General features: G+C 72.9%; 198 protein-coding genes, 3 tRNA genes, 5 pseudogenes and 1 riboswitch (2 of these 207 only partly in view). Of the genes and pseudogenes, 66 read left to right on the forward strand and 140 right to left on the reverse strand.

Features of this window, described 5'->3' with window-relative positions; genetic code table 11:
* A protein-coding gene (locus RKD23_RS06040; protein WP_424852686.1) for an Fpg/Nei family DNA glycosylase crosses the window boundary here: on the forward strand, positions 1-390 show its 3' end. Its footprint begins 474 nt before the window's first position; the window shows 390 of its 864 coding nt (coding positions 475-864); the start codon falls outside the window, past its left edge; it ends in the stop codon at positions 388-390.
* Here RKD23_RS06040 and RKD23_RS06045 read toward each other — a convergent pair.
* The 10 genes from RKD23_RS06045 to RKD23_RS06090 all read right to left on the reverse strand — a co-directional run bounded on the left by RKD23_RS06045 (position 383) and on the right by RKD23_RS06090 (position 12,560).
* A complete protein-coding gene (locus RKD23_RS06045; protein ID WP_424852687.1) occupies positions 383-859 on the reverse strand; it encodes a hypothetical protein in 477 nt (158 codons plus the stop codon). The genes RKD23_RS06040 and RKD23_RS06045 overlap by 8 nt on opposite strands.
* The gene (locus RKD23_RS06050; protein ID WP_424852688.1) at positions 856-1,383 is read right to left on the reverse strand and encodes an RNA polymerase sigma factor; all 528 of its coding nucleotides are present in this window, start codon (positions 1,381-1,383) and stop codon (positions 856-858) included. The genes RKD23_RS06045 and RKD23_RS06050 overlap by 4 nt, the downstream gene beginning before the upstream one ends.
* Complete coding sequence (locus tag RKD23_RS06055) at positions 1,380-1,883, reverse strand: DUF3995 domain-containing protein (protein ID WP_424852689.1); 504 nt, start codon at positions 1,881-1,883, stop codon at positions 1,380-1,382. The genes RKD23_RS06050 and RKD23_RS06055 overlap by 4 nt, the downstream gene beginning before the upstream one ends.
* 51 nt (positions 1,884-1,934) lie before the next feature.
* Positions 1,935-2,921: an aldo/keto reductase gene (locus RKD23_RS06060; RefSeq protein WP_424852690.1), complete on the reverse strand. Its 987-nt coding sequence runs from the start codon at positions 2,919-2,921 to the stop codon at positions 1,935-1,937.
* Positions 2,922-3,070: 149 nt separating this feature from the next.
* Complete coding sequence (locus tag RKD23_RS06065; RefSeq protein ID WP_424852691.1) at positions 3,071-6,088, reverse strand: alpha-mannosidase; 3,018 nt, start codon at positions 6,086-6,088, stop codon at positions 3,071-3,073.
* Between the two features lie 11 nt (positions 6,089-6,099).
* Positions 6,100-8,196 carry an endo-beta-N-acetylglucosaminidase gene (locus RKD23_RS06070; protein ID WP_424852692.1) on the reverse strand — a complete coding sequence of 699 codons (2,097 nt, stop codon included), beginning with the start codon at positions 8,194-8,196 and terminating at the stop codon, positions 6,100-6,102.
* A complete protein-coding gene (locus tag RKD23_RS06075; protein ID WP_424852693.1) occupies positions 8,193-9,458 on the reverse strand; it encodes a glycoside hydrolase 5 family protein in 1,266 nt (421 codons plus the stop codon). The genes RKD23_RS06070 and RKD23_RS06075 overlap by 4 nt, the downstream gene beginning before the upstream one ends.
* Before the next feature lie 40 nt (positions 9,459-9,498).
* Positions 9,499-10,329: a carbohydrate ABC transporter permease gene (locus RKD23_RS06080; protein WP_424852694.1), complete on the reverse strand. Its 831-nt coding sequence runs from the start codon at positions 10,327-10,329 to the stop codon at positions 9,499-9,501.
* The gene (locus RKD23_RS06085) at positions 10,326-11,267 is read right to left on the reverse strand and encodes a carbohydrate ABC transporter permease (protein WP_424852695.1); all 942 of its coding nucleotides are present in this window, start codon (positions 11,265-11,267) and stop codon (positions 10,326-10,328) included. The genes RKD23_RS06080 and RKD23_RS06085 overlap by 4 nt, the downstream gene beginning before the upstream one ends.
* A gap of 6 nt (positions 11,268-11,273) precedes the next feature.
* Complete coding sequence (locus RKD23_RS06090; RefSeq protein ID WP_424852696.1) at positions 11,274-12,560, reverse strand: ABC transporter substrate-binding protein; 1,287 nt, start codon at positions 12,558-12,560, stop codon at positions 11,274-11,276.
* A gap of 217 nt (positions 12,561-12,777) precedes the next feature.
* Here RKD23_RS06090 and RKD23_RS06095 point away from each other — a divergent pair, with 217 nt between their 5' ends.
* Together RKD23_RS06095 and RKD23_RS06100 are read left to right on the forward strand one after the other, a co-directional pair.
* Positions 12,778-13,788, forward strand: a complete 1,011-nt coding sequence (locus RKD23_RS06095; protein WP_424858174.1) for a LacI family DNA-binding transcriptional regulator — start codon at positions 12,778-12,780, stop codon at positions 13,786-13,788.
* An 86-nt stretch (positions 13,789-13,874) separates the two neighbouring features.
* Positions 13,875-15,218 (forward strand): amidase, encoded by a 1,344-nt coding sequence (locus RKD23_RS06100; protein WP_424852697.1) that lies wholly within the window; start codon positions 13,875-13,877, stop codon positions 15,216-15,218.
* Between the two features lie 55 nt (positions 15,219-15,273).
* Here the strand turns inward: RKD23_RS06100 and RKD23_RS06105 are convergent, their stop codons facing one another.
* A complete protein-coding gene (locus RKD23_RS06105) occupies positions 15,274-15,447 on the reverse strand; it encodes a hypothetical protein (RefSeq protein ID WP_404031434.1) in 174 nt (57 codons plus the stop codon).
* A gap of 458 nt (positions 15,448-15,905) precedes the next feature.
* On the opposite strand from RKD23_RS06105, the gene RKD23_RS06110 reads away from it, so the two are divergent.
* Positions 15,906-16,361 (forward strand): HD domain-containing protein, encoded by a 456-nt coding sequence (locus RKD23_RS06110; protein ID WP_424852698.1) that lies wholly within the window; start codon positions 15,906-15,908, stop codon positions 16,359-16,361.
* A gap of 111 nt (positions 16,362-16,472) precedes the next feature.
* Positions 16,473-16,646, forward strand: a complete 174-nt coding sequence (locus tag RKD23_RS06115) for a hypothetical protein (protein ID WP_404031439.1) — start codon at positions 16,473-16,475, stop codon at positions 16,644-16,646.
* A gap of 20 nt (positions 16,647-16,666) precedes the next feature.
* On the opposite strand, the gene RKD23_RS06120 is transcribed toward RKD23_RS06115, so the two are convergent.
* From RKD23_RS06120 to RKD23_RS06140, 5 genes are all read right to left on the reverse strand, one after another.
* Positions 16,667-18,160: an SDR family NAD(P)-dependent oxidoreductase gene (locus tag RKD23_RS06120; protein WP_424852699.1), complete on the reverse strand. Its 1,494-nt coding sequence runs from the start codon at positions 18,158-18,160 to the stop codon at positions 16,667-16,669.
* Positions 18,161-18,314: 154 nt separating this feature from the next.
* Positions 18,315-19,655: a wax ester/triacylglycerol synthase family O-acyltransferase gene (locus RKD23_RS06125; protein ID WP_424852700.1), complete on the reverse strand. Its 1,341-nt coding sequence runs from the start codon at positions 19,653-19,655 to the stop codon at positions 18,315-18,317.
* Between the two features lie 101 nt (positions 19,656-19,756).
* Entirely contained in the window at positions 19,757-20,977 is a 1,221-nt protein-coding gene (gene glgC, locus RKD23_RS06130) for a glucose-1-phosphate adenylyltransferase (RefSeq protein ID WP_424852701.1), read from the reverse strand.
* A 53-nt stretch (positions 20,978-21,030) separates the two neighbouring features.
* A complete protein-coding gene (gene glgA / locus RKD23_RS06135; RefSeq protein WP_424858175.1) occupies positions 21,031-22,182 on the reverse strand; it encodes a glycogen synthase in 1,152 nt (383 codons plus the stop codon).
* A gap of 36 nt (positions 22,183-22,218) precedes the next feature.
* Positions 22,219-23,007, reverse strand: a complete 789-nt coding sequence (locus RKD23_RS06140; RefSeq protein ID WP_424852702.1) for a (2Fe-2S)-binding protein — start codon at positions 23,005-23,007, stop codon at positions 22,219-22,221.
* A 210-nt stretch (positions 23,008-23,217) separates the two neighbouring features.
* Between RKD23_RS06140 and RKD23_RS06145 the strand changes: the two genes are divergently transcribed.
* The gene (locus tag RKD23_RS06145; protein ID WP_424852703.1) at positions 23,218-24,360 is read left to right on the forward strand and encodes a DMT family transporter; all 1,143 of its coding nucleotides are present in this window, start codon (positions 23,218-23,220) and stop codon (positions 24,358-24,360) included.
* Here the strand turns inward: RKD23_RS06145 and RKD23_RS06150 are convergent.
* Entirely contained in the window at positions 24,350-25,594 is a 1,245-nt protein-coding gene (locus RKD23_RS06150; RefSeq protein WP_424852704.1) for a transglycosylase family protein, read from the reverse strand. The two genes, RKD23_RS06145 and RKD23_RS06150, sit on opposite strands and share 11 nt — an antisense overlap.
* Positions 25,595-25,885: 291 nt before the next feature.
* On the opposite strand from RKD23_RS06150, the gene gndA reads away from it, so the two are divergent.
* Positions 25,886-27,325 carry an NADP-dependent phosphogluconate dehydrogenase gene (gene gndA, locus RKD23_RS06155; protein ID WP_424852705.1) on the forward strand — a complete coding sequence of 480 codons (1,440 nt, stop codon included), beginning with the start codon at positions 25,886-25,888 and terminating at the stop codon, positions 27,323-27,325.
* Between the two features lie 588 nt (positions 27,326-27,913).
* On the opposite strand, the gene RKD23_RS06160 is transcribed toward gndA, so the two are convergent.
* The 7 genes from RKD23_RS06160 to RKD23_RS06190 all read right to left on the reverse strand — a co-directional run bounded on the left by RKD23_RS06160 (position 27,914) and on the right by RKD23_RS06190 (position 34,580).
* On the reverse strand, positions 27,914-28,552 hold the full coding sequence (locus RKD23_RS06160) for an aspartate/glutamate racemase family protein (RefSeq protein ID WP_424852706.1): 639 nt from the start codon (positions 28,550-28,552) through the stop codon (positions 27,914-27,916).
* 12 nt (positions 28,553-28,564) lie between these two features.
* Complete coding sequence (locus RKD23_RS06165; protein WP_424852707.1) at positions 28,565-28,918, reverse strand: GNAT family N-acetyltransferase; 354 nt, start codon at positions 28,916-28,918, stop codon at positions 28,565-28,567.
* A gap of 57 nt (positions 28,919-28,975) precedes the next feature.
* Positions 28,976-29,395: an aspartate 1-decarboxylase gene (panD, locus tag RKD23_RS06170; RefSeq protein ID WP_404031463.1), complete on the reverse strand. Its 420-nt coding sequence runs from the start codon at positions 29,393-29,395 to the stop codon at positions 28,976-28,978.
* A gap of 227 nt (positions 29,396-29,622) precedes the next feature.
* On the reverse strand, positions 29,623-29,865 hold the full coding sequence (locus RKD23_RS06175) for a DUF5302 domain-containing protein (RefSeq protein WP_424852708.1): 243 nt from the start codon (positions 29,863-29,865) through the stop codon (positions 29,623-29,625).
* A gap of 65 nt (positions 29,866-29,930) precedes the next feature.
* Positions 29,931-31,346: a DEAD/DEAH box helicase gene (locus RKD23_RS06180; protein ID WP_424852709.1), complete on the reverse strand. Its 1,416-nt coding sequence runs from the start codon at positions 31,344-31,346 to the stop codon at positions 29,931-29,933.
* A gap of 301 nt (positions 31,347-31,647) precedes the next feature.
* On the reverse strand, positions 31,648-33,048 hold the full coding sequence (locus tag RKD23_RS06185; RefSeq protein ID WP_424852710.1) for a vanadium-dependent haloperoxidase: 1,401 nt from the start codon (positions 33,046-33,048) through the stop codon (positions 31,648-31,650).
* 377 nt (positions 33,049-33,425) lie between these two features.
* Positions 33,426-34,580: an enolase C-terminal domain-like protein gene (locus RKD23_RS06190; protein ID WP_424852711.1), complete on the reverse strand. Its 1,155-nt coding sequence runs from the start codon at positions 34,578-34,580 to the stop codon at positions 33,426-33,428.
* Positions 34,581-34,741: 161 nt separating this feature from the next.
* On the opposite strand from RKD23_RS06190, the gene RKD23_RS06195 reads away from it, so the two are divergent.
* Positions 34,742-36,367 (forward strand): cytochrome b, encoded by a 1,626-nt coding sequence (locus tag RKD23_RS06195; RefSeq protein WP_424852712.1) that lies wholly within the window; start codon positions 34,742-34,744, stop codon positions 36,365-36,367.
* Here the strand turns inward: RKD23_RS06195 and RKD23_RS06200 are convergent.
* From RKD23_RS06200 to RKD23_RS06215, 4 genes are all read right to left on the reverse strand, one after another.
* Entirely contained in the window at positions 36,316-36,747 is a 432-nt protein-coding gene (locus RKD23_RS06200) for a cytochrome c oxidase subunit 4 (RefSeq protein WP_424852713.1), read from the reverse strand. The genes RKD23_RS06195 and RKD23_RS06200 overlap by 52 nt on opposite strands.
* Positions 36,744-38,303 (reverse strand): cytochrome c oxidase subunit I, encoded by a 1,560-nt coding sequence (locus RKD23_RS06205; RefSeq protein WP_424858176.1) that lies wholly within the window; start codon positions 38,301-38,303, stop codon positions 36,744-36,746. Before RKD23_RS06205 ends, RKD23_RS06200 begins: the two co-directional genes overlap by 4 nt.
* Before the next feature lie 168 nt (positions 38,304-38,471).
* Complete coding sequence (locus tag RKD23_RS06210; RefSeq protein ID WP_424852714.1) at positions 38,472-39,308, reverse strand: isocitrate lyase/PEP mutase family protein; 837 nt, start codon at positions 39,306-39,308, stop codon at positions 38,472-38,474.
* Positions 39,309-39,357: 49 nt separating this feature from the next.
* Positions 39,358-40,803, reverse strand: a complete 1,446-nt coding sequence (locus RKD23_RS06215) for an MFS transporter (RefSeq protein ID WP_424852715.1) — start codon at positions 40,801-40,803, stop codon at positions 39,358-39,360.
* A gap of 187 nt (positions 40,804-40,990) precedes the next feature.
* On the opposite strand from RKD23_RS06215, the gene RKD23_RS06220 reads away from it, so the two are divergent.
* The 5 genes from RKD23_RS06220 to RKD23_RS06240 all read left to right on the forward strand — a co-directional run bounded on the left by RKD23_RS06220 (position 40,991) and on the right by RKD23_RS06240 (position 46,198).
* The gene (locus RKD23_RS06220; RefSeq protein ID WP_424852716.1) at positions 40,991-42,052 is read left to right on the forward strand and encodes an RNA polymerase subunit sigma-70; all 1,062 of its coding nucleotides are present in this window, start codon (positions 40,991-40,993) and stop codon (positions 42,050-42,052) included.
* A 40-nt stretch (positions 42,053-42,092) separates the two neighbouring features.
* Positions 42,093-42,623 (forward strand): SRPBCC domain-containing protein, encoded by a 531-nt coding sequence (locus RKD23_RS06225; RefSeq protein ID WP_424852717.1) that lies wholly within the window; start codon positions 42,093-42,095, stop codon positions 42,621-42,623.
* Entirely contained in the window at positions 42,613-43,821 is a 1,209-nt protein-coding gene (locus RKD23_RS06230) for an MFS transporter (RefSeq protein WP_424852718.1), read from the forward strand. The genes RKD23_RS06225 and RKD23_RS06230 overlap by 11 nt, the downstream gene beginning before the upstream one ends.
* 127 nt (positions 43,822-43,948) lie before the next feature.
* Positions 43,949-45,787, forward strand: a complete 1,839-nt coding sequence (locus RKD23_RS06235; protein WP_424852719.1) for an SIR2 family protein — start codon at positions 43,949-43,951, stop codon at positions 45,785-45,787.
* Between the two features lie 102 nt (positions 45,788-45,889).
* Positions 45,890-46,198: a hypothetical protein gene (locus RKD23_RS06240; protein WP_424852720.1), complete on the forward strand. Its 309-nt coding sequence runs from the start codon at positions 45,890-45,892 to the stop codon at positions 46,196-46,198.
* A gap of 4 nt (positions 46,199-46,202) precedes the next feature.
* Here the strand turns inward: RKD23_RS06240 and RKD23_RS06245 are convergent, their stop codons facing one another.
* Genes RKD23_RS06245 through RKD23_RS06265 form a run of 5 tightly spaced genes read right to left on the reverse strand, consistent with a single transcriptional unit; the run spans position 46,203 to position 54,622 of the window.
* A complete protein-coding gene (locus RKD23_RS06245; protein WP_424852721.1) occupies positions 46,203-48,887 on the reverse strand; it encodes an NACHT domain-containing protein in 2,685 nt (894 codons plus the stop codon).
* Positions 48,884-50,149, reverse strand: coding sequence for an FG-GAP repeat domain-containing protein (locus RKD23_RS06250; protein ID WP_424852722.1), 1,266 nt, complete (start codon positions 50,147-50,149; stop codon positions 48,884-48,886). Before RKD23_RS06250 ends, RKD23_RS06245 begins: the two co-directional genes overlap by 4 nt.
* 33 nt (positions 50,150-50,182) lie before the next feature.
* A complete protein-coding gene (iolE, locus tag RKD23_RS06255) occupies positions 50,183-51,124 on the reverse strand; it encodes a myo-inosose-2 dehydratase (RefSeq protein WP_424852723.1) in 942 nt (313 codons plus the stop codon).
* A 10-nt stretch (positions 51,125-51,134) separates the two neighbouring features.
* Positions 51,135-52,829, reverse strand: coding sequence for a pyranose oxidase (locus RKD23_RS06260; RefSeq protein WP_424852724.1), 1,695 nt, complete (start codon positions 52,827-52,829; stop codon positions 51,135-51,137).
* The gene (locus RKD23_RS06265; RefSeq protein ID WP_424852725.1) at positions 52,826-54,622 is read right to left on the reverse strand and encodes a glycoside hydrolase family 15 protein; all 1,797 of its coding nucleotides are present in this window, start codon (positions 54,620-54,622) and stop codon (positions 52,826-52,828) included. Before RKD23_RS06265 ends, RKD23_RS06260 begins: the two co-directional genes overlap by 4 nt.
* Before the next feature lie 344 nt (positions 54,623-54,966).
* On the opposite strand from RKD23_RS06265, the gene RKD23_RS06270 reads away from it, so the two are divergent.
* Entirely contained in the window at positions 54,967-55,116 is a 150-nt protein-coding gene (locus RKD23_RS06270) for a hypothetical protein (protein ID WP_424852726.1), read from the forward strand.
* 12 nt (positions 55,117-55,128) lie between these two features.
* Here RKD23_RS06270 and RKD23_RS06275 read toward each other — a convergent pair.
* The 11 genes and pseudogenes from RKD23_RS06275 to RKD23_RS06325 form a co-directional block, all read right to left on the reverse strand.
* Positions 55,129-56,023 (reverse strand): annotated as a pseudogene (locus tag RKD23_RS06275) (glycosyltransferase family 2 protein).
* The gene (locus RKD23_RS06280) at positions 56,013-57,011 is read right to left on the reverse strand and encodes a glycosyltransferase family 9 protein (RefSeq protein WP_424852727.1); all 999 of its coding nucleotides are present in this window, start codon (positions 57,009-57,011) and stop codon (positions 56,013-56,015) included. The pseudogene RKD23_RS06275 and the gene RKD23_RS06280 overlap by 11 nt, the downstream one beginning before the upstream one ends.
* Before the next feature lie 9 nt (positions 57,012-57,020).
* Positions 57,021-58,487 carry a D-glycero-beta-D-manno-heptose 1-phosphate adenylyltransferase gene (gene rfaE2 / locus RKD23_RS06285; RefSeq protein ID WP_424852728.1) on the reverse strand — a complete coding sequence of 489 codons (1,467 nt, stop codon included), beginning with the start codon at positions 58,485-58,487 and terminating at the stop codon, positions 57,021-57,023.
* A complete protein-coding gene (locus RKD23_RS06290) occupies positions 58,484-59,062 on the reverse strand; it encodes a D-sedoheptulose-7-phosphate isomerase (RefSeq protein WP_424852729.1) in 579 nt (192 codons plus the stop codon). The genes rfaE2 and RKD23_RS06290 overlap by 4 nt, the downstream gene beginning before the upstream one ends.
* Positions 59,059-60,288, reverse strand: coding sequence for a glycosyltransferase (locus RKD23_RS06295; RefSeq protein WP_424852730.1), 1,230 nt, complete (start codon positions 60,286-60,288; stop codon positions 59,059-59,061). Before RKD23_RS06295 ends, RKD23_RS06290 begins: the two co-directional genes overlap by 4 nt.
* Complete coding sequence (locus tag RKD23_RS06300; RefSeq protein ID WP_424852731.1) at positions 60,285-61,241, reverse strand: glycosyltransferase; 957 nt, start codon at positions 61,239-61,241, stop codon at positions 60,285-60,287. Before RKD23_RS06300 ends, RKD23_RS06295 begins: the two co-directional genes overlap by 4 nt.
* Positions 61,238-62,245: a glycosyltransferase family 9 protein gene (locus RKD23_RS06305; RefSeq protein ID WP_424852732.1), complete on the reverse strand. Its 1,008-nt coding sequence runs from the start codon at positions 62,243-62,245 to the stop codon at positions 61,238-61,240. The genes RKD23_RS06300 and RKD23_RS06305 overlap by 4 nt, the downstream gene beginning before the upstream one ends.
* Positions 62,242-62,787, reverse strand: a complete 546-nt coding sequence (locus tag RKD23_RS06310; RefSeq protein WP_424858177.1) for a D-glycero-alpha-D-manno-heptose-1,7-bisphosphate 7-phosphatase — start codon at positions 62,785-62,787, stop codon at positions 62,242-62,244. Before RKD23_RS06310 ends, RKD23_RS06305 begins: the two co-directional genes overlap by 4 nt.
* Before the next feature lie 119 nt (positions 62,788-62,906).
* Positions 62,907-63,905 (reverse strand): glycosyltransferase family 2 protein, encoded by a 999-nt coding sequence (locus RKD23_RS06315; RefSeq protein ID WP_424852733.1) that lies wholly within the window; start codon positions 63,903-63,905, stop codon positions 62,907-62,909.
* Positions 63,902-65,539 carry a carbamoyltransferase family protein gene (locus tag RKD23_RS06320; protein WP_424852734.1) on the reverse strand — a complete coding sequence of 546 codons (1,638 nt, stop codon included), beginning with the start codon at positions 65,537-65,539 and terminating at the stop codon, positions 63,902-63,904. The genes RKD23_RS06315 and RKD23_RS06320 overlap by 4 nt, the downstream gene beginning before the upstream one ends.
* A gap of 18 nt (positions 65,540-65,557) precedes the next feature.
* A complete protein-coding gene (locus RKD23_RS06325; protein WP_424852735.1) occupies positions 65,558-66,553 on the reverse strand; it encodes an NAD-dependent epimerase/dehydratase family protein in 996 nt (331 codons plus the stop codon).
* Between the two features lie 289 nt (positions 66,554-66,842).
* On the opposite strand from RKD23_RS06325, the gene RKD23_RS06330 reads away from it, so the two are divergent.
* Positions 66,843-67,736 carry a pentapeptide repeat-containing protein gene (locus tag RKD23_RS06330; protein ID WP_424852736.1) on the forward strand — a complete coding sequence of 298 codons (894 nt, stop codon included), beginning with the start codon at positions 66,843-66,845 and terminating at the stop codon, positions 67,734-67,736.
* Between the two features lie 85 nt (positions 67,737-67,821).
* Here the strand turns inward: RKD23_RS06330 and RKD23_RS06335 are convergent, their stop codons facing one another.
* On the reverse strand, positions 67,822-69,702 hold the full coding sequence (locus RKD23_RS06335; RefSeq protein ID WP_424858178.1) for an ABC transporter ATP-binding protein: 1,881 nt from the start codon (positions 69,700-69,702) through the stop codon (positions 67,822-67,824).
* 124 nt (positions 69,703-69,826) lie between these two features.
* Here RKD23_RS06335 and RKD23_RS06340 point away from each other — a divergent pair, with 124 nt between their 5' ends.
* On the forward strand, positions 69,827-70,792 hold the full coding sequence (locus RKD23_RS06340) for a lysylphosphatidylglycerol synthase transmembrane domain-containing protein (RefSeq protein ID WP_424852737.1): 966 nt from the start codon (positions 69,827-69,829) through the stop codon (positions 70,790-70,792).
* A 25-nt stretch (positions 70,793-70,817) separates the two neighbouring features.
* Here RKD23_RS06340 and RKD23_RS06345 read toward each other — a convergent pair whose 3' ends face one another.
* From RKD23_RS06345 to RKD23_RS06360, 4 genes and pseudogenes are all read right to left on the reverse strand, one after another.
* Positions 70,818-71,537: an SDR family oxidoreductase gene (locus tag RKD23_RS06345; protein ID WP_424852738.1), complete on the reverse strand. Its 720-nt coding sequence runs from the start codon at positions 71,535-71,537 to the stop codon at positions 70,818-70,820.
* Positions 71,538-71,619: 82 nt separating this feature from the next.
* Positions 71,620-72,459 (reverse strand): annotated as a pseudogene (locus tag RKD23_RS06350) (FAD-dependent oxidoreductase); the annotation flags it as partial.
* Entirely contained in the window at positions 72,456-73,859 is a 1,404-nt protein-coding gene (locus RKD23_RS06355; protein ID WP_424852739.1) for an FAD-dependent oxidoreductase, read from the reverse strand. The gene RKD23_RS06355 and the pseudogene RKD23_RS06350, both read right to left, overlap by 4 nt.
* Positions 73,856-75,295 (reverse strand): FGGY family carbohydrate kinase, encoded by a 1,440-nt coding sequence (locus RKD23_RS06360; RefSeq protein WP_424852740.1) that lies wholly within the window; start codon positions 75,293-75,295, stop codon positions 73,856-73,858. Before RKD23_RS06360 ends, RKD23_RS06355 begins: the two co-directional genes overlap by 4 nt.
* Positions 75,296-75,607: 312 nt before the next feature.
* Here RKD23_RS06360 and RKD23_RS06365 point away from each other — a divergent pair, with 312 nt between their 5' ends.
* Positions 75,608-76,705: a mechanosensitive ion channel family protein gene (locus RKD23_RS06365; protein WP_424852741.1), complete on the forward strand. Its 1,098-nt coding sequence runs from the start codon at positions 75,608-75,610 to the stop codon at positions 76,703-76,705.
* 20 nt (positions 76,706-76,725) lie between these two features.
* Here RKD23_RS06365 and RKD23_RS06370 read toward each other — a convergent pair whose 3' ends face one another.
* Positions 76,726-78,285, reverse strand: a complete 1,560-nt coding sequence (locus tag RKD23_RS06370) for a M1 family metallopeptidase (protein WP_424852742.1) — start codon at positions 78,283-78,285, stop codon at positions 76,726-76,728.
* Positions 78,286-78,518: 233 nt separating this feature from the next.
* On the opposite strand from RKD23_RS06370, the gene RKD23_RS06375 reads away from it, so the two are divergent.
* Both RKD23_RS06375 and RKD23_RS06380 read left to right on the forward strand, forming a co-directional pair.
* Positions 78,519-80,735 carry an NADP-dependent isocitrate dehydrogenase gene (locus RKD23_RS06375; RefSeq protein ID WP_424852743.1) on the forward strand — a complete coding sequence of 739 codons (2,217 nt, stop codon included), beginning with the start codon at positions 78,519-78,521 and terminating at the stop codon, positions 80,733-80,735.
* Between the two features lie 82 nt (positions 80,736-80,817).
* Positions 80,818-81,633: an N-formylglutamate amidohydrolase gene (locus RKD23_RS06380; protein WP_424852744.1), complete on the forward strand. Its 816-nt coding sequence runs from the start codon at positions 80,818-80,820 to the stop codon at positions 81,631-81,633.
* Between the two features lie 249 nt (positions 81,634-81,882).
* Here RKD23_RS06380 and RKD23_RS06385 read toward each other — a convergent pair whose 3' ends face one another.
* From RKD23_RS06385 to RKD23_RS06395, 3 genes are read right to left on the reverse strand one after another with little or no spacing between them, the layout of a single operon-like run.
* A complete protein-coding gene (locus tag RKD23_RS06385; protein ID WP_424852745.1) occupies positions 81,883-82,386 on the reverse strand; it encodes a hypothetical protein in 504 nt (167 codons plus the stop codon).
* Entirely contained in the window at positions 82,383-82,982 is a 600-nt protein-coding gene (locus RKD23_RS06390) for an RNA polymerase sigma factor (protein ID WP_424852746.1), read from the reverse strand. The genes RKD23_RS06385 and RKD23_RS06390 overlap by 4 nt, the downstream gene beginning before the upstream one ends.
* 56 nt (positions 82,983-83,038) lie before the next feature.
* The gene (locus RKD23_RS06395; RefSeq protein WP_424852747.1) at positions 83,039-84,463 is read right to left on the reverse strand and encodes a S8/S53 family peptidase; all 1,425 of its coding nucleotides are present in this window, start codon (positions 84,461-84,463) and stop codon (positions 83,039-83,041) included.
* A gap of 148 nt (positions 84,464-84,611) precedes the next feature.
* On the opposite strand from RKD23_RS06395, the gene RKD23_RS06400 reads away from it, so the two are divergent.
* Positions 84,612-87,176 carry a CHAT domain-containing protein gene (locus RKD23_RS06400; protein ID WP_424858179.1) on the forward strand — a complete coding sequence of 855 codons (2,565 nt, stop codon included), beginning with the start codon at positions 84,612-84,614 and terminating at the stop codon, positions 87,174-87,176.
* A 12-nt stretch (positions 87,177-87,188) separates the two neighbouring features.
* Here RKD23_RS06400 and RKD23_RS06405 read toward each other — a convergent pair whose 3' ends face one another.
* The gene (locus tag RKD23_RS06405) at positions 87,189-89,486 is read right to left on the reverse strand and encodes a LuxR C-terminal-related transcriptional regulator (RefSeq protein ID WP_424858180.1); all 2,298 of its coding nucleotides are present in this window, start codon (positions 89,484-89,486) and stop codon (positions 87,189-87,191) included.
* A gap of 230 nt (positions 89,487-89,716) precedes the next feature.
* On the opposite strand from RKD23_RS06405, the gene RKD23_RS06410 reads away from it, so the two are divergent.
* Positions 89,717-90,802: a M12 family metallopeptidase gene (locus RKD23_RS06410; RefSeq protein WP_424852748.1), complete on the forward strand. Its 1,086-nt coding sequence runs from the start codon at positions 89,717-89,719 to the stop codon at positions 90,800-90,802.
* 136 nt (positions 90,803-90,938) lie between these two features.
* Here RKD23_RS06410 and RKD23_RS06415 read toward each other — a convergent pair whose 3' ends face one another.
* The 16 genes and pseudogenes from RKD23_RS06415 to RKD23_RS06490 form a co-directional block, all read right to left on the reverse strand.
* Positions 90,939-92,063, reverse strand: coding sequence for an MsnO8 family LLM class oxidoreductase (locus tag RKD23_RS06415; RefSeq protein ID WP_424852749.1), 1,125 nt, complete (start codon positions 92,061-92,063; stop codon positions 90,939-90,941).
* The gene (locus RKD23_RS06420) at positions 92,056-93,141 is read right to left on the reverse strand and encodes an LLM class flavin-dependent oxidoreductase (protein ID WP_424852750.1); all 1,086 of its coding nucleotides are present in this window, start codon (positions 93,139-93,141) and stop codon (positions 92,056-92,058) included. Before RKD23_RS06420 ends, RKD23_RS06415 begins: the two co-directional genes overlap by 8 nt.
* Positions 93,138-94,517, reverse strand: coding sequence for an NtaA/DmoA family FMN-dependent monooxygenase (locus RKD23_RS06425; RefSeq protein ID WP_424852751.1), 1,380 nt, complete (start codon positions 94,515-94,517; stop codon positions 93,138-93,140). The genes RKD23_RS06420 and RKD23_RS06425 overlap by 4 nt, the downstream gene beginning before the upstream one ends.
* Positions 94,518-94,539: 22 nt before the next feature.
* Positions 94,540-95,724: an LLM class flavin-dependent oxidoreductase gene (locus RKD23_RS06430; RefSeq protein ID WP_424852752.1), complete on the reverse strand. Its 1,185-nt coding sequence runs from the start codon at positions 95,722-95,724 to the stop codon at positions 94,540-94,542.
* 106 nt (positions 95,725-95,830) lie between these two features.
* The gene (locus tag RKD23_RS06435; RefSeq protein WP_424852753.1) at positions 95,831-96,844 is read right to left on the reverse strand and encodes an ABC transporter substrate-binding protein; all 1,014 of its coding nucleotides are present in this window, start codon (positions 96,842-96,844) and stop codon (positions 95,831-95,833) included.
* A 36-nt stretch (positions 96,845-96,880) separates the two neighbouring features.
* The gene (locus RKD23_RS06440) at positions 96,881-97,645 is read right to left on the reverse strand and encodes an amino acid ABC transporter ATP-binding protein (RefSeq protein WP_404031601.1); all 765 of its coding nucleotides are present in this window, start codon (positions 97,643-97,645) and stop codon (positions 96,881-96,883) included.
* Positions 97,642-98,625 (reverse strand): amino acid ABC transporter permease, encoded by a 984-nt coding sequence (locus tag RKD23_RS06445; protein WP_424852754.1) that lies wholly within the window; start codon positions 98,623-98,625, stop codon positions 97,642-97,644. The genes RKD23_RS06440 and RKD23_RS06445 overlap by 4 nt, the downstream gene beginning before the upstream one ends.
* A 243-nt stretch (positions 98,626-98,868) precedes the next feature.
* Positions 98,869-99,024 (reverse strand): hypothetical protein, encoded by a 156-nt coding sequence (locus tag RKD23_RS06450; protein WP_424852755.1) that lies wholly within the window; start codon positions 99,022-99,024, stop codon positions 98,869-98,871.
* A 111-nt stretch (positions 99,025-99,135) separates the two neighbouring features.
* Positions 99,136-99,792, reverse strand: a complete 657-nt coding sequence (locus tag RKD23_RS06455) for a glutathione S-transferase C-terminal domain-containing protein (protein WP_424852756.1) — start codon at positions 99,790-99,792, stop codon at positions 99,136-99,138.
* Between the two features lie 66 nt (positions 99,793-99,858).
* Positions 99,859-99,981: a hypothetical protein gene (locus tag RKD23_RS06460; RefSeq protein WP_404031613.1), complete on the reverse strand. Its 123-nt coding sequence runs from the start codon at positions 99,979-99,981 to the stop codon at positions 99,859-99,861.
* A gap of 85 nt (positions 99,982-100,066) precedes the next feature.
* Positions 100,067-101,275 carry a DUF2201 family putative metallopeptidase gene (locus RKD23_RS06465; RefSeq protein WP_424852757.1) on the reverse strand — a complete coding sequence of 403 codons (1,209 nt, stop codon included), beginning with the start codon at positions 101,273-101,275 and terminating at the stop codon, positions 100,067-100,069.
* Between the two features lie 4 nt (positions 101,276-101,279).
* Entirely contained in the window at positions 101,280-102,470 is a 1,191-nt protein-coding gene (locus tag RKD23_RS06470; protein WP_424852758.1) for an AAA family ATPase, read from the reverse strand.
* Positions 102,467-104,290 (reverse strand): ankyrin repeat domain-containing protein, encoded by a 1,824-nt coding sequence (locus RKD23_RS06475; RefSeq protein ID WP_424852759.1) that lies wholly within the window; start codon positions 104,288-104,290, stop codon positions 102,467-102,469. Before RKD23_RS06475 ends, RKD23_RS06470 begins: the two co-directional genes overlap by 4 nt.
* On the reverse strand, positions 104,287-105,429 hold the full coding sequence (locus RKD23_RS06480; protein ID WP_424852760.1) for a gala protein: 1,143 nt from the start codon (positions 105,427-105,429) through the stop codon (positions 104,287-104,289). The genes RKD23_RS06475 and RKD23_RS06480 overlap by 4 nt, the downstream gene beginning before the upstream one ends.
* An 85-nt stretch (positions 105,430-105,514) precedes the next feature.
* A pseudogene (locus RKD23_RS06485) lies at positions 105,515-105,587 on the reverse strand.
* A 47-nt stretch (positions 105,588-105,634) separates the two neighbouring features.
* Complete coding sequence (locus RKD23_RS06490) at positions 105,635-106,903, reverse strand: serine/threonine-protein kinase (protein ID WP_424852761.1); 1,269 nt, start codon at positions 106,901-106,903, stop codon at positions 105,635-105,637.
* A gap of 424 nt (positions 106,904-107,327) precedes the next feature.
* On the opposite strand from RKD23_RS06490, the gene RKD23_RS06495 reads away from it, so the two are divergent.
* Positions 107,328-107,573 carry a hypothetical protein gene (locus RKD23_RS06495; protein ID WP_424852762.1) on the forward strand — a complete coding sequence of 82 codons (246 nt, stop codon included), beginning with the start codon at positions 107,328-107,330 and terminating at the stop codon, positions 107,571-107,573.
* 61 nt (positions 107,574-107,634) lie between these two features.
* Here the strand turns inward: RKD23_RS06495 and RKD23_RS06500 are convergent, their stop codons facing one another.
* The 5 genes from RKD23_RS06500 to RKD23_RS06520 all read right to left on the reverse strand — a co-directional run bounded on the left by RKD23_RS06500 (position 107,635) and on the right by RKD23_RS06520 (position 114,853).
* Positions 107,635-108,426, reverse strand: a complete 792-nt coding sequence (locus RKD23_RS06500; protein ID WP_424852763.1) for a serine/threonine protein kinase — start codon at positions 108,424-108,426, stop codon at positions 107,635-107,637.
* A 417-nt stretch (positions 108,427-108,843) separates the two neighbouring features.
* On the reverse strand, positions 108,844-110,868 hold the full coding sequence (locus tag RKD23_RS06505; protein WP_424852764.1) for a family 43 glycosylhydrolase: 2,025 nt from the start codon (positions 110,866-110,868) through the stop codon (positions 108,844-108,846).
* Positions 110,869-110,871: 3 nt separating this feature from the next.
* Entirely contained in the window at positions 110,872-112,344 is a 1,473-nt protein-coding gene (locus RKD23_RS06510) for a hypothetical protein (RefSeq protein WP_424852765.1), read from the reverse strand.
* Between the two features lie 29 nt (positions 112,345-112,373).
* Positions 112,374-113,825 (reverse strand): peptidoglycan DD-metalloendopeptidase family protein, encoded by a 1,452-nt coding sequence (locus tag RKD23_RS06515; RefSeq protein ID WP_424858181.1) that lies wholly within the window; start codon positions 113,823-113,825, stop codon positions 112,374-112,376.
* A 38-nt stretch (positions 113,826-113,863) separates the two neighbouring features.
* Entirely contained in the window at positions 113,864-114,853 is a 990-nt protein-coding gene (locus RKD23_RS06520; protein ID WP_424858182.1) for an alpha/beta hydrolase, read from the reverse strand.
* A gap of 175 nt (positions 114,854-115,028) precedes the next feature.
* Between RKD23_RS06520 and RKD23_RS06525 the strand changes: the two genes are divergently transcribed.
* Positions 115,029-117,482: a penicillin acylase family protein gene (locus RKD23_RS06525; RefSeq protein WP_424852766.1), complete on the forward strand. Its 2,454-nt coding sequence runs from the start codon at positions 115,029-115,031 to the stop codon at positions 117,480-117,482.
* 74 nt (positions 117,483-117,556) lie between these two features.
* On the forward strand, positions 117,557-118,597 hold the full coding sequence (locus tag RKD23_RS06530) for an alpha/beta hydrolase (RefSeq protein ID WP_424858183.1): 1,041 nt from the start codon (positions 117,557-117,559) through the stop codon (positions 118,595-118,597).
* Positions 118,598-118,692: 95 nt separating this feature from the next.
* On the opposite strand, the gene RKD23_RS06535 is transcribed toward RKD23_RS06530, so the two are convergent.
* From RKD23_RS06535 to RKD23_RS06580, 10 genes and pseudogenes are all read right to left on the reverse strand, one after another.
* Positions 118,693-120,201: a DUF4246 domain-containing protein gene (locus tag RKD23_RS06535; protein ID WP_424852767.1), complete on the reverse strand. Its 1,509-nt coding sequence runs from the start codon at positions 120,199-120,201 to the stop codon at positions 118,693-118,695.
* Between the two features lie 124 nt (positions 120,202-120,325).
* Positions 120,326-120,402 (reverse strand) — tRNA-Pro (locus tag RKD23_RS06540).
* Positions 120,403-120,455: 53 nt separating this feature from the next.
* The gene (locus RKD23_RS06545; protein ID WP_424852768.1) at positions 120,456-121,097 is read right to left on the reverse strand and encodes an SRPBCC family protein; all 642 of its coding nucleotides are present in this window, start codon (positions 121,095-121,097) and stop codon (positions 120,456-120,458) included.
* An 81-nt stretch (positions 121,098-121,178) separates the two neighbouring features.
* Complete coding sequence (locus RKD23_RS06550) at positions 121,179-122,501, reverse strand: MFS transporter (RefSeq protein ID WP_424852769.1); 1,323 nt, start codon at positions 122,499-122,501, stop codon at positions 121,179-121,181.
* Between the two features lie 138 nt (positions 122,502-122,639).
* A pseudogene (locus RKD23_RS06555) lies at positions 122,640-123,343 on the reverse strand (VOC family protein).
* A complete protein-coding gene (locus RKD23_RS06560) occupies positions 123,340-124,434 on the reverse strand; it encodes a 4-oxalomesaconate tautomerase (RefSeq protein WP_424852770.1) in 1,095 nt (364 codons plus the stop codon). Before RKD23_RS06560 ends, RKD23_RS06555 begins: the two are co-directional and overlap by 4 nt.
* Positions 124,431-125,141: a 4-carboxy-4-hydroxy-2-oxoadipate aldolase/oxaloacetate decarboxylase gene (locus RKD23_RS06565; protein WP_424852771.1), complete on the reverse strand. Its 711-nt coding sequence runs from the start codon at positions 125,139-125,141 to the stop codon at positions 124,431-124,433. Before RKD23_RS06565 ends, RKD23_RS06560 begins: the two co-directional genes overlap by 4 nt.
* A complete protein-coding gene (locus tag RKD23_RS06570) occupies positions 125,138-125,926 on the reverse strand; it encodes a PIG-L deacetylase family protein (RefSeq protein ID WP_424852772.1) in 789 nt (262 codons plus the stop codon). The genes RKD23_RS06565 and RKD23_RS06570 overlap by 4 nt, the downstream gene beginning before the upstream one ends.
* A 69-nt stretch (positions 125,927-125,995) precedes the next feature.
* Entirely contained in the window at positions 125,996-126,646 is a 651-nt protein-coding gene (locus RKD23_RS06575; protein WP_424852773.1) for a GntR family transcriptional regulator, read from the reverse strand.
* 100 nt (positions 126,647-126,746) lie between these two features.
* Positions 126,747-127,253 carry a hypothetical protein gene (locus RKD23_RS06580; protein ID WP_424852774.1) on the reverse strand — a complete coding sequence of 169 codons (507 nt, stop codon included), beginning with the start codon at positions 127,251-127,253 and terminating at the stop codon, positions 126,747-126,749.
* Positions 127,254-127,382: 129 nt separating this feature from the next.
* Between RKD23_RS06580 and RKD23_RS06585 the strand changes: the two genes are divergently transcribed.
* Complete coding sequence (locus RKD23_RS06585; protein WP_424852775.1) at positions 127,383-127,727, forward strand: cupin domain-containing protein; 345 nt, start codon at positions 127,383-127,385, stop codon at positions 127,725-127,727.
* A 195-nt stretch (positions 127,728-127,922) separates the two neighbouring features.
* Here the strand turns inward: RKD23_RS06585 and RKD23_RS06590 are convergent, their stop codons facing one another.
* Positions 127,923-128,924 (reverse strand): LacI family DNA-binding transcriptional regulator, encoded by a 1,002-nt coding sequence (locus RKD23_RS06590; RefSeq protein WP_424852776.1) that lies wholly within the window; start codon positions 128,922-128,924, stop codon positions 127,923-127,925.
* 117 nt (positions 128,925-129,041) lie between these two features.
* On the opposite strand from RKD23_RS06590, the gene RKD23_RS06595 reads away from it, so the two are divergent.
* Together RKD23_RS06595 and RKD23_RS06600 are read left to right on the forward strand one after the other, a co-directional pair.
* A complete protein-coding gene (locus tag RKD23_RS06595) occupies positions 129,042-130,202 on the forward strand; it encodes a Gfo/Idh/MocA family protein (RefSeq protein WP_424858184.1) in 1,161 nt (386 codons plus the stop codon).
* Between the two features lie 59 nt (positions 130,203-130,261).
* Positions 130,262-131,266 carry a Gfo/Idh/MocA family protein gene (locus RKD23_RS06600; protein WP_424852777.1) on the forward strand — a complete coding sequence of 335 codons (1,005 nt, stop codon included), beginning with the start codon at positions 130,262-130,264 and terminating at the stop codon, positions 131,264-131,266.
* Between the two features lie 4 nt (positions 131,267-131,270).
* Here the strand turns inward: RKD23_RS06600 and RKD23_RS06605 are convergent, their stop codons facing one another.
* Positions 131,271-132,653: a glutamate decarboxylase gene (locus tag RKD23_RS06605; protein ID WP_424852778.1), complete on the reverse strand. Its 1,383-nt coding sequence runs from the start codon at positions 132,651-132,653 to the stop codon at positions 131,271-131,273.
* A gap of 333 nt (positions 132,654-132,986) precedes the next feature.
* Here RKD23_RS06605 and RKD23_RS06610 point away from each other — a divergent pair, with 333 nt between their 5' ends.
* On the forward strand, positions 132,987-133,973 hold the full coding sequence (locus tag RKD23_RS06610; RefSeq protein ID WP_424852779.1) for a DUF3068 domain-containing protein: 987 nt from the start codon (positions 132,987-132,989) through the stop codon (positions 133,971-133,973).
* On the opposite strand, the gene RKD23_RS06615 is transcribed toward RKD23_RS06610, so the two are convergent.
* The 6 genes from RKD23_RS06615 to RKD23_RS06640 all read right to left on the reverse strand — a co-directional run bounded on the left by RKD23_RS06615 (position 133,970) and on the right by RKD23_RS06640 (position 138,806).
* Positions 133,970-134,797 (reverse strand): ATP-binding cassette domain-containing protein, encoded by an 828-nt coding sequence (locus tag RKD23_RS06615; protein ID WP_424852780.1) that lies wholly within the window; start codon positions 134,795-134,797, stop codon positions 133,970-133,972. The two genes, RKD23_RS06610 and RKD23_RS06615, sit on opposite strands and share 4 nt — an antisense overlap.
* Positions 134,798-134,804: 7 nt before the next feature.
* Positions 134,805-135,866, reverse strand: coding sequence for an ABC transporter permease (locus tag RKD23_RS06620; protein WP_424852781.1), 1,062 nt, complete (start codon positions 135,864-135,866; stop codon positions 134,805-134,807).
* A complete protein-coding gene (locus RKD23_RS06625) occupies positions 135,866-136,888 on the reverse strand; it encodes a sugar ABC transporter substrate-binding protein (protein WP_424852782.1) in 1,023 nt (340 codons plus the stop codon). Before RKD23_RS06625 ends, RKD23_RS06620 begins: the two co-directional genes overlap by 1 nt.
* Before the next feature lie 208 nt (positions 136,889-137,096).
* Complete coding sequence (locus RKD23_RS06630) at positions 137,097-137,900, reverse strand: DUF427 domain-containing protein (protein WP_424852783.1); 804 nt, start codon at positions 137,898-137,900, stop codon at positions 137,097-137,099.
* A gap of 44 nt (positions 137,901-137,944) precedes the next feature.
* Positions 137,945-138,616, reverse strand: coding sequence for an NUDIX domain-containing protein (locus RKD23_RS06635; RefSeq protein ID WP_424852784.1), 672 nt, complete (start codon positions 138,614-138,616; stop codon positions 137,945-137,947).
* Between the two features lie 43 nt (positions 138,617-138,659).
* Positions 138,660-138,806 (reverse strand): hypothetical protein, encoded by a 147-nt coding sequence (locus RKD23_RS06640; protein WP_424852785.1) that lies wholly within the window; start codon positions 138,804-138,806, stop codon positions 138,660-138,662.
* A 159-nt stretch (positions 138,807-138,965) separates the two neighbouring features.
* On the opposite strand from RKD23_RS06640, the gene RKD23_RS06645 reads away from it, so the two are divergent.
* From RKD23_RS06645 to RKD23_RS06655, 3 genes are read left to right on the forward strand one after another with little or no spacing between them, the layout of a single operon-like run.
* Complete coding sequence (locus RKD23_RS06645) at positions 138,966-139,853, forward strand: helix-turn-helix transcriptional regulator (protein WP_424852786.1); 888 nt, start codon at positions 138,966-138,968, stop codon at positions 139,851-139,853.
* Positions 139,850-140,578 (forward strand): SDR family NAD(P)-dependent oxidoreductase, encoded by a 729-nt coding sequence (locus RKD23_RS06650; RefSeq protein WP_424852787.1) that lies wholly within the window; start codon positions 139,850-139,852, stop codon positions 140,576-140,578. The genes RKD23_RS06645 and RKD23_RS06650 overlap by 4 nt, the downstream gene beginning before the upstream one ends.
* A complete protein-coding gene (locus tag RKD23_RS06655; RefSeq protein WP_424852788.1) occupies positions 140,575-141,984 on the forward strand; it encodes a phytoene desaturase family protein in 1,410 nt (469 codons plus the stop codon). Before RKD23_RS06650 ends, RKD23_RS06655 begins: the two co-directional genes overlap by 4 nt.
* A 90-nt stretch (positions 141,985-142,074) precedes the next feature.
* Here the strand turns inward: RKD23_RS06655 and RKD23_RS06660 are convergent.
* Positions 142,075-142,148 (reverse strand) — tRNA-Pro (locus RKD23_RS06660).
* Between the two features lie 108 nt (positions 142,149-142,256).
* Between RKD23_RS06660 and RKD23_RS06665 the strand changes: the two genes are divergently transcribed.
* The 3 genes from RKD23_RS06665 to RKD23_RS06675 all read left to right on the forward strand — a co-directional run bounded on the left by RKD23_RS06665 (position 142,257) and on the right by RKD23_RS06675 (position 145,756).
* Positions 142,257-142,772, forward strand: coding sequence for a DUF309 domain-containing protein (locus RKD23_RS06665; protein WP_424852789.1), 516 nt, complete (start codon positions 142,257-142,259; stop codon positions 142,770-142,772).
* Positions 142,773-142,842: 70 nt separating this feature from the next.
* Positions 142,843-143,616 (forward strand): precorrin-6A synthase (deacetylating), encoded by a 774-nt coding sequence (cobF, locus tag RKD23_RS06670; RefSeq protein ID WP_424852790.1) that lies wholly within the window; start codon positions 142,843-142,845, stop codon positions 143,614-143,616.
* Positions 143,617-143,680: 64 nt separating this feature from the next.
* Positions 143,681-145,756 carry an MDR family MFS transporter gene (locus RKD23_RS06675; RefSeq protein ID WP_424852791.1) on the forward strand — a complete coding sequence of 692 codons (2,076 nt, stop codon included), beginning with the start codon at positions 143,681-143,683 and terminating at the stop codon, positions 145,754-145,756.
* Position 145,757: 1 nt separating this feature from the next.
* On the opposite strand, the gene RKD23_RS06680 is transcribed toward RKD23_RS06675, so the two are convergent.
* Complete coding sequence (locus RKD23_RS06680; protein ID WP_424852792.1) at positions 145,758-146,492, reverse strand: cobalt-precorrin-6A reductase; 735 nt, start codon at positions 146,490-146,492, stop codon at positions 145,758-145,760.
* 168 nt (positions 146,493-146,660) lie between these two features.
* Positions 146,661-148,085, reverse strand: coding sequence for a purine-cytosine permease family protein (locus RKD23_RS06685; protein WP_424852793.1), 1,425 nt, complete (start codon positions 148,083-148,085; stop codon positions 146,661-146,663).
* A 98-nt stretch (positions 148,086-148,183) separates the two neighbouring features.
* Between RKD23_RS06685 and RKD23_RS06690 the strand changes: the two genes are divergently transcribed.
* Positions 148,184-148,855, forward strand: coding sequence for a TetR/AcrR family transcriptional regulator (locus RKD23_RS06690; RefSeq protein ID WP_424852794.1), 672 nt, complete (start codon positions 148,184-148,186; stop codon positions 148,853-148,855).
* A gap of 48 nt (positions 148,856-148,903) precedes the next feature.
* Positions 148,904-150,532: an amidohydrolase gene (locus RKD23_RS06695; RefSeq protein ID WP_424852795.1), complete on the forward strand. Its 1,629-nt coding sequence runs from the start codon at positions 148,904-148,906 to the stop codon at positions 150,530-150,532.
* A 58-nt stretch (positions 150,533-150,590) separates the two neighbouring features.
* Here the strand turns inward: RKD23_RS06695 and RKD23_RS06700 are convergent, their stop codons facing one another.
* From RKD23_RS06700 to RKD23_RS06710, 3 genes are all read right to left on the reverse strand, one after another.
* Positions 150,591-151,364 (reverse strand): sulfite exporter TauE/SafE family protein, encoded by a 774-nt coding sequence (locus RKD23_RS06700; protein ID WP_424852796.1) that lies wholly within the window; start codon positions 151,362-151,364, stop codon positions 150,591-150,593.
* An 80-nt stretch (positions 151,365-151,444) separates the two neighbouring features.
* Positions 151,445-152,956 carry a long-chain-fatty-acid--CoA ligase gene (locus tag RKD23_RS06705; RefSeq protein ID WP_424852797.1) on the reverse strand — a complete coding sequence of 504 codons (1,512 nt, stop codon included), beginning with the start codon at positions 152,954-152,956 and terminating at the stop codon, positions 151,445-151,447.
* Positions 152,957-153,078: 122 nt separating this feature from the next.
* Positions 153,079-154,266, reverse strand: a complete 1,188-nt coding sequence (locus tag RKD23_RS06710) for a thiolase family protein (RefSeq protein ID WP_424852798.1) — start codon at positions 154,264-154,266, stop codon at positions 153,079-153,081.
* A gap of 132 nt (positions 154,267-154,398) precedes the next feature.
* On the opposite strand from RKD23_RS06710, the gene RKD23_RS06715 reads away from it, so the two are divergent.
* From RKD23_RS06715 to RKD23_RS06730, 4 genes are all read left to right on the forward strand, one after another.
* The gene (locus RKD23_RS06715) at positions 154,399-155,199 is read left to right on the forward strand and encodes a lysophospholipase (protein WP_424852799.1); all 801 of its coding nucleotides are present in this window, start codon (positions 154,399-154,401) and stop codon (positions 155,197-155,199) included.
* A gap of 152 nt (positions 155,200-155,351) precedes the next feature.
* On the forward strand, positions 155,352-155,684 hold the full coding sequence (locus RKD23_RS06720) for a DUF3140 domain-containing protein (protein WP_424852800.1): 333 nt from the start codon (positions 155,352-155,354) through the stop codon (positions 155,682-155,684).
* Entirely contained in the window at positions 155,681-156,328 is a 648-nt protein-coding gene (locus RKD23_RS06725) for an endonuclease (protein WP_424852801.1), read from the forward strand. The genes RKD23_RS06720 and RKD23_RS06725 overlap by 4 nt, the downstream gene beginning before the upstream one ends.
* A 50-nt stretch (positions 156,329-156,378) precedes the next feature.
* Entirely contained in the window at positions 156,379-157,191 is an 813-nt protein-coding gene (locus RKD23_RS06730) for an SAM-dependent methyltransferase (protein ID WP_424852802.1), read from the forward strand.
* Here the strand turns inward: RKD23_RS06730 and RKD23_RS06735 are convergent.
* Both RKD23_RS06735 and RKD23_RS06740 read right to left on the reverse strand, forming a co-directional pair.
* On the reverse strand, positions 157,181-158,416 hold the full coding sequence (locus tag RKD23_RS06735; protein ID WP_424852803.1) for an amidohydrolase: 1,236 nt from the start codon (positions 158,414-158,416) through the stop codon (positions 157,181-157,183). The two genes, RKD23_RS06730 and RKD23_RS06735, sit on opposite strands and share 11 nt — an antisense overlap.
* A 51-nt stretch (positions 158,417-158,467) precedes the next feature.
* Complete coding sequence (locus tag RKD23_RS06740; RefSeq protein ID WP_424852804.1) at positions 158,468-159,328, reverse strand: Cof-type HAD-IIB family hydrolase; 861 nt, start codon at positions 159,326-159,328, stop codon at positions 158,468-158,470.
* Positions 159,329-159,482: 154 nt separating this feature from the next.
* On the opposite strand from RKD23_RS06740, the gene RKD23_RS06745 reads away from it, so the two are divergent.
* The 8 genes from RKD23_RS06745 to RKD23_RS06780 all read left to right on the forward strand — a co-directional run bounded on the left by RKD23_RS06745 (position 159,483) and on the right by RKD23_RS06780 (position 165,770).
* Positions 159,483-160,292 (forward strand): SAM-dependent methyltransferase, encoded by an 810-nt coding sequence (locus RKD23_RS06745; protein WP_424852805.1) that lies wholly within the window; start codon positions 159,483-159,485, stop codon positions 160,290-160,292.
* Positions 160,293-160,317: 25 nt separating this feature from the next.
* Complete coding sequence (locus tag RKD23_RS06750) at positions 160,318-161,721, forward strand: glutamine synthetase (RefSeq protein WP_424852806.1); 1,404 nt, start codon at positions 160,318-160,320, stop codon at positions 161,719-161,721.
* Positions 161,721-162,857: an amidohydrolase family protein gene (locus tag RKD23_RS06755; protein WP_424852807.1), complete on the forward strand. Its 1,137-nt coding sequence runs from the start codon at positions 161,721-161,723 to the stop codon at positions 162,855-162,857. The genes RKD23_RS06750 and RKD23_RS06755 overlap by 1 nt, the downstream gene beginning before the upstream one ends.
* Before the next feature lie 24 nt (positions 162,858-162,881).
* On the forward strand, positions 162,882-163,409 hold the full coding sequence (locus tag RKD23_RS06760) for an NUDIX hydrolase family protein (protein WP_424858185.1): 528 nt from the start codon (positions 162,882-162,884) through the stop codon (positions 163,407-163,409).
* Positions 163,406-163,804, forward strand: coding sequence for a (2Fe-2S) ferredoxin domain-containing protein (locus tag RKD23_RS06765; RefSeq protein ID WP_404031742.1), 399 nt, complete (start codon positions 163,406-163,408; stop codon positions 163,802-163,804). The genes RKD23_RS06760 and RKD23_RS06765 overlap by 4 nt, the downstream gene beginning before the upstream one ends.
* A 122-nt stretch (positions 163,805-163,926) precedes the next feature.
* A complete protein-coding gene (rpmF, locus tag RKD23_RS06770) occupies positions 163,927-164,097 on the forward strand; it encodes a 50S ribosomal protein L32 (RefSeq protein WP_404031745.1) in 171 nt (56 codons plus the stop codon).
* A gap of 4 nt (positions 164,098-164,101) precedes the next feature.
* On the forward strand, positions 164,102-165,274 hold the full coding sequence (locus RKD23_RS06775) for a GTP-binding protein (RefSeq protein WP_424852808.1): 1,173 nt from the start codon (positions 164,102-164,104) through the stop codon (positions 165,272-165,274).
* Positions 165,275-165,347: 73 nt separating this feature from the next.
* Entirely contained in the window at positions 165,348-165,770 is a 423-nt protein-coding gene (locus RKD23_RS06780) for a TOBE domain-containing protein (RefSeq protein ID WP_424852809.1), read from the forward strand.
* 40 nt (positions 165,771-165,810) lie between these two features.
* Here RKD23_RS06780 and RKD23_RS06785 read toward each other — a convergent pair whose 3' ends face one another.
* Positions 165,811-166,959 carry an LLM class flavin-dependent oxidoreductase gene (locus RKD23_RS06785; protein ID WP_424852810.1) on the reverse strand — a complete coding sequence of 383 codons (1,149 nt, stop codon included), beginning with the start codon at positions 166,957-166,959 and terminating at the stop codon, positions 165,811-165,813.
* Positions 166,960-166,990: 31 nt separating this feature from the next.
* The gene (ssuE, locus tag RKD23_RS06790) at positions 166,991-167,548 is read right to left on the reverse strand and encodes an NADPH-dependent FMN reductase (RefSeq protein WP_424852811.1); all 558 of its coding nucleotides are present in this window, start codon (positions 167,546-167,548) and stop codon (positions 166,991-166,993) included.
* 462 nt (positions 167,549-168,010) lie between these two features.
* Here ssuE and RKD23_RS06795 point away from each other — a divergent pair, with 462 nt between their 5' ends.
* A complete protein-coding gene (locus RKD23_RS06795) occupies positions 168,011-169,234 on the forward strand; it encodes a hypothetical protein (RefSeq protein ID WP_424852812.1) in 1,224 nt (407 codons plus the stop codon).
* Entirely contained in the window at positions 169,231-169,695 is a 465-nt protein-coding gene (locus RKD23_RS06800; RefSeq protein ID WP_424852813.1) for a hypothetical protein, read from the forward strand. Before RKD23_RS06795 ends, RKD23_RS06800 begins: the two co-directional genes overlap by 4 nt.
* A 58-nt stretch (positions 169,696-169,753) precedes the next feature.
* On the opposite strand, the gene RKD23_RS06805 is transcribed toward RKD23_RS06800, so the two are convergent.
* Positions 169,754-171,850: an ATP-binding protein gene (locus RKD23_RS06805; RefSeq protein ID WP_424852814.1), complete on the reverse strand. Its 2,097-nt coding sequence runs from the start codon at positions 171,848-171,850 to the stop codon at positions 169,754-169,756.
* Between the two features lie 288 nt (positions 171,851-172,138).
* Between RKD23_RS06805 and RKD23_RS06810 the strand changes: the two genes are divergently transcribed.
* From RKD23_RS06810 to RKD23_RS06820, 3 genes are all read left to right on the forward strand, one after another.
* On the forward strand, positions 172,139-175,282 hold the full coding sequence (locus RKD23_RS06810) for an AfsR/SARP family transcriptional regulator (protein ID WP_424852815.1): 3,144 nt from the start codon (positions 172,139-172,141) through the stop codon (positions 175,280-175,282).
* 85 nt (positions 175,283-175,367) lie between these two features.
* Positions 175,368-175,523: a hypothetical protein gene (locus tag RKD23_RS06815; RefSeq protein ID WP_424852816.1), complete on the forward strand. Its 156-nt coding sequence runs from the start codon at positions 175,368-175,370 to the stop codon at positions 175,521-175,523.
* A gap of 61 nt (positions 175,524-175,584) precedes the next feature.
* The gene (locus RKD23_RS06820) at positions 175,585-176,016 is read left to right on the forward strand and encodes a hypothetical protein (RefSeq protein ID WP_424852817.1); all 432 of its coding nucleotides are present in this window, start codon (positions 175,585-175,587) and stop codon (positions 176,014-176,016) included.
* Between the two features lie 61 nt (positions 176,017-176,077).
* Here the strand turns inward: RKD23_RS06820 and RKD23_RS06825 are convergent.
* From RKD23_RS06825 to RKD23_RS06890, 14 genes are all read right to left on the reverse strand, one after another.
* A tRNA-Pro gene (locus tag RKD23_RS06825) sits at positions 176,078-176,154 on the reverse strand.
* A gap of 91 nt (positions 176,155-176,245) precedes the next feature.
* Positions 176,246-177,499 (reverse strand): MFS transporter, encoded by a 1,254-nt coding sequence (locus tag RKD23_RS06830; RefSeq protein ID WP_424852818.1) that lies wholly within the window; start codon positions 177,497-177,499, stop codon positions 176,246-176,248.
* Between the two features lie 375 nt (positions 177,500-177,874).
* Positions 177,875-178,234 carry an MmcQ/YjbR family DNA-binding protein gene (locus RKD23_RS06835; RefSeq protein WP_424852819.1) on the reverse strand — a complete coding sequence of 120 codons (360 nt, stop codon included), beginning with the start codon at positions 178,232-178,234 and terminating at the stop codon, positions 177,875-177,877.
* Between the two features lie 30 nt (positions 178,235-178,264).
* Entirely contained in the window at positions 178,265-178,783 is a 519-nt protein-coding gene (locus tag RKD23_RS06840; protein ID WP_424852820.1) for an N-acetyltransferase family protein, read from the reverse strand.
* Complete coding sequence (locus RKD23_RS06845) at positions 178,783-179,340, reverse strand: helix-turn-helix domain-containing protein (RefSeq protein WP_424852821.1); 558 nt, start codon at positions 179,338-179,340, stop codon at positions 178,783-178,785. The genes RKD23_RS06840 and RKD23_RS06845 overlap by 1 nt, the downstream gene beginning before the upstream one ends.
* A 46-nt stretch (positions 179,341-179,386) precedes the next feature.
* On the reverse strand, positions 179,387-180,760 hold the full coding sequence (locus tag RKD23_RS06850; protein WP_424852822.1) for a B12-binding domain-containing radical SAM protein: 1,374 nt from the start codon (positions 180,758-180,760) through the stop codon (positions 179,387-179,389).
* A gap of 261 nt (positions 180,761-181,021) precedes the next feature.
* Complete coding sequence (locus RKD23_RS06855; protein ID WP_424852823.1) at positions 181,022-181,924, reverse strand: LysR family transcriptional regulator; 903 nt, start codon at positions 181,922-181,924, stop codon at positions 181,022-181,024.
* Positions 181,925-181,941: 17 nt separating this feature from the next.
* Positions 181,942-183,141: a glycine C-acetyltransferase gene (locus RKD23_RS06860; RefSeq protein WP_424852824.1), complete on the reverse strand. Its 1,200-nt coding sequence runs from the start codon at positions 183,139-183,141 to the stop codon at positions 181,942-181,944.
* A 20-nt stretch (positions 183,142-183,161) separates the two neighbouring features.
* Positions 183,162-184,190 carry an L-threonine 3-dehydrogenase gene (gene tdh, locus RKD23_RS06865; RefSeq protein ID WP_424852825.1) on the reverse strand — a complete coding sequence of 343 codons (1,029 nt, stop codon included), beginning with the start codon at positions 184,188-184,190 and terminating at the stop codon, positions 183,162-183,164.
* Positions 184,191-184,357: 167 nt separating this feature from the next.
* Positions 184,358-184,921: a GAF domain-containing protein gene (locus tag RKD23_RS06870; protein WP_424852826.1), complete on the reverse strand. Its 564-nt coding sequence runs from the start codon at positions 184,919-184,921 to the stop codon at positions 184,358-184,360.
* Entirely contained in the window at positions 184,918-185,544 is a 627-nt protein-coding gene (locus RKD23_RS06875; RefSeq protein WP_404031803.1) for a GTP-binding protein, read from the reverse strand. The genes RKD23_RS06870 and RKD23_RS06875 overlap by 4 nt, the downstream gene beginning before the upstream one ends.
* Complete coding sequence (locus tag RKD23_RS06880) at positions 185,522-185,893, reverse strand: DUF742 domain-containing protein (RefSeq protein ID WP_404031805.1); 372 nt, start codon at positions 185,891-185,893, stop codon at positions 185,522-185,524. The genes RKD23_RS06875 and RKD23_RS06880 overlap by 23 nt, the downstream gene beginning before the upstream one ends.
* Before the next feature lie 2 nt (positions 185,894-185,895).
* Positions 185,896-186,330 carry a roadblock/LC7 domain-containing protein gene (locus tag RKD23_RS06885; RefSeq protein WP_404031808.1) on the reverse strand — a complete coding sequence of 145 codons (435 nt, stop codon included), beginning with the start codon at positions 186,328-186,330 and terminating at the stop codon, positions 185,896-185,898.
* A gap of 80 nt (positions 186,331-186,410) precedes the next feature.
* On the reverse strand, positions 186,411-188,423 hold the full coding sequence (locus RKD23_RS06890) for an ATP-binding protein (protein ID WP_424852827.1): 2,013 nt from the start codon (positions 188,421-188,423) through the stop codon (positions 186,411-186,413).
* Positions 188,424-188,774: 351 nt separating this feature from the next.
* Here RKD23_RS06890 and RKD23_RS06895 point away from each other — a divergent pair, with 351 nt between their 5' ends.
* The 5 genes from RKD23_RS06895 to RKD23_RS06915 all read left to right on the forward strand — a co-directional run bounded on the left by RKD23_RS06895 (position 188,775) and on the right by RKD23_RS06915 (position 193,790).
* Positions 188,775-189,938 carry a glycosyltransferase family 4 protein gene (locus RKD23_RS06895; protein WP_424852828.1) on the forward strand — a complete coding sequence of 388 codons (1,164 nt, stop codon included), beginning with the start codon at positions 188,775-188,777 and terminating at the stop codon, positions 189,936-189,938.
* Positions 189,935-190,696: a hypothetical protein gene (locus RKD23_RS06900; protein ID WP_424852829.1), complete on the forward strand. Its 762-nt coding sequence runs from the start codon at positions 189,935-189,937 to the stop codon at positions 190,694-190,696. Before RKD23_RS06895 ends, RKD23_RS06900 begins: the two co-directional genes overlap by 4 nt.
* Positions 190,693-191,574, forward strand: a complete 882-nt coding sequence (locus RKD23_RS06905; RefSeq protein ID WP_424852830.1) for an FkbM family methyltransferase — start codon at positions 190,693-190,695, stop codon at positions 191,572-191,574. Before RKD23_RS06900 ends, RKD23_RS06905 begins: the two co-directional genes overlap by 4 nt.
* An 8-nt stretch (positions 191,575-191,582) precedes the next feature.
* Positions 191,583-192,386: an SDR family oxidoreductase gene (locus RKD23_RS06910; RefSeq protein WP_424852831.1), complete on the forward strand. Its 804-nt coding sequence runs from the start codon at positions 191,583-191,585 to the stop codon at positions 192,384-192,386.
* An 81-nt stretch (positions 192,387-192,467) separates the two neighbouring features.
* Positions 192,468-193,790: an erythromycin esterase family protein gene (locus tag RKD23_RS06915; RefSeq protein ID WP_424852832.1), complete on the forward strand. Its 1,323-nt coding sequence runs from the start codon at positions 192,468-192,470 to the stop codon at positions 193,788-193,790.
* 12 nt (positions 193,791-193,802) lie between these two features.
* Here RKD23_RS06915 and RKD23_RS06920 read toward each other — a convergent pair whose 3' ends face one another.
* Positions 193,803-194,672 carry a universal stress protein gene (locus RKD23_RS06920; protein ID WP_424852833.1) on the reverse strand — a complete coding sequence of 290 codons (870 nt, stop codon included), beginning with the start codon at positions 194,670-194,672 and terminating at the stop codon, positions 193,803-193,805.
* Positions 194,669-195,367 (reverse strand): dienelactone hydrolase family protein, encoded by a 699-nt coding sequence (locus tag RKD23_RS06925; RefSeq protein WP_424852834.1) that lies wholly within the window; start codon positions 195,365-195,367, stop codon positions 194,669-194,671. The genes RKD23_RS06920 and RKD23_RS06925 overlap by 4 nt, the downstream gene beginning before the upstream one ends.
* Before the next feature lie 191 nt (positions 195,368-195,558).
* On the opposite strand from RKD23_RS06925, the gene RKD23_RS06930 reads away from it, so the two are divergent.
* On the forward strand, positions 195,559-196,179 hold the full coding sequence (locus RKD23_RS06930; protein WP_424852835.1) for a LysE family translocator: 621 nt from the start codon (positions 195,559-195,561) through the stop codon (positions 196,177-196,179).
* A gap of 46 nt (positions 196,180-196,225) precedes the next feature.
* Positions 196,226-196,684, forward strand: coding sequence for a pyridoxamine 5'-phosphate oxidase family protein (locus RKD23_RS06935; RefSeq protein ID WP_424852836.1), 459 nt, complete (start codon positions 196,226-196,228; stop codon positions 196,682-196,684).
* On the opposite strand, the gene RKD23_RS06940 is transcribed toward RKD23_RS06935, so the two are convergent.
* Together RKD23_RS06940 and RKD23_RS06945 are read right to left on the reverse strand one after the other, a co-directional pair.
* A complete protein-coding gene (locus RKD23_RS06940) occupies positions 196,681-198,087 on the reverse strand; it encodes a glycoside hydrolase family 5 protein (protein ID WP_424852837.1) in 1,407 nt (468 codons plus the stop codon). The two genes, RKD23_RS06935 and RKD23_RS06940, sit on opposite strands and share 4 nt — an antisense overlap.
* A 190-nt stretch (positions 198,088-198,277) precedes the next feature.
* Positions 198,278-199,472: pseudogene (locus tag RKD23_RS06945) on the reverse strand (MBL fold metallo-hydrolase).
* A gap of 227 nt (positions 199,473-199,699) precedes the next feature.
* On the opposite strand from RKD23_RS06945, the gene RKD23_RS06950 reads away from it, so the two are divergent.
* The 4 genes from RKD23_RS06950 to RKD23_RS06965 are packed head-to-tail and all read left to right on the forward strand — an operon-like array spanning position 199,700 to position 205,888.
* Positions 199,700-200,857, forward strand: coding sequence for an acyl-CoA dehydrogenase family protein (locus RKD23_RS06950; RefSeq protein WP_424852838.1), 1,158 nt, complete (start codon positions 199,700-199,702; stop codon positions 200,855-200,857).
* The gene (locus tag RKD23_RS06955) at positions 200,857-202,698 is read left to right on the forward strand and encodes a thiamine pyrophosphate-binding protein (protein WP_424852839.1); all 1,842 of its coding nucleotides are present in this window, start codon (positions 200,857-200,859) and stop codon (positions 202,696-202,698) included. Before RKD23_RS06950 ends, RKD23_RS06955 begins: the two co-directional genes overlap by 1 nt.
* Positions 202,695-203,873, forward strand: a complete 1,179-nt coding sequence (locus RKD23_RS06960) for a Glu/Leu/Phe/Val dehydrogenase dimerization domain-containing protein (RefSeq protein ID WP_424852840.1) — start codon at positions 202,695-202,697, stop codon at positions 203,871-203,873. Before RKD23_RS06955 ends, RKD23_RS06960 begins: the two co-directional genes overlap by 4 nt.
* Positions 203,870-205,888, forward strand: coding sequence for an acetate--CoA ligase family protein (locus RKD23_RS06965; protein WP_424852841.1), 2,019 nt, complete (start codon positions 203,870-203,872; stop codon positions 205,886-205,888). The genes RKD23_RS06960 and RKD23_RS06965 overlap by 4 nt, the downstream gene beginning before the upstream one ends.
* 56 nt (positions 205,889-205,944) lie before the next feature.
* Here the strand turns inward: RKD23_RS06965 and RKD23_RS06970 are convergent, their stop codons facing one another.
* Positions 205,945-207,498, reverse strand: a complete 1,554-nt coding sequence (locus RKD23_RS06970) for an APC family permease (RefSeq protein WP_424852842.1) — start codon at positions 207,496-207,498, stop codon at positions 205,945-205,947.
* Positions 207,499-207,619: 121 nt separating this feature from the next.
* Here RKD23_RS06970 and RKD23_RS06975 point away from each other — a divergent pair, with 121 nt between their 5' ends.
* Positions 207,620-208,231, forward strand: a complete 612-nt coding sequence (locus RKD23_RS06975; protein WP_424852843.1) for a TetR/AcrR family transcriptional regulator — start codon at positions 207,620-207,622, stop codon at positions 208,229-208,231.
* 172 nt (positions 208,232-208,403) lie between these two features.
* Here RKD23_RS06975 and RKD23_RS06980 read toward each other — a convergent pair whose 3' ends face one another.
* The 3 genes from RKD23_RS06980 to RKD23_RS06990 form a co-directional block, all read right to left on the reverse strand.
* Complete coding sequence (locus tag RKD23_RS06980; protein WP_424858186.1) at positions 208,404-209,189, reverse strand: SGNH/GDSL hydrolase family protein; 786 nt, start codon at positions 209,187-209,189, stop codon at positions 208,404-208,406.
* Between the two features lie 145 nt (positions 209,190-209,334).
* The gene (locus RKD23_RS06985) at positions 209,335-210,051 is read right to left on the reverse strand and encodes a DUF6250 domain-containing protein (protein ID WP_424852844.1); all 717 of its coding nucleotides are present in this window, start codon (positions 210,049-210,051) and stop codon (positions 209,335-209,337) included.
* Between the two features lie 327 nt (positions 210,052-210,378).
* Positions 210,379-211,326: a peptidoglycan DD-metalloendopeptidase family protein gene (locus RKD23_RS06990; protein WP_424852845.1), complete on the reverse strand. Its 948-nt coding sequence runs from the start codon at positions 211,324-211,326 to the stop codon at positions 210,379-210,381.
* Positions 211,327-211,329: 3 nt separating this feature from the next.
* Positions 211,330-211,490, reverse strand: a riboswitch (cyclic di-AMP (ydaO/yuaA leader).
* A gap of 439 nt (positions 211,491-211,929) precedes the next feature.
* On the opposite strand from RKD23_RS06990, the gene RKD23_RS06995 reads away from it, so the two are divergent.
* Positions 211,930-212,724, forward strand: a complete 795-nt coding sequence (locus RKD23_RS06995) for a tyrosine-protein phosphatase (protein ID WP_424852846.1) — start codon at positions 211,930-211,932, stop codon at positions 212,722-212,724.
* A gap of 21 nt (positions 212,725-212,745) precedes the next feature.
* On the opposite strand, the gene RKD23_RS07000 is transcribed toward RKD23_RS06995, so the two are convergent.
* The 14 genes from RKD23_RS07000 to RKD23_RS07065 all read right to left on the reverse strand — a co-directional run.
* Positions 212,746-212,865 carry a DUF6126 family protein gene (locus RKD23_RS07000; protein ID WP_424852847.1) on the reverse strand — a complete coding sequence of 40 codons (120 nt, stop codon included), beginning with the start codon at positions 212,863-212,865 and terminating at the stop codon, positions 212,746-212,748.
* The gene (locus RKD23_RS07005; RefSeq protein WP_424852848.1) at positions 212,862-213,503 is read right to left on the reverse strand and encodes a helix-turn-helix domain-containing protein; all 642 of its coding nucleotides are present in this window, start codon (positions 213,501-213,503) and stop codon (positions 212,862-212,864) included. The genes RKD23_RS07000 and RKD23_RS07005 overlap by 4 nt, the downstream gene beginning before the upstream one ends.
* A gap of 86 nt (positions 213,504-213,589) precedes the next feature.
* Positions 213,590-214,999 carry an aspartate aminotransferase family protein gene (locus RKD23_RS07010; RefSeq protein ID WP_424852849.1) on the reverse strand — a complete coding sequence of 470 codons (1,410 nt, stop codon included), beginning with the start codon at positions 214,997-214,999 and terminating at the stop codon, positions 213,590-213,592.
* Positions 214,996-216,906 carry a 1-deoxy-D-xylulose-5-phosphate synthase gene (gene dxs / locus RKD23_RS07015; RefSeq protein WP_424852850.1) on the reverse strand — a complete coding sequence of 637 codons (1,911 nt, stop codon included), beginning with the start codon at positions 216,904-216,906 and terminating at the stop codon, positions 214,996-214,998. Before dxs ends, RKD23_RS07010 begins: the two co-directional genes overlap by 4 nt.
* A 36-nt stretch (positions 216,907-216,942) precedes the next feature.
* Positions 216,943-218,058 carry a flavodoxin-dependent (E)-4-hydroxy-3-methylbut-2-enyl-diphosphate synthase gene (gene ispG, locus RKD23_RS07020; protein ID WP_424852851.1) on the reverse strand — a complete coding sequence of 372 codons (1,116 nt, stop codon included), beginning with the start codon at positions 218,056-218,058 and terminating at the stop codon, positions 216,943-216,945.
* Positions 218,059-218,062: 4 nt separating this feature from the next.
* Positions 218,063-219,085: an adenosyl-hopene transferase HpnH gene (hpnH, locus tag RKD23_RS07025; protein ID WP_424852852.1), complete on the reverse strand. Its 1,023-nt coding sequence runs from the start codon at positions 219,083-219,085 to the stop codon at positions 218,063-218,065.
* Between the two features lie 5 nt (positions 219,086-219,090).
* Positions 219,091-219,732 carry a 1-hydroxy-2-methyl-2-butenyl 4-diphosphate reductase gene (locus tag RKD23_RS07030; RefSeq protein WP_424852853.1) on the reverse strand — a complete coding sequence of 214 codons (642 nt, stop codon included), beginning with the start codon at positions 219,730-219,732 and terminating at the stop codon, positions 219,091-219,093.
* Complete coding sequence (gene shc / locus RKD23_RS07035; RefSeq protein ID WP_424852854.1) at positions 219,732-221,723, reverse strand: squalene--hopene cyclase; 1,992 nt, start codon at positions 221,721-221,723, stop codon at positions 219,732-219,734. The genes RKD23_RS07030 and shc overlap by 1 nt, the downstream gene beginning before the upstream one ends.
* A gap of 124 nt (positions 221,724-221,847) precedes the next feature.
* On the reverse strand, positions 221,848-222,987 hold the full coding sequence (locus tag RKD23_RS07040; protein WP_424852855.1) for a polyprenyl synthetase family protein: 1,140 nt from the start codon (positions 222,985-222,987) through the stop codon (positions 221,848-221,850).
* Positions 222,984-224,423: a hydroxysqualene dehydroxylase HpnE gene (gene hpnE, locus RKD23_RS07045; protein WP_424852856.1), complete on the reverse strand. Its 1,440-nt coding sequence runs from the start codon at positions 224,421-224,423 to the stop codon at positions 222,984-222,986. The genes RKD23_RS07040 and hpnE overlap by 4 nt, the downstream gene beginning before the upstream one ends.
* A gap of 130 nt (positions 224,424-224,553) precedes the next feature.
* Positions 224,554-225,504 (reverse strand): presqualene diphosphate synthase HpnD, encoded by a 951-nt coding sequence (gene hpnD, locus RKD23_RS07050; RefSeq protein WP_424852857.1) that lies wholly within the window; start codon positions 225,502-225,504, stop codon positions 224,554-224,556.
* Positions 225,501-226,412, reverse strand: a complete 912-nt coding sequence (hpnC, locus tag RKD23_RS07055) for a squalene synthase HpnC (protein ID WP_424852858.1) — start codon at positions 226,410-226,412, stop codon at positions 225,501-225,503. The genes hpnD and hpnC overlap by 4 nt, the downstream gene beginning before the upstream one ends.
* A gap of 373 nt (positions 226,413-226,785) precedes the next feature.
* The gene (locus RKD23_RS07060; RefSeq protein WP_424852859.1) at positions 226,786-227,556 is read right to left on the reverse strand and encodes an ABC transporter ATP-binding protein; all 771 of its coding nucleotides are present in this window, start codon (positions 227,554-227,556) and stop codon (positions 226,786-226,788) included.
* Positions 227,549-228,177, reverse strand: partial view of an ABC transporter permease gene (locus RKD23_RS07065; protein ID WP_424852860.1) — the 3' portion only. It continues 301 nt past the right edge of the window; only the last 629 of its 930 coding nucleotides appear in the window; its start codon lies off the right edge, out of view; it ends in the stop codon at positions 227,549-227,551. The genes RKD23_RS07060 and RKD23_RS07065 overlap by 8 nt, the downstream gene beginning before the upstream one ends.

A 228,177-nucleotide genomic window follows, 5' to 3' on the forward strand; every position in this document is an offset into this window, starting at 1 on the left:
CGACGGCAGCTCAAGGGCGCCCTGCGCGACCAGAGCCTGATCGCCGGTGTCGGCAATGCCTACAGCGACGAGATCCTGCACGCCGCGAAGATGTCCCCGTTCAAGCTGGCCGCGTCCCTCACCCCCGAGGAGACCTCCCGCCTCTACGACGCCCTGCGCACCACCCTCACCGAGGCGGTCGAGCGCTCCCGGGGCCTGGCCGCGGGCCGCCTGAAGGCCGAGAAGAAGAGCGGCCTGCGCGTCCACGGCCGCACCGGCGAACCCTGCCCGGTCTGCGGCGACACCATCCGCGAGGTCTCCTTCAGCGACTCGTCGCTCCAGTACTGCCCGACCTGCCAGACGGGCGGCAAACCGCTCGCCGACCGCAGGCTGTCGCGGCTGCTCAAGTAGCCGCTCCCCGTACGTGCTCGGCCAACCGGTCCATGGCGCGGCCCAGTTCGCGCCGGGTGCCGAACGGGACGATCGCCGCCCTGCCCGGTACGCGTACGCCGCCGGTCAGGGCGACGCGGGTGCCGCCGCCGGGTGCGGGGGCGGTGGCCATGCCGATGACGAGGAAGCGGCTCTGCAGCCAGCACCAGCCGGGCCGCACCACGCCGTGCAGCCGGGCGCGCATGCCGTAGCGGCTGCGGGCGAGGGCCTCGACGCGCTCGCCGTCGCGGCGTACGACGGTCAGGTGCCGCATGTCCGGCTGGAACCGCCCGAACGCGCCCTCCAGGTCGCCCATCACGGCCCACACCTCGGCCGGTGCGGCGGGCAGGACGCGCTCGGCGACCCGGGCGCCGGGGAGGGCGGCGGCCATGATGTGCAGCCTGCGCACGTCGTCCAGGCCGGAGGTGGGCCACACGGGTTCGGCGGTCATGCGGACCACGCCCTTCTGAAGCTCGCCCGGGCGCGGTGCAGCCGGGATTTGACGGTGCCCGTGGGGACGTCCAGCAGGGCCGCGGCGGCCTGTTCGTCCAGTCCCTCGATGTCGCGCAGGACCAGCACGGCCCGGTGTTCGGGTGCCAGCCGGGCCAGGACGTCGCGGATGTCGGCGCCTAGCTGCGGATCGCCGCGCTCGGGCAGCTCGGTGAGCTCGGCGGGCCGGTCCCGGGCGTCGCGCCGGGCGATCCGTACCGCCTCGCGTACGGCGATGGCCCGCACCCAGCCGTAGAGCGCCTCGGGCTCCCGCAGCGAGCGCAGGGAGCGGAACACCACGACCAGCGCCTCCTGGGTGGCGTCGGGGCCGCCACAGAGCGCGATGGGCGTGCAGATCCGGGCGACGTACGGGGTCAGCAGGCCGAGCAGGTCCTGCATGGCCAGGGTGTCGCCCCGGCGCGCGGCGCGGGCGAGCGCGATGCCCTCGGCATGCGCCCGCGCCTCGCTCGGCGTGCTCTCCGTCACCGGGCGAGTCTCCCAGGGACGCCTGCGCGGTCGGTGGCCGGGAGGGCCGCGCGGGCGGCGGCGAGGCCGAAGACCAGGCACACCGGCGTGTAGAGCAGCAGGTTCAGCCGGTGGAAGACGGGGCCCGCGTCGTCGCCCAGGCCCAGCGCCCAGGCGATGCCGGCCGTCCCGCGGATCAGCAGCCCGGCGGCGACGGCGAGGGTGACGAGCCGCAGCAGCCGCCGGGTCCGCCGGCCGCCGCGTCCCCTGGCCCGGCCGAGGACGGCCGCGGCGGAGGTGAACAGCAGCGCGGCCAGCGGCAGCACCACCGGTGCGGTGAAGGGGACTTCGGTGCCGAGGACGGCGAGCGAGAGGGCGCGGTCGTCGGCCGCGGGCCAGGTCGCGCCGGTGGCCCAGTACACGTGCGCCAGGCCGTCCAGGGCCAGCAGCGCGGCCACGGCCTGGCCCGCGCGGCGCCGGGTGATGTGCTCCATGGTGGGTTCCTCCTCGGGTGCGGACATGCCGACAGTCCGAGGAGGAGGCGGGAGGACGGAAGGTTCCTGTGAAGGGCGTCACACGGTTGCTTCCCCGGGCACGGGGGCCTCCGGCGGCAGCAGCCCCGTCTCCCGCAGCTCCCGCCACAGGTCGGCAGGGACAGGGGCCGCGAACTGGTGGGCGCAGTCGACGACTTCATGGGCCGAGCGGGCGCCGACCAGGACCGCGGCGACGGCCGGGTGGGCCGCGCAGAAGGCCAGGGCGGCGGCGCGCAGTGTGGTGCCGTGGCGGGCGGCGACGGCCTTCAGCCGCAGGGCGCGGTGCAGCAACTCGGGCAGCGCGGTGGCGTAGTTGTAGGTCGCCCCCGGTCTCGGGTCGGCCAGCAGACCGGAGTTGAACGCGCCGCCGATGACGACGGACGTGCCGCGGTCCAGCGCGGCGGGCAGCAGCTCGATCAGGGCCTGCTGGTCGAGCAGGGTGTAGCGCCCCGCGCACAGCACCACGTCGACGTCCGTGTCGCGGACGAACCGGGTGAGCATCTCCGCTTGGTTCATGCCCGCCCCGATGGCGCCGACCACGCCCTCCGCGCGGAGCTTCTCCAGCGCCGGATAGCCCTCCCGGAAGGCCTCCTCCGCGTGGTCGTCGGGGTCGTGCAGATAGACGATGTCGACGTGGTCGAGGCCGAGCCGCTCCAGGCTGCCCTCCAGGGTGCGCCGTACGCCGTCCTCGCTGAAGTCCCAGACACGGCGGTGCGTGGCGGGGACGGCGAAGCCCTGCGCGAGGTCGTCGCCGCCCCGGTCGGACGGCTCCAGGCGCCGGCCGACCTTGGTGGAGATCGCGTACTGCGCCCGGGGACGCTCGCGCAGGGCCGCGCCCAGGCGGCGCTCGGACAGGCCGAGGCCGTAGTGCGGCGCGGTGTCGAAGTAGCGGACACCGCGCTGCCAGGCGGCGGCCACCGCCTCGTGCGCCTGTGTCTCGGTGACCTCCGTGAAGAGGTTGCCGATGGCGCTGCCGCCGAAGGCCAGCTCGCTGACCCTGACGGCGCTGCGGCCCAGCCGGTTCACCGGGTCACCGGCCGGGTGGTGTGCGGGTGCGGATGGTCGAGGTACCTGGTCACGGAGGGCCTTTCGGTCCGGGGCATCGGCGACCGCATGCCTATCAGGCCGATCAGGCCCGGCAAAAGGTTCGGATACCGCCAAATCCCGGACCGTGCTCAGCTCCTGCGCAGCCGCAGGGTGACCAGCTCGAACGGCCGCAGCCGTACGGCGATCCGCCCGCCGTCGCTCCGTGGCGCGGGTACCTCGGTCAGCGGGCGCTCCAGCAGGTCGGTGACCTGCACCTCCGCGAACTCGAACCCGGGCGTCAGGGTGGCGCGGCAGCGGCCGCCGTGGGCCTCGTGGAAGCGGACGACCACGTCACCGCTGCCGTCGTCGGCGAGCTTCACCGCGGTGACGACGACCGCGTCCTGGTCGACCGTGACCAGCGGGGCCACCTCCCGCGCGCCGGTCAGGTGCCGCTCGGGCAGGTTCACCCGCCAGCCCTCGCGGACCGCGTCGGCGATGTCCGCGCCCGGCACGAGGGCGTGCCGGAAGCGGTGGACGCCCTGGTCGGTCTCGGGGTCGGGGAAGCGCGGGGCGCGCAGCAGGGACACCCGGACCGTGGTCGTCGTACCGAGGTCGCCGTCGGAGCGGACCGTGCGGGTCACGTCGTGGCCGTACGTCGAGTCGTTGACGACCGCCACGCCCCAGCCGGGTTCCGCGACATGGACGAAGCGGTGGTTGCAGGCCTCGAACTTGGCGGCCTCCCATGAGGTGTTGGTGTGGGTGGGCCGGTGGAAGTGCCCGAACTGCGTCTCGGACGCGTACCGTTCGGCGTGCACGTCGAGGGGGAACGCCAGCTTGAGGAACTTCTCCGTCTCGTGCCAGTCGACCTCCGTGTCCAGCACCAGCCGCCGCTCCCCCGGCGCCAGCGTCAGCACCTGCGTGACACGCGAGTCGCCGAAGGACCGCACGACCCGGACAGCGCCGGCCTCGGTGGCCGTGATCTCGTCGGTGTCGGTGAGGTCGGTGACCGCGTTGCGGTAGAACTTGTCGACGTCCCAGGCGTCCCACATGTTGGGGAAGTCCGGGTGCAGTTGAAGCAGGCCCGCGGCCCGGCCCGGTGCGATCGTCTCGCGGTCGGCCTCGATGTCGTACGCCGAGACGACCAGCCCCTGTGCGTCGATCTCGACCCGGAGCAGACCGTTGTCGAGGACGAAGCCGCCCCCGACGCGCGGGGCGGGCTCGACCGGCAGTGCGGCGGTGGGGGTTCCGGCTCCGCCCGCGGCGACCCCGTTCCTGCCGTGCGGCGCGGAGTTGAAGGCCAGCTCGCGCGCCCCCTCACCCGCCAGCGCGCGCTGGGCCGCGTCGATGACGCCGTTCAGCTCCTCGGCCAACCGGACATAGGTCCGGCGGGCCTCGCGGTGCACCCAGGCGATGGACGAGCCGGGCAGGATGTCGTGGAACTGGTGCAGCAGGACCGTCTTCCAGATCCGGTCCAACTCCTCGTACGGATACGGGAATCCGGTGCGCACGGCAGCCGTGGCCGCCCACAGTTCGGCCTCCCGCAGCAGGTGTTCGCTGCGCCGGTTGCCCTGCTTGGTCTGGGCCTGGCTGGTGAGGGTGGCGCGGTGCAGTTCGAGGTAGAGCTCGCCGACCCAGACGGGCGGCTCGGGGTACTCGGCCTCGGCCTTGTCGAAGAAGTCCCGCGGGGTCTCCCACACGACGGTCGCCGAGCCTTCGAGGTCCCGCAGCCGGGCCGCCTTGGCGACCATCTCGCGGGTGGTGCCGCCGCCTCCGTCGCCCCAGCCGGTGGGGGCGAGGGAGTGGCGGGCGACGCCCTTGTCCTTGAAGTTGCGGGCCGCGTGGGCGATCTCGCTGCCCTTCATCGAGCAGTTGTAGGTGTCGACGGGCGGGAAGTGGGTGAAGATCCGGGTGCCGTCGATGCCCTCCCAGCGGAAGGTGTGGTGGGGGAACTTGTTCGTCTGCGACCAGGAGATCTTCTGCGTCAGCAGCCGCTTGGCGCCCGCCGCCTTGATGATCTGCGGCAGGCCCGCGGCGAAGCCGAAGGTGTCGGGCAGCCACGCCTCGTCGTTCTCGATGCCGAACTCGTCGAGGAAGAAGCGCTTGCCGTGCACGAACTGGCGGGCCATCGCCTCCGAGCCCGGCATGTTGGTGTCCGACTCCACCCACATGCCGCCGGCCGGCACGAACCGCCCGTCGGTCACCGCCTTTCGCACCCGCGCCCACACCTCGGGCCGGTGCTCCTTCACCCACGCCCACTGCTGCGCCTGCGACATGGCGAAGACGAAGTCGGGCTCGTCCTCCAGCAGGGCCGTCATGTTGGCCGTCGTACGAGCCACCTTGCGGACCGTCTCCCGCAGCGGCCACAGCCATGCCGAGTCGATGTGCGCGTGCCCGACGGCGCTGATGCGGTGCGCGGAGGGCACAGCGGGAGCGGCGAGGGCGGGCCGCAGGTGCGAACGGGCCTGTTCCGCCGTGCCGTTGACGTCCTGGAGGTCGACCGCGTCCAGCGCCCTCTCGACGGCCCGCAGGATCTCGTGCCGGCGCGGGGAGTCCACCGGCAGCTCGGCCATCAGCTCGCCGAGCACCTCCAGGTCGATCACCAGCTGCCACACCGTCTCGTCGAGGACGGCGAGATCCATCCGGGCGAGCGTGTACTGCGGCTCGCTGCCCGCGGTCTCCTTGTCACCGAGCTGCGTCGGCCGGAACGGGTGGTAGTCGAGGATGACGGGGTTGGAGGCGGCCTCGATGTGCAGCCGCACCTCCTCGCCGCCCTCGACGGGCGCGCCGATGCGCACCCACTGGTTGCGCGGGTTGAGGCCCTTCACCGGGGTGCCGTCGGGCCGGTAGACCAGGCCCTCGCACTGGAAGCCGGGCATGTTCTCGTCGAAGCCGAGGTCCAGGATCGCCTCGACGGTCCGCCCGGCCCAGGCCTCGGGCACCGTGCCCGTCACCCGGAACCAGCTGGTGCCCCAGGGAGCACCCCACCGGGAGCCCACCTCGATCGGCGCGGGCTCGGCCGCGAAGCCCTCGGCGACCGGGACCGGCTCGTCGGGGGCGTGCCAGACGGCCACCTCCAGCGGCACGGACTCGGGGTACACGGCGGGACGGATGCGTTCGTCGAGGACACGCCTCAGCCGGGCCTCGACGAGGGTGCGGTCGTCATGCATGTGGGGTGCTCCTACCAGGGACGGGTGACGGTCACGGGGTCCGACGAGGTGTACAGCTCCCCCACCGCGCGCAGTTCGAACCGCGCCGCACGCTCGCCCTGCTCGCGCTGGAGCCCGCCGAGGAAGTAGGCGCGCTGGCAGGTGGCACCGAGGAAGCGGCGGGTGCCGTCGGGGAGCAGGCGGTGCAGGGTGTAGTGGCGCACGCCTCCGGGGGCGGGGTTCCAGGCGAGGCGCAACTCGCCGTCCGAGGCCGCGGTGATGCGGAAGCCGGTGGGGGCGGCCGGGGTCTGGGCGGGTGCGGTGCGGACGGCGATCCCGCCGAGCCGCCAGCGCACGGGGACGGGCCCGGAGCCGGAGCCGGCGGCGGGCGTGAGACGGACGCCTAGGGCCTGAATGGTGTCGGCCCCGGTGAGCCCTGTGAGCTGCACGGTCGTGGTGTGCCAGGTGTTGACCGAGTTCACAGGGAAATATCTGTACGGCGGCGTCGCCCCGGGCGTGCTCGGCTCGGCGGTGGCGACGGCCAACTCGACTTTCACCGCGCCCTCGTCGATCCGGTCGGTCAGCTCGACAACCGCGTGAACTCCGTCAACACCCACCGGCAGCCGTGTCGCATACACATCCAGCACCACCGGCGCGTCCAGTTCACCCGCGAGAAGCACACTGCTCCCGCCACGCCACGCGTCGGCGAAATCGAAGTTCACAGCCGGCCGCACCCCGCTGCCGCCCGACGTGTGCACGGCCCACCGTCGCGACGGCAGCCTGTCCTGGAGGCCGAGGTGGTTCCAGGGCGCGGCCGAGGTCACGCGCCCCTCCTCGTACCACCGCAACCCGTGCCCGGTGTTGAACACGCTCGCGAACGGCACCGACGTCACCGTCGACCGGTCGGCCACCACCACCGCCGGCGCCCGCCACGGGTCCGCCGTGTCCGGCCGCGAGGGGTCCGCGGACCGCCCGGTCCAGAACCGGTCGTCCGCCGCGTGGAAGTCGACCGGCGCGCGCCCGTCCGCCGGCAGGTGGTTGCGCGTCCACTCGGGCCGGTAGAAGCCGAGCGAGACGACGTCCGGCGACTGCGCGGGCACGATCGCGTCCCAGTTCACCGTCGAGTTCCAGCCGTTCGACTCGACGTCGACGCCCGCCCACAGCGCGTACCGGCTGCGTCCCAGCCGCTCGGCGCGCTGCCCGGAGGAGGCGAGCCGCGAGGCCGTCCAGCGGAAGTCGACGAACATGTCGTCGGCGGCCAGGAAGAACGGCTCGTTCTGCGAGGTCAGGCCGCCCTGCCAGCTCACCGTGCCGTTCACCGTCATCGCGTCGTACCAGGTCACCCGCTGCCCACGGGCCGCCGCCAGCGCCCGAAGCTCCCGAAGGAAACCCAGCATGGCCGCCCCCAGCGCCGAGTCGCCGCCGCCGGTCTCGGCGTTCACGAACCATCCGTCGAAGCCGTACGCCGCGGCGACCTCCACCAGCCGCGCGGCCAGCGGATACCGTCCGGCGGCGTCCTTCTGCACCAGGTCGCGGGTCCACCGCAGCTGTCCGCCGTACGCGGCCGGCGGCAGGAAGATGTTGCCGAGGACGCGCACGCCGTGCCGGTGGGCGGCGTCCACGATCGGCGCGTTCGGGGCGAGGATCAGCCCCTCGCCGGACGAGCCGCCCCAGAACACCAGCTCGTCGATGTACGCCCAGTGGGTGAGGGCGTAGTAGTCGGCGGTGGCCGAGCCCTGCGAGGGGTTGCCCGACGTCGGCCCGAAGGACACCAGCGACTGGATGCGGGCCTGCCCGTCGCGGGCGGTGGCGTTCGCGGGGGCCGGTGTGAAGCGCGGGGCGAGCGGGACGGTCGACGCGTTGAAGGCCAGGTCGGTGTCCTCGGCCGCGCGCCAGCTCTTCAGGCTGCGCCAGGTGATGCCGGGGCCGGGCGTGCCGGAGGGCAGGGAGTCCGGGTACCAGTACGAGGCGTACGGCTGGAGGGAGGCGGCGCGGGGCGTGGCTCCCGCGGCCCCGGCGGCCCCGGCGGCCTCCGCGGCCTCGGCGGGATGCGCCTGAAGCGCGGGAAGGGCGGGGACCATCGCGGCGGTCGCTCCGGCGAGGAGCACGGTACGTCTGGTGGGGTTCACGAGCGGGTGCCTCCTGGGAGTCCGGGTGGGGCGGGGAGTACCTGTTCGGGAGTGACGGTCTCGGTGATGCCGCGCGCGGCCAGGTGTTCCTTGTCGTCGGCGCGGGTGTCGAGGACGGTGGTGGGTCGGGCCCCGTCGGCGGTGAGCCGGAAGAAGGCGTCGAAGACGGGTCCGCCGGGCGCGCAGCGCGAGCGGGCGCCCGGGTCGGCGGGCACGACCAGGGCGGTCGTACGGGCTTCGGGCGCGCGAGTCCCCTCGCGCGCGGCCCGGGCGAGGGCGAGGGCCGCCTCCTTGGGCCGCCGGTCATTGGTCAACAGGCCCAGGCCGTACTCGAGTTCGGGGAAGTCGGCGAGGTCTCGCGAGACGTCGTGCGAGCACCACCAGGTGATGCCCCACAGGTCGGGGCAGTCCAGGGCGTTCGCCACGGTGGCCGCGGTGAAGTCCGCCGCGTGCTCGGGCGGGATGAGCGGCGCGGGGGCGCCGACCTCCTGGAGCCAGACGGGCCGGTGCGGGTCGTCGGCCCAGGCCTTGGCGAGCTCGATCAGATACGCGGCGTGGTGCTCGGTGGGGACGGACGTACGGCCGTGCCGTTGGGCGGTGCCGTTGAAGACCCAGGAGTGCACGGCCGTGACGTCCCCGCGCCGGGCGGCCTGCGCCGGGGTGAAGGGCTGGTCGTCCTGGTACCAGGTCGCGTCGTACTCGGCGTGCAGATGGAGCCGGCCGGGGGCGCCCTCCTCGCAGGCGGCGAGCATCCGCTCCAGCCAGGCGTCGATCTCGTCGGCGCTCGCCCGGTCGGGGTCGGGGTGTGGGTCGGCCGCGAACTGGTTGATCTCGTTGCCGAGGGTCATGCCGAGGAAGTTCGCCCGGCCGGCGAGCGCGGCGGCGAGGGTGCGCAGGTAGGCGGCCTGGCCTTGGATCACCGACGGGTCGGTGAAGAGGTTGCGCCGGTGCCAGGTGCGGGTCCAGGCGGGCAGGAAGTCGAAGCTGCTCAAGTGCCCTTGCAGGCCGTCCACGTTGACGTCCAGACCGCGTTCGCCGGCCGCGTCCACGAGCTGCACCAGCTGCTCGACGGCCCGGCCGCGGATCAGCGAGCGGTTCGGCTGGAAGTACGGCCACAGCGGGAAGACCCTGATGTGGTCCAGGCCGAGGGCGGCGACGGAGTCGAGGTCGGCGCGTACGGAGTCGAGGTCGAAGTCGAGCCAGTGGTGGAACCACCCTTCGCTGGGCGTGTAGTTGACGCCGAAGCGCACGGCAGGAGGCATGCGGTGTCCTTGTGACGTTAAGGAGGCGCGAAAGGCGGCCTCAGCCCTTCACGGCGCCCTCGCCGACCCCGCGGAAGAAGTACCGCTGGAGACAGGCGAAGAGGGCGATCAGCGGGGCCACGGCGATGACCGTGCCCGCGGCGACGAGGCGTTCGTCGTTCGCGAAGGTGCCGTGCAGGTAGTTGAGGCCGATGGTCAGCGTGAACTTGGACGGGTCGCTCAGCACGATCAGCGGCCACAGGAAGTCGTCCCAGGCGCCCATGAAGGCGAAGATCGCGACGACGGCCACGGTCCCCTTGACCGACGGCAGCGCGATCCGCAGGAACCGCTGCCAGACGTTCGCCCCGTCGACGTAGGCCGCCTCCTCGATCTCGTACGGCAGGTTGAGGAAGGCGTTGCGCATCAGCAGCACGTTCATCGCGCCGATGCAGCCGGGCAGCACCACGCCGATCAGGGTGTTGTTCAGGCCCAGCTCCCGCATGGTCGTGAACTGGGCGATGATGATGCCCTCCACGGGCACGAGCATGGCCAGGACGAACGCCAGCGTGGCGGCGCGGCGGCCGCGGTAGCGCAGCCGGGCCAGCGCGTATCCGGCGAGCGCGGAGCCGACGCAGTTGGTGACGACGTTGGCGCCGGCGACCTTCAGGGAGTTCAGGGCGTAGTCCCAGACGGGGATGGTGTCGGCGACCCGTTCGTAGTTGTGGAGCGTCGGATCCGAGGGCACGAAGCTCGGCGGGGAGCTGTAGATGTCCTCGGTCGGGCCCTTCAGGGACGTCGACAGCTGCCAGAGGAACGGCCCGACGGTGAGGGCCAGGACGGCCAGCAACAACACGTACCGCAGCACCAGTTCACCCGTGCGTGCCCCTCTCATGCCGCCTCCTTCCGGTCGGCCCGCAGCACGAGCAGCATCAGGGCGACGGTGACGACGAAGACGACGACGGACAGGGCGGAGGCGTATCCGACGCGGCCGGTCAGGCCGGTGCCGGTGCGCTGGACCAGCATGACGAGGGTGGTGTCCTCGCCCGCCGGGCCGCCGCTGGGGCCGGCCATCAGATACACCTCGGAGAACACCTTGAACGCGGCCACCGACGACAGCGCGCCGACGAGCACCATGGTGGACCGGACGGCGGGCACGGTGACCGTGAGCAAGCGCCGCACGGCACCGGCGCCGTCCACCGCGGCGGCCTCGTGGAGTTCGCGCGGCACGTTCGCCAGGGCCGCGAGGTAGATGATCATGTAGTAGCCGAGGCCCTTCCAGACCGTGACGGCCATGGCGCTGAGCAGCAGCAGCCACTGGTCGCTGAGGAACCCGACCCGGCCGACGCCGACGGCCTCCAACAGTGCGTTGACGAGCCCGCGTTCGTCCAGCAGCCACACCCAGATCAGACCCACGACGACGATCGAGGCGACGACCGGGGTGTAGAAGGCGGACCGGAAGAAGGCGATGCCGGGGATGTTCTGCTGCACCAGCAGGGCCAGCAGCAGCGGCAGGATCACCAGCGCGGGGACGACGCCGAGGACGTAGAGCGTGCTGTTGCGCAGGCCGATCCAGAACATGTCGTCGTGGAGCATCTCGCGGAAGTTGGCGAGGCCGACGAACTGTCCCGGGATCAGGGTGCGCCGGTCCGTGAAGGCGTTCGTCACGGTGGACAGGAACGGGTACAGCACGAACGCGCCGGCGACGAGCAGCCCGGGAGCGGCGAACAGCCAGGGGCTGGTCGGCAGTTGGCGCCGCACCCGGCGTGGCGCCGGAGGCCGCGTCCCGCTCCGCTCCCGAGGTCGCGACCGGGTGACGGTCGAAGAGGCCATGCTCGCTCAGCCCTGCTGCCGCAGAAGCCGGTCGCAGGCCTCGACAGCGTTGTCAAGAGCCGCCTCGGGGCTCTCCTTGCCCTGGAGCGCACGGGCGACGGCGTTGCGCAGCTCGGTCTTCATCTGCTCGCTGAACAGCACCGGCGTGTAATTGACGGCTGTCTTCAGCGACTTGGCGGCGGCGACGCGTACGCGTGTCTCGTCGGTGCCGTCCTCCTTGGTGAAGTACGGGTCGTCGAGCGAGCCGGCGGTGCTGGGGAAGATGGCGACCTGCCGGGCGAACGACATCTGGTGCGCGGCGTCGGTGACGAAGTGCGCGAACTCGACGGCGGCCGGCGTGCGCCTGCTCTGCGCGTTGACCATCACGCCCATCACATACATGTTGGCGTGGCCGGTGCTGGTGATCTGGTCGGTGATGCCGATGTTCTCGTACAGGCCGGGCGCCTGCTTCTTGAAGTTGCCGAGGTCGAGGGCGCTGCCGGGGTTCATGGCGACGGCCTGGGTGAGGAACTTCTTGCCGGACGACTCGGGCGTGGCGGTCAGCGCCTGCGGGTCGAGGGCCTTGGCGTCGTACAACTCCTTGTATTTGGTGAGGAGTTCGACGCCCTTGGGGTCGTTGAAGGCGAAGCCGGTGCCCTCGTCGTTCATCAGCGGGACGCCGTAGCGGCCGAAGTCCTCGATGGTGGGCACGTTGGCGAGGGTGGCGACCTCGCCGTCGCTCTTCCTCGCCAACTGCAGGGCGTCGTCGAAGAGTTCGTCGTACGTCCGCGGCGGCTGCTCGGGGTCGAGGCCGGCCTTCTCGAAGAGGGACTTGTTGTAGAACAGCGGGCCGGTGTTGAGGTACCAGGGGAAGGCGTACGTCCCGGTCATGCCCGGCACCTGGTGCCCGGCCCAGGCGCCCTCCAGGTACTCCTTCCTGTACTTCCCGGCCGCCTTGTCCAGGTCCAGGGCGAGGCCCGCCTTGGCGAGCGGGGCGACGAGGTCCGGGGAGACGTTGACGACGTCGGGCAGGGTGCCGCCGGCCGCGTCGGCGCTGATCTTGTCGGCATAGCCCTCGGCGGGCTGGTCGATCCACTTGACCCGGGTGCCGGGGTGCTTCTTCTCGAACTCCGCGATCAGATCCTCGAAGTACGGCTTGAAGTTGGCCCGGAGATTCCAGGTCTGGAAGGTGATGTCGCCCTCGACCTTGCCGGAGGCGTCACTCGTGCCGCCGTCGTCGCCGGAGCCGCAGGCGCTCAGCGGCAGAAGGGTGCACAGGGCGGCGGCTGCGAAGGTTCTGCGGGAAAGAGGCATGCCGAACGGGTCTCCTTTGTGCCGGAGTTGGCCAACGACGGAGACCTTGCACGCCGCCGCGCAGGGTCGTCAATCCATCGCGCACAGCTAATTTGTTTAGCGCTAATGCGCATTAGGTTGACGAAGCTGAAGCGCATTAGCTGTACTGTCCGGAAACCGCCGCGGGGAATGGGGAGGCAGTGTGCAGGGCAGGCGTTCACCGGCCCGGCGGCCGACGATGAAGGACATCGCCCGGCATGCCGGGGTCTCCCAGAGCGCCGTCTCCTTCGCGCTGAACGGCCGGCCCGGGGTCTCCGACGACACCCGCGAGAAGGTGCGCCGGGTCGCCGAGCAGCTCGGCTGGCGGCCCAGCACGGCGGCGCGGGCGCTGTCCGGGGAGGGGGCCGCGACGGTCGGGTTCGTGCTCGCCCGGCCGGCCGACACGCTCGGCGTGGACTCGTTCTTCCTCCAACTGGTCTCCGGCATCCAGGAGGTGCTGGCGGAGCGCCATCTGGGCCTGCTGTTCCAGGTGGTGGAGGACGTGGCCGACGAGTGCGCGGTGTACCGGCGGTGGTGGGCCGAGCACCGGGTGGACGGACTGCTGGTCGCCGACCCGCGCACCGACGACCCGCGGCCCGACCTGCTGGACGAACTCGGCCTGCCCGCCGTGGTGATCGGCGGCGCACCTGACGAGCGGCACCCCGGCCTGTCGACGGTGTGGGCGGACGACGCGGGCGCGATGGCCGCGGTGGTGGACGAACTGCACGGCCTCGGCCATCGCCGGATCGTCCACATCGCCGGCCTCACGGGCCTCGCGCACACCCAGCGCCGGATCCGCACCCTGCGCGCCGAGGCGGAGCGGCGGGGCCTGACGGAGGTCCGCTCGGTGACCACCGACTACTCCGACGAGGCGGGCGCGGCGGTGACCCGCCGGGTCCTCACCGCGGCCCCGGCACCGACCGCGCTGATCTACGACAACGACGTCATGGCCGTCGCCGGCGTCGCCGCGGCCGCCGAACTGGGCTTCTCCGTCCCGGGCGACGTCTCGGTGGTCGCCTGGGAGGACTCGGCCCTGTGCCGCATGGTCCGCCCCCGCCTGTCCGCCCTCTCCCGCGACAGCGTCCAGTTCGGCCGCACGGCCGCCACGGAGCTGACCGCGCTGCTGGACGGAGGGCCGGCCCGGACGGTGCGGGTGCCGGTGCCGCGGCTGCTGGGGAGGGAGAGCACGGGGGTGGCCCGCGCGGAGTGAGGTGCCGGCCCGCCCCCTCTCGACGTACGGCCCGCCTACCGGCACAGTTCTCCGTGCATACTCACCAGTAGCCCCGAGGAGCCGTCGTGACCAGTTGGGTGGGCCGGACCGCCGTCGAGATCGCTGCCGCTGTGCGGGAGAAGCGGGTCACGCCCCGGGAGGTCGTGGCGGAGCATCTGGCGCGGATCGAGCGGCTGGACGGGCGGATCGGGGCGTTCCGAGTGGTGCGGGCCGGGGCGGCCTTGGTCGAGGCGGACGAGGTGGGGGCCCGGGCGGACCTCGCCGAACTGCCGCTCGCCGGGGTGCCGGTGGCGGTGAAGGACAATCTGGCGGTGCGCGGCGAGTCGATGCGGGTCGGCTCGGCGGCGACACCTCGGACGCCCGCGGACGAGGACCATGTGACGGTCGCCCGGCTGCGGGCGGCGGGCGCCGTCGTCGTGGGGCTGACCAACGTCCCCGAGCTGTGCGTCTTCGGTACGACCGAGGGCGTGCACGGCACCTCCCGGAACCCGTGGGACACCTCGCGCACGGCGGGCGGGTCCTCCGGCGGCAGCGCGGCCGCGGTCGCCGCCGGGTTCACGCCGATCGCGCTCGGCAACGACGGGATGGGCTCGCTGCGCATTCCGGCCGCCAACTGCGGGCTGGTCACCATCAAGCCCGGGCACGGCGTCGTGCCGGCCGGGATCGGCGACGGCGACTGGTTCGGCATGTCGGAGAACGGGCCGCTCGCCACGACCGTCGAGGACGCGCGGCTGATGCTGTCGGTGCTCGCGGACACGGAGGTGCCGCACAGCCAGGAGCCCGCGCCGCGCTCGGTGGCGGTGTCCCTGCGCAGTCCGCTGGCCGGGGTCGCGGTCGCCAGGCCGTATACGAACGCCGTGCGGGAGGCGGCCGGACTGCTGGCGGTGGCGGGGCATCGCGTACGGCGGGCGGATCCGCCGTATCCGCTGTCACTGAGCCTCACCGCGCTCGCGCACTGGACGGCGGGCACGTCGGTCGACGCGCAGGGCCTCGATCCGCGGCTGCTGACGCGGCGCACCCGGGTGCATGCGGCCCTCGGGCGGCGTTTCGTGGCGAAGGTGCGGGGCGGGGAGAGCCGTGCGGCGCTGCGGCGGCGGCTGGAGCCGTTCTTCGCGGAGCACGATGTGCTGCTGATGCCGGCGCTGGCCCGCCGCTCCCCCAAGGCCGGGCCGTGGCACGAGCGGGGCTGGCTGCGCAACATCGCGGTGAACAGTGCCTATTCGCCGATGACCCCGCCGTGGAACCTCACCGGATGGCCCGCGGCGGCGGTGCCGTTCGGCATGCTGCCCTCGGGCGCGCCCTGCGCCGTGCAGCTGGTGGGTCGGCCGGGGTCGGAGGCGGAACTTCTCGAGATCGCGGGGCAGTTGGAGAAGCTGCACGCGTGGGAGCGGACGGCTCGGATCAGCTGAACCCCGGACGGGCGTGCACCCGGCACGCCCGTACCGGCGACGACGGACAGCCTGTTCAGTCCACGCTGGGCAGGATGTGGGGCTCCGCGAGGTCGTCCTCGTAGCCCGCGAGCCGGATGGGAGCCGAGCGGGCCCACACGTCCAGGCTGCCGAGCTCGTCGGGCCTGCGGCCGGTACGGTCCGTGCGTTCCTTGGGGCGCTGGTCGCGATTCGTCTTCTCCGGTGTCACCGCGCACTCCTTATGTGTCGGGTCACCCTCGGGCAGTCGGTCAGGTCGCGCTCGGCACCTGACGCGCGCTCGGGTCTGGTTGGAAAACCGTCCGGACGCGGTGGCGTCGATCTTTCGGTGCGAGAGCAGACCGTGGTGGACCGGCTGTTCCCGGGACGGACCGTGGGTGTGGGTGGGACCCGCTGTGCTGTCCGTCCGAGACAGGATAACCATCTGAGCGGGTGCCCGCTCGATCGGGCTGAAAACATCGAGTAACTATCCGAAGTCGGACAGCCTCGAAGAGCGAGCGTTTCTTCCCGCTTTGATACACGAAGAGTTGCTTTGCGGCCACTCGTTCAGCCCAGCACATCGAACAGATTTTCGCCCCGGCCATGACGTTCAGGTGCCGTTGGCCCGGCCGAAAGCTCGCCATGATCTGCTGGCGTACCCCTACGGCTGTCTCGCGGGAGGACCGACGCATGGAGCTGCGCGGCGTCGACGAGCTGATGGACCTGCTGAGCGCGTGCCGGGGCGTCCGCACCCCCGGCGACCCGGTCGATCTGCACGAGCACTCCCTGCAGACGGCGGCCATGCTGCGCCGCGGCCGCCCCGCCGACAAGGAGCTCCAGGTCGCCGGGCTGGTGCACGAGCTCGGCCGGGTACTGCAACCGGGTGACCACCCCAGGCACGCGGACCTGGCGGCGGAGGCGGTCCGGCCGCTGCTCGGCGACCGCGTCTTCCGACTCGTACGACTGCACAGGGCGGCCGGGACGGGGCCGGGGGCGGCCGGTCCGCTCGGGGAGGACGCGCTGAGCCTGCGGCAGGCGCACGACGCGGCGCGTGTCCCGGACCTCGACGCCGGGGTCCTCGACGACTGGCGCACGCTGCTGGAACTGCTCGCGGCCCGGCACTCCCGGCTGGGCGCGGTGGACTGATCCGGCCCGCCGGGCGTACGGCGGGAGGCGGTGCGAGCATGGGAACTGCCCGGACCCGGTGCCCGGAGGCCCTCGGACGCCGGGCAGGCTGCCTCACCGAAGGAGGCGGAGATGAGTCAGACCGAGCTGCCCCCGCGCCGCCCGCGCACGCTCGCCGAGCACAAGGAGCTCGCGAAGACCGTCCTCTTCTACGCGCTCGCCGTGGGCGCCGTCCTGTTCGCCATCGCCGCGCTGATCTTCGCACTGGCCTGGTCGGACCTCGCGGACAGCGCGAGGCCCTTCTGAGACGGCACGGCCCCCCCGGCTCACCACTTGCCGGGCGCGTAGTCCTTCATGAAGACGCCGTACAGGTCCTCGCCCGCCTCGCCGCGCACGATCGGGTCGTAGACCCGGGCCGCGCCGTCGACCAGGTCGAGGGGCGCGTGGAAGCCCTCCTCGGCCAGGCGCAGCTTGTCGAAGTGCGGGCGCTCGTCGGTGATCCAGCCGGTGTCGACCGAGGTCATCAGGATGCCGTCGGACTCGAACATCTCCTGCGCGCTGGTGCGGGTCACCATGTTCATCGCGGCCTTGGCGGCGTTGGTGTTCGGGTGCCCCGCGCCCTTGTAGCCGCGGCCGAAGACGCCCTCCATCGCCGAGACGTTGACGACGTAGGCGCGCTTGCTCTCCGCCTTGCGCGCGGCCTGCGCCATGGCCGAGCGCAGCTTGCTGATCAGGATGAACGGCGAGGTGTAGTTGCACAGCTGGGTCTCGAGCAGCTCCACCGGGGAGATCTGCTCGATGGTCTGCACCCAGGTGTTGCTCTCGACGACGTCCGGCAGCAGACCGCCCGCGTCGATGGCGGTGCCGTCGAGGTGGCGCTCGATGCTGGCGTTGCCCGCGACCAGGGCCAGGTCGGCCACCTTCTGCGCGTCCAGCCCGGAGGCGCCGACCGGCAGCGCGGCGAGGCCGTCGACCGCGCCGGAGTTGAAGGCGCCGATCACCTGGTACGGAGGCAGCTCACCGGCGGGCAGCGGGGCGGACTCGCCCTCGACCAGGGCGGCGTACGCGGACGGCAGACGGCGCACGGTCTGCGTCGCGTTGTTGATCAGGATGTCGAGCGGGCCCTGCTCGGCGACCTGGTCGGCGAGCGCCACGGCCTGGGCGGGGTCGCGCAGGTCGATGCCGACGACCTCCAGGCGGTGGATCCAGTCCGCGGAGTCGTCCATCGCCTTGAAGCGGCGGATGGCGTCCTTAGGGAACCGCGTGGTGATCGTGGTGTGGGCGCCGTCACGCAGCAGCCGCAGCGCGATGTACATGCCGATCTTGGCGCGGCCGCCGGTGAGCAGGGCGCGCTTGCCGGTCAGGTCGGCGCTCGCGTCGCGCTTGCCGCGGTTCAGCTCGGCGCAGTCCGGACAGAGCTGGTGGTAGAAGTAGTCGACTTCCACATAGCGGCCCTTGCAGGTGTAGCAGGAGCGCGGGCGCTGGAGTATGCCCGCGATCCGCCCCTCCTCGGTGCGCGACGACGGCAGGATGCCCTCGGTCTCGTCGTCGATGCGCTGGGCGGAGCCGGTGGCGGTGGCCTCGGTGACCGCCTTGTCGTGGGCGGTCTTGGCGGCGCGGCGCTCCTGCCTGCGGCGCTGCTTGACCGTGCGGTAGATGTGCGAGGTGGCTCGGCGCACCTTGATCGCGTCGGGGTGGTCGACGTCCAGCTTGTCGAGCTCCTCCAGCACGCTGAGGCAGACGGCGAGCCGGTCGGGGTCGATGCCGGGGCCGTACACGACCTCGTCCGTGGTCGTCGTGCCGTCCTCTGTCACCGTCATGGCCGCGTTTCCCGATTCCCTCGTCGCCCTGTTCGAACGGGGGATTCTACGGAGCGGAGGGCTGTGCTGACAAAACCGAGTCGCGCCGTGAGGGGCTGGTCACGTCCTCGGGCTGCCGGTCGTCGTGGGCTGGTCGCGCAGTTCCCCGCGCCCCTCAGGGGCATGCGGTGAGCAGCGTTTGCACCTCTGCCGACAGCGCCTCGGCCAGGTTGTCCACGTCCGGGACCGCCTTCGCGTCCGCGACCAGGCCGTAGTGGACCTTCCCCCGGTACGTCGAGACGGCGACGGCCAGCGACTGGCCCTGGGCGAGGGGGGCGTACGGGTGGACGGCGGTGAGTTCGTGGCCGCCGAGACGCAGGGGGACGCCGGGCAGGGGGACGCTGGTGACCAGGATGTCGAACCAGAGGCGGGCGGCCTGGCCGGCGAAGGGGCCGGCGAGACGGTGGCCGAGGGCGGGGACGTGGTCGGCGAGGAGGGCGACCGCTCCGGCGCCGCGGTGGGACCCCGCGTCCTTGTTGCGGTCCATCGCCGTACGGACGGTGCCGAGGCGGCCGAGCGGGTCGGGGTCGCCGACGGGGAGCCGTATCACGTAGCCGGACAGGCGGTTGCCCTGCGGGTGGGCGGTGCGCGGGCGGCGCCTGGAGACGGGGATCAGGGCGCGCGGGGCGACGCCCTCGCTGCTGTCGCCGCGTTCGTCGAGCCAGCGGCGCAGGGCGCCTGCGACGACCGCGATGAGGACGTCGTTGACGGTGCCGCCGACGCTCTTGCGGATGCGGTGGACGTCGTCGAGGTCGACGATCGCTCCGGCGGTACGGCGGGTGCCGGACGGTTCGGCGGTCAGCGCGGGCGAGGAGCGCACGGCCAGGCCGGACAGCGCGAGGGACGCGCCGATGTCGAGGGCGCGGCCCACGTCGGACAGGGCGCCGCGGACCAGGCCGGGCAGCCGGCGCACATCGGGCAGGAGGCCACCGCTCGGGGGCTCCTCGGCGCGGCGGGGCCGGGCGGCGGGCGCGTCCATGGGGTCCAGGACGGCGGCGGCGAGGGTGAGCGCGCGCAGTCCGTCGGCGAGGGCGTGGTGGAACTTGAACAGCACGGCGAAGGACACGCCGTCCTCCCCCGGCAGGACGTGCGCCTCCCACGGCGGCCGCTCGCGGTCCAGCGGGCACTGCATGAGCCGGCCGGCGGCGGCCTGGAAGTCGTCGGCCGGGGCGTGCAGGACGACATGGTCCAGCGGGTCGAAGGCGGGGTACGGCTCACGGGCCGCGCCGCCGAAGGTGGACGGGCGCAGCAGCAGGTGCGGCTGCCACGCGTCGCGGATGCGCATCCGCAGGCCGGGCACCGCGGCGGCCCGCGCCGCGAGGAGGTCGGCGGCGTGGGCGCCCGCGGTGGGCGAGTGGGCCGCGAAGACACCGAGCGCGCCCAGGTGCATGGGGTGCTCGGGGGACTCGATGTTCCAGAACGCCAGGTCGAGGGGTGCGAGCAGATCGGACGTCACGGGCGTGCCTCGCGTCGACGACGGGTGAGTCAGCAGTCAAACCCGCGCGAGCGATTACGGTCAAGTACGATCAGGCTACGTACAGTTAACAGCGGGTAAAGTCATGTCACGCGCTGGCCCTTGCCCAGGGCGATCACCCCGTTCTTCGAGACGCTGTACAGCTCGGCGTCCCGCTCCGGGTTCACCCCGATGGTCGCGCCCGGGGGTACCTCGACGTTCTTGTCGAGGATGGCGCCCCGCACGACAGCGCCCCGCCCGATGTGCACGTTGTCGTGCAGCACCGAGCCCTGCACCACCGCGCCGGGGTCGACCACCACGCCGGGCGACAGCACCGACCGGGTGACCTGGCCGCGGATCAGGCAGCCCGCGCTGATGATCGACTCGCCGGCGATGCCGCCCGCGTTGAACCGGGCGGGCGAGAGCTGGTTGGAGTGGGTGTAGATGGGCCACTGGCGGTTGTACAGGTTGAACGCCGGGCGCTCGGCGATCAGGTCCATATGGGCGTCGTAGTACGCGTCGAGGGTGCCCACGTCCCGCCAGTAGCCCTGGTCACGGCTGGTCTCCCCGGGGACGTGGTTGTCGCTGAAGTCGTACAGCTGCGCCTCGCCGCGGTGGGTGAGCTGGGGCAGGATCGAGCCGCCCATGTCGTGCACGGACGCCTGGTCCTCGGCGTCCCGCTGGAGCGCCTCGATCAGCACCTTGGTGGTGAAGATGTAGTTGCCCATGGAGGCGAACACGCAGTCCGGGGCGTCGGGCAGTCCCGGCGGGTCCGCGGGCTTCTCCAGGAACCGCTCGACGGTACGGCCGTCCGAGCCCGGCGAGATCACCCCGAAGGCCGACGCCTCCGCGCGCGGCACCCGTATCCCGGCCACCGTCACCCCGGCACCGGCCTCGATGTGCCGGGCCAGCATCTGGCGCGGGTCCATGCGGTAGACGTGGTCGGCGCCGAACACGGCGACGTACTCGGGCTGTTCGTCGTGGACCAGGTTCAGCGACTGCAGGATCGCGTCGGCGCTGCCCAGGTACCAGCGCGGGCCGAGCCGCTGCTGGGCCGGCACGGGTGTGACGTAGTTGCCCAGCAGGCTCGACATCCGCCAGGTGGTGGTGATGTGCCGGTCCAGCGAGTGCGACTTGTACTGCGTCAGCACGCAGATGCGCAGGATGTCGGCGTTGACGAGGTTGGACAGGACGAAGTCCACGAGGCGGTAGGTGCCACCGAACGTCACCGCCGGTTTGGCCCGGTCCGCGGTCAGCGGCATCAGGCGTTTGCCCTCGCCCCCCGCCAGCACGATCCCGAGAACAGAAGGTCCCCCACGACGCATCGCCGCTCCCCTCACCGTGGTTGCCTCATGTCCCTGCCCCTGGGCGGTGACGGCTAAGCCTGTTCGAGGATCTTCCCGTACAGGTCGGCGGTGCGCCGGGCGACGGCGTCCCAGCCGAACTCCCCCACCGCGCGCGCCCGTCCGGCCTCGCCCATGCGCCGCGCACCCTCCGGATCTGCGAGAACGCTGTCCAGCGCGCGCGTGAGACCCGCCTCGAAGCCGTCGTCCACGGGCACCAGCAGACCGGTCTCGCCGTCGGCGACGACCTCAGGTATTCCACCGACCCGCGACGCCACGACAGGTGTGCCGCACGCCATCGCCTCCAGGTTGACGATGCCGAGCGGCTCGTAGACCGACGGGCACACGAACACCGCGGCGTGCGTGAGGAGTTGGATCACCTCGGGGCGCGGCAGCATCTTCGGGATCCAGAACACGCCGTCGCGCACCCGGCTCAGCTCCTCGTACAGCTCCCGGAACTCACGGTCGATCTCCGGGGTGTCGGGCGCGCCCGCGCACAGCACGACCTGCGCGGCCGGGTCGATGTCCCGTACCGCGCGCAGCAGATGGGGCACGCCCTTCTGCCGGGTGATCCGGCCGACGAACAGTACGTACGGGCGCCGCGGGTCGAGCCCGAGGCGCTCCAGCGCGTCGGTGCCCGGGTCCGGGCGGTACAGCGTGGTGTCGATGCCGTTGTGCACCACGTGCACCTTGTCCGGGTCGAGCGCCGGGTAGCAGTCGAGGATGTCCTGGCGCATGGCCCCGGAGACGGCGATCAGCGCGTCCGCCGACTCGGCCGCGGTGCGCTCGGCCCAGCTCGACAGGGCGTATCCGCCGCCCAGTTGCTCGGCCTTCCAGGGGCGCAGCGGCTCCAGCGAGTGGGCCGTCATCACATGCGGGATGCCGTACAGCATCTTGGCGAGATGGCCGGCGAGATTGGCGTACCAGGTGTGGGAGTGGACCAGTTCACGGCCCTGGAGCGCGGACGCCATGGCCAGGTCGACGGAGAACGTGCGCAGCGCGTCGTTGGCGCCGTCGAGCGCGGACCAGGAGCTGTGCCGCGTCACCCCCTCGGTGCGGCCCTCGCCCCAGCAGTGCACGTCGAGGTCGACCAGGGGCCTCAACTCCCGGGCGAGGAACTCGACATGGACGCCGGCCCCGCCGTACACGTCCGGCGGATACTCCCGTGTCAGCAGTCCCACACGCACCATGACCCCCAGTTGTTCGCTTACGGATCTTCATGGTCACCCAGATGCGGCGCGCGGGGAAGAGCGCGACGGTCCGGGCGGGCGCGGTGGCGTGGTGAAACAGCAGTCGCCGCACACGCCGCCGCCGGGAAGCCGGTAGTAGAGGCAGCAGCTGCGCCGCCGGAAGGAGGTGCCGGTGAGGGTGCCGGTGCCGGCCAGCAGGGGGTGGCCGAGCAGCTCGGCGGCCAGGGCACGGGCCCGCTCGCCGGTGGCGGGGCTGCCCTCCGCCCGCGCCCAGCGGTCCACCTCGCGGGCGGCCCCGGCCAGCGCGGAGGCCGCGTTGCCCCGCAGCAGTCCCGGCGCGAGCCGGTGCTCGGCGCGCAGGGCGTCGGCCAGCGGCTCCAGGTGCCCGAGCAGGACTGCGTCCGCGAGTGCGGCCGCGTCGGCGGGCGGCCCGGGCCGCAGCTCGGCCAGCCACAGGTCGTCGGGGGCGCTTGCGTCGGGGTCCCAGTGCAGCAGGCGCGGGTCGAGATCGGGGAGCCGGCCGTAGCGGACGGCGCAGCCCAGGGCGATCGACCACAGCCGCGCCGCGAGCCCGAGATGCGCCACCGACGCGGCGACGCGCGGCTCGGGCGCGCGCAGGGCGGCGGCGACCTTGTCCACCCGAAAAGTCAGTGGATTCACACAAAGTTCGGATGTTACGAATCCGTAGGCGTGCGCGAGTGTCGGCGAGCGGCTGGGGGTCTCTCCTGCCGAACCTAGGAGAGTGCGCACGGTGAAGAAGGCGCCGAGCGGTCGCAGAGCGGCGAGTCCGGGGTCGAGGTCCACGAACAGCAGTAGTACCAAGTCACCTAGGGGGTGGAACTTCAGGGTGTCCGGCCGCTGTAACCCGCCTTGGGGAGGACGGGATCACCTGCGTACTCCATCGGTAGTACGAGCCATTGGGTGCTCAGGTACGACGACGGGAACAGCGGAAGAGGGCATCGTGTTGTTCATGGAAGCCGATTGTTCGCCGCGTGGGGCTGTACAGCCCCGCCTCACGCAGAGGAGCAGCCGATGAGCGCCCTCGCGTTGTCCGTGCTGCTGTCGTTCGTGTCCGCCGTCGCGTACGCCGGCGGAGCGATCGTGCAGGAGCGCGTGGCGGAGACCTCCGGCGAGCAGTACGCACCGCTGCGCCGGCCGGGCTGGTGGGGCGCCGTCGGGCTCAACGGCCTCGGCGGACTGCTGCACGTGGTGGCGCTGGCCTTCGGACCGCTCAGCCTGGTGCAGCCGCTCGGCGCCCTGACCATCGTGTTCGCGCTGCCGATGGCCGCGATGTTCGTGGGCCGCAAGGCGGGTGCCACCGCCTGGCGGGGCGCGATCATGGCGACGGTCGGCCTCGCGGGTCTGCTGTCCCTGGTCGGCGCGTCCGGGGCGCATTCGCTGGACGGGCCGGACCGGATCGCCGTCTTCGTCGTCACGGGCGCCGTGGTCGCCGCGCTGCCGGTGGCCGGGCGGGCCGCCCACCGGCATCCGGCGGTGCGCGCGATGGTCCTCGCCACGGCCTCCGGCATCGCCTTCGGTATCTCGTCGGTGTTCACCAAGACCGTCGCGGTCGACTGGTCCGACGGCCTCGGCGCGGCCGACCTGCCCTCGCTCGGCGCCATCGGTGTGCTGGCCACGGCCGGTCTGCTGCTGTCCCAGGCCGCCTACCGGGGCGCCGGGCTCGCCGCCCCGCTGGCCACGCTGACCGTGGTCAACCCGGTGGTGGCGGCCGCGGTGGGCATCACGATGTTCGGCGAAACCTTCCGCTACGGCACCGCCGGTACCGTGCTCGCACTGAGCTGCGGTGTGGTGGCGGCGGGCGGTCTGATCCTGCTCACCACCGAGCGCATCGCGCGCACGGAGAGTGCGGCGGCCGCTGTGCCGGAGTCCGCGGAGGAGCCGGCCGGAGTCGCGCGGCAAGTCCCTGCGGAGGAGCCGGTCGTGGTCGGGCCGCGGGTCTCCGTCGAGGAGCCGGTCGTGGTCACGCAGCGGGTCCCCGTCGAGGAGACCGTTCCCGCGCTCGTGGAGGATCCGTTCGGGCCGGCGCCGCTCACAGCGGGCGCCTTCGACGACCTGTCGCAGGAGGAGAGGCCGGTCGCCCTCCTCCCCGCCTACGCCATGCCGTACGTCCCGCTGCCGGTGCTCGACCGGCACCGGACGCGTGTCAAATCCTGACGCCGCCCGCTCGCAGATAGGCGACCGGGTCGACGTCGGAGCCGAAGCCGGGCCCGGTCCGCACCTCGAAGTGCAGATGCGGGCCCGTGCTGTTGCCCGTGGACCCCGAGCGGCCGATGCGCTGCCCCGCCCCCACGCTCTGCCCGGCCCGCACGCCGATCGCCGACAGATGGGCGTACTGCGAGTAGCGCCCGTCGTTGTGCCGCAGCACCACCTGGTAGCCGTAGGACCCGCCCCACCCGGCGCTGACGACCTGCCCGGCGCCGATCGCCCTGACGGACGTGCCGGTCGGCACGGGGAAGTCGACGCCCGTGTGGTAGCCCTTCGACCAGGACGAACCCGCCTTGTGGTACGGCGTGCCGGTGGGGGCGTCGACGGGGGCCACGAGGGACGACCCGCGCTCGGCGGACCGGGACGTCTTGCGCGACTCGGGCGCGGGCTTGGACTGCTTCTGCTCCGGCTTGGACCGGCGCTGCTCCGGCTTGGACTGCTGCGCCCCCGACTGGGACCGCTGCTTCTCCGGCTGGGACCGCTGCTTCCCCGGTGCCTTGCGCTCGGCGCGGTCCTGCTGCGGGGCCGCGTGGCCGGTGCGGGTGCCGCCCGCGTGGCCGTCCAGGCTCAGCCGCTGGCCCGGCATGATCAGGTCGGGGTCGGAGCCGATGGTCGTACGGTTGGTGGCGTACAGCCCCTGCCAGCCGCCGCGGACGTCCTCGCGGTCGGCGATCCCCGACAGGGTGTCGCCACGGACCACGGTGTACATCTCGGCCCGGCCCGCTCGTGACTGGGGCGTGCTCTGCGGCTGCACATCGCGTACGGAGGTCTTCGCCTGCTGGGGGCGCACGGCGGGGCTCTCGCCGCCGCGGGTCAGCCCCGCGCGCTCCGAGCACACCGGCCAGGCGCCGGGGCCCTGGGCGTCGAGGACCTTCTCGGCGACCGCGATCTGCTGCTCCCTGCTCGCCAGATCGGCGCGGGGCGCGTACGCGGTGCCGCCGTAGGCCTCCCAGGTGGACTGGGTGAACTGCAGGCCGCCGAAGTGGCCGTTGCCGGTGTTGATGTTCCAGTCGTGGCTCGACTCGCACGCGGCGACCTTCTCCCAGGTCTCCGCGTCGGCCGCCTGGGCGACACCGGCACCGACCAACGGGAGGGCCATTCCGGCACCGCCGGCCGTGACGGTGAGCGAGGCCCGGTTGATCCTGTTCGGCTGATACCGGCGGTGCCGGCCGCGTACGGCCATGGGGTGCCCCCTCGACAAGCGTCAGGAGGGCCAAAAGTAGAGGTGCCGAACAGGCCAGGACAAGACGGCAATCGGTCGTGCCGTCACTCCAAGTGGCCGGGATGGACCCCTTGTTGGCTGCGGTCGTCGATGCCGCCGCTGAGACGCGGGCCGTGCCGAGTCCGTATTGAGCCGCGACGGACGTCATGAACTGTCGGTGTATCGGCGTATCGGCGCGGGGGGACGGGCCCAGGCGGCAATACTGACGGTCACGCCCGGCAATCAGCACCGATATCTCTAGGAGCAGGCGATATGAGCACTTCAGCCCAGATCGGCGTCACGGGGCTCGCGGTCATGGGCCGCAACCTCGCCCGCAACTTCGCGCGCAACGGCTACACCGTCGCCGTGCACAACCGGACGGCCGCGCGTACGCACGCGCTGGTCGAGGAGTTCGGCGGCGAGGGCGACTTCATCGCGGCCGAGACCGCCAAGGAGTTCGTGGCGGCCCTGGAGCGGCCCCGCCGCCTGGTCGTCATGGTGAAGGCCGGTGACCCCACCGACGCGGTGATCCAGGAGTTCGCGCCGCTCCTGGAGCCGGGCGACATGATCATCGACGGCGGCAACGCGCACTTCGCGGACACCCGGCGCCGCGAGCGGGACCTGCGCGAGCAGGGCATCCACTTCGTCGGCATGGGCGTCTCCGGCGGCGAGGAGGGCGCGCTGCACGGGCCGAGCATCATGCCGGGCGGGCCCGTCGAGTCGTACGACTCCCTCGGCCCCATGCTGGAGAAGATCTCCGCCAAGGCCGCCGACGGGGCGCCGTGCGTGACGCACGTCGGGCCGGACGGCGCCGGGCACTTCGTGAAGATGGTGCACAACGGCATCGAGTACGCCGACATGCAGCTGATCGGCGAGGCCTACCAACTGCTGCGCGACGTCGCCGGGTACGAGCCCGCGCGGATCGCGGAGATCTTCCGGACCTGGAACACCGGCCGGCTGGACTCGTACCTGATCGAGATCACCGCCGAGGTGCTGTCACACGTGGACGCGGCGACGGGCAAGCCCTTCGTGGACGTGGTGGTGGACCAGGCCGAGCAGAAGGGCACGGGCCGCTGGACCGTGCAGATCGCGCTCGACCTGGGCGTGCCCGTGTCCGGCATCGCCGAGGCGGTCTTCGCGCGCTCGCTGTCCGGGCACGCCGCCCTGCGGGCCGCTTCGCGGGGGCTGGCCGGTCCTACGGCGTCGCCGCTGAGCGAGTCGGAGGCGGGCGCCTTCGCGGACCGGGTCGAGCAGGCGCTGTACGCCTCGAAGATCGTGTCGTACACCCAGGGGTTCCACGAGATCGCCGCGGGCAGCGACGAGTACGGCTGGGACATCGACCTCGGCAAGGTCTCCTCCATCTGGCGCGGCGGCTGCATCATCCGGGCGGCGTTCCTGGACCGCATCCGCGAGGCGTACGACACGCGCCCCGACCTGCCGAGCCTGCTCTCCGACGACACCTTCGCCCGGGAGATCGCCGCGGCGCAGGACGACTGGCGCGAGGTCGTCGTCGCCGCGACCCGCCAGGGCGTGCCGACACCCGGCTTCTCGGCGGCGCTGGCCTACTACGACGGACTCCGCGCCACGCGGCTGCCCGCCGCCCTCACCCAGGGACAGCGGGACTTCTTCGGCGCGCACACGTACCGGAAGGTGGACGCCGAGGGCTCGTTCCACACGCTGTGGGGCGGGGACCGGTCGGAGGTCTCCGCCTGAGGAGTCCTGGGGGCGGCGGGGCCGGACGAACTGCCTGCGCTGGTCGGCGAGTTGTTGGAGTGCGGGGAGTGTGTGCCGGAGGGTCGCGGGGTCGGGCAGGTATGCCCGCGCCTGAGGCCCGACCGTGGTCGGGAGCGTGTGCGCCACAGGTCGCGGAGCAGGGCGATCTCGGCCCGGCGCTGCTCACGACAAGGGCGGTCCGGGTTCCGGGTTGGGCACCGGCTCGGGGCCCGGCGGGATGGGCGACGGGTCGGGGCCGGGGACGGGGGGCGTCGGGCCCGGGCCCGGCGGCTGGGGCGTCGGTTCAGGACCGGGTCCCGGCGCCGGAGGCGTCGGCTGGGGACCCGGGCCCGGGGGTGGCGGCGGGGGCGGCACCGGGTCCGGGTACGGCTCCGGGTGCTGAGGGTCGGGGCCCGGGGTGGGACCCGGCGGTACGGGGTCGGGATACGGCTCGGTCATGATGTCCTCCGGCACATCGCGGACGTGGCCTCTGGACTACTCCCCCGGTTACCCGCCCCGGGACCGGCCAGTCACCCGCCTGAGCCAACGGACGCCCGCCGACCGGGCGAGGCGGACGCCCGGGCCGGGTCAGACCCCGGTCGCCGCCTGCGCCGCCGCCGTAAGACCCGGCCGGGGGCTGGACAGGACCGGGACGCGGGTGGTGGTCAGAGCATGGGCCGGGGCCATGGACGCCTGGGCGAGGACGATCGCGTCGGCGTCGGTGACGGTGTCGGCGGTGGTGGCGATCAGGCGGAGGTAGGAGTCGGTGTCACCCGACTCGAAGTGCGGCCAGGCGTCCTCCACCAGCACCAGCCGGACCTCGGCCGGCCGGCCGCCGCGGCGGGCCTCGTCCTCGATCAGCTCGGCTGTCGGGGCGAGCGTGCTCTCCAGGGCGGCCAGGACGACGATCCGCGGCCCGGCCGCGACCGCGGCGGCGGCCATCGGACGGTCCACACGCAGGACGGGCACCCCGGCCGAGGCCGCGGCCGCCTCGGCGGTGCCGCCGATGGTGGAGCAGGTGCACAGGACGGCTCGGGCGCCGTCGGCGACGGCCTGCTCGACGAGCGCGCGGACGTCGGCGGCGACCGCCTCGGGGCCGTCACTGCGGGCCCGGATCAGCAGGTCCTCGTCGACGAGGTGGCGCAGTGCGAGGCCCGGGTGGGTCTCGTCGCGCAGGGCGTCGAAGACGGGGACGTGGACGGGCGAGGTGTGCAGCAGGGCGAGCATCGGCGGGGCTCCTCAGAAACGCTCGGAGTGGGCCGCGAGCCACTCCCGCGCGGCGCGCAGCAGCTCGGGGTCGGCGGCCGGGGCCTCCTCGGGGTGCCGGGCCGCCCATCGGACGACGTAGGGGCACAGCGGCGCCACCGGGACGCCCTCGCGCGCGGCGAGGGCGTACAGCTCACGGGCGAGCGCCCCGGCGATGCCCCGGCCCTCGTGAGCGGGCTCGACGAGGGTGTGCACGGGCACCAGGGCAGGCGCGGGGGACGCGAGGACGAAGTACTCGATGTGCCCGACGACCTCACCGCCGCCGTCGCCGCCGAACGCCTCCAGGCGTCCGGCCGCCCGGTCGTCGCGGATCTCGATGTCGCTCATGGGCACTCCTCGTCGCACGGGCGGCCGAGGCGGCGGGAGAGATCCGGGCAGGGAGGCTCAGACCGTGACGGCCTGCGGGCTGCGCTGCTGGTCGGAGCCCGGAACCGGCTCCCCCGCATCCGCGCCCAGGGCCACGATCCGGTTGTCGCCGTCCACGTGCACGACCCGCGGCTTCAGCTCCCGCGCCTCGGCGTCGGTGACCTGAGCGTAGCTGATGATGATCACCAGGTCTCCGGGGTGCACGAGATGCGCGGCGGCCCCGTTGATCCCGATCACCCCGGACCCGCGCTCCCCCTCGATGACGTACGTCTCCAGGCGGGCGCCGTTGGTGATGTCGACGATGTGCACGAGCTCGCCGGGCAGCAGGTCCGCGGCTTCGAGCAGGTCGCCGTCGATGGTCACCGATCCCACGTAGTGCAGGTCGGCCTGGGTGACGGTGGCGCGGTGGATCTTGGACTTGAACATGGTGCGCAGCATGAAGTACTCCCGGAGAGTTGGCTCCCTGCCTGCTCTTGCAGGTCAAGGGCGTTTCTCACTTTACAGACCCGTCTGGCGGGGCGTCCGTCAGGAGGTCGAGAGGACCCTATGCGACGGAAGCGGGAGCGGGCTCCGTGAGAGCTGTCACAGAGGGAGGGCCCCACCGCAGTCGACGCTCTCGACTGCGGAAGGGCCCGACCGGCGCCGGCGCGGGCTGGAGCGCCGGCTCAGCCGCCGCTCTTGCGCCGGAACGACCGCTGGCTCGCGGCCGGGCCGTGCGCCGCGCGGACCTTCGACGCGTCGGGGTTGGCGGCGACGTCGGCCGCGTCCGCCTGCGCGCCGCGCTTGCGCGCCAGGGCTTCACGGAACTTGCGCTTGAGGTCGTAGTTGCCGTCGCTGTCCGGCGCGAGAGGGGACGTCTCGGGGGCGGCCGGCTCCGAACCTTCCGTGGTGTCGGGTTCTGCGGTCATGGTGACCTCCTGGGTTCGGGTGTGGACCGGCACAGCTTGTCATGCCGGGAGCAGGGCAACGGCTCTCAGCCGTTGCGGCGCACCAGCGCGGCCTTGCGGGCCTCGGCGAGCTTGCGGGCCTCGCCGGCCTTTCGGGACTTGCCGCCGGCGCCGCGGGAGGGGTCCTTGCTGGTGCCGAGGCCGCGGAAGGGGGCGTTGCTGTTCTTGGGCCGGGGGACGGCGGGCCCGCCGTCGAGCGGGGTGCCCGAGGGAGCCTTGGCGCCGGTGATCCGGCTCAGTTCCGCCTCGCCCGAGCGCACCTTGGTGACGGTCGGCTCGATGCCGGCCTCGGCCATCACGCGGCTCGTCTCGCGGCGCTGCCCGGACAGCACGAGGGTGACCACGCGGCCGGACTCACCGGCGCGGGCGGTGCGGCCGGCGCGGTGCACATAGTCCTTGGGGTCGGTGGGCGGGTCGACGTTGACCACGAGATCGAGGTCGTCGACGTGCAGGCCACGGGCCGCGACATTGGTCGCCACGAGAACGGTGATCTGGCCGTTCTTGAACTGCGCCAGCGTCCTTGTCCGCTGCGGCTGGGACTTGCCGCTGTGCAGGGCCCCGGCGTGCACCCCGCTGGCCCGCAGATGCCGGGTGAGCTGGTCGACGGCGTGCTTGGTGTCGAGGAAGAGCAGGACGCGGCCGTCGCGGGCGGCGATCTCCGTGGTGACGGCGTACCGGTCGGGGCCGTGGACGACCAGGAGGTGGTGCTCCATCGTCGAGACCGTGCCCGCGGACGGGTCGACCGAGTGGACGACGGGGTCGTGGAGGTAGCGGCGGACGAGCTGATCGACGTCGCGGTCCAGAGTGGCCGAGAAGAGCATCCGCTGACCGTCGGGGTGCACCTGGTCGAGCGCGTCGGCGACCTGCGGCAGGAATCCCAGGTCGCACATCTGGTCGGCCTCGTCCAGCACGGTGATCCTGACCCGTCCCAGACGGCAGGCGTTGCGTTCGATCAGGTCGTGCAGGCGGCCGGGGGTGGCGACGACCACTTCGGCGCCCTGGCGCAGCTCGGCGATCTGCCGGCCGATCGACATGCCGCCGACGACGGTGGCCATCCGCAGCCGCAGGGCCTCGGCGTACGGCGCCAGCGCCTGGGTGACCTGCTGGGCCAGCTCGCGGGTGGGCACGAGGATCAGGGCGAGGGGCTGCTTCGCTTCGGCGCGCCGTCCGGCCGTACGGGTCAGCAGCGGCAGGCCGAAGGCGAGCGTCTTGCCCGATCCGGTGCGCCCGCGCCCCAGGACGTCGCGCCCCTTCAGGGCATCCGGCAGTGTGGCGGCCTGGATCGGAAAGGGTTCACGCACCCCGAGTCCGTCCAGTGTCCGCAGCACCTCCGCCGGCAGTTCCAGGTCGGCGAAGGAGACGGCCGGGGGCGGCGCCGGAGTCGTGGACTCGGACCGGGTGGGACCGGCGTGAGCGATGCCGGAGTCGTCGGGGTGCTTCATGAACAGCCTTCCGCAGGGGGGACGTACCGAGGAAGGCCCGGCAGGACTGGACAGTCCCCGCACAAGCGGAACCGCACAGGCAGAATCGCCCACCGCGACGACCACGCAAAAGCGTGACAATAACACACGACATGACATCGCGCCGTGGCACCGGTCACCCGCGCTTCACTCACGGAGAGATCGTGACGGCCCGAGGCCGCGTCGCGAACGGCCGGTCGGCACCGGGACCGGCGGGAGGCCTGCCCGCCGGTCCCGGCCGTGCGCCCGGCTCAGCCGTGCCACGGCGTCCCGAGACGGGCCGTCACAGTCGGCGCAGTTCGTGCGTGACGACGTAGGAGCCGACGTTCCGGCCCAGCGCGAGGCCGTCGACCGCGTCCCAGCGGTAGTGCACGCCGAGGTAGAGGCGGCTCAGCGCGTCCTCCTCGGCGGCGTCGCTGAAGCGGCTGAACGTGCGGTTGCGGACGGGTGACTTGAGGTCGTCGGTGGTCGCGGTGAAGGAGATCTGGTCCGTGCCGAAGACCTCGGTCATCACCGTCTGCCAGGCCCCGGCGAAGGTCGCGTGACCGGACGCCCAGGCCGGGAAGCAGGGGGTGGGACCGAGCGGCTGCCACGTGGTGTCGCCGAGGCCCACCTGGACGGCCGAGACCGGGCGCCACAGGTCGATCGGCGTGCGGTACTTGACGTCCCACTCGGCGATCGCGCCGTCCGCCATGGCGAGCGATACGAGGGCGAAGGCCCGCGCGGTGTCGTAGACGTTCAGGTGCCGCTGGTCGGCGACGATGCGGGTGAGGTCGAGCATCTGCCCCGGCGGCTTGTAGGTGCCGTCCGCGTCGTTGGCCCAGAACCAGGCCGCGGCCGTCTGGTCGGTGGTGCGGGCGGTCGAGGTCGCCGAGCCGAGCAGGCGCACCTCGTCCACCTGCGCACGGTAGGCCGGGCTCGCCATCAGCGCCTCGTACGTGCCGAGGGTCTCGGGCGTCGCCGGCCGGAACTGGGCCCCCGAGGACAGGGCGAACGGCCGCACCAGCCCCCAGTTCGGGTCGACGGCGTCACTCTCGGCCGTGCAGCCGGGGCCGCCGGTCGGACGCCAGGCACCGGGCTTGTTCTCCACGGTGTAGGACTCGCGGTTGTCCCAGCCGTCGGTGTAGCGGGTGTTCCACATCCGGTCGGCGATCGGCTCGGCCACCAGCGGCTTGAGGATGTCGAAGTCGGTCCACTCGTTGCCGAAGCGCTCCTTGAAGCGTGTGTTGACGAGCGTCGCCTGTGCGGGGAAGAGCCGGACCAGGAGGTTGCGGGCGGTGTGCCCGATGACGCGCTCCTCCTCGTTGGGCCCCTCCAGGAAGGGCGCGCCGGAGTACTTGGGCGCCTCCAGGTACGGCTCGTACCGCAGGGTGTGCCAGGTGCGCTGATAGGCGCTCTCGGCGTCGTAGATCGCGGCGTTCATCATGGCGGCCGCCCGGGCGAGCGGGCCCGGGCCGACCTTCTGCTGACGCCGGAAGACGTCCAGCAGCACCGAGTTCCAGTACTGCACCGGCCGGCCGTCGAAGGCAGCGGCTTGCGCGGATGCGGGCGCGGCCGCGGCGGACTGCGCGGTGAGGGCCGGCGGGGCCAGGAACGCCGCCAGTACGACGGACACCAACAGCCGTGCTCTGCGGCGCAGTTGCGCGGACGCTCTCGCCCACGCGCCTAAGGGTCTTGAGGACATGCGTCATCCCCCGGTTCCAGGCCGGCACCCGGTGTGCCGACCGCCCCAAGCTAGGCAGCCGACGCGGCGCGGGCGTCCCGCAGAGAGCGGACTTCCCGGTAAACCCGTGCGGTATCCGGGCCGCGCCTGCAACCTGCGCCGTACGCCGTCCCCCTTGGCCGGGCTCGAGGGAGAAGCGGAGTCGCCGCCTACGAACTGACGCTGTCCAGGAAGTTCCCGATGGCCTCGACGATCCGGTTCTTGCGCCGGTGCGCCTTGCTGCAGTACCGCCTTGTGCGCCAGCGCCGCGTCTGCGGCACCGGCGTCCCGCACCAGTCGCACGGCACCGTTCTTCTCGCTCCCCCGTTCACGCCGCCCACCGTATCCAACCCTCTGGGCTAGGGAACGTGCTGCCCGTACACCCGGTAGGGCTCGGCATCGGACCACCTCACGTCCAGTCCGTGTCCCGGGCGGCCGGGGTCGGGGCGCAGTGCGCCGCCCTCCAGCGGCGGGGTGCCGTCGAGGAGGAGCCGCTCGACGCGTACGTGATCGTGGAAGTACTCGACGTGCCGCAGCCGGCACACCGCGCAGAAGGCGTGCGCGGACAGCGCCGGGGCGCAGTGGGCGGACAGGTCGATGTGCCGGGCCGCCGACAGCCCGGCGATCTCCAGCAGGCCGGTGATGCCGCCGCAGCGGGTGACGTCGGCCTGGAGGCAGTCCACGGCGGGCGGCTCCAGCAGGTTGACGAAGTCCTGCGGGACGAAGGCGTACTCCCCCGCCGCGATCTCCAGGCGCCCCGGTGCACGCGCGCGCAGCAGGCGCAGCCCTTCGAGGTCGGCCGAGCTGACCGGTTCCTCCAGCCAGCGCACGTCCCACTCCTCGTGGAACCGGTGTGCCCAGTACAGCGCCTCCTTGCGGCCGAGCGCGCCGTTGGCGTCGGTGAACAGCTCCGGCCCGTCGCCCACCGCCTCGCGTACGGCGGTCAGCCGGCCAGGGTCGCGGTCGGGTTCGCGGGAGGTCTTGAGCTTGATCCGGGGGATGTCCTGGGCGACCCACGCGGCGAGCTGTCCGGTGAGGCGGTCGGGCGGGTAGTTGGTGAAGCCGCCGCTGCCGTACACGGCCACCCGGTCGTGGTAGGCGGGCAGCAGACGGACCAGCGGCAGACCGAGCAGGCGTGCCTTGAGGTCCCACAGGGCGGTGTCGACGGCGGACAGGGCCATGGCTCCGACGCCGGGGCGGCCCGCGTTGCGCAGGTGCGCGCCCATGCGGTGCCACAGCGCCGGGGGCGAGGCCACGTCCTCGCCCAGCAGCATCGGGGCGAGCCGGGAGGTGACGAGGGCGGCGACCGCGACGTCGCCGTAGGTGTAGCCGAGGCCGCACGCGCCGCAGGCGTGCACCCGGACGAGGATCACGGTCGTGGAGTCCCACTCCATGGTCCCGTCCTGCTCACTGCCGCCGGGGCCGTCCGTGGGCACCTCGAACGCGTCCACGTCGACCGCGTCGACCCGGCACTCCTCCAGCGCCGCCGCCGGGACGGCCGTACGCCCGGTCATGCCCAGCGGGTGACCATGCCGGGGGCGTCCAAACGGTGCCCGGCTGCCGCCATTGGCGTGCCGTGCCGTTTACCTGGCTCCGTTACGGGCTACCACTGGCCGACGAGTCCTCGGCGCGAGCGGCTCGACGACGAAGGTGACGGTTCGATCGAGTGACCCTGTTGCGACGAAGCCGTGGAGACCGAGGCGGTCGAGGGGCGGCGCGGGAGCGGGCGGGCCGCGCCGCGGTCCGGGCGACCGACTCTCTCGACGCGCGGCTGCCGGTCGTCGAGGGCGGGGGGCTGCTGCGCAAGGCGTTCCCGGACCACTGGTCGTTCTATCTGGGTGAGCTGGCGCTCTACAGCCTGATCGTGCTGATCGTCACCGGGGTGTATCTGACGCTGTTCTTCGAGCCGTCCATGACCGAGGTGGTCTACGACGGCTCGTATGTGCCGCTGCGCGGAATCCTGATGTCGCAGGCGTTCGCGTCCACCGTGGACATCACCTTCGACGTGCGCGGCGGGCTGCTGATCCGCCAGATGCACCACTGGGCCGCGATCGTGTTCGTCGCGGCGGCCGGGACGCATCTGCTGCGCATCTTCTTCACCGGCGCGTTCCGCCGGCCGCGCGAGGTCAACTGGCTGCTCGGTGTCACGCTCTTCGCGCTCGCCCTGGCGGAGGGCTTCGCCGGCTACTCCCTGCCCGACGACCTGCTGTCGGGGACCGGGCTGCGGATCATGCAGGGCATCGTGCTGTCCCTGCCGGTGGTGGGGACGTATCTGCAGATGTTCCTGTTCGGTGGCGAGTTCCCGGGCGAGGACATCATCGACCGGCTGTACGGCCTGCACATCCTGCTGCTGCCGGGGCTGCTGGTCGGGATCGTCGTCATCCATCTGATCCTGGTCTTCGCGCTCAAGCACACGCAGTGGTCGGGGCCGGGCCGGACGAACCGCAACGCCGTCGGAAAGCCGATGTTCCCGCAGTTCTCCGCCACCTCGGCGGGGCTGTTCCTCATGGTGTCGGGCGTGCTGGCGGCGCTCAGCGCGGTCGCGCAGATCAACCCCGTGTGGACGTACGGCCCTTACCGCCCGGACCAGGCGTCGACGGGCTCGCAGCCCGATTGGTACGTCGGCTTCCTGGAAGGGGCGCTGCGGCTGATCCCGGCGTGGGAGACGACGCTGGCCGGGCACACGCTGATGTGGAACGTCCTGCTGCCGGCGGTGGTGCTCCCGGGCGTGCTCTTCGTCGTCCTGTACGCGTATCCGTTCCTGGAGGCGTGGGTGACGGGCGACCGCCGTGAGCACCATCTGTGCGACCGGCCGCGCGACCGGCCCGTACGCACCGGGCTCGGGGTGGCCGGGATCGTCTTCTACGGTGTGCTGCTGCTGGCCGGCGGCAACGACGTGGTCGCCTTCGTGTTCCACATCCCGGTCGAAGGTCTGACCTACGTCCTGCGCGTGGCGTTGATCGTGCTGCCCGTGGCGGCGTACGCGGTCACCAAGCGGGTGTGCCTGGCGCTGCAGGAGGTGGAGGAGGAGCGGCTGAGCGAGGGCGAGGAGACCGGGGAGGTGCGGCAGTCGCTGGAGGGCGGTTACACGGAGGAGCATCGCCCGTTGACGGCCGAGGAGCGGTATGTGGTGCTGCACGGCAGCATGCCGGTGCCGGAAGGCCTCCCGGGCGGGCGGGTGCGCAAGGTGCTGGCGCGCTGGTACGGGGCTCCCTCGCGGCCGCGCGAGGCGGCGGGCCGGGACGTGGTTCAGCGGGCCTCGTCCACGTCCCCGTCCGCCGGGGAGCCGGGCGGGGAGTGACGCCCGGCATGCTCGAAGACCATGCCGAAGACCCCCAGGCCCAGCACGCCCAGGCCCATCAGCAGCAGCCACACGCCGAAGACCACGCCGAGCGCCATCACACAGGCGCCGCCCGCCACGGTGATCGGCCAGGCGCTGTCGGCCGGGAAGAAGTCCAGCGGCCCGGCCGTGTCGGCCACTTCCGCGTCCTTGCGGTCCTGTGCGCGCGGTCCTCGCCTGCGGTACTGGACGGTGAGGAAGAACGTGACGAGTGCCGCCATCAGGAACGCCACGACGAGCACGGCCGTGCCCGCGGGGTCCTCGGAGGCCCAGCCGTAGCCGGTGGCCGTCACCGCGAAGAAGACCGTCACTCCGGCGAAGAGCTGCGCCTCGGTCCTCATGACCGCGCCTCGCTTCCGGGGCTCAGTGAGTGCCACTCCCGTTCCGGGTGGTGCAGGTCGAAGGCGGGTGCCTCGGAGCGGATGCGTGGCAGAGCCACGAAGTTGTGGCGGGGCGGCGGGCAGGAGGTCGCCCACTCCAGCGACCTGCCGTACCCCCAGGGGTCGTCGGTCCCGACCTGCGGCGCGGTCCGTGCCGTCTTCCCTACGTTGTAGAGGAACGGCAGCGTCGAGACGCCCAGCAGCAGCGCGCCCACGGACGAGACGGTGTTGAGGGCGGTGAAGCCGTCGGCGGCGAGATAGTCCGGGTAGCGGCGGGGCATGCCGGACTCGCCGAGCCAGTGCTGGACGAGGAAGGTGATCTGGAAGCCGATGAAGGTCACCCAGAAGTGGATCTTGCCGAGGCGTTCGTCGAGCATCCTGCCGGTGATCTTCGGCCACCAGAAGTAGAAGCCGGCGAACATCGCGAACACCACGGTGCCGAACAGCACATAGTGCAGATGCGCCACGATGAAGTACGAGTCGGTGAGGTGGAAGTCCAACGGCGGCGAGGCGATGAGCACGCCGCTCAGCCCGCCGAGCAGGAAGGACACCAGGAAGCCGAAGGCCCACAGCATCGGCGTCTCGAACGACAGGGAACCGCCCCGCACGATGCCGATCCAGTTGAAGAACTTCACACCCGTCGGCACGGCGATCAGGAACGACATCAGCGAGAAGAACGGCAGCAGCACCGCGCCCGTGGCGAACATGTGGTGCGCCCACACCACCGCGGACAGCATGGTGATGGCGATGGTGGCCCCGATGAGGCCGAAGTAGCCGAAGACCGGCTTGCGCGAGAACACCGGCAGCACCTCGGTGATGATCCCGAAGAACGGCAGCGCGACGATGTAGACCTCGGGGTGTCCGAAGAACCAGAACAGGTGCTGCCAGAGGATGGCGCCGCCGCTCGCGGAGTCGTAGATGTGCGAGCCGAACGTCCGGTCCGACTCCAGGGCGAGCAGCGCGGCCGCGAGGACGGGGAAGGCGGGCAGCACCAGGATCGAGGTGAACAGGATGTTCCAGGTGAAGATCGGCATCCGGAACATGGTCATCCCGGGGGCGCGCAGACACAGGACGGTCGTGATGAAGTTGACCGCGCCCAGGGTGGTGGACACCCCCGTCAGCACCAGCCCCATCGTCCACAGATCGGCCCCCACCTGGGGCGTGCGCACCGCCTCGTTGAGCGGCGCGTAGGCGAACCAGCCGAACGAGGCGGCGCCGCCGGGCGTGAGGAATCCGCTGATCACCATCAGGCCGCCGAACAGGTACAGCCAGTACGACAGGGCGTTCAGGCGCGGGAACGCGACGTCGGGGGCGCCGATCTGGAGCGGCATGACCGCGTTCGCGAACCCGGCGAACATCGGGGTCGCGAACAGCAGCATCATGATCGTGCCGTGGATGGTGAACAGCTGGTCGTACTGGTGCCGGTCGACGATCTGCAGCCCCGGGCGCGCCAGTTCGGCCCGCATCAGCAGCGCCAGCACCCCGCCGAACAGGAAGAACCCGAACGCGGTGACCATGTACAGGTTGCCGATGACCTTGTGGTCGGTGGTGCGTGTCCACCGGACCAGCGCCCGCCCCAGGGGCGTGGCCACGGGGCGGTTCGGCCTCAGGGGGCTCTCCCGCAGCTCGGTCACACCTGTCCGCCTCTCCCGCTCCGACTCACCCGGGAGTACCGTATCGGGACATCACATGACCACCGGGGAGGAAACACCCTCGCCGGCCGACCGCGCGTACGGGCTCTGGGCGCGGGCCACCGCCGTGAACAGGGCGGCGCCGTAGGTGTCGTACAGGTGCCGTTGCAGGCCGGGGCCGAAGGTCACGCGGGCGACGCCGAGTTCGGCGAGGCCGTCCGGGGACAGCGCGCCGCCCGGGCCGTGGCCCACGTTGACGGGTCCGGGGATGCCCTCCACCAGGGCGCGGATCACGGTGGGGTCGGTGACGGCGATCGGGTAGACGCAGTCCGCGCCGGCCGCGAGATAGCGCGTGCCCCGGTCGAGCGCGGCGGCGAGCTGCTCGGGCGGTGTGCCGGCGCGGCGCAGGAAGCAGTCCGTGCGGGCGTTGAGGACCAGGTCGACGCCCTGGGCGGACGCCGCGTCGCGCACGGCGGCCAGGAACTCCGCCTGTTCGGCGGCGTCCACCAGCTCGGCGGTCCTCGGGTGCGAGTCCTCCAGGTTCAGGCCGACGGCTCCGGTGGCGGCGAGGCGCTCGACCAGTTCGGCCGGCCGGAGCCCGTAGCCGCGCTCGAAGTCGACGGTCACCGGCACGCGCACGGCGCGGACCATCCGCCCGGCCGCGGCCAGCACCTCCGTGACCGGTGCGGCCTCCGCGTCGGCGTAGCCGAGCACCGCGGCCGTCGCGGCGCTGCTCGTCGCCACGGCCGGGCTTCCCGCCGCCTCGGCCGCCCGGGCCGACGCGGCGTCCCAGGCGTTGGGCAGCACCAGCGGGACGCCGGGCACATGCAGGGCGCGCAGCCGGGCGGCCTTGTCCTGCGCGGTTTCGGCGGGGGTGTTCGGGGTGCTCACGGTGTTCTCCGTTCGTCGGTCGTCGGTTGTCGGGCAGTACGGAAGTGCGTCAACGCGCCGGTACGCTCGTGCCGTTCGCGCCCGTCGCCTCGGTGTGCGCGGCGCGGCTGCGGGGACGCAGGGGTGCCGCACACAGGCCGGCCGCCAGGGACAGGGCGGCCGCGGTGGCCAGGGCGGGCACGAATCCGTCGGTGAAGGAGCGCGGAGAGGCGTAACCGCCGAAGGCGGCGAACACCGCGACGAGCACGGCCACTCCGAACCCGCTGCCCAGTTGCCGGATCGTGCTGTAGACGCCGGAGGCCTTGCCCATGTCCGGGCCGGCCACCGCGCCCAGGACCGCCGCCTGGGTGGCGGGGATGACCATGGCCACACCGGCGCCGGACAGGATCATCGGCGGGACCATCGCGGCGTAGGGCATGTCGGGCGCGGCGATCAGGGCGATCCACGCCATCCCGGCGGCGTGCAGCAGTGAGCCGGTGACGATGAAGGGGCGTGCGCCGACGCGCGGGATGCGGGTGCCGACGAGGCGCGGCACGACCATCGTCACCGCGCCCCACGGCATGAGCCGCAGCCCCGCGGCCAGCGGGCCGTGGCCGAGGGCGTCCTGAAGGTACTGCGCCATGAAGAACACCGAGCCGAACGCCGAGGCCGAGCCGAAGAAGATCGCGGCGTTGCCGCCGGCGAAGGAGCGGGAGCGGAACAGGCCCAGCGGCAGCATCGGCCGCTCCGCGCGCCGCTCCCGGGCCACGAACCCGGCGAGCAGCACCGCACCGAGGCCGAGGGCGCCGACCGTCTCCGCGCTGCCCCATCCGACGGGGTTGCCGCGGACGAGGCCCCAGACCAGCGCGAACACCGCCGCCGCGGCCAGCACCAGGCCCGGCAGGTCCAGCGCCGCCCGCGGGCCGTGACTCTCCCCCACACGGGCGAGGACGGCCACCGCGAGGACGGCGACGGCCGGGAGGTTGAGCCAGAAGATCCACTGCCAGGAGACGGCCTCGACGACCAGGCCGCCGAGCAGGGGCCCGAGGGCCACCGACGCTCCGACGACGCCGGTGAAGACGCCGAGCGCCTTGGGCCGCAGGGCCGGCGGCACGGCCGCGCCGAGCAGCGCGAGCGCCAGCGGCATCACGGCCGCCGCGCCCGCCCCCTGCACGGCGCGGGCGGCGATCAGCTGCCCGATGCCCGTCGCCAGGGCGCACCCCGCGGACGCGAGGGCGAACACCAGCAGGCCGACGACGAACGTGCCGCGCCGGCCCAGCCGGTCGCCCAGTGCCGCGGCGGGCATCATCAGTACGGCGAAGGTCAGGGTGTAGGCGTTGACCGTCCACTCCAGCTGCTCCACCGAGGCGCCCAGGTCCGCCCGGACCGAGCTCAGCGCCGTCGCGACGACGAGCGCGTCCAGGCCGACCAGGAGCGCCGCAGCGGACGTCGTGCCCAGCAGCCAGCGCTGCGAGCTGCTCCAGCCTGTGCCGGAGGAGGGTGCGTTCGTGTTCATGTGGCTCCACGTGTCGGTCGCTCGGACGTTCCACCCCTTCCGACCCCGACCGCTCCACGGGCGGAACGGTGACGTGCGTCACACCACGGCACCGGTCGGTTTCGCTCGCGCGCGGTGTCGATACCTGTGATGGCCGTACGGCCCCGTCGAAGCCGCCCGCGTGCAGCGGGGGCACGAAGGAGCGAGCGTGAGCAAGGCACCCACGGCGAAGGCACCCCCGCCGGCCGACGACCGGGCCGGCGGGCTCGGGGCCGACGCGGACTTCCGCGACCTGGTCACCGCCCACCGGGCCGAACTGCACCTGCACTGCTACCGGATGCTGGGTTCGCTGCAGGACGCGGAGGATCTCGTCCAGGAGACCCTGCTGGCGGCCTGGCGCGCCCGGGGCTCGTTCGAGGGCCGGGCGTCGCTGCGCACCTGGCTGTACCGGATCGCCACCAACCGCTGCCTGAACGAACTGCGCGACCGCTCGCGCAGACCCCGCGTGGCTCCCGCGGCGGCGTCGCTGCCCGAGCCGACGCGCTACGCGGAGCCGCTGTGGCTCGAGCCCTATCCCGATGCGCTGCTGGAGGCCGTGACGGACGGCGAGGCGGGTCCTTCGGCCCGGTACGAGCTGCGGGAGGAGGTCGGTCTCGCGTACCTCACCGCGCTGCATCTGCTGCCGCCACGGCAGCGCGCGGCCGTCCTGCTGTGCGACGGGCTCGGCTTCTCCCTCGCGCAGACCGCGGCCATGCTGGGCGGCACCGACACCTCCGTCAAGGGAGCCCTTCAGCGGGCCCGCGCCACCCTGCGCACCCGGCCGCCGTCGCGGGGCGAGCGTCCCTCGGCCGGCTCCGCGCAGGAGCGGCGTGTGGCCGAGCTGTTCGCGCGTGCCGTGGAGGCGGGCGACATCGACGGCATCGTCGCGCTGCTCACCGACGACGCGTGGCTGAGCATGCCGCCCCAGCCGCAGCAGTACCAAGGTCCGGCCGCCATCGGGGAGTTCCTGCGCGACCGCGCGCTGCGCCGGGGCTTCCACTTCGCCACCCTGCCGACCCGCGCCAACGGCTTCCCCGCCTTCGGCTGCTACCGCCCGGACGCCACCGGCTCCCCCGGCGAGCCGTACGGCCTGCTGTCCCTCGCCCTGACCCATGACCGCGCCCGCGGGGAGGCCCTCATCACGACGCTCACCTGGTTCTGCGACACCCGCCTGCTCGCCGCGTTCGCGCTGCCGGCGCCGGACGGGCCGACCGCACCGACGTTCGGGTGACAGCACCGGCGGCGGGGCACGGCACGGGTATGGCTGGTCCATGACCATGCAGAACGCGATCGACTGGCCCGAGCGGTTTCTGCCCGGCACCGGCGACAACTTCGTGTCGAACGAGGTGATCGTCGAGGGTGTCACCGCCGCGCGGGTCTGGCCGTACCTGACCGACACGTCGACCTGGGAGTCGTACTACGACGCCGTCACCGGTGTCGCCTTCCCGGAGGGGGGCGGGCCCGTGCTGAAGGAGGGCCTGGTCTTCACCTTCGAGCCCGTCGGCGCCGGGGCCGTGCGCACGCAGCACGCGCGGGTCGTTGTGTGCCGGGCGCCGGGCGAGGGTGTCCCGGGCCGGCTGTCCTGGACGGCCGGGCAGGACGGGGCGCCCGAGGAGCGGCTGGAGGTGCTGCACGCCTGGCTGGTGGAGGATCTGCCCGGCGGAAGGGTGCGGGTGCTGACCCAGGAGACACAGATCGGGCCGCCCGCGGTCGAACTGGCCCGGCAGGTGCCCGATCCGATGCTGAACCGGCACCAGGCCTGGCTGCGGGGCCTGATCGCGGCCGCCTCCGATGGACGCTGACCGGCACGGCCTGCGCCGGTGCCTGCTCGCCGGCGCCGTGTTCGCCGTGTGCATGGCGGGCACGACGCTGCCGACCCCTCTCTACGGCCTGTACCAGGAGAAGTTCGGGTTCTCCGAGCTCACCGTCACCGTCGTGTACGCCGTCTACGCCTTCGGGGTCATCGGCGTGCTGCTGCTGGCGGGCAACGCCTCGGACGCGGTGGGCCGGCGGCCCGTGCTGCTGTGGGGGCTCGGGTTCGCCGCCGCGAGCGCCGGGTGCTTCCTGGCCGCGACCGCGCTGGGCTGGCTCTTCGTGGGGCGGCTGCTGTCGGGGCTGTCGGCGGGGCTGTTCACCGGGGCCGCCACGGCGTACGTGATGGAGCTGGCCCCGCGCGGCGGCGCCTCGCGGGCCACGTTCGTGGCGACCGCCGCCAACATGGGCGGCCTCGGCTGCGGTCCGCTGCTCGCCGGAGTGCTCGCGCAGTACGCCGAGTGGCCGCTGTATCTGCCGTTCGTCGTGCATCTGGCGCTGGTGGCCTGCTCGGCCGTCGTCGTGCTGCTGCTGCCGGAGACCGTGCGGGAGCGGCAGCCGCTGAGTGCCGTACGGCCGCAGAAGCCGGGGCTTCCGGCGCCGGTGCGGGCCGTGTTCGGGCCGGCCGCGGCCGCCTCCTTCGTGGGGTTCGCGCTGTTCGGGGTGTTCACCTCGGTCAGCCCGTCCTTCCTCGCCCAGTCCCTGGACGTGCACAACCGGGCGGTGAGCGGGCTGATCGTCGCGCTGGCCTTCTTCGCCTCCACCGCCGGACAGCTGGCCGTCGGCAAGGTCGGCGTGGGCCGCTCGCTGCCGCTGGGCTGCGCCGCCCTGCTCGCCGGACTCGGGCTGCTGGCGGGCGCGCTGCGCTGGGATCTGCTGGCGTTGGTGGTGCTCAGCGCGGTCGTGGGCGGGGCCGGGCAGGGGCTGGCGTTCCGCGGGGCGGTGTCCGCGGTGGCCGAGGCGGCTCCGGCGGACCGGCGCGCGGCCGTGGTCTCGGCCCTGTTCGTGGTGGCGTACGCGGGCATCTCCGTGCCGGTCATCGGCGTGGGCCTGCTGGTGCGGCCGCTCGGACTGGAGGGCGCGGGGCTGGTGTTCATCGCGGTCATGGCCGTGGTGGTGTCGGCGGCGGGGGTCTATTTGCTGCGCCGGCCGGTTCTCCCGGCGACGGAGGCGAGCGGGGTGCATTAGGGGGCGTCAGGGCGCGTGCGCGGGCCCGAGGTTCTCGACGGGCCGAGATTCTCGACAGCGCCCGACGTTCTCGGCGGCCCGAGGTTCTCGACGGGACGGGCTGAGGTTCTCGACGGACAGGGAGAGCATGAGCGACGCAGGCAGGCTGCCGGCCGCGGCGGTGCGGGGGCTCGATCCGCTGGTCTCGCTCGCGATGTGTGTGCAGGCCGGGCCCGGTGTGTACGCGCTGCTGCTCGGGGCCGGCATGTCCCGGGACGCGGGTGTGCCCACCGGGTGGGAGATCGTCACGGACCTGGTGCGCCGGGCGGCCGTCGCCCGAGGGGCCGACGAGCAGCTCGCCCTCGCCGATCCGGAGGCCTGGTGGGCGCGGCACGGGGACGGCGGTCCGCTCGGCTACTCCACCCTGCTGGAGGCGCTCGGCGACACCCCGGCGGCCCGGCACGAGTTGCTGCGCGGCTACTTCGAGCAGGACGACGAGGACCGGCAGGACGGGCTGAAGCAGCCCGGTCCGGCGCATCACGCGGTGGCCCGGCTGGTGGCGGGGGGCTGGGTGCGGGTGGTGCTGACCACGAACTTCGACCGGCTCACCGAGCAGGCGCTGACCGCAGCGGGGGTGCAGCCGCAGGTCGTGCACAGTCCGGAGAGCCTGCGCGGGATGACCCCGCTGGCGCACGCCCCCGCCACGGTCGTCAAGCTGCACGGCGACCTGGCCGATCTGGAGGCCCGCAACACCGAGCACGAGCTGGCGGAGTACCCGGCGGCGTGGGCCGGCCTGGTGGACCAGGTGCTGGACGAGTACGGGTTGATCGTCTGCGGCTGGTCCGCCCAGTGGGACCAGGCGCTGGTGTCCTGCTTCGAGCGCCGCGTCAGCCGCCGCTATCCGGTGTTCTGGTCCGCCCCGTACGGCGTCGGAGGCGTGGCCGCGGAACTCGTCGCGCGGCACGGGGCCGTGCTGGTGGACGGCCTGACGGCGAAGGAGTTCTTCCCCGGGCTGCTCACCCGCGTCGAGGCCCTGGCCCGCCTGACGGAACCCGCGCCGACCCGGGAGCTGTCGCTGGCCCGGCTCAAGCGGGCGCTGCCCGATCCGGTGCGGCGGATCGAGTTGCACGAGCTGGTGGACGCGGAGGCGCTGCGGGTCATGGAGCGCCTCGCGGACGGCGACCGTTGTCCGACCGGCGAACCGCCCTCGGACCCGGAGGCGTACCGGGAGCTGCTGGAGCGTTACGGCGGCGACTGCGACACGCTGCTGCATCTGCTGGCGTCGGGGGTCTTCCACGACGAGGGCGGGGTGCACGGGCGGGTGTGGGTACGGGCGTTGCAGCGCCTGCTCTACGCGCCCGGCGGCGGCCCGCACCTGTACCCCGCGCTGCTGGCCCTGTCCGCCGCGGGCACCGCCGCCGTCCTGGCCGGCCGCGACGAGCTGCTGGGCCGGCTGCTGCTCGAACCGGTCCTCGCGCAGGGCCCGGTGGCCCCGGCCGGCTCCCGCAGGGCCGGCACCGAGCCGCGGCCGGCCGTGCTGGTGCTGCGCACGGCGGACGTCCTCGGACCGGCCGAGCGGGTCAACGCCCTGCTGGGCGAGCCGTATCCGGCGCAGCTCGCCGAGACGTCGTACAGCACCTGGCTGCGGGAACGGCTGCGGGACGTGCTGGCGGAGCCTGCCGCCGACAGCGACCGCACGCTCTCCGACGCGTTCGACACCTACGAGTACCTCATGGCTCTGCTGCAGGCCGACCTGTCGGAAACCCCGGAGACAGCAGGCGAGTTCACCCTTCCGGACCGCTGGGACGGCGAGGGCCGCCTCCGCATCGCCGCCCGCGTGCAGTCCCGCTTCTCCGAGGACTGGCCCATGCTGCGCGGCGGCGCCTTCGCGGGCGAGCTCCACCGGGCGCACACGGCCGCGGCGGTGGTGGAAGTGGTGTGCGCCGAGCGGTACGAGGAGGTCGCGCGGCAGGAGCCGTTCCGGTGACGTGCCGTTCCCTTCCGGTGGCGGTGAGTCAGCAGCCGACCTAGCGTTTGAGTCAAGTTCCGCATATTCCAGCGGAATAGACCAGACGAAAGGGTGACCGACATGACGGACATCGCCGTCGACAACAGCTTCACGATCACCATGTGTGACGTGCCTGTGCACCTGCCCCACCGGGACGATGGTGTGTGGACCCTGCGGGAGGTTCTCGCGTGGGCCCCCGACAACTCCGACTGGCATCTGAAAAAGACCTGCATCGAAGGCTGCAGCGGCAAGGGCGGCTGCTCCATGCTTCCGCCGGGGACCATGCTCGAAGTCACCAGCGACGACGCCATGGAGATACGGTTCATGGCCCCGGCGGAAGTCGAAAGACGCCGTGCGCAGGGCCTCCTGTGGATGAACGACGAAGCGTGACCGGTCAGGCCCGCACGGCACCGGTGCGGGCCGCGCCGCCGACCGCGGTGGGATCGGTGACGATGCGGTCCTGGAACTCCGCGTGGCAGAACTGGTAGACGGGTCCGACCCGTCTCAGGACGCTGAGCGATCGGGCATCCTCCATGAACGACAGGGGATGACGCGGCAGTCGTCTGGCCGCGGCGAGCCGCAGGCCGGTTTCCCGGTACGCGAAGTACGCGGTGCCGGAGACGGCCAGCAGCCCCGCGGCGAGCCCGATCGCCACATTCGCTTCAAAGGTCTCCAACCCGTGCGCGACGACTGCGACGCCCGGGACGTCACTGCTCGGCAAATGCCCCTCCAGCGTGATGAACCACTTGAGCAGGGGCGGCACCAGGGCGACCACCATCAGAGCGGCGGCGGCCGTGCGCTCCCCCCGCAAGGTGGACTGCGGCGTCTCCTGTTCGAGGTCGGCCGGCACCCGGGACCAGCGCAGTACGGCCAGCGCCAGACCGAACAGGATGCCGAAGAACGCGCCGAACGCACCGCACGCCACGACTCTCGTCCACAGGGGCACCCACGCGTCCCACGTCGACACGAAGCACAGGACGACCCCCAGGGGGACACCGATCAGCAGCCCCCTGCCGACGCAGCCGGGGACCAGCGCCCCCAGGATGCGGGCAGGGGCGCGGACGTCCAGGCGCGTCGGCCGCAAGGAGCCGCCGGACAGGTTCAGGCCCGCCATGACTCCGGTGATCAGCAGGAAGACTCCGGCCCGGAAGGTCGCGCGCCGGCTGATGAAGGCCACGTCCTCGGACGGCGTCAGGAACGAGACGTCCGTGACGGGTTGGCCGGTCACCTGCCGCAGAGGCATGTAGACGAGGAGTCCGGCGGCCTCGGCGCCCACCCAGAACAGGACGACGAACAGCAGAATGCGGCGCACCTGAGCGCCACGCTCACCCGGCCCGCGCAGACTCGGTCGTAGCCGTCGGCGCACCGCCCCCGCGCACAGCGCGCCGAGGGCCAGCAGCACCATGAAGACGGCCCAGGCGAGGCCCGCCTTGACGCCTGTGTAGGGCGGCACGGTCACCTCGATGTCCGTGTCCGCGCGTTCGACGGCCTCCGCCCAGTACTCGAGGAGCATCCCCATCACGACGGCCGACGGGAGGACGACGGCACATCCGACCCCGACCCGCCGCAGCACGTCTCGGACAGCGCCCGCCCCCGACGACTCGCCGTCGCGGCCGGTGAAGGCGAGCCGGATCATCGCCGTCGCCGCGACGGCCGTGCACAGCGTGATGACCACGAAGCAGCCGAATCGCGCGAGCGGCGACAGCGCCCAGTGGAAGTGGTCCCCCGCCATGCACGCCGCCCCGAGCCCGATCACCGCACCCGCCACCGGCGCCGACAACGGCCCCGCCGGATCCTGGGGCAGTGCGCGGTGCAGTTCCCACCAGGCGATGTCGTCCGTCCCCTGCCGTTTGATGTGCGAGGCGAGGAAGGCCAACGCGGTGCGGGCGTCGTCCGGGCTCCAGCGGGCCGCAGCGGTGCGGCGCGCGTCGGGGACCGCGGGATCCAGGGGCACCGTCTCCGCGGAGAAGACCGCCGGGACCAGCGCGTCCAGCAGATGGTGCTGGAGGCTCTCCGCGTCGGGGTGGTCGGTGAGTTCGGTCGGGTCGCTCGCCGGTGAGGCGTAGACGGTGCGGGCGAGCCAGACGTTCAGCGGCACGGAGAGGGCCTGGGCGACGGGGCCGTCGGGGCGGCGGGTGAGGTCGTCGAGGACCGGCTGCCAGGCGGCGATGCGCCTCGGCGGTACGACGCTGCGCAGATAGTCGGCGACGTCCGCCGCCTCCACGGGAGCCGCGACGACCACGGCCGCGGCGGTTACCACATCGGCGTCCGCGACCAGCCGGTGGTACTCGGAGCGCCGCGAGGTGAGGATCAGCGGGCCGTGCACGGCGATGGCGTGGTTGAGGGCGGTCAGCGCCCGGGGCCGCAGCTCGGCGGGGAGTTCGTCGAGGCCGTCGAGGACGGGCAGGACCCGGCCCTCGGCGACCAGTTTGCGGGCCGCGCTGCGGCCGTAGGTCTCGTCGTTGCGCAGCGCCGGATAGTCCTCGTGGATGCGGCGGGCGATCCAGTCGAGCAGGGGCTCCTTGCGCGGGTTCCACGGCGCGAGGTCCAGCAGGACAGGGACGGGCTCCCCCGGTTCCGGGTCCCGCAGGAGTTCCGTGACGAGGAGGATCGCGAGGGCCGTCTTGCCGGCGCCGGGGTCGCCGAGGACGACCAGGCGTCGGCGGGGCAGGGCGCGGTAGGCGACGGCGAACGCGCGGATGTCGTCGCTGCGGCCGGACAGGGTGCGGCCGACCATCCGGACGTGGTCGCCGGCCTCGGTCTGGCCGCTGCGCCAGCGCACGGCCAGCGGGTGCGGGTCCAACAGGCCCTGTGCGGCGGCCTCTTCGGTCCACTGGCGGCGGACCATGGCGGCGAGTGCCTCCGCCGCCTGGTCCAGCTCGGTCCGGGTGGCGGGCGTGGCGGGCCGCGAGCGATGGTACGACCAGCTGAACAGGCCGACCGTGGCCGAGATCAGCACGCTCATGGACGCGGCGGCCGTCTCAGCGTTCGCGCCGATGACGATGGCCACCACCGTGGCGAGCGCCATGACCGCGACGACGCCGACCGCCCAGGGCCACCGCGCTCTGCTGCGCATCATGGTTGTCCGGCTTCCTCGGCGTCGTCGATGGCGTTGCGGAACAGGCAGAGCTTGGCGTCCTCGGCCAGGAAGTACTTGTCGACCTTGTAGGCGATGGTCGCGAAGTCCAGCCGGCCGTCGCCGTTGAAGTCGCCGATGGCGATCCGCGCGGCGCTGTCGGAGGACACCCGCCACTTGGCGAAGACGCCGGCGGCGACGTCCAGGCACTTGTAGTAGAAGACGCCCTGCCAGGGGTGGGGGCCGCGCAGGGCGACCAGGAACTCGTCGTCGCCGTCGTTGTCGAAGTCGGCGCAGACGATCTGGTGGCTGGGGCCCTCGCCGAGCTCGTTGGGGTCGCCGAACACGTCGAGGACGATCCGCCGCCAGGTCGCCTCGGTGACCGGGGTGCCGGGCTCTTCCTTGATGTAGGCGGCCACGGTGTTGCCGTGGAAGGGCTCGGTGGCCACGACGTAGGCGTGCGGGTCGTCGCCGATGCGTCCGGCGCCGACGTCGCCGCTGCCCTTGAAGCCGGTCGCGTCGAACCGCTCGTGCTCGCCGTCGCCGATGTGCGTGGTGGTGAAGCGGTGTTCGCGCTCGTCGTAGTGGAGCCAGGTCACGCCCTCCTCGGAGGCGAGCAGGATCGAGTCGAGGTGCTCACTGCCGGGCAGCGGGTTCTGCTGGATCTCCACGCCGTGGATCATCCGGAAGTGGGCGTCGTCGAGGATCCGCTTGTCCCAGGGCTGGCGTACGTCGTTGTTCGGGCTGAACAGCACGACGGGCACGAGCGCGTGGACGTGGTGGGCGCCCACGGTCGGCAGGGCCATCAGCTCCAGCCTGCGGGTCTGGGTGAAGTGGCCGAGGCGCAGCCGGTGCATGGCGGTCTCGCGGCCGATGTAGTGGCGCTTCCAGCGGGTCTCGGTGTCGAACTTGCCGGTGTTCTCGATCCAGTCGATCTTCCCGCCCTCGGGGTCGGGGTCGTCGATGCGGCCGCGTGCGCCGTACAGCTCGTAGCAGACGACGATGTCGGGGTGGCCGTTGCCGGAGATGTCGCCGAAGTGGGCGCCGATCGGCATGTGGAAGCCGTCGGCGACCAGGCGCTTGCGCCAGCCGGGGTTCTGGTACCAGTACAGCTCGCCGAGGTAGAGGCCGTGGCCGACGAGGTCGGGGCGGGTGTCGCCGTCGATGTCGGGGGCCTCCAGCCAGTAGCCCTCGATGAGGTCGTCCTCCAGGACCTCGCGGGTGAACCGGGGAACGCGTATGCCGAGCGGGGTGCTTGCGCCCATGGGGGTGCCTTCCGAGTGCGGTGGGGGTGTGGGTCAGCCGAGGGCCCGGGCCAGGTAGGTGTGGGCGGTCCGGGCGTAGTGGAGCGGCGGGTGTCCGCCGTGCGGGTCCTGTTCCGCCTCCACCACCAGCCAGCCGCGGTAGGACTCGCCGGGGCGGAGGAGCTTGAGGACGTCGTCGAAGTCGATGTCGCCGTCGCTGTCGCCGGGCACGGTGAAGATGCCGGCCTCGACGTACTCGCGGAAGCTGCCGTCGGCCAGGGTGCGGTCGGCGCGGACGCCGCCGCGGACGTTCTTGAGGTGGACGTGGGTGATCCGGTCGCGGTGCCGCTCGACGATCTCCGTCAGGTCGGCGCCCGCCCAGGTGAGATGGCCGGTGTCGAGGAGCAGGCCGACATGGCGGGGATCGGTGTCGCGCATCAGCCGGTCGACGTCGCTCTGGGTCTGTACGCCGGTGCCCATGTGGGGGTGGTAGGCCAGGGTGAAGCCCTGTCCGGCGACGATCTCGCCGATCTTGTTCAGTCCGTCGGTGAGGTCGGCCCACTGCTCGTCGGTGAACTCCGGCTTGTTGCTGCGCAGGCTGAGCTGCTGCAGGTGCACGGACCGGCCGAACTCGGCGACGCCGATGGTGCGGGTGGGCACCGGCGGGTCGCCGGCGTTGAACTGCTCGAGGAACTCCAGCACCTTCAGCAGGTCACGGGCGGTGCGGGCGGCGCCGTCGGGCACGGTGAAGTACGAACTCACCCAGGGCTCGCTGACGCTGAGGCCGCGCAGATGCATCGCGGCGATCAGCGCGTCGACGTCGGTGGTGAAGGTGTGGCCGATGCTGCACCCCTCGAAGCCGGCGAGCGCGATCTCGCTGAGGCACTGCTCCATGGGGATGTCGTTGCCGAGGAGCGGGAAGTCGTCGTTGGTCCAGCAGGTGGGGGTGATGCCCAGGTGGATGCCGTCCGGGCGCGGGGCGTGGTGTGCCGGCATGGTGGGTTCCTCAGTGTCCGGGGTGGCCCTTGACGATGGTGTCGGCCGCGTGCAGGGCCATGGCGACGCTGGTGAGGGTGGGGTTGGAGGCGTTGCCGAAGGGGTGCAGGCCGTTGCCGCCGAGGTAGAGGTTGTCGATGTGCCACACCTTGGAGTACTCGTCGACGACGCTGTCCAGGGCGCTTCTGCCCATGCGGGTGGTGCCCGCGATGTGCAGGGGCAGGCCCGGGGTGAGGAAGACGGGCTCGGAGCCGGGCATGAACCCGCCGAGGGCGGCCGCGGTGTGCAGCATGTGCTCGTTCATGCGGTCGCTCGCCCTGCGCTCGGCCTCGTCGAGCCGGAAGTGGAAGGTGGGCTGCGGCATGTCGAAGGTGTCGCGCAGGCTGCGGGAGAAGGTGACCTTGTTCTCCGGGCGGGGCCGGGAGATGCCGAACCAGCGCAGGTCGACGATGAGCCGCGGGTCGACGTTCGGCGGTACGGCACCGTAGGTGAAGGCGTCGCGGTGGATCTGGCAGTGCCAGGGGCGGTGCTCGCTCACCAGCAGGGCGAGGTTGGGGTCGCGCTCGTCGGGCGGGAAGGGCACCGGGTCGGCGCACTTGTCGCCGGAGTGCAGCCTCTTCAGCTGGGCGGCGCGGTAGCGGGCGACCCGGTCGGCGGCGGCCTGGCAGGCGGCGTCGTCCGCGGAGGTGCACAGCAGTTCCTCGACGTGGTCCATGTGCCGCTGCTGGAGCACCACCTGGCAGAAGGACATGGGCTGTTCGGTGAGATAACGGCCGAGCGCGGGCAGGGTGACACCGGAGCTGAACAGCAACTGCGGTGTGGGGACTGCCCCGCACGCCACGACGTAGGTGTCGGCGCGCAGCCGGATCTCCTCGCGGACGTCACGCAGATCGCGTACTACGGCGTACTGGACCTTCTGGTGCTTGCCGGAGCCGGTGATCTCCAGGCGGACGCACTGGTGCTCGGGCAGCAGGGTGAAGGAGCCGCGCGGCGGGGTGTGGGCGGGGTCGGCCAGGTCGCCGAGGACGGTGTCGGCGGCCGACCAGGTGACCGCCTGGGTGTGCGCGGAGTCGGCGCGGTCGCGGACGGCCAGGGGCAGTTCGGTGACGTCGGCGAACTCCTCCCCGGCGTCCTGGAGCACGCGCTTGACCAGCAGGTGCCGGGCCGAGTCGGCGAACACGGAGGTGGAGCGGGCGAGCAGGGACTCGGCCTCGTCGTAGAGCCGGTCCATCTCCTTGTCGTCGATGGGGTAGGCCTGTCCGCCGTACTGCCGTTCCACCTCGGGGTGGAAGCGGGGCACCGCGCAGGTCCAGTGGGTGGCCATGCCGCCTACCGCGTAAGTGGCCGCTGCCGCAGGGAGGTTGAGGTGTTTGCGCTGTTCCGGGTTCTGGTTGCGCAGGGAGAAGCCGGCGTATTTCTCCGGGTCGTAGGAGAACGCGGACGGGTCGAGGGTGAGCACCGGCTCGCGGTTGGTGGCGGTGGACAGCGGCAGCAGATGGCCCTTGATGACCGAGACGAACAGGTCGATGTTCTTCTGGAACAGGTAGCTGTTCTTGAGGTGTTCGCCGTAGCGGCGGGACAACTGGGCCCCGGCGTCGATCATCAGGACGCTCCGGCCGGCGTCGACGAGCTTGCGGGCGAAGGCGCAGCCGACCGGGCCGCTGCCGACGATCAGTACGTCCGCCTCGGTGACGTGGTCGTTCATGGACGTCCTTTCGAGGTGATGTCCGCCGTGCCGCTCAGCCACAGCGCGCTGTTGACGAGGCCGACCATGCTGAACGCCTGTGGGGTGTTGCCGAGATGGCGGCCGGTGGCCGGGTCGTACTCCTCGGCGAGCAGCCCGACGTCGTTGCGCAGGTCCAGCAGCCGCTCGTACAGCTCCCGGGCCTCCTGGCGGCGGCCGGTGCCGTGCAGGGCGTCGGCGAGCCAGAACGTGCAGACCAGGAAAGTGGCTTCGCCGCCGGGCAGGCCGTCCACGCCGCCGTCGGCCTCGGGGCGGTAGCGGCGCAGGAAGCCGTCCTCGGCGAGCTCCCGGCGTACGGTGTCGACGGTGCCTCGGACGCGGGGGTCGTGCCAGGGCAGGAAGCCGACCCGGGGCAGCAGGAGCAGGGCGGCGTCGACGCCCTTGGAGCCGTAGAACTGGGTGAAGGTGCCGCGTTCGGCGTCGTAGCCCTGGGAGCAGACCTCTTCGTGGATGCGGTCGCGCAGTTTCTCCCAGCGGTCGACCGGGCCCCAGCGGCCGTGGTGCAGGACCGAGCGCACCGCGCGGTCGACGCCGGCCCACGCCATCACCTTGGAGTGCACGAACTGGCGGGGCGCGCCGCGGACCTCCCACAGGCTGAGGTCGGGCTCCTGCCAGTTGCTCTCCAGGAAGTCCAGCAGGGCGAGTTCCATGTTCCAGGCCGGGCCGCCGGCGGTCATGCCGGCCTCACGGCCGACGTAGAGGCATTCGAGGACCTCGCCCCACACGTCGAGCTGGAACTGGCGGGTGGCGGCGTTGCCGACCCGGACGGGGCGGGCGTTCTGGTAGCCGTCGAGCCAGTCCAGCTCGTACTCGGGCAGCCGCCAGGTGCCGTCGAGGCCGTACATGATCTGCAGGTCGGCGGGGTTGCCTGCGACCGCGCGCAGCAGCCAGTCGCGCCACTGGGTCGCCTCCTCCAGATAGCCGGTGCCGATGAGGGCCTGGAGGGTGAACGTGGCGTCGCGCAGCCAGCAGTAGCGGTAGTCCCAGTTGCGGGTGCCGCCGGGCTGCTCGGGCAGGGAGGTGGTGGCCGCGGCGAGGATGCCGCCGGTGGGCCGGTACGTCAGGGCCTTGAGGGTGATCAGGGAGCGGCGTACGGCGTCGTCCCACATGCCGCGGTAGCGGCAGCGGCCGGTCCACTCGCGCCAGAACCGCTCGGTGTCCTCGATGGCGGACAGCGCCTCCACGGGCCGGGCGGGGCTGACGAAGTGGGAGGGCTTGTACGTCAGCACGAAGGGCACCTGCCGGCCCGCCTCGACCGTGAACTCGGCCCGGGTGGTGAGGTTCTCGCCGTACACCGTGACCGGGGTGTGCAGCCAGAACGCGTCCGGTCCGGCGACCGCGCGCAGTCCGCCGCCCGCGCGGTACACCCACGGCACGATCCGGCCGTAGTCGGGGCGCAGCCGCAGGTCCATCCGCATGGTGACCCGCCCGCTGAGGCCCTCGACCACGCGCACCACGTCGGCTGCCTCGCCGCGCAGCGGCATGCAGTCCACGACGCGTACGCCGCCCTCCGCGGTGTGCCACTCGGTCTCCAGGATCAGGGTGTCGTCGCGGTAGCGGCGCCGGGTCGCGGGGCCTCCGCCCGCGGGGGCGAGCAGCCAGCGGCCGGCGCTGTCGTCGTGCAGCAGCGCGGCGAAGCAGGCCGGTGAGTCGAACCGGGGCAGGCACAGCCAGTCGATCGACCCGTCGCGCCCCACCAGCGCGCCCGACTGCAGGTCACCGATGAAGGCGTAGTCCTCGATTGCGCTGACCATTCCGACACTCCCTCGGCAGCCGCCGGCGCTCCGCGCGGGCGCACGGGACGACAGCGGCATATGCGTGGACGGTTGAGCGGCGTGTCACCCCGGGGCCGTACGGGCGGCGTACACCGGGGCGCCCCTGACAGGGGCGTCTGCCTGGGCGGGACCCCAGGCGCTTCCTTCTTCACGGTGGCACAGAGCGGACGGACAGGCGACTTTGGCATATGCCTCAGGCATACGAGGGAATATGTCGGCGGAATGAGCGGGCAAGGTGGATCCGCGGGGCGGGCGCGGGTACCCGGCAGGGGCGGCGGCCGGAGCGCCGAGCCGTCGGAAGAGCTGTGCGGGAGGAGCGCACCATGACCGAGCAGCCCATGAGCGATCACACCCCCTCCCAGGCCGAGGGCGAGCCGGAGGACCTGCGGGACATGGAGGATCTGCCCCTGCCGGACACCCCGACCACGTCCCAGGCCGAGGGCGAACGCGACGAGGAGGACGACGAGAGCTGACGCGTTACGGGGTCATGCCGGTCGGTGTTCCTTCTCGCGCTGGCCGGTGTCCACCAGGCGGGCGGCGTGCTCGACGTGGTCCGGGAGGCGGTGGCGTCGAGCCGGCGCGGCCGGGAGGCGGACGAGGACGCCGAGCAGGGCGCGGCGGGCGCTGTCGGCGCCGGTGACGGCGGCGGCCGCGAGGCGGGCGCTCGCCCGGGCGGCCGGCGGGAGCGGGCGGCGCAGCCACAGGGTGAGGACCTCGTTGCGCCGCATCAGCGGGCTGCGGCCCTCGCGGCCGGACCACTCGGGGAGGTGACGGGCCGTCAGGGAGGGTTCATAGACGACGCCCCAGCCCGCGGCGGACAGGTCGTAGGCCAGCAGGGTCTCCTCACCGCCGAAGAACAGCAGCGGGTGGAAGCCGCCGGTCGCGAGGAACGCCTCCCGGCGCACCACGCACGCACAGGCCAGGAAGCCCAGCGCCGGGCGGCCCGGCAGGTCGGCCTCCGCGGGCAGCGGGGAGCCGGCCAGGAGGGGCGTTCATCGGGTCCTCGGCGGCCTCCGGGCCGACGAGGGTGCGGGCGGCCAACAGGCCGAGCCGCGGGTGCGCGTCGAGCAGGTCGGCCGCGTGCCGCAACGCGCCTGGCGTCCACCAGGAGTCGTCGTCGTAGAAGGCGACGTAAGGCGTGGTGGCGTGGCGGGCGGCCAGATTGCGGCCCAGGGCGCCGGTGTTGCGGCCGGGGCGGAGGACCCGGGGCCGGGCGGGGTGGCGCGGGGGGACGGAGTCGGTGCCGTTGTCCACGACGATCACCGGGGGCCGCTCGGGCAGCGCGGCGAGCTCGTCGAGGGTGTGCAGCAGGGCGACCGGGCGGTCGCGGGTGATCACCGCCACGGTGACCCGGCCGTCCGGGCGGGGCTCACCGGGCACAGGGTTCTGCCTCCTCCTCGGGGGCGTCGAGGTGGGTGAGGGCGGCGGTGAGGACGTCGTCCGTGGTGATGGCCAGCAGCAGCGGGTCGGGGACGGTCGCGTGCGGGTCGCCGGGCGGGCCGGGCTTCCACAGGACGGTGTGGCGGGGTGACTTGGGCGGGCCCCACAACAGCGGGGACACCGGGCCGAAGAGGGTGACGGACGGGCTCCCGTGGGCCACCGCGAGATGGGCGAGGCCGGTGTCGCCGCTGACGACGAGCGCGGCCTCGGCGACGAGCGCCGACAGATCCGCGAACGGCAGCCCCCCGGCCAGGACGTCGTGGGCGGGGACCCCGGCCCGGGTGGCGACCTCCTTGACCAGGGCGTCCTCGCGCGGGCCGCCCGTCACCACGACCCGGTGCCCGGCCGACCGCAGGTCCCGCGCCACGGCGGCGTACCGCTCGGCCGGCCAGCGCCGCGCGGCGGCCTCCGCGCCGGGGTGCACCACCACGGCCCCGGGCGCCGGCGAGGGCCGCGCGGGCGGCCGCAGCCGTACGTCGCCGGGGTCGGCGGGAATGCCGTGCGCGCCGAGGAGCCTGCACCAGCGGGCGCGTTCGTGCTCCTCGGGGTGCCACTTCGGGGGCAGCTCGGGCAGGGGGTGGGACCCGGCGTACGCGATCAGCCGACGCGGCCCCAGCAGCGCCAGCGCGTCCCGGCTGGCCGGGCCGTTGCCATGCAGGTCGACCGCCACGTCCGGCGGCGGATACGGCCAGTGCGTGAGTGACGGAACCTCCCGGTTCGGCGCCTCGGCGGGCAACACCCCGTCGACCGCCCCGATCGCCGACGCGGCCTCCTCCAGGGCGGGCGGCAGCGCGAGCAGGATCTCGTGCCGGGGGAACGCCCGCCGCAGGGCCCGCAGGGCGGGGACCCCGGCGAGGAGGTCACCGAGCCCCAGGGCGCGCAGGACGAGGAGGCGGGGGCGGGTGGGGGCGTCAGGGGGTGTGGGCATTCTCGGGGTTCACCTCCGGTTCGGGGTGAGGGCGGCGCGGGCGGCGAGGCCGGTGGTGGAGCGGCCGTCGAGGTAGGGCAGGAGGACCACCTGGCCGCCCCAGCTCGCGATCAGGTCGGCTTCCGGGAGGTCGGTGCGGGCGTAGTCGCCGCCCTTGGCCCAGATGTGCGGGCGGAGTTCGGCGAGGAGCCGCTCGGGGGTGTCCTCGTCGAAGACGGCGACCGCGTCGACGCACTCCAGGGCGCGCAGCACACGCACCCGGTCGGCCATCGGCACCAGCGGGCGGCCCTCGCCCTTGCGCCGCCGCACCGAGGCGTCGGAGTTGACGCACACCACCAGGCAGTCGCCGGCGCGCCGGGCGGCCTGGAGGAGGGAGACATGGCCGGCGTGCAGGAGGTCGAAGCAGCCGCCCGCGGCGACGACCGTGCCGCCCGCCGCACGCACGCGCGTGGCGGTCCGCAGGGCGTCCCGGGTCAGCTCGGCGCCGGTGGCCGGGCGTCGGACGCCGCCCTCGGCCGGTGGTGGGCCGGCTGCCCCGAGGGAGCGGACCCCGCCCTCGGCGACGTACCGCGTGGCGGCGTGTACGGCCGCACGGACCGCGGCCTCGGTCAACTCCCCGTCGGCCAGCGCCCCCGCGGCGGCCGCCGCGAACCTGTCCCCCGCCCCGCACGCGTCGCCCTCGGCGGTGACCGGGCAGGGCACCAGCAGCGGTGTCGCCCCGTGGGACAGCAGGGCCCCGCGGCCGCCCAGCGTCACCACGACGGAGGCCGCCCGCCAGGCCCGTACGAGTACGGCGGCGTCCTGGGCGGCGGTGTGCAGCTCTCCGGCGTTGTCACGGGCTGACGGGGCGTCGGGCCGAGGAGCCTCGGCCCCCGTCGAGAGTCCCCTCGCCTCCATCCCCGTCGCGAATCCCCTCGCCTCCGCCGCCGACGGAGTCACCAGGCGCGCGCCCGGGACCGGCGGGCATCCCCGGGGGTGCGGGTCCCAGACCATCGGGACCCGGGCGGCGGCCTCCGCCAGGGCGTCGCGGAGGACGTCGGCGCTGCCGCGGCCGTAGTCGGCGACCAGGACGGCGTCCGCGTCGGCGACGGCCCGGCGGGCCTCCTCCGTGGGTCCGGCGGCGCGGCCGTCGCCGTCGTCGAGGCGAAGGAGGGGGCGGTCGGCGGCGAGGATGCGGGTCTTGGCGGACAGCGCGCCGGTCAGCGGCAGCGGCACCACGCGGACGCGGTCCGGCAGCAGAAGGCGCAAGCGCGCGCTGGCCTCGTCGTCGCCGAGCGCGGTGACGAGGGTGACCTCGCGGCCGTCGGCGGCGGCGAGGCAGGCCGCGAGGGCGGCGCCGCCGGGCCGGGTGGTGCGCCGGGCCCCGCTGACGACGGGCACGGGCGCGTCGGGCGCCAGCCGCTCGGCGCGGCCCACCAGGTCGTGGTCGAGCAGGGCGTCCCCGACGACCAGCAGCGGCACACCGGCCCCGTTCATGTGCCCTCCCCGGCGACCGCCTCGTCGAAGTACTCGCAGAGCATGTGCACGGCGACGAGGTGCAGTTCCTGGACCGTCGCCGAGGTCGGGGCCGTCACCGGCACGGCCTCGTCGGCGATGCTCTGCAGGGGGTTGGGGGGCGGCCCGGTGAGGGCCCACACCGTCAGGCCCAGACCGTGCGCGCGGGACGCCGCGGCGAGCAGGTTGGCGCTGGCACCGCTCGTCGACAGGAGCATCAGGACGTCGCCCGGGCGGCCGTGCGCCGCGACCTGGCGGGCGAAGATCTCCCGCACCCCGTAGTCGTTGGCGATGGCGGTCGTGGTGGACGTGTCGGTGTGCAGGGACAGCGCGGAGAACGCGGGCCGGTCCTCGCGGTAGCGGCCGACCAGTTCGGCCGTGAGGTGCTGGGCCTGGGCCGCGCTGCCGCCGTTGCCGGCGACCAGGAGGCGTGCTCCGGCGCCGAGGCGGCCGGCGAGCTCGAAGCCCCAGCGCCGCACGAGCGGCGCGTACCGGCGGAACTCCGCCACGGCCCTGATCAGGTCGTCGCAGTGGCTGACGTCGGTGGCGAGGGTCATCGCAGGGCTCCCGAGAGCGAGGGGACGGAGGAGACGGCGCTGTAGAGCTGGGCGACGCCGTCCGCCACGCGGTCCCACGTGTAGCGGGCGAGGACACGGCGCCGGCCCTGGGCGCCGTACCGGGCGCGCAGCGCCGGGTCGTCGAGCAGGTCCCGTACGGCGGCGGTGATGTCGTGCCGCGGGTCGGCCGGGACCAGGCGGCCGGTCACGCCGTCGGCGACGGTGTCGAGCTGGCCGCCGACCGCGGTGGCGAGGACGGGCGTGCAGCAGGCCATGGCCTCCACGGGGACGATGCCGAAGGGTTCGTAGCGCGGCAGCGAGAGCACGAGGTCGGCGTCGGAGATCAGGCCCGGCATCCGGTCCCGGCTCACGCCGCCGAGCAACCGGACCCGGTCGGCGACGCCGCATTCCTCGGCGATGGCCCACAGCCGCTCGGCCTCGGGCTCGGCGAAGAGCAGGGCGGGCTCGGGGCCGCCGGCGATCACGAGTTCGGCGTCGGGGACCTCGGCGAGGGCGCGGATCGCCCGGTCGAAGCCCTTGCGGGGGACCAGCCTGCCGATGGAGAGAAGCCGGGGTGCGCCGGGCGGGCGGCGTGTGCCGACCGGGCGGAACATCACCGGGTCGACACCGCAGGGGACGATGGAGATCCGGTCGCGCGGCAGGCCCATGGCCTCCAGTTCGGCGACCTCGTCCCGGCAGGTGGCGATGATGGCGGCGGCCTCGCGGCCCACGGCCGTCTCGATCGCGATGCGGTCGGCCGGGCTGGTGTCGGCGGCGCCCTGGTGGCGCTTCTTGACGGTGCCCAGCGCGTGGTAGGTCTGCACGACGGGGATGCCGAGCGCGCGGGCGCCGGCGAGCGCGGCCATGCCGGACATCCAGAAGTGGGCGTGCACCACGTCCGGCGGCCGGCTCGCCCAGGCGCGGGCCAGCCAGGAGCCGAACTCCGGCATGTACGGCAGGAGTTCGTCCTTGGGGATCGGTGCGGGCGGTCCGGCCGGAACATGGACCACCTTCACCCCGTCGGGGGTGGTGACCTGGTCGGGCAGCCGGGTGGAGTCCCGCCTGGTGTAGACGGTGACCTCGTGCCCGCGGCGGACGAGCTGCGCGGCGACCTGCGCGACATAGACGTTCTGGCCGCCCGCGTCGGGGCCGCCGAGCACGGCGAGGGGGCTCGCGTGCTCGGACACCATGGCGACACGGCCGGCCTGGGGGCAGGTGGGGCTCATCGCATGACCTCCTTGATCAGGCGCTCCCAGTCGTCCAGGAAGCGCCGCTCTCCGTAGCGGGCCTGTGCCGCGGCCCGGGCGGCCTCCCCCGTCCGCCGCGCGTGCTCCGGCTCGGCGAGGAAGCCGCGTACGGCGTCCTCCAGTACGTCGAACCGGTTGGACACGACACCGGCCCCGGCGGGGACGGCCTCGCGGACCTCGGTGGTGTCGAGGGCCACGACGGGCATGCCGAGGAACATCGCCTCCAGCAGGGACAGCCCGAGCGACGTCCAGCGCACGGGGTGCAGATAGAGCCGGCAGCGGGCCATCGCCGGGTGCAGCGCGCCCTGCGGGAGGTCCCGCATGCGGCACAGCTCAAGGCCGGGGTCGCCCGCCAGCAGTCCGGTGCGCATGCCGAACACGTCGAGGGGGGCGACACGGGCGAACCGGGGCAGCAGATCGGTCCCGGTGGTACGGCCGCGGCGGACGGGGTCGTTGACGACGACCGCGGCGCGCCGCTCGTCACCGGTCCACAGCGGGCCGGGGTCGATGATGCCGTGCTCGATGACCTCGGTCGGGGCGCGTCCGTTGTCCCACATCAGCCGGTTGAAGTGGGTGACGTGGACGACGGGGATGTCGCCGCGGCCGGCCAGGGGGTGGCGGGTGTCGACGGCCGTGCCGTCGGGGCAGTTGTGCTCGACGTAGACGGCGGGCACGTCGATGCCGGGGCGGCGGCCGGTCCACTGTGCGGCGAGGGCGAGTTCGTGGGGCCGTTGCAGCACCATCAGGTCGATCTCGGCGTCCCGCAGCTCCTCCGGGGGCAACTCCCGTACGGAGTCGGGCCATTGCCAGGTCCGGGCCCGGCCCAGGCCGTCCGGGCCCCGGTCGGGGGTGACCGGCACGAGGTAGGTGTACGGCCCTTGGACGAAGGCGGTCAGCCAGGAGCCGTGCACGTGCCAGACCAGGACGTTCATGCGCTCTCCTCCAGCAGTTTGTGCACCGCGGCGACGACGTCCCGGCCCGTGACCTCCGCCAGGCAGGGGTGGCCGGGCACGGGGCAGTGCAGGGCGCGGGTGTCCGCGCAGGGGGCCTTCTGGTCGCCGAGGACGATGCAGGGCACGCCGTACGGCGCCCAGCGCTCGGCGGGGACGACCGGCGCGAACAGGGAGACGACGGGGGTGCCGACGGCGGCGGCGAGGTGGGCGGGGCCGGTGTTGCCGCAGATCAGGACGTCGGCGGTGCGCAGGACTCCGGCGAGGACGCGCGGGTCGGTGCGGCCGCCGAGGTCGACGCCGGTGTCGCCGCTCACCGTGCGGGTCAGCGCGGTCTCGTCGGGCCCGCCGGTGACGACGACCCGGTGGCCGGCGTCGGCGAGCAGCTCGACGGCCTCGGCGCAGCGGTCGGGGCTCCAGGCGCGGGCGGGGGCGCTGGCGCCGGGGTGGAGGACGACGTAGGGGCCGTTCCCGGTCAGGGAGATGGTGTCCGGCGGGGGCAGCACGCGCAGTCGGCCGTCGTCGCCCGGGGGCGGCAGGAAGCCCAGCGCGGCGGCGGTGTCCAGGGCGGCCTCGGCCTCGTGCCGGCCGGGCAGCCGCCGGTGCCGTACGTCGATCAGGCGGCCGGGGTGGTCGACGCTGTCGGCGCCGATCCGGGGCACTCCGGCCAGCTTCAGCACCAGGGCGGTGGGCAGGGGGCTCTGGTGGAAGGAGGTCAGGATCAGCGCCACGTCGAAGGCGCCGTCCTGGAGCAGCCGGACCAGCCGGGGGACGTCGGCCTCGGCGACGCTCGGCGGCGTGAAGCCCTCCCAGGGGGCGGCCCACACCAGCACGTCGTCGACGCCGGGCAGCAGCCGCGCGGCGGGTTCGCCGAGCGGGCCGCACAGCAGGGTGACGTGGGCGCTGTGGGCGGCGACCGCGCGGACGGCGGGCCCGGCGAGCAGGACGTCCCCGAAGCTGTCGAGTCGTACGACCAGGGCCCTCATGGGAGTTCACCTCGCTGCGGTGCCAGCGCCGCGTGTACGGCGGTGAGCAGGTCCTCGGCGGTGTCGGGCGCCGCGGCGATCTCCTCGGGGCGGGTGACGGCGGTGGGGACGAGAATGCCGCGGGCGCCCGCGGCGCGGGCCGCGAGGACGTCGGCGGCGATGTCGCCGATCAGCACGCACCGGCCGGGAGGCACGCCGAGCCGGTCGGCGGCCTCCAGGACGAGTCCCGGCGCGGGCTTGCGGCAGTCGCAGCCGGCGCCGGGCAGGTGGGGGCAGTACAGCCAGGCGTCCAGACCACCGAGAAGCGCGTCCGCGCGGGCGTTGACCTGCCGTACGGCATGGTGGGTGAGCAGGCCCCTGCCGATGCCGGACTGGTTGCTCACCACCCCTGTCGGCACGCCCCGGGCCCGCAGCTCCTCCAGCGCCTCCCGTGCCCCCGGGCGCAGCCGCACCCGGTCGGGGTCGCCGTTGTACGGGACGTCCTCGACGAGGGTGCCGTCGCGGTCGAAGAGAACGGCGAGGGTGGGCTGCCGCCCGGGCATGAGGTGCTCCGCGCCGGGGCGGACGGCCGGGGGCGCGGTCAGGACCGGCTCCCTGCGCAGGCGACCCAACGGAGACAGGTTCGGCACGGCCCCGGTCACCAGAGGCTGCCCAGGGGCGGTCATGATCGGCTCCCCAGGGGGAGCGCCCGGCGGTGGCGGCGGGTGCCGTCGAGCCAGTGGGCGGTCGCCAGGGGTGGGATGAGGGCGCTGGTGACGGTCATGGTGAGGATCTCGTCGGGCGTGCGCGGGCCGGGGGCGATTCGGGCGAGGGCGAACTCGGCGGTGCCGGCCGCCCACAGGGCGCCGGCCGCCGCGGCGGCCCGGCGGTGCCCCGTGACCGCGCTCAGGCAGCCGGCGAGCGCGGCGGCGGTCACGAGGACGTGCCGGGGCAGCCGGCCGCGGGGCGCCTGCGCGCGGGCCCACCAGTCGCGGCCGTGGAGCCGGTTCATCAGGGCGTCGTCCGCGTTGCCGCGCTGGGCGCGCACCGACGCCCAGCGGTCGGCGGGGCGTACGGGGTGCAGGGTGGTGCGCCGCCCCCGGTGCAGCGTCCAGCCGGCCCGCCGCACGCGCAGCGCCAGGTCGGCGTCCTCGCGGAAGGCGCGGCCGAACCGCTCGTCGAAGCCGCCGACGCCCTTGAGGGCCTGGGTGCGGTACGCCATGTCGGCGGTGGCCCACGCCGCGTGCTCCAGGCCCGCGGTGCCGCGCTCCCAGTCGGTGGGCCTGCGGTCGACCGGCAGCGGGACCCGCAGCCGGCCCTGTATCCCGCCGGTGTTCTCGGCGGCGGAGGCCAGGTCGGCGGCGAGCCGGCGACTCCAGTCGGGCAGGACCCGCACATCGTCGTCGAGGAAGACCGTCCACGGCGTGTCCACCTCCCGCAGCCCCGCGTTGCGCGCGGCGGCCGGACCCCGTCCGCCGGTGCGCAGCACCCGTACGCGGTCCCGCAGATGCCCGGCCGCGTCGAGGGGCAGCGGGCCGACGGGGTCCGGGCGGTCGTCGACGAGGAGCACGCCCCGGGGCGCGTGCCCTTCCGCCGCGGCCAGGGCCCGCAGACAGTCGGCGAGGCAGGGCCGACCGATCGTCGGGACGACGACGGTGTACGCGGGGACGGGGCCGGTCATGCGAACACCGCCCTGCGGTGGACGGCGAACGGGCCGAGCGCCAGCAGGTCCACCGGAGCGGAGCCGAAGCACTCCAGGGCGTCGCGGGGGTCGTCGACCATGGGCCGGCCCGCGGTGTTGAGGCTGGTGTTGACCACGACGGGCAGCCCGGTGCGCTGCTCGAAGGCGTCGAGCATCCGGGCCACCAGCGGCTCGGTGCGCCGGTCGACGGTCTGGATGCGGGCCGTGCCGTCGACGTGGACGACGGCCGGGATCCGCTCGCGCCAGTGCGGGTCGACGTCGTGCACGAACAGCATGTACGGGCTCGGCATCGGCCCGTCGAACAGTTCGGCGGCCCGCTCGGCCAGCACCATCGGGGCGACGGGCCGGAACTCCTCGCGGCCCTTGACGGCGTTGAGCCGTTCCAGGTTGGCCGGGCGGCCGGGGTGGGCCATCAGGGAGCGGTGGCCGAGCGCGCGGGGCCCGTACTCGCTGCGGCCCTGGAACCAGGCCACGATGCCGTCCCGCTCCAGCTCGGCGGCGACGGTCTCGGCGATGTCGACGGGCTCCTCGTAGGGTACGGCGGCCCGCTCCAGCCAGGCGCGCAGCTCGGCGTCGGTCCAGTCGCGGCCCAGGGCGGCGGTCGGCATGGGCTCCATCCGGGCCTCGCTCTGACCGGCCACGTGCAGCGCGGCTCCGAGGGCCGTCCCGGCGTCCCCGGCGGCGGGCTGGACCCAGATGTGCCGGAAGGGGCTCTCGCGGTGCAGGCGGCTGTTGGCGACGCAGTTCAGGGCCACTCCGCCCGCCAGAGTGAGGACCTCGTCGCCGGTACGGCCGTACAGCCAGTGCGCCAGCTCCAGCAGGACCTCCTCCAGGCAGGCCTGGGCGCTGGCGGCGAGGTCGGCGTGGTCCTGCGTCCAGGGCTCGCCCGCGGGGCGGGGCGGCACGAGGGAGGACCAGGGCACGGGCCGTGCGGTGAAGCCGCCGTCGGGGTCGGCGTGGACGTAGCCGCGCAGCTGGTCGGCCAGGCGCGGTTTGCCGTAGGAGGCGAGGGCCATGACCTTGAACTCGTCGCTGCTGCGCAGGAAGCCGAGGTGGGCGGTGAGGTCCTCGTAGAACAGGCCGAGGGAGTCGGGCAGGGTCTGCGCGGCGAGGACGTCGAGGTGGGGGCCGGTGTAGCGGCCGGCCAGGTGGGAGCGGCTCTCGCCGCGGCCGTCGAGCACCAGGACGGAGGACTCGGGGTGCGGGGAGGCCGGTCCTGCGGAGGCGGCGTGGGCGACGTGGTGCGGGACGAAGCGCACCTTGTGCGGGGAGAGCCCGGGCAGGGCCTCGGCGAGGAACTCCGGGGCGCGGCGGGCGTACTCCTGGCGCAGGTGGTCCCAGGGGTCGTGCAGGCCCATCTCCTCGGCGGGGCGGGCGAGGGCGGGATCGTAGGAGTAGGCGACCGCGTCGAGGTCGGCGGGGTCGAGGCCGGCCCGGTCCAGACACCAGCGGGCGGAGCGTTCGGGCAGTTCCCAGGCGGAGAAGGGGACGGGCCGCTTGCCGTGCTTGCGGCGGCTGAAGCGTTCTTCCTCGGCGGCCGCGACGACGGTGCCGTCCACGACCAGGGCGGCGGCGGGGTCGTGGAAGAGGGCGTTGATTCCCAGCACTCGCATGCGGGTCTCCAAAGGCGCTCAGGGATGCGGGGCGGGCTCGCGCACGGGCTGCGCGGCGGCGAAGTGGGCGATGGTCTGCTTGATGCCCTCCTCCCAGGACACGCGGGGCGTCCAGCCGAGCAGCTCGCGGGCCAGGGAGGTGTCGGGGCGGCGGCGCTGGGGGTCGTCGACGGGCCGGTCGACGAAGGTGATCGCGGACCTCGACCCGGTCAGCTCCACCACCCGGCGGGCGATGTCGCGGACGGTGACCTCGTCGGTGCCGCCGATGTTCACGGGCCGTACGGAGTGGCTGGCGGCGACCAGCAGGATGCCGTCGACGGTGTCGTCGACGTAGCACAGGGAGCGGGTCTGGCTGCCGTCGCCCGCCACGGTCAGCGGCTCTCCGGCGAGCGCCTGGCACACGAAGGTGGGCACGGCCCGGCCGTCGTGGGCGCGCATGCGGGGGCCGTAGGTGTTGAACAGCCGGACGATGCCCGCGTCGGTGCCGAGCGTGCCGGCGTGGGCGGTGACCAGCGCCTCGGCGAACCGCTTGGACTCGTCGTAGACGCTGCGCGGGCCCACCGGGTTGACGTTGCCCCAGTAGTCCTCGCGCTGCGGGTGGACGAGGGGGTCGCCGTACACCTCGGAGGTGGAGGCCAGCAGGAAGCGGGCGCCGTCGCGCTCGGCGACCCCGAGCATGGCGCGGGTGCCGAGGCTTCCGGTGTCGAGGGTCTGCAGCGGCAGCCGCAGGTAGTCGGCCGGGGAGGCGGGGCACGCGAAGTGCAGCACCAGGTCGTAGGGGCCGGGCAGGCGCTCGGGCGCGTCCGCGGCGCACACGTCGGTGTCCACGAACCGGAAGCCGGGGCCGCCGAGCAGGTGGCTGATGTTGCGGGTCGATCCCGACACGAGGTTGTCGGCGCAGTCGACTTCGGTACCCGAAGCCAACAGCTGCTCGCACAGATGGCTGCCGAGAAAACCGGCCCCGCCGGTCACCAGGGCGCGGCGCCAGGGGGCGCGGGTCGTCGCAGGATTCATACGGCGTCCTTCGAGCGTGGGAAGTCCTTGTGCTGGAAGAAGGCTCCTTGTGCTGATGAAGGCGCGGGGCCCGGGTCGTGGCGCGAACGGGCGCTGCCGGGCCGGCCGCCCGGCGGGCGACGGCGCACGCCCACGGGTTACCGCACGAGTTGGTTTCACACGTTGATTCATGGTGCGTTCGTGGCAGAAGTGCAGCGTGTGCCGAAAGGCCTGTGGTCTGCGAGAATGGCGGGCCGCGCGGGCGCGGGTAGGCTCCGCCCGCAGGCCGTTCACGAGGAGAGATCGCACGGTGACCCGACAGCGCAAGGCCCCAGCCGCGGCCGCCGCCGAGGCCCCAGCCGCGCCCCCTGCCAGGGCCTCTGCCGAGGCGCTTTCGGCCGGCCCGGACCGCGAGGAGCTGCGGGCCGACTGCGGCGACTGCTTCGGCCTGTGCTGCGTCGCGCTGCCCTTCGCCCGCTCGGCCGACTTCGCGGTCGACAAGCCCGCCGGGAAGCCCTGCGCCAACCTGGACGCGGACTTCCGCTGCGGCATCCACGCCCGGCTGCGGCCGGAGGGCTACCAGGGCTGCACGGTCTTCGACTGCTTCGGCGCCGGCCAGAAGGTCTCCCAGATCACCTACGGCGGCACCGACTGGCGGCAGGCCCCGGGCACCGCCCGGGAGATGTTCGAGGTGTTCCCGGTGATGCGGCAGCTGCACGAGCTGCTCTGGTACGTCGCCGAGGGGCTGGACGTGGCCGTGGCCCGGCCGGTGCACAAGCAGCTCCGGCGGGCCCGCACGCGCCTGGAGGAGCTCACCCGGGGTGACGCGGCGTCGCTCCTCGGCCTGGACGTGAACGCGCTGCGCGGCGAGGTGAACGTCCTGCTGCTGCGGGTCGGCGACCTGGTCCGCGAGCAGGTCCCCGGCCGCACCCGCAACCATCGCGGCGCCGACCTGATGGGCGCCCGCCTCGCCGGTGCCGACCTGCGCGGCGCGAGCCTGCGGGGCGCCCTCCTGGTCGCCGCCGACCTGAAGAACGCCGACCTGCGCATGTCCGACCTGATCGGCGCCGACCTCCGCGACGCGGACCTGACCGGCGCCGACCTGACAGGCAGCGTCTTCCTGACCCAGGCCCAGGTGAACGCAGCGAGGGGGGACGGGTCGACGAGGCTGCCCTCAACGGTCAGCCGACCCCAGCACTGGTGAACCCAGGGGCGCGGGGAACTGCGCGACAAGCCACAACGGCGCTACCGACGCGAGACGACAGCAAGAGGCACCTCGAAAAGCGCACTCACACAGCCACCCCCTCCGCCTCCCCAGAGGCCTCGAACTGCGTCCGGTAAAGCTCGGCATAACGCCCACCCAAGCCCAGCAACTCCTCATGCGTACCCCGCTCCACGATCAGGCCCGCCTCCAGCACAAGGATCAGGTCGGCCGAACGCACGGTGGACAGCCGATGCGCGATCACCAACGCCGTCCGCCCCACAAGCGCCTCACCAAGAGCCTCCTGCACAGCCGCCTCGGACGTGTTGTCCAGATGAGCCGTCGCCTCGTCGAGGACCACGACCCGCTGGCGGGCCAGCAGCAGCCGCGCAATGGTCATCCGCTGCCGCTCGCCGCCGGAGAGCCGATAGCCCCGCTCCCCGACGACCGTGTCGAGACCGTCCGGCAGCGACCGTACGAGATCCTCCAGCCGCGCCCGCCGCAGCGCGTCCCACAGCTCCTCCTCCCCCGCCTCGGGCCGCGCCAGCAGCAGATTGGCGCGGACGGTGTCGTGGAAGAGGTGCCCGTCCTGCGTGACCATGCCGACCGTGCCCCGCAGGGACTCCGCGCTCAGCTCGCGGACGTCGACCCCGCCGACCCGCACGGCGCCCGCGTCCACGTCGTACAGCCGCGGCAGCAGCTGGGCGATCGTCGACTTGCCCGCGCCGGAGGATCCGACCAGCGCCACGGTCCGCCCGGGCTCCGCGCGGAAGGACACGCCGTGCAGCACCTCGGCGCCGCCGCGGGTGTCGAGGGCGGCGACCTCCTCCAGGGAGGCCAGGGAGACCTTGTCGGCGGACGGGTAGCCGAAGCGGACGTCGTCGAACTCGACGGCCACGGGACCGTCGGGCACCGCGCGGGCGTCGGGCCGCTCCTCGATGAGCGGCTTCAGGTCGAGCACCTCGAAGACCCGCTCGAAGCTGACGAGGGCGCTCATGACCTCCACGCGCGCCCCGGCGAGCGCGGTGAGCGGCGCGTACAGCCGGGTCAGCAGCAGGGCGAGCGCCACGACGGCGCCGGGGTCCATGCTGCCGCGCAGCGCGAACCAGCCGCCGAGGCCGTAGACGAGGGCCAGCGCGAGGGCCGAGACGAGGGTGAGCGCGGTCATGAACGCCGACTGCGCGGTCGCGGTACGGACCCCGATGCCGGCGACGCGGCGGGCCCGGTCGGCGAACTCGGCGGACTCCTCCCCGGGCCGCCCGAACAGCTTGACCAGGGTGGCGCCGGGTGCGGAGAACCGCTCGGTCATGCGGGTGCTCATCGCCGCGTTCAGCGCCGCCGCCTCCCGCTGCATCCGGGCCATGCGGCCGCCCATGCGCCGGGCGGGCACCACGAACACCGGCAGCAGCACCAGCGCGAGCAGGGTGATCTGCCAGGACAGGGTGAGCATCACGGCGAGCGTGAGCACCAGTGTCACCAGGTTGCTCACCACGCCGGACAGGGTGTTGCTGAAGGCCCGCTGGGCGCCGATGACGTCGTTGTTGAGGCGGCTGACCAGTGCTCCGGTGCGGGTGCGGGTGAAGAACGCGACGGGCATGCGCTGCACATGGTCGAAGACGGCCGTGCGCAGATCGAGGATCAGCCCCTCGCCGAGCCGGGCGGACAGCCGGCGTCCGAGGATGCCGAGCCCCGCCTCGACGACCGCGATGAGGGCGATGAGCAGGGCCAGCCGTACGACGGTGTCCTCGTCGCCGCCCCGCACGATCGCGTTCACCACCTTCCCGGCGAGGACGGGCGTCGCCACGGCGAGCAGCGCGGTGGCCACCCCGAGCAGCACGTACAGGGCGATACGGGAGCGGTGCGGGCGGGCGAACGCCCCGATGCGGCGCAGGGTCGCGCGGGCGAACGGGCGGCGCTCCTGCTGGGCGTTCATGACGCTGTACAGCTGCGTCCAGGCGGTGGTCTCCATGCTCATGAGGAAGACCGTAGAACCTGAAGCAACCTTGAGGTCAAGAATTTCGGTGTCCGGCCGCCATCCACCGTCTCCGCGTCCGCTACCGGGAGTTGGGGCCGTGCGGTGAGCCTACCGGAGTGTGACAGGGCTACGAGTTGCCGCGGGACGCCTCGCCCGGCGCGTCCCCACCCGGCAGATCCTGTGTGTGCTCCCGGTGGTGCTGGTCGCCGTGGTGGCGCTGCGCCACCGGGCTGTGCTGGCCGACGGGTTCGGACAGCTGGGGCGGGCCGAGTGGCCGTGGCTGCTGGCCGCGGCGGGGGCGACCTGTCTGACCTGGGTCGCGGCGGCCGTCAGCCGGCAGGGCGCGGTCGTGGAGCGGCTGCCGAGGCGGCGGCTGCTGGCCACGCAGTTCGCGGCGGGCGCGGCCAACCATCTGCTGCCGACCGGGCTCGGGGCCGGCGCGGTGAACCTGCGGTTCCTGACGGTGTGCGGGCTGTCGCCGGCCCGTTCCTCGGCGGCGCTCGCGCTGTATCTGCTGGCGGAGAGCATGGCCCGGCTCGGGCTGCTGGCGGTGCTGCTGGCCGTCTTCCCGCACGCGCTGCGCCTGGGCGCCCTGCTGCCCGCCGGGACGGGCGGCCCGCTGCTGGTCGCGCTCGGCGCGGGCGCGGTGACCGCGGTGGCCGTGCTGACGCTCGTACGGCGGGTGCGGCGGGGCGTGGTGGCGTTCCTGCGGACCGCGCTGGACGAGGCCCGCTCGGTGCACACGCGGCCCGCGCGGGCGCTGGCGCTGTGGGGCGGCTCGTTCGCCTTCCCGGCGCTCCAGGCCGCGGGGCTCACCGCGGTGGGCCTGGCGCTGGGGCTGCCGGTGCCGCCCGCGCACATGGCCGTCGCCTACCTCTCGGCCACCGTCGCCGTGGCCTTGATCCCCACGCCGGGCGGCCTGGGCTCGGTGGAGGCCGCCCTGGTCGTGGCGCTGGTGGCGGCGGGCGGCCCGGCGGCCGTGGCGACGGCGGTGGTGCTGGCGTTCCGGATCATCACCGTGTGGGTGCCGCTGGTGCCCGGCGCGCTGACGCTGGGCGCGCTGGTGCGGCTGAAGGTGATCTGAGGCCGCCGGGCTCACGCTCCGGGTCTCACCAGGGCACGGGCTCGCCGTCCCGGAAGAAGCCGCCGGTCGGCCCGTCGTCGGGCAGCGTCGCCGCCCACACCACCCCGGCCGCGCCCTCGGACACGGGCCGGCCGCCCCCGCCGCCCATGTCGGTGGCGACCCAGCCCGGGCAGATCGCGTTGACCAGGATCCGCCGGCCGCGCAGTTCCCCGGCGAGCAGCCGGGTGAGGGCATTGAGGGATGCCTTGGACACGCTGTACGCCGGTGTGCCGCCGGTCATCGAGGCCAGTGAGCCGCCCCCGCTGCTGACGTTGACGATCCTCGGGTGCGGGCTGCGCTCCAGCAGCGGCAGCAGCGCCTGGGTGACCCGCCACGCGCCGAACAGGTTGGTGTCCAGGGCCTGTTGCACCTCGGCCAGATCGGCGGTACGGGCCTGCGCCCAGGTGTCGTACAGGATCGCCGCGTTGTTCACGACGACGTCCGTGCGGCCCAGTTCCCGGGTGACCCACTCGGCCATCGCGGTCACGCTCGCCTGGTCGGAGACGTCGAGCTGCACGGCGGTGATCCGCTCTCCGCCGGGGTCGAGCCGCGCGGCGGCGGAGCGCCCCTTCTCCAGCTTGCGGGAGCCGAGCACGACCCGGTACCCGCGTTCGGCGAGCTGCCGGACGACCTCCCGCCCGATGCCCCGGTTGGCGCCGGTCACCACAGCGACGCGCGGCCCGCCGACCCTGTTCGGTGCGGTCATGGAGAACCCTCTCTCGTTCAAGTCGCCTCTGCCGAGGCAGATTTCACCACGCCGGCCCGCCCCGGACACCTCACCCGCCCCACCAGGCCAGCACTGCGTCGGCTGTCCGCTGCCCTTCGCGGGCCGCCGCCCTCGCCCGCTGCCCCGGGTGTACGGCGCCTCCCGCGGCGAAGACACCCGGCCGGGGGCCGCCGCGGCGGGCCAGTTCGTCGTCGGGGACGAAGTCGCCGGTGAACACGACGGTGTCGCAGGGCAGTAGGGCCGTACGGCCGTCGCGGTGGCGGACGCGGACGGCGGACAGGCGGCCGTGGCCGAGGAGTTCGGCGACGGTGGTGCCCGTGAGCACCGGCACGGCCCGCCACAGGCGGTGTATCGAGGCGGTCTCCCGGTCCGTGACCATGGCGACGACCGTGGCCCCGGCGGCCCGGACCGTGGCGGCGGCCGCCCAGGAGACGTCCTCGGCGCCTACGACGACCGCGCGCGTGCCGATGGGCTGCCCGAACAGGTGCACCGCCTGCTGGAGTTCGCCCGTGGTGTACACCCCGGCGGGGCGGGTGCCCGGCACCAGGCGGGCCGCGCGGGGGCGTTCGCGGGCGCCGGTGGCGAGCACGATCGCGCGGGCCCGGATCGTTTCCGTGCCCTGAGCGCCGACGGTCGTCAGCGCGAGCGGGCCGGCCCAGTCGAGCGCGGTCACGCCCGTCCGTACGACGGCACCGGCGCGCTCGGCCCGCTGGGCGAGCCGGCGCGCGAACTGCGGCCCGGCGCCGAGGCCGACGCGAGCGCAGTAGCGGGGCACTCCCCCGGCCTGCGGATCACGTTCCAGCACCTCCACGTGGCCCACCCCGGCGCGGGCCAGCCGGGCGGCGGCAGCGAGACCGGCGGGGCCGGCGCCGACGACGAGGACGTCGACCTCGCGCGTCACGGCCGGGCCTCCTCGAGCAGTGCGCGTACCGCCGCACCGCAGTGGGTGCCCTGGCAGCGGCCCGCCCGGGCCCGGGTGCGGCGGCGCAGGCCGTCGAGGCTGCGGGGCGGGATCGTACCGGCGAGGGCGTCGCGGATCTCGCCTCGGGAGACGCGCTCGCAGTGGCAGACGAGGATGCCGTACTCCGGGTCGGCGGCGACGCGTTCGGGCCGCTCGCAGGGGCGCGGGGAGGCTGCGCCCAGGTGGGGCAGGCGAACCGGCTCCAACTCCCTTGCGGGGCCCGGGTCGAGGCCCGTCTCGGTCAGCAGGCCCAGGACGTGCTCCGCGATGGCCAGGGAAGCGGTGAGGCCGGTGGAGCGGATGCCGCCGACCGTGACACAGGCCTGCTCGGGGTGGGCGCGGATGCGGTAGTCCTCGTGCTCGGTGGCGGCCCGCAGTCCGGCGTAGACGGCGGTGACCTCCTCGTCGAGGAGCCGGGGCAGGATGCGGCGGCCCTTCTCCCGCAGCAGCGCGAGACCCTCGGCGGTGGACTGCGTGGCGCGCTTGTCGTCCAGGTCCTCCGCGGTGGGGCCGAGCAGGACGTTGCCGTACACGGTCGGCGCGACCAGGACGCCCTTGCCGAGCGCGGTGGGCACGGGCAGCAGGATGTGGCGGACGAGGTCGCGGGCGAAGGTGTCGAACACGAGGAGCTGGCCGCGCCGCGGGGTGACGGTGAAGTCCTGGTGGCCGAGCAGCCGGTCGAGGGCGTCGGCGTGCAGCCCGGCCGCGTTCACCAGCCGGCGGGCGTGCAGCGGGCCGCGTGCGGTGGTGAGGGTGTGGATGCCGTCCTGTCTCCTGATGTCCCGCACCGGCGAGTCGAGGTGGAGGTCGACGCCGTGCCGGACAGCCTGGGTGGCGTAGGCCAGGGTCGTCGTCCAGGGGTCGACGATGCTCTCGCCGGGGACATGGAGGGCGCCGAGCGCGCCAGGGCCCAGGTGGGGTTCGCGGGCGTACAGCTCGGCCGGCCCCAACAGGCCGGTGTCGTGGCAGGAGTTGCGCTCGGCCTTCTCCGCGAGGCGGGGCAGGGCGGCGAGCTGCCCCTCGTCCCAGGCCACGAGCAGCGCGCCGACGGGCTCGACCGCGATGCCCGCCTCAGCGGCGTACGCGGCCAGCGACCGGGCGCCCTCCCGCACGAGACGCGCCTCCAGGGAGCCGGGCGTCGCGTCGAAGCCGGTGTGCAGAATCGCCGTGTTGGCCTTCGACGTGCCCTCCCCCACGTCGTCCGCCGCCTCCACCAGCGCGATCCTCAGCCGGGGGTACCGCGCCAGGGCCCGCGCGACGGCGCAGCCCACGACACCGGCGCCGACGACCGCTACGTCGTACGGCTGCGAGGGGAGGGGGCCGTGCCGGGTGACGGTCATGACCGATCCCGGTCCAGCAGCGCACCCACTGCTGCTCGGAAGGTGGCGAGTCGTTCGGTCGCCTCGGTCGGCGTGATGCGGGGCTCGTACACCGCCGACGGGTGCCAGTCGGGCAGGGCCTCGGTCAGGGTCAGTCCCGGATCGGCGCCCAGGCGGGCGAGGACGCCCGCGCCGAGGGCTGTCGCGTCGGTGAGGGCGGAGACCTCGACGGGGCGTTGCAGCAGGTCCGCCTGGGTCTGCATGAGGAGGGCGGAGCGGGTGAGGCCGCCGTCGACGCGGAGGTGGGTCAGCGGGGTGCCGAGGTCCGCGGCGGCCGCCTCGGCCAGCTCCACGACCTGCGCGGCCAGGCCCTCGCACAGGGCGCGGACCACATGCCCCGGGCCGGTGTCCAGGCCGAGGCCGGTGAGGGAGCCGCGGACGTCGCCGCGCCACCAGGGGGCGGCGAGCCCGGCGAGGGCGGGGACGAAGGTGACGCCGCCGCTGTCGGGGACGGCCCCGCCGACCCGGTCCAGGTCGGCGGCGCTCTGGAGCACGCCGAGGTCGGTGAGCCAGCGGACGGCGGAGGCGGCGGTGTAGACCTGGCCGTCGAGGCAGTAGCCGGTGCGTCCGGCGAGGCGCCAGGCGACACAGGTGACCAGGCCCGAGTCGCCGCGCCGGGGCGTGTCCCCGGTGTGCGCGAGCAGGAACGCGCCGGTCCCGTAGGTGCACTTGGCGCCGCCGGGGCCGGTGAGGTGCTGGGCGAGCAGCGCGGCCTGCTGGTCGACGACGAGGCCGGTCAGCGGGATCTCGGGGCCGAACGCCCGGGTCGTGCCGATGTGTTGCGCAGCGTCGACGACCGACGGGAGGCGTTCGCCGGACAGTCCCCACAGGTCGAGGGCGCGCGGGGACCAGGCGGCCCGGTCGAGGTCGAGGAGCTGGGTGCGGCCCGCGGTGGCGGCGTCGGTGACGAAGGCGCCGGTGAGCCGGTGGACGAGCCAGGAGTCGGAGGTGGTGACGACGCCGTCGCGGGTGAGGTGACGGCGGATCCAGGCCATTTTGGGCGCGGCGAAGTACGGGTCGACCGGCAGTCCGGTGAGCTGCCGTAACTCCGCGCCGTGCGGGGCGAGTTCGGCGCACAGCGGCTCGGCGCGGCGGTCCTGCCAGACGAGGGCGTCGGTCAGGGGCTCGCCGGTCGCCGGGTCCCAGGCGAGGACGGTCTCGCCCTGGTTGGCCAGGCCGAGCGCGGTGACGGGTTCACCCGCCTCGGCGAGGGCGCGCCGGCCGGCGTCCAGGACGGAGGCGTACAGCTCGCGGGGGTCGACCTCGACGCGCCCGCCGGGGAGATGGCGCGGCCGCACGGGCGCGAAGCCGGTGCCGATCACCCCGCGCTCGGGGCAGATCACCAGCGCCTTGGTGCCGGACGTGCCCTGGTCGACGGCGAGTACAGGGCCGGTCACCAGGGCCCGCTCCCCGCCCGCACAGCACCGTTCATCGGACCCCTCCCCCAGTGATCACGGCTCGCCAGCCTGCCGTCGGGGCGCCCGCGACGTCAAGGGCGGCCGGAGGCGGACCACATCGGCGGCGAGGGCCGACCATGTGTGCGAACCGGTGTTCCGGATACGGCAGGATGAGCGCGCGCTCCGGTCCGCGACAGCGGGCCGGTCCGGCGCACGAGCACATTCCGAATGAGCAGGTGACATCGTGACGAGACTTCACATCCGGCCGTCGGCGGGCCGTTCCGCCGCACCCCGTCTCCCCGGAGGTGACCGGTGACCCGCACGCTGACCCTGAACGACTACGTCATCGCCGGTACGGCCATGGCCGCCGGCCTGCTGGCGGCGTTCGTGCTGCGCGTGCTGCTGCGCTGGCTGGGCAAGCAGGCCGACCGCACCCGCTGGGGCGGCGACGACGTCCTCGTGGACGGTCTGCGGACCGTGCTGCCGTGGGCCGCGGTGCTGGGCGGCGCGGCCGCGGCGGGGGCGGCGCTGCCGCTGACCGGGGCCGTGCAGCGGCATGTGAACCAGACCCTGACCGTGCTGCTGATCATCGCGACGACGGTCGCCGCGGCCCGGGTGGTCGCCGGCCTCATGCGCACGGTCACCGAGTCCCGCTCCGGGGTCGCCGGGTCGGCCACGATCTTCGTGAACATCACCCGGGTCGTCGTCCTGGCGCTCGGCTTCCTGGTGGTGCTCCAGACACTCGGCATATCCATCGCGCCGATGCTCACCGCCCTCGGTGTGGGCGGCCTGGCCGTCGCACTCGCCCTTCAGGACACGCTCGCCAACCTCTTCGCGGGCATCCACATCCTGGCCTCCAAGACCGTCCAGCCCGGCGACTACATCCGGCTGAGCAGCGGCGAGGAGGGCTATGTCACCGACATCAACTGGCGGCAGACGACGATCCGTTCGCTCTCCAACAACCTGATCATCATCCCCAACGGCCGTCTCGCCGGGGCCAACATGACCAACTACAACCGCCCCGAGCAGGAGCTGACGATCCTCGTGCAGGCGGGCGTCGCCTACGACAGCGACCTGGAGCAGGTGGAGAGGGTGACCGTCGAGGTCGTGGCCGAGGTGATGCAGGAGATCACCGGGGCGCTGCCGGAGCACGAGCCGGCCGTGCGGTTCCACACCTTCGGCGACTCCCGGATCGGCTTCACGATCATCCTGGGCGTCGGCGAGTTCAGCGACCAGTACCGGATCAAGCACGAGTTCATCAAGCGGCTGCACCGCCGCTACCGCGAGGAGGGCATCCGCATCCCGGCGCCCACCCGCACGGTGTCGCTGGAGCAGGGCGCGGTGGTCATCCCGCAGCAGCGCTCCGGCGCGGCCGAGCCGGGCGAGGTGGCCTCCGCCCGGCTCGACTGACAGCTTTCTGCCGGAACGCCTTACAGCGTCGCGGAGTTGTCGTGGGGCTTGGCGCTCCGGCTGGGCGGGGCGGCGAACGACGAGCTCACCGGCGTGACGGTCCAGTCCGGGTGGCCGGGCATCCGCGGCGTCTTGGTGCCGTAGAGCCACTCGGTGAGGAAGCCGGACAGATCCTCGCCCGCGGTCTGGGAGGCGACCGCGATGAAGTCCTTCGTGGACGCCGCGGAGTTGCGGTGGCGGGCGAGGAAGGCGCGCTCGATCGCGTCGAACACGCCCTGTCCGACCCGCTGCCGCAGCGCGTACAGCACGAGCACGCCGCCGAGGTAGCGCTGGCTGTCGAAGAGGTTGGCCGCGGTCGGCGAGGCCACCGGCCCGGACTGGGCCCGCCACTGGTCGCCGAGCGCGTAGGTGTGCTTCATCCGCGCCTCCAGCGTGGTCAGGCCGAGGGAGTCCGGCCAGCCGCGCTCGTAGCGGTAGAGCAGCCCGTAGTAGTCGGCGTGGCCCTCGTTCAGCCACAGGTCGGCCCAGGTGGCCGGGGAGACGCTGTCGCCGAAGTAGGAGTGGACCAGCTCGTGCATCATGTGCGAGCCGATCTTCTTCTCCTCCTGAAGGAGGAAGTTCGGCTTGTACAGGGTGAGGGTCTGCGTCTCCAGGCCGGTGAAGTCGAACGCCGCGGGGTCGTCGGAGTTGCAGGGCAGCAGCCCGTACGTCTCGAACGGGAAGGCGCCCAGGCGTGCCTCCACCCACTCCATCTGGCGCGGGGTGAGGGCGAGCGCGGGCTCGAGGGCGGCGGCACGCGCGGTGGGGACGACGTCGCGCAGCGGAAGCCCGTGCGGGCCGGGCCGCTCCTTGACGACGTAGTCGCCGACGGTGATCTGCACCACCTCGGTCGCGAGGGGGGAGGCCGAGCGGTAGTAGTACGCCTTGCGGCCGTCGGCGAGGGTCTCGGTGCTGACGAGGTTGCCGCTGGCGACACCGCGCAGCCCGGCCGGGACGGTGATGCGGCAGCTGAAGTCCGCCTTGTCGGCCGGGTGGTCGTTGCAGGGGAAGACGGTGTGCGCCGAGTTCGGCTGCGGGCACACCGCGAATCCGTCCGGGGTGGGCACCCAGGCGGTGTGGGCGAGGGCCCGCCGCGGGTCGGCCGAGTACAGGACGGTGACCCGCGCGGCCACGTTCGCCGCCAGCGGCGTGGCGGGAGTGACCCGCAGCTTCTCGCCCGACTGGGCGTAGGTGGCCGGGGTGTTGTTGACCCGCACGGACCGTATGTCGAGGCCCAGGGCGTCCAGGGAGAAGCGGTTCAGCTCCCGGGTGGTGGTGATCAGGAGGGTGGCCGTGCCGGTGACGATCCGGTTGCCGGCGTCCCAGGCCAGGTCGAGGTCGTAGGCGCTGACCCGGTAGCCGTCGTTGCCGAGGCTCGGGTAGACGGGGTCGCCGAGGGTCTCGGGGCCCGGCGAAGGGGCGCGCACGGGGCGCTTCGCCGTCGGTCCCCCGGTGGCGGCGTGCGCCGGGACGCCGGCGGTCAGTGCCGCGGCGGTGCCGAGGAGGGCGGCCGGGGCGGTCAGTCTGCTGCGATATCTCATGGTCGGCTTTCGCTCGGGCGGCCGGCTGGTCGGGTCCGGCCGTCGTCGGTTGAGATGACGATCACCTGCCATGAGTGCAAGATCACCTCCTTCGGTTGCTCCGTGACCCGGATGATCCACGACCGATCTCCGGCTGATCCACGAGCGGGTCCGGCCGGACCCCTGTCGAGACGGGGGCGATCACGAGATATCTTGATGTCGAGCAATGTTGCAGACGTGGAGCGGAGCACCCGGTGACTGACTCGACCATCATCTATACGCACACTGACGAGGCCCCGGCCCTGGCGACGTATTCCTTCCTGCCGGTGGTCCAGGCCTACGCCTCGCAGGCGGGTGTCTCTGTGGAGACCCGGGACATCTCGCTGGCCGGGCGCCTCATCGCGGTGTTCCCGGAGTACCTGACCGAGGACCAGCGCATCCCGGACGCGCTGTCGGAGCTGGGCGAGCTGGCCAAGACGCCCGCGGCCAACATCATCAAGCTGCCGAACATCTCGGCGTCCATCCCGCAGCTCAAGGCCGCCGTCGCCGAGCTGCAGGCGCAGGGCTACGCGCTGCCGAACTACCCGGACGACCCGAAGACCGACGAGGAGCGGGAGATCAAGGCCCGCTACGACAAGGTCAAGGGCTCGGCCGTGAACCCGGTCCTGCGCGAGGGCAACTCCGACCGCCGCGCCCCCGCCTCGGTGAAGAACTACGCCAAGACCCACCCGCACCGCATGGGCGCCTGGTCGGCGGAGTCCAAGACCAACGTGGCGACGATGGGCGAGTACGACTTCCGCTCCACCGAGAAGTCCGCGGTGGTCTCCGAGGCCGGCTCGCTGAAGATCGAGCTGGTGGCCGAGGACGGCTCCACCACGGTGCTGCGCGAGTCGGTGCCGGTGCTCGCCGGTGAGGTCGTCGACGCCTCCGTGATGCGTGTCGCCCAGCTCCGCGAGTTCCTCACGGCGCAGGTCGCCCGCGCCAAGGCGGAGGGCGTGCTGTTCTCCGTGCACCTGAAGGCCACGATGATGAAGGTCTCCGACCCGATCATCTTCGGCCACGTCGTACGCGCCTTCTTCCCGAAGACGTTCGCCCGGTACGGCGAGGCGCTGGCCGCCGCCGGTCTGTCCCCGAACGACGGTCTGGGCGGCATCCTCAAGGGCCTGGACGCCCTGGAGAACGGCGCCGAGATCAAGGCGTCCTTCGACGCCGAGCTGGCCGAGGGCCCGGCGCTGGCCATGGTCGACTCCGACAAGGGCATCACCAACCTGCACGTGCCGTCCGACGTCATCGTCGACGCCTCGATGCCGGCCATGATCCGCACCTCCGGCCACATGTGGGGCCCGGACGGCCAGGAGGCCGACACCCTCGCGGTCCTGCCGGACTCCTCCTACTCCGGCGTCTACCAGGCCGTCATCGACGACTGCCGCGCCAACGGCGCCTACGACCCGTCGACCATGGGCTCGGTCCCGAACGTCGGCCTGATGGCGCAGAAGGCCGAGGAGTACGGCTCCCACGACAAGACCTTCGAGATCCCGGCCGCGGGCACCGTCCGCCTGGTCGACCAGGCCGGCAACGTCCTGATCGAGCAGCCGGTCGCCGAGGGCGACATCTTCCGCGCCTGCCAGACCAAGGACGACCCGATCCGCGACTGGGTGAAGCTGGCCGTCACCCGGGCCCGTGCCACCGGCGACCCGGCGGTGTTCTGGCTGGACGAGACCCGCGCCCACGACGCGCAGCTCATCGCCAAGGTCCAGCAGTACCTGCCGGAGCACGACACCGAGGGCCTGGACATCCGCATCCTCGCCCCGGTCGAGGCGACCAAGCTGTCGGTGGAGCGCATCCGCCGCGGCGAGAACACCATCTCCGTCACGGGCAACGTCCTGCGTGACTACCTGACCGACCTCTTCCCCATCCTGGAGCTGGGCACCAGCGCCAAGATGCTGTCGGTCGTGCCGCTGATGGCGGGCGGCGGCCTGTTCGAGACGGGCGCCGGCGGCTCCGCCCCGAAGCACGTCCAGCAGCTGGTCAAGGAGAACTACCTGCGCTGGGACTCCCTCGGTGAGTTCTTCGCGCTGGTCCCGTCCCTGGAGCAGTACGCGGCGGCCACCGACAACCCGAAGGCCAAGGTCCTCGCCGACACGCTGGACCGCGCCACGGCGACCTTCCTCAACGAGGACAAGTCCCCGACCCGTCGCGTCGGCGGCATCGACAACCGCGGCAGCCACTTCTACCTGTCCCTGTACTGGGCGCAGGAGCTGGCCAAGCAGACCGACGACGCCGACCTGGCCAAGGCCTTCGCCCCGCTGGCGGAGACCCTCGCCGCCAACGAGCAGAAGATCGTCGACGAGCTGAACACCGTGCAGGGCAAGCCGGCCGACATCGGCGGCTACTACCAGCCCGACCCGGCCAAGGCCGCCGCGGTCATGCGCCCCTCGGCCACCTGGAACGAGGCCCTCGCCTCCCTGTGACCCTGAGCTGAACTCCGCCCCGGCCGGCATCGCGCCCGGCCGGGGCGGAGCCGTTGTCAGACCCGTGTGGCACCTTGATCACATGAGCTTCAGCCCTTTCAGGGAGACCGTGATGTCCTTCGCTCTCGTGTCCGGCGCCGACGACTCGCCCGTGATCCTGCATGTGCCGCACTCCTCTCGGGAGATACCGGCCGAGGTGCGGGCCGGGATCGTGCTCGACGACCCGGCGCTGGAGCGGGAGCTGGACCACATCACCGACGCGCACACCGCCGAGATCGCCGCGGAGGCCGCCGCGCTCGCCGGTCTCACGCCCTGGCGGTTCGTGAACCGGCTGTCACGGCTCGTCGTCGACCCCGAGCGGTTCCCCGACGAGCGGGAGGAGATGCTCGCCGTGGGGATGGGGGCCGTGTACACACGGACGACGCACAAGGAGGTGCTGCGGGAGGGGGACGGCCGGCCCGGGCCGCTGATCGAGCGGTACTTCCGGCCGTACGCGCAGGCCATGAGCGAGGCGGTGGCCGACCGGCTGGCCGCCACCGGGCGGGCGGTGATCATCGATGTGCACTCGTATCCGACCCGGGCACTGCCCTACGAGCTGCACGGCAGCGGGCCCCGGCCGCCCGTGTGCCTCGGGACCGACCCCTTCCACACGCCGCCGGAGCTGCTCGCGGCCGCCTCCGAGGCGTTCTCGCAGATCGGGGAGAGGGGGCTCGACAGTCCTTTCGCGGGGACGTACGTGCCGCTGGAGTTCTACGGCCGTGACCCGCGGGTCGCCGCGCTGATGGTGGAGATCCGCCGGGACACCTACATGACCGAGCCGGGCGGCCGCGCCACGGCCGGGCTCGGTGCGCTCGCCCAGGCGCTGGCCCGCCTGGTGGACGCCGTACCGAAGGGCTGATCCGGCGGCCGGAGCACTCCCGTGCGACAGGCGGCGGGCGAGGTGCGCGAGGAGGAGGCCGGCCGCGCGGTTCGTCCCCCACCGCGGCTGCTCGCGGACACGCTGCGGGACCGGATGCCGGGGCTGCGGCTCGCGGTCCCCGTGGATCAGGTGCCCTGGCGTACCAGGACGATGATCCGGGGACCGCGGAGCCTGCCCTGCGCCTGGTGCGTCAGGTGCGACCCGGGAGGTCGGGTGCGGCCTGGTGTGTCAGGCGCGCAGCCACTCGGTGACGACCACCTGTCCGCCGGCCCGCAGCCGCAGCGCGAAGGGCCCCGACGGGGTCGTGTCGCTGGCGAAGCGGCCCATGTCGTCGGCGGCGAGGGCGGTCGGCGCGGCCGGCTGCACTCCGCCGAGGACCTCGATGCCGGCCGGCTGGGGCGGCAGCACCTGCCCCATCAGGCCCTCGCCGCTCACCTCCACGTCCACGGTCAGCTCGCCCGCCCGGAAGGTCAGCATCCGCGGCGGGTCGGCCACTCCTCTCACCGGGATGGCGTCGACCAGCGAGTCGAAGGTCAGCTCGGCGATCTGCGCGTCGAGGTCGTGCAGGAAGTAGGCCTCCACCGCGACCCTGCGCAGCTCGGCCGGCACCGGGTCGAGGACGGCCGCGGCGCGGCGCAGCTCCTCCTCCAGCGGGCCGGTGTCGAAGGAGTCCTCGTTGAAGGGCTCGTCGTCGAAGTCGTTGCCGTTGTCGTCGGCGTCGAAGTGGTTCACAGCGCTCCCCGTGCGTCGATTCGGGCGCGCAGCCGCCGCAGACAGCGCTGGCGCAGCGGTCCGATGGAGCCCACGGCGATGCCGAGGGCCGCGGACACCTCCTGGTAGGTCGGTGGCGGCGAGGCCATGAGCACCCGCAGCAGTTGCCTGCAGCGGTCGCCGAGCGCCTCGAACTCCTGCCACATGCAGCGGATCCGCTCGGTCTCGGCGGCCGCCTCCTCGGAGTCGAGAACGGACTGCTCGGGTGTACGGTCCTCGCTGACCCGGTCCAGGAGCTGCGGGTCGTCGGTGGGCGTGAGCCGCTTGAGGCTCTTGATGACCTTCAGGCTCTCGTGCCGTGCGGTGCTGGCGAGCCAGGAGCCCGCCTTGTCCGGTTCCCGCAGCCGGCCCAGATGCTGGGCGAAGCGGAACCACACCGTCTGGTAGACCTCGTGGGCGTCGGCGTCGGACAGCCGGTGGGCGCGCACCACCGACCACACCAGCGGGCTCAGCCCTTCCACCAGCGCTTTCCAGGCCGCCGTGTCACCCTCGACGGCGGACTGGACGAGCGCGCCGACATCTGCACGGTCCACGGCCCCACCCCTCGTGTACGGCATGTCATCGTACGCCGTGGAGGGGCATGCTCCGATCCTCGTCTCTACGTAGGTGCTCATCACGAGGCCGTGACCGGCACCGGGCGCCAGCCGGCAGGCCGCAGCGCCGGCACGTGCGCCCCGCGCACCTCCGCGAACTCGGTGTTCGCGGCGAGCAGTTGCCGACGGGCAGCGCGCGGGTCGGTCTCCTTGTGGGCGGTCATATGGGCGGCGATCATCCCGGCGACGACCGGGGCGGCGAAGGAGGTGCCGCTCCAGCTGGCGAATCCCTCGAACATGACCTGGTCGGCCTTGCCGGAACCGCCGCTCTGCCCCTCCGTCAGCACGCCGGTGTGGCTGGGGGCCTGGCAGGTGCAGGCGTAGGTGAAGCCGTAGCGGCAGGCGTCGTAGGTGGAGTGCTGGTAGACGTACGGCACGGGGGTGGTGAAGCCGGTGAGGGCGCTGGTCAGGCGCTCGCCGGGGGCGTACGCGCGCACCCAGGAGCCGTGGTTGGAGAAGCAGGCGCCGAACTCGCCGTCGCCGCGCAGGGCTCCGACGGACAGCACGACGTCCTCGAAGTCGGGCAGTCCCGCGTAGGCGGCGGGCCAGAAGGGCGTGGCGCTGGCGTTGTTGCCGGCGCAGGCGACCAGCAGGGTGCGCCGCTGCTTGAGTTCGAGCATGAAGTTCTCGATGCCGAGCAGGCCGTCGGTGCGGCCGTTGGAGGTGCCGGCGGAGAGGCTGAGGATGTCGGGCCAGCCGCCGCGGTCGACGGCCTCGAAGAGTTTCTCGCCGAATTCGGACTCCAGGATGGCGCCCGCGTCGGTGAGCGCGTTGCTCACCGTGATCTCGGTGTTGGGCGCGACGGCGGCGACGAGCCCGGCTATGAAGGTGCCGTGGCCGACGTACTGCTGCAGGACGCCCTGGTCGTCGGTCTCCCTGAGCTGGGCGTCGCCCTCGGTGTGCACGAGGGGCGGGTAGGAGCGGTAGTCGTGCATCAGGCCGGTGTCGACGACGAGGACGCCGACGGCCGTCTCGGGGTCGTAACGGCTGGTGTCCAGGCCGGGGTTGGGGGCCTCGGTGCGCGGGACGGGCACGGGTTCGTCGCCGGGGCAGGCGTTGACCGCGATGGAGACGACGTGGTTACGGCTGATCAGCCGGCGTCCGGCGCGGCCCTCGGCCTGCCGCACGGCGCGCATCGCGGCGGCGACCTCCTGGTCCGCGCCCCGGACGCCCTGGCGGGGGTCGCCGACCTGGATGCGGGTGATGCCGGAGCGGTTGGCCTCCCGGCTCGCCCGGCGCACGGTGTCGGCGGTCAGCGCCGGGTTCTCGGTGAAGTGGGCGCGCACGACGTCCTCGACGATGCGGGCCTCCTCGCCGTCACGGGCGAGGACGACGCCCTTCTCGTAGATGAACTCGGCGGAGTCGTCGGGCCCCAGGGCGAGGGGGACGTCCGGCAGCGAGCGCTGGATCTGGTCGAACTGCTCGTGGAATCGCTGTGGTGCCATGGCGGGTCCTCCCGGTGGGGCAACGGTCGTCAGACAGAGCCGCGGGATCGTTGCCTGATACAGACCCCGACCCGTGTGATGCGGTTCCGTGGCGACTAGCATCCGTTGCGTGACAGCGGGAAGCGACTCGGTGCTGGAACTGCTGCCGATGGTGTTCGCCGCCCCGAACGAGGCGCTGGCGCGGGCCCGGAGCGTGCTGGGGACCGACGCCTCGCCCCTGCACGCCTCCGTGGCCCATCAGGTGATCGGCATCTGGCAGCGCGACTTCGGCGATCTGCGGCTCGCCCTGCACCATCTGCGGCGGGCCCGGGACTGCGCGGCGCGCGCGGACTCCGCCGAGCGGGAGGCGGACGTACTGGGCACGCTCGGGGTCGCGTTGGTGCACGCGGGGCGCACTCGGCAGGGGCTCACCGCGTTCGAGCGGGGCGTGCTGCGCGGCAGCGGGCACACGCGGGCGCGGGTGCTGTACCGCAGGGCGTACGCCTGGTGGGTGCTGGGGCAGCACCGGCAGGCCCTGGAGGACGTACGGCGGGCGATCCCGGTGCTGCGGCAGGCGGACGACACGATCTGGACGGCGCGGGCGCTCACCCTGCGGGCGACGGTGCATCTGGCGCTGGGCGCGGTGGACCGGGCGGAGGCGGACTTCACGGCGGCGGAGGCGCTGTGGGACACCACCGGCCAGGAGCACGACAAGGCCGACGCGGTGGAGAGCCGTGGCCTGGCGGCGTTCCGCGCCGGGGACATCCCGGCGGCGCTGCGGCTGCTCGACGAGGCCGAGGGCCGGTACGCGGCGCTGGGCACACCGACGTTCATGCTGAACATCCGCCGCTGCGAGGTGCTGATGGCGGCGGGCCTCGCGCCGGAGGCGCTCGCGGAGGCGGACGCGGCGATCGCGGCGCTGGACGGCATCGGCGGCCAGTCGACCCGCAAGGCGGAGCTGCTGCTGGCGGCGGCCCGCGCGGCACGGCTCGCCGGTGACCCGCACACGGCGATAGCCCGCGCGGCGCTGGCGGTACGGCTGTTCGCCGGGCAGCGGCGCACCTGGTGGGAGACGCACGCCCAACTGGTGCTGATCGAGGCGCGGGTGGCGGCCGGGCGGCGTTCGGGCCGGCTGGTGGCGGACGCGGCCGCTGTGGCCGAGCGCCTGGCGTCCTTCAAGGCTCCGGCGGCGCCGGAGGCCTCGCTGCTCGCGGGCCGGATCGCGCTGGCGCTGGGCTGGCGGGCGGACGCGGAGCGGCATCTTGCGGTGGCCGCGCGCAGCAGACACGCCGGGCCTCCGCTGGCGCGGATCACCGGCTGGGCGGCGCAGGCGCTGCGCGCGCAGGCGGCCGGGTCGGGGCGGGGTGTCCTTCAGGCGTGCCGGCGTGGTCTGGCCGTACTCGACGACCATCGGATGACGCTGGGCGCCTCGGAGCTCAGGGCGCGGGCGTCGGAGCAGGGCGCGGAGCTGGCGGCGCTGGCGCAGCGGGCCTCGCTGGCGGCGGGCGGGTCACGGCGGCTCCTGGAGTGGAGCGAGCGCTGGCGGGCGACCGCGCTGTCGGCGCCGCCGACCCGGCCGCCGGCCGACCCCGCCCTGCAGAGCGGGCTGACCGCTTTCCGGGAGATCGCGGCCCGTGCGGACGCGGCCCGTATGGAGGGGCGTCCGGTGCCGGCGCTGGAGCGTGAACAGCGGCGCCTGGAGCGGGAGATCCGCTCCCGCACCCTGCACATCCGCGGGGACTCGCCCGGAGACGGGGACCGGTTCGACACGGGCCGGCTGCTGGCGGCGCTCGGCGATTCCCGGCTGCTGGAGCTGGCGGTGGTGGACGGCCGGGTGCATGTGCTGCTGTGCGGCGGCGGACGGGTGCGCCGTTTCGAGGCGGGGCCGCTGGCGCAGGCCGAGTCCGAGGCCGAGCATGTGCAGGCCGGGCTGCGGCGGCTCGCGCATCCCGGGGCGGAGGCGCGGCTGCCGCTGGTCGAGGCCATGGGTCGGCGCCTGGAGGAGCTGCTGCTGGGTCCGGCGGCCGCGTATCTGGGCGGCGGGCCGGTCGTGGTGGTCCCGCCGGGGCGGCTGCACCGGGTGCCGTGGGCGCTGCTGCCGTCGCTACGGGACCGGGTGCTGAGCGTGTCGCCGTCCGCGACCAGCTGGCTGCGGGCCCATGAGACCGCGCCGCCGCCGGGCGGGCGGCATGTCCTGGTACGCGGTCCAGGGCTGGCCACGGGCGGCGCGGAAGTGCCCGAACTGGTGGGCCGGTACGGTTCCCCGACCGTCCTGGAGGACGACGAGGCGCGGGCGCCGCGGGTGCTTCAGGAGCTGGACGGGGCGGCGCTGGCGCACATCGCCGCGCACGGGGCGTTCCGGGTGGACAGCCCGCTGTTCTCCTCGCTGCGGATGGCCGACGGGCCCATCGTCGTCCACGACTTCGAGCGCCTCGACCGCAGCCCGTACCGGATCATCCTGTCCTGCTGCGACACCGCCCGCTTCGCGTCCGTCGGCGCCGACGAACTCCTCGGACTCGTCACGGCGTTGCTGCCGCTGGGCACCGCGGGCGTGGTGGCGTGCAGCGCGCCCGTCAACGACGAGGCCGTCGTGCCCCTGATGCTGGCCCTGCACAAGGGCCTCGCCGCCGGGCTGTCCCTGGCCGAGGCCCTGCGCGACGCCCGCGCCGCCGTACCGGACGACGCGGTGCACCAGGCGACGGGGTGGGCGTTCACGGCGTTCGGCGCGGCGTGAAGTCACCGCGGGTCAAGCCGACTTGGAGTCCGGCTCGGCCACCAGGCAGGGCAGGGTCCTGCGGTCGCCGCCGAGGCGGGTGTAGGCGCCGTAGAGGTGATTGCCGACCGTCCGCACGGACAGGGTGAGGCGCTCGGCGATCTGCCGGTTGCTCAGGCCCGCCGCTGCCAGTGTGACGATCTGCCGCTGGCGCGCGGTGAGTTCGCCGAGCACCAGCCCGGTCAGGGCCGGGGTACGGGCCCCCTGGCAGCGGCGTGCCAGGGCGACGGCCCGGGTCCGCGCGGTGCGCGCCGCGAGCGGGTCCCGGTGCACCCGGGCCGCCTGTGCGTGTGCCTCGGCCGCGAACAGCACGAACCCCCGCTCCCGCAGCGCCTCGGCCACCCGGTCGAGCGCGGGCCCGTCCCCCCGCGCGAGCGCCTCGGCATGAGCGGCGAACACCCCACCGGCGGGCAGCACTCCGAGCGCCCGCTCCGGCGCACCGAGTCGTACGGCGTCATAGGGCCGGTCGTCGCCGAGCGCGGCGAGCGCGCCGTCGAGGTCGCCCTGGGCGGCAGCGAACCAGACGGCAGCGGCGGAAGGGAGACGGCCGGGGGCCGGGCCTTCAAGGACGCCGCGCGGGGCGGGGTGTTGGGCATCCGCGATGGCATCGGCGGCGGGCGGCCGGTCGCCGGGCGGTGCGCCGGCGGGTTCGGCGTGGAGCTGCGCGGCCTCGGCAGGCGGCAAGTCGGCGCGCCCCGCGGGGTGCTGCGCGGCCCCGGCGACAGACCGGTCGCCGGGCAGGGCGCCGGTGGGTTCGGCGCGCACGTCCGTGGCCGCGGCAGGCGGCACATCGCCGGACAGGCCGCCGCCGCGCGCGGCGGGGCCCTGCACAGCCCCGGCAGCAGCCCGATCGCCACGCAGGGCGCCAGTGGGCTCGACGCCGAGCTGCTCGGCCCCGGTGGCCGGCCTGTCCTCCGCCCTCGCGCCCCGCGGCACGCGGTGCGGGCGACGGGCCGTCGGGGCCTCGTCGTCTCGCTCGCTCCGCGAGGAGCGCGCGTGCGCACGAGGGCTGGCCGGCCAGCCCGTGTCATGGCCGACGAGGTCGCCCGACTGCGCTGTGCTCAGGGCGAGTTCGAGTAGGCACGCCTCGTCCTCCGGGGTGTGCCGGAGGGCCAGGCGGGACCAGGCCGCGGCCTCGTGGAGTTCGCCGCGGAGGCGGCAGAAGCGGGCGCGTACGGCCGCGTAGGGGGCGGGGACAGGGATGCCGGACTCGGTGAGCCAGTCCCCCGCGGGTGTGGGCAGGTCGCGTACGTCGGCCTCCTCGATGCGCCGTTCCAGCGTGGCCGCCTCGGTCTTGAGGGCGAGGCCGGTCTCCTCCGACGTACCGGCGAGGCGGCGGGCACGCAGACGGCCGGCCGCGGCGCGCAGGGCGGGGCCGTGCAGGGGGTGGGCGAGGCGCACGGCGTCCGGGGTGCGCGGGTCGTCCATGACGAGGATCAGGCCCTCGGACTCCAGGCGTTCCAGGGCGCCCAGGTCGCAGTCGGCGGCGTCGAGCGGCAGGGGTTCGGCGAAGGCCAGCCGCTCCAGGGTCGCCCGCTCGGCGGGGTCGGTGCGGTCCAGGACGGCCGCGGCGCGCTCGTGGACGGCGGGGGTCAGCGGGAGCGGTCCGTGCCAGGCGCGTGCCCCGGTGTCCGGGTCGGCGACGAGGAGCCCCCGCTCCTCCACCGCGCCCAGCAGGTCGCGCAGCAGCCGCAGGTCACCCGCGCACAGGCGGTGCAGCCGGCGCGCGGTGAGGGGCTCGACGGGACCTCCCGCGGCGGCGGTGACGAGCCGGTCGGCCTCCTCGCGGGGCAGCGGCTCCAGCTCCAGCCGGGGCAGCAGCTCGCCGGTCCACAGCCGCCGTACGGCACCGGGTGCGGGCACCCCGTCGGTGGCGACGACGACCAGCCGGGTCCGGGCGTGCAGGGCGAGCTGGTGGACGAGCGCGGCGGAGGCGTCGTCGAGCAGATGGGCGTCGTCGACGACGAGCAGCCGTACGCCGGACAGCAGGTGCAGGGCGCGGTGCTGGGTGACGGACTCGGGCAGCAGGTGGGCGAACGCGGCGAACGGCGTCTCGCGGGTGCCGGGCGTGCCCGCGACCCGGGCGCGGTCCGCGCCCCGGACGGCCTCCTCGACCAGCCGGGTCTTGCCGCAGCCGGCCGGTCCGGTCACCACGATGCCGTGCCGGACGGCCGTCAAGGACCGCCGGACCAGCTCCAGTTCCTCCTCCCGGCCGGTGAACGGCCAGCGCACCGGCTCCAGGGCCTTGGCACCCCGCCCGAAAGGCGTCACCGTCTCGACAGGCGTCCCCGTCCCGGCGGGCGTCACCGACTCGGTCAGCGTCCCCGTCCCGGTAGGCGTCACCGTCCCCGTCCCGACGGGCGGCACGGCGGTCTCGAAGGGCGTCACGGTCTCGAAAGTCGTCACGGTAACGGGAGTCGGCGTACTCACCCCTGATACAGGGCGACTTGAGTAGACCCCGACTCAGGCGCCCGGCGGCGGCCGGGGGGCAGGCTGCTGCCATGACCGGACGCTACTGCTCACTCGCGCAGGCGCCGGCCCCCGCCTTCACCCCGGGGCTGGCCGCCGAACGGCTGAGCGCGCTCGTCGGCGGCCGGCCGATGTGGGTCAACGGCACGGTCCTGCACTACTACTTCTTCGACGGCGACCACGACGCCTCCGTCATCCACCTGCCCGGCTCCACCGAGACCCGGCGGGTGTCCTGGGTCGGCTCCGAGAAGCAACGGGACGTGGTGCGCGCCGCGTTCCGCGAGTGGCGCGACCTCGGGATCGGGCTGTCCTTCGTGGAGGTCTCCGACCGTTCGGAGGCGGAGCTGCGCATCGGGTTCCAGCTCGGCGACGGCTCCTGGTCGTCGATCGGCAAGGGCGCGCTGCGCGTCGGCATCAACGACCGCACGATGAACTTCGGCTGGGACCTCACCGCGCCCGGCGAGCGTGCCACGGCCCTGCACCAGATCGGGCACGCGCTGGGCATGCTGCACGAGCACCAGAGCCCGTGCGCCGGCATCCACTGGGACGACGAGGCCGTCTACGACGAGCTGGCGGGCCCGCCGAACTTCTGGAGCCGGGAGACCACACACTTCAACATCCTGCGCAAGCTGGACCCCGCGGAGGTCAACCGCGCGGTGTGGGACCCGCAGTCGATCATGGAGTATCCGTTCCCGCCGGGGCTGATCCTGGAGCCGGAGGAGTTCCGCGGCGGGCTCAACCCGCCCGGGACGCTGTCGCCGCTGGACAAGGAGTTCGCGCTGCGCTGGTATCCGCCGCTGGACGCGCCGCGCCCGCCGGCGCTGGTGCCGTTCCGTTCCGCGCCGCTGCGCCTCGGCCCCGGCGAGCAGGCCGACTTCACCGTCGAGCCGGCCGAGACCCGCGAGTACACGGTCGCCGCGTTCGGTGACTGCGACACCGTCGTCGTGCTGTTCGAGGAGCGGGACGGGGAGCCCCGCTATCTCGCGGGCGACGACGACGGCGGCACCCCGCGCAACGCCAGGATCGGATCCCGGCTGGTCAAGGGGCGCCGCTACTTCGTCAGGGCCCGGCTGTACTCCGGCTGGGGTCCGGGCGAGACCGCCGTCATGTGCTGGTGACACACCGCACGCAGGAGCCACAGTCCGGCACCGGGGGGCGGCCGGGGATTTTCGTCACCTTCGGGGGAGGGAGGCGAAAATCCCCGGCTGCGAGCGGAAACCCCGCACTACGAGGGAGGTGCGGGGCTTCCGCGCGTCAGGGACGTCCCGAGTGTCCGCGGCGCGCCCACTCCTCGGCGAGCAGCTCGTAGGAGCGGACGCGGTCGGCGTGGTCGTGGGTGATCGTGGTGACGAGGAGTTCGTCGGCGCCCGTGGCCTCCTGAAGCTGCTCCAGCCGGTCGGCGACCGTGGCCGGTGAGCCCGTGAACTGGGTGTCGACCCGGTCCTGCACCAGGGCCCGGTCCTCGTCGCTCCACTCGTACGCCCGGGCCTCCTCGGGGGTCGGGAAGGGGATCGCGCCCTCGGCGGTGCGGATGCTGCGCACCCACAGCCCGTAGCCGGTGGCGAGTTCGCGGGCCCGGTCGTCGTCCTCGGCCACGACGACGTCCGCGGAGACGCTGACGTAGGGCGAGTCGAGGACGGCGGAGGGCTTGAAGTGCGCCCGGTAGGCGTCCACGGCCTCCAGGACGGTGGCCGGGCTGACGTGGTAGTTCGCCGCGAACCGCACTCCGCGCGCGCCCGCGGTCTCCGCGCTCGGTCCGCCGCTGCTGCCCAGGATCCACACCTCGATCTCGGCGCCCTCCCCTGGCACGACGTGCGCCTCGACGCCCTCCGGTGAGCGGTAGGTGCCGGCGAGCAGGGCGAGGAGGTCGTCGATCTGCTCGGCGTAGTCCTGCGGTTCGGCCCCGGGTTGCAGGAGCAGCCTGCGCTGGAGGGCGATCCGCGGGGAGCCGAGCAGGTGCTCGAAGGAGAAGCGGGGCGGGAGGAGCAGGCCGTTCGGCGCGTGCCGGGGGCTGTCCCCGGGCGGGGCGGGGGCCGGCCGGCCGCCCGAGCGGCCGAGGCCGAGGTCCAGGCGGCCCGGGTGCAGGGCGTCGATCAGGCCGAACTCCTCCACCGTGCTGAGCGCGGTGCGGTGCCCGAGCTGGACGGCGCCCGAGCCGAGCCGGATCGTGGAGGTCGCGGCGGCCGTCAGCGCGAGGAGGACCGCCGGGGACGTCCCCGCCACGCCCGGGTTGAGGTGGTGCTCGGCGAACCAGTGGCGGGCGTAGCCCAGGCGCTCGGCCTGCCGCGCCAGGTCGATGGAGTTGCGCAGGGCGTCCGCTGCGGTCGAGCCCGAGGAGATGGGGACGAGGTCGAGGACGCCGAGGGGGATCTCAGACATGAGCGCGCTCCTTCTCCGTACTCGGCAGCACCGGCTCCCAGGCGAAGGGCGGGTCGGGGATGGAGCGCCGCAGGACGGGGGCCACTTCCGACTGGAACAGGCCCAGGGAGTCGCGGTGCTGAGTGTCCGTCAGGCCACTGGCGTCGGCGTGTAGATGCAGCACGGTGTGCCCGAACCGCTCGTGGTAGCGGTGCACCTTGTCGACGACCTGCTGCGGGCTGCCGATCAGCGCCGAGCTCCGCTCGACGAAGTCCTCCAGGGTCTCGAAGACGACGGGCAGTCCGTGCCGCCGCTGGAAGGCGAGGTTGCTCTCGAAGACCGGCCGGTAGGTCTCGGCCGCCTCCTGCGAGGTCCGTGCCACGTACAGCCCGGCCGTGCCCGCGCCGACCGCGAGACCGGCCGGGTCGTGGCCGTAGTGCGCCCAGCGTTCGCGGTAGTACGCGATCAACTCGGCGTACGGCTCGATGGGATGGGTGACGTTCGCCGAGAACAGCGGGTCGCCGTAGCGGGCGGCGAGGTCGACCGACTCCCGGCTGGTGGCGCTGCCGTGCCACACCCGCACCGGCCGCTGGTAGGGGCGCGGCCAGGCCTCGGCGTCCTTCAGCGGCGGGCGGAACCGGGTCTGCGCGGTGACCTTGTCCTCGCGCCACAGCCGCCGGAACACCTCGTAGCTCTCGGCGTTGCGCTCCCACTGGTCCTCGGGCGTGACCTGGAACAGCTCGCGCTGCGCGGAGCCGTTGCCCTTGCCGATGATCAGCTCCAGGCGGCCGCCGGAGAGATGGTCGAGGGTGGCGTAGTCCTCGAAGGCACGCACCGGGTCGAGCAGGCTGAGGGTGGTCACCGCGGTGAACAAGCGGATACGTCTGGTCAGGGCGGCTATGTGGCTGAGGACGACCGGCGGTGAGGAAGAGATGAAGGGGCGTTCGTGCCGCTCCCCCACGCCGAAGCCGTCGAAGCCGAGTTCCTCCGCGAGCAGCGCGTTGTCCAGGACCTCGCGGAAACGGTCCTGGGTGGACTTCAGAACTCCGGTGACCGGGTCGGGGCGGTGGACGATCAGGGTGATGGCGAGGAACTTCATGACGCCGCCCGGCGGTCGGCCACCTCGTCGGGGTGGGCGAGGCCCAGGTGGTCGCGCAGGGTCGTGCCCTCGTAGTCGGCGCGGAAGACGCCCTGCTCCTGGAGCAGCGGGACGACCTTGTCGGCGAACTCGTCGAGGCCGCCCGGGGTGATGTGGGGCACGAGGATGAACCCGTCGCTCGCGTCGGCCTGGACGTAGTCGTTGATGGTCTGCGCGACCGTGGCGGGACTGCCGACGAAGTTCTGCCGGTTGCCGGTCTCGATGACCAGGTCTCGGATCGACCACTTGTTTGCCTCGGCCAGCTCCCGCCACTCCCGCGCGGTGGCGACCGGGTCCCGGTACATCCGCACCTGGGCGCGGCCCCGCGCGATGTGGTGCTCGCCGGGATCGGGGTCGATGTCGGGCAGCGGGCCCTCCGGGTCGTACGAGGAGAGGTCCCGGTTCCAGACGAACTCCAGGTGCTTGAGGGCGGTGGCCCCGCTGACCTGCTGCCTGCGCACCTCGCGGGCGAGTTCCTCGGCCTCCGTGTCGGTGTCGCCGAGGACGAAGCTCGCGGCGGGCAGGATGAGCAACTGGTCGGGCCGGCGGCCGTACTTGGCGAGGCGGGACTTCACGTCCGTGTAGAAGGCGCGTCCCGCGTCGAACTGGGCGTAGCGGCTGAAGATGGCGTCGGCGCTGGACGCGGCGAACTCGCGGCCCTCCTCGGAGTCGCCCGCCTGGAAGATCACGGGGCGGCCCTGCGGGGAGCGCGGGACGTTGAAGCGGCCGTGGATGTCGAAGTGCTTGCCGGTGTGGACGAAGGCGCCTGCCTTGGCGTCGCTGAGGAAGGCGCCGGTGGCCTGGTCGGCGAGGATCTCGTCGCCGTGCCAGGAGTCGAAGAGTTCGTTCGCGGTGGCGAGGAACTCCTTGGCGCGCGAGTAGCGCTCCTCCTGCGGCAGGAAGCCGCCGCGGCGGAAGTTCTCGCCGGTGAAGGCGTCCCAGGAGGTGACGACGTTCCAGGCGGAGCGGCCGTCGGAGAGGTGGTCGAGGCTGGCGAACTGGCGGGCGACCTCGTAGGGCTCGTTGAAGGTGGAGTTGATGGTGCCGGTCAGGCCGAGGCGGTCGGTGACGGCGGCGAGCGCGGCGAGCACGGTGAAGGTGTCGGGGCGGCCGACCACGTCCAGGTCGTATATCTGCCCGCCCTGTTCGCGCAGGCGCAGGCCCTCTGCGAGGAACAGGAAGTCGAACTTGGCGCGTTCGGCGGTGCGCGCGAAGTGGGCGAAGGAGGAGAACTCGATGTGGCTGCCGGCGCGCGGGTCGCTCCAGACGGTGGTGTTGTTGACTCCGGGGAAGTGGGCGGCGAGATGGATCTGCTTCTGCGGCTTGCTCTTGCTCATGGTGGTGCGGTCTCCCTCCGGCTCAGGCTGCGGCGTAGCGGTTGGCGGGGCGCGGCAGGCCGAGCAGCCCGCGCAGGGTGTTCGCCTCGTAGGCGCGGCGGAAGGCGCCCCGGCGCTGGAGTTCGGGCACCAGGTGCCGGGTGATCGCGGGCAGGTCGTGCCCGGCGACGGCGGGCCGCAGCCGGAACCCGCTCAGCCCCTCTGACTGGAACTCCTGCACCAGATCAGCGAGTTGGGCGGGCGTCCCGGTGAAGACCCGGGCGTCGCTGCCGTACGGGATGCCGGCGAGCGCGTCGAGCCGCTCGCGGCGGGCGACGGCCTCGGCCTCGGTGTCGTCGAGGAACACGACCAGGTCGGCGAAGATGTGCAGGGTTTCGTCCGCCCGCCCCGCCGCCTCCTGCTCGGCGCGGATCTCTGCCACGATCGCGCGGGCCTGGGCGGTGTCGTGCGGGGTGACATAGCCGACGTCGGCGGCGCGGGCGACCAGCCGGTAGGGCACGGTCTGGTGGGCGAGGGCGGTGACGAGCGGCTGGCCCTGCGGGGGACGTGGTGTGATCGAGGGGCCCTTGACGCTGAAGTGGCGGCCCTCGAAGTCGATGTAGTGCAGTTTGCCGCGGTCGATGAAGCGGCCGGTGGCCACGTCCCGGATCTCGGCGTCGTCCTCCCAGCTGTCCCACAGCCGGCGGACGACTTCCACGTAGTCGGCCGCCTCGTCGAAGAGTTCGGGCACGGACGGGTCGTCGTAGTTCTCGATGCGGGCGATGGTGCGGCGGCCGAAGTGGGCCGCCTCGTTCGGACGGGCGGTGATCTGCACGCGCAGGCCGGCGCGGCCGGTGCTGACGTAGTCGAGGGTGGCGACGGCCTTGGAGATGTGGAACGGCTCGGTGTGGGTGGCGACGACCGTCGGGACCAGGCCGATGTGCGAGGTCAGCGGGGCCACGCGGGAGGCGATCAGGACGGCGTCGAGCCGGCCGCGGACCTGGTCGGTGCGCTCGTCCGGGTCGAGGAAGTGGGAGGACTGGGGGCCGAGGCCGTCCTCGATGGTGACGAAGTCGAGCAGGCCGCGCTCGGCCTCGGTGACGAGGTCGGCCCAGTAGCCCGCCCGGAACAGCTCACGGGGCCGGGCGACCGGTTCGCGCCAGGAGGCGGGGTGCCAGCCGGTGCCGTCCAGGGCGACGGCGAGGTGCAGGGGTGACGCAGAGGACATCGGGGTGCCTTCCGTTGCGGACCTGAGGGGTTGCCTCAGGAGGTGCCTCAGGGATTGCCTCAGAGGTGCCTGAGCGGTTGTCTCAGGAGGTGCCTCAGCGGTTGCCTCAGGAGTTGGTGAGCGGCAGGCCGGGCGGGTTGACCTCGGACTTGGCGACCGCCTCGTTGGAGAGGTTCCAGGCGGCGAGCCACTTGGCGTAGGCGCCGCTGTCGATCAGGTGGTTGATGGCGGCGGCGAGCGGCTTCGCCAGTCCGCTGTCCTTCTTGGCGGTCGCGGCGATCAGTCCCTGGAGGGTCTCGCCCGCGCCGGAGAACTGGCCGGCGATCCGCGTCGCCTGGGGTGTGCCGGCCGTCTTCGTCGCGTGGTAGGCGAGGTTCGGGCTGGGGCCGAAGTAGGCGTCGATCTTGCCGCTGTTCAGGGCCAGATAGAGGCTGTTGGTCTCCTGGAAGTACTTGACCGTGAGGGGCTTGCCCTCCTTGGCGAGCTTGGCCTTCCACTCCAGGAGGATCTTCTCCTGGTTGGTGCCGTTGCCGACGGAGACGGTCTTGCCGGCGAGGCTGTGGTAGTCGCCGTCGAAGGTCCAGGTGTCGTCCTTCTTCACCTCCAGGGCGAGGTCGTCCTTGCGGTAGGAGGCGAACTCGTACTTGCGCTTGCGTTCCTCGGTGTCGGTGACGTTGGAGAACGCCACGTCGACCTTTCCGCTGTCGAGGCCGATGAAGAGGTTCTCCCAGGTGGAGCGCCGCACCTCGGGTTCGAGGCCGAGGACGGCGGCCACCAGGCGGGCGAGGTCGACCTCGGAGCCGGTGAGGGTCTTCTGGTCCTCGCCGACGAAGCCGAGAGGCGGGCTGCCGGAGGGCAGGGTGCCCGAGCCGATGACCAGGGTGCCGCGCCTTCTGATCTCCTCGGGGAGCTGGGCGCTGATGGACTTCACCTCGGAGACCTTCAGGGCGGTCTCCTTCGCGGCGCCGTTGGACAGCCGCCCCACGGTGACGGTGCCGGCCGGGTCGGCCGTGGTGGTGGCGGCGTCGCTCTCGCCTCCGCAGGCGGTGAGGCCGGTGGCGAGGGTGGCGGCGGCGGTCGCCGCGGTGAGGCCGCGGAGGAGGGTGCGTCGCGAGAACATGCGTGTTCCTTTTCTGGTGCTTGTCGCGGTGGGTGTTCAGAGGACCTTGGCGAGGAAGTCGCGGGTCCGTTCGTGCTGCGGGTGGTCGAGGACCTGCTCGGGCGGGCCCTGTTCGACGATCCGGCCGCCGTCGATGAAGACGATCCGGTCGGCGACCTCGCGGGCGAAGCCGATCTCGTGGGTGACGATGAGCAGGGTGGTGCCGCTGGTCGCCAAGTCCTTGATGACGGCCAGGACTTCACCGACCAGCTCGGGGTCCAGCGCCGAGGTCGGCTCGTCGAACAGGATGATCCCGGGCCGCAGCGCGAGCGCCCGGGCGATGGCGACGCGCTGCTGCTGTCCGCCGGACAGCTGGCGGGGGTAGGCGCCGGCGCGGTCGGCGAGGCCGACCCGGCCGAGGAGTTCCCGGGCCAGCTGCTCGGCGGCCGGACGGGACAGCCGTCCGGTGGCGACGGGCGCGGCGGCCACGTTGTCGAGGACGGTCAGGTGCGGGAAGAGGTTGAAGTTCTGGAAGACGAACCCGATCCGGCCGCGCTGGGCCAGGATGGCCCGCTCCCCCAGCTCCTTGAGCCGGCCGCCGTGCCGTCGTACGCCGATCAGCTCGCCGCCGACGCTGACATGGCCGATCTCGGGCTTCTCCAGGTGGTTGATCACCCGCAGCAGCGTCGACTTGCCGGACCCGGACGGGCCGAGGATGACGGTGACCTCGCCGGGGCGGACGGTGAGGTCGATGCCGTCCAGGACGCGCTGGGTGCCGTACCACTTGTGCACGTCGTGCACTTCGAGGGCGGTGGCGGTCATACGGCGGCCTCCCTGCGGGCGCGGGCGCGCAGCTCACCGAGGCCTGCGCGGAGTTTCTGCAGCGGGGTCGGCGGCAGGCTGCGGGTGGCACCGCGGGCGAAGTACCGCTCGACGTAGTACTGGACGACGGAGACGGCGCTGGTCAGGAGCAGGTACCAGACGGTGGCGACCAGCAGCAGGGGCACGATGTCACCGGGGTAGGTGCTGCCCATGGTCTGCACCGAGCCGAACAGGTCGAGCAGCGACACGTAGAACACCAGCGAGGTCGCCTTGATCAGGCCGATGAGCTGGTTGACGTAGTTCGGCACGATCGAGCGCAGGGCCTGCGGCAGGACGATCCTGCGGAACTGGTAGCCCTTGGGCAGTCCCAGCGCGGCGGCCGCCTCGTGCTGGCCCTGGTCGACGGAGAGGATGCCGCCGCGTACGACCTCGGAGGCGTAGGCCGCCTCATTGAGGCTGAGCCCGACGACCGCGACCGCGAGATCGGTGGCCAGGCGCGACTCGTCGAAGGTGAAGAACGCCGGGCCGAAGGGCACGCCCAGGCTGAGGGTCTGGTACAGCGCGCTGAAGTTGTACAGGAAGAGCAGCACGATGATCAGCGGGATCGACCGGAACAGCCAGGTGTACGTCCAGCTCACCGCCCGCAGCACCGGGCTGCCGGACAGCCTGGCGAGGGCGAGCAGGATGCCGCCGAGGAGGCCCAACACGGCGCTGAGCGCGGCGACTTCGAGGGTGATGAGGAGGCCGTCGAGGATGACGGGGCGCAGGAACCAGTACTGGAACCGGTCCCATTGGTAGAAGGGGTTGGTCGCCAGGCCGTGGACGAACTGGGCGAGCAGGACGAGGACGACGGCGGTGGCGATCCAGCGGCCGGGGCGGCGCAGCGGCAGCACCCGCTGTGCGGCGAGGGGACGCTCGGGGGCGGGGGCGGCGGGCGCGGCCTGGGCGAGGGACACGGCGGCGCCTGGGGGTTCACTCATGGCGAGGCTCCAGCGGAGTCGGACACCCCGGGCGTCGCGGCGGGACACCATGGCGGAGCCCGCCGGGAGGGCGGGGCTACGGTGGTACGCCGGGACGGCGGTACGGCGTGGTGGCGCACGGGGGCGCGGACCGCACGGGACCGGGGGCTGGGCGGGCGACGGCACACCGCTTCGGCGGTGTTCGTTCAGGGCGTGCGGGGCGGCCGGGGGTGGACAGGCGGGTCGGACGACCCGAGAGGTCGGTCAGACGGCCCGGCGGCGGGCACGGCCCGGTGCGGTACACAGTGCGCTGCTGACGCGCAGAAGGTCGACGGCGCGGTCGGCGACGAGCGGGGTCGCGGGCGGCAGGACGCGGCCCCGGGGGCGGCGTGCTGCCGCCGTCCTGGAAGCTGCGTCCATGTCTGTCGTCCTCATCTTGCGGCCCGGTACGTGATGCGTCCGGTCGTCACCTGGGGGCACCACTGAACACACTGGATCGAACGGCTGTCAATTCCGGTCCACTTGGCGGACTCAGCCGCGGTCGAGCGGGCGGCTGAAGGCGGGGTGCGCGGACAGCCGGCGCACGTACGCGGCAAGGGCGGGCCGCTCGGGGGTGCCGAGCTGTACGAGGGTCACCCACAACTCGACGTCAGCGGCCGTGATGTGACTGCCCACCAGATACTCGGACCGGCCGAGCCGTTCCTCCAGCTCCTCCAGCGCGGCTTCCGGCTCGCCGTGCCGGACACGCGCACACAGCCGTCGTACGGCCTCGATCTCCGCCTCCGCCCCGCACGGATACAGCGAGGGACGTCCCGCCCCGAAGCTCCGGGCGAGGTCCCGCAGGATGTCCTGGACGTGGGTGCTGACTACACGGCCGGACCAGTCGTCCGCCAGCACCGGCGCCGCCGCGGGCCCCGGATGGTGGTGCGCGCTCGCCTCGTACAGCGGGAGCAGCCGGGAGTGCCCCCCGTCGGGCAGGTCGGGGACGGCGGGCAGGTGGGTGACGGGCAGCACGGCGTCGAGGCCGAGCAGGGCGTGGGTGACGGCGAGGCGCAGGCCGTCGGGACACGCGGTCGACAGATACAGGCGATAGCGGCGCGGCACGGCGTAGTGGCCGCTGCGCGCGTCGGGGCCGATACGGCCGCGCAACGGGGGCAGCGGACGGGTGGCGAGCGGTGCGACGGACATGGTTCTCCCCGGGTGGAGGCGTGAACGTACGCGCGACGGAAGGGCCGGCAGCTAAGGGGGGCGGGCTCAGCCGCGGGCGCCGGCCGCGCTGCAGACGCGCAGCAGGTCGATGTGACGGCGGGAGGTCAGCAGCAGCGGCCGCGGGGACACGCGCGGCACCGCCTCGGTGACCTGCTCGCGGCGCCCCATGTTTCCCTACCTGTTCACTAGGATTCCTGACTGGAGTGTCGGCCGGGCCAGGTCCCGCGTCAAGGGGGCGTCCACCATGCGGCGGTCAGCGCGGCGGCTTGATCCGTACGGTCTCCGCCCAGGCGGGCGGCTCCGGGGCGTCCTCGCCGATCAGGGCCACGATGAGCCGGCAGGAGACGGGCTCCGGCGGCCAGGGCGTGTAGCCGTCCGTCAGCACGACGACGATCTGAGGCGGTTCGGGCGCGGCGAGCGCCCGCTCGATGCCCACGGTCATGTCCGTCCCGCCGCCGCCCGCGAGTTCGACCTGGTCGACGGCGGTCACCCGGGCGACGGCGTGCACATCGGCGTCGCAGGCGAGGACGGCGACCCGGTTGCCGCCGACGCCCACCTCGCGCAGCACGCCCGACACCTCGGCGAGCGCGGCGGCGAGGTCGTCCTCGCCCATCGAGCCGGAGGTGTCGACGACGATCGCCACGCGCGGCAGCGGCCGGCGCAGGCTGGGCAGCACGACGCGGCCGCCGAGGGCGGGCGTACGGCGGGAGGGGCGCCGGTAGGTGTAGTCGACGGCGCCGCCCGCCCAGGCGGCGGCCTCGCGGACGGCGCCGGTCAGCGCCTTGCGCCAGTCGACGGTGGGTTCCAGGACCTCCTCCGCCCAGCGCCGCCAGCCCGTCGGGACCGAGCCTCGGGAGCGCTGGTGGGCGCGGACGGCCTGCGCGGTCTGGCGGCGCAGCGCCTCGGCCTCCACCGGGCCGAGCCCGGCCACGCCCGCGGCGCCCTCCCCCAGGTCCCAGGGCGCGGGGACGCCGTGTGCGCCGGACCCGCAGTCCAGTGTGAGGTCGGATGTGGGCGGGACGCCGGGCAGGTACGTCTCGAACGTGCCGCCCTCCGGCAGGTCGAACAGCCGTGGCTCCATGCGCCCTTCGGGCAGCCGCAGTCCGTCGGAGAGGAGGTCGTCGTTGATCTCGCAGTCCTGCGCGATGTTCACGCGCAGCCGGTCGCGCTGCTCGGCGGCGGGCAGCCGGTCGGCCCGGCCGTGGTGGTCGCGCAGCAGGTGCGCCACCTCGTGGACCCACACCCCGGCCAGCTCCTCGACGCCGGTGGCCTCGACGAAGGCGGGCGCGACATAGCAGCGCCAGTGCCGGTCGACGGCCATGGTGCGCACCTGCCCGGAGGGGACGACCGTGAGGGCGTACAGGGCGGAGGCCAGGTACGGGCGGGCCTCGGCCGCGGTGTAGCGGGCGGCGAGCAGCTTGGCGCGGTCCAGGGCGCCGGCGGGGCCTTCGGCGGCGGTCATGGCCTCAGCGCGGACCGGGCAGGGCGCCGGCGAGCTGGAGGAGTTCCAGGAAGGCGTCGATGCCGGGCGGGATCGGCCAGTCGGGTTCGCGCATCGTGGCGAGGTCGCGGGCGGCGCGCGCGGCCACGTCCGGCACCCCGGCGTCCACGGCCTTGGCGAGGACCTCCCAGCCGGCCTCCCAGCGCGGGCGGGTGGGTTCGCTCTGCACAGCGGCCACGACCGCGATGAGGAACGCCAGTTGACGGTCGCCGCGCTCGGGCAGCGCGAAGGCCGACGGGTCGGCGAGCACCCGGTCGGGGTCGGGCAGGTCGAGGTTCTCCAGGTACGACAGCAGCTCGATGCCGGCGGCCTCCCCCACGGCGCCGGTCAGGGCGGCGGCCTGCGCCTCGCGTCCGGCTCCGGAGGCGTACCCGGCGGCGAGCAGCCGCAGCGCCATCTCCCACGTACGAGGTGAGGGCCAGGCCCGGCCGCGGCCCTCGGCCTCCTTCGGCATGTGGTGGACCAGCCCGGGGCGGGCGGTCAGGAAGCCGGAGACGACACCGCGGGCCCGCGCGACCGCCCCCGGCACGCGCGCCGGGTCCACCACGGGCAGGACGGTCTCGGGCCAGGTGCCGGCCATGCCGCGGGCGACCGTGCGCGGGTCGTGCGTCCAGTCGAGGTGGACGAAGCGGTTGGCGAGCGGCGGGGTGAGGTGCCAGCCGTCGGCGGCGCTGGAGGGCGGGTTGGCGGCGGCGACGATCCGCACCGACTCGGGCAGCTCCAGGCTGCCCACCCGGCGTTCGAGCACCACCCGCAGCAGGGCGGCCTGCACGGCGGGCGGCGCGGAGGACAACTCGTCGAAGAACAGCAGCCCGTGCCCGGTGCGGGCGAGCCGGACGGCCCAGTCCGGCGGGGCCATCGGCACGCCCTGGGCGGCTGGGTCGTCGCCGACGATCGGCAGCCCGGCGAAGTCCGACGGCTCGTGGACACTGGCCACGACCGTCTCCAGGCGCACCCCGAGGGCGCCGGCGAGCTGCTCCATGCCGGCGGACTTGCCGATGCCCGGCTCACCCCACAGCAGCACCGGCTGATTGGCCGTCACCGCCAGGGCGAGTGCCTCCAGTTGGGGATTGCCGGCCGGTTCGCTGCGGGTGACGCGCAGGCGGGCGTTGAGGGCGTCGGCCGTGGCGAGGGCGGTGGGCACGGAGGGGGTCACGCGGTGTTGTCCTCGTCGTCGGGGAGCGGCACGTCGTCGTCGGGGAAAGGGATGTCGTCCTCGTCCCAGTCGGGCTCGGCGTCCCGCCCGCTCATGTACGTGTCGAACCACTTGGAGCCGAGGCCCGGGTGCTCCTGCTGCACCCGGCGGCGCAGGAACATCAGGTCCGTGCGCTCGAAGCGGCGGGCGACCTGGGCGAGGGAGAGCTCCATGTCGTCGACCACGTCGATGCGGGCACCGGCGTCGAGGAGGTCCCGCACCAGCTCGGCGGAGCCCCCGCAGTGGACGGCGTTCTGCAGCGGCGTGCGGTGCGTCTTGTCCTTCGCCTCCAGGTCGAGCCCGGCGGCCAGCAGCCGCGGCAGCAGCTCGCGGTGGTCGAGCAGATGCAGGACGTGCAGCAGTCCGCGTCCCCTGCGGTCGCGGACGTAGGGGTCCGCTCCGGCGTCGAGGAGCGCCAGCACGGCGGGGGTGTCCCCGTGCTGGACGAGCTGGAACAGCTCGCGCCGTTGGTCGCGCAGGGCGCGCGGGAGGCGGCCCTCGCCGGTGCTCCAGGCGTGCCGGACCGCGAAGCAGCCGGACACGGTGCCGCCGAAGGCGCGCAGGGCGAGTTCGCGCTGCTGCTCCTGCGCGGTGTGCGGGATGTCCAGGGTGCCGCCCCGGGAGGCGACCTTGTGCCAGACGCCGCCGCAGCGCACCCGCACCGGCGTCGGCAGTCCCGGTTCGGGCGGGCCGACGGCGGGACCCGCCTGCGGGAACAGGGCGGCTGTGACCAGCGGGTGCAGCTCCTCGGGCCGGATGCGGCCGGCCCGCAGCAGGCCGATGTCGGGCAGCCGCTCCCAGACGTACGAGGGTAGCGCCGGGACGTCGTCCTCCTGGCCGCGCTCATGTCCGGAGACCTGCGCCGGGGCCGTGCCCTCCTCGGGCCGGGCGATCCGCAGATGGCCCTGCCATCCGACCGGGATCCGGAACCGGGTGCCGCGTCCGGCGCGCTCGAGCAGCCGCATCTCGGGGACGAGGCGGGTGAGGTCGGGCGCGACGAAGGACACCTGCGCGGCGACGTCGAGGTCCCGGTACGAGTACCGGCCGCGCGGCGGGGCGGTCAGGTCGAGGTCGAGCCCGGCGGCGGCGTACGCCTCGGCGTGGTCGCCGCGCGCCTGGAGCACGGCGACCCACTCCGCGCGGGCGGCCGGGTCGGCGGACCCCGGGTCCTCGGCGGGCAGCTCCTCGACGGCGAGCGGGGTGCCGTCCGGGTGCAGGAACGGCAGCCGGACACAGTCGAACGGGCCCGCGCTGTAACGCAGTTCACTCGTCCGGCGGGCGTCCCAGAAGCGACGGGCGGCCGTCCAGTCCTCGGTGGTGTACGTCAGCCCGTGCAGCCGGTCCTTGGCGGGCGGGACGGCGGGCCCGAAGCGCAGGCGCAGCCGCTGGGGCCCCTCCAGCATCGGGGTGGTCGTCACCGACAGGACCGGCCCTGCGGGGCCGTAGGAGGCGAGGACGATCCGCCGGGCGGGCATGAGGGTGGTGTGGCCGCCGAGGGCGCGCGGCAGATGCCAGCGCAGCAGGTCGGGGGCGAGATGGCGCAGATCGTCGGCCACCGAGGCGGCCACCTCGGCGCCGTACCGGTCGGCGACGCGCTCCGGGTCGAGGTCGGCGGGGACGTCCACGGCCGCCACGGCGCACGCTGTACGCCAGTCACCGGCCAGGCGTGCCTCGGTGGCACGCTCGATCATCCGGCGGGGTACCGCGTAACGGCGGATGCGGGCCCAGGCGGAGGCCTCGTCGGGCCGGAGGGCGCCGGGTGTCTTCGGCAGCGGGCTCATCGGTACACGCTGCCGATCGCACGCAGGTCGGGGTGGGTCGGCCGGGCGGGGCGCAGCCGGCCGGCGAAGGCCCGCTTGACGCGGCGGGGCAGGCCGGGGCCGAGACCGACGTACTCCAGGCGGTGGCCGTCGGGCAGCGCGGCGAGCAGGCTCTTCGCGCCGTGGCCTGTGATGCCGGTGTGGCGCAGTTCGAGGCGGCGCAGCGGGCTGCCGGGCAGGGCCGCGGCGAGGGCGCGGGCTCCGTCGTCGCCGGTGGCGTTGGCGGGGGCGCCGAGGCTGCGCTCGGACATGGCCCGGCCGAGGTCGAGGGTGTCGATGCCGTCGAGGGCGTCGGCGAGGGCGCGGGCACCCGCCGGGCCGATGCCGTTGCCGCCCAGGCCGAGCCGTACGGGCCGGGCGGGGTCGGTCGCGGCGGCCAGGACGGCGGTGCCCTCGTCGCCGAGGTGGTTGGCCGTCAGATACAGCTCACGGACACCCGCGTCACGGACGAGGGAGGCGAGCAGCGGCGCGTCGGCGGCGGTCAAGCCGTTGCCGCCGAGGAACAGCCGCTCCAGCGGGGCGTCCCGCTCCAGCAGGGCGTCCAGCAGGAGCCGTACGCCCGTGGCGCCGATGCCGGAGTTGACGAGGTCGAGGGTGCGCAGGCCGGTGTTGCGGCGCAGCAGCCCGGCCAGGGTGCGGGCGCCGGCCTCGTGGACGGGGTTCCGCTTGAGCCACAGCGCACGGACCGTGGTGTCGTCGGCGAGCGCCTCGGCGAGAGCGGCCACGCCTTCCGGGCCGATGCGGTTGCAGCCGAGGTAGAGGGTGTGGATGCCGTGGGAGGCGTCGGCGGTCAGTGCCCCGGCGACCGACCGGGCACCCTCGTCACCGAGGGAGTTGGTGCCGAGCAGCAGGTGGGCGGCGTGCGGGGAGCCGGTGGCGACGGGCAGCAACCGGGCGGCGCCCTGGGGTCCGAGGCCCTGCTTGCACAGGTCGACCCGGCCGTCTGCGCGCAACGTGCCCAGCGGGAAGGCCTCGTCATCGGTGACGGGCCGCGCCTCCGTGAGGCGGTCCAGCAGCGGGCCGAGCCGCGCGGGGTCGGCGAGCGGCAGATCGGGGTGCTCGATCGCGGGGCAGCGTACGGGCGTTGTCGGCTGGTTCATCACCACTCCACCGGTCCTTCGCCGGTGCCCGGCGTCCGCGTCGAGATCAAGTAGTCGGTATCAAGCAGTCGAGATCAAGTAGACGCAAGGCCGGTCGGATTCGAACCGACGTCCTCCAGCTCGATGCGTGGGCGCGACGACCACTGCGCTACGGCCTTGCTGCGCAGGATCATAGCCGTCCGCGCGGCCGATATCGATCACCAGTTCAGGAGCCCGAGGGGTGCGGGCAACGGGGCAGCGCGGGCCGGTCCTTGGTGCGTACGGCGGGCAGCCACGCGGTATCGGGCGTCGTGCCGTGCGGGAGCCGGACCCGGAACCACAGGGTGGACCGCCGGTCCTCCTCGTCCACGATGGGCTGCCCGCCGGGCAGTTGACAGTCGGCGGTGAGAACGTCCCCGTGCCACACCCGGGTCGGGACGACGTTGTCGGGGGTGTACGGCCGCAGCGGATCGACGGCCAGCCCCAGGCTGCACTCCAGGTCCCGGTCCGCACGCTGCTGGCAGCCCCGTTCGGCGTTGAACACGGTCAGGTCACGGCCGGCCCGGGCCGGATCGTCCCGTACGGCGCTCCACCACAGGGCCGTGCCCGCGGTGCCGCACAGGGCGGCGGCGAGCAGGGCCGCGCGGGTCCGCCCGGTCCGCCGTACGCGCCCTCCCCGCCCGCGCCGCCTCGACCGCTCGGCGACGATACGGCGCAGCAGGCTCTCGGCCGTGTGCGCCGCGCGCGCCTCGTGCGTGGGAGCCAGGCAGTCGGCCGCCAGGTCACGCCAGAACGGCGGGAGAGTGTGGTCCATGCGCAGCGGGGCGCGGCCCTCGCCGTACTCCTGCACGGCGGCCCCACGCGCCATCGGCGTGGCCCCGGGGAAGGGCGAGGTGCCGGACGCGAACACCTCGTGCACGACGACGCCCAGGGCCCAGATGTCCGCGCTCGGCCGGATCTGCACGCCCTGCGCGCCGAGGGGGGCCTTCCAGCGTTCGGGCGGCAGGTAGTCGAGGGTGCCCAGGGGAGGCGCGTAACCGTGGGTGCCGGTCAGCTCGGTGGCGAGGCCGAAGTCCGAGAGCTTCACCGAACCGTCCCTGCCCAGCAGCACGTTCTCCGGCTTCAGGTCGGCGTGCACCCAGCCGGAGCGGTGCAGATGGGCCAGCCCCTCGCAGATCCCCTCGATCAGCCGGCCCCGGTCCTCCTCGGGCACCCCGGCATCGAGGAGTTCCCGCAGACTCCCCGCGGCCCTCTCCATGACCAGCACGATCGCCCCGTCCAACGCCGGGCGGTCCGGCGCCGACAACACGAACGACTCCCGCAGCCCGACCAGCCTCCGATGCCCGGCCCTACGACCGAGCTCGACCTCCCGACGCGCCGACTCCACAATCCGCGCCACCTGCCGCGGCGCAAGACCTGCGGTCGGCATGACCTTGAGGGCGACGTCGTCGGGGGTGGCCGACCCGGAGGGCGTGACGGCCGAGTCGGCGGGCATGGTGTGCGTTGCGGCCGGGCCGGTGGCCGAGCCGGTGGAACCGGCGGGCGAAGCGGCTGAACCAGCGGGCCTGTCGGCCGAGTCGGCGGGCGCGTTGGGCGTTGCGGCGGGACTGGTTGCCGAGGCGACGGGACCAGCGACCGCAGCGGCCGGACCGGAGGCCGTAGCGGGCGGATCGGCGGGCACGGCAGCCGAACCGGCGGCCGTGACGGGCATTGCGGCGGAACCGGCGGCCGTGGCGGCGGGACCAGCGGCCGGACCGGCCGGATCGGCGGGCGCGGCTGCATTACCGGCAGCCATGGCGGCGGGACGGGCGGCCGCAGCAGCCGGACCGGAAGGCGCAGCAGCCGGACGCACGAGCGCAGCAGGCGAACCGGCGTCGGCCGACGCGGGCATGGCGACCGGACCGTCGCCGGAGGCGCGCATGGTCGGCGGACCAGCGGCGGAGGCGGGCGCAACAGCCGGGCCGGAAGCCGTGGCAGCCGGGCCGGAGGCCGTAGCGGCCGAGCCGGAAGCCGTAGCAGCCGGCCCGGCGCCCGAGGCGGGCACGACGGCCGGACCGGCGCCCGAGACGCCGGCCGGATCGGTGGCGGCCGGTCGGGCCGCGTACACCGTGGACCACCCGCCCGCCCCGATGAGCCCCGTGACCACCCACGACCCCGCCCGGTAGCCGGGTGGCAGCAGGTCCGGCGGGTCGGGTTCCGTGTCGTCACCGGCGCCGTGCGGCGGTGTCATCGCGCGGACTTCCGCTCCCGCCCGGCCGATCCCGACGGCGGGGGCAGCAGCGGGAGGTGCTCCTCGCGTACGAGCCCGAAGCGGAGCGCGAGGGTGACGATCTCCTCGCGTTTGCCGTTGCGGCGGTCGCCGTTGCCGGGTTCCTGCGCGTCGGCGATGCGCAGCTTCTGCTCGGCGAGGTAGTCGATGTGCGAGCTGATCGCCCGGGGTGTCAGGCCGCCCGCGGTGGGGTGCCCCCTGAGCCGCTCGGCGATCTGCGGCGTGGTGGGGACCGCCACCCGCGACTGGTCGCGCAGGCGCGGCTCGCACAGGGCGACGAGCACGAGGAAGTACGTCGCCGTCTCGTCGAGGGAGTACGCCGTGACGGTGCGGCTCCCCCAGGGCGCACCGAGCGCGTCCGGGTCCAGGTAGAGGTGGTCGGGCGCGAACACCTGGAACGAGACGGGGATCTGGCTGCGGGCGGGCAGCACCACACGGGAGAACTCGAACGGGATGGGCGCGCCGACCCTGCGAGGCTGCACCCTGATGTACTCGCCCGCTCCCTCCGGGTTCTCCACCAGGTAGCTGTGGGCGGTGCTGTGATTGGTCAGCTGCCAGTGGTCGTCGGTCACCCTGATCTCGCCCGCGAGCCGGGAGACCGCGTCGTCGTCCAGCCGGAGTTCGACCGGTGTCCGGGGAGAGCCACGGCCGAAGCGCGCCACCTGGCCGGGCCCCAGCCGCAAGGTCACCGCCTCGCCGCCGTCGGCGCCGCCGCTTCCCTGCGGCAGATGGACGACTACGCCGCTCACCGCACCCCCCGTTCCGCGCGTCGGCAGTTCTCGGACGGGCGGAACGATACCCACGGGTAAGGGGGATTCACCGGCGGGCTTCGGCCACTTCGGGCGGGACCGCGAGCGGCGGCCCCAAGTCCCCGGAGCTTGCCCCTCCGGTACGGCGCGAGCGGCCGGCGACCGGCGTTCGCGGTGTGACCGACGGCACCTGAACTTCGTATCAGGAGCGGTGTTTTAGAATGGTTTTTCAGTTTCTGGGGAGCCGGTCCCCGAGCTCGACCGGGCGCGGCGAACGGCCTGGGCCGGGAGCGGGGACCGTCCGGGCCGCATACCGCAAGGTGGGAAAGGTCACCGCGCATGGGGCGGGGCGGGGCCCGGACCTGCGGGTGCACAGCCCGGGTCGCCCCCGCTGCATGGCGAGATCCCGACCCCGGCTCAGGGCGCCGGGCTGCCCGACAGCACCGGGGCGACCGGACGGTCACCGAAGGTCGCCCACGGACCCCACCCGCCGCTCGGCCGGAGCTGGACCCGCCGGCGTATGCGTCCTTCGGCCGTGACGGCGAAGACCTGCAACCGCCCCGTGGGGTCGAGCACGGCCGTGGGAGTCGCGGCGAGCCGGATGCCGGGCTCCCCGAACTCCGCCTCGGACGACCAGGAACCGCCCGGCGCCGACTGCCAGCGGTGGCTCAGCCGTGCCCCGCCGGGAGTCAGGGAGAAGGCCTCCAGCCGGCCGTCGGCATTGACGGCGAGGGCCGGTGCGGCGGCGCTCCAGCCGAACAGCGGCTGCCAGTCGTCCCAGCCGCCGCTGGGCACGGACTGCCGGCGCTGGAACGTCCCCACACCGGACGGCCCGATCGCGGCCACGGTGAGCCGGCCGCTGCCGTCCCGGGCCACCCGCGGCGCGGCTCCCGCGGCGTTGCCGAAGAGGTGCCACGCGCCGGTCCAGGCGCCGCCCGGCGCCTCCTGCCAGCGATGGTGGATCCCCGAACCGCCGGGCGCGAGGGCGAACACCTCCAGGCGGCCGTCGGCGTTGGCCGCGACGACGGGCGGCGCACCCACGGCACCACCGAACCCGGGCTCCCAGGGGTCCCAGGCCGACGACCCGGGCGACGACTGGCGCCTGCGGGCGAACGAGGCGCCGCCGGGGCTCGGCGCGAAGACCTCCAGCCGGCCGGCCGCGTCCCGCCCGACGGCGGGAGCCGCACCCGCGGGGCCGCCGAACTCCTCCCAGTCGTGCCAGCCCCCGTCGGGCCGCTGCATCCGGTGGTGCAGGTTCACCCCGCCCGGAGCGAGCGAGAACACCTCCAGCCTGCCGTTCGTGTTCCGGCCGAGCGTGGGCACCGCCCCGGCGGGCCCGCCGAAGGACTCCCACCCCGACCAGGCGTCGGCGGCGGGGTCCAGCTGGACGCGCCGCAGCATCGACCGGTCCCCCGCGTCGAGCGCGAACACCGTGAGCCGGCCGTCCACGTCGAGGCCCGCGGCCGGGTTCTCGGGGCTCTGCCACCACTGCGGCGTGTCACGCCAGTGCAGCGGCGCCACGTACAGCCCGTTGCGGAACCAGCCCGCGGCGCTCGCGTACCAGGTGTCGCCGTCGGCCAACACCTCCACCGCATGCCCGGGCGCATGGCCCGCGTAGCCGTCGAGGCCGAAGCGGAACGGGTCCCGCGACGCCAGCACATCGGTGCCCTCGTAGCCGCCGCGCGGCCCGATGAACAGGTAGTACCAGCCGTCCCGTTCGACCACGTACGGCGACTCGGTGACCGACACCGTCGCCGCGGTGCTCGGGTCGGTGAACGCGGTCCCCGGCTCGCTCCAGTGCAGCAGGTCGGCGGAGCGCCGGTGGGCCACGATGTGACGGCCGCCCGGCCCGGAGAGCTCGGTGTAGTACATGACCCACTCGCCCCCGACCCGCACCACCATGGGGTCACGCGCCGCGAGCCCCCGGAACAGCGGGCCCGACGGCTCACGGGTCCAGGTGAACAGGTCGGTGGAGGTGGCCAGGTTGATCGCGGCGCCCGCGTCCCCGCCGGCCGCGTAGAACATCCAGTACCTGCCACCGGCCTCCACGACATGCGGCGCCCACAGGTGCGCCTCCCCGAAGTAGGACGGGTCGACCGTCAGGGCGTCGGCGTGCGTCGTCCACGGGCCGTACGGCGACGGCGCCGACGCATGGGCGAAGGAGACCTCCGCCGCGCTGTCCGGCGATTCCCCGCGCGGCGCGCTGTCCCCGACGATCCCGAACAGGTGCCAGCGGTCCTGGACTTTGATCAGCGTGTGGTCGTTGAGATAGCGGGGCCCGGCGGAGGTGGAGGGGTCGTAGACGTACGAGAACTGGCCCGCGCCGATCCACCGGTGCGGCGGCGTGTCGTCGGTGGCCGTGGCGGGGCCGGCGCCCGGGAGCGTGACCGCCCCCAGGCCGACACCGGCCCGCAACAGGCTCCGTCTGCTGATCGACGGCATCGCTCAGTCCAGCCCCGGTCCGGCGGCGTTGTTGACCCACGCCCACTCGGACCAGGACGAGAAGCCGGTCTGCCACTTGTGGTACACCCCGGCGTGGCTGGTGCCGAACACCTCGATCCGCCCGTCGGCGTTCGTGGTCGCCGTGACCTCGCTGCCACCGCCCCCGAACGCGGTCCACTCGCTGTACGGGGCGTTCACCCCGGTCTGCCAGGCGTGCATCGCCGTACTGCCGTTCATCGCGAACACCTCGACACGGCCGTCGGGCGTGCGCTCGCTGCTGAGCTGCGAGTCGGCCGGTCCGCCGGTGGGCTCCCAGTCGGACCAACTCGTCGGACTTGTCTGGTACTTGTGGAACACGCCCACGGGACCGGAGGCGAACACCTCGAGCCGGCCGTCGGCGTTGTGGTCGACGGTCACATCGTGTCCACCGCCACCGAAGGTGTCCCACGGCGACCAGCCACCGTTGGGTGAAGTCTGGTACTGGTGCTGGAAGGTGCTGCCGTTGAGGGCGAAGACCTCCAGACGGCCGTCCGGGGACTTCTCCATCTCCACACGTGCGTCGGCCGGTCCACCACCCGTCGGCTCCCAGTCCGACCAGCCACTGTTCGGGGCCACTTGGTACTTGTGGAACAGCCCGACCGGCCCCGAGGCGAACACCTCGATCCGCCCGTCCGCGTTCACCCCGGCCGCGACATCCCGACCCCCACCACCGAAGGACTCCCAGCCCGACCAGCCACCCGACGCCGACAACTGATACCTGTGCTGGAAGACGTTCCCATTGATCGCGAACAGCTCCAACCGGCCGTCCGCATTCGGCGCGATCGCCAACTCCGCCCCACCCGGGCCGCCTAGGGACTCCCACGCCGACCAGTTCCCGTTGGACGTGAGCTGCCAGGCGTGATGGATTCCGTCCGCTCCGGCCGCGAACACCTCAAGGCGGCCGTCCGCCGACCGCGCCGACACCACACGCCCCGACTCCACCGGATACACCAGCGGCTTGGGCCCGGTGCCCGGGTTGCCGAGTCGGTCGACCGCCTCGCGGGCCGTGTCCATGTACTGCCAGTGCGTACCGCGGTTGTACGTGGACCAGGGCTGCCAGTTCGTGCCGCCGGAGGAGATGCGGAAGGCCTGGTCGGCGTTGCACTGGGCGTCGTAGGCGCAGGCGTCCGAGACGTCCGGGTGGAACTCGTCGTTGATCTGCCACAGCCCGCGGTCCGTCGACCCGGGCGCGTCGACATTGCCCGCGGTGTTGGACGCGGCGGGGTTGCAGCCGGACTCGGCCAGGGCGACCGCCACGGCGGTGACCAGGGCGTCACCGCGCCAGCCCGCGTTGTAGCCGACCTCGGCACACAGGTCGCTGGGCGCGGCACTCGCCGGCGAGGCCCCTCCGAGCACACCGCCGGCGACGAGCAGCGAGGCGGCCAGGGACGACAGGACGAGCCGGCGAGGAGCGCGGCGTCTGAGGAAAGTGGTCACGTCATTGCCTCCTTCGGGTTGCCGGGCGGTCAATCGAGGGCGGGGCCACCGGAGTTGTTGACCCAGGCCCACTCCGACCAGGACGAGAAGCCGGTCTGCCACTTGTGGTAGACCCCGGCATGACTGGTGCCGAACACCTCGATGCGGCCGTCGGCGTTGGCCGTCGCCGTGACCTCGGTGCCGCCCCCGCCGAAGGCCGCCCACTCGCTGTAGGGCGCGTTCAGCCCGGTCTGCCAGGCGTGCATCGCCGTACTGCCGTTCATCGCGAACACCTCGACACGGCCGTCGGCCGTACGCTCGGTGCTGAGCTGCGAGTCGGCCGGTCCGCCGGTGGGCTCCCAGTCGGACCAACTCGTCGGGCTGCTCTGGTACTTGTGGAAGACACCCACGGGGCCGGAGGCGAACACCTCGATACGGCCGTCCGCATTGTGGTCGACGGTCAGGTCACGGCCTCCGCCACCGAACGTCCCCCACTGCGACCAGCCGCCGTTGGGTGAGGTCTGGTACTGGTGCTGGAAGGTGCTGCCGTTGAGGGCGAAGACCTCCAGACGGCCGTCCGGGGACTTCTCCATCTCCACGCGGCTGTCGGCAGGGCCACCACCCGTCGGCTCCCAATCGGACCAGCCGCTGTTGGGTGCCGTCTGGTACTTGTGGAACAGCCCGACCGGCCCCGAGGCGAACACCTCGATCCGCCCGTCCGCGTTCACCCCGGCCGCCACATCCCGACCACCGCCGCCGAATGACTCCCAGCCCGACCAGCCACCCGACGCCGACAGCTGATACCGGTGCTGGAAGACGTTCCCGTTGATCGCGAACAACTCCAACCGGCCGTCCGCGTTCGGCGCGATCGCCAACTCCGCGCCGCCCGGACCGCCGAGGGACTCCCACGCCGACCAGTTGCCGTTGGGTTCGAGCTGCCAGGCGTGATGTACGCCGTCCGCTCCGGCCGCGAACACCTCAAGGCGGCCGTCCGCCGACCGCGCCGACACCACGCGCCCCGACTCCGTCGGGTACACGAGCGGCTGGGGGCGCGGGCCGGTGCCCGGGGTGCAGGGCAGGACCACGCCGCGCTCGGCGAGGTAGGGCTCGGGGTCGATGCCGTACGTGGCGGACGAGTCGCCCCAGATCCGCAGGTGGAGGTGGGGGCCGCTGGACTCGCCCTCGGAGCCCATCAGGGCGATCTGCTGGCCGGCCACCACATGGTCGCCGGCGGCGACGTCCCGCTGGTACATGTGGCCGTACTCGGAGATCGTCCCGTCGGGGTGCTGGATGCGGATCCACTGGCCGTAGCCGCCGGCGTAGCCGGAGTGGGTCACCTCGCCGTCGCCCACGGCGTAGATGGGTGTGCCGTAGTCGTTGGCGATGTCGACGCCGTTGTGGCCGCTGTGGAAGTGCTGGGACACGAAGCCGGCGGCGGGGCAGGCGGCGGTGAAGTCTGCGGGGCGGGCCGCGGCCGGGGACGTGAACACCAGGACCGGCATCAGGGCGGCTGCCGCCGCGAGTGTCCGCTTCACCGGGTTCACGCCTTGCGCAGGCGGTCGATGATGCCGTCGATGTCGCGCCGCATCATGTCGTGGCGGATGAAGTGGCCGCCGGGCAGTTCGTACCACTCGTGCGGGATCCCCGCGTTGCCGAGCAGGGAACGGAACTCCCGCTGCCCGGCGAGCACTTGGGTCTCGTTGGCGGTGTCGAACCAGTTGACCGGGTCGGGGCTGGTGCCGGCGACGAGGAACACCCGCTTGTTGCGGTAGCTCTCGATGCGCTGCACCGGGTTGTCGGCGTTGACCCGGGCCTCGTCCCAGAACGGGACGCCGTAGACCGTGCCGCCGCCCAGGTCGAGCGTCGCGGAGCTGGCGTTGGCCCAGTGGACGACCATGCCGTTGTCGCGACGCAGGCTGGCGGGGCCGGAGTGGGCGCTGACCGAGGCGAAGTGGCCGTAGTACTTGGCGGCGTACTTCAGCGCGCCGAAGCCGCCCATCGAGAACCCGGCCACGGCGCGGCCGTCGTACTCGGCGTAGGTACGGAAGTTCGCCTCGACCCACGGCAGCAGCTGGGCCATGTGGAACGTCTCCCAGTTGCGGGGGCCGACGTTGGAGCTGACCGGGTTGGAGTACCAGCCGGCGTGGCCGCCGTCGGGCATGACGACGATGATCGGCTTACCGGCGGTCCAGTCGCGGACGCCCTCGCGGTCGAAGGTGATGAAGTCCTGGTCGGTGCCGCCACCGTGGAAGAGGTAGAGGACCGGGTAGGTGCGGCCGCTCCAGTGGTAGTCGTCCGGGAGGAGCACGTTGACGCCGGGGTTCCAGCCGATCGCGGCGGTCTGGAACCGGTAGTACCACATGCGGGGGTCGCCCTCGTTGCGGTCCACGATCCGCAGGCCGAAGCCGTCGCCGACCGCGGCGGCGGCCGAGGCGCCGGCGAGGACGCCGCCGGCGCCCAGTGCCGTGGCGGCCGAGAATCCGCCGACGGCCTTGAGGATGTTCCTGCGAGTGGGGTGCTGGGCGCTCAACATGACCTCCGGGTCGGGACCGTGACGCGATGTCGGAACAGGAGGTCCGGACCGTAGCAACGGAGGGGGCGCCCGGGGACTCCGGAAGGTTACGGAGTGACCGTCCCGGCCGGCCCTCCTACCGTGGCCGCATTCGGACGCAGGCCGCGGCCGCAGCCCAGGGGAAGGACGGCTCATGGCGCGGAGGAGACGGAGAACGAGGCTGCCCATGGCGGTCGTCGCCATGGTGGCGGCGGTGATGAGCACATCGGCGGCCACGGGGCCGGCCACCGCCGAAGAGGGGCCGGACAAGCCCACGATCCGCTACACCGAGTACGGTATCCCGCACATCGTCGCCTCCGACTGGGAGGGACTCGGCACCGGCTACGGATACGCCGCGGCCAAGGACAATCTCTGCACCCTGGCCGACACCTATCTGATGGTCAATGCGGAGAGGTCCCGGTATCTGGGGCCCGACGGCAGGGCGAGCCCGGGCCAGAACCAGAACACCACCACCAACCTCAACAGCGACCTGTACTTCCAGCGGATCAAGGACAACCGGGTCGTGGAGCGCCTCCTCGAACAGCCCGCGCCCAACGGGCCGGAGCCGGAGGTCAGGGAGGCCATTCGCGGCTACGTCCAGGGGTACAACAGGTACCTGTCCGAGACGGGCGTGGGCAACATCTCCGACCCGGCCTGCCGCGGTGCCGCCTGGGTGCGGCCGATCACCGAGCTGGACGTCTACCGGCACGCCCATGCCGAGATCATCATGGGCAGCGCCGAGGCACTGCTGGACGGCCAGGTGAACGCCGCACCGCCGTCGGCGTCGGCCGCCGCGACAGCCACGAAGGCCACGAGCCCCGCGAAGACCGCGGCGAAGATCCGCGACGCGATGGCGGCGAGCCGTCGGGAGAGCATGGGCAGCAACGCGCTGGCGGTCGGCTCGCAGGGCGTGTCCGGCGGCACCGGCATGCTGCTGGCCAACCCGCACTTCCCGTGGCAGGGCAAGAACCGCATGTGGCAGGCACATCTGACGATCCCGGGGAAGGTCAACGTCTCCGGGGCCGGCCTGCTCGGGCTGCCCGCGGTGAACATCGGGCACAACGAGAACGTCGCCTGGAGCCACACCGTGGCCACCGTGGCCCCGTTCGGGCTGTTCGACGTGCAGGTCGATCCGCTGAACCCGACCATGTACCTGGTCGACGGCACCTGGCAGAAGATGACCTCGCAGCAGGTCAGTGTCGACGTACGCAACGCGGACGGCTCGCTCGGCAAGGTCACCAGGACGCTGTGGTCCACCCGCTACGGCCCGGTCACCACCTCGATGCAGGGCGTCCCCTTGCCGTGGGTGGTCAGCGCGCACGCGGTCCGCGATGTGAACATGAACAACCTGCGGGCGCTGAACACCTGGTTCCGTCTCGACCAGGCCACCGACGTCGACGACGTGGTGAACACCCTGGAGACCACACAGGGCGTGCCCTTCTTCAACACCGTCGCCTCCGACCGCACCGGCAGGGCGCTGTACGCGGACATCCAGGCGACCCCGAACATCACCGACGAGCACGCGCAGAACTGCCTCACCGAGACCGGCAAGCTGCTGTTCAACCAGTCGCTGCGGCTGCCGAACGTGCCGCCGGTGTCCATCCTCGACGGCAAGCGCAGCGCCTGCGACTGGCCGGACGACCCGAACGCGGTCGCGCCGGGCCTGCTCGACCCGCACAAGCAGCCGCGGCTGATCCGCTCCGACTTCGTGGGCAACGCCAACGACAGTGCCTGGCTGGCCAACCCCGAGCAGCCGCTGACCTTCCCCAGGGTGATGGGTGACATGGCGGCGCCCCGGTCGCTGCGGACGCAGGAGCTGATCCTGACCGCGCAGAACCGGATCAACGGCACGGACGGCCTGCCGGGCAGAGGCTTCACACCGGAGAACATGGGGCAGTTGCTGTTCGCCGACAACAGCAGGGCGGCCGATCTGGCCCTCAACGCCACGGTGACGATGTGCCAGAGCCAGCCGTTCGGGCTGATCCTGGTGGACGGCAACCTGGTCAACGTCAGCGAGGCGTGTCCGATCCTGGCCGCGTGGAAGGACCACGACTACTCGGCGAGCAGCAGGGGGTCCTGGCTGTTCGCGAACTACTGGGAGCTGCTGCGCAACGGGCAGAGCATCGAGAAGCTCCCATGGCGGGTTCCCTTCGACCCCAACGACCCGGTGCACACGCCCAATTCGCTGGACTCCGGCAGCTCCGCCGTCCGTGACGCGTTCGGCCGGGCGGTGCTCGCGCTGCGCAAGGCGGGCATTCCGCTGAACGCGCCGCTGTCGGACATCCAGAAGATCACCCGGGGCGGTGAGCAGATCCCGATCCACGGCTCGCTCTCCGAGCTGGGCGTGCTGAACGTGATCACTCCGGGCCAGATCGACGGCAAACTCGACATCGTCTTCGGGTCCAGCTTCCTGCAGATCGTGCGGTTCACCGCCGAGGGGCCGCCCCAGACGCTGTCCCTGCTGGCCTACTCCCAGTCGGCCGACCCGAACTCCCCGCACTACGCGGACCAGACGAAGTTGTTCTCGGCCGGCCGGTGGGTGACCGAGCGGTTCACGGAGGAACAGATCGCGGCCTCACCGCAGCTTCAGGTCAAGGTCCTGACCTGAGCGCCGTACACAGACTCACCAGGGGGCACACAGTGACGAAGAGAGCGAACCGGTGGACGCTGGTGGTGGCCTGGATGGTCGCCGCCATGGCCCTGACCCTGCCGGCAGGCACGGCACAGGCCGCCGACGGCACCGCACCACCACCGATGACGAACGGGTTCGGCCTGACCCAGGTCGGCACACCGACAGGCAGCGCCACCAACTTCTACCTCACGGTGACCACACCCGAGGTCACCGGCGAGCAGCACATCAAGATCATCCTGCCGAGCGGCTACTACGACGACCCGGCCAGGCGTTACCCCGTCCTGTACTTCCTGCACGGTTCGCCCGACGACCCGGTCCAGCAGACCTACCCGGCCCTGAGCATGTCGGACCGGATGATCACGGTCATCCCGGACGGCGGTGCCCGCAGCTGGTACGCCAACTGGCTCAACCAGAAGACCGTGCTCGGCGCCCAGAACTGGGAGAACTTCCACCTCAAGCAAGTGATCCCGTTCATCGACGCGAACCTGCGGACCATCCCCACCAAGAAGGCCCGGGCCGTCGCCGGTGTCTCCATGGGCGGGTTCGGTGCCTTCCACTACGCCCAGGTCCGGCCCGACCTCTTCAGCCAGACCGCGTCCCTGTCCGGCGACATCGACCTGTCGGCCAACTCCATGGACCTGCGCATGGCCGTCGTCGCCTCCGTCACCGACGCACTCGGCGCGGTCTGCGCCTCGGCCTCGGGCTACTGCGACCCCAACGACTCCCCGTACAAGCCCGGCGTGGACAGCGACGCCCTCTTCGGCTCGCCGTACCCGTTCTTCAACGCCGACTGGCGCTGGAACGAGGTCGACCCCTCCCAGCACATGGACCGGCTCGCCGGTGCCGGCATCGGGGTCTCCGTCTACGTCGGTGACGGCGGCGGCTCCCCCGCCAACATGGAGTTCTGGCTCGCCGGCGCGGCCAAGAACGTCAAGGCCCGCATGGACGCCCTGGGCATGCCCTACTACTACGTCAACTACGGCGACGGCTCCGGCTGGGGCACCCTCTGCGACGGCGGCCACAACGCCGGCTGCTGGGAGGAGGACCTGCGCGACCTGATCCCCCGCCTGGAGCGGGCCTTCGCGTCCTGACCTTGCGAGAGCCCGTGGCACCAGCGTGAGACCCGAAGCCCCGGCCGGTGAACAGACCCGAGCCGGGGCTTCGTCACGTCGACGAGCGCGTGCGTTCAGTGCTCGCAGAGGGAGAATTCCCGTTCGTAGAGCTGCTCGTTGTGTTCGGCGACGAAGAACTTGCGTTCGTGCATGAGCTGCTCGCGGAAGTCCTTGGCCTGTTCCAGCGTCATGGTCGAGGTGTCGGACCAGGGTTGCTGCGGCGGCACATCGGAGGTCGAGACGATCCTTTCCGACGGGTCGACCAGGAAGAACGCCAGGATCTTGCGGTGTCCCGAGCGGGTGGGGTCCATGAGGCGGAACGAGCCGACGCGGTGTTGCAGGATGTTCGGGAAAGCCAGGCAGCGCCCTTCCGGCGTCGATGCCGATCCCAGCATCTGGTTCAGCGCGTCTTCGTTCTCCAGGCCGTAGACCTCGCGCACACCGTTGTCGTCGTTCTGTTCGTAGTCGGGGTCGTCGAGTGCGGCGCGGAAACTCAGCCGGCTCTCGGTGATGTTCTCGCTGTCCCAGTAGTAGATGCCGGTCGAGACGATCCGCTCGTTCAGCATTCCCTCGACATGCCAGGAACCACCGGGGTATTCCGGCTTCTCCGGGGTCAGATGAATGGTGGCGAGCTTGACGATGACCTGGAGACCGCGGCCGCGCAGATCGACTCGGGCGGATGCGTCGGGCACTTCGGGCGGGGTGAAGTCCGGGGCGTCCGGGACGACCGGGCGGCGGTTCTCCCACCAGTCGTCCTGGGCCGCTTCCCAGGCACGGACGGCCTCCGCGTAGGCCTCGTCATCACTGAAGGAGGACTTGTCCGGCTGCTGCGGCTCCGAGTCGTACCACCCGTAGGGATCGGCCTCGATCCGCAGGGGCCGCGGGTGGCGCAGATCGGTGAGCACGTTCTCCAGCAGCGGGCGCATCCGCGCGAACAGGTCCGGCAGGACGGCAGCCAGTTCGTGATGCGTCTCGGGGTGGACGTTGTTGACGTACGAACGAAAGGCGACAGCGCCGTCGTCACTGACGTCGACGTCCGTGGGCAGCCACTGGAACCGCTCCGAGAACTCGTACTTCGAGTAGCGGTCCGTCGGGTTCCGCCAGGCCCGCTCGGGCGCGCCGCTGACCTCTCTCACCAGGCAGAACAGTGAGGGGTGAACCAGATCCAGTACCTGCCCGTCGGATCCGGGATGCCAGTCCTGTTCGGCTTCGGGTACTTCTTCCAGGACCCGGACCGCCTCGCGCAGCCGTGACCTGAGCTTGTCGTCGATCAGGGTGTCCGACTGCCACACCCCGTCGACGGCGGACACCTCGATGCCGGTGCGTCCGTCCCGCAGCGCGGCGTAGTGCACGAGTTCAGCGAGCACATAGCGGACCTGCGCCTCGGTGAGGCCCTGGGCGACCGCTTCTCGCGTCCACCTGGCGACGATGTCGGCATCGTTCATCTTGTCGAACCATCCCGGCTTCGCCCGGATGTGCGCGCTGCACTGCATCATCTGGATTTCCCGGAGCGTACGGGGTGTCGCGTACGTTATGGAACGGGAAGCGTGGAAGGGCAGCGGGAAAGCAGACAGGCCGGTCAATTCTCGTGATCCCTAAGGTCGTTGTGCGGTGGCGGGCAGGATAGCCCAGCCCACTGACACCCCGGACGCACGGAAGGCCGCCCTCTCATGGATGAGAGAACGGCCTCCGACCTGCGTTTCCGCGTGGTCGGGACGACAGGATTTGAACCTGCGACCCCTTGACCCCCAGTCAAGTGCGCTACCAAGCTGCGCCACGTCCCGATCTGCCCGCATCACGGGTGTTCCGCGTGATCGTGCAGGTAAACCCTACCGCATCAGGCGGAGGGGTCCTCGCCGGTGTAGGCGGCCCTGGTGCGGTCGGCGGCGGCGCGGGCGGCGGTGGGGTCCTCGCCGCTCGTGACATGGGCCGCGTACCAGTCCTCGCCCGCGGCCGTGACGAAGGCGAGGCCCTCGGGGGAGCCGAACCAGGCCATGGCCTGGGCGGGGTCGACGGGGGCACCGGAGGACAGGTGGAGCGTGAGGCCGACCAGGGCCATGTCCCAGCCGACGCCGACCGCGCCGGGGCCGAACTCGGTCCACTTCTTGTCGTCGTCGGGGTCGAGGTGCGCCAGCTCGAAGCGGGTGCGGCCCTCGCCCTCGGAGGTCAGGCGCAGTTCGATCCGGCTGACGTCACCGCCGTACTCCCAGGTCGCGAGGAAGCCGTGGGGCGGGTCGCAGCGCTCCACGGTGCCGCCCGCGTGGTTCTCCAGCTGATAGCGGCCGCCGGTGCGCAGCTCCCCCGACACCGGCAGGAACCACTGCGGGATGCGCCGGGGGTCGGTGCAGGCCGCCCAGAGGTCCTCGGCCGGGACGTCGTAGCTCCGGCTCAGGCTCACCACCCGCACCTGACCAGCGTCGACGGCACGGCGGCCGACCTCGCGGCGTACGGAGTCGATCTGCTGGGTCACGTCGATCATGGGGCTCCTCCGAGTGGGTCCGGACGCCACCCATCCAAGCAGTGGCGCCGGTTCCGGGCATCCAGGAGCCCTGCGGGCGTGTCAGCCCGCCGGGGACAGCGAGCGCGGCGTGTCGGCCGACGCGGCGGGCCGCAGGGACCGCAGGCCGGTGAGGCTGATCAGCACCAGGGAGAAGACTCCGGCGGCCGCGAAGGCGGTGAAGCCCGCCTTGGTCGAGCCCGAGGCCAGCAGCTGGCCGCCGAGCCAGGGCCCGAAGACGGCACCGAAGCGGCCCATCCCGGAGGTCCAGCCGACCGCGGTGGCCCGGTTGTCGTCGCCGGCGCGGGCGGCGACCGTGGCGTAGATCATCGCCTGGGCGCTGAAGAGGAACAGGCCGGTCAGGAAGACGACCGTGTAGGTGAGGGCCAGCGGCATCTTCAGGCTGAGGGTGTACACGCCGACGGCGGTGGCGCCGAACCAGATCGAGCAGATGCGCGCGCCGCCGAACCGGTCGGTGAGCCGGCCGCCGATCAGCATGCCGGCGATGCCGCCGAGGTTGATGACGATGACGAAGCCGATCGAGGAGCCGAGGTTGTAGCCGTTGGCCCGCATCAGCGACGGCAGCCACTGGGAGACGCCGTAGACCAGCAGGAGGCCGCCGAAGGAGGCGAGCCAGTACAACAGGGTCTGGACCCACCGGCCGCCACGGAAGAGGTCCGCGAGGGCGCCGAAGCGGTTGGCCACGGCGGGGCGCTCCTCGTCGCGGGCGGCGAGTTCGACGCCGTAGCGCTCGGCGAGGGCGCGGGCCTGCTCGGTGCGGCCCTTGGCCTGGAGGAAGGCCATGGACTCGGGCAGGTACTTCGCGGCGAGCGGGACGCCGATGAACAGCGGGATCACACAGATCCAGAAGGACAGGCGCCAGTCGCCGGTGCCGAGGGCGACGAGTCCGGCGACGATGCCGCCGGCCTGGTGGGCGGTCATCAGGGAGCCGACGATCAGGGCGCGGCGGCCGCGCGGGGCGTACTCGGTGACCATGGTGATGGCGCTGGGGAGCAGGCCGCCGAGTCCGATACCGGCGACGAACCGGCCGAAGCCGAACGCGCCCAGGCTGCCGGCCGTGGCGCACAGGGCCGAGGCGAGGGAGAAGAGGGCGGTCGAGACGATGATCGTCTTCTTGCGGCCGACCCAGTCGCTGACGGTGCCGGAGGCGAGCGCGCCGATCAGCATGCCGAAGGTGGCGTAGGAGCCGATGTCACCGGCCTGGGCCGGGTCGATGCCGAGCGCCTTGCTCTCGAGCATGTGCGGCAGGACGGAGCCGTAGATGAACATGTCGAGGCCGTCGAAGAGGACGACCAGCCAGCACAGGCCGACGACCAGGCCGGCCAGTCGTGCGCCGCGGGCGGCGGGAGCGGTGGAGGGGGACATCGTTGGTTACCTCTCGTGCGGGGTGCGCCAGACGCTAAGAAGCCGCTCCCTGAGTGTCAACGCTTTTGTCAACAATCTCATCGACAATCAATCTCGTCAGCATTCAAGGGGCGGCCTTCGCCGGCTCCGCGCGCCCGCTCAGCCGACGGGCGGAGTCCCGTGCGTGTGGAAGGACTCGATGGTCTTCAGCACCAGCCGCGTGAGCGGGTTGCACAACTCGATGCGGTTGCCGCCGGGTTCGTAGACGTAGAGGAAGAACGTCTGCTGGATGGCATGCTTATGGGGACCGGCAGCATGATCTGCTCGGTGGGCCGGGCGCCCAGGACGCGTTCCTGGAACTCGGCGTTGGCGAGGACGTCGGCGGCGAGGAAGTTGACGTGGTCCAGGCGGCGGACGCCGACGGCCCGGTTGGGCTTGGCCTGCGGCTGGTTCTTCAGTGCCGGCCTGAGCTCCTCGGGCGCCCGGTAGTGCTCGCTCTCCCAGTACAGGGCGTGTTCATGGCCGTCGGGGTCGGTGGTGACGTACAGCTTGCCGAGGCCCGGCTCGTCCTCGGCCCACCGGCCGGTGCCGCCCGCCTCCTCGATCGCCGCGATACGGCGGTGCAGGGCCTCCTCGCTGGAGGTGCGCAGGGCGAGCCGGCCGAGGCCGGGCGTCTCGCGGGCGGTGAGGACCAGGCTGTGGTGCTCGCAGTCGTCGAAGGTCCACAGGTGGACGGAGTCGCCCTGTTCGCCGTTGACGGTCAGTCCGAGGTAGTCGGTGAAGAAGGCAACGCTGGCGTCGAGGTCCGGGGTGAAGAGCTGGGCGTGGCCGATGTGGGCGATGTCGCCGAGCGGGGGAGTCATCGTCGACCTCCTGGGGGTTGTACGGGGACGGTCCTGGGGAAGACGGTGCCGTCGAGGATCTTGCGGGCCGTGCGGACCACGGCGGTGCGGCGGGAGACGGGCAGGCCGTCGGGGCCGGTCTCCAGGCCGCTGTCGATGTCGAGGAATCCGGTGGGGTGTTCGATGCGCACGCGGTCCCCGTCGGCCGGGAGCCGGGCCAGGTCCGCGCCGACACCGCCCTCGACGCGTACGCCGGCGGCGACGCTCGCCGCGCCGAGCACGCCGATCGAGGTGTGGCAGCGCACCGGGATGAACGTGCGGGTGGTGATCGCGCCGCCGTCGCGGGGCGGGGCGATCAGGGTCAGCTTGGGCACGGTGGTGCCGGACACGTCCCCGAGGCCCATCAGCCGGCCCGCCGCCAGGCGCAGGGAGCGCAGCCGCTCCGCCAGGACGGCGTCCGCCTCCAGCTCCTGCGGGGACTCGTAGCCGGTGACGCCGAGGGCCGTGGCGGGGATCAGGACGGTCGGCATGCCGTTGTCCACGCAGGTCACGGGGACGCCGTCGATCTCGTCGCGGACCCGGCCCGTCGGGAGCAACGGGCCCTCGCCGGGCGGGAACTCGATCTCCACGGCGGCCGCCGTGCCGGGCACGCCCGAGATCTCGGCGTCCCCCGTGTAGTCGACGCGGCCGCCCGGGGTGGGGAAGGTCGCGACGGCATGGTCACCGGTGTTGACCATGCGGATGCGTACGGCGGTACGGTCCTCCCCCGCCGGGACGAGGCCGCGCTCGACGGCGAACGGGCCGACCGCGGCGAGGATGTTGCCGCAGTTCTGACGGTCGCTCACCTCGGGCTTGTCGACGGCCACTTGGAGGAAGAGGTAGTCGATGTCCGCGCGCGGGTCGGCCGAGGGCGAGACCACCGCCACCTTGCTGGTCAGGGGGTGGGCACCGCCCAGCCCGTCGATCTGGCGCGGGTCCGGGCTGCCCATGACGCTCAGCAGCAGCTCGTCGCGCGCGGCCGGGTCGGCGGGCAGGTCCTCGGCCAGGAAGCAGGCGCCCTTGGAGGTGCCGCCGCGCATCAGCATGCAGCGCACGCCCTCGGGGCCGGTCATGAGCCGACCTCCTCGGCGGCGTAGTCCTCGTACGACCGGTAGGTGACGCCCAGCCGGGCCAGGGTCTCGCGCAACCCGTAGCGGTCCAGGCCGAGTTGGCCGTCGAGGAAGGCGGCCCGGGTGGCGGCTTCCTTGGCCTCGCGGGCCGCGGCCGCCTCAGCGGTGGCGCGGGCGCGCCGGCGGGGCACGACGGCCACGCCGTCGTCGTCGGCGAGGATCACGTCGCCCGCGTGGATCACCTGTCCGTCGATCACGACGGGGACGTTGACCGAACCTCCGGTGGCCTTCACGGTGCCCTGCGCGCAGACGGCACGCGACCAGACGGGGAAGCCCGTCTCGCGCAGCTCCTGGGTGTCGCGGACGCCCGCGTCGATGACCAGGCCGCGCACTCCGCGCCGGTGCAGCGCCATGGCGAACAGCTCGCCGAACAGGCCGTCGGTGCACGGGGAGGTGGTGGTGACGACCAGGAAGTCGCCCTCGCCGCACTGCTCGACGGCCGCGTGGATCATGAGGTTGTCGCCGGGCCGGCCGAGCACGGTGACGGCCGTGCCGGCCACCCGCACGCCCTGTTGGATCGGCCGGATTCCCGGTCCCAGCAGGCCCGTTCGGCCCATCGCCTCGCCGACGGTGGCCACGCCGAAGCCGGCCAGCGCGTCGACGTCCTTCGGGTCGGCCTTGGGCGGGCCGGTGACGATCACGCCGCTCATGCCAGCTCCTTCGCGATCTGGGGGAAGGGGCGCATGTACGCCTCGGCCAGGGTCGAGTGGGCGAGGCCCAGGTTGGGGCCCGCGTTGCGCCGGAGCTGGACGCCGCGGCGTACGGCGAGGTCGGTGTAGTAGTCCCACAGGTGCTGCTGGGCGCCGAGGCACTCCATCGCCTTGCGCTTGGTGTCCCAGACCTCGGTGATGTCGAGCAGGACCTCGGGGCGGAAGCCGCTCATCTCGGGCTGGTGGGGCTCGAAGCAGAAGACGGGCGGGGCGCCGATGATGTCGCCCTCGCCGGGGTGGCCGATGGCCTGGGCGAGGATGCGGGCCTGGAGGGCCATGCGGTGGGCTGCCGGGTGGTCGCCGTTGTAGGGGTCCTCTGCGGGATGGGTGAGCACCACGTCCGGCTGCGTCTCGCGGTACACCGCGACGAGCCGGTCGGTGAGTTCGGCGGTCTCGGTCAGGGGGTAGTCACCGGCGTCGAAGAAGCGGACCTCGGCGCCCAGGACGGCGGCGGCCCGCTCGGCCTCCTCCCGGCGGATCACCTTGGTCTCGTCGAGCGTCCTGCCCTCGCGCCCGGCCTTGGCCGACTCGCCGCGCTCACCGAAGGCGAGACAGGCGATGGTGACCTTCTCCCCACGGGCGGCGGCCAGGGCGACGGCTCCGCCCGCCCGCCACACGAAGTCGCCGGCGTGGGCGGTGACGACGAGCGTCGAGCGGGGTGTTGACGGGGGTCCGCCGGCTCGGGCCGAGCCGAGAGCGGGGGAGGGCGCATCCGCGTGCGTCATGGATGGGTCTCCTAGGAGTGACAGGTGTGCGCCCGCCTCGCACGGATCGGTGCGCCCCCCTTGCGACGGTCAGTCGCGCAGCGCCTCGATCACGCTGGTGAGGTGGGCGCGGACGGCCGCCTCGGCCGCCTGCGGGTCCCTGGCGGTGATCGCTTCGATCATGGCCAGATGCTCGTTCAGGGAGTGCTGCGGACGCCCCGGGCGGAGCGCCAACTGGAAGCGGTGGCGCACCAGTTGGGCGTTGAGCCGCTCCAGCAGGTCCACGGCCGTGCGCTGGCCGGAGAACTCCCGGACCTTGGCGTGCAGCTCCTGGTTGAGCTCGGAGTAGGTCATCGGCTCACCGCCGGCCACGGCCTTGGCCATCGCCGCGCCCAGCTCCTTCAGCTCGGCGAGCTGTTCGTCGCTCGCCGCGACGGCGGCCTTCGCCGCGCACAGCCCTTCCAGGGCCATACGGCACTCGGTGATGGCGACCGCCTCCTCGACGGTCACCACCCGCACCCGTGAGCCACGGTTGCGGATCCGCTCGACCAGCCCCTGGGCCTCCAGATCGATGAGCGCCGCGCGGATGCTCGCCCGTGTCACATCGAACTGCTCGGCGAGCTCCTGCTCCACCAGCCGCTGCGCCGGCGCCATCTCGCCGTGCAGGATCGCCTGCCGCAGCTGCGCGAGCGCATGCTGCTTGGCCTGCTCCCCGGTGCTCGGACGGGCTTCTTTCGGCATGTGCCCTCCCTGAGTGAGTGCCTGTCGAAACTAAATCTAGTCCGACAACATTGTCAACAATTTCGTCGACGACACTCGTCCGGGCTCGGACACCCGCCCCCTACTTGATCAGCGCGTTGGCCACCACCACGACCACCCCGAGCAAGGCGTCCACCAGACCGAGAAGTACGGCTCGCCCCCACGACCGGTGCGACCAACGCGCCGTCAGCAGGCCCAGCACGAACAGCAGCGCGATGTTCAGCGCGAAGGCCGGGTACTCCACACTCTTCGCCGGCCACCAGCCCCAGCCCGCGCCCGCGAGCACCACCACGGTCGGCAGTACGGCAGCCACCAGCGGCCACTCGTCGGCCAGAGTGCGCAGCACGTCCCAGCGGCGGTGCGGCCCGCGCTCGGCGATGTAGTGCGCATATCCGTGGGCCAGCGCGGAGGCGAGCGCCGTCACCAGCAGCCACAGGGCGTCGTAGCGGCGGTCGCCGCGCGAGGAGTGGCCGTACTGGGTGAGCGCGGCGACGATCGAGCTGGCCAGGACGGCGCCGTAGACCCCGCCGAACAGCACGGCCTCGCGGGTGTCGTGCCGGTGCCGCTCCGCGGCCGTGTTCTGGGCCATGCCCTCCACGATCACGCCGCGAGATCACCCCCGCCACTTCGCCGACCCGACGGACTGTCCCGTCACCAGGGCCGATACCCCACACTCTGTCGACGCCCGGGACACCCACCCGCTCGCTAGGGTCCCCCCATGACCCACAGCTTCGCTCTCCACATCCCCGACGCCACCCTCGAACCCGAGCCCCTCGACCCGGCCCAGATCGTGTCTGGCACGCCCGAGGTGACCGGCAAGGTCGTCTGGGAGTCCGCGGACGGCAAGCAGCTCCGCGGCATCTGGCAGATCACGCCCGGCGTGGTCACCGACACGGAGGCGGACGAGCTGTTCGTGGTGATCAGCGGCCGCGCCACCGTAGAGGTCGAGAACGGCCCCACCCTGGAGGTCGGCCCCGGCGACATGGCGATCCTGCGCGCGGGCGACCGTACGACGTGGACGGTCCACGAGACACTGCGCAAGGCGTACGCAATCAACTGCTAAGACTGCCACGCCCAAAAAGGGGCGCGGGGAACTGCGCGATCAACCCCCACCGGCCCGCACACAACCACGCACACCAGCCACCCCAAAGGGGCGCGGGGCTGTATCGATATGCGGCTCCGCCGCGTGGGCGCGACCAGCCACACACAACCCGCACCCGGCACCCCACGGAACCACCCACAACGCCCGGCCGGATGATCAGCGCGACGGCGCAGCCGTCGTCCCCCGCACCTCCAGCGAAGGCGCAGCCAAATACACCCGCCCCTCTCCCCCAGCGGACGCGAAGCGGTCGAGAAGAAAGCGGGCGGCCCGTCGGCCGACCTCATGGCCGGCCTGGTCGACGGTCGTGAGCCACAGATGCCGCAGCCGGGAGACACCGGTGTTGTCGTAGCCGGTCACCGACAGGTCGTGCGGCACCCGCAGCCCCAGCCCCTCGGCAGCCGAAAGCACCCCCACCGCGGCGATGTCGTTGACCGCGAGGACGGCCGTGGGCCGGTCCGGCCGGGCGAGCAGGCGCACGCCGGCCCGGTGCCCGCTCTCCTCGGTCATGTCACCCGGCTCCACGAGGGCCCCGTCGGCCAGCCCGTGCTCCCGCATGACCTCCTCGAAGGCACGCCGGCGCAGCTCCCCCACCGCCCCGTACCCGGCGAGGTGGGCGATCCGGCGGTGGCCGAGGCCGATGAGGTGCTCGGTGACCAGCCGGACACCCCGTTCGTCGTCGCCGGCCACCAGGTCCACACCGGCCGGCACCGGCTCGCGCGCCCCGGCGACCACGACCGGCACCTGCGCCGCGACCGCGCCGAGCGCGGCGGGCTCGGGCAGCGTGCCGACCACGACGAGGCCGTCCACGCCGAGGTCCGTCAGCGGGCCCGCCGGGTCCTGGCCGGCGCGCCGGTTCAGCCGGGCGTCGGCGAGCAGCATGTTCAGGCCGTTGTCGTGCAGCAGGGAGTTCAGGCCGTCGAGCAGGTCGACGAACCAGGGGTTGCGCAGGTCGTTGAGGAGGACCCCGACCGTACGGGTCCGCTGCTCGCTGAGGCTGCGCGCGGCCGCGTTCGGCCGGTAGCCCAGCTCGCGTACGGCCCGCAGCACGGCGTCCCGCTTCTCCGGCCGCACCTGCTCCGAGCCGCGTAGTACCAGCGAGACCAGCGACTTGGACACACCGGCCCGCTCGGCGACGTCACGGATGGTCGGCGGTCTCATGAGATGGACCGTTCCACGCGGCGCGCCCGGTTGTCAAAGGCCTTGACACGCCCTACAGCCGCGCCCAGGGTGGCGTGGACAGGTGTTGGACCGGTCCAAGAAGTGGGGCAAGCCATGGTGGTGCGCGCGCTCGGTGTCGCCGTCGTCGGGTTCGGCTGGATGGGCCGGGTGCACAGCCAGGCGTACGTCCGCGTCCCGCACCACTATCCGCAGCTCGGCGTGCGGCCCGAGCTGGTGGCGGTCGCCGACGAGGTGCCGGGACGGGCTCAGGAGGCGGCCGCGCAGTTCGGCTTCGCCTTCCCCATCCGCGACTGGCGGGAGCTGGCAGCGGACCCCCGGATCGAAGCGGTCAGCATCACCGCCCCGAACTTCCTGCACCGCGAGATCGGCACGACGATGGCCGCCGCCGGCAAGCACATCTGGATCGAGAAGCCGGTCGGCCTGACCCTCGCCGACGCCCGCGCGGTCGCGGACGCGGTCGCCGGGGCCGGGGTCCAGGGCGCGGTCGGCTTCAACTACCGCAACGCACCCGCCGTCGAGACGGCCCGCGATCTGATCGCCGCCGGGGAGATCGGCTCGGTCACCCATGCGCGCATCCGACTGTTCTCCGACTACGCCGCCCACCCCGAGTCCGCCCTGACGTGGCGCTACGAGCGTGAGCACGGCGGCAGCGGAGTGCTGGGCGACCTCGCCTCGCACGGCGCTGACCTCGCCCGGTATCTGCTGGGCGACATCGCCGAACTCACCGCCGACAGCGCGGTGTTCGTCCCGCACCGGCCCCGCCCCGCCGGAGCCACGGCCGGTCACGCCCGTGCCGCGGGCGGCGCCCTCGGCCCGGTCGAGAACGAGGACTACGTCGGCTGCCTGCTGCGTTTCGCCTCCGGCGCCCGCGGTGTCCTGGAGGCCTGCCGGGTGTCGGTCGGCGAGCAGAACGCCTACGGCTTCGAGGTGCACGGCACCAAGGGCGCCCTCTTCTGGGACTTCCGCAGGATGAACGAGCTCGGCGTCAGCCGGGGCACGGCGTACCAGGACCAGCCGGTGAGCCAGGTGTATGTCGGGCCGGGCGACGGCGAGTTCGGCGCGTTCCAGCCCGGCGCGGCGAACGCCATGGGCTACGACGACCTGAAGGTCATCGAGGCGTACCGCTTCCTGCGCTCGATCGCCGAGGGCCGGCCGTACGGGGCCACGCTCATGGACGCGGTGCGCAGTGCCGCCGTACTGGAGGCGATGGAGCGTTCGGCGAGCAGCGGCCGCTGGGCCGACGTCGAGGCGCCGTAGGCCAGTCGCACGCCGGAACCCCCTCAAGCGCCCACCCCGTGACACAGCAAGGAGCACCCATGCGCATCGGAATCCTCGGCCTCGGCCGGATCGGCGCCTTCCACGCCGAGACCCTCTTCGGACTCGACGTGGTCGAGTCGCTCGTCGTGGCCGACCCGTTCGCGGACGCGGCGGCGGCCGCCGCGAAGCGGTTCGGCGCGCACGTCGTGGACTCGCCGGAGGCGCTGCTGGCGGCCGGGGTCGACGGGGTGGTGATCGCGGCCGCGACCGACGCCCATCCGGGGCTGATCCGGGCCGCGGTCGAGGCGGGGGTGCCGGTGTTCTGCGAGAAGCCGGTCGCCCGGACGATGGCCGAGGGGGTCGAGGTCCTCAAGGCGGTCGAGGGGGCCGGTGTGCCGGTGCAGATCGGGTACAACCGCCGCTTCGACGCCGGTTTCGCCGCCGCCCGGCGGGCCGTACGGTCCGGGGAGCTGGGCACCCTGCACACCGTACGGTCGACGACGCTGGACCCGGCTCCGCCGCCCGCCGCGTACGTCGCCGCGTCCGGGGGCATCTTCCGGGACTGCTCGGTGCACGACTTCGACATCATCCGCTGGGTGACGGGCCGCGAGGTGAGCGAGGTGTACGCCGTCGGCGGCAACCGGGGCGCCGCGTACATCCGGGAGGCCGGGGACGCCGACACCACCGGCGCGCTGCTCACCCTCGACGACGGGACGCTCGCGGTGGTGTCCAACTCACGCCACAACGGCCGGGGTCACGACGTCCGCATGGAGATCCACGGCTTCGCCGACTCCATCGCCGTGGGCCTGGAGGACAGGCTGCCGCTGCGGTCGGTGGAGCCGGGCGTGCGCTTCCCCGCGGGCACACCACACGACTTCTTCATGGACCGCTTCACCGCCGCCTACCGTGCCGAACTGGCCGCGTTCACCGAGGTGGTGGCCGGGTCCCGGCCCTCCCCCTGTACGGTCGCGGACGCGCTGGAGGCGGGGTGGATCGCGGAGGCGTGCACGCTGTCCCTCGCCGAGCACCGGCCGGTGCGGCTCGCGGAGGTGCGTACCGTCTGAACTGTCAGTGGTGGAAGCTTGGCTGCTCCGTCACATGCGGTCCGGGCGCCTCGGTGAGCCGGGCGACCGCGGCCCGGATGTCGTCGGCGAGCAGGGCGACCTTGTCGTAGCCGATGCCGTGCCGGACCAGGACGCGGGCGACGACGGTGTCCTGGCGTCCGGCGGGCAGCGGGTACGCCGGGACCTGCCAGCCGCGTCGGCGCAGCTGGTCGGAGAGGTCGTAGAGGGTGAAGGGTGTCGTCGCGGGGTCGGTGAGGGTCCAGGAGACCCCCGGGAGGCCGCCCTGTCCGTCGTGCAGGACGGTGAAGGGGCCCATCCCGGCCAGCTTGCGCGCCAGCATCCCGGCACTGTCCGCACAGGCCCCGTGCACCTTGGCGTAGCCCTCACGGCCCAGGCGCAGCAGGTTGTAGTACTGGGCGACGACCTCGCCGCCGGGGCGGGAGAAGTTCAGCGCGAAGGTGGGCATGTCGCCGCCGAGGTAGTCCACCCGGAACACCAGGTCCTCCGGGAGCAGGTCGGCCGAGCGCCACACCACCCAGCCGACGCCGAGCGGGGCCATGCCGTACTTGTGCCCGGAGGCGTTGATGGAGGCGACCCTGGGCAGCCGGAAGTCCCACTCCAGGTCGGGCTGGAGAAAGGGTGCGACGAAGCCGCCGCTCGCCGCGTCGATGTGCAGGGGGATGTCCAGGCCCGAGTCCTGCTGGATGCGGTCGAGTTCGGCGGCGATCTCGGCGACCGGCTCGTAGACGCAGGTGTAGGTGACGCCGAGGATGGCGACGACGCCGATGGTGTTCTCGTCGACGTGGTCGCGGAGTTGGTGGGCGCGCAGGCCCGACGCGCCCTTCTCCAGCGGCACCTGGCGCAGTTCGACGTCGAAGTAGCGGGCGAACTTCTCCCAGCACACCTGCACCGGACCGGCGACGAGGTTGGGCCGGTCGGTGGACTTGCCCTCGGCGCGGCGGCGTTCGCGCCAGCGCCACTTCAGGGCGAGGCCGCCGAGCATGCCGGCCTCGCTGGAGCCGGTGGTGGAGCAGCCGACGGTGGAGGTGCCCTGCGGGGAGTTCCACAGGTCGGCCAGCATATGGACGCAGCGGTTCTCGATCTCCGCGGTCTGCGGGTACTCGTCCTTGTCGATCATGTTCTTGTCGAGGCACTCGTCCATCAGCGCGTGCACCTCGGGCTCCGCCCAGGTGGTGCAGAACGTGGCGAGGTTCTGGGCGGCGTTGCCGTCCAGGGTGAGCTCGTCATGGATGAGGGCCCGCACCGCCCGGGCGTCCGACACGCGCTGCGGCATGCGGTACTTGGGCAGGGCGTGTTCGCTGATGGGCAGGGCGTACACGTCGTCGAAAGGTTCCGCGTCGCCGCGGTGCGTGCGGTGCAGCGCCATGTCCGTGATCCCCGGGTCGAGGGACGTGTGGGGGAAGGAGGCCGGAAGCGAACACCCGAGCAGCACGCGTGAGGACTGCGACGCCGCGACCGGCCCCCTCTTGTCGTCAGTCTGGCGGGGTGGGGGTGGTGGCGCCGTTTTTGCGCGTCCGGACGGGGGTGGTCCCAGTCGTCCGGCGGCTGCGGGTCCGTCGTGACTTCTCGCGCCCACGCGGCGGAGCCGCATATCCGATACAGCCCCGCGCCCCTGGGCCCGTTTTTGTCACGCGCGTGCGTAGACGCGGCCCCTCCGCCGCCATACGGTCCCCGCAGTCGAGCCCCCTGGGAGTGCCGGATGCGTCGCACCGCTTCACCGCTGGCCCTGGTCCTGCTGGGGGCGGGCGTCTTCCTGCTGGTCCTCGCGCCGATGCTGGCGTGGTACGTCGCGCCGCGCGCCGCGGTGAACCCGATCGACATCGACGTGACCGCGGTGTACGAGGGTAAGGGCAGCTATTTCGACGTGGCCGCGGCCCGCACGGTCGAAGGGCGCCGCATCACCGTCACACAGCGGGTGCGGGGCGATGTGGCGGACAGCGAGGCGAGCGGGAAGGCCGTGTGGGACGTCGTGACGACGATCGACACGGACGGCTCGCTGCCCGCAGCCGATCCGCACGACGCCCTGGACTTCACGCAGGCGCGCTGGGTCACCGACCGCCGCACCAACCGGCCCGCGCACTGCTGCCAGGAGCAGCCGTACCACGAGGGCGAGGCGTATCTGAAGTTCCCCTTCGACGTGCAGCGGCGCACCTACCAGTGGTGGGACAGCGCGCTGGGCGCGACCGTCCCGCTGGCCTACCGGGGCGAACAGAAGGTCCAGGGGTACGAGGGGTACGTCTTCACCGGCACGGTCGCCCCCACCAAGGTCGGCACGCGGCAGGTGCCGGGCGCGCTGGTGGGGCGGCGGGGTGCCGCTCAGGTGCTCGCCGAGGAGTGGTACTCCAACCACGGCATCAGGCTGGTCGTCGACCAGGCCACCGGCCGCGTCCTGTACGCGCAGCTCGGTCCGCGCCGGACGCTGCGCGCCCCGGGTGCCGCGAAGGACGCCGTGGTGCTGCTCGACGTGCCCAAGCTGGCCCACACCACCGCCACGCAGAAGTTCGCGGTGGACAAGGCGCGGCAGGAGAGCGCCCTGCTGCGGGCCGTGCGTACGAAGGTGCCTTTCGGCGCCGCGCTCGGCGGGTTCCTGCTCGCCGTGGCCGGTGCGGTGCTGCTCGTACGAGGCCGGCGGCCCGGCTCCCCCGAGCCGGAGGCCACCGCGCCCCTGCCCCAGCTGGTCGGCTAGGGCGTGACGTCCTCCGGTTCCGGGAGCCCCCCTGTGTCGACCCCGTCGACCTGGGCCAACTCGTGCTTGAGCGCGGCGAGTTCGGCGCCGCCCGCCATGTGGTTGGTCAGTTCCTCCAGGGTGACCCGGTCGCGGGCGGCGCTGAGTTCGAGGGTGCCCAGGCGCAGCACGCTGAAGTGGTCGCCGACCATGTAGGCGTGGTGGGGGTTGTGGGTGATGAAGATGACGCCGAGGCCGCGGTCGCGGGCGGCGGCGATGTACTTCAGCACCACGCCGGACTGTTTGACGCCGAGGGCGGCGGTGGGCTCGTCGAGGATGAGGACGCGCGCGCCGAAATGGACGGCGCGGGCGATGGCGACGCACTGGCGCTGGCCGCCGGAGAGCGTGCCGATGGGCTGGTCGAGGTCGTCGAGGACGATGCCCATCGCACGCAGTTCCTGGTCCGCGGTCCGCTTCATCGTCTCGATGTCGAGGCGGCGCAGCGGCCAGGGGCCCTTGGTGAGTTCGGAGCCGAGGAAGAAGTTGCGCCACACCGGCATCAGCGGCACGGTCGCCAGGTCCTGGTAGACGGTGGCGATCCCCCGGTCCAGCGCCTCGCGCGGGGTGGTGAAGCGCACGGGGGTGCCGTCGACGAGGAACTCGCCCTCGGTGTGCTGGTGCAGCCCCGAGACGATCTTGATGAGCGTGGACTTGCCGGCGCCGTTGTCCCCGAGCACGCAGGTCACCCTGCCGGGGTGCACGGCCAGGTCGACGCCGTGCAGGGCGCGGATGTTGCCGTAGGACTTGCCCGCGCCGCGCAGTTCCACAAGGGGGTGTTCAGTCATCGGTGGGTCACCTCCGGGTCGCCGTGCGGCTGACCCACAGATTGATCAGGACGGCGCCGAGCAGCATCACGCCGAGGAACGCCTTGAACCAGTCGGGGTTCCAGCCGGCGTAGACGATGCCCTGCTGGACCATGCCGAACATGAAGGCGCCGAAGACGGGCCCGATGGCGGAGCCGTGGCCGCCGGTGAGCAGACAGCCGCCGATCACGGCCGCGGCGATGTAGATGAGCTCCTGGCCGACGCCCTCGCCGGACTGCACGGTGTTGAAGGAGAACAGCTGGTGCATGCCGACGAACCAGGCGCCGAGGCCGACCAGCATGAACAGCGAGATCTTGGTGTAGGTCACGGGGACGCCGACCGCCCGGGCGCTCTCCTTGTTGCCACCGACCGCGAAGACCCAGTTGCCGTACTTGGTGCGCAGCAGCACCCAGGTAGCCAGCGCGGCGAAGACCAGCCACCACACCACGGTGATCTTCACCTGGACGCCGCCGACGCCGAAGGACGAGGCGAAGAGCGCTCTGGCCTGGCCGAAGCCGTCCATGTCGCTGATGTCGTCGGTGGCGACGTTGCCGGTGACCCACTTGGTGACGGCGAGGTTGACGCCCTGGAGGATCAGGAAGGTGCCGAGCGTGACGAGGAAGCTCGGCAGGCCGGTCCTGATGAGCAGCCAGCCGTTGAACAGGCCGACGCCGAGCGAGACGACGAGGGCGATCAGCACACCGACCCAGACGTTCATGGTCAGTTGGTAGCTGACCATGCTCGCGGTCAGCGCCGAGGTGATCACCGCGACGCCGGAGGAGAGGTCGAACTCGCCGCCGATCATCAGCAGCGCGACCGGCAGGGCCATGATGCCGATGGTGGACGACTGGTAGAGGATGTTCGCCATCGAGCTGCCGTCGCGCACCGCGGGGGCGGCGATCAGGAAGAACACGAACACCGCGGCGGCACCGAGCAGGACGCCGACCTCGGGGCGGGCCAACAGCCTGCGGGCGAAGGGGCGTTGTGCGGTCCGCCCGTCGGTCTCCTTCCCCTGGACGGAGGTCGGCGGCGCCTGCTGGGCCATGCTCATCACCGGGTGCCCTTCGCGGCGAACGTGTCGACGCTCGCCACGTTCGACTTGTCGACGAAGGCCGGTCCGGTCAGCACCGGCTGCTCGCCGCCGCCCATGTAGTTGCCGTTGTTCTCGTAGAGCCACAGCGAGTCGATCGCCAAGTAGCCCTGGAGGTAGGGCTGCTGGTCGACGGCGAACTCGATCCGGCCGTCGGCGATGGCCTTGGTGAGCTGCTTGTTGAGGTCGAAGGTGGCGACCTTCGCCTTGCTGCCCGCCTCGGAGACCGACTGTCCCGCGGTCAGCGCGATGGGGGCGCCGAGCGCGACGACATGGTCGATGTCGCCGTCCTTCTTGAGCTTGGCGGTGATGGTCGACTTCACCGAGGGCATGTCGGTGCCGTTGACGTAGAGGTTCTCGATGGTGCCGGAGAACGTCTTCTGCACGCCGTCGCAGCGCTGGGTGAGGCCGATGTTGCCCTGCTCCTGGATGACACAGACGGCCTTTTTGGAGCCGACTTCGTTCAGCCGCTTGCCGAGTGCCTCGCCGGCGACGGTCTCGTCCTGGCCGAAGAACTCCAGCAGGTCGAGCTTCTGCCATTCGCTGACACCGGAGTTGAGGCCGACCACGGGTATGCCGGCCGCCTTCGCCCTGGCCACCACGTCCTTGAGGGCGTCGGGCTTGGCGAGGGTCACGGCGATGCCGTCGACCTTCTGGTCGATGGCGTTCTGCACGAGGCCCGCCTGGTTGCCCGCGTTGGGGTCGGCGGAGTAGATCAGCTCGACGTTGTCCTTGGCGGCGGCGGCCTCGGCGCCCTTGCGGACGATGTCCCAGAAGGTGTCGCCGGGCGACTGATGGGTGACCAGGGCGATCTTGATGCGGGGCGTGTCGGCCTTGCCCGCGGAGCCGCCACCACCGCCGCCCTCCTCGGCCTTCTTGCCGCCGGAGCTGCTGGAGCAGCCGGCGAGGGCCAGCGCCGCCGCCGCGGCCAGGGCCAGAGCGGGGGCGATTCTGCGGGAGCGGGGGCGCGAAGAGCGGTCCATCTTTCCTGCACCTCACTGTGCGACAGGGGGAAGGCTCGGCTGTTGCGACCGGATTCCACTCCCTCGTCGCACCCGCTGTCAATACTTTGTCAAGACATCATTTCAGGAGCAGGTCAGAATGTCAGCACAAAGCCAGGAAACGCAGCGGGTGTGGCCGTTCCCTACCCCCGGCTGCGGCGGTCAACCGCGAGGGACTTCCCGCTGCCGGTCAGGGCCTGAGCGTCTTGCTGAACAAGGTGACCGGGCGCTCCAGGCGTACGCCGTCCACGGTGAGGTCCACGGCCTCGTTGTAGAAGGCCAGCAGCCCCTTCACGGCGGCCACCGCGGGCAGCGGCTCGGCGTAGCTCCACAGGATGTTGCGCGGGACCTCGCCCCCGCCCTGCCAGGTCCAGTACTCGGCCGTGCCCTTGTAGGGGCATCCGGTGCGGCGGTCGGTGGGCTCGAACAGGTCGAGCCGGACGTCCTCGCGGGGGAGGTAGTACCGCGTCGGCAGCCCGGTCTCGAACAGCAGCACCGGGCGGTGGGTGTCGGCGACGACGGTGCCGGCGATCTCCACCTGGACATGGCGGCTGCTGGGCAGGGCGTCCACCCGTTTGTGCGGGTCGCGCGGGTGGACGAAGATCTCTTCCTCCTCCTCGTACCAGTGGTCGAGGCCGCTGCCCCAGCGCCGGAACCACTCGAAGGCGATGTGTCCGGCCAGGTCGGCGGCCGGGTACGTCCACGCGGCGTTCGCCACCTGCTCGGGGCCGGACCGGAGGTCGTAGAAGATCCCCGCCCCCCGGTGCGCGCCCGTGGGCGGGTCCGCGGCCGGGTGCAGCAGGTCGGTGCGGACGTCCTCGCGCGGGAAGGCGTAGCACGGCACGGGCACGTCGGGTTCCCACACCAGGACGGGGTGCCGGCTGTCGACGACGGTGACCTCGCCCTTCACGCCGCGCACCCAGCGCTCACTGGGCTCCCACAGCAGGCCTTCGGGGGTCGTACGGACCGACCGCTCGGTGGGGAAGACAGGCATGGCCCACTCCTTCGAAGCGCCTCTCCGAAAGCCCCCTTCGGAGCCTACGCCCGGGCGAAGGGGCCCTCCAGCGCAGCCCACTGCAGCAGCATGATCGTCTTGGCGTCGGCGATCTCGCCGGTCCGGATCATCTCCAGCGCTCTGCGGAAGGGCAGCTCCAGGATCTCGATGTCCTCGCCCTCCTCGTCGAGCCCGCCCCCTTCGTGCGTACGGGTCGAGGGGCCGTACTCGGCGGCGTAGAAGCTGACCCGCTCGGTGACCGAGCCGGGGCTCATATAGACGTCGAAGACATGCCGGACCGCCCCGATGGTGTGCCCGGTCTCCTCCACCACCTCGCGTCGCACGGCGATCTCCGGGTGCTCGTCCTCGTCGTCGAGCACCCCGCCCGGCGTCTCGATCAGCATCCCGTCGGGGTGGCCGTTCACATACACCGGGAACCTGAACTGCCGGGTGAGCAGCACCGTCTGCCGCCCGGCGTCGTACAGCAGCATGGTCGCGCCGTTGCCGCGGTCGTGCGTCTCGCGCTGCTGGGTGCTCCAGCTGCCGTCGGCCCGCTGGATGTCGTACGTCGTGGCCCGCTCGACGTACCAGTGGCTCGACAGCAGCTCCACCTCGCGCACCTTGACCCGCGGGTTGCCGGTCAGGTCCAGGCCGGTGCGGTGCAGGCCGGTGCGGCCGCGGCGGTCGGGGGTGTCGGCTCCAGGTGTGGTGGTCATGCCTGCTTCTACCACGGCCGGATGTCGGCCCGGTGACAGGCGGTCAGGAGGCCGCCTCGATGCGGACGCGCGTGACGGTGGCGAGTCGGCCGTCCTTCCCGCGGGTGGTGAGTCGCGTGGGTGCGTCGGCCGGCGGCGCCGGCCCGGTGCAGGCCGTCACGACCATCGCGGCGAGGGCGACGGCGCGCATGCCGGTTCAGCCGGGCAGAGGCTCGGCGGAGTGCCGGTGCGCCGGGGGCCCCGGCCGCGTCCCCTCCAGGCCACCGGCTCTCCGCGCGCAGCGAGTCACCGGTGAGGGGTGTACCGCTGGTACATCCCTCCCGCGGCCGGGACGCCGTACCGTCGATATGTGGACAACCGTGAAGAGGTCCGCGAGTTCCTCACCTCGCGGCGGGCGAAGATCACCCCCGAGCAGGCCGGGCTGCCTGCCGGCAGCAGACGGCGCGTGCCGGGCCTGCGGCGCAGCGAGGTCGCGGCGCTGGCCGACATGAGTGTCGAGTACTACGCGAAACTGGAGCGCGGCAGCCTCGCCGGCGTCTCCCCCGCCGTTCTCGAGGCCGTCGCCCGCGCGCTGCGGCTCGACGACGCCGAGCGCGCCCACCTGCTCCATCTGGCGCAGACCGCCGACGGCTCCGACGCCCTCACCCGCCCCCGGCGCCGGGCCGGTCGGCCGTGGACGCCGCACCGCAGCCTGCAGTGGACGCTGGACGCGATCACCGCGGGGCCGGCGTTCGTGCGCAACGGCCGGATGGACGTGCTGGCCGCCAACCAGCTCGCCCGCGCCTTCTACGCCGACCTCTACGCGCTGCCGCGGAACCGGGCGAACCTGGCCCGCTTCAACTTCCTCGACCCGGCCGCCCGGCGCTTCTACCCCGACTGGGACCTTGTCGCCGACACCGCGGTGGCCATCCTGCGCGCCGAGGCCGGCCGCGACCCGTACGACAGGGCCCTGCACGACCTCGTGGGCGAACTGTCCACCCGCAGCGAGGAGTTCCGTACCCGGTGGGGCGCCCACGACGTGCGCCACCACGGCACCGGCACCAAGCGGTTCCACCACCCGGCGGTCGGTGAACTCACCCTCGCCTACGAGGGTCTGGAGATGGCCGCCGAACCCGGACTGACCCTCACCGTCTACACCGCCGAACCCGGCTCCCCCTCCGAAGAGGGCCTGCGCCTGCTCGCCTCCTGGGCCGCCACCCAGGAGGCCGGTTCGGCCCCGCAGCCGACGCGCTCATGAGCCGCATCCTGGTGACGGGCTCCACGGACGGCCTCGGCCGCGCCGCGGCGGACGCGCTGCTGTCCTCGGGACACGAGGTGGTCGTGCACGCCCGCAACGAGCAACGCGCCGCGGCCCTGGACGAGTTGACCGACCGCGGGGCGGATCTCGTGGTGGGCGACTTCGCGGACCGTGACGCCGTACGGCGGATCGCCGCCGAGCTGAACGCGGCGCGGCCGCTCGACGCTGTCATCCACAACGCCGGGGTGTGGAGCGGGCCCGCGGTCATGCCGGTCAACATCGTCGCGCCGTACCTGCTGACCGCGCTTCTGCGCGCCCCGCGCCGACTGGTGTACCTGAGCAGCAGCTCGCACTTCGGTGGCCGTCCCCTGCTCACCGGGATCGACTGGCGGGGCCGCAGTGCGGGGTCGTACTCCGACAGCAAGCTGTTCGTCACGACCCTCGCGGCGGCGGTGGCCCGGCTGCGTCCTGACGTGCTGAGCAACGCCGTGGACCCGGGCTGGGTACCGACCAGGATGGGCGGCCCGAACGCCCCCGACGACCTCGAACTCGGCCATCGGACCCAGGAGTGGCTGGCCACCGGCGACGACCCCGAGGCCCTCACGTCCGGCGGCTACTGGTACCACCGCCACCTGCGCCGGCCCCACCGCGCCGTGCACGACGAGGAGTTCCAGGACGCCCTGCTGGAGGCGTTGGCGCAGGAGACGGGGGAAGCGGTCGCATGACCACCGCGGTCGTGGTCGGCAGCGGGCCCAACGGACTCGCCGCCGCCCTCACCCTCGCCGCCGCCGGCGTACGCGTCCGGGTCGTCGAGGCCGCCGACGTCCTCGGCGGCGGCACCCGCTCCGGTGAGCTGACCCTGCCCGGGCTGATCCACGACGAGTGCTCCGCCATGCACCCCCTGGGGCCGGGCTCGGCCTTCGCGAGGCGGTTCGACCTGGCCGGGGCCGGGCTGACCTGGCGCTGGGCGCCGGCCGAGTTCGCCCACCCGCTGGACGGCGGGCGGGGCGCGGTCGTGGTCCGGTCGGTGGCCGGGACCGCCGCCGGGCTGGGCGCGGGCGGGCGCGGCTGGCAGCGGGTGTTCGGCCCGCTCACCGAGCGGTTCGGGACGATCAGCGAGGAGTTCCTGCAGCCGGTGCTGCACCTCCCTCGGCACCCCTTCCACCTGGCCCGCCTCGGCGCCTACGCCGGCCTGCCGGCCACGCTGCTCGCCCACCGCTTCGGCTCGCCCGAGGCCCAGGCGCTGTGGATCGGCGCGGCGGCGCATGCCTTCCGTCCGCTGAACAGCCTCGCCTCCTCGGCGATCGGGGTCCCGCTGACCGCGTCCGCGCACGCCTTCGGCTGGCCGGTCGCCGAGGGCGGTTCGGCCGCGATCCGGGACGCGGTCCTGGTGCGGGCCGCCGAGTACGGCGTGCGGTTCGAGACGGGCCGCCGGGTGACCTCCCTCGACGAGCTGGGCGGCCCGGACCTGGTCATGCTGGACACCTCACCCGCGGCGGCCGCCCGGATCGCGGGCGAGCGGATGCCGGCCGGCGTGCGCCGCGCGTACACCCGCTACCGGCACGGCCCCGGCGCGTTCAAGGTCGACTACGCCGTCGAGGGCGGGGTGCCGTGGACCCATGAGGGCTCGCGCTCGGCGTGCACGGTGCACCTCGGCGGCAGCGTGACGGAGATCGCCGCCGCCGAGCAGGACGTGGCGGCCGGCCGGATGCCCGAGCGGCCGTTCGTCCTCGTCGGCCAGCAGTACCTCGCCGACAGGACCCGCTCGGCGGGCGGCGGACACCCCCTCTACGCCTATGCGCACGTACCGGCCGGCTACACCGGCGACGCCACCGAGGCGATCACCGCGCAGATCGAGCGGTACGCGCCCGGCTTCCGCGACCGGATCCTGGCCGTCCACGTCCGCTCCACCACCGAGATCGGCCGGCACAACGAGAACTACGTCGCCGGCGACATCGTGACCGGCGCCAACGACCCCTGGCAGCTGCTCTTCCGCCCCCGCGCGGCCCTCGACCCGTACGCCACCGGCGTCCCCGGCGTTTACCTCTGCTCCGCCGCGACCCCACCCGGAGCCGGCGCCCACGGCATGTGCGGCTACAACGCGGCACGGCGGGCCCTGGCCCGGCTCTGAGAGACCGCATGCGGAAACCGGACCCCGGGAACGACCGAGGGCTGTTTCAGATGTGCTCTGAAACAGCCCTCGATCTGCGACTTTCACAAGTCGGGACGACAGGATTTGAACCTGCGACCCCTTGACCCCCAGTCAAGTGCGCTACCAAGCTGCGCCACGTCCCGATGCCGTGATCCGCGGGTGACCCGCGTGATCATGCGGACAGTACTTTACCCCACCCGGCAGGGCAGACCGAAGCGGGGCGAGCGGGCGGGCGGGCGGACAATGGGCCCATGGAGCATGCGGAGGGCCGTGCAGCCGCCCGGGACCGGGACAGTGAGGGGCGGGCGCGCAGTGCCCGGCCGAGGGACGGGCTGGGACGGCCGTTGCCGTACGGGGCGCCGGGGGTGGAGCGGCAGCCGGAGGGGGTGCCGCGCAGCCCGCGGGAGACGGTCGACGAGGCGCAGGCGCTGCTGGACGCGGGCAAGCCGTTCCATGCGCACGAGGTGTTCGAGGACGCCTGGAAGTCGGGCCCCGCGGAGGAACGCGGCCTGTGGCGCGGCCTCGCCCAGCTCGCCGTCGGCCTCACCCACGCGGCCCGCGGCAACGCCACCGGCGGCGCCCGGCTGCTCCGCCGCGGGGCGGCCGCGGCCGAGGAGTGGGCCGCGAGCGAAGGCAGTGCCCGGCCGTACGACGTGGATGTGGCGCACGTCGTCGCCTGGGCCCGGGAGCTGGCGCGCATGGTGGAGGCCGGGGGCGAGCACCCGGTGGACGCGGCCGCGCGCGCACCTCGGCTGCGGGGGCGCTGAGCCGGACCCCGTCACCGGCAGGGCATGGCCGGTGTACGCGGTGTCAGTGGCGTACGGCAGACTCGGGGGTGTGCGAAGGATTCATGTCATCGGTATCGGTGCGGGCGACCCCGACCAGCTGACCCTGCAGGCGGTCAGGGCGCTGCGGGACACGGACGTCTTCTTCATCCTGGAGAAGGGCGAGGTGAAGTCGGGCCTCACCGACCTGCGCCGGGACATGCTCCGGGCGCACATACCCGAGGGGACCTACCGGGTGGTCGAGGCGCGCGACCCGGAGCGGGACCGCAGGGCCGGCGGGGCCGCCTACTCCCCGGCCGTCGGGGACTGGCGCAGCGCCCGCGCCGACATCTACGAGCAGCTGATCACCGAGGAGCTCGGCGAGGAGGAGACGGGCGCGTTCCTGGTGTGGGGCGACCCCGCGCTGTACGACAGCACGCTCGGCATCCTCCAGGAGGTGCTGGAGCGCGGCGGGGTGGTCTTCGAGTACGACGTCGTCCCGGGCATCAGCAGCGTCTCGTCGCTGGTGGCGCGGCACCGCACCGGGCTGAACCGGGTGGCCCGGCCGGTGCAGATCACCACCGGGCGGCGGCTCGCGGAGGGCTTCCCGGAGGGCGTGGACGACGTGGTGGTGATGCTCGACGCCCACCAGACCTTCCGGCAGTACGCCGACCAGGACATCGACATCTACTGGGGCGCGTACCTCGGCACCCCGGACGAGATCCTCGCCTCCGGCCCGATCGCCGAGGCCGCTCCCCGCATCGAGGCCCTGCGGGCGGAGGCGCGCGAGCGCAAGGGCTGGATCATGGACACGTACCTGCTGCGCCGCAACCCCGGGGACGTCTGAGAGGCCCCACCCGCGCGGTCCGCCCCCGCGTGCGCGCGCGGACGGCCGATGTGATCGTGGCCTCGTGACAGTCGCCGAGGAAACCGCTCCGCCCGCCGCGCAGCCCCCCGTACTGGACAGCCGCCGTCGCAACGTCGTCTTCGTGACGATCATGCTCGGCATGCTCCTCGCGGCCCTCGACCAGACCATCGTGGGCACGGCGTTGCCGACGATCGTCTCCGATCTCGGCGGCGCGGAGCACATGTCGTGGGTGGTGACGGCGTATCTCCTGGCGGAGACGGTCGCGACCGTGCTGGTCGGCAAGTTCGGTGACCTGTTCGGCCGGAAGGTGGTCTTCCAGGTCTCGGCGGTCGTGTTCATCACGGGCTCGTTCCTGTGCGGCCTCGCCTCGAACATGTCGCTGCTGATCGCCTGGCGGGCCATGCAGGGCATCGGCGCGGGCGGTCTGATGGTGACCTCCATGGCGCTGATCGCGGACGTCATCCCGCTGCGGGAGCGCGGCAAGTACCAGGGCGCGATCGGCGCGGTGTTCGGGGTGGCCACGGTCATCGGCCCGCTGCTGGGCGGCCTGTTCACCGACCACCTGTCCTGGCGCTGGGCGTTCTATGTCAATGTGCCCATCGCGATCGTCGTCGTGGCGGCCGCGGCCCGCACCATCCCGGTGGTGAAGTCGGCCGTCCGCCCGATCATCGACTATCTGGGCATCGCCCTGATCGCGGCGGGCGCCAGCGCGCTGATCCTGGCGACGAGTTGGGGCGGCAACGAGTACGCGTGGGGCTCGGGCGTCATCATCGGCCTGTTCGTGGGCGGTGTCCTCGCGCTCGGGCTGTTCTGCTGGGTGGAGACCCGGGCGGCCCAACCGATGCTGCCGATGCGGCTGTTCGGCAACCCGGTGTTAACGGTCTGCTCGGTGCTCAGCTTCATCGTCGGCTTCGCGATGCTCGGCGCGATGACGTATCTGCCGAGCTATCTGCAGTACGTGGACGGCGACTCGGCGACGATCTCCGGGGTGCGCACCCTGCCCATGGTGATCGGCCTGCTCATCGCCTCGGTCTTCAGCGGCAACGTGGTCAGCAAGACGGGAAAGTACCGTCTCTTCCCGGTCGTCGGCGCGCTGGTGATGGGCCTCGGCCTGTATCTGATGTCCCTGATGGGGCCGTCGACGGGGGCGTGGCTGGAGTCGGTCTACATGTTCGTGCTCGGCATCGGGATCGGGCTGTGCATGCAGGTCCTGACGATCGCCGTGCAGAACACCGTCGACTACGCCGACCTCGGCACCGCCACCTCGGGCGTCACCTTCTTCCGTACGCTGGGCAGCTCGTTCGGCACCGCGGTGTTCGGCACGATCTACACCAACACCCTCACGCCCAGGCTGCGCGAGGCGATCGGCGAGGCCACGGCCACCGGCACGGTCGACGCCGACACCGTCGGCCGGGCGGCGACCAGCCCCGAGGGCGTGCACCAGCTGCCCAGCGAGGCGGCCGCGCCGATCATCGACGCGTACGCGGACACGATTCAGACGGTGTTCCTGTGGACCGTCCCGGTCGCGGCGCTCGGCTTCCTGATCGCCCTGCTGCTCAAGCAGGTCCCCCTGCGCGACAGCGCCCGCATGGGCTCCACCGACATGGGCGAGGGCTTCGCCTCGCCGCACGGCGCCGACTCGCAACGGCTCCTGGAGACCGCCGTCGCGAAGATCATCGCCGGCACCGACCTGAGCACGGCCCGCAGACTGCTGCGCGACTCCGACAGCCGCCTCGACATCGCCGGGGCCTGGGCGGTGATGCAGGTCGACCTGTTCACCCGCATGGTCGGCCACGCGGGCCTCGGCCTGATCGCGGCCCGCCGGCACCTTCCGCCGGAGGTACTGCTGCCGGTCTTCGACCGCATGGTCGACGAGGGCTACCTCACCCGCGACGGCATGCTCCTCTCCCACACCGAGGCGGGCTCCCGCGAGGCCGCCCTCATCGGACAGGCCTGGTCACGCTGGCTGGAGGAACGCGTACACCAGGACTTCGGCCGCCCGCCCGGCGCCGACCTGCGCGCGGCGGTCGACACGATCGCCAAGCGGCTGCTGGTGGAGGACCTCAACAGCGGACTGCCCGACCGCGCCGACCAGTTGGCCGCGGCCACCGCGCCCTGACTCACACCCCCAGCCGGTCCAGGACACCCGCGAGATCAGGCACGGTCACCACACCTTCGGGCAGCGGCGGACGCCGTACGACGACCACCGGCAGCCCCAGCTGGCGCGCCGCCGTGAGCTTGGCGGCGGTCGCCTCTCCCCCGCTGTCCTTGGTGACGACGACGTCGATACGGCGGTCCCGCAGCAGCTCCGTCTCGTCGGCCTCGGTGAACGGGCCGCGGGCCAGCAGGACTTCGGTGTGCGGCGGCATCGGCGGCTCGGGCGGCTCCACGGAGCGGGCGACGAAGTGCAGGCCGGTGAGGTGGGCGAAGGCGCCCAGCCCCAAGCGGCCGGTGGTCAGCAGCACCCTTTGCCCAAGGCCGGGCAGCAGTGAAGCGGCCTCGGCCAGGGAGCCCGCCCAGTGCCAGCGGTCCCCCTGCCGGGGGTGCCAGCCGGGTCTGCGCAGGACGATGGCCGAGATGCCGGTCATGGCCGCGGCGCGGGCCGCGTTCGCGGTGATGGCCTCGGCGAAGGGGTGGGTGGCGTCGACCAGGGTGTCGACCCCCTGCTCACGCAGCCAGTCGCTCAGTCCCTCGGCCCCTCCGAACCCACCGATGCGGACCTCCCCCTCGACGGCCCCCGGCCGCTTCACCCGCCCCGCGAGGGAGGTGGTGACCCGGACACCGGGCCGGCCCGCCAGCTCGGCTGCCAGACGGCGGGCCTCGGTGGTGCCGCCGAGGATGAGGATGTGGGGCATGTGGGTGAGACTACTTCGCGGTGAGCGCCGTTGGTCCGACGGTCATCGTCCGGCTGCGGGCGGTGGTGGGTTGCTCGCGCAGTTCCCCGCGCCCCTGAGGGACGCGCCCTGAAGGGGCGCGGGGAACCGCGCGACCAGCCACACACAGCCCGCACCCGCGAACCGCCCTCAGCCACCCGCCTTCGTCCGCGCCCCCACCGCGTACACCACCGCCGTCACCACCATCCCCGCCGGCAGGGCGATGTCGACACCCCCGAGCGCACTGGCGATCGGGCCCGTGTACAGCGTGTTCACCGACAGCGCCGCCACAGTGACCCCCGCCCCGAGGCCGGCCACCCCCGCCAGGTTGAAGCCCCCCGTGTACCAGAACGCGCTGCCCCGCGACTCGTCGCCCAGCGCCGCGCCGTCGTAGCGATTGCGGCGCAGGACGATGTCCATCGCGTACACCGCCGTCGCGGGGCCGAGCAGGACGACGGTGAGCTGGAGGACGTCCGAGACGGTGTCGAGGAAGTCGGAGACCAGCAGCGCGTACAGCGTGAGCGCGACGGCCACGGCACCGTCGACGAGCACGCTGAGCGTGCGGCGGATGCGCAGCCCGACGGCCTGGAGGGCGAGGCCCGCGCTGTAGGCGGTCAGGGCGTTGATGGCGATCGTGCCGAGGACCAGGGCCAGCAGGAACACCGGCTCGAACCAGCCCGGCAGCATCTGCCCCAGCGCCGACTGCGGGTCGGACATGTCCACCGCGGTCGCGGCGAGGGCGCCGAGCGAGGAGACGACGACGCTGGGCAGGAAGGCGCCGCACGCGGTCCAGCCGATGATCGCCCGGGCCTTGGAGGTGCGCGGCAGATAGCGGGAGAAGTCGGCGCTGGTGGTGTACGACAGCGGGCCGGAGCCGATGAGGGTGACGCCGGCGAGGAGGGTGGCCCACAGGCCGGTGCCGGTCAGCGGTGCCTCGGGCGCGTAGGAGAGGTCGGCCCCGCGCAGCACGTACGCGGCCACGACGGCGAACACGGCCGTGAGCGCGAGGGTGATCGGCACGTAGAGCCGGACGATCAGGGCATGGCCGTAGACGCTGATGGTCAGGGTCGCGGCGGCGATGACCACGACGACGGCCGCCTGGACGCCGGTGTTCAGGGGGAGGCCGGTCTTCTCGACGAGGGCGAAGGCGGCGGTCGCGGCGGCGGCGAGGTTCAGCGCGAAATAGCAGACGGAGATCAGCCAGCCGGTGATCGCGTTGTTCACGCGGTTGCCGCGGACGCCGTACACGGCGCGGGTGATCACCTCGCTGGGCGCGCCCGCGGCCGGTCCCGGGATGGCGAGGAGCCCGGTGAGCAGCCAGAGCAGGTTGCCGACGACGATGACGGCGAGGGCCTGCCACAGGCTCAGGCCCATCAGCACCAGCGCCCCGCCGATGACGAGGCTGAGGTAGTTGACGTTGGCGGCGGCCCAGACGGCGAACAGCTCGCGGGGGCGGCCACGGCGTTCGGAGTCGGGGATGTGGTCGATGCCGTGGGCCTCGATGCGGGCCGGACCGCCTGGCGGGGCGGAGCTGCCGTCCGCGTCCTGCTGCGATTCGGGAGTGGTGGACACCATGGGCCCTCCGGGAGCGGTTGTGGCGACCTCGGGAACCACTATTGGTCGGGGAACCAATAGTGTTGCTTATTGGGCGCACACTCAATAGCATCCGCGATATGTCGTCAAGCGTTCAGCGCAAACGAATCCGCAAGGACCCGGCCGCCCGCCGGGCGGAGATCGTCGACGCGGCCGCAGCGGTCGCCCTGGCCGAGGGGCTGGAGTGCGTCACCCTGCGGCGGATCGCCGAGGAACTCGATGTGCGCCCGGGCCTGATCAGCCATTACTTCCCGTCCGCCGAGGACCTGGTGGCCGAGGCCTTCGGCAGTGCCGCCAGTGCCGAGATCGACGTGCTGCTTCCGGCGGAGCGGCCGCAGGGCACGCCCACCGGTCATCTGGCGCGGTTCCTCGGGCACACGACCGGCGAGGCGTACGACGCCATCAGCCGGCTGTGGATCAACGCCCGGCACCTCAGCCGCTACCGCCCGGTGCTGCGCGAGCGCGTCACCGTGCAGGAGGCAGCATGGCGGGCCCGGCTGGAGGGGCTCGTCCGGGAGGGCGTCGAGACGGGCGAATTCCGCACGGAGGACCCGCTGGTGACGACCCTTCAGATCCTGGTCGTCCTCGACGGGCTGGGGGTCGACGCCAACGTCGGCCACGAGGATCTGCCGGACGCCGTCGCCCGGATGGCGTTCATCACGGCCGAGCGTGAACTGGGCCTGGAGCCAGGCACGTTGAGCCGTCCGGCCGGAACCGGCCCCGGCGCCGAGGACGCCGCCGACTCCCCGTGAGCCACCCCCTTGTCCCTCCCCGCTGTCCCCCTCGTAAGGAGCCGCTCCGTGTCCACCGACCTCGTCCTGCTCTCCGCCCGGCTGCTCGACCCCGGCAGCGGTGAGCTGTTGCCGCACACCGCGCTCGCCGCGGGCGGCGGGCGGATCACGCACCTGGGCGACGACCGTGAGGTGCGGGCGCTCGCCGGTCCCGGCACCACGGTCGTCGACCTCAAGGGGGCCGTGGTCACCGCCGGCTTCACCGACGGGCACATGCATCCGGTGTCCGGGGCCGAGCGCACGATGGGCGTGGACCTGTCCGGCTGCAAGGACCTGACGGCCGTACGGGCCGCCCTCGCCGCGGCCGTCGCGGCACTGGAGCCGGGCGGCTGGCTGCGCGGCTGGGGCCTGGACCCGAACGCGTTCGGTGACGCGCCGGTCGCCTCCTCCTCGCTCGGCCCGGTTCTGGACGGCGTACCCGCGCTGCTCGACCTGTTCGACGCCCACTCGCTGCTGGCGAGCCCGCGTGCGCTGGAGCTGGCGGGGGTGGACGGGCCGCGCCGGTTCGAGCAGGGCTCGGAGATCGTGTGCGACGCGGACGGGCGGCCCACGGGGCTGATGCTGGAGGACGCCGCCTGCGAGGTCGTCGAGGCCGTCGCGCCCAGGCCCACCGAGGCGCAAGTGCGGTCCCGTACGGCCGAGGTGCTGCGCGCCATGGCGGCGGCCGGGCTGACCGGTGGTCACGCGATGGACGCCAACGGCACCGGCCTGGCGACTCTGGCCGCGCTGGAGGACGACGGCGAGCTGCCGCTGCGGCTGCGGGTGGCGCCCTGGTGCCGGCCGGGTGCCGACACGGACGCCGTACGGGAGCTGATCGCGCTGCAGGGCACCGGGGGGCGGCGGTGGCAGGTCGCCGGGGTGAAGCTGTTCATGGACGGCACGATCGACAACGGCACCGCCTGGCTGGAGCGTCCCGACTGCCACGGCGAGTCCACGCACGCCTTCTGGCCGGACCCGCGGCGGTTCACCGAGGTGATCGCCGAGCTGCACCGGGCCGGGGTGCCCACCGCCACGCACGCCATCGGCGACGCGGCCGTACGCCATGTGCTGGACGCGGTGGAGAAGGCGCGGGCCGGGGACACCGGGCGGGCCCCGGCGCCACGGCATCGGGTGGAGCACATCGAGACGGTGCCGGACGACACGGTGCGCAGGTTCGCGGCGCTCGGGGTGACCGCCTCGATGCAGCCCACCCACTGCTGTGAGTTCACCCGGGCCGACCACACCGACAACTGGTCCCGCCGGCTCGGTGAGGAGCGGGCCTCGCGCGCGTTCCGCTGCCGCGATCTGTGGGACGCCGGGGCGCGGGTGGTGCTGGGCTCGGACTGGCCCATCGCGCCGTTCCCGCCGCTGGCCGTCATGGCCGGTGCCCGGCACCGGCGGCCCAGCGACCTGTCCCTTCCGCCGCACGGCCCCGAGCAGGCGCTCACGCCGCTCCAGGCGCTCCGGGGCTTCACCGTGAACCCCGCGTGGGTGGCGGGCGAGGAGGCGACCGCGGGCCGGTTGGCCGTCGGCCACCGGGCCGACCTGACCGTCCTCGCCGAGAACCCCCTCACGGTCGCCGACACCGACCTGGCGAGCGTTCCGGTGCTGCTCACGGTCGTGGGCGGCAAGCCGACCCATCGGGCGGCGCATCTGTGACGGACGGCGCCGCCGTCCGCCGACCTGCCGGCCTGCCGGCCTGTCCGGTCTGCTGGGGTCAGCGCAGCAGCAGCTGTAGTGCCCCCAGCACGGTCGCCGCGATCACCAGCTGCTCGAACAGCCGCTGGTTGATCCGGTTCACAGCCCATTTGCCGATGAACGCGCCGGGCACCACGAACAGCACGAGCGCGGCGTCGAGCAGCAGGGAGTGCCCGTCGATCAGCCCGAGTCCCGCGCTGAAGGGCACCTTCGCCACGTTGACGATCAGGAAGAAGAACGCCGACGTGCCCAGGAAGCCGAGCTTGCGGAAGCCCGCCGAAAGGAGATACATCGACATGACCGGGCCGCCCGCGTTGGCGACCATCGTGGTGAAGCCGCCGAGGACACCGTAGGAGCGGGCCTTGACGCGGCCGGCGCGGGTGGTCACCGCGTCCGGGTCGTCCTCCTGGCCGGCCACCCGCCGCCGCCACAGCGTCACCGCCGTCATCAGCAGCAGGGTCGCGCCGATGGAGACGCGTACGACCTCGTCGTCGGCCCACACCAGGAACACCGTCCCGGCCACCACGCCCGCCGCGACCGCCGGGAACAGCCGCAGCAGCGTGGGCCAGTGGGCGTGCCGCCGGTAGGTGAGGACGGCCAGCACGTCCCCGGCGATCAGGATCGGCAGCAGCACGCCGGTGGAGGCGCGGGCGGGCAGCACCGCCGCGAAGATCGCCAGACTGACGGTGTTGGCCCCGCTCACGGCCGTCTTGGAGAACCCGACGAGCAGAGCGGCGGCGGCGAGGGCGGCGAACTCCCAGCCGGTGAGGTGCCACGAGGAGATGATGTCCATGCGGGGACCGATGCTATGCGCACGCATCGGGCCGCCGTCAGGCGCCCCTCACCGTAGTACCGGGATCAGGAGTACAGGGATCAGTCCGCGTACCGCGCCCTCAGCTCCCGCTTGAGCACCTTCATGCTCGGCCCCAGCGGCAGTGCGTCGGTGAACTCCACGTGGCGCGGGTACTTGTGCTTGCCGAGGTGTTCCTTCGACCACTCCACGAGCGCGGCCGCGTCCGGCTCGGGTGCGCCCGGGGCGGGCACGATCACCGCGCACACCTCCTCGCCGTGCAGGTCGTCCGGCAGGCCGATGACGGCGACCTGGGCGACGGCGGGGTGGCGTACGAGGACCTCCTCGACCTCGCGCGGGTAGACGTTGTAGCCGCCGCGGATGATGACGTCCTTCTTGCGGTCGACGATCCTGAGGAAGCCGTCGTCGTCCTTTGTGCCGAGGTCGCCGGTGCGGAACCAGCCGTCGACGAGCGCCTCGGCGGTGGCCTCGGGGCGGCCGAGGTAGCCGGAGAAGACGTTGTGGCCGCGGATGACGACCTCGCCGAGCTCGCCGGGCGGCAGCAACTCGATGGCACCCTCCAGCTCCGCTCGGGCGATCTCCACGTCCACGCCCCACAGCGGGTGCCCGATGGTGCCCGCCTTGGTGCCGAAGCAGGGCTGGTTCACGGTCGCCGTGGGCGAGGTCTCCGACAGTCCGTAGCCCTCGTAGATCGTCGCCCCGAAGGTCGCCTCGAAGTCCTCCAGCACGGCGACGGGCAGGGAGGCTCCGCCGGAGATGCACACGCGCAGCTCGGGCAGTTCCTTCGCCCCGGCCGCGGCGGCGGTGAGCACGACGAACATCATGGGCACGCCGTGGAAGGTGTCGACCTTCTCCGCCACCATCAGCTCGATCGCGCGCTCCGCGTCGAAGCGCGGCAGCAGCACGAGCGTCGCGCCCGCGCGCCAGGTGGAGTTGAGGGACACGGTCTGCCCGAAGGCGTGGAACAGCGGCAGCGCGCCGAGGGCCCTGTCGTCGGGGCGTATGTCGTTGGCGTCGAAGGCGTTGACGGTCGCGTTCATCACCAGGTTGAAGTGGCTGAGCACCGCACCCTTGGGTACGCCGGTGGTGCCGCTGGTGTAGAAGACGACGGCCGGGTCGTCGGCGTCCCGGGTGACGTACGACGGGAGCGGCTCGGCGATGGCGGCGAGCTTGTCGAACTCGTCGCCCAGCGCGACCACTTGGATGCCGACGGCCTCGGCCGCCGCGGTGCCGGTCTCGGCGTGGGCCGGGTGACACAGCAGCAGGGAGGCGCCGCTGTCCTTCAGGACGTGCTCCACCTCCGGCGCCGACAGCAGCAGATGGACGGGGACGACGACCCCGCCGGCCGCGGCGATCGCGTAGTAGGCGAGGGGGAACTCGGCGGTGTTGGGGGCCATGAGGGCGACCCGGTCCCCGGGGCGGACGCCGAGTGCGGCGAGCGCGCCGGCCTGGGCGCGGGCCCGCCGCCACACCTCGCCGAAGGTCAGCCGCAGGTCGCCCTCGACCAGGGCCTCCTTGTCGGGGCGGCGCCGGGCGTTCTCGGCGAGGATGCTGGCCAGGGACAGGGTTGCCATGGGGTGATGCTCCGTCTTCTCGCGGCTCGTGTACCGGATTGCCTTGCGGGGCCCTGTTTTCCGGATCAGGCCGGCTGCGACGCCCGCGTCACCCCGCGGCGACCTGGTTCGGAAGGCAGGCCCTAGTGCCTCTCGACGAGCACCGCGCTGCCCTGTCCCACCCCGACGCACATGGTGGCGAGTCCGCGCTCCGCCCCCGTGCGGCGCATGCGGTGCAGCAGGGTCGTCAGGATGCGGGCGCCCGAGCAGCCGAGGGGGTGGCCGAGGGCGATGGCGCCGCCGCTGGGGTTGACCAGGTCCGGGTCGATGCCGAGCTGGTCGACGCAGGCGAGGGCCTGGGCGGCGAAGGCCTCGTTGAACTCGGCCTCCTGGATGTCGCCGACGCCCCAGCCGACCCGCGCGAGCGCCTTGCGCGTGGCCGGGACGGGGCCGATGCCCATCACGTCGGGGTGGACACCGGCCGAGGCGCCCGCGACGTAGCGGCCCAGGGACTCCAGGCCGAGCTCGTTCAGGGCCTCCTCGCTGACCAGCAGCAGGCCCGCGGCGCCGTCGTTCATCGGGGAGGCGTTGCCCGCGGTGACGGTGCCGCCCGCACGGAAGACGGGCCTGAGCTGCGCCAGCTTCTCGTACGACGTGTCCTCGCGGATGCATTCGTCGGCGTCGACGACGACCCCGTCCGGGCGCTGGACCGGCAGGAGTTCGTCGTCGAAGTGCCCGTTCTTACGGGCCTGGGCGGCGAGTTGGTGGCTGCGCAGGGCGAACTCGTCCTGCCGCTCGCGCGTGACGCCGTGGCGGGCGGCGACCTCCTCGGCGGTCTCGCCCATGGAGAGCAGTCCGTGCAGGTCCTTCATCGCCGGGTTGACCAGCCGCCAGCCGAGCCGGGTGTCCACGGTCTCCATGCGGTGCGGCAGGGCCTCGTCGGGCCGGGACAGCACGAAGGGGGCGCGGCTCATGGACTCGGAGCCGCCCGCGAGGACGATGTCGGCCTCACCGGCGGCGATGGTGCGGGCGGCGGCGGTGACCGCCTCAAGACCCGAGGCGCACAGCCGGTTCACCGTGGCGCCCGGCACGGTCTCGGGCAGACCCGCGAGGAGGGCGGCCATGCGGGCGACGTTGCGGTTGTCCTCGCCGGCCTGGTTGGCCGCGCCCCAGTAGACGTCGTCGATCCTGGCCGGGTCGAGGGCGGGCACCTCGGCGACCAGGCCGCGGATCACGGCCGCGGCGAGGTCGTCGGGACGTACGGCGGACAGGGCGCCGCGCAGCTTGCCGATGGGCGTGCGGCGGGCGGCCGCGAAGTGGACGGGACGCACGGGTGGGACTCCTGACCGACGACGCTGTGGACCAGAGCTCTTAATTAGCACTGCTAGTTTCGGACTATAGACGCCCGACGGCCCCGCTGGGAAGATCCGTCGGAACCTTCCACCCCCGCCGCCGGAGGACACATGCCCGAGCACACCTTCACCGGCACCCGAGGCACGGTCGCCGTGCGCACCTGGCCGCACCCCGGCCCGCGCTTCCTGGCCCTGCTGGTGCACGGCTACGGCGAGCACTCCGGCCGCTACGAACGGCTCGCCGAGGTGCTCACCTCCCACGGGGCGGCCGTCCACGCACCCGATCACATGGGCCACGGCAGGTCGGCCGGCGAGCGGGTGGTGATCGAGGACTTCGAGGACGTCGTCACGGACGTCCGCACGGTCGCCGAGCAGGCCCGCGCCGCGCATCCGGACCTGCCGCTGATCGTCGTAGGACACTCGATGGGCGGCCTGATCGCCTCCCGCTACGCCCAGCGCCACGGCGCCGGGCTCGCCGCGCTGGTGCTGTCCGGGCCGGTGATCGGCGCCTGGGAGACCCCGGCGCGGCTGCTGGCCTACGACGAGATCCCGGACGTACCCATCAGCCCGGCTTCCCTCTCCCGGGACCCCGCGGTCGGCGAGGCGTACGCGGCGGACCCGCTGGTCTGGCACGGCCCGATGAAGCGGCCGACCCTGGAGGCCTTCGAGCGGACGCTGGCGACCGTCGCCGAGGCCGGGGACGTCGGCCCGCTGCCGGTGCTGTGGCTGCACGGCGACGACGACCGGCTGGTGCCGCTCACCGGCAGCCGGGTCGGCGTGGAACGGCTCGCCGGGGGCGCGCTGACCGAGCGGATCTACGCCGGGGCCCGGCACGAGGTGTTCCACGAGACGAACCGGGACGAGGTCTTCGCCGACCTGACGCGCTTCCTGGACGGGGTCCTGCCGCGCTGAGCCGGCCGTGTTTGTCCGGGTGGGCGGCGGGCACCCGCGCCCGCATGGAGTGGTTACGGAGCGCTGCCTGCGCGGGTGAGGACCCCGAGCTGTTCTTCCGATCTGCTCCGGCTCTCCCGCCGAGGACACGACGTGGGAAGGAGGAGCCCGCTATGACCGACCCTCTCGAACTCGACACGCTGTGGGACGAGTTCCACCGCGTGGTCAACATGACCTCCCAGGAACTCGCCGCCTGGTTGCGGGTGCGCGACGCCGACGAGACCACGGAGCCGCTGCCCGAGCAGGCGGGCACGCCGCTGGGGCGGCACGTCCTGGCGATCCTGCAGAAGCGGCGCATGGACCTGACCGACGACGACGTCCGCGTGATGCGGCTCGTGGTGGACATGGTCTCCGGGCAGGTCGACCCGGAGAGCGAGCCGGAGGCGCAACGCACCGACCGTCGCCATGAGCTGATGACGATCGGCCACGACCCGCTCAAGCCGTGACCGACGACAAGCGGGTCCTGAAGGCCCTGCTCGACGGCCACGGCCGCACCTACGCCGAGGAGGCGGGCATCACCCTGCGCGACACCCCGCAGCCGCTGTACCGGCTGCTGGTGCTCGCGCTGCTGCTCAGCGCCCGCATCCGCGCCTCGGTCGCGGTGGCCGCCGCCCGCGAGCTGTACGCGGCGGGGCTGCGCGACCCGCGCCGGATGGCCGCTGCGGACTGGCAGCAGCGGGTGGACGCGCTCGGCAGGGGCGGATATCGCCGCTACGACGAGCGCACCGCCACGCAACTCGGTGACGGCGCCGAGCTGTTGAGCGAGCGCTACAAGGGCGACCTGCGCCGGCTGCACGAGGCTGCTGAAGGAGACACCGGCGAACTGCGGCGCCTGCTCCAGGAGGTGCCCGGCATCGGACCGGCCGGCGCGGACATCTTCCTGCGCGAAGTGCAGCGCGTGTGGCCGGACATCGCCCCTCAGGTCGACGGCAAGGCCCTGGACGGGGCCGCCCGTCTGGGGCTGCCGAAGGACCCCGACCGGCTGCTGAGCCTGGCCGGGAAGGCCGAACCGGCCGTGCTGGCGGCCGCGTTGGTGCGGGCCGCGCTGGAGAAGGAGGTGGCCGAAGACTGTCTGCGCGCGGCCGCTTGATCGTGTCACACTGCTCGCACCAAGCCCCGCCGCGAGACCGAGGAGCACGTGTGACCGGGACCCAGCCGGCCTCTCCGTACATCGACACCAGCAGGCCGCACCCGGCCCGGGTCTACGACTGGTACCTCGGCGGCAAGGACAACTACCCGGTCGACGAAGAGCTCGGCCGGCAGATCATGGCCATCGACTCCGGCGCCCCGAGGGCCGCCCGCGCCAACCGCTGGTTCATGCAGCGGGCCACCCGGCTGCTGGCGAAGGAGGCCGGAATCCGCCAGTTCCTGGACATCGGCACCGGCATACCGACCGAGCCCAACCTCCACCAGATCGCCCAGGGCGTGGCGCCCGAGACGCGGGTGGTCTACGTCGACAACGACCCGATCGTCCTCGCCCACGCCGGCGCCCTGCTGCGCAGCACACCCGAGGGCGTCACCGAGTACCTCCAGGCCGATGCGCGCGACCCGCGGACCATCCTCGAACAGGCGCGCCGCGTCCTGGACTTCGAGCGTCCCGTCGCCGTGTCGCTGATCGCGCTGCTGCACTTCATCGCGGACGAGGACGGCGCCCACGACCTGGTGAGCACGCTGGTCGACGCGCTCGCACCGGGCAGCTGCCTGGTGCTGTCGGCGATGACGGCCGACTTCGAGCCGGAGAACGTCCGGCGGGGCATCGACGCCTACACCGCCCAGGGCGTGACCCTCGTCGCCCGCGACAAGGCCGAACTGGCCGCCTTCTTCACCGGACTCGACCTGCTGGAGCCGGGTGTCGTGTCGGTGGCCGACTGGCGCCCCGAGCTCGCGGAGGGCGAGTCCGACCTCGGCCACGGGCCGGTGTCGCTGTACGGCGCGGTGGGCGTCAAGCGCTGAGGCGGCTCAGCGCGGCGGACACCAGCGTGTGCACGCCGGGCACGAGCACCGAGGGGTCGGGGGCGAACAGCGGGCTGTGGTTGCTGGGCACGGCGGCGAACTTCTCCAACAGCCCCTCCCCCGGCGCCGCCTCCCAGACCTCCGCCGGGGTCGAGGTCACGAACCAGTAGTCGTACGGCACCCCTTGGGGCACGAGCAGGGAGAAGTCCTCACTGCCCATCGCCGGGCCGAGGTCCAACACCCTTTCCGCACCGAGGAGTTCGCGATGCACGGCCGCGATCTCGGCGTCCAGTTCGGGGTCGTTGACGGTGACGGGATAACCGCCCGACCGGAGGGTCACCTCCGGCGGCACCGGGCAGCCCGCGGCCGCGCACTCGCCCTCGACGATGCGGCGTACAGCGGCGAGGACCCGGGCGCGGACGGCGGGGTCCTGGGTGCGCAGGTTCAGCGCGAGCCGCGCCTCGGCGGGGATGACGTTGGGCTTGGTACCGGCATGGAACTCCCCCACCGTGAGCACCGCCGAGTCCTTCGCCGCGATCTCGCGCGAGACCACGGTCTGCAACCGGGTGACCACATGCGCGGCCGTCACCACCGGGTCGACGGTCGCCTCGGGGCGCGAGCCGTGGCCGCCCACGCCGTGCACGACGACGTCGATGTTGTCGGAGGCCGACATGATCAGGCCCGGCGTGTGCGCGTACAGCCCTGCGAGCCCCGGGGTGACGTGCTGGCCGAGGAGCACGTCGGCGCGCGGGAAGCGCTCGTGCAGACCGTCGGCGGCCATGGCGGCGCCACCGCCCGTCTCCTCGGCGGGCTGCCCGACCACCACGAGCGTGCCGGACCAGGCGTCACGGCCCGCCGCGAGCACCTCGGCCGCGGCCGCCAGCCATGTGACGTGCAGATCGTGCCCGCAGGCGTGCATCACGCCGTCCACGGTCGAGGCGTACGGCAGTCCGGTCGCCTCCCGCACCGGCAGCGCGTCCATGTCGCCGCGCAGCCACACCACCGGCCCGTCCCCGTCGCCGAGCACCCCGACCACGCCCGTGCCGGCGACGCCCTCGGTGACGGTGAACCCGGCCGCGCGCAGACGCAGGGCGAGCTTCGCCGCGGTGCGGTGCTCCTGGAAGCCCAGCTCGGGGTGGCGGTGCAGGTCCTCGTAGAAGCCCGCCAGCTCCTCGTGGTCGAGGGCGGAGGTCAGTTCCCTGGTCAGCCGGACGGGCTCGGTCATCTGGCTCCCTCGTCGAAGGCATTGAGCACCGGCCAGGCCACCTTGGCACGGCTAGGTGAACAGTGGCAGTCCCAGGACCCGCGCGATGGTGCGCAGCACGCCGTTGTCGGTGTTGGCGGGCGCCAGATGGCGCGCCCGGTGCACGACCTCCGGATGGGCGTTGGCCATGGCGTACGACCAGTCGGCGGTGTCGAGCATCTCCAGGTCGTTGAGGTAGTCGCCGAAGACCATGGTCTGGGCGGGCGTGATGCCCAGCTCCCGCTGGAGGCGGCGAATCGCGGCGCCCTTGTTCGCCGTGCTATTCATCAGGTCGACCCAGTGCTCGCCGGAGACCACGACCTGGTGGGTGGCGGCGAAGGGCGCGAGGGCCGGGGCGGTGGTCCGCTCGGCGGGCCCGAAGTCGAACAGGGCCACCTTGAGGATGTCGTCCTCGACGGCCCTGGCGTCGGCGACGACCCGGTTCTCGACGTAGTACTGGCGGACCTCGGCGAGGAACGGCTCGTCGGCGCGCTCGACGTAGGCGGACCGCTTGCCGCAGACGACGGCGCCCACGTCGACGCCGTCGGCGTTGAGCCGCCGTACGGTCTCCAGAACCTCGGCGACCACGGCCTTGTCCAGCGGGTCGGAGCTGAGCTCGACGCCGTCGCGGACGACATAGGTGCCGTTCTCGGCGATGAAGACCATGCCGTCGGCCGCGCCGGAGAACTCGCGGGCGAGGGTCGCGTACTGGCGGCCGCTGGCCGGGCTGAACAGCACCCCCCGCTCGCGCAGCAGCTCCAGCGCGGTCCACAGCTCGGCCGGCGGCTGCTTGTCGTCGTCGAGGAGTGTGCCGTCCATGTCGGTCACGATCAAACGGATGTCCGTGGCTCCGGAGGCGGTGCGGACGGATTCGGGCGACGCGGAGTAGGGCATGTCTGCTTCCTGGCTGGGCGGGTACGGACCTCCACGGCACCTCGTCGTTCCGTGAACGACCGTCCACCCTACCGGGGCGGACGAATCCCGGGACAGCCGATCTTGGGCGGGGCACAATGGCCGCGAAGGCCCGGCGTGAGGAGAGGCGAGCGACGTGAGCGACAGCCAGCCCGCACAGGGCACGGCCCGGCTGAACACCACCGTGGCGCACAACGCGCGGGTCTGGAACTACTGGATCGGCGGCAAGGACAACTACGAGGTCGACCAGCGGGTCGGCGCGCACGTGGCCGGCCTGTTCCCGGTGATCCGGGACGTGGCGCGCGCCGACCGCGACTTCCTGGGCCGTGCGGTGCGCTTCCTGGCCGGTGAGCGCGGGGTGCGACAGTTCCTGGACATCGGCACGGGCCTGCCGACCGTCGACAACACCCACGAGATAGCCCAGCGGATCGCCCCCGACTCGAAGATCGTGTACGTCGACAACGACCCGATCGTCCTGCTGCACGCCCGCACCCTGCTGACCAGCACCCCCGAGGGCGTCACGGACTACCTCGACGCCGATGTGCACGACCCGGACGCGATCGTGGCCCGCGCACGGAAGACCCTCGACTTCGACAGGCCGATCGCCGTGATGATGCTCGGCATCCTGAACTTCGTGCTGGACACCGACAAGGCCCGCGAGATCGTGCGCCGGGTCATGGCCGCCGTACCGTCGGGCAGCTTCCTGGTGCTGACGCACCCCACCTTCGACGCGGACGTGGGCGGCGAGGGCAATGTGGCGGCGATGGAGTTCTGGAACGCCAACGCCACCCCGCCGATCACCGCCCGCCCCCGCGACGAGATCGCCGGCTTCTTCGAGGGGCTCGACCTGCTGGAGCCGGGCCTGGTGCCGTGCTCGCAGTGGCGGGCTGAGCTGCACGCGCCGGTGGTCGTGCCGCAGCTCGGCGCGGTCGCCGTGAAGCCCTGACACTCACGGTCTGTGAGGAGGACGTATGACCACCCTGGCCGACCCGGTCCCCGGCGGCCGCCCCGGCGACGTCGAGCGGGCGACCGCGCTGAGCGGAGAGCTGGCCGGGCGGGGCGTGCACGGGATCGTGCTGGCGTACGTCGACACCGCGGGAGTCGCCCGGGTCAAGACGATCCCGAGCGGACGACTCGCGGACGCCGCCGCCTGGGGCGTGGGCATGTCGCCGGTGTTCGACACCTTCCTGGCCGGTGACGCGATCGTCACCACCGATGTGCTCGGCTCCCCGGACGGCGATCTGCGTCTTTACCCCGACCTGGACCGGCTCACGGTGCTGGCCGCGCAGCCCGGCTGGGCGTGGGCGCCGGTCGACCGGATCACCCAGGACGGCGCGCCGCACCCGGGCTGCTCGCGCACCTTCCTGCGGCACACCCTCACCGACGCCAGGGCCCGGCACGGGCTGGACTTCCGGGCCGCCGTGGAGATCGAGTGGTCGGTGGGCCTGGACTCGGCACCCGCCGGGGAGTTCGTGCCGGCGGCCACCGGTCCCGCGTACGGGGCGACCCGGCTGGTGGAGCTGGGCGACTTCGGCGCCGACCTGCTGGCCGCCTGCGCGGCGCAGGGCGTGGACGTCGACCAGTTCCATCCGGAGTACGCGGCCGGGCAGTTCGAGCTCTCCACCGGCGCGCTCGACCCGGTCGCGGCGGCCGACCGCAGCGTCCTGGTGCGGCACACCGTCCGCGCCGTGGCCCGCAGGCACGGACTGCGGGTGTCCTTCTCCCCCGCGGTCAACGCGACCGGTGTCGGCAACGGCGGGCATCTGCATCTGTCCGCCTGGCGCGACGGCGTCAACCTGCACACCGGTGGCGTACGGCGCTACGGCATGACCGCCGAGGCCGAGTCGCTCGCCGCGGGTGTCCTGGCCCGGCTGCCCGCGCTGACGGCGGTGACCGCGCCCAGCCCGGCGAGCTATCTGCGGCTGCGGCCCTCCCAGTGGGCCGGTGTGTACACCGCGTGGGGCCTGGAGACCCGGGAGTGCGCGCTGCGCCTGGTCACCGGCACGGCGGGGCTGCGTGACCGGGCCGCGAACCTGGAGGTCAAGCCGGTGGACCTGGCCGCCAACCCCTATCTGGCGCTGGGCTGTGTGATCGCCGCGGGCCTGGAGGGGGTGGAGTCGGAGGCGGTCCTGCCCCCGGAGACCACCGGTGATCCGGCCCATCTCGCCCCGGAGGAGGCCGCGGCCCGCGAGGTGCGGCGGCTGCCGAAGACCCTCGCCGAGTCCGTCGAGGCGTTCCGCGGCGACGAGGTGCTGCGCACCGCGCTCGGCCCGGTCCTCGCCGACGCGGTGACCGCCGTACGCGAAGGGGAGGTCGCGCAGGTGGACGGGCTGGAGGACGCGCAGATCGCCGCCGCCTACCGCTGGGTGTACTGATGGCGGCCGCCACAGCCGTGCACGAGGCGCTCGCCGGGCTGCCGTTGATCGACCACCACTGCCACGGCGTGGCCACCGGCGCCCTGACGCCCGCCGGGTTCGAGGCGCTGCTCACCGAGGGCGACCCCTGGCCGGGCGTCTCGGCCTTCGACACGCCGGTCGGTACGGCCGTACGACGGCACTGCGCGCCTGTGCTGGACCTGCCGCGGCACGCCCCGGCCGAGGAGTATCTGGCGCGGCGGGCCGAGCTGGGGCCGCGGGAGGTCGAGCGCCGGTTCCTCACCGCTGCGGGGACGGCGGTGTTCTGCGTCGACACCGGGTTCGCGCCGGAGCTGCTCGGCAGTCCCGCTCAACTCGCCGAGGCGGCGGGGGCGGTGGCGTACGAGGTGGTGCGGCTGGAGAGCGTCGCCGAGGGAGTGGCGGCGCGGGGTGTGGAGGCGGACGCGTACGGCGACGCGTTCCGCGCGGCCGCGCTGGACGCCGTGCGCCGGCCGGGCGTGGTCGGGGTGAAGTCGGTGGCCGCGTACCGCACGGGCTTCGCGCTGGACCCCGCCCGGCCCACGGACACGGAGGTCACCGCCGCGGCCGGGCGCTGGCTGGCGCGCGGCGGCCGGCTGGACGACCCGGTCCTGGTCCGGCATCTGCTGTGGACGGCCGTCGATCTGGGGCTGCCGCTCCAGCTGCACACCGGGTTCGGCGACAACGACCTGCGGATGCACCGCTCGGACCCCGCGCTGCTCACCGACTGGCTGCATCTGGTCTCCGGCGCCGTTCCGGTGCTGTTCCTGCACTGCTGGCCCTATCAGCGCCAAGCCGCCTATCTGGCCGCGGTGTTCGAGCACGTGTACCTGGACGTGGGGCTCACGCTGCACCATGTGGGCCCGGTGCGGGCGCGGGCGGTGCTGGAGGAGGCGCTTGAGATCACCCCGTACCGCAAGCTGCTGTACAGCTCCGACGCCTGCGGTCTCGCCGAGTTCCACTGGCTGGGGGCGTACGCGTTCCGCCGGGGGCTCGGTGAGCTGCTGCAGGACCGGGTGGACGCCGACGAGATGTCCCCGGCGGACGCCGTGCGCCTCGCGCGGTGGGCGGGAGCGGACAACGCCCGCCGGGTCTACCGCCTTTCCGACGACCTCTGAAAGTATGATCAAGCAATGTCTGACATGACCGAAACCACGCCCGGCTGGCTGAGCACCGACGAGCTGGAGATGGCACGCGCGCGCATGCCGATCCTCTACGTCGAGGCGGTGCCCGTGCGGGTGGACGACAGCGGCGAGGTCACCAGCATCGGACTGCTGCTGCGCATCGGACCGGACGGCACGGTCAGCCGCACCCTGGTCTCGGGCCGGGTGATGCACCACGAGCGGGTGCGCGACGCCCTGCTGCGCCACTTGGAGAAGGACCTCGGCCCGGTGGCGCTGCCCCGCGTCCCGGCCTCCCCGCAGCCGTTCACGGTCGCGGAGTACTTCCCCACCGCGGGCGTCACGCCGTACCACGACCCGCGCCAGCACGCGGTGTCCCTCGCTTACGTCGTTCCCGTCAGCGGCGACTGCCGGCCCCGGCAGGACGCCCTGGACCTGGTGTGGTTCAGCCCCCAGGAGGCGGCGTCGGCGGCGGTGCAGAGCGAGATGCCGGGCGGGCACGGGGCCCTGCTGAAGCAGGCGCTGGCACACGTGGGCCTGGCGTTTTGAGCCCCTTCATCAACAGCGCCCGCCCGTGCACGCTGGTGGTCTGCCGGGGCTGCTGCTGCGGTGACCGCCGCAAGAACCCCGGCTTCGACCACGACTGGCAGCTGCAGCTGCTGCGCGCCGCCGCGGCCGACTCCGGCGGCCGGTTCGCCGTGCGTACGACGGACTGCCTCGGCCCGTGCGGCCAGGCCAACGTCGTGGTGGTCCAGCCCTCGGCGGCGGGCAGGCGCGCGGGCGGCCGCGCGGTGTGGGTGGGCTTCGCGACGGACGACGCCAGTACGGACGACCTGGTGCGCTGGGCGGCGGCGGGCGGGCCGGGCGTCGCCGAGCCGCCGGGCACGCTGGAGCTGCAGTTCATCCCGGCGCCTCGGGAGGCCAGGTCACGGGCACGGCGGTGAGGCACCCGAGCATCTCGAGCGTTTCGTAATGGGATTCATTTTCATGTAGCGTCTGTGCCGCACCCCGGCACGCCTGTGTCTGTGCCGCACCCCGGCACACACACCTATGTGGAAGGACTCCCATGGCCGTTCCCAAGCGGAAGATGTCCCGCAGCAACACCCGCCACCGGCGCGCCCAGTGGAAGGCGGCCACCGCCCAGCTCGTGCCCGTGACCGTCGACGGCGTCCGCCACCTCGTCCCGCAGCACCTGGTCAAGGCGTACGAGCGCGGGCTGCTGCGCCCCGAGGGCTGAGCCGATGCCGCACGGCCGACTGCCCGTCACCGTCCTGTCCGGCTTCCTCGGAGCAGGCAAGACCACCCTGCTCAACCATGTGCTGGCCAACCGCGAGGGCCTGCGCGTGGCGGTGATCGTCAACGACATGAGCGAGGTCAACATCGACGCGGCGCTGGTGCGCGGCGGCGAGGCCGCGCTGTCGCGGACGGAGGAGCGGCTGGTCGAGATGACCAACGGCTGCATCTGCTGCACGCTCCGCGACGACCTGCTGGTGGAGGTGGAACGGCTGGCCCGCGAGGGGCGGTTCGACCATCTGCTCATCGAGTCCAGCGGTATCTCCGAGCCGATGCCGGTGGCCGCGACGTTCGCCTTCGCCCGCGACGACGGGGCCACCCTGGGCGATCTCGCCCGTCTGGACACCATGGTCACGGTCGTGGACGCGGTCAATCTGCTGCCGGAGCTGCAGAGCGGCGACGATCTGGCCGAACGCGGCCTGGCCCCGTACGAGGACGACGAACGGACCGTCAGCGACCTGCTGATGGACCAGATCGAGTTCGCCGACGTCCTCGTCCTGAACAAGCTCGACCTGGTCGACACCGGCACCGCCGACAGGCTGCGGGCCACCCTCGCCCGGCTCAACCCGGCCGCCCGTGTCGTCCCCGCGACCCACGGCCGCGTTCCGCTCACCGAGGTGCTCGGCACCCGCCTGTTCGACCTGGACCGGGCGCAGCAGGCCCCCGGCTGGGTGCGCGAGCTCAACGGCGACCATGTGCCCGAGACCGAGGAGTACGGCATCTCCTCCACCGTCTTCCGCTCCGAACTCCCCTTCCATCCGCAGCGGTTGTGGAGCTTCGTGACACAGGACATGGACAGCGGGGCGTACGGCAGGGTCCTGCGGTCCAAGGGCTTCTTCACCCTGGCCGGGCGCGAGCGGGTGACGGGCCTGTGGTCGCAGGCCGGGTCCGTGGCGCGCTTCGAGCCCTCCGGGGCCCGTGACCCCGGGGCGCCGTACGCCCAGGAGCTGGTCTTCATCGGCACCGGCCTGGACTGCGAGGCCCTGCGGACCGCGCTCACCGGCTGTCTGCTGCGGCCCGGTGAGCCGGCCCCGACCGAGGACCCGTTCCCGGCCTGGGACACCCATAGCTTCGACGAGACCTGCGAGCACGAGCACCCCGCGGCGATCGCGGGGACATGAGGCTCCGGGCCGTACGGTGGAGGACAAACCGGACATCCCTCCCCGTGAGGCCCGAAGCCTGTGAGGCACCCCGATGAGCCTGAGCATCCGTAACCAGCTGACCGGCACGGTCGTCACCGTCGTCCCCGGCGAGGTCATGGCGACGGTCGGAGTCCGCCTCGACGGCGGCCGGGAGCTCACCGCCGCGATCACCAGGGAGGCCGTGGACGAGCTGGAGCTCGCCCCGGGCGCCGCCGTGCGCGCCCTGGTGAAGGCCACCGAGGTGGCGCTGGCCACCGGCCCGGTCGCGGGCCTGTCCATCCGCAACCGGCTGCCCGGTGTGGTGCGGGAGATCACCACAGGGGCCGTCATGGCCTCGGTGAAGGTCGCGGTCGACGGCGTCGGCGAGCTGACCGCCGCCGTGACCAGGGACGCCGTCGCCGAGCTGGCCCTGGGCACGGGCGCCCCGGTGACGGCCCTGGTCAAGGCGACGGAGGTGTCGCTCGCGACGGGCTGACGGTCCGCCGTACGGTCTCCGGGAGCGGCGGGCGGGGTTCTCAGCGCGATCCCGCCGAGGCGGCGAGGGGAGCCAGGGGGGCTTCGGTGGCCGGGTGCCGCCACAGGCCGCGCGCGGCCAGCCGGGGCAGTACGCCCTCGCCGAACCAGTACGCCTCCTCCAGGTGCGGATAGCCGGACAGGACGAACTCGTCGATGCCGAGGGCGTGGTACTCCTCGATGCGGTCGGCCACCTCGTCGTGGCTGCCGACCAGGGCGGTCCCCGCGCCGCCACGGACCAGGCCGATGCCGGCCCACAGGTTGGGGTGGATCTCCAGGCGCTCGCGACTGCCGCCGTCGTGCAGGGCGAGCATGCGCCGCTGCCCCTCGGACTCGCTGCGAGCGAGCCCGGCCTGGACGGCCCGCACGGTCTCCGGGTCGAAGCCGTCCAGCAGCCGGTCCGCCTCCGCCCAGGCCTGTGCGGCGGTGTCACGGGTGATGACGTGCAGCCGGATGCCGAAGCGCGGGGCGCGCTGCCACCGGGCCGCGAGGCCGCGGATCCACGCGATCTTCTCGGCGACCTGCGCGGGCGGCTCGCCCCAGGTGAGATACACGTCGGCGTGCCGGGCGGCGACCTCCCCGGCGATCGGCGAGGAGCCCCCGAAGTACACCTCGGGGACGGGCTCGGGCACCCGCGCGAGCCTCGCGTCCTCGACCCGGAGGTGCTCGCCGCGCAGATCGACGGTCTTGCCCTCCCACAACTGCCGTACGACGTCCAGGAATTCGTCGGTACGGCGGTACCGCGCGTCCTTGTCGAGGAAGTCGCCGTAGGCGCGCTGCTCCTGGCTCTCGCCGCCGGTGACCACGTTCAGCAGCAGGCGGCCGCCGCTGTGCCGCTGGAAGGTGGCGGCCATCTGCGCGGCGAGGGTGGGCGAGACGAAGCCGGGACGGAAGGCGACGAGGAACTTCAGGCGCTCGGTGTGCCGGCTGACCATCGCGGTCGTCAGCCAGGCGTCCTCGCACCAGGCGCCGGTGGGCGTGAGGGCGCCGACGAAGCCCAGGTCCTCGGCGGCGCGGGCGATCTGGCTCAGATAGGCGACCGTCGGCGGCCGGTCGCGCCCGGACGCGGTGGCCGGGCTGCCGTGCCCGCCGCCGACGACATGGCGGCTGTCGCCGTTGGTGGGCAGGAACCAGTGGAAGGTGAGCGACATGGGGTGACTCCTGTCGGGTCGGCGGCGGCCGTCAGCCGGTGGCGGCGAGGAGGTGGGGCCGGCCGCCGAGGGCGAGCGAGAACTGGTCGGTGACCTGGGCCAGGGCCTCCGCCGAGGCCGGTGCGACGGTGAGCGTGCCGTCCTCGCCGACGGTGAGGTCCTTGTCGAGGGTGAACCAGCCCGGCGTGATGTGCGCGGGTCCCATGGAGGCCAGGACCGGGCGCAGGGCGTAGTCGATGGCGAGGACGTGCGCGGTGGTGCCGCCGGTGGCCAGCGGCAGGACGGTCTTGCCGGCCAGCGCGTACTGCGGCAGCAGGTCGAGCAGCGACTTCAGCAGCCCGGAGTACGCCGCCTTGTAGACGGGTGTGCCGATCACGACCCCGTCGGCCCGCGCGAACAGCGCGGTGGCCTCGACGATCGCCGGATGGCCGAAGTCGGCCCCCAGCAGGGCCTCGGCGGGCAGCGTCCGCACGTCCAGCGGTATCACCTCATGCCCCTGCTCGGTCAGCCGCCGGTCGAGGTGACGCAGCAGTCGGGCGGTGCGGGAGGTGGCGGAGGGGCTGCCGGAGACGGACAGGACGGTGGCCATGCGGGGGACCTTTCGGTTCGTGAAGCGCCAGCGCCGCGCAGGCCTCGCCCGCCGGGCAGCACGGAACACCGGCGAACTCGAACTCAGGTGCGCGGGAAGGGAATGGAAAAGAACGGCGTCACCGACGCGGAGGGGAATCCGGCCGGGCGGACGGTACGAGGAATGCCTTCGGTACGGTCAGGCCCGGCTGCGACAGCAGGAGCTGGAGACACGCGCGAGGTCGACATGGCGTCGCCGCGTGAGGTCCTGTCGCTTCATGCCACGATCCAAGCAGGGCGGGTTCGAACCGGTCAAGAACGCCTCGACTCCGTTCCACATCCCGGACGAAACCCGCCGCCTGCCCGCCCGGTCGCCCCCTGCAAGGTTTCCGCAAGGCGGCGGCAAGCCTTCCGTCCATCCGGCAGGGGCACACGCCCGGCGAGCGGCCCGCCCGGGCCGCACGGACGACGGGGGGACATTGCCATGTCGGCGTTGGGAAAGAGCCCGAGGGTGCCGGACGAAGGGCGCGAGTGGCTGACGTTGCTCGAACGCAAGACGGTGCTGGCCGTGGTGCACACCCTCACCTACGGAAAGCGCCTGGTCGACGTCCTGGCGCTGCTGGAGGCCGACTTCCGGGTCCAGGTCGTCTTCACCGCGCCGCCGCACGTCTTCGGCGACGACGTGCCGCGCTTCCTCCAGGGGCTGGGCGGAGCGGTGGTGCCGTGGGAGGAGGCGGTGCGGATGTCGTTCGACCTGGCCCTGGCGGCGGGGCCGCGGGGCGTGGAGGAGATCTCCGCCCCGCTGATCACGCTGCCGCACGGGGCCGGTTATGTGAAGCGCCTGGTGAAGGGGGCGCACCCGGGGGTGGCGGGGCTGCGCCGGTACGACCTCGTGCCCGGTGGCCGGCTGCCCGCCGCGGTGGCCGTCCCGCACCATGCCGAACTCCCCGATCTGGCGCGCCACTGCCCGGAGGTGATGCCGTACGCCCATGTGGTCGGTGATCCGGCGCACGACCGGATCACGGCGAGCCTGCCGCTGCGGGCCGCGTACCGTCGGGCGCTCGGTGTCCCGGACGGCGAGGAGCTGGTGGTGGTCGCCTCGACCTGGGGCGCGTCGTCGTCCTTCGGCCGGTTCGAGGCCCTGCTGCCCCGGCTGGTCGCCGAGTTGCCCGCGGGCCGGTACCGGACGGTGCTCCTCGTGCATCCCAACGTCTGGTCGGGGCACGGTTCCTGGCAGGTCAGGGCCTGGCTGGCGCAGTGCGTCCGGCTGGGTGTCACGCTGGTCCCGCCCGAGGCGGACTGGCGTACCGTGCTGATCGCCGCGGACTCGATCATCGGCGACCACGGTTCGGTCACGCTGTACGGCACGCTGACCGGGGCGCCCATCCTGCTGGCCAGTTCGCCGGAGCGGGAGATCAACCCGGCCTCGCCCGCGGCCGCGCTGGCCGCGACCGCACCGGCGCTGTCGCCCACCCACCCGCTCGTCGACCAACTCCATTACGCGGCGGCCGAGTACCGGCCCGAGGAGTACGCGGCGATCGCCTCGCGCATCACCTCGGAGCCCGGCCGCTTCAACCGCAACATGCGCCGGCTGATGTACCGCCTGCTGGGCCTGGGGCAGCCCGCGCACGAGCCGGAGACGGTCCCCTTACCGGTGCCGCCACCGCTGGACGCGTGGGCGCCGGGCCGCCGGGGGGTTCCGGCGTGAGGTGCTTCGTCTCCGTCCTGCTGACGGATCATCACCGTACGGCGGACCCCGGCATGGACCTGGTGCTCCTGCTGCGCTCGAGCGGGCGGGACTACGGCCTGCTGGCCCGGGTCGGTGGCGACGGGCCCGGCACCGACGAGCACTTGGCCGTCGACGCCGAGGCGTGCGCGGAGCCCTGGTGGTCCGCCTGTGCCGACGTCCTGTACGGGCGCCATCCCCGCCCGCTCGCCGTCGCGGCCCGCTGGCTCTCGGCCCTCATGGCCGCGCACCCCGGCTGCCGGGTGGGCGCGGTGCCGCTGGCGGACGGCGGCTGGGCCGTCACCGACCGGTCGGGCCTGCTGCTGCTCCGCGGGGTGCCGGCGGACCGTCCGCTGCTGGTCTCCTGCCTGCACGGCTGGCTGACGGCGGGCCGCCGCCTGCGGGACATCGAGGACGTCCGGGTGGCGGGGGGAGGCGGCTGACGCGCTGGTGAGCGGCGGAGGCGGCTGACGCGCTGGTGAGCGGCGGAGGCGGCCTGCTCTACAGATCCCTGAGCCGGCGGGCGTCCGCCGGACTGGTCTGCTCGTACAGGGTGAGGGCACGGGCCCGGAAGTCCTCGGCGGCCGTGTCCTCGCCGCGTTCCTTCGCGGTGTCCGCCAGCATCTCCCAGGTGCGCGCCTGCCAGTGGGCGGCGCCGGAGGCGGTGAACACCGCGAGGGCCTCCTCCATCCGGGCGACGCCTGTCGCATGGTCACCGGCGACGGCCCGGGCCCGCCCCAGAAAGACCAGCGCGCGGGCCGCGTCATGCGGGTCGGCCACCGCGAGCAGGCCCTCCCGGGCCCGGGAGAAGCAGTCGACGGCCCGCTGCGGGTCCTGCTCGGCGAGGGCGATCTCGCCGAGCAGAATGCGCGCGAGGGCGACTCCTCGGGGGTAGCCGCAGGCATCCCAGACCGTGACGGCGCGGTCGAGGAGGGAGCGGGCCTCCGCGAGCCGGCCCTCGGCGATACGGCAGCCGCCGAGCCCGAGCAGGGCCTGTCCCTCGTCCCGTACGTCGCCGGCGTCGCGGGCCGCGCGGAGCGAGGCGTCGTACCACTCGGCGGCGTCGGCGATGCGGCCGGCGGCGCTCAGGCCGATGGCGCCGGAGTTGAGCATCTGCCGTTCGGCCTCGCGGTCTCCGGCGCCGCGCGCCCCGTCCAGGCCGATGCGGTGCGCCTCGATCCACAGGTCGTAGTGGCGCAGACGGAGGAACAGGGGCCACATGGCGTCGGTGAGCTGCCAGGCCGTGGTGTGCCAGCCGCGCTCGGCGGCCAGCCGCAGTACGGCCATGAGGTCGCCGCGCCGGGCGTCCAGCCAGCCGAGGGCGTCCCGGTCGTCCTCGAAGGGCGCGGGCAGCGGGGAGGGGTGGGCGTAGGTCCGGGACAGGGTGAACTGGTGCGGGGTGATGAGGCGTTGGGCCTCGGTCGCGGTCTGCAGGTACCGGTCGGCCACCCGTCGCAGGATGCGGTCGTGCGTGTCCTCGGTGTCGGTCGACCGGGCGCGGTCGCGGGCATGGACCCGGACCAGGTCGTGGAAGCGGAAGGTGTCCGGGCCGAGGTCCTCCAGCAGGTTGGCCTCCACGAGTTCGTCCAGCCGGCGGGCCGCCCACTCCTGGGACTCCGCCAGGGCCGCGGCCGCCGTGAGGGAGTCGAAGGCGGGCAGGGGCAGCAGTCCGAGGGCCCGGTACAGGCGGGCCGCCTCAGGGCCGAGCACGGCGTACGACGCGTCCAGTGCCTTGCGCACGGTGGCCTCCCCCTCGACTTCCAGCGCGGCCAGCCGGCCGCCGTCCGGTGTGAGCGCGTCCGCGAGGGCCGCAACGGGCTGTCCGGGCCGCGCGGCGAGCCGGGCCGAGGCGAGGCACACCGCGAGGGGCAGGCCCGCGCACAGCGACACCACCCGTCGTACGGCGGGCAGTTCACCTGTGGTGCGGTCCTCTCCGGCACCGCGGAGGAACAGTTCCACCCCGGCGGCGGGGCCGAGCGCCTGCACCTGATGGAACTCCGCGCCGTCCATCCGCAGCCCCGTCAGTCTGCGGCGGCTGGTCACGACGACGAGGCCGCCCGCGCCGCCCGGCAACAACGGCCGGATCTGTGCCGCGGTGAAGGCGTTGTCCAACATGACCGCGATCCGCAGGTCGGCGGTGACCGACCGCCACAGCGAGGCCTGCTCCGCCACGTCCACGGGCACCGCCCGTGCTCCGAACGCCCGCAGGAACCTGCCGAGGATCTCTCCCGGCGGGGCCGGCCCGTCCGCCGCGTGGCCGCGCAGGTCGGCATACAACTGCCCGTCGGGGAAGCCGGACGCGTGGCCGCGGAGCCAGCGGGAGACGAGGGTGGTCTTGCCGATGCCGGCCGGTCCGGTGACCACGACCAGGGGAGGCTCCTGCGCGGCGAGCATACGGTCCAGGGCGGCGAGTTCTTCCTCGCGGTCGGTGAAGTGTGCCGGAACCGGCAGGAGTTGGCGTGGGGTCGGTGGGGGCTGTGGTGCGGGTGCCTGGACATGGATGTCACGGGCCTGGACGGTGGGTCCGTAGAAACGGGCCGACCCCGAGATCGAATTGCTGGTGCCTCTTTCCCGCCCGTCCTCCCACGCCTCACTCATCACGTTCCGCTCCCCCGTTGTCGCTCCTGTCGATGATGTATCGACGATGTGGGGTCCTACCCCGGTGCCGTAACCATCGATGCGGTCGGTTGGATCGAAGGAAGCGATTCGGCCAGGGGCTCCAACTTCCGTCCGGCAGGCGCCCGTTGGCCAAGGGCCCAGCCAGTTTCAGTCAGCACGCAGCCGCGTCTGGAAAGGACTTCGGCCGGATGTCATGCTCGTCAGTCCATGACAGTCCATTACCACCCCCCTGCTAGTTGGAAATGACCGGACCAGCGGGAGGCGCCGATGGAATTCCAGTTACTGGGACCGGTGGGTCTGTGCGTGGACGGCCGGCAAGTGGAGATCGCCTCGGACAAGGAGCGCGCCCTGCTGGCGACCGTGGCCCTGGAGGCGGGCCGGCCGATCGCCCTGGACACGCTCACCGACCGGCTCTGGGACGGTGAACCTCCGCCACACGCCCGCGAGAACGTCCACTCCTACGTCTCGCGCCTGCGCCGGCGCCTGAGACTCGCCGACCCCTCCGGCAGCAGGGCACCCCGGATCGTCAGCCGCGCCCACACGTACACGCTGGAGACGGACCGCGCGTCGGTCGACTGGCACCGCTTCCAGCAACTCGTCGCCGACGCAGGGAAGTTCGCCTCCGAAGGCGACGACGAGCGGAGGTTCGACGCCCTCGACCGCGCCGAGCGGCTGTGGCGGGGCGAGGCGCTGGCGGGGCTGCCCGGGCTGTGGGCGGAGACCGTGCGCAGGAACCTCGCGGAGCGCCGGCTCGGCGCCACCGTCTCACGCACCGCCGCCCTGCTGCGGCTGGGCCGCTTCGCGGAGGCGGGCGCCGAGCTCTCCGCGCTCGTCGAGCGGCATCCGGGCGACGAGACGCTGGCGGGCCAGCTGATGCTGGCGTACTACGGAAGCGACCGGTACACGGACGCGCTGCGGGTGCACCAGGAAGCCCGTCGGCTGCTGATGACCCAGTACGGTTCCCGTCCGGGCGCCGAGCTGGACCGGATCCACCGGGGCATCCTGGAACGCCGCCCGGTGGCCGAGCTGCTCGGCGGCGGGCCCACGACGGCGCTCCGCTCGGCTGCGGGGACGCCGCGCACGCCGTTGCCGCAGCCGCCTTCGCCTCCGGCACCGACACCACCTCCCCCTCCGCCGCGGAATCTGCCGCATCAGCCGCCTCTGGTCGGCCGGTCGACCGAGCTGCGGGCGCTGAGCGCCGCGGTGGACGCCGCACCGGAGGGCGGCTCGGTGATCAGCCTGCAGTCCGTCAGCGCCGTCAGCGGTATGGCCGGGGTGGGCAAGACCGCCGTGGCCGTGCACGGCGCGCATCAGCTCTCGCGGCGCTTCCCCGACGGGCAGCTGTACCTCGATCTGCGCGGCCACTCACCCGCCGGTGACCCACTCAGCCCCGACGCGGCGCTGGCCACCCTTCTGCGGCTGCTCGGTACGCCCGCCACGACCATCCCCGTCGAGCTGGAGGGCCGCGTCGCCCTGTGGCGGACCCTGCTCGCCGAGCGCCGGGCCGTCATCGTCCTGGACGACGCCGTCAGCGCCGAGCAGATCCGGCCGCTGCTGCCGGGCGGCTCCCCCTCGCTGACGATCATCACCAGCCGGCGCCATCTGACCGGTCTGCCGCACGCCCGGCACATCCCGCTGGACGTGCTGCCAACCGACGACGCCGTTGTGTTGTTCCGCGCGTTCGCCGGGGAGGAGCGCACCCGCGACACCGGGGAGATCGCCCGTATCGTCCGGCTGTGCGGCAACCTCCCGCTGGCGATCGAGCTGGTCGCGAGCCGGTTCCACGCCCACCCCTCCTGGACGCCGGGCACGCTGGCCGACCGCCTCGCCCGCACCGGGTACCGGCTCGGCGAGATCAGGGACGCCGAGCAGGAGATGGTCCGGGCGTTCGGCCTGACCTATCAGACCCTCACCGACGAACAGCGCACCGCGTTCCGCCGGCTCAGCCTGCATCCGGGCCCTGACCTCACCGCGGAGTCGGCGGCGGCCGCGCTCGGTGTGCCGCCGGCGGCGGCCGAGCGGATGCTGGAGTCTCTGTTGGCCTGCCACCTGCTGCGGGAGCCGGTCCCCGACCGGTATCACTACCACGACCTGCTGCGCGAGTACGGCCGTGACCGGGCCCTGGCGGACGACGACGCCGAGGACCGCGCCGCCGTCCTGCACCGCCTCACCGACTTCTGCCTGCACGCCGCCGACCGCGCCGACCGGCTCGCCTATCCCCACCGCACCAGACCGGGCTCACCCGCCGAGCACCCGGGCAGCGACCTGCCCGACTGGCCCGACTGGTCCGACGCCGAGACCGCCCGCGCCTGGCTGGCCGCCGAGCGCATGAACCTCCTGGCCGTGGAGCAGCACGCCCGCACCACGGGCCGCCCCGACGCCGCGGCCCGGCTCGCCTACTCCCTGGCCGGCTTCCTCAACGAACAGTGCCACTGGCACGACGCCGGGACTGTCCTGGAGGCGGCCGTCGATCACTGGGGGCGGTCGGGGGAGAGGGGGGCGTTGTGTCGGGGGCTGTTCCATCTGAGTGCGGTGTATGCCAGCACGGCGCGCTATACGGAGGCCGCCGAGACGGGAGAACGGGCCCTGCGGACGGCACGGGAGACCGGGGACACGCAGGCCGAGGCCGAGGCGCTGCGGACGCTCGGCACACTGAAGTGGCACCTGGGTGACCATCGGGCCGCACTCGTGCTCTTCCAGAAGTCGTTCGCCATCGTCACCCTGTCCGGTGATTCTCTGGCGGTCGCACGGCTGCACAACAACATCGCGGTGATCCTGCTTTTCCTGGGCGAGCACAGTCGCGCTCTGGAGCACTTCCAGAAATCCCTCGCCGGTTTCACGGAGGCCGGAGATCATGCCGCGCAGGGAAAGTCCCTCAACAATATCGGCGATCTATACATGCGCACCGGGGACCTCGAATCCGCCCGCCGCTCATTCGAGGAGTCGCTCATCCTTCTGGAGAGTTCCGGGAATCGCTACGACCGGGCCACGGCCCGTTGCAGCCTTGCCGACGCCCTCACGGAATCCGGTGACACAGCTGCCGCGATTCCCCTTTACCGGCACTCGCTCACGGAATTCCGGGCACTCGGCGATCTGAAGAGTCAGGCCGACGCCGTGATCGGCCTGGGCGAGGCGCACCGCAGGGCCGGAGAGCCCGACACGGCCGTGCGGCACCTTCTGGACGCCCTGGACGTCGCCCGTACGATCGGCGCCGCCCACCAGGAGACCCGGGCCCTGCGGTGCCTGGGTGAGGCCCACCGGGATGCGGGACGGCCCGCCGCCGCCGAGGAGAACCTGCGCTCGGCCATTTCCCTGGCGGACCGCACACATGACGCGGACGAGAGGGCCAAGGCGGCCGAAGCATTGGCCAAAACCGAACGCACCGTACGCTCTTTGGGGGTCGCCGAATAACTCTCGATCATGGATTTCACACATAAGCAGCTCATCGGCTAGTGTCCGTTCGCAAGATCCGTAACTGCGAAAGGACAGCACTTCCGTGAGCAAGAAGGTGGGCCGCCTGGCCGTTCAGGCCGGCCTCGTCGCCGCATTCGGCATTCTCGGCGCGAATGCGCTCGGCGCGCCGGCTGCCGGGCACACCTCGACCCAAGCGGTCGGGACGTACGGCTGCATCATGATGAGGCCCGCCAGGTAACCGGCCGGCACACCGGGGTGGCTGCCCAGGCCGCCACCCCCACCGAGAAGGGGGTTACGGCGTGGAGCCGATTTCGGTGGCACTGTTGGCGGCGCTCGCGGGAGGCGCCGGCGGAGAGGTCGGCCGGGAGGCGTGGGCCGGGCTGAGCGCGCTGGTGCGGCGGCGGTTCCGGCGGCCGGACGGCAACGAGGACGCCTCGGCCGTCAGTTCGGGGGAGGCGGAGCTCGCCCGGCTGGCCGACGCCCCGGACGACACCACCCGCGCCCATGCACTGAGCACGGCACTGGCGGTACGGGCCGCCCTGGACGCCGAGTTCCACGCGGGACTGCGCCAGTGGCGCGAGTCGGCCGAGCGGCTGGACACGGGGACCGTACACAACAGCATCAGCGGAGGCACCTTCTCCGCGCCCGTGATCCAGGGCCGCGACTTCTGGTCGCCCTCCTTCACCGCCTCGACAGCGCCGCCCACGGACGAGCCGGACCAGCAGGCCTGACAAGGCACACGGAAAAGGCCGTTTCTCACGGAGAGAAACGGCCTTCGACCTGCGTAGAAGCTGGTCGGGACGACAGGATTTGAACCTGCGACCCCTTGACCCCCAGTCAAGTGCGCTACCAAGCTGCGCCACGTCCCGGTGCCGTCTGACCTGGGGTTTCCCCTGGCCGAACGTGCAGAGAAACCATACCGCACTCCGGTCGGTGGTCGCGCACTCCATTTCCGGGGCCTCAGGCCCGGGCGCCCGCCGAGGACGGGGCCGGGTCGACGCGGACCAGGTCGCGGATGGGGCGGACGGCGAGCAGCGCGGCCGCCACCACCAGGCTGACCACGCCGCTGATCAGCAGGACCCGGTGGGTGCCGAGGGCGGACGCGGCGGGACCGGCCAGGGCCTGGCCGACGGGCATCATCGCCAGGGAGCCCGCGACGTCGTAGGCGTGGATGCGGTTCAGGACGTCCGGCTGGACCTGGGTCTGGACGGTGGTCGCCCACATCACGCCCCAGAAGGACAGGCCCGCCCCGGCTATCGCGGCTCCCACCGCCATGGCGGGCACGCCCAGCCCCAGTCCGACGGCCGTCGGGAACGCCGTGAAGCCGATCACGGCGAAGGCGCCGGCCCGCAGCATGCGGCGCGGACGCAGCCGCAGGGCGATCAGCCCGCCGACGACCGTGCCGGCCCCGAGGGCCGAGTTGACCAGGCCGTACGCGCCCGCGCCGTGCTGCTGCACGACCTCCGTCGCGACGAGCGGCACCGAAGGTCCCCATACGGCGATCATGTACAGGCACCAGATGGCGATCACGGCCCACATCCAGGTGCGGGAGCGGAACTCGCGCCAGCCCTCGACCAGGTCGGCCCGGAAGGCTCGCGCCCCGCGCCCGGGGGCCCGTCCGGCGTGGCCGAGCGGCGGCAGGCGGAGCAGCAGCAGGCACAGGGCGCTCACGCCGTACGTGGCGGCGTGTGCGGCGAAGACACCGCCCGGCGCGGCGAGGCCGACCAGCACACCGGCGAAGGCGGGCCCGGCAAGCTGGGCGGCGGACTCGGCGACGCGTATCGCGCCGTTGGCGCCCTGGACGTCCGTGGCGAGCCGGGGCACCGTACTGGCCACGCCCGGCTGGAAGACGGCCCCGGCCACGCCGTTGATCACGCCGATGACGCAGATCTCCCAGAGCACGACATGGCCGGTGTAGAAGAGGACGGCGGTCAGGGCCTGGGTGACGAGCCGTACGAGGTCGGCGCCGATCATGAGCTTGCGGGTGCTGAACCGGTCGGCGATCACGCCGCCGAAGACGACCAGTCCGGCGAAGGCGGCCGCGGTCGCGGCCATCGCCAGACCGACCGCACCCGCCCCGTACCCGTGCTGGAGCAGACCGGCGGCGAGCGCCACGGGCAGCATGGTGTCGCCGAGCCGCGCGACGGCCCGGGCGACGAAGAAGAGACCGAAGTCCCGCGACCAGAGAGGCCGCGCCGCGCCTTCGCCGGCCACGAGCCGGACCGGTTGCTTCGCTCCCCCGGGCGCCTGCCCATGGGCCCCTGGCCCGGCTCTCCTCGATCCCGAGCCCAGGCCCCCCGATCCCGAGCCCAGACCCCCCGGCCTCGCTCCCCCAGACTCCGAGCCCAGCGCCCCCGACCCCGCTCCCCCTGACTCCGGGCCGAGAACCCTCGGCCCCGCCCCTCCTGACCCCGAGCCCAGGCCCCCCGCCCCCGCTCCCCCCGGCTCCGACTGCTGCGACGTCCTCCCCGACATCCTGCGCAACCCCTCCCGCCCGAGCGACTGGTCCAGACCTGTGCCCCCGGATCATGCCACGCGGTGCTGTCCACGCCGACGGATTTTCCGGGGCCGGGAAACGACAGTGCGGTCTCAGTCGGCTGCCGGCAGCCCCAGCCCCGGGTGGGCTTCGAGGAGTCGCGGCGGGGCCGCCTGGCGCCAGGAGTCGGCGAGGATGTCGCGCAGTTCGTGCTCGTCCTCCAGGGCGGCGAGCCGCACCCGGACCCACGCGAACTGGGCCTCGTGGTCGGCGATCCAGAACTTCTCGGGCTCGGACATCACCAGCTCGTCGCGCTCCTCCTTGGGGCAGCGCACGGCCATGGACGACTCGTCCTCGGGCAGGGTCGCGAACATCTTCCCGGCCACCCGGAACGTGGGCATGCTCCAGGCGACCTTCTCCGTCGTGTCCGGCAGGGACAGGGCGACACGGCGTACGTCTTCGGCTTCCGGCATGACACGCACCGTAGCGCCCACCACTGACAATCAACCTGCGGAGAGGCTCTTGTAGTAGATCGTCGTCCCGCACAGCACGCCCGCCGGGCTCGCCGCGTAGTCGGGGATGACGCCCACCCTGGTCCAGCCCGCGGACCGATAGAGGCGCTCGGCGGGACTGTCGGTCTCCGTGTCGAGGTGGAGCAGGGTGATGCCGGCCGCGGCGGCGGCCTCCTCCGCCGCGGTCAGCAGGGTGCGGCCGAGGCCGCGGCCCCGGGCGTCGCGGTGGACCATCAGCTTGACGACCTCGGCGCGGTGCCGGCTGTTGGGCTTGTCCGGGAAGGCGAGGCTCACGGTGCCGACCAGCCGGTCGCGTTCGTGCGCGGCCCACACCCCGAGCTGCCCGGCGGCCACGGCCGCGGCACGCTCCCGCCACCAGGCGAGGGCGGCCGCGGCGTCCATCGGCGCGAGGAAGCCGATCGAGGCGCCGCTCTCCACGGTGTCGGTCAGCAGCTCGGCCAACTCCTCGGCCAGATCGTGCACTTGCAGTTCGCTCAGGCGGGTCACCATCACGGCAGCACCACCGCCAGCACATAGCGCGCCGACTGCGGCCCCGTGCACCGGAACCGCGTCGGCCCCCACACCCGAAGCCGCAGACAGTCGCCTGCACCGAGGGTGTGCGTCACGTCCTGCGCGGTCACCTCCAACTCCCCCTCCAGCAGCCAGATGTGCTGCTCGAGACCCGGCACGGGTGGCCGGTCGTAGGCCAGGTCGGCGCCGGGGGCGAGCCTGCCCTCGACGAGTTCGCCGCGCAGCCCGGCATGCGGCGGCGACACGGAGCGTCGTACGAAACCTGCGGCGGGGTCCTCCCAGACCGGCTGGTCGGCCGACCGCAGCACCGGGGCCGGCTCCGCCTCGACCTCGCTGAGCAACTGGGACATGGTCCGCCCGTACACCGCGCACAGCCGGTTGAGCTGGGAGGCGGTGGGGCTGATCTCGGCCCGCTCGGCGCGGGAGAGGGTCGAGCGGCTGATGCCGCTGCGCTCGGCCAACTCCCCCAGCGCCCAGCCGCGTTCGGCGCGCAGTTCGGCCAGCCGGGCGCCCAGACGAAGGTCTACTTCTCTCATATCCGGGACACTATCCCGGATATGAGACAGCCGTGTTACATCACCCTCACTCCCGACCGCCGAACGCGGCCAGCGTCCGCTCCAGCGCGGGCAGTGCTCGCACCACGTGCCGGGAGCGGATGAGCAGGTCCCACGCGGGCTCGAACTTCTTCCAGCCGCCCGCGTAGGCGAGGTGCCGAAGCCGCTCGTGCCGGCCGGGCTGGGCCGCCGAGCCGCGCCAGATGTTCGACCAGCGGTAGAAATCGCGGTAGGCCCGCCAGTAGCCGTCCTCCAGCTGACGTGTCGTCATGCCGCGCGGCTCGTACACCACATGGCGGGTGTCGTACTGGTCCCAGTCGCGATGCAGGATGCGGTTCTCGGACTCCAGCTGCTTCCACAGTCCGGTCGACGGATACGGGGTCATGATGTGGAAGGTCGCCGTCTCGATGCCCTGGTCCACGGCCCACTCGACCGTGCGGTCGAAGACGTCCGGGCCGTCCTGGTCGAGGCCGAAGACGAAGCTGGCGTTGACCATGACCCCGGCGTCGTGGACGCGCCGCACTACCGCCGCGTAGTCGGTGCCGACGTTCTGGTTCTTGCGGCGCTCGGCGAGGTTGGCGTCGTTGACGGTCTCGAAGCCGATGAACAGGCTGCGCAGGCCCGCCTCGACCGCCTTCTCCAACAGGCCCGGCTTCATGATGGAGTTGACGGTGGCCGCCGCCTGCCACAGCCGTCCTCCGCCAGCCATGCCGTCGAACAGGCCCTCGGCGAAACGGCGGTTGCCGAAGAGGTGGTCGTCGAGGAAGTAGAGGTGCCGGCCGGGGAGCCGGTCGATCTCCGCGAGCGCGTCGTCGACGGCCTGGGTGTAGAAGGACTTGCCGCCCTCGAAGAAGGCGTCCTTGTAGCAGAAGTCGCAGTGGTGGGGGCAGCCGCGCGTCACGACGATCGAGTTGGGGACGAGGTACAGGTGCCTCTTGATCAAGTCCCGGCGTACGGGCGGCAGTCCGGCCAGTGTGCGTAGCTTCGAGTCGTAGCGGCGGGCCGGGTCGCCGTCGCGGAAGTCCTTCAGGAACAGCGGCCACGTGTCCTCACCCGGGCCGGTGAAGACCGTGTCGGCGTGCGCCGCGGCCTCCTCGGGCAGCGAGGTCACGTGCAGCCCGCCCATGGCGACGTGCACGCCCCGGGCGCGGAAGTGGTCGGCTATCTCGTAGGAGCGCCGGGCAGAGGTGATGTACGGCTGGATCACCACCAGGTCCGGCGACGGAAGGGACTCCAGGTCGAGGCGCTCGACGTGCTCGTCGTAGAGCGCGACCTCGTCGCCGGGGTCCAGATAACCCGCCAGGGTGGCCAGGCCCAGCGGCGGGAACAGCGAGTACTTGATGGGCCGGAACAGCGGGCTGGTCGCCTCGGTGAGGGCCGGGAGGATCATCGTCACGCGCATGACACCCCAGACTCCGGACCGCCACCGTCCGGTTCCCGCCACCCCCCGGGACGCGGTCCGTCCGTTTTCCCGCTACCCCGGGACAGGACCCGTCCGTCTTCCCGCCACCCCAGGCCGGGGTCCGTCCGGTTCCCGCCACCCCCGGGACAGGGTCCGTCCAGTTCCCGCCACCCCAGGACAGGGTCCGTCCGGCTCCCGCCACCCAAGAACAGAACCCGTCCGGCTCCCGCCACCCCGGGACAGGGTCCGTCCGCTTCCCGCCTACGCCCGCGCCGCCCCCGCCAGCGCCTCCAGCACCGGCCGGATCAGCGGATGCTCCTCCGCGCCCCGGCGTACGGCCGCGAAGACCCGGCGCGTCGGGGCCACCCCGTCCACCGGGCGGACGACCACGCCCGTCAGGTCCATGCCGCGCAGCGCCGAGCGCGGTACGAGGGCGACGCCCGTGTCGGCCGAGGCGAGGGCGACGACCGCGCGGAAATCGTCGGAGGAGTGCTCCAGGCGGGGCTGGAAGCCCGCGCTCTCGCAGGCCAGGACCACGACGTCGTGGCAGGGGTTGCCGGGGTACGGGCCGATCCACGGGTCCTTGGCGAGCTCCGCCAGCGGCACCTCGGCGGCCTCCGCGAGCCGGTGGCTGACCGGGACCACGGCGTCGAAGGGCTCGGCGTACAGCGGGACGTGGGTGAGGCGCGGGTCGTCGGCGGAGGGCGCCCCGCGGTACTCGACGGCGACGGCCACGTCGACCTGCCGGTCGAGCACCATCGGCAGGCTTGCGTCGCCCTCCGCGTCCAGGACACGGATGCGTATGCCGGGCGCGAACTCGGCGAGGGAGGCCACCGCGGGCGCGACGACCTGGGCGATGCCGGTCGCGAAGGCGGCGACGGTGACCGTGCCGGCCGCGCCCGAGCTGTACGCCGCCAGCTCCGCCTCGGCCCGCTCCAGCTGGGCCAGGACGGCGTTGGTGTGGCTGAGCAGGATCTCACCCGCAGGGGTGAGCCGTACGCCCTTGGCGCCGCGCTCGACGAGTCGGTGCCCGGTCTCCTGCTCCAGGGCGGTCAGCTGCTGGGAGACCGCGGAGGGCGTGAGGTAGAGCGCGGCGGCAGCCGCGGTCACCGTGCGATGGTCGGCCACCGCACGGAGGATGTGCAGCCGCCGCGCTTCGATCACGTACCGATTCTCTCAGGTCAGGCGGCCAGCTCCGCCCGCGCGGCGACGAAGGCGTCCACCGCGCGGTCGACGTCCTCGGTGGAGTGCGCGGCCGAGAGCTGCACCCGGATGCGGGCCTGGCCCTGCGGCACGACCGGGTAGGAGAAGCCGATCACGTAGACGCCGCGCTCCAGGAGCAGCTCGGCCATCCGGCCCGCCTCGGCCGCGTCACCGATCATCACGGGGGCGATGGCGTGGTCGCCGGGAAGGACGTCGAAGCCCTCCTCGGTCATCCGGCGGCGGAACAGCGCGGTGTTCGACGCGAGCTTCTCCCGCAGGTCACCGGCCGACTCCAGCAGGTCCAGGACCTTCAGGGAGGCGGCGGCGATCACCGGGGCGAGGGTGTTGGAGAAGAGGTACGGGCGGGAGCGCTGGCGCAGCAGGGCGACGATCTCGGCGCGGGCGGCGACATAGCCGCCGGAGGCGCCGCCGAGGGCCTTGCCGAGGGTGCCGGTGATGATGTCGACGCGGTCCATGACGCCGTGCAGCTCTGGGGTGCCGCGGCCGCCGGGGCCGACGAAGCCGACCGCGTGCGAGTCGTCGACCATGACCATGGCGTCGTAGCGGTCGGCGAGGTCGCAGATGTCGGCGAGGGGCGCCACGTAGCCGTCCATGGAGAAGACGCCGTCGGTGACGATCAGTTTGCGCCGCGCGCCGCCCGCCACCGCCTCCTTCAGCTGCGCCTCCAGGTCGGCCATGTCCCGGTTGGCGTACCGGAAGCGGCGGGCCTTGGACAGCCGGATGCCGTCGATGATCGACGCGTGGTTCAGCGCGTCGGAGATCACCGCGTCCTCGGGGCCGAGCAGCGTCTCGAAGACACCGCCGTTGGCGTCGAAGCAGGAGGAGTACAGGATCGTGTCCTCCTGGCCGAGGAAGGACGACAGGCGGGCCTCCAGCTCCTTGTGCACCTCCTGCGTGCCGCAGATGAAGCGCACGGAGGCCATGCCGTAACCCCAGCGGTCGAGCGCCTCGTGGGCGGCGGCGACCACCTCGGGGTGGTCGGCGAGGCCGAGGTAGTTGTTGGCGCAGAAGTTGAGGACCTCGCCGGGGCGGCCGCCCGCGGTGACGCTCACAGTCGCCGACTGCGGGGTGCCGATCACGCGCTCGGGCTTGTGCAGACCGGCGGCGCGGATCTCGTCGAGGGTGGCGCGCAGGTCGTCGCGCACGGAGTCGAACATTCCAGAAGCTCCTAAGAAAGTTACGCGGTCCAGTCGAGGATGACCTTGCCGCCACGGCCGCTCGCGGCGTCGGCGAAGGCCGCCTCGAAGTCGCGGTAGCCGTAGCGGCCGGTGATGACGGGGGCGAGGTCCAGGCCGCCCTCCAGCAGGACGGACATCGCGTACCAGGTCTCGAACATCTCGCGGCCGTAGATGCCCTTGATCGTGATCATGGAGGTGACGATCCGGGCCCAGTCGACGGGGAACTCCTGCGCGGGCAGGCCCAGCATGGCGATCTTGCCGCCGTGGGTCATGTTGGCGATCATGTCGCGCATCGCGACGGGGTTGCCGGACATCTCCAGGCCCACGTCGAAGCCCTCGCGCAGGCTGAGCTCGCGCTGGCCGTCGGCGATGGACAGGCGCGAGACGTTCAGGGCCAGGCTGACGCCGATCTTGCGGGCCAGGTCCAGGCGCTCCTCGCTGACGTCGGTGATCACGACGTTGCGGGCGCCCGCGTGCCGGGCCACCGCCGCCGCCATCAGGCCGATCGGTCCGGCGCCGGTGATCAGGACGTCCTCGCCGACCAGCGGGAAGGACAGCGCGGTGTGCACGGCGTTGCCGAACGGGTCGAAGATCGCCGCGATGTCGAGGTCGACGGGGACGCGGTGCACCCAGACGTTGGAGGCGGGCAGGGCGACGTACTCCGCGAAGGCCCCGTCGCGGCCCACGCCGAGGCCCACCGTGGCCCGGCACAGATGGCGGCGGCCGGCCAGACAGTTGCGGCACTTGCCGCACACCAGGTGGCCCTCGCCGCTGACCCGGTCGCCGACGGCGATGTCGCTGACGTCCCGGCCGGTCTCGACGACCTCGCCCACGAACTCGTGCCCGACCACGAGCGGGGTGCTGATCGCCTGCTGCGCCCAGCCGTCCCAGGAGCGGATGTGCAGGTCGGTGCCGCAGATGCCGGTGCGCAGCACCTTGATCAGCACCTCACCGGGGCCGATCCGCGGCTCGGGGACGTCCACGAGCCAGAGCCCGGGCTCCGCCTTCTCCTTGACCAGCGCCTTCACGGATGCGGCTCCTGAGGGTGTGATCCCGGCCGCGGGCACGCCGAAGGAACCCGTGGACGGGGGCAGATGGGGAATCGCACAGCAATCTGCCGTATCGCGTGCCCCACAGTCCATCGAGCTTTTCTTAAACGCCGCCACAGCTTTCCTTCACGCCCCACCGGCCCCGTTCAGTGCGGCGGCCCGCCCTCCAGTCGTACGACGAGTTCGGCGGCGGCCGCCTTGATGGCGTCGAGCCCCTCCCGCCCCCAGGTCCGCGGCGCGACATCGGCGACGCACACCGTGCCGAGGACCATGCCGGTGCTGTCCAGCAGCGGGGCGCCGAGGTAGGAGCGGATGCCGAGGTCGTCGACGACGGCGTTGCCGGCGAAGCGGGGGAAGTCGCGCACGTCCTGCAGTGCCAGCGCCTTGCGCCGGGCGACGACATGGGGGCAGAAGCCGTGGTCGCGGGGCAGGAAGCGGCCGATCTCGACGCGCGTGCCGTCCTCCCGTAGGACCGGCGCGGCCTCGGGCGCGTGCAGTCCGGCGAAGAACTGCCCGTTCTCGTCGGGGAAGTTGACCATGGCGTACGTCGTCCCGGTGCGGCCGGCGAGCCGGGCCGCGAAGGTGTCGAGCGCGGGCTCGGGACGCTCGCCGAGGCCCAGTCCGCGCAGTCGGCGGGCGCGGGCGGGGGCCTCGGTGTCCTGCGGCGTGAGCAGCAGCCGGCCGACCGGGCGGGGCGGGTCGTAGCTCATCTGCGTACCCCCTCGCTCTCGGTGGGTGCGGAGCCGACGGGCGCGTGGGCGATGAGGTGGCGCACCAGGGTGAGCAGCGTCTGCACACCGGAGCTGGAGATCCGGGCGTCGCAGCAGACGACGGGGATGTCCGGGTCCAGGTCGAGCGCGGCGCGCACCTCCTCGGGGTGGTAGCGGTAGGCGCCGTCGAACTCGTTGACGGCGACGATGAAGGCGAGCCCGCGTTCCTCGAAGAAGTCGACGGCCGCGAAGCACTCCTCCAGGCGCCGTGTGTCGGCGATGATGACCGCGCCGAGGGCGCCCTCGGACAGTTCGTCCCACATGAACCAGAACCGCTGCTGCCCCGGGGTCCCGAACAGGTACAGCACATGTTCGGGGTCCAGGGTGATGCGGCCGAAGTCCATGGCGACGGTGGTCTCGAGCTTGTTCTCGATGCCGTCGAGGTTGTCGGTCGCGGCGCTGACCGTGGTGAGGAGCTCCTCCGTGGAGAGCGGGGCGATCTCGCTGACCGCGCCGACGAACGTGGTCTTGCCGACCCCGAAGCCTCCCGCCACCAGGATCTTGAGTGCGGTGGGGAAGGGGTCCGTGGCGCCGTCGTAGTCAGAGCTGTCGTCGTAGTCCATCGAGCACTGCCTCCAGAAGGGCCCGGTCCGTGGGGTTGTGGTGGAACTCGGGGGGCTTGGTGGTGAGCGCCCCGCAGTCGACGAGGTCGGACAGCAGCACCTTGGTGACCGCCGCCGGCAGCTTCAGGTGGGCGGCCACCTCGGCGACCGATATGGGTGCCCGGCACAGGTCGAGGGCCAGCGCGTGTTCCGGGCCCGGGTGGCCGAGGGGGGTGACCCCGGTGGCCATGACCTGTGACATGAGGTCGAGCGCGTGGGTGGGGCGGGTGCGGCCGTTGCTGATCGTGAACGGGCGCACGAGCCGTCCCGCCGCCTCGTCGAGCCAGGGCCCGTCACCGGCCGCCGCCACGCTCAACGCCTCATCACCGGAGGTTCGACGGCGTGCTGGCGGGGGGCGGTGACCAGGTAGGGGCGCACGCTCTTGACGAGCATGGCCATCTCGTAGCCGAGCACGGCGGCGTCGGCCTCGCGGCCCGCCATGACCGCGAGACAGGTGCCGGACCCGGCGGTGCTGACGAACAGCAGTGTGTTGTCGAGTTCGACGACGACCTGCCGTACGTCCCCGCCGTCGCCGAACCGGGCGCCCGCGCTGCGGCCGAGCGAGTACAGGCCGGAGGCCAGGGCGGCCATGTGGTCGGCGCTGTCGGGGTCGAGGCCGTGCACGGACTTCACGAGGCCGTCGCAGGACAGCAGGACCGCGCTGGTCGTGTGCGGCACGCGCTGCACGAGGCCGCTCATCAGCCAGTCGAGGTCGGAAACATGGCCGGTCGGCGCGTCGGTCGCCATGGTGGTTCGACTCCTTGGGATACGGGGGGCCGCCGTCGCGCCGGGGGTGCCGACGGCGTGGGGGCTGGGGGCGTGGGGGGTCATCCGGCTGGTGCGCTCCCGTCGTGCCGGGCGGTGTGGTCGGATCCGTCCGCCGAGTGCGGTGTCGTACGGGGTTCAGGGGCTGCCGGTACGACGTCCTGGGCGGCGTCCCGGTAGGGCAGCGGGGGGTGGTGACCGGCCGTCAGGTCGGTCCCGGTGTGCGCCGCCTCCAGGCTCTGCTGCGCCTCCGCGAGGCCGATGCCGCGCTGGAAGGCGGCCATCAGGCCGGGGTCGTGCCCGACGTGCTCGTCGGCGTCGGGCCGGGGCGCGGGCCGCTCGCGCAGCTGGGGCACGAGGTGTTCCTGGGCGCGGCGCCTGGGCAGCCGGGGCTTGCCCATGGTGCCGCGGACGGCGCCGTTGCGCGGCACGGGCGGCGCGGCGGCGTGCTCCTCCACCAGCGGCCGCTCGTCGGGCCGGATGCCGGGCCTGGCCTCGGCCGGGGTCCGCCGCTCCTGCCGCGCCCCGCGCACCGGAAGCGGCACGGCGGTGGCCCGCCCGGTGACCGCCGACCCGGAGGACACGGGCGCGGGCGCGGGTTCCTGGGCGGTCGGGACGCCGTACGGGGGTGTGGGCAGGGAGGTCGACGGGCCGGACGCGGGGACCGGGTACGGCACGACGGACCCGGCGGGCGCGGGAGCGGGCGCGGAGGTGGCCGTGGCCGTGGACGCCGTGGAGGGCTGGGGCGAGGGGACCGACCGGATGTGCCGGGCCGGTTGGTCCCGGCGTACTCCGGGCGCACCCCCGGCCGGGGCGGCTCCTTCGCCCTGCGGAGGAGTTGCGGGCGCCCCACCCTCCGCGGCGCCCGGCTGCCCGCCGAGCACGTCCTGGGGTACGACCAGGACCGCCTGGACACCGCCGTAGATGTTGGTCTGGAGGCGCACGGTGATGCCGTGGCGGCGGGCGAGCTGGGAGACGACGAACAAGCCGATGCGCCCGTCGGCCAGCAGGCTGGCGACGTTGACCTGGTCGGGGTCGGCGAGCAGGGCGTTCATCCGGTTCTGCTCGCCGACGGGCATGCCGAGCCCGCGGTCCTCGACCTCGACGGCGAGACCCGAGGTGACGAGGTTGGCGCGCAGCAGCACCTGGGTGTGCGGGGCGGAGAACACCGTGGCGTTCTCGACGAGTTCGGCGAGCAGGTGGATGACGTCGGCGACGGCGTGCCCGCGCAGCTCGCCGTCGACCGGGGGCACGAGCCGGACCCGCGAGTACTGCTCGACCTCGGCGATCGCCGAGCGCAGCACCTCGGTCATGGGGACCGGGTTGCTCCACTGCCGGCGCGAGACGGCCCCGCCGAGCACGGCGAGGTTCTCGGCGTGGCGGCGGATGCGGGTGGCGAGGTGGTCGACGTGGAAGAGGCCCTTGAGCAGGTCGGGGTCCTCGATCTCGTTCTCCAGCTCGTCCAGCGTCGCGATCTCGCGGTGCACCAGCGACTGAAGGCGCCGCGCGAGGTTGACGAAGACCTCCAGCTTCTGCTCGCTGCCGGTCTGGCTGGACAGTTGCGCGGCCTGCACGACGGCGGTGACGGCGCCGTCGTGCGCGCGGGCCAGGTCGGCGGCGAGCAGCTCGAAGTCGTCGGCGTCCGCGGGCGGCCGGGAGCGCGGCGCACGCGCGGGCGGGGCCTCGCCGCGGCGCAGTGCCTCGACCAGGGTGCGCAGATCGGCCTCGCGGCGGGCGCTGCCGCGGCGCAGGGCGCCGACGCGTTCGTGCACGGACCGAGCGGCCCGGTCGGCGGCCACGGCGGCGATCAGGATGCCGGCGAGCGTCACGCACACCGCTCCGGCGAGCACGGTCCACAGGGTGAGGCCGGTGCGCGCGCCCGTGGAGCGGACGGTGAACAGGACGGCGGCGCTGGCGCCGAGGGCGACCGCGGTCGGCGGCAGCACGGCCAGCCGCAGCAGTTGGGACCGTATGTGGGCCTCGGGCAGCGCGGGTGCGGTACGGGCGACCGGCCGTCCGTGCCGTCCGCCCTCGCGGCGGTCTGCGCGTGCGGCGGGTGCGCGGAGGTGAGACATCGGTGTCCTCGTACTGGTCCGTTTGCTGGCGCGAAGAAGGGCCGCGACGATCGGCCCTGCGTCGCCCGACGGACACTGACAGTAGTCGCCAACGCATCATGTGCGGTGGGCAGTTGACAAAGTCCTCCAGGAACCGTCCCGCTCTGGTATGAGCCTTCGCACGACTGCCCGATAACCCTCTCGGCGACGTCGTCGGAACAGGACCCGAAGCGGTCCGGGACGATCAGAAACGCTCACACTCGGTGACCTCGCGTGGCGCGCGCCGACGCTTGCCGCACCAGCCGGTTGGGTAGCCCCCGAGGGCGCCTGTCGTGGCGGAGGAGCCCGAGGGCGCAGGACACCCGAGGGGACATGCCCGTGCGGATCTTGATGGTCGCTCATGCGTTCCCGCCCACCTGGGGCGGCGTGGAGACACACCTGGCGGATCTGGTGCGCGCGCTGCGCCGCCGCCGGCACGAGGTCGCCTGTCTGGTCGGCGGAGAGGAGTCCGACGAGGTCTGGGAGGGGTGCCCGGTGCACCGGCGCCCGGCGCTGCGGCCGGCCGACCTGCTGGGCGTCCACCAAGAGGGCGCCGAGAGCCGCGAGGAGCACCGCCGTGCGGTCGAGACCCTGACGCGCCGGGTGCTGGACGAGCACCGGCCCCAGGTCGTGCATCTGCACAACGCCCACCACTACGGCCCGCAGCTCGCGCATGGCGTCCTGGCGGCGGTCGGCCCGGGCACCACCGTCATCAACAGCGTGCACGACCACACCGGTGAGCACGTCCTGCCCGATGTGATGGACCTGCCCTGGCATCTGCTGCTGTACGTCAGCGACTTCCTGCGCGCCGCGCTGCCCAGCCGCGCGCCCTCGGTGACCCTGCCGCTGGGCATCGACGCGTCCCGGTTCTGCCCCGACGGCCCCCGGCACCCGGTGTTCGACGGGCTCCAGCCGCCGGTCGTGTTCCACCCGGCCCGCCCGCTGCCCTGGAAGGGCGTCGACGTCGGTCTTGAGGCGTTCGTCGAGGTACGGCGGCGGGTCGGGCGCGGGAGCCTGCTGCTGTGCTCGGGCGACGACATCGTGGGCGACCGCGGTGAGGTGCGCGAACTGCGGGAGCGGCTGCTGAAGCACGCGGCGCGCGCGGGCGTGGCCGAGCACGTCCTGCTGCACGACTTCCCGCCGCTCTCCATGGGCGACGCCTACCGGGGCGCGGACCTGGTCTGGTATCCGACGACGGGCGAGGAGCCGTACGGCCTGGTTCCCCTGGAGGCGATGGCGTCGGGCCGGCCGGTCGTGGTGGCGGCCTCGGGCGGGCTGGTGGAGACGGTCGTCGACGGCAGCAACGGGCTGATCGTGCCGCGCGGCGACAGCGCGGCGCTCGCCCGGGCCGCGCTGGACCTGCTCACCGACGAGCGGCTGCGCCGGCGGATCGTGGACGGCGGCCTGGACAGGGTGCGGGAGTACGGGATCGACGGCTACGCGCGGCGGCTGGAGGAGCTGTACGCGGCGGCCGGTTCCCCCGGAGGTGCGGGATGACGGGTTCGGTGCCGACCCCGGAGGAGATCGACGTCACCGAGTTCGGCCAGCTGCGCCAGGAGATCAACAACCGAACCAACCTCGCCTACGCGCTGATCACCCTTCAGCTGGCCGCGCTGGGCACCGGCCTGTCCGTGATGACCAAGGTGCCCGACGTGCTGCTCGGCCTCGCGGCCGCGTCCAGCTTCCTGTGGCTGTTCTGGGTGGACCACGCGGGCCAGGTGTACAAGATCGCCGGCTATATCGCCCTGGAGCTCAGCCCTCAGCTGTCCACCGGCATGAGCCGGCCGGTCCTGCGCTGGGAGCACTTCCTGCGCCGGATCGACGCGGGCGGGCAGACGACGGTCCGGGCCCTGTACGGCACGGCCGTGCCGCGCGGGCCGGTGTACGTGCAGGACACCAAGGCCGCCGACATCTACGCGATGCTGCTGTTCGGCTGCTCCCCTCCGCTGATGATCGTCGGCTATGTGGCGTCGATGCTGCTCGCCGGGGACCGGGCCGTCGCGCTGATCGTGCCGCCCGCCCTCGCGGCCACGGCGTTGTGGCTGTACACGGTGAAGCGGTTCCGCGGCTTTCGGCGGACCGTGGACACGATCGGGAAGGCGATCCTCGCCTCCGTCCCGGCGCCGCGTACCGGCTCGGACCCGGGAACCGGCTCGGGGCCGGGTACCGGCTCGGGCCCGGGAACCGGCTCGGGCCCGGGAACCGGCTCAGGTCCGGGAACCGGCTCAGGTCCGGGTGCCGGGGGTGCGCCGTGAGTGCCGCGCCGCCGCCCGGTCCCCGTGTGTGGCCCAGCGGTCTGCCCGCCCGTCTCGACCGGGCGCTGCGCGCCTGGGTACGGCGGCATCCCGACACCCGGCCGGTGCGGCTGGCCCGCTCCGCGGTCTACGGCGCGCTGTCGGTGCTGCACACCGAGGACCACTGCCCGCACACCAACGGCGAGGCGCGGGTGCTGCGCTGCCTGGCCGCCGTACGGCGGGAGCCGCTCCTGCTCGACGTGGGCGCGAACCGCGGCGCCTGGGCGCTGGCCGCGCTGGAGGCCTGCCCCGACGCCACCGTGCACTGCTTCGAGCTGGCCCCGCCCGCCCGGCAGGCGCTGCGCCGACTCGCTGCCGGGCGGCCAGGCTTGGTGGTCGCGGAGGCCGGGCTGGCCGACCGGCCCGGGGTCAGACGGGTCAAGCACTACCCGGAGCGCGAGGAGCTGACCTCGTTCTACGACTATCCGCACGACGCGCCCTTCACCTGGCGGAGCGAGCCGGTGCTCAGGGGCGACGACTATCTCTCCGAGCACGGCATCGAGGCGGTCGACCTGCTGAAGGTCGACACGGAGGGAGCGGAGCTGGAGGTGCTGACGGGCTTTCAGCGGGCTCTGTCGGCGGGCCGGGTGACCGCCGTGCAGTTCGAGTACGGGTACGCGGCCGTTCTGTCCGGTTCGCTTCTGCACCGCCTGTACGGTCTCCTGGAACCCTTGGGGTACATGATCGGCAGGATCCTTCCGGAGCGCGTCGACTTCCGCCCGTACACGTTGTTCGACGAGCGGTTCTACGGCCCCAACTTCCTCGCCGTGCACGCGTCGAGCCCAGAACTGACCGCCCTGCTGGGCGGCCGTACGACCCTGTCCCCTCGCCGGAAGTGAGGCTCCCGATGCCGGACCCGGCACCGACCACCGACTCCCGCCGCCCCGTGGCGCTCGTGACGGGTGTGGGGCGGCGACAGGGCCTCGGGGCGGCCATCGTCACGCGGCTGGCGGAGACGGGCTGGGACGTCGCCTTCACGTACTGGACGCCGTACGACGCGTCGATGCCCTGGGGTGAGGACACGGGCGCCGCCGAGGAGCTGTCGGGGCGGCTGGCCGGGCTGGGCGCGCGGTGCGTCGCGGTGGAGGCGGACCTGACCGCGCCGGCCGCGCCGGAGGCGGTCCTCGACCGGGCCGGGTCGGCGCTAGGGCCGGTGACCGCGCTGGTCCTGGCGCACGCCGAGTCCGTCGCGTCGGGGCTGCTCGACACGACGCCCGAGAGCTTCGACCGGCACTTCGCTGTCAACGTCCGCGCGAGCTGGCTGCTGATCCGCGCCTTCGCCGAGCGGTTCGCCGGGCCGCACGGCAGCGGCCGGATCATCGCCCTGACCAGTGATCACACCGTACGGAACCTGCCGTACGGGGCGAGCAAGGGCGCGCTGGACCGGATCACGCTGGCGGCCGCCGAGGAGCTGGGCGGACTCGGCGTCACCGCCAACGTGGTCAATCCCGGCCCCGTCGACACGGGCTGGATGACCGACCGCGACCGTGAGGAGCTGGTGCGTGCCACCCCGCTGGGCCGGCTCGGCACGGCCCGGGAGTGCGCCCATCTGGTGGCGTTCCTGTGCTCACCGGAGGGCGGCTGGATCAACGGCCAGTTGCTGTACAGCAACGGCGGGTTGCGGTACGTCGCCGGGCGCGAGGAGTCCTGACCCGTCCGGGCGTTCCCGCGAGCGTTTCGCGGCAAGCCCCCGGGGAACCCGGCCCCGCACCCTCCGGGAGGGAGTCGAGTCGTGTCCGACACCGATCACGCCCGTATCCGGGACGAGGCGCACCCGCTGACCGACCCGGCGTCGCTGGACCCCCTGCTGGAGCGCGTCGGCGATGCCCGCTATGTGCTGCTGGGCGAGGCGTCCCACGGCACCGCCGACTACCACCGGGTCAGGGATCTGCTCACGCGCCGGCTGATCGAGGAGAAGGGGTTCTCGTTCGTGGCCGTGGAGGGCGACTGGCCGGACTGCCGGGCCGTGCACGACTCGGTGACCTGGGCGGCGGGCGCGCCCGAGGACCCCGGGCAGGTGCTGGCGGGGCTGCGCCGCTGGCCGGCGTGGATGTGGGGCAACAGTGAGGTGGCGGCCTTCGCCCGGTGGCTGCGGCGGCACAACGGCGTGACGCCGCCCGAGCGGCGCGTCGGGTTCTACGGGCTGGACGTCTACAGCCTGTGGGAGTCGCTGCACGCGGTGCTCGGGCATCTGCGCGAGCACGACCCGGACCAGGTGGAGCACGCGCTGGACGCCTACCGCTGCTTCGAGCCGTACGCCGAGGATCCGCAGGCCTACGCGCTGGCCACGGGGCTCACGCCCGAGGGGTGCGCGGGCGAGGTGGTGGCCCTGCTGACCGAGATGCGGCGGCGGGCGGGGAGCACCTCGGCAAACTCCCCCGCGGCCGAGTTCGCGGCGCGGCAGAACGCCGAGATCCTGGCCGGCGCCGAGCGCTACTACCGGGCCATGCTGGGCAGCGGCCCGGAGGCCTGGAACGTCCGCGACCATCACATGGCCGACACGCTGGACCGGCTCATGGAGCATCACGGCTCCGGCGCCAAGGCGGTGGTGTGGTCGCACAACTCGCACGTCGGGGACGCCCGCGCGACCGACATGGCGGAGACCGGCATGGTCAACCTCGGCCAGTTGGTGCGTGAGCGGCACATCGGCCGCGGGGTGGTGCTGGTCGGTTTCGGCTCGCACTCGGGCACGGTGGTCGCCGCCGAGCGCTGGGGCGGCGAGCCGCGGGTCATGGACGTACCGCCGGCCCGCACGGGCAGCCTGGAGGACCTGCTGCACGGGGCGCTGCCCGGCGAGCGGGCGATGTTCGTCTTCCCGCACGTGCAGTTGCAGCGGGTGCCGTCGACCGGTCCGGCCCGGTGGTACCACGAGGAGCACGGGCACCGCGCGATCGGCGTGGTCTACCGGTACGAGCACATGGGCAACTACGTCCCCACGGTCCTGGCGCAGCGCTACGACGCCTTCTGCTGGCTGGACCGCACCGACGCCCTGACCCCGCTGGGGTCGTCGGCCGCGCCGGACGCGGAGCAGCAGACCTGGCCGGCGGGCGTCTGACGCGGCCGTCTCTCAGGTGGGCACGACGGCGACCGGGCAGCTCGCGTGGTGCACGACGGCGTGGACGACGCTGCCCAGCCGCATGCCGAGCCGCTCGGCGGGCGGGTGGCGCGGTACGACGATCAGCGCGGCCCCCTCCGACGCCTCCACCAGCGCGCCCGCGGCCGACCCGACGGCGAGCACGGTCTCGGTGTGCACCTGCGGATACTCGGCCGCGGGCCGGGCCGCGTGCTCCAGCAGCTGCCGGTGCAGTCGCTGTTCGGCGTCGACCTGGCTGACCTGCGGCACCATCAGCCCGGCACGGGTCATCGGGGTCCAGGCGTGCACCAGCCGTACGGCGGTCCGGCGCAGGGCCGCCTCGGCGAGGCCGAAGCGTACGGCGTCCTCGTCGTGCTCGTCGCGGATGCCGACCACGACGTCGCCGTGGGCCGCCCTCTCCGTGTGGCCCCGTACGACGACCACGGGCCGGTCCGCGTGGGCGGCCGTCTTCAGGCTCACCGAGCCGAGCAGCAGACCGGTGAAGCCGCCCCGGCCGCGGGTGCCGACCACGATCAGGTCGGCGTCGCGGGAGGCGTCGAGGAGGACCTCGGCGGGCAGGCCGTGGCCGAGGGCGGCGTCGGTGCGCAGACCGGGGTGCGCGGCGGCGGTGCGGGCGCGGGCGTCGTCGAGCACACCGGCGGCCGCGTCCAGGACGCGTGCGTCGGTCTCGCCCCGTCCTTCGGGGTCCGTCGCGGCGGAGACCGCGGGGACGGCGTGCACGATCCGCAGGACGGCGCCCCGCAGCTCCGCCTCCCGGGCCGCCCAGTCGGCGGCCAGCCAGGCGTGCGGGGTGTCGTCGAGCCCGACGAGCACGGTGCCGGAGCGTGGTCGGTCCGTGGTCATGGCTCCTCCAGGGGGTGCGTCGACGCGGAGCCGGCCAGGGAGCCGGCCACGGCCCGCAGCTGCTCGTCGCACCACACGCGGGTCGCCCCGGTGACCTGCTCCAGCGCGCCGGGCTCCGCGAACAGGTGCGTGGCGCCGGGCACGACCCGCAGCGAGTGCGGGGCGTGCAGCCGCCGGGCGGCCTCCTGGTTGAGCCGCAGCACCTCCGGGTCCGCGCCGCCGACGAGGAGCAGCACCGGCGCCCGTACGGTCTCCAGAGCCGCCCCTGCCAGATCGGGCCGGCCGCCGCGGGAGACCACGGTCAGGACGCGGTCCGGGCGGGCCTCGGCGGCCACCAGGGCGGCACCCGCGCCGGTGCTCGCGCCGAACAGGACGACCGGCAGCCCGCGCGTCTCCGGGTGTCCGTCGAGCCAGTCGACGGCGCCGGCCAGGCGCCCGGCGAGCAGCGCGATGTCGAAGCGGTGCTCGCCGGTGCGCGCGTCGTGGCGTTCCTCCCGCTCGGTGAGCAGGTCGATCAGCAGGGTGCCGAGGTGGGCGGTGCGCAGGTCGGCGGCGACCCGACGGTTGCGGGCACTGTGCCGGGAGCTGCCGCTGCCGTGCGCGAAGAGCACGACCGCCCGTGCGGCCGAGGGCACGACCAGATCGCCCTGGAGGCGCACGCCGCCCGCGGACACCTGCACCAGTTCGGAGAACATCCCGATCACCGCTTCCGCCGTCGTCGTACGCGTACGGCCGTGCGCCCGGCCGCTCCCTGGCCGCGTACCCGCGCTGCGGCGATGCGACCGTGCCGGGGCGGGCCGGCGTGGAAATCCCGTGGGAGCGGGGTGGGCCCCGGGCCCATACTGAGCCGCATGACGACGGACCCGCGCACCCCGGGGCGGTGCCCATGCTGAGCACGCTGCTCGCCTTCCTCGGCGCCTGCACCCTGATCGCGGCCTCTCCCGGCCCCAGCACCGTGCTAATCATCCGGCAGTCGCTGCGGAGCAGGCGCGCGGGCTTCCTGACCGTGCTCGGCAACGAGACGGGCGTGTTCGTCTGGGGCCTCGTCGCCGCCTTCGGGCTGACGGCGCTGCTCGCGGCCTCCGAGGTGGCGTACGACGTGATGCGGATCGTCGGTGCCGTCGTGCTCATCGGCTTCGGGGTGCAGACCCTGCGGGCGGTCCGGCGCGGGGACCACTCCTGGCAGGACGACGCCGAGCCCAGGATCCGGTCCGGCTGGGCGTCGTACCGCTCCGGCCTGCTGCTGAACCTCGCCAACCCCAAGGCGGCGGTGTTCGCCATGTCGTTCCTGCCGCAGTTCGTGCCCGAGGGGGCGCCCGAGCTGCCCACGATGGTGGCGCTGGCGGCGATCTGGGCCGTGTACGAGGTGGGCTACTACGCGCTGTACGTGTGGTTCGTGCACCGGCTGCGGGGGATCCTGTCCCGGGCGGGGGTGCGCAAGCGCCTGGAGCAGGTGTCGGGCGGTGTCCTGCTGCTGCTCGGTGTGCGGATGGCCGTCGAGGGCTGACAGCCGGCCCGGGAATGCCGTACGGGGAGCGGGAGTTGATCACGGCATGACCCAAGGACCAGCACCTCGCGCCCTGTCCGACGAAGCGCTCTCCGATCTGCTGGGCGGACAGCGGTTCGGCACGCTCGCCACGACCAAGCGCAGCGGCCACCCGCATCTGACGACCATGCTCTACAGCTGGGACCCCGAGGCCCGTGTCGCCCGCTTCTCCACCACGGCGGACCGCGTCAAGGTGCAGCACCTGCGCCGAGAGCCGCGCGCGGCCCTGCACGTCCAGGGCGGGAACGTGTGGTCGTTCGCCGTCGTGGAGGGCGAGGCGGAGGTCTCCGAGCCGACGGTCGTCCCCGGCGACGCGGTCGGCCGGGAACTGCTGTCGATGATCCCGGCCGACGCCAGGCCCGAGGACGAGGACGCCTTCCTGCGCGGCCTCGTCGACGAGCACCGCGTCGTGATCCGCCTGAAGGCACAGCGGCTGTACGGCACAGCGCTCGACGTCGAGGGCTAGGGCCTGTCCGGCGTGCCCTGGCGCGGAGTGACGGTCACCGTCACACGGGCGCCCGGGCGGGCGTGGACGCGGGCCGTGGCCGAGCGGTCGGCCGGGAGGTCGGGGGTCGGTGTCGTGGCGGGGCCCGTCAGGGAGAGGTGCCAGCCGCCCGGCCGGGACGGGACGCGGATCTCGGTGACCCCGTGCCCGGCGCGGTAGACGAGCCGGTACGCGCCGCTCTCGGGGACCTGGCTCTCGGCGGTGACCGTGCCGGCGACGGCCGGGGCGTACGGGGCGGCCGTGCGGTCCTTGTTGGGGCGCAGTACGCCCTTGTCGTCCAGGGCGCAGTAGCCGCCGCCGTAGCACCACACATAGCCCGCCCAGCCGGAGGTGTAGCGGCCCAGTGAGGCGAGCGCGTCGCGGTAGAACAGGCCCATGTTCGGCAGCGAGTTGTTCAGCGGGCCCCACTCCCCCACGACGACCGGGACACGCTGCTCGCGCGGGTAGGCGGTGACGGCCGCCTCGTAGGTCTCGATCCAGCCGGCCGCCGGGTCGTAGTCGGCGCCGGCCTCCATCGCGGTGTTGTAGAAGTGCGGGGCGTACACCGCCTTCGGGTCGTCGATGCGGCCGAGCGCGGTGGGCACGCCCTCGCCGACGAGCGGGGTCGGCTCGAAGAAGATCCAGGCGTCCCGGTCCTCGGAACGGACCGCGTCGGCCAGCCGGTTGTACATCGGGGTCAGCTGCTCGGCCTCGATCCGCGCGGCCGCCGTCGGCAGGTCCTCGCCGGGGCGGAGTTCGCCCATGGGCTCGTTGATCAGGTCGTAGCCGAGGACGGCCGGGTGGTGCGCGAAGCGGCCGGCCAGCACCCGCCACATGCCGGACTGGGCCCGGCGCAGGTCGTCGTCCTCGTACAGATGCGTGAACGCCCGCTGCACGGCGGGCTCGAAGTATTCGGAGAACCAGTCCTGAGGGTGCGGGGTGAAGGGCAGCCCGTCGGTCCTGGTCGCCCACGCGGGGATGCCGCGGTGACCGAACGCGGGCCCGAAGACGTCCTGGTGGGCGTCGATGAGCACCTGGACGCGGTACTTGTGCGCCCAGTCCAGCACGCGCTCGATCCTGCGCAAGTAGTCTTCGCTGTAGCGGCCGGGCTCGGGCTCGAGGTCGTCCCAGAAGACCAGCAGGCGGGCGAAGTTGAAGCCGTTGTCGCGCAGATCCCTGAAGTGCCGCTCGGTGATCGCGGAGAGCGCCTGCTCCCCGCGGTGGGTCTTGTCCTCGACGTTCCAGCCGCGCAGGGTGAGCACCCGGCCGCGGTCGTCGGTGAGCCTGGGAATGTCCGCGGCCCGCGACGCGGTCTCCGCGTGAGCGCCGGTCCCGGCTCCCAGCAGGGCACAGCAGACGAGTGCGGCGAACAGTCGTCGGTACACGGGCGCAACCTCCGGCACGGTCGGAACGACGGCGTGCCGGAGATCTCATCAGCAGAACTGACGGTGCATCAAGAGGTGTGACACACCTCGCCCTGCCCTCGTCCCGGGAAGCACCTGCCGGTCACCTGGTGACAGTGCCGGCACAGCGCCCGACGGGCCGACTCGGTGACCCGGTCCCGGTCGAGCCGCGTCAGCGATCTCCCGCGAGGTCGAGATCACCGCGCGGGGTCTCGCCGGTGACCTCCACGGTCCCGGGCCGACGCCACAGGTGCGGCACCGGCGCGGACACCGCGCGCCACCACGGCTCGGCGGGCAGCTTGCCGCCGGGCTCGAAGGGCTCGCCGGGCCGCGGGAAGGCGACGGCCTGGCCGGCCTCCTCGGCGGCGTCCTTGGTCCACTCCCCTGGCTCGGCCCACGGGTGCGGGGCGAGGTTGAAGGTGGCCCAGTGGATCGGCAGCAGCACGCCTGCGGGGGCGCCGCCCTGGAGGTCGAGGTGGGCGCGCAGGGCCTCGGCCGGGGTCATGTGGATGTCGGGCCAGAACTCGCTGTACGCGCCGAGCTGGATCATCGTCGCGTCGAACGGGCCGTGCTCCGCGCCTATGGTCTGGAAGCCGTCGAAGTAGCCGGTGTCGCCGCTGTGGTAGACGCGGTGCTCCTCGCCGGCGACGACCCAGGACGCCCAGAGGTGTGTGCTGGGTGTTGCGCAGACCGCGGCCGCAGAAGTGGCGGGCCGGGGTGGCGGTCAGGGTGAGCCCGCCGATCCGGGTCGACTCGTGCCAGTCCAGCTCGCGCAGCCGGTCGGCGGAGACGCCCCAGTGCTCCAGGTGCGCGCCGACGCCGAGCGGGACGGCGAAGACGGTGTCCGTGCCGGCCAGCGCCTTGATCGTGGGCAGGTCCAGGTGGTCGTAGTGGTCGTGGGAGATCACGACCACGTCCACCGGGCCGAGCGCGGCGAGCGGCAGGGGCACGGGGTGCAGCCGCTTGGGCCCGGCGAAGGCGAACGGCGAGCAGCGCTCTCCCCACACGGGGTCGAAGAGCACGCGCGTGCCGTCGATCTCGGCGAGGACGCTGGAGTGGCCCATCCAGGTCAGCCGAAGCCCGGAGGCGGGCGGCCGGAAGATGTCGGCGAGCGTGGTCGCATGCACCGGGATGCGGGCGCTCGGGGCCCGGCGGGTGCGGGCGTCCTTGTCGAAGTAGACCTTGGCGAAGTCCAGGGGCGAGCCGGAGGGCCGGGTGCGGGAGGGCCCGCCGGGGTTCTGGAAGACGCCGTCCTTGAAGTGCGGCGATCTGCGGATACGGGCCAGGCGCTCACCGCTGGGGTCCACGCCGAAGGCCTCGGGCTGCAGCGCGCTCAGCCCGGCACTCAGGGAACGGTGTCCGGCCACGGTACCTCCAGGTGGAGTGGGTGAGGTCTCCCATTATGGTCCGACCCACCGACAACGCCGGGGCGCCCCCGTCACAGCCGTGCGACCGGGCGCGCTCCCGGCCGCCTACTGATGATCCGTTCAGCACGTTGACAGAGCCCGAGCCGCGTTTCGATACTGACTGATGATTCAGTAGCTGGCCCGGGTCGCCGTCCGGCGGCCCACTCCCTCGCGGCCTTGGAGGCACCATGTCCGACCTCCCCACCGAGCTGGTTGCGCTCACCGGCGAACAGCGCGACATCGTCGAGCTGACCCGCGCCTTCGCACGCGAGGAGATCCGCCCGCGCGCGCGTGCCGTCGACGAGGCGGACGTGGAGACGCCCTGGGACCTGTGGCGCAAGGCGGCCGAGGTCGGCATCACCGGCTTCATGCTGCCCGAGGAGTACGGCGGCGGAGGCTTCACCGACGTCTTCACGCAGGTCCTCGTCCAGGAGGAGCTGTGCGTCGGCGACCTGGGCATCGGCAATCTGCTGTGCTCCAACGGCTTCTTCGCCGACCCCGTCCTGGAGCTGGGCACCGAGGAGCAGAAGCGGGAGTGGCTGACCCCGCTGGCCGGGCCCGACACCCCGATGACGGCCCTCGCGACCACCGAGCCCGGGGCCGGTTCCGACGCCGCGTCCATCGTCACCGCCGCCCGCCGCACCGCCGGGGGCTATCTGCTCAGCGGCCAGAAGGCGTGGATCTCCAACGCGGGCGAGGCCGACCAGTACGTCGTGTTCGCCAAGACCGACCCCAGCGAGCGCTCGCGCGGGGTGAGCGCGTTCCTGCTGCACAAGGACACCGAGGGCGTCTCCTTCGGGGAGCCGATGCGCAAGATGGGGCAGCGGGCGATCGTGTGCCGGGAGATCTTCTTCGCGGACGCCTTCGTGCCCGAGGAGCACCGCCTGGGCGCGGAGGGCCGGGGCTTCCACGGGCTGATGCGCACCTTCGACATCTCCCGCGCGGTGCTCGGCGCCGCCGCGACGGGCGTGGCGCGGGCGGCGTACGAGTACGCACGCGACTACGCGCGCGAACGCCGGCAGTTCGGCAAGCCGATCATCGAGCACCAGGCGGTCGCCTTCCGCCTCGCCGACATGCGCACGCGCGTGGAGCAGGCCCGGCTGATGACCTGGCGGGCCGCCAAGCGCCTGGACGCCGGGCTGGACGCGACCGCCGAGGCCGCGATGGCCAAGCTCACCGCCTCGGAGACGGCCGCGTACTGCACCTGGGCCGCCGTGCAGACACTGGGCGGCTGGGGCTACTCGCGGGAGTTCCCGGTGGAGCAGTGGATGCGCGACGCCAAGCTGGAGGAGATCGAGGAAGGCACCTCGGACATCATGCGGCTCGTCATCTCGCGGAGCCTGTGATGGCGGCCGACGTCCTCAGCGGCGGGCACGCCCTGGTCCGCGCGCTGGCCGCGCACGGCGTCACCGACGCCTTCGGCATCCCGGGCACGCACAACCTGGAGATCTACCGGCACCTCACGCCGTACGGCATACGCCATGTGGCACCGCGCCACGAGCAGGGCGCGGGGTACGCCGCCGACGGGTACGCGCGCGTGACGGGCCGGCCGGGTGTCGTCCTGACGACCACCGGGCCCGCCCTGCTCAACACCATGGCCGCGGTCGGCCAGGCGTGGTCGGACAGCGTGCCGCTGCTGGTGGTCTCACCCGGGATGCCGCTGGCCCATCCGCGTCTCGCGACCGGCATGCTGCACGAGATGCGCAGCCAGACGGAGGCGCTGCGGGGCGTCGCCGCGTTCAGTCACCGGGTGTCGTCGGTGGCCGAGATCGACGCCGCCGTGGCCCGCGCGTTCACGCTCTTCCGCGCCGGCCGTCCGCGCCCCGCGCACATCGAGGTGCCGCTGGACCTGCTGACCGCGCGGGCGCCCCTCGGGCCCGTCCGCCTCGCGCCGGACGTCCCGCCCGCGGCCCCGGACCCCGGCGCCGTGAAGGAGGCCGTACGGGTCCTCGGCGGCGCCGCCCGGCCCGCGCTGGTGCTCGGCGGCGGGGCGCGGCGCGCCGCGGCGGAGTGCCTGCGGCTCGCCGAGCTGCTGGGCGCGCCGGTGGTGACGACCGCCAACGGCAAGGGCGTCGTCCCCGAGACCCACCCGCTGTCCCTCGGGGTCTGCCTGCACAGCCCGGCGGTGCGGACGTGGCTGTCCGCACGGGACGCGGTCGTCGCCGTCGGCACCGAGCTGGCGGAGTCCGACCTGTGGTCGTGGCCGCCGCCGGTCCTGGACGGCGTACTGGTGCGGATCGACATCGACCCGGACCAGATGTACGCCGGGCTGCCCGCGGACGTGGGGCTCGTGGGGGACGCGCGTACGGCACTGGAGGCGCTGCTCGCCGAGATGAGCGGCCACGCGCGCGTGCCACGGGTGGCCCCGAGGGCCGACACGCGCGTGACGGAAGAAGTCGACCCGCGCGCACGCGAGAGGGCGGGCACGCGCGTGCCCGAAGAGGCCGGCGTCAGTGTGCGCGAAAGGGCCGCCACGCGCGTGCCCGAAGAAGCCGGCCCCTGGGTACTTGAAGTGGCCGACACACGCGTGCCCGAAGAAGCCCACACGCGCGTGCCCGAAGAGGGCGGCTCGCGCGTGCCCGAAGAACTCGCCCGGCGCGTGCCCGACGACCTCGTCGCGCTGCGCGCCGCCCGTGACGCCGGGACCGCCGCGCGGGACGCCCGGTGGATGCCGTACCTCAAGGCCGTCCGCGAGGTCCTCGCCGAGGACGCGGTCCTCACCTCCGACAGCGCCCAGTGCTGCTACTACGGCGCCCTCCCGCACCTCCCCCTGGGCCCGCGGGGCCGCTTTCTGCACCCCACCGGCTTCGGCACGCTGGGCTACGCGCTGCCCGCGGCGATCGGCGCGAAGACCGCGTGCCCCGACCGCCAGGTGGTGGCCCTCAGCGGCGACGGCGGGCTGCAGTTCACCGTGCAGGAGCTGGCCACCGCGGCACAGCTCGGGCTCCCGCTGCCGGTCGTGGTGTTCGACAACGGCGGCTACGGCGAGATCCGCGACGAGATGGCCGCGAGGGGCGACACCCCGACCGCGGTGGATCTCGCGCCGGTCGACCTGCCCGCTCTGGCCCGCGCCTACGGCGGACACGGCACGCGCGTGTGCACCCCGCGGGAGCTGGCCGACGCCCTCACCGAGGCCCTGGGCCGGCCCGGCCCCACCCTGATCACCGTCCCCGAGGAGACCTCATGACCACGCCCCTGCTGTCGCTCACCTGGACCGACCACGTCACCGGACGGCAGGGCTTCCTGGTCGTCGACCGGCTGGTGCGCGGCGTCTCCAGCGGCGGGCTGCGCATGCGGCCGGGCTGCACCCTGGACGAGGTCGCCGGGCTCGCCCGGGGCATGACCATGAAGGAGGCCCTGCACTACGACCCGCGAAGCCGCTACATCCCGCTCGGCGGCGCCAAGGGCGGCATCGACTGCGACCCCCGGGACCCGGAGGCGTACGGGCTGCTCGTGCGCTATCTGCGCGCCATGGGGCCGTACATCGAGCGGTTCTGGACCACCGGTGAGGACCTCGGACTCACCCAGGACCTGGTGGACCGGGCGGCCGCCGAGGCGGGGCTCGTCTCCTCGATCCAGGCCGTGTATCCGCTGCTCGACGACGAGACGGCCGCGCGGGCGCGGCTCGCCGAGGCGTTCGCGGTCGAGGTGGACGGCATCGGGCTGGACGAGCTGGTCGGCGGCTGCGGCGTCGCCGAGGCCGCGCTCGCGGCGCTCGACCGCGCGGATGTGCCGTACGCGGGCACGCGCGTGGCCGTGCAGGGGCTGGGCACCATGGGCGGCGCCACGGCCCGCTTCCTCGCCCGCGCGGGCCTGACGGTCGTGGCGGTCGCCGACGTCAAGGGCACGATCGCCGACCCGGCCGGGCTCGACGTCGAGGCGCTGCTCGCGGCGCGCGACGCCTACGGCACCGTGGACCGGGCGGTGCTGCGGCCCGGCGCCCGTGAACTGCCCGGCGAGGACTGGCTGTCGGTGGAGGCGGAGATCCTCGTGCCGGCGGCGGTGTCGTACGCGGTCGACGCCGGGAACCAGCGGCGGGTGCGGGCGCGTTGGATCGTCGAGGCGGCCAACATGCCGGTGGTCGCCGAGGCGGAGGAGCTGCTGGCCGAGAGGGGGGTGACGGTGCTGCCGGACGTGGTGGTCAACTCGGGGACGAACGCGTGGTGGTGGTGGACGCTGTTCGGCGACATCGGCGCGGACCCGGACGAGGCGTTCGCGCACACCCGCCGCTCGATGCGGGCGCTGGTCGACCAGATGCTGGCACGCGCGGAGGCCGACGGCACGACACCGCGGGCCGCCGCGCACGCCCTCGTGGAGGAGCGGCTGCCGGTGATCGCCGAGCGCTTCGGCTGGTACCGATGAACCGGGACGCGCTGTTCGACCCCGCGTCCGTGGCGGTCGTCGGCGCCTCCGAGAACCCCGAGAAGTGGGGCTACTGGCTCGCCAAGGGCGCCCTCGCGGGGCGGGAGCGCCGTGCCGTGTACCTGGTCAACCGCCGGGGCGGCAGCCTCGACGGCATGCCGTTCCGCACCGGGCTGGACGGGCTGGCCTGCGACCATGTGGTGGTCGCGGTGCCGTCCGCGCAGGTGCGCCCGGTGGTCGGCGACGCCCTGGGCGCGGGCGCCCGCTGTCTGACCGTCATCACCTCCGGCACCGACCCGGCCGAGGAGCGGTCGCTGGCCGGGCTGGTGACCGGCCGGGGTGCCCGGCTGCTGGGCCCGAACTGCATGGGCCTGGTGGACACGAGCACCCAACTGCGGCTGAGCTGGGGCGAGTTCCCGGCGGGTGCGGTCGGACTGGTGTCGCAGAGCGGGAACCTCGCGCTGGAGATCGGGCGGCTCCTCGCCCGCGCGGGGCAGGGCTTCTCGCGGTTCGTGTCGCTGGGCAACCAGCGCGACATCGACGCGGCCGACGCCCTGGAGTCCCTCGTCGGCCATCCGCCGACCCGGGTGATCGCGGCCTATGTGGAGGACTTCCGCGACGGCCGCCGCCTTGCCGGTGTCCTGCGGGCCGCGCACGCCGCGGGCAAGCCGGTGCTGCTGCTGACCGTCGGCCGCAGCGCCGCCTCCGCGAGCGCCGCCGCCTCGCACACGGGCGCCCTGGTCAGCCCGTACGACACCGTGGCGGCCGTGTGCCGGGACAGCGGGGCGCTGCTGCTGCGGACGGCGGGCGAGCTGGTCGACACCGCGCTGTGCCTGCTGGCGCCCGCCCGGCCTGCCGGGCCCCGGGTCGCGATCGTCGGCGACAGCGGCGGCCAGGGCGCGCTGGCCGCCGACGCGTTCGCGGAGCGCGGCGCCGAGGTGCCGCCCCTGCCGGACCCGGCCGCCGCGCGACTGGCCGCTCAGCTCCCGGCCGGGGCCGGTTGCCGCAACCCGGTCGACCTCGCGGGCGCGGGCGAAGCCGATCTCGCCGTGTACGCGCGCGTGGCGGGCGAACTGCTCACGGGCGGCGACACCGACGCGGTCGTCCTCACCGGCTACTTCGGCGACTACGCCACCGCCAACCCCGCCCAGACGGCCCGCGAGTGCGAGGTCGCCGGGGCCCTGGCCGACGCGGCCACGCGCGCGGGGCGCCCGCTCGTCGTGCACACCATGGCCCGCGACACCCCCGCCCTCGCCGTACTGCGCGAGCGGGGCGTGCCGGTGTACGAGCGCGTCGAGCAGGCAGCCACGGCCCTCACGGCGGCCGCCCGGCTCACCGCGGCCCTCCCGCACACGCCCCCGGCCGTGTCGCACGCGGCGTACCGCGTCACGGACGGCGGCTACGAGACCGTACGCGAGCTGCTGTCGTCGTACGGCGTCGTGTTCCCGGCCGCGGAGTTCGTCACCGATGCCGAGGAGGCGGCCGGGGCGGCACTGCGCGTGGGCTGTCCGCTGGCGCTGAAGGCGATGGGCCTGGCGCACAAGACGGAGGCGGGTGGAGTGGCCCTGGGCCTCGGCGACGAGGAGGCTCTGCGGGCCGCGTTCACGCGGATGCGCGCGGCCACCGGGGCCGACCGGTACGTCGTGGAGGCCATGGCGACACCGCCGTACGCGCACGAGCTGATCGTCGGTGTCCGGCGCGACCCGGCGTTCGGGCCCGTCGTGATGGTCGGGCCGGGTGGTGTCACGGCGGAGCTGCTCGCCGACACGGCCCTCGCGCCGGCCCCGCTGACGCCCGTACGCGCGCGTGCACTGCTGCTGGAGCCGCGGCACGCCCGGCTGCTGACCGGCTGGCGCGGTGCCCCGGCCGTCGACCTGGACGCCGCGGCGGCCGCGCTGTGCGCCGTGGCCCGGGCGGCCGCCGAACATCCGGAGCTGGCCGAGCTGGAGGTCAACCCGCTGCTGGTGCACCCGGGCGGTGCGCTCGCGCTGGACGCGCACGCCGTACTGCGCTGAGCACAGCGAAGGGGGCCTCCCGCACGGGAGGCCCCCTTCGTACGACCTGAGAGCGGCTAGCCCTTCTCTCTGCGCGTGCGCGCCCCGGCGGCGTAGAACGCGAGCCCGATCCCCACGAACAGGGCCAGCGGCACCACCTGGCTCAGCGTGTACTGCAGGCGCTGTCCTGCGAACGACTCCGGCAGGGAGTCCACCGCGCTGCCTTCCGTGCCGAACCAGCCGACACCGAAGCCCGGCCAGATCAGCACGACGACGGTGAAGGCGACCAGCGCGGTGGCCAGGCCCGCGACCAGCCGGGCGCCGAACAGGCCGCCGGGGACGGCGTAGGGGCGGGGCACGTCCGGGTACCTGCGGCGCAGGACGGCGAGGCTGGGGAAGGTGATGACGTAGGAGATGAAGGTGGTGGAGATGGTCAGGCCCAGGCCGGCCGCGAAGTACTTCTCGCCGTCCCCGTCGCTGAGGCCCAGAGCGACGACGAACAGCACGGAGGCCAGGACGGCGGAGAGCAGGTTCACCCGGACCGGGGTGCCGTGCCGTTCGGAGATGCGGCCGAGCCAGGCCGGTCCGGCGCCGTCCGCGCACGCCACCGCCTGGGCACGGTGGGCGCCCATCGCCCAGGTCACCCCGGAGGTGAGCAGGCCGAGGATCAGGCCGGCCGCCGCGATGCCGCCGCAGACCGCGCCGAAGCCGGTCAGGGTGACCGTGCCGTCGGCCGCGATGGAGCCGCCGTAGACGGTGAAGACGGCCTTGCAGGCGTCGATGAACCCGCCCAGGCTGCCGATGCGTTCGCCCGGCAGCACGAACAGGATGCCGAGGATCGGGCCGCCGTAGAGGAGCAGCGCGGCGAAGCCGGAGCGCAGGATGGACAGCGGGATGTCGCGGCGCGGGTTGCGCATCTCCTCGGCGGCGGAGCTGGGCAGTTCGAAGCCGACGTAGTTGAAGATCAGGACCGGGACGAGGGCGACGAACCCGGCGTAGGTGGGGGCGAAGTCGCCCGCGGGCAGGGCGTGGACGCCGTGTCGGACGGCGTAGACGACGACCGAGACCAGGAAGAAGCCGAGCAGTACGATCCGGGCGACGGCGCCGGTGATCGGCACCCACTTCCCGATCCTGACCGACTGCACGACGGCGAGCGCGCCGCCCCATATGAACACCAGTCCGGCGGCGTACTTCCAGGCTCTCGGCAGCGGGGTGAAGAACTCCTCCCAGGTGGTGAGCGCGATGATGCACAGGCTGCCGCCGACCCAGACGGGGTTGGAGATCCAGTACAGGAGCTGGTTGACGCCCGCGACGAGGCGGCCGAAGGCGAGCCGGGTCCAGACGTAGGGGCCGCCCTGCACCGGGAAGGCGGCACCGAGTTCGGCGACCAGCAGCCCGTACGGCAGGAAGAACACGAGCGCGAGGATCGCCATCCAGGTCAGGCCCTGCGGGCCCTGGGCGGCGACCGAGCCGATGGTGTCGAGGCCGACGAGCGTGCAGATGAGGAAGAACAGGACGTCGAGCCGGCGCAGATCCTTGCGCAGCCGGGTGCGCTGCTCGCCCCAGCCCGCGGAGAGGTCGGGGGCGCCGGGGCCCTGCGAAGGAGTGGAGGTGGTCGATGCGTGGGTCACGGGCGGACTCCTACTGACGACAGCTACTGACTGAATGGGCAGTCAGTAGTGCGGTACTGTGGCCCGGCCGCACGGGGGTGTCAAGAGGTCGCGCCTGGGGTCGCTGTGTAGGGTGAACCGCGTGGCGAGAGTGCGGTTGAGCGTGGAAGAGCGGCGCGAGGAATTGCTGCGGGCCGCCATCGAGCAGATCGAGGCACGAGGCGTGGCCGCGGTGCGGATCGCCGACGTGGCCGCGGCCCTGGGCGTGAGCAACGCACTGGTGCTCTATCACTTCTCGACGAAGGAGAAGCTGGTCGCCGCCGCGTTCACGCACGCGGCCGAGGGCGATCTGGCCCATCTGCGCAAGCTGCTGGGCCGCCGCACGTCCGCGTTGCGGCGGCTGCGGGCGGCCGTGCGCTGGTACGCCCCCACCGGTCAGGCCAAGGGCTGGCGGCTGTGGATCGAGGGCTGGGCGGCGGCCCTGCGCGAGCCGGCCCTGCGGGATGTCGCGCGGGATCTCGACCGGCAGTGGAAGGCCGCGCTGGCGGAGGTCATCGCCGAGGGTGTGGCCGCGGGTGAGTTCCAGTGCCCGGACCCGACCACCACTGCCTTGCGCCTGACCGCCCTCCTCGACGGGCTCGCGGTCCAGCTCACCTCCTACCCGGGTGCGGTGTCGCGGGCGCGGGCTACGGAGTGGGTGGACGAGGCGTTGGCGCGGGAACTGGGGCTGACGGTCGAGGCGTTGACCTCTTAGAGGTCGGCTCGGCGTCGGCCGTCGCCGTGGGGGCGCGGGTTGTCTGCCGACTGCACGCCGTCTTTGGTTGCTCGCGCAGTTCCCCGCGCCCCTTTGGGGGGCGCCGGTTGTTCGTCGACTGCGCGCCGTCTCTGGTTGCTCGCGCAGTTCCCCGCGCCCCCAAAAAGGCTTCTTAAGCCACGGCCTCGATTCTCAGTTTGATCTCGTCCGGCTTCAGGGTGCCCTTCGCTGTGACGTGGTCTCCGGAGGACTCGCCCCGCAGGCGGCGGCCGATCCAGGGGACGAGGTACTCGCGGGCCCAGTGGACGTCGTCGCGGCGGACGTCGAGGGTGCCGCGGGGCGGGAGGGGCGGCCAGGGCTGCTCGGGGTCGGCCGGGATGTCGAGGCCGAGGGCCTGGCCGGCGCGCAGGGCGACGCGGGTGTGGCCCTCGGGCGAGAGGTGGAGCCGGTCGTGGTCCCAGGCGCGGCGGTCCTGGACGGACTTGAGGGACCACAGGTCGAGCACTGGGCAGCCGTAGCGGTCGGCGACGGCCCGCACATGGCCGTTGTACGTCGCGATCTTGCCGCGCAGATGCTTCAGGAGGGGCACGCCACGGGTGTCGAAGCCGGTCGTCACCAGCACCGTGCCGGCCACCTCGGTGAGCGCGGCGACCGCCCGCTCGAATCGCTCGGCGACATCGTCGGGGTCGGTGCCGGGCCGGATGATGTCGTTGCCGCCGGCGCAGAAGCTGACCAGGTCCGGGGCGAGTTCCACGGCCCGCGGCACCTGGTCCGCCACGATCTGGTCGAGCAGCTTCCCGCGCACGGCGAGGTTGGTGTACTCGAAGTCGCCCTCGGGCCGTCGGTCCGCGAGCAGCACCGCGAACCGGTCGGCCCAGCCGACGAACGCCCCGTCGGGGCCGGGGTCGCCGACGCCCTCGGTGAAGCTGTCCCCCACCGCCACGTACGACCCGATCACTGATCTGCTGTCACTCTTCGAATCGTCTGCCACATCGGCCCATGATTCCCCCTCGAATGTGACCTACGCGACCGTAGGAAGGGGTTGACGGGCGGTGAGATAAGCCACGCCTAAAGTCTCGGCAAGTCCGGGAATAACCTCCCGTTCAGCCCTGTTGGGGGTGCGGTCGCCAGATCCGGAACTCACTGATCCGGAAGTGGCTCCAGACCGTACGGAAGGCGAAGTGTCCGCCGGTGTACGGCTCGGGGTCGGTGTAGTCGAACACGAGCCGGCCGTTGTTCCACCACTGCACGCGCGATCCGGCCGACACGATCCGCACATGGTGGGGCTGGTTCGGCACGAGCAGCGGCTCGGTGTAGTCGTACACGAGCGGCCGGACCCCCGCCTCCCCGACGTAACGGCGCAGCCTGGTGGTGGTGTTGCCGTTGGCGCCGTAGCCGGCGTAGTACGTCCTGAGGTGGTCGTACTCGGCGAGGGCGCCGCCGCGCGGGGTGGCGAACAGGTCGTGCGGGGAGCGGGCGTCGACCGCGTTCCAGAAGTTGTTGAGGTCGGAGACACGGTCGTTGACGCCGCCCTCGGACACCGGCACGGCCGTGTACTCCAGTACGTACGGGCCTTCGAGCCGCTGCCGGAACCAGACCGTGGCCCCAGCCGGTACGTCCACCTCCAGCACCCCGCCGGACGCGGTGACCGTGCCGCCGTCCTGCAGTTCGGTCGCCCACCGGCCGAGGCCGTGCCGGAAGTCGTCGTGGGCGAGCAGACGCCCGTGGCGGGGGCTCGCGCTCGCGGGACCGGCCGGGGCGAGCGCCGCGAGGGCCGCTCCGGCGGCCAGGGCTCCGAACGTTCTGCGCGTGGTCGTCACGGAAGAGGCTCCTTCGGCAAGGGTGAGCGGGGGCTGCCCCGGAGTGTCGACCGGTGGTTGCGGTGAACTCCGGGCGCGCGTCGGTGAGTTCGACCACGGCCGCCGTGACGGCGTGGGCGTGCACCGCTGAACGCGCCAGAACGTCAGAAGAAAGCGCTTGCCGTCCTGTCGGGGACCACTCTGGCCGCAACCCGCCCCCGCTGTCGACACCCCGGCGGACTCCGCCACACCACCGCAACACGGCGACCACGAACCCCCGGGTCCGGACGCACCGAAGGCCGGACCCGGGGATCGGGGTCCGGCCTTCGGCGGTGTGGGCCGCGGGCGTCAGCCGATGGCGACGCCGTGCGAGCGGAGGTAGGCGACCGGGTCCACGTCGGAGCCGTAGTCCGGGGTGGTGCGGATCTCGAAGTGCAGGTGCGGGCCGGTCACATTGCCGGTCGCGCCGGAGAGGCCGACCTGCTGCCCGGCGGTCACCGTCTGGCCGGCCGAGACGGAGAGCGCGGACAGGTGGGCGTACTGGGCGTAGTAGCCGTCGGCGAGCTTGACGACGACCTGGTTGCCGTACGCGCCGCCCCAGCCCGCGGAGACGACGGTGCCCGCGCCGACGGCCTTGAGCGAGGTGCCGGTCGGGACGACGAAGTCGGCGCCGGTGTGGTAGCCGCTGGACCACATGCTGCCCGCCACGCGGTAGCCGGTGCCGACGGTGGCTCCGCTCACGGGGGCGGTGTAGCCGTTCGCCGCGGTGGTGTCCGCCTGGGTGGCGGCCGGCTCGGAGGCCTTCGAGGAGTCAGCGGTCTCGGAGGACTGCGTGGCCGGCTTCGGCGCCTCGGACTTCTGCGGCGCGGAGGACTTCTTCGCGTCGGAGTCGGAGGACTGCGTGGCCGCGGCCTTCTTGCCGAGCGACAGCTTCAGGCCCGGGTGGATCAGCGACGGGTCGCTGCCGACGACCTCACGGTTGTCCTGGTACAGCTTCTGCCAGCCACCGCTGACGTGCTGCTCCTGGGCGATCTTCGAGAGATAGTCGCCGACCTTCACGGAATACGTGCGCGGCGTCGCGGCCTTCTTCTCGGCGGCCTTGGTGGTGACGGCGGTCTTCTGGACCGCCGCGGCCGAGCTGACGGCCTTCTCGGGGACGGACTGTCCGGTCGCGGCATTCGCACCGGTGGCCGCGAGAAGCGGCAGGGCGAGTGCGGCGCCACCGGTACCGGCGACGGCGATGGAACGGGTCAGGCGCTGGGCCTTGGGACGGCGGTGCTTACCCTTCGCGGGCATGGGCGTTTTCCTCTCCGGCGCCTGCGAGGTGAGCTGTCGGGTGCGGACTGGAGATGTCCGGCCGCGACGGGCGCGGCTTAACCCCGAGCCTGTTTCCGGAGACCGGAACAGGCGGATGTACCTGTGGGTCCCCCGCTCCTGCCGTACACGGGTGGGTTTGCGCGGGCTCCGGTCGGCGGCAGGATTAGGCGTCCGTCCGGATCGGTGGCGAACGTAAGCGACCAAGACGCAAAGGGACAAGCAAGAGGTTCCACCCGAAGGCCTTCTTCTTGATCCCTTTCGGGAATTCCCGGTCACCCTCCGTGCAATTCAGCCGTTCCGTATTCGTCAAATGCCCTTGAAAAACGCATTGATTACGTGAGCATGACGGGCGACGCACGGTCACGGCTATGACGCTGCTCACGTGACGCTGCTCCACGTTCCTTTATTCCAGAGCGAGTTGGAAGGAAGGCGCTAATTCGGACAGAAAGCCCAGATGTGACGCAGACGGAGAAGCAGCACATACATATCCCAGGGAAGCCGTGTCGTAGAGTCAGTCGTATGGTCATGGACGTGTCCGTCGGTCGAGCCGCACCGGCGGGACCCGACCGGAGGGAGCCCCACGTGACGCAGCAGGTCCCGTCGACCGAGCCGGAGCTGGCCGGAGTCCGTAATTTCCGTGACGTGGGCGGACTGCCGACCGTCGACGGACGCCGGGTGCGCCAGGGCGTGCTCTTCCGCAGCGGCCACCTCGCGCACGCGACCGCCGAGGACGCGGCCTTTCTCGCCACCCTGGGCCTGCACACGATCTTCGACTTCCGCAACGCGGCGGACCAGAAGCTGGAGGGCCCGGACGTCGAGCTGCCGGGCGTGCGCAACGTCAACCTTCCGCTGAGCGACCCGGCCGACGGCGCCGAGTTCTGGAAGATGGTCCGCGACGGCGACCTGGACCAGCTGCGCTCGATCCTCGCCGACGGCAAGGCGGCGAACCGGATGATCACCTCGTACCGGATCATGGTCAAGGAGCGCACCGCCGAGCACTCCCAGGTGCTGCACGCCCTCGCCGAGGACAGCGTCCCCGCCCTGATGCACTGCGCGGCGGGCAAGGACCGCGCCGGCCTGTCGATCGCCGTGACCCTGCTGGCCCTGGGCGTCGAGCGCGACGCGATCCTCACCGACTACCTGGAGTCGAACGCCAAGCACCGCCGCTACAAGGTGCGCCGGGGCGGCGGCGCCTCCGCCTACTCGCCGGAGGTCATGGAGCTGCTCAGCCCGCTGTTCGACGCCCGCGCGGAGTATCTGACGGCGGCGATGGAGACCATCGAGGAGACTTGGGGCGGGGTCGACGCCTATCTGGAGCAGGGCCTCGGTGTGACGCCCGAGACCCGCGAGCTGCTGCGGGACCGGCTGCTCGACTGAGCCGGCCTGAGCGGCGGGGGCCTACTTGGCTCCGACCTCGAACAGCAGATAGAGGAACCCGGCGAAGACGTGCCCGGCCGCGATGTAGATCAGCAGCCGGATCCACAGGGTGCGCGGAAACTTCTCCTCGATGTCGCTCATGGCGTGTCTCCCGTCATGGGGCCCAGGCACAGCGCGGCCGTGGGGCTCTGCAGCAGGGTGTGGACGAAGAGAAGGTCGACGCCGCCCTCGTCCTCGGCGGCGATGCGGTGCGGGGTCAGCGAGTCGAAGTGCGCGCTGTCCCCGGGACCGAGGCGGTGCGCGCTGTCGCCGAGGCGCAGCCGCAGCCGCCCCGTCAGGACGTGCAGCCACTCCTCGCCGGGGTGCACGCGCACGATGTCGCCCTGGGAGCCGTACGGCACGTGCACCCGCAGGGCCTGCATGCCGCGGCCGGGCGCGCCGGCCTGCCAGTAGGTCCAGCCGCCCGCCCGGGTCGGCTCCATGTCGGCGGCCCGTACGACGGCGTCCCGGTCGGCGACGCGCTCGCCCAGCAGCTCGGAGACGGTCGTACCGTAGATGCGGGCGAGCGCGAGCAGCATCGGCAGCGAGGCCTGGCGCCGGCCGGTCTCCAGCCGGGACAGATGCGCGGGCGAGAGCCCGGCGGACCGCGCGGCCGCCTCCAGCGTGAGGGAGGCCCGGCGGCGCAGGGCCCGCAGCTGGGGCGCGACGGCGGGCAGGTCACCCACCGGCGTCTCGGCGGCCGGCTCGTCCGCTGAGGGCTCGGTCTCGTGAGAGCTCATGCTCTCCATTCAGCCGCAGGCTTGCCTCTCGGGCAAATTTGTTGCCTCAGAGGCAAAAGACCTCACGGTAGCCTCAACGTCGAGCCTCAGCGGTTGCCCACCGCCTGCTTCACCAGCGTCCTGCCGAAGTCCCACATCAGCCCGCCCCCGCTGTGCGCGTCGTCCATGACCTCGGTGAAGGCGTCGACGAACCGGTCGACCTCCTTCTCCCCGACGATCAGCGGCGGGATCAGCTTGATCACCTCCAGGTGGTCCCCGGAGACCTGGGTGAGGATGCGGTGCCGCTGGAGCAGCGGGACGACGACCATCTGCGCGAACAGGCCCTTGCGGGCGGCCTGGAGCATGGCCCAGCGGCTGCGCAGCTTCAGCGACCTGGGCCGGCCGAACTCGATGCCGATCATCAGCCCCCGGCCGCGTACGTCGGCCAACAGCTCGTACCGGTCGACCAGCTCGGCGAGCCGGGACCTCAGCAGCTCGCCCGTGGCCCGCGCGTTCGCGACGATCTGCTCGTTCTCCATGACGGACAGCACAGCCAGGCCGGCCGCCATGGCCTGGGCGTTGGAGCCGAAGCTCGCCGAGTGGACGAGGACGCGGTCCATGGACGAGTAGACCTTCTTGAAGATCCAGTCCTTGCCGAGGGTCGCGCCGACGGGGACGTACCCGCCGGACAGGGCCTTGGCGACGCACACCAGGTCCGGTTCCACCCCGTCCTCGTGCTGATAGGCGTAGAAGTCGCCGGTCCGGCCGAGGCCGGTCTGCACCTCGTCGGCGATCAGCAGCGCCTTGTGCCGGTGCAGCAGTTCCTGCGCGGAGCGCAGATAGCCGGGCGGCGTCTCGTGGACGCCCTTGCCCTGGATCGGCTCGACGATGAGGGCGGCCACGTCGCCCTTCTTCAACTCCCTTGCCAGCGCGTCGAGATCACCGAGGGGCACGGCGGTGTCGGGCAGCAGCGGGGCGAAGCCGTCGCGGAAGCCGTCCTCGCCGTTGACGGACAGGGAGCCGGTGGTCAGGCCGTGGAAGGCGTGGTCGCAGTAGAGGACGCGCGGTTTGCCGGTGGCGCGGCGGGCGAACTTCAGGGCGGTCTCCACCGCCTCGGTGCCGCTGTTGCCGAAGAACACCCGGTCCAGGTGGGGGCTGTGGGCGAGCAGCTTCTCCGCGAGCAGTCCGGGCAGCGGCTGGCAGTCGAAGCGGGTGAGGTCGGCGAGGCCCGCGTCGAGGACGTCGTGCAGCGCCTTGCGGACGACCGGGTGGTGCCGGCCGAGGCCCATCACCCCGAACCCGGCGAGCATGTCGAGGTAGTCGTTCCCGTCGGCGTCCCAGAAGTAGGCGCCCTCGGCCCGCTCGTACACCTTGTCGAAGCCGATGGTGTGCAGCATGCGCGGGAGCTGGTGGTTGAGGTACTTGCTGTGCAGCTCGTAGCGTTCGGCGGCGCGCTCGGCGAGGAGTCGGCCGAGGTCGAACTGTCCGGTTCCGGCGGCGGGTTCGGTGGTGGTCATGCGGGTTGCTCCTCGACCGGATCGGCTTGTGACTTCTCTTCCCGCACGGCCAGGCTCGCACTGATCCGCCCGGCGATCTCGACCGGCGTGAGCCCGATGTCGGCCAGCACCTCACCGCGCTTGGCGTGCGCGAGGAACTGCTCGGGGATGCCGAATCTCCTGACCGGTACGTCGACGTCGGCGTCGCCGAGTGCCAGGGCGACGGCCGAACCGACCCCGGCGGCACGGCTGTTGTCCTCGACGACGGCCACCAACCGGTGCCCGGCCGCCAGTTCGGGAAGCGCGGGGTCGACCGGCTTGACCCAGCGCGGGTCCACCACCGTACAGCCGATGCCCCGGGCCTGAAGCAGCTCGGCCGTCTGGAGACAGACCGGCGCCATCACCCCGACGGCCACCAGCAGCACCTCGGGGCGCTCGGATCGCCGTAGGACGTCCATGCCTCCCACCCGCCCCACGGCCGGGATCTCCGGGCCGACGGACTCCTTCGGGAAGCGCACCAGCGTCGGCGCGTCGTCCACGGCGACCGCCTCGCGCAACTGGGCGCGTAGTTGCCCGGCGTCACGCGGGGCGGCGATCCTGAGGCCCGGCACGACCTGGAGCACGGACATGTCCCACATGCCGTTGTGCGAGGCCCCGTCGACGCCCGTGACCCCGGCCCGGTCCAGCACGAAGGTGACCCCGCAGCGGTGCAGGGCGACGTCCATCAGGAGCTGGTCGAAGGCGCGGTTGAGGAAGGTGGCGTAGACGGCGACGACCGGGTGGAGTCCGCCGGTCGCGAGCCCGGCCGCGCTGACCGCCGCGTGCTGCTCGGCGATGCCCACGTCCCAGACCCGGCCCGGGAAGCGCTCGGCGAACCTGCCGAGCCCGACGGGGTGCAGCATGGCGGCGGTGAGGGCGACGACGTCCTCGCGCTCCTCGCCGATCCTGACGATCTCCTCGCCGAATACAGAGGTCCAGGACGGCCCGTTGGAGGGCGCGAGCGGCTCGCAGGTCAGCGGGTCCATCACGCCGACGGTGTGGAAGTGGTCCTCCTCGTGCGCGAGGGCGGGTTCGTAGCCGCGGCCCTTCACGGTCAGGCAGTGCACGAGGACCGGCCCGTGGAAGCGTTTGGCTCGGCGCAGCGCGGACTCGACCGCGCCGATGTCGTGCCCGTCGATCGGGCCGACGTACTTCAGGCCCAGGTCCTCGAACATGCCCTGGGGGGCGAAGGCGTCCTTGAAACCCTTCTTGGCGCCGTGCAGGGCCTCATAGAGGGGGTGCCCGATGACCGGGGTGCGCAGCAGGACGTCCTTGCCCCAGGCGAGAACCTTCTCGTAGCCGTCGGTGGTGCGCAGGGTGGCCAGGTGGTTGGCGAGGCCGCCGATGGTGGGGGCGTAGGAGCGCTCGTTGTCGTTGACGACGATGATCAGCGGGCGGTCCTTGGCGGCCGCGATGTTGTTCAGCGCCTCCCAGGCCATGCCGCCGGTCAGAGCACCGTCGCCGATGACCGCCACGACATGCCCCTTCTCCCCCTGCACCTGGCGGGCCTTGGCGAGTCCGTCGGCCCAGCCGAGCGCGGTGGAGGCGTGGCTGTTCTCGATGACGTCGTGCTCGGACTCCTCGCGCGAGGGGTAGCCGGACAGGCCGCCCTTGCCGCGCAGTTTGGAGAAGTCCTGACGTCCTGTCAGCAGTTTGTGGACGTAGCTCTGATGGCCGGTGTCCCACAGGATGCGGTCGGTCGGTGACTCGAAGACCCGGTGGAGCGCGATGGACAGCTCCACCACTCCCAGGTTGGGCCCGAGGTGGCCGCCGGTGCGGGCGACCGCGTGCACCAGGAACTCCCTGATCTCGTCGGACAGTTCGTGAAGCTCCGCCTCGGACAGCGACTTCAGGTCGCGTGGTTGCCGGATGTTCTCCAGAATCGTCACGCTCGGGCCCCCTTCGGTCCGTGCCTCGTACTCAATTCACTTCGACTGCTCCGCGAGCTTCAGCGCCTCCTCGACGAGGGTCTCGACGATCTTCGACTCGGGTACGGTCTTGATGACCTCGCCCTTGACGAAGATCTGGCCCTTGCCGTTGCCCGAGGCGACGCCGAGGTCGGCCTCGCGGGCCTCGCCGGGCCCGTTGACGACACAGCCCATCACGGCGACCCGCAGCGGCACCTCCATGCCCTCCAGGCCGGCCGTGACCTCGTCGGCCAGCTTGTACACATCGACCTGGGCGCGCCCGCAGGAGGGGCAGGACACGATCTCCAGGCGCCGCTGCCGCAGGCCGAGGGACTCCAGGATCTGGATGCCGACCTTGACCTCCTCGGCGGGCGGGGCGCTCAGCGAGACCCGGATGGTGTCGCCGATGCCCCTGCTGAGCAGGGCGCCGAAGGCCACCGCCGACTTGATCGTGCCCTGGAACGCCGGGCCCGCCTCGGTCACGCCCAGGTGCAGCGGGTAGTCGCACTGGGCGGCGAGCTGCCGGTAGGCCTCGACCATCACGACCGGGTCGTTGTGCTTGACCGAGATCTTGATGTCGTGGAAGTCGTGCTCCTCGAACAGGGACGCCTCCCACAGCGCGCTCTCGACCAGCGCCTCCGGCGTCGCCCTGCCGTACTTCTGGAGCAGACGGCGGTCCAGGGAGCCGGCGTTGACGCCGATACGGATGGGTGTGCCGTGGTCCTTGGCGGCCTGCGCGATCTCCTTGACCCGGTCGTCGAACTGCTTGATGTTGCCGGGGTTGACGCGTACGGCCGCGCAGCCTGCCTCGATCGCGGCGAACACGTACTTGGGCTGGAAGTGGATGTCGGCGATCACCGGGATCTGCGACTTGCGCGCGACGGTCGCGAGAGCGTCGGCGTCGTCCTGCGTGGGGCAGGCCACGCGGACGATCTGGCAGCCGGACGCGGTGAGTTCGGCGATCTGCTGGAGGGTGGCGCCGATGTCGGAGGTGCGGGTCGTGGTCATCGACTGCACCGAGACGGGGGCGCCGCCGCCGACCGCCACCGGCCCGACGTGGATCTGCCGCGACATGCGCCGCTCGGCGATCGGCCGGGCCGGTACCTCGGGGACACCCAAGGGGATGGCGGTCATCACGTCACTCCCGGTTTCCGCTGACCGTCTCGCGCATGGCCCGCAGCGACTCCTTCAGGGAGCCCATGGTGGCCAGCACGGCGGTCGGCTCGTAGCCGCAGTGCGCCATGCAGTTGGCGCAGCGCGGGTCCTTGCCGCGGCCGTACTTGTCCCAGTCGGTGTCCTCGATCAGTTCGCGGTACGTCGACACGTAGCCGTCGCTCATCAGGTAGCAGGGGCGCTGCCAGCCGAAGAGGGAGTAGTTGGGGATCGCCCAGGCGGTGCAGGGGAAGTCGACCTTGCCCTCGAGGAAGTCCAGGAACAGCGGGGAGTGGTTGAGCCTCCATCGGCGCCGGTTGCCGCCCGCGAAGGCCTTGCGGAACAGCTCGCGGGTCTGTTCCACGCCGAGGAAGTGCTCCTGGTCGGGGGCCTTCTCGTAGGCGTAGGCGGGCGAGATCATCATCTCGTCGACCTTGAGGTCGTCGTTGAGGAAGTTCAGCACCTCGACGATGGTCTGCGGGGTGTCGGTGTTGAAGAAGGTGGAGTTGGTGGTGACCCGGAAGCCGCGCCGCTGGGCCTCCTTGATCGCCTCCACCGCCTCGTCGAAGACTCCTTCCTTGGCGACCGACTCGTCGTGGCGCTCGCGCAGTCCGTCGATGTGCACGGCGAAGGCGAAGTAGGGCGAGGGCGTGAAGTTGTCGATCTTCTTGCGCAGCAGCATGGCGTTGGTGCAGAGGAAGACGTATTTCCGCTTGGCCACCAACTGGCGGACGATCTCGTCGATCTGAGGGTGCATCAGGGGCTCGCCACCGGCGATGGACACCATCGGCGCACCGGATTCGAGCACCGCGCCCACGGCCTGCGCCACCGGCATGCGCTGCTTGAGCACCCCCGCCGGGTGCTGGATCTTGCCGCAGCCCTCGCACTTGAGGTTGCAGGCGAACAGGGGCTCCAGCTCGACGATGAGCGGGAACTTGTCACGCCTGCGGAGCTTCTGTTCGGCCAGGTATGTAGCGACCTTGATGGACTGGCGCAGCGGCATGGCCATCTGGCTCACCTCCCAGGGAGCAGCAAAGAACGGTGCCATTCGAAGAAAGCGGGAAGAACGGAGCGAAGCACTCGGAAGGCTGATATTCCACCGCGTACCGTGCCGATCCGGACGAGTTCGTGTTCTGGAGCGTCCACGACCACCCGGACGGCCGCAACCGGGCGTTCGCCCGTCCGTACGGCGCTCAGGAGGGTGGCGGCGGACTCCATGTCGACGGCGATCGCGCCGGTCGCGAGCAGCGCGGAGCGCTCGCCACCGCGCACGACGTGGTCGGAGCCGGTGAGCGGCCCGGTGTGCACGGTGCGGCCCGGCAGGGCCCGTACCAGCTCCTTGACCAGCAGTTCGGTGCCCACGCACGGCGTGCTGCCGCGCGGGTCGCGGGTCTCCTCGGCGACGACCAGGTCGCCGGGGTGCATACCGGGGGCGAGCCCGGCGCAGAAGCCGGTGGCGAGCACGGCGGCGCCCGCCAGGGCCGGGTCGGCGAGGACCCGGGTGACGGAGCGCTCCGCCGCCCTGGGGCCCATGCCGGTACGCACCACGGTGACCGGCCCGTCCGCGCCGCCGCGGTCGCCCAGGCGCAGGGCCAGGTGCTCGATGCCGAGCGCGCAGGCGATCAGCAGCGGTTCCGGGACGGGGGTGGTCGCCATCAACCCCCCTCGACCCTGGTGAAGGGGTCGCCGTGGACGTACCGGCCGAGCGCGGTGAGCGGGAACACCTGCCGGTACAGGTGGTAGTTGATGGAGAAGTCCCAGGGGAAGCCGGTGCCGGTGAAGTAGGGCTCGTCCCAGGAGCCGTCCTCGCGCTGGGTCGCGGCCAGCCACTCGACGCCGCGCTCGACGGCCTTGGAGTGCTTCTCCCCCGCGGCCAGCAGGGCGAGCAGCGCCCAGGCCGTCTGTGAGGCGGTCGACGCGCCGCGTCCGCTCCAACCGCGCTTGTCCTGGTAGGAACGCAGGTCCTCGCCCCAGCCGCCGTCGTCGTTCTGGACGGACTCCAGCCAGGCGACGGCCCGGCGGATCGCCGGGTGCGAGCCGGGCAGACCGGCCGCGGTCAGCGCGGGCACCACGGACCCGGTGCCGTAGACGTAGTTGACGCCCCAGCGGCCGAACCACGAGCCGTCCGGCTCCTGTTGGGCGAGCAGCCAGGCGATGCCGCGCCGGGTGCGCGGGTCGTGGGCGAGCCCTTCGACGGCGAGCATCTCCACGACGTGCGCGGTGACGTCGGCCGAGGGCGGGTCGATGACCTCGCCGAAGTCGCAGAACGGCAGCCGGTTGGGGAACGGGCTGGTGTTGTCGACGTCGAAGGCGGCCCAGGCGCTGTTCCTGGACTGCATGCCCAGGGTCCAGCGCACGGCCCGGCCGATCGCCCCGTCCACGCGGTCGGGGTCGTGGTGGCGGACCCGGCGCAGTGCGAGGACCACCTCGGCGGTGTCGTCGATGTCGGGGTAGTTGTCGTTGTGGAACTCGAACGCCCAGCCGCCGGGCTGGAGTTGGGGGCGTTTCACGGACCAGTCGCCGGGCCGGACGATCTCCTCGCCGAGCATCCAGTCGACGGCCTTGACCAGTTGCGGATGGTCGGCGGGAAGGCCCGCGTCGGCGAGCGCGATGGTCGCCAGGCAGGTGTCCCACACCGGCGACTGGCAGGCCTCGATCATCCGGGCGCCGTCCTCGCGCCACACGGTGAAACGGTCCAGCGAGGCCAGGCCCTCACGCATCACCGGATGCTTCAGGTCGTAGCCGAGCAGGTGCAGCGCGATCAGCGAGTACACGGCCGGCGGCTGGATGCCGCCCCAGCAGCCGTCGTTCTCCTGCCGCTCGATGATCCAGCGGGCCGCGGAGTTCATCGCGGCCTTGCGCAGCCGGCGCGGGGCGACCTTGCGCAGGACGTGCAGCGCCTTGTCCAGACGCTGGAAGGCACCGTCCCAACTGGCCATCGAAGCAAGGGGCTTGGCCGGGTTGGGGTCGGCCGGGTCGGTGTGCAGCTCGTCGAGCGGGAAGGGGGCGGGGCGCACCGGGCGCTTGGCGGAGACGATCGTCAGCGGGACGATGGTCTGCCGGGCCCAGCAGCCGAAGTCGTAGATGTTGAGCGGTACCCACGGCGGCAGATAGATGAGTTCCGGGGGGAGTTCGGGCAGGTCCTCCCACTTCCACCAGCCGAACAGGGCCAGCCAGATCCGGGTGAACACCCGGGCCGCGGCGATGCCGCCGCGCTCGCGGATCCAGGCCGAGGCCTTCGCCATGTGGGGCGCGTCGGGGGCGTCGCCGGCCAGCCGCAGGGCGACGTACGCCTCGATGGTGGCGGACAGTTCGCCCGGTCCGCCGTAGAAGGTGGCCCAGGTGCCGTCCTCGCGCTGCTCGCCGCGGATGAAGAGGGCCGCGGCCCGTGTGGTCGCCTCGTCGCGGATGCCGAGGAACTGACGCAGCAGCAGGTCCTCGGCGTCCATCGTCACGTTCGTCTCGAGGTCGCCCTTCCACCAGCCCTCGGGGTCCTGGCGGGCGAGGAGGTGCTCGGTGGCGCGCCGCAGGGCATGTTCGGCGGCAAGCCGGACCCCGGCCGTCTCGGGGGTGATGCTGGATGGTTCGCTGGCCGCGGCAGCACGGGGCGGCAGGGCCCCGGTGCTTCCGTCGGTCGTCGCTGTCATGGCTTCCCCTTCACTGCAGTCGTTCGCGGTCGTGCGTCTGCTGTGGGTCCGCCGTCGGCCGGTGCGTCAGTGGTGCCCGGGGCACCGGCCGGCGACTACGCGAGGGTTATTCGGCCGATAGTGATCATCTCTTCCGTACGACGACGAAGTCGGCGAGCGCCGTGCACTGCGCCCGCACCCGCTCGGGCATGTCGATCGCGTGCAGCGCCTCGATCGCGACGGCGTGCTGGCGTCGGGCCTCCTCCGCGGTCCACTCGCGGCCGCCGGCCTCCTCGATGAGCTTGGCGCGGGCGGCGAACTCCTCCTCGGAGAAGCTGGCGAAGTCGCTGCTCTCGGCGTCCGCGGCGAGCAGCTCGCCGAGCTGCCGCGAGGCGGAGCCGCCCGCGGCGAGCGCGGCGACGACCGGCAGGGACTTCTTGCGCTGGCGCAGGTCGCTCCAGGTCTGCTTGCCGGTGGCGTCCGGGTCGCCCCAGATGCCGAGCAGGTCGTCGACGGCCTGGAAGGCGAGGCCGAGGTGGTAGCCGTACTTCTCCAGGGTGTCGGCGGTGCGGTCGTCGGCGCCGCCGAGGACGGCCCCGATGGAGCTGGCGCAGGCCAGCAGGGCGCCGGTCTTGTTGCCCTCCATCTCCAGGCACTCCTCGACGCTGACGCGGTCGCGGTGCTCGTAGGAGATGTCCTGGGCCTGGCCGTCGATCAGCGCGCGGGTGGCGGTGGTCAGCCGGCGCGTCGCACGCCCGGCCTCCACGGTGCCGAGCTCCAGCAGGACCTCGTTGGCCAGGGCGAACAGGGCGTCGCCGACCAGGATGGCCTGGGCGGGGCCGTGCACCTTCCAGACGGTGTCGCGGTGGCGGCGCTGCTCGTCGCCGTCCATCAGGTCGTCGTGCAGCAGGGAGAAGTTGTGCACCAGCTCGACGGCGACGGCCCCGGGGATGCCGACCTCCGGCGCGGCACCGGTGACCTCGGCGGACATGATGGCGAGCGCGGGGCGTACGGCCTTGCCGCCGTCGCCGGCGGTGGGCCTGCCGTCGGCGTCGATCCAGCCGAAGTGGTAGGCGGAAACGGTGTCCATGGGAGACGCCAGGCGGTCGACGGCCGCCCGCAGTACCGGTGTGGCCAGGGTCCGGCCGCGCTCCAGGAGCGCGGTCACGTCCACCGCGGTCTCTCGAGCGGCCGTCGAAGCCGGGGGCACAGTGGGCACAGTCTCTCCTCTTGTTGCGGTACCGGGGGTGCGGGGGCGGCCTGCCGCGGGCTCGTCGAGTCTCATGCGGCCTCCTCGAACTCGAAGAGGTGGCGGGGGCGGGGCCGGCCCAGGGCGCGCAGCGCGGCGTCCGCCGCGCTCACACCGCTGCGGACCGCACTCTCCATGGTCGCGGGCCACCCGGTGGCGGTCCACGCTCCGGCCAGATAGAGGCCGGGGGCCTTGGTACGGGCGCCGGGCCTGAGGCGTCCGACGCCGGGCGCGGGGGCGAAGGTGGCGGTGCGCTCCCGGGTGACGAAGAAGTCCAGCACCCCGGCGCCTCGGGTGCGGGGCAGCAGCTTCTCCAGCTCGGGCAGATACCGCTCGCGCAGGGCAGCCACGGGTTCGTCGATCTCGTCCTGCGCGGCCGACTGGGAGAGCGCCAGGTACTGGCCGCTCTTCAGGCCGGAGGCGTGGGTGCGGTCGAAGACCCACTGCACGGGCGTGCCGAGCGCGGCGAGGAACGGCGCGTCGAGCACCTTGCGGTCGTAGACGACATGGACGTTCAGGATCGGCGCGGTGCCGATCTCCAGCAGCCGCTCGGGCGCGTCGAGGGCTCCGGCGGGCAGCAGGTCGTACGTCTCGCGCTGCGGTACGGCGAGCACGACGGCGTCCGCCTCGATGGTCTCGCCGGGAACGTGAACGCTCCAACGCGCGTTGTCGTACTGGGAGATGGAGGTGACGCGTGTACGGGTCTCGGTGCGTACGCCCGCGGAGTCGAGCGCCTTGCGGGCCAGCTTGTCGTGCAGTTCGCCCAGCGGGACATGGGCCCAGCCGATGTCGGCGGCGCCCGGGTCGGACAGCAGACCGGTCTTGAACACCATCGCGGCGAGCCCCAGGGAGGCGTCCCCCGCGACCGCGTTGAGGGTGGCGACCCCGACCAGGTCCCACAGGGCCCTCACGGCGCGCGCCGACTGACCGTGCGCGGCCAGCCAGCTGCCGAAGTCGAGCGCGTCCAGGGCCGGATCGGCGAGGTCGAGGCCCTTGAGCGCGAGCGCGGCACGGCCGACCTTGACGCGGTCGGCGAGCGAGAGATGCGGGTAGGTGGCGAGGCTGCGCCCCAGGTGCAGGGGCACGGGCAGCGCGTCGCGCCGCAGTCTGCCGAGCCGTCGGCCCTCGGGCCGGTTCACGTCGAGGACGGGCACGTCGAGCCGGTCCTGGAGCGGGGCGAGGGCGGCGCCCTCGATCCGGTCGAGGAACCAGCGGTAGGCGGTGCAGCAGCGCAGGTACACGTGCTGGCCGTTGTCGACGGTGAGGTCGCCGCGCTGGAAGGAGAAGGCCAGGCCGCCCAGCCTCGGTCTGCCCTCCAGCAGGGTGACCCGCATCCCGGCGTCGGCGAGGGCGAGCGCGGCGGTGACACCGGCGAGTCCGCCGCCGACCACGACGGCATGCCTGCCCGCCCCGTCGGCGACGTCGCCTGCGTTCCCGTATGGCCGCTCCTGCGGCTGTGTGCCGTCGCTCATCGCGCCCTCTCCCCCGCGCCGGGGTCGTTGAACACTGCACGGCCCCCCGCTGAAGTCAGGGACGCCGCCCGGACACGCAGGGTTGCCCCGCGCCCGCGGGCGCTGCGGCCGGCTCGGTCGGTGCGGTGCATCAGGCGCGCCTCCGGACCGTGCGGCGCACGACGTGCCGGGTGTCCAGACCGGAGAGCCCGCGGACGGCGACGTAGGCCTTCTCGTGGCCGGGCAGGGAGACACGGCCGCGCAGGACCGCCTCGGGGTCGCGTTCGATGCGGTCCAGGAGGCGGCGGTAGATGCCGGCCATGGCCGCGACGCAGGCGCCGCTGCGCCGGTCGAGCAGGGGCAGCAGCCGGTAGCCCTCGGCGAACAGGGCGCGGGCCCGGCGGACCTCGAAGTGCACGAGGCCGGCGAAGTCGGAGCCCTCCGGCGGGGTCGGCCCGCCGAAGCCGGCCGAGCAGCCGAACTTGGCGAGGTCGTCGGCGGGCAGGTAGGTGCGCCCGCCCTGGGCGTCCTCGCGGACGTCCCGGAGGATGTTGGTGAGCTGGAGCGCGAGCCCGAGCGTGTCGGCGTACTCCGGCGCGCGCTCGGCGCCGCGCGCCCCCGGTGCGGTGCCGAACACGCCGAGCGAGAGCCGGCCGATGGCGCCCGCCACACAGCGGCAGTACACCTTGAGGTCGTCCCAGGTCTCGTAGGTGTCGCCGCGTACGTCCTTCAGGACGCCGTCGATCAGTTCGTCCAGGCCGCCGAGCGGGATCGGGAAGGCCTGGGCGGCGTGGCTGAGGGCGACCGCGACCGGGTCGGTGTCGTCCTCGGCGACGCCGCCCTCACGCACCCGGGCGAGCACCGCCCTGGTGTCCTCCAGCCGGGCGGCCTTGACGTCGCGGTCGAGCGCCCCGTCACCGATGTCGTCGACCCGGCGCGAGAACGCGTACAGCGCCGACATCGCCCGCCGCTTGGGCGTGGGCAGCAGCCGGATGCCGTACGCGAAATTGCGCGCCTGCTGTTCGGTGACGGCCTCGCAGTAGCTGTAGGCGGCGAGTACCGGTGCGGACACGAGTGGATCGGCCTCCACGGTCCGGATCACCCCTCTCCTCGCAGAGTCAGGCCCACCTCGCGCAGCAACTGGTATCTGCCGGGCTTCGGCGGGCCGGGAAGTACGTCGTGTTCGGCGGCGGCGATGGCGCCGAGCGCCGCCCTTCCCCCTGCCACGAACCCTGCGAGCAGCAGTCTCAGCCTGCCGTGGACGCTCCTCACCAGGGGGGCGCCGTCATCCAGCAGCTCGCGGGCGCGCTGGGCTTCGTATGCAACCAGAGCGCGCACCGACGCGCTCGCGGTTTTCGCGGCGAGATCCGCCTCCTGGACATGGAATCGCTTCATGTCCTCGGCGGGCAGATAGATCCGGTCGCGGCCGAGGTCCTCGGCCACGTCCTGGAGGTGCTCGACGATCTGCAGGGCGGTGCAGATCGCGTCGGAGCGGCGGATGCGCTCGGGGGTGGCGGTGCCGGTGACGGCGAGGACGAGCCGGCCGACGGGGTTGGCGGACAGCTCGCAGTAGGCGAGCAGGTCGTCGTAGGTCTCGTAGCGCGTGACGAGCTGGTCCTGGCGGTTGGCGGCGATCAGCCCGAGGAACGGTTCGGGGGTGAGCGCGTGGCGGCGGACGGTCGGCCGCAGCCGGCGCAGGAGCGGGTGGCGGGGTGCGCCGTCCGACCCGTCGAAGACGCGCCGCAGGTCGGCCTCGAAGGCGTCCAGCACGACCATGCGGTCCTCGGCCTGCTCCGCGGGGACGCCGAGCAGGCGGGCGTCGGCGCCGCCGGGGGCCAGGTCGCCGTCACCGATGTCGTCGACCAGACGGGCGAAGCCGTAGACGGCCATGAGGTCGGTGCGCCAGGCGCGGGGCAGGAAGAAGGGGGCCACGGGGAAGTTCTCGGTCGCGGCCTTGTCCAGGGTGTCGCGCTCGGGATCGCCGGTGCGCGCGGTGCCGGTTCCCGTCACCGTTCGCTGCCCTGGGCGGGGACGGCGCATGCCTCGCGGAGCCGGGGAGTTTCCGTCGCCATTGCCGTCACATCTCCCGTTCTACACTGCCGACCCAATACACACTATTTCGGACACGCCGCCCGGCGCCCGCCGCGGTGCCCGGGTGGGCGGTGCGCGCATTATCGCCCCACTTGCCGCGATTGGGCACCGGTACAGCTTACGTTGTACAACGCCGCGCGGACCGCGGGGGTGTCCCGCACATCACAAGACAACACCGATTGCTTCCCAAGATTCCTGCGGGCAGCCGGAGTTGACGTTTCCTTTGCATCTGCGGGGCAGAAGGAGGGCCCCGCCGGAGCGCGTCCGGCGGGGCCCCGAGGGTGTCACCGGGTCACCTGGCGGTGAACTTCTCGTACTCCTTGAGCACCTCGTCGGTGGGGCCGTCCATGCGCAGCTCGCCGCGCTCCAGCCACAGCACCCGGTTGCAGGTGTCGCGGATCGACTTGTTGTTGTGGCTGACCAGGAACACCGTGCCGGCTTCCTTGCGCAGTTCGCGGATGCGGGCCTCGGAGCGCTTCTGGAACGAGCGGTCGCCGGTGGCGAGGGCCTCGTCGATCATCAGCACGTCGTGGTCCTTGGCGGCGGCGATGGAGAACCTGAGCCGGGCGGCCATGCCGGAGGAGTACGTGCGCATCGGCAGGGTGATGAAGTCGCCCTTCTCGTTGATGCCGGAGAAGTCGACGATCTGCTGGTAGCGCTCCTTGATCTCCTCGCGGGACATGCCCATGGCGAGACCGCCGAGGATGACGTTGCGCTCGCCGGTGAGGTCGTTCATCAGCGCCGCGTTCACGCCGAGCAGGGAGGGCTGGCCGTCGGTGTAGACCTTGCCGCTCTCGGCGGGCAGCAGGCCGGCGATGGCCCGCAGCAGGGTGGACTTGCCGGAGCCGTTGGAGCCGATCAGGCCGATCGCCTCGCCCCGGTAGGCGACGAAGGACACGCCCTTGACGGCGTGCACCTTGCGCACGCCACGCTCCTCGCCGCCGCGCTTGAGTATCCGGCTCAGGGCCGCGGTCGCGCTGCCCTTGCCGCCCTTGGCGCCGTTGACGCGGTAGACGATGTGCAGCTCGTCGGCGATGACGGTGGGGACTCGGGTCTCAGCCACGGCCGTACCTCTCCTCGGCCTTCCAGAAGTACACGAACCCGCCCACCATGAAGAGCACGGCCCAGCCGGCCGCGGCCGCCCAGACGTGGTTCGGCAGGTTCTCGGAGCCGTAGCCGTCGATCAGCGCGAAGCGCATCAGGTCCATGTAGATCGCGGCCGGGTTCCACTGCAGGACGTTCGCCATCCAGGCCGGCTTGTCCTGCAGCATGATCGGGATGGAGAACATCACGCCGGACGCGTACATCCACGTACGCATCACGAACGGCATCAGCTGCGCGAGGTCCGGGGTCTTCGCGCCGGCCCGCGCCATGATCAGGGCGAGGCCGGTGTTGAACAGGAACTGCAGCGCCAGCGTCGGCACGATCAGCAGCCAGGACAGGTCCGGGTAGCTGCCGAAGCCGGCGGTCACCGCGAACAGCACCAGCATCGAGAACAGCAGCTGCTGGAGCTGCTGGAGCGCGAAGGACACGGGCAGCGAGGCCCGCGGGAAGTGCAGCGCGCGCACCAGGCCCAGGTTGCCGGAGATCGCCCGGACGCCCGCCATCACCGAGCTCTGCGTGAAGGTGAACACGAACACGCCGGTGACCAGGAACGGGATGTAGACCTCGCGGGACATGCCGC

This window comes from Streptomyces sp. SAI-170, from assembly GCF_049739565.1.
Lineage (GTDB): Bacteria > Actinomycetota > Actinomycetes > Streptomycetales > Streptomycetaceae > Streptomyces.

Coding starts and splice junctions, on each gene's coding strand:
- RKD23_RS06045 (WP_424852687.1), bottom strand. CDS start 859: ATGACCGCCGAACCCGTGTGGCCCACCTCCGGCCTGGACGACGTGCGC.
- RKD23_RS06055 (WP_424852689.1), bottom strand. CDS start 1,883: ATGTCCGCACCCGAGGAGGAACCCACCATGGAGCACATCACCCGGCGC.
- RKD23_RS06065 (WP_424852691.1), bottom strand. CDS start 6,088: ATGCATGACGACCGCACCCTCGTCGAGGCCCGGCTGAGGCGTGTCCTC.
- RKD23_RS06075 (WP_424852693.1), bottom strand. CDS start 9,458: ATGCCTCCTGCCGTGCGCTTCGGCGTCAACTACACGCCCAGCGAAGGG.
- RKD23_RS06080 (WP_424852694.1), bottom strand. CDS start 10,329: ATGAGAGGGGCACGCACGGGTGAACTGGTGCTGCGGTACGTGTTGTTG.
- RKD23_RS06085 (WP_424852695.1), bottom strand. CDS start 11,267: ATGGCCTCTTCGACCGTCACCCGGTCGCGACCTCGGGAGCGGAGCGGG.
- RKD23_RS06090 (WP_424852696.1), bottom strand. CDS start 12,560: ATGCCTCTTTCCCGCAGAACCTTCGCAGCCGCCGCCCTGTGCACCCTT.
- RKD23_RS06095 (WP_424858174.1), top strand. CDS start 12,778: ATGAAGGACATCGCCCGGCATGCCGGGGTCTCCCAGAGCGCCGTCTCC.
- RKD23_RS06110 (WP_424852698.1), top strand. CDS start 15,906: ATGGAGCTGCGCGGCGTCGACGAGCTGATGGACCTGCTGAGCGCGTGC.
- RKD23_RS06115 (WP_404031439.1), top strand. CDS start 16,473: ATGAGTCAGACCGAGCTGCCCCCGCGCCGCCCGCGCACGCTCGCCGAG.
- RKD23_RS06120 (WP_424852699.1), bottom strand. CDS start 18,160: ATGACGGTGACAGAGGACGGCACGACGACCACGGACGAGGTCGTGTAC.
- glgC (WP_424852701.1), bottom strand. CDS start 20,977: ATGCGTCGTGGGGGACCTTCTGTTCTCGGGATCGTGCTGGCGGGGGGC.
- RKD23_RS06145 (WP_424852703.1), top strand. CDS start 23,218: ATGAGCGCCCTCGCGTTGTCCGTGCTGCTGTCGTTCGTGTCCGCCGTC.
- RKD23_RS06150 (WP_424852704.1), bottom strand. CDS start 25,594: ATGGCCGTACGCGGCCGGCACCGCCGGTATCAGCCGAACAGGATCAAC.
- gndA (WP_424852705.1), top strand. CDS start 25,886: ATGAGCACTTCAGCCCAGATCGGCGTCACGGGGCTCGCGGTCATGGGC.
- RKD23_RS06160 (WP_424852706.1), bottom strand. CDS start 28,552: ATGCTCGCCCTGCTGCACACCTCGCCCGTCCACGTCCCCGTCTTCGAC.
- RKD23_RS06165 (WP_424852707.1), bottom strand. CDS start 28,918: ATGAGCGACATCGAGATCCGCGACGACCGGGCGGCCGGACGCCTGGAG.
- panD (WP_404031463.1), bottom strand. CDS start 29,395: ATGCTGCGCACCATGTTCAAGTCCAAGATCCACCGCGCCACCGTCACC.
- RKD23_RS06175 (WP_424852708.1), bottom strand. CDS start 29,865: ATGACCGCAGAACCCGACACCACGGAAGGTTCGGAGCCGGCCGCCCCC.
- RKD23_RS06180 (WP_424852709.1), bottom strand. CDS start 31,346: ATGAAGCACCCCGACGACTCCGGCATCGCTCACGCCGGTCCCACCCGG.
- RKD23_RS06185 (WP_424852710.1), bottom strand. CDS start 33,048: ATGTCCTCAAGACCCTTAGGCGCGTGGGCGAGAGCGTCCGCGCAACTG.
- RKD23_RS06190 (WP_424852711.1), bottom strand. CDS start 34,580: ATGACCGGGCGTACGGCCGTCCCGGCGGCGGCGCTGGAGGAGTGCCGG.
- RKD23_RS06200 (WP_424852713.1), bottom strand. CDS start 36,747: ATGAGGACCGAGGCGCAGCTCTTCGCCGGAGTGACGGTCTTCTTCGCG.
- RKD23_RS06205 (WP_424858176.1), bottom strand. CDS start 38,303: ATGGTCACCGCGTTCGGGTTCTTCCTGTTCGGCGGGGTGCTGGCGCTG.
- RKD23_RS06215 (WP_424852715.1), bottom strand. CDS start 40,803: ATGAACACGAACGCACCCTCCTCCGGCACAGGCTGGAGCAGCTCGCAG.
- RKD23_RS06225 (WP_424852717.1), top strand. CDS start 42,093: ATGACCATGCAGAACGCGATCGACTGGCCCGAGCGGTTTCTGCCCGGC.
- RKD23_RS06230 (WP_424852718.1), top strand. CDS start 42,613: ATGGACGCTGACCGGCACGGCCTGCGCCGGTGCCTGCTCGCCGGCGCC.
- RKD23_RS06235 (WP_424852719.1), top strand. CDS start 43,949: ATGAGCGACGCAGGCAGGCTGCCGGCCGCGGCGGTGCGGGGGCTCGAT.
- RKD23_RS06240 (WP_424852720.1), top strand. CDS start 45,890: ATGACGGACATCGCCGTCGACAACAGCTTCACGATCACCATGTGTGAC.
- RKD23_RS06245 (WP_424852721.1), bottom strand. CDS start 48,887: ATGATGCGCAGCAGAGCGCGGTGGCCCTGGGCGGTCGGCGTCGTCGCG.
- RKD23_RS06250 (WP_424852722.1), bottom strand. CDS start 50,149: ATGGGCGCAAGCACCCCGCTCGGCATACGCGTTCCCCGGTTCACCCGC.
- iolE (WP_424852723.1), bottom strand. CDS start 51,124: ATGCCGGCACACCACGCCCCGCGCCCGGACGGCATCCACCTGGGCATC.
- RKD23_RS06260 (WP_424852724.1), bottom strand. CDS start 52,829: ATGAACGACCACGTCACCGAGGCGGACGTACTGATCGTCGGCAGCGGC.
- RKD23_RS06265 (WP_424852725.1), bottom strand. CDS start 54,622: ATGGTCAGCGCAATCGAGGACTACGCCTTCATCGGTGACCTGCAGTCG.
- RKD23_RS06270 (WP_424852726.1), top strand. CDS start 54,967: ATGACCGAGCAGCCCATGAGCGATCACACCCCCTCCCAGGCCGAGGGC.
- RKD23_RS06280 (WP_424852727.1), bottom strand. CDS start 57,011: ATGCCCACACCCCCTGACGCCCCCACCCGCCCCCGCCTCCTCGTCCTG.
- rfaE2 (WP_424852728.1), bottom strand. CDS start 58,487: ATGAACGGGGCCGGTGTGCCGCTGCTGGTCGTCGGGGACGCCCTGCTC.
- RKD23_RS06290 (WP_424852729.1), bottom strand. CDS start 59,062: ATGACCCTCGCCACCGACGTCAGCCACTGCGACGACCTGATCAGGGCC.
- RKD23_RS06295 (WP_424852730.1), bottom strand. CDS start 60,288: ATGAGCCCCACCTGCCCCCAGGCCGGCCGTGTCGCCATGGTGTCCGAG.
- RKD23_RS06300 (WP_424852731.1), bottom strand. CDS start 61,241: ATGAACGTCCTGGTCTGGCACGTGCACGGCTCCTGGCTGACCGCCTTC.
- RKD23_RS06305 (WP_424852732.1), bottom strand. CDS start 62,245: ATGAGGGCCCTGGTCGTACGACTCGACAGCTTCGGGGACGTCCTGCTC.
- RKD23_RS06310 (WP_424858177.1), bottom strand. CDS start 62,787: ATGCCCGGGCGGCAGCCCACCCTCGCCGTTCTCTTCGACCGCGACGGC.
- RKD23_RS06315 (WP_424852733.1), bottom strand. CDS start 63,905: ATGACCGGCCCCGTCCCCGCGTACACCGTCGTCGTCCCGACGATCGGT.
- RKD23_RS06320 (WP_424852734.1), bottom strand. CDS start 65,539: ATGCGAGTGCTGGGAATCAACGCCCTCTTCCACGACCCCGCCGCCGCC.
- RKD23_RS06325 (WP_424852735.1), bottom strand. CDS start 66,553: ATGAATCCTGCGACGACCCGCGCCCCCTGGCGCCGCGCCCTGGTGACC.
- RKD23_RS06335 (WP_424858178.1), bottom strand. CDS start 69,702: ATGGAGACCACCGCCTGGACGCAGCTGTACAGCGTCATGAACGCCCAG.
- RKD23_RS06345 (WP_424852738.1), bottom strand. CDS start 71,537: ATGACCGCACCGAACAGGGTCGGCGGGCCGCGCGTCGCTGTGGTGACC.
- RKD23_RS06355 (WP_424852739.1), bottom strand. CDS start 73,859: ATGACCGTCACCCGGCACGGCCCCCTCCCCTCGCAGCCGTACGACGTA.
- RKD23_RS06370 (WP_424852742.1), bottom strand. CDS start 78,285: ATGAGATATCGCAGCAGACTGACCGCCCCGGCCGCCCTCCTCGGCACC.
- RKD23_RS06380 (WP_424852744.1), top strand. CDS start 80,818: ATGAGCTTCAGCCCTTTCAGGGAGACCGTGATGTCCTTCGCTCTCGTG.
- RKD23_RS06390 (WP_424852746.1), bottom strand. CDS start 82,982: ATGCCGTACACGAGGGGTGGGGCCGTGGACCGTGCAGATGTCGGCGCG.
- RKD23_RS06395 (WP_424852747.1), bottom strand. CDS start 84,463: ATGGCACCACAGCGATTCCACGAGCAGTTCGACCAGATCCAGCGCTCG.
- RKD23_RS06400 (WP_424858179.1), top strand. CDS start 84,612: ATGGTGTTCGCCGCCCCGAACGAGGCGCTGGCGCGGGCCCGGAGCGTG.
- RKD23_RS06410 (WP_424852748.1), top strand. CDS start 89,717: ATGACCGGACGCTACTGCTCACTCGCGCAGGCGCCGGCCCCCGCCTTC.
- RKD23_RS06415 (WP_424852749.1), bottom strand. CDS start 92,063: ATGTCTGAGATCCCCCTCGGCGTCCTCGACCTCGTCCCCATCTCCTCG.
- RKD23_RS06420 (WP_424852750.1), bottom strand. CDS start 93,141: ATGAAGTTCCTCGCCATCACCCTGATCGTCCACCGCCCCGACCCGGTC.
- RKD23_RS06425 (WP_424852751.1), bottom strand. CDS start 94,517: ATGAGCAAGAGCAAGCCGCAGAAGCAGATCCATCTCGCCGCCCACTTC.
- RKD23_RS06430 (WP_424852752.1), bottom strand. CDS start 95,724: ATGTCCTCTGCGTCACCCCTGCACCTCGCCGTCGCCCTGGACGGCACC.
- RKD23_RS06435 (WP_424852753.1), bottom strand. CDS start 96,844: ATGTTCTCGCGACGCACCCTCCTCCGCGGCCTCACCGCGGCGACCGCC.
- RKD23_RS06440 (WP_404031601.1), bottom strand. CDS start 97,645: ATGACCGCCACCGCCCTCGAAGTGCACGACGTGCACAAGTGGTACGGC.
- RKD23_RS06445 (WP_424852754.1), bottom strand. CDS start 98,625: ATGAGTGAACCCCCAGGCGCCGCCGTGTCCCTCGCCCAGGCCGCGCCC.
- RKD23_RS06450 (WP_424852755.1), bottom strand. CDS start 99,024: ATGGACGCAGCTTCCAGGACGGCGGCAGCACGCCGCCCCCGGGGCCGC.
- RKD23_RS06455 (WP_424852756.1), bottom strand. CDS start 99,792: ATGTCCGTCGCACCGCTCGCCACCCGTCCGCTGCCCCCGTTGCGCGGC.
- RKD23_RS06460 (WP_404031613.1), bottom strand. CDS start 99,981: ATGGGGCGCCGCGAGCAGGTCACCGAGGCGGTGCCGCGCGTGTCCCCG.
- RKD23_RS06465 (WP_424852757.1), bottom strand. CDS start 101,275: ATGACCGCCGCCGAAGGCCCCGCCGGCGCCCTGGACCGCGCCAAGCTG.
- RKD23_RS06475 (WP_424852759.1), bottom strand. CDS start 104,290: ATGAGCCCGCTGCCGAAGACACCCGGCGCCCTCCGGCCCGACGAGGCC.
- RKD23_RS06480 (WP_424852760.1), bottom strand. CDS start 105,429: ATGAACCAGCCGACAACGCCCGTACGCTGCCCCGCGATCGAGCACCCC.
- RKD23_RS06490 (WP_424852761.1), bottom strand. CDS start 106,903: ATGCCCGCCGACTCGGCCGTCACGCCCTCCGGGTCGGCCACCCCCGAC.
- RKD23_RS06495 (WP_424852762.1), top strand. CDS start 107,328: ATGGTCGGCGGACCAGCGGCGGAGGCGGGCGCAACAGCCGGGCCGGAA.
- RKD23_RS06505 (WP_424852764.1), bottom strand. CDS start 110,868: ATGCCGTCGATCAGCAGACGGAGCCTGTTGCGGGCCGGTGTCGGCCTG.
- RKD23_RS06515 (WP_424858181.1), bottom strand. CDS start 113,825: ATGCCGGTCCTGGTGTTCACGTCCCCGGCCGCGGCCCGCCCCGCAGAC.
- RKD23_RS06525 (WP_424852766.1), top strand. CDS start 115,029: ATGGCGCGGAGGAGACGGAGAACGAGGCTGCCCATGGCGGTCGTCGCC.
- RKD23_RS06530 (WP_424858183.1), top strand. CDS start 117,557: ATGGTCGCCGCCATGGCCCTGACCCTGCCGGCAGGCACGGCACAGGCC.
- RKD23_RS06545 (WP_424852768.1), bottom strand. CDS start 121,097: ATGATCGACGTGACCCAGCAGATCGACTCCGTACGCCGCGAGGTCGGC.
- RKD23_RS06550 (WP_424852769.1), bottom strand. CDS start 122,501: ATGTCCCCCTCCACCGCTCCCGCCGCCCGCGGCGCACGACTGGCCGGC.
- RKD23_RS06560 (WP_424852770.1), bottom strand. CDS start 124,434: ATGACCGGCCCCGAGGGCGTGCGCTGCATGCTGATGCGCGGCGGCACC.
- RKD23_RS06565 (WP_424852771.1), bottom strand. CDS start 125,141: ATGAGCGGCGTGATCGTCACCGGCCCGCCCAAGGCCGACCCGAAGGAC.
- RKD23_RS06570 (WP_424852772.1), bottom strand. CDS start 125,926: ATGACGCACGCGGATGCGCCCTCCCCCGCTCTCGGCTCGGCCCGAGCC.
- RKD23_RS06575 (WP_424852773.1), bottom strand. CDS start 126,646: ATGCCGAAAGAAGCCCGTCCGAGCACCGGGGAGCAGGCCAAGCAGCAT.
- RKD23_RS06580 (WP_424852774.1), bottom strand. CDS start 127,253: ATGGCCCAGAACACGGCCGCGGAGCGGCACCGGCACGACACCCGCGAG.
- RKD23_RS06585 (WP_424852775.1), top strand. CDS start 127,383: ATGACCCACAGCTTCGCTCTCCACATCCCCGACGCCACCCTCGAACCC.
- RKD23_RS06590 (WP_424852776.1), bottom strand. CDS start 128,924: ATGAGACCGCCGACCATCCGTGACGTCGCCGAGCGGGCCGGTGTGTCC.
- RKD23_RS06600 (WP_424852777.1), top strand. CDS start 130,262: ATGCGCATCGGAATCCTCGGCCTCGGCCGGATCGGCGCCTTCCACGCC.
- RKD23_RS06605 (WP_424852778.1), bottom strand. CDS start 132,653: ATGGCGCTGCACCGCACGCACCGCGGCGACGCGGAACCTTTCGACGAC.
- RKD23_RS06610 (WP_424852779.1), top strand. CDS start 132,987: ATGCGTCGCACCGCTTCACCGCTGGCCCTGGTCCTGCTGGGGGCGGGC.
- RKD23_RS06615 (WP_424852780.1), bottom strand. CDS start 134,797: ATGACTGAACACCCCCTTGTGGAACTGCGCGGCGCGGGCAAGTCCTAC.
- RKD23_RS06620 (WP_424852781.1), bottom strand. CDS start 135,866: ATGAGCATGGCCCAGCAGGCGCCGCCGACCTCCGTCCAGGGGAAGGAG.
- RKD23_RS06625 (WP_424852782.1), bottom strand. CDS start 136,888: ATGGACCGCTCTTCGCGCCCCCGCTCCCGCAGAATCGCCCCCGCTCTG.
- RKD23_RS06630 (WP_424852783.1), bottom strand. CDS start 137,900: ATGCCTGTCTTCCCCACCGAGCGGTCGGTCCGTACGACCCCCGAAGGC.
- RKD23_RS06635 (WP_424852784.1), bottom strand. CDS start 138,616: ATGACCACCACACCTGGAGCCGACACCCCCGACCGCCGCGGCCGCACC.
- RKD23_RS06640 (WP_424852785.1), bottom strand. CDS start 138,806: ATGCGCGCCGTCGCCCTCGCCGCGATGGTCGTGACGGCCTGCACCGGG.
- RKD23_RS06650 (WP_424852787.1), top strand. CDS start 139,850: ATGAGCCGCATCCTGGTGACGGGCTCCACGGACGGCCTCGGCCGCGCC.
- RKD23_RS06655 (WP_424852788.1), top strand. CDS start 140,575: ATGACCACCGCGGTCGTGGTCGGCAGCGGGCCCAACGGACTCGCCGCC.
- RKD23_RS06665 (WP_424852789.1), top strand. CDS start 142,257: ATGGAGCATGCGGAGGGCCGTGCAGCCGCCCGGGACCGGGACAGTGAG.
- RKD23_RS06680 (WP_424852792.1), bottom strand. CDS start 146,492: ATGCCCCACATCCTCATCCTCGGCGGCACCACCGAGGCCCGCCGTCTG.
- RKD23_RS06685 (WP_424852793.1), bottom strand. CDS start 148,085: ATGGTGTCCACCACTCCCGAATCGCAGCAGGACGCGGACGGCAGCTCC.
- RKD23_RS06690 (WP_424852794.1), top strand. CDS start 148,184: ATGTCGTCAAGCGTTCAGCGCAAACGAATCCGCAAGGACCCGGCCGCC.
- RKD23_RS06700 (WP_424852796.1), bottom strand. CDS start 151,364: ATGGACATCATCTCCTCGTGGCACCTCACCGGCTGGGAGTTCGCCGCC.
- RKD23_RS06705 (WP_424852797.1), bottom strand. CDS start 152,956: ATGGCAACCCTGTCCCTGGCCAGCATCCTCGCCGAGAACGCCCGGCGC.
- RKD23_RS06715 (WP_424852799.1), top strand. CDS start 154,399: ATGCCCGAGCACACCTTCACCGGCACCCGAGGCACGGTCGCCGTGCGC.
- RKD23_RS06720 (WP_424852800.1), top strand. CDS start 155,352: ATGACCGACCCTCTCGAACTCGACACGCTGTGGGACGAGTTCCACCGC.
- RKD23_RS06735 (WP_424852803.1), bottom strand. CDS start 158,416: ATGACCGAGCCCGTCCGGCTGACCAGGGAACTGACCTCCGCCCTCGAC.
- RKD23_RS06740 (WP_424852804.1), bottom strand. CDS start 159,328: ATGCCCTACTCCGCGTCGCCCGAATCCGTCCGCACCGCCTCCGGAGCC.
- RKD23_RS06750 (WP_424852806.1), top strand. CDS start 160,318: ATGACCACCCTGGCCGACCCGGTCCCCGGCGGCCGCCCCGGCGACGTC.
- RKD23_RS06755 (WP_424852807.1), top strand. CDS start 161,721: ATGGCGGCCGCCACAGCCGTGCACGAGGCGCTCGCCGGGCTGCCGTTG.
- RKD23_RS06760 (WP_424858185.1), top strand. CDS start 162,882: ATGACCGAAACCACGCCCGGCTGGCTGAGCACCGACGAGCTGGAGATG.
- rpmF (WP_404031745.1), top strand. CDS start 163,927: ATGGCCGTTCCCAAGCGGAAGATGTCCCGCAGCAACACCCGCCACCGG.
- RKD23_RS06775 (WP_424852808.1), top strand. CDS start 164,102: ATGCCGCACGGCCGACTGCCCGTCACCGTCCTGTCCGGCTTCCTCGGA.
- RKD23_RS06780 (WP_424852809.1), top strand. CDS start 165,348: ATGAGCCTGAGCATCCGTAACCAGCTGACCGGCACGGTCGTCACCGTC.
- RKD23_RS06785 (WP_424852810.1), bottom strand. CDS start 166,959: ATGTCGCTCACCTTCCACTGGTTCCTGCCCACCAACGGCGACAGCCGC.
- ssuE (WP_424852811.1), bottom strand. CDS start 167,548: ATGGCCACCGTCCTGTCCGTCTCCGGCAGCCCCTCCGCCACCTCCCGC.
- RKD23_RS06795 (WP_424852812.1), top strand. CDS start 168,011: ATGTCGGCGTTGGGAAAGAGCCCGAGGGTGCCGGACGAAGGGCGCGAG.
- RKD23_RS06805 (WP_424852814.1), bottom strand. CDS start 171,850: ATGAGTGAGGCGTGGGAGGACGGGCGGGAAAGAGGCACCAGCAATTCG.
- RKD23_RS06810 (WP_424852815.1), top strand. CDS start 172,139: ATGGAATTCCAGTTACTGGGACCGGTGGGTCTGTGCGTGGACGGCCGG.
- RKD23_RS06835 (WP_424852819.1), bottom strand. CDS start 178,234: ATGCCGGAAGCCGAAGACGTACGCCGTGTCGCCCTGTCCCTGCCGGAC.
- RKD23_RS06840 (WP_424852820.1), bottom strand. CDS start 178,783: ATGGTGACCCGCCTGAGCGAACTGCAAGTGCACGATCTGGCCGAGGAG.
- RKD23_RS06845 (WP_424852821.1), bottom strand. CDS start 179,340: ATGAGAGAAGTAGACCTTCGTCTGGGCGCCCGGCTGGCCGAACTGCGC.
- RKD23_RS06850 (WP_424852822.1), bottom strand. CDS start 180,760: ATGCGCGTGACGATGATCCTCCCGGCCCTCACCGAGGCGACCAGCCCG.
- RKD23_RS06860 (WP_424852824.1), bottom strand. CDS start 183,141: ATGTTCGACTCCGTGCGCGACGACCTGCGCGCCACCCTCGACGAGATC.
- RKD23_RS06870 (WP_424852826.1), bottom strand. CDS start 184,921: ATGAGCTACGACCCGCCCCGCCCGGTCGGCCGGCTGCTGCTCACGCCG.
- RKD23_RS06875 (WP_404031803.1), bottom strand. CDS start 185,544: ATGGACTACGACGACAGCTCTGACTACGACGGCGCCACGGACCCCTTC.
- RKD23_RS06885 (WP_404031808.1), bottom strand. CDS start 186,330: ATGGCGACCGACGCGCCGACCGGCCATGTTTCCGACCTCGACTGGCTG.
- RKD23_RS06890 (WP_424852827.1), bottom strand. CDS start 188,423: ATGTCTCACCTCCGCGCACCCGCCGCACGCGCAGACCGCCGCGAGGGC.
- RKD23_RS06895 (WP_424852828.1), top strand. CDS start 188,775: ATGCCCGTGCGGATCTTGATGGTCGCTCATGCGTTCCCGCCCACCTGG.
- RKD23_RS06900 (WP_424852829.1), top strand. CDS start 189,935: ATGACGGGTTCGGTGCCGACCCCGGAGGAGATCGACGTCACCGAGTTC.
- RKD23_RS06910 (WP_424852831.1), top strand. CDS start 191,583: ATGCCGGACCCGGCACCGACCACCGACTCCCGCCGCCCCGTGGCGCTC.
- RKD23_RS06920 (WP_424852833.1), bottom strand. CDS start 194,672: ATGACCACGGACCGACCACGCTCCGGCACCGTGCTCGTCGGGCTCGAC.
- RKD23_RS06925 (WP_424852834.1), bottom strand. CDS start 195,367: ATGTTCTCCGAACTGGTGCAGGTGTCCGCGGGCGGCGTGCGCCTCCAG.
- RKD23_RS06930 (WP_424852835.1), top strand. CDS start 195,559: ATGCTGAGCACGCTGCTCGCCTTCCTCGGCGCCTGCACCCTGATCGCG.
- RKD23_RS06935 (WP_424852836.1), top strand. CDS start 196,226: ATGACCCAAGGACCAGCACCTCGCGCCCTGTCCGACGAAGCGCTCTCC.
- RKD23_RS06950 (WP_424852838.1), top strand. CDS start 199,700: ATGTCCGACCTCCCCACCGAGCTGGTTGCGCTCACCGGCGAACAGCGC.
- RKD23_RS06955 (WP_424852839.1), top strand. CDS start 200,857: ATGGCGGCCGACGTCCTCAGCGGCGGGCACGCCCTGGTCCGCGCGCTG.
- RKD23_RS06960 (WP_424852840.1), top strand. CDS start 202,695: ATGACCACGCCCCTGCTGTCGCTCACCTGGACCGACCACGTCACCGGA.
- RKD23_RS06965 (WP_424852841.1), top strand. CDS start 203,870: ATGAACCGGGACGCGCTGTTCGACCCCGCGTCCGTGGCGGTCGTCGGC.
- RKD23_RS06990 (WP_424852845.1), bottom strand. CDS start 211,326: ATGCCCGCGAAGGGTAAGCACCGCCGTCCCAAGGCCCAGCGCCTGACC.
- RKD23_RS07000 (WP_424852847.1), bottom strand. CDS start 212,865: ATGAGCGACATCGAGGAGAAGTTTCCGCGCACCCTGTGGATCCGGCTG.
- RKD23_RS07005 (WP_424852848.1), bottom strand. CDS start 213,503: ATGAGCTCTCACGAGACCGAGCCCTCAGCGGACGAGCCGGCCGCCGAG.
- RKD23_RS07010 (WP_424852849.1), bottom strand. CDS start 214,999: ATGACCACCACCGAACCCGCCGCCGGAACCGGACAGTTCGACCTCGGC.
- ispG (WP_424852851.1), bottom strand. CDS start 218,058: ATGACCGCCATCCCCTTGGGTGTCCCCGAGGTACCGGCCCGGCCGATC.
- hpnH (WP_424852852.1), bottom strand. CDS start 219,085: ATGGCCATGCCGCTGCGCCAGTCCATCAAGGTCGCTACATACCTGGCC.
- RKD23_RS07030 (WP_424852853.1), bottom strand. CDS start 219,732: ATGGCGACCACCCCCGTCCCGGAACCGCTGCTGATCGCCTGCGCGCTC.
- shc (WP_424852854.1), bottom strand. CDS start 221,723: ATGACAGCGACGACCGACGGAAGCACCGGGGCCCTGCCGCCCCGTGCT.
- RKD23_RS07040 (WP_424852855.1), bottom strand. CDS start 222,987: ATGAGACTCGACGAGCCCGCGGCAGGCCGCCCCCGCACCCCCGGTACC.
- hpnE (WP_424852856.1), bottom strand. CDS start 224,423: ATGAGCGACGGCACACAGCCGCAGGAGCGGCCATACGGGAACGCAGGC.